This is a genomic window from Burkholderia sp. Leaf177, from assembly GCF_001424345.1.
Lineage (GTDB): Bacteria > Pseudomonadota > Gammaproteobacteria > Burkholderiales > Burkholderiaceae > Caballeronia.
Genome location: NZ_LMPF01000012.1, coordinates 287,537 through 491,768 on the forward strand (window position 1 = coordinate 287,537; position 204,232 = coordinate 491,768).

General features: G+C 59.5%; 179 protein-coding genes (1 of these 179 only partly in view). 122 read left to right on the top strand and 57 right to left on the bottom strand.

Translation table 11 applies throughout. The features are described 5' to 3' along the window. On the top strand, window positions 1–871 hold the final stretch of the coding sequence (locus ASG35_RS12170) for a GMC family oxidoreductase (RefSeq protein ID WP_056356926.1). Its footprint begins 914 nt before the window's first position; the window shows 871 of its 1,785 coding nt (coding positions 915–1,785); its start codon lies off the left edge, out of view; its stop codon occupies window positions 869–871. Between the two features lie 10 nt (window positions 872–881). Next, a complete protein-coding gene (locus tag ASG35_RS12175; protein WP_082508364.1) occupies window positions 882–2,246 on the top strand; it encodes a c-type cytochrome in 1,365 nt (454 codons plus the stop codon). A gap of 33 nt (window positions 2,247–2,279) precedes the next feature. On the opposite strand, the gene ASG35_RS12180 is transcribed toward ASG35_RS12175, so the two are convergent. The 5 genes from ASG35_RS12180 to ASG35_RS12200 all read right to left on the bottom strand — a co-directional run bounded on the left by ASG35_RS12180 (window position 2,280) and on the right by ASG35_RS12200 (window position 10,022). After that, entirely contained in the window at window positions 2,280–3,566 is a 1,287-nt protein-coding gene (locus ASG35_RS12180) for an MFS transporter (protein WP_327019646.1), read from the bottom strand. 212 nt (window positions 3,567–3,778) lie between these two features. Further along, on the bottom strand, window positions 3,779–4,786 hold the full coding sequence (locus tag ASG35_RS12185; protein ID WP_235527520.1) for a LysR family transcriptional regulator: 1,008 nt from the start codon (window positions 4,784–4,786) through the stop codon (window positions 3,779–3,781). Between the two features lie 103 nt (window positions 4,787–4,889). Next, the gene (locus tag ASG35_RS12190) at window positions 4,890–5,918 is read right to left on the bottom strand and encodes a 4-hydroxythreonine-4-phosphate dehydrogenase PdxA (RefSeq protein WP_056356935.1); all 1,029 of its coding nucleotides are present in this window, start codon (window positions 5,916–5,918) and stop codon (window positions 4,890–4,892) included. A 1,918-nt stretch (window positions 5,919–7,836) separates the two neighbouring features. Further along, the gene (locus ASG35_RS12195) at window positions 7,837–8,814 is read right to left on the bottom strand and encodes a ParB/RepB/Spo0J family partition protein (protein ID WP_056357480.1); all 978 of its coding nucleotides are present in this window, start codon (window positions 8,812–8,814) and stop codon (window positions 7,837–7,839) included. Continuing rightward, entirely contained in the window at window positions 8,811–10,022 is a 1,212-nt protein-coding gene (locus ASG35_RS12200) for a ParA family protein (protein ID WP_056356939.1), read from the bottom strand. Before ASG35_RS12200 ends, ASG35_RS12195 begins: the two co-directional genes overlap by 4 nt. A 1,016-nt stretch (window positions 10,023–11,038) precedes the next feature. On the opposite strand from ASG35_RS12200, the gene ASG35_RS12205 reads away from it, so the two are divergent. Then, entirely contained in the window at window positions 11,039–12,445 is a 1,407-nt protein-coding gene (locus ASG35_RS12205; protein ID WP_056356943.1) for a replication initiation protein, read from the top strand. 41 nt (window positions 12,446–12,486) lie between these two features. Here the strand turns inward: ASG35_RS12205 and ASG35_RS12210 are convergent, their stop codons facing one another. The 4 genes from ASG35_RS12210 to ASG35_RS12225 form a co-directional block, all read right to left on the bottom strand. Further along, window positions 12,487–13,248 (bottom strand): alpha/beta fold hydrolase, encoded by a 762-nt coding sequence (locus ASG35_RS12210; protein WP_082508341.1) that lies wholly within the window; start codon window positions 13,246–13,248, stop codon window positions 12,487–12,489. Between the two features lie 94 nt (window positions 13,249–13,342). After that, on the bottom strand, window positions 13,343–14,941 hold the full coding sequence (ggt, locus tag ASG35_RS12215; protein ID WP_056356949.1) for a gamma-glutamyltransferase: 1,599 nt from the start codon (window positions 14,939–14,941) through the stop codon (window positions 13,343–13,345). Next, entirely contained in the window at window positions 14,941–16,131 is a 1,191-nt protein-coding gene (locus tag ASG35_RS12220) for an amidase (protein WP_056356952.1), read from the bottom strand. The genes ggt and ASG35_RS12220 overlap by 1 nt, the downstream gene beginning before the upstream one ends. Continuing rightward, entirely contained in the window at window positions 16,128–16,940 is an 813-nt protein-coding gene (locus ASG35_RS12225; protein WP_082508342.1) for a cysteine hydrolase, read from the bottom strand. Before ASG35_RS12225 ends, ASG35_RS12220 begins: the two co-directional genes overlap by 4 nt. Window positions 16,941–17,139: 199 nt before the next feature. Here ASG35_RS12225 and ASG35_RS12230 point away from each other — a divergent pair, with 199 nt between their 5' ends. The 7 genes from ASG35_RS12230 to ASG35_RS12260 all read left to right on the top strand — a co-directional run bounded on the left by ASG35_RS12230 (window position 17,140) and on the right by ASG35_RS12260 (window position 24,314). After that, window positions 17,140–18,117, top strand: coding sequence for a BMP family protein (locus ASG35_RS12230; RefSeq protein WP_056356955.1), 978 nt, complete (start codon window positions 17,140–17,142; stop codon window positions 18,115–18,117). Between the two features lie 84 nt (window positions 18,118–18,201). Continuing rightward, window positions 18,202–19,716: an ABC transporter ATP-binding protein gene (locus ASG35_RS12235; RefSeq protein WP_056357486.1), complete on the top strand. Its 1,515-nt coding sequence runs from the start codon at window positions 18,202–18,204 to the stop codon at window positions 19,714–19,716. Next, complete coding sequence (locus ASG35_RS12240) at window positions 19,713–20,801, top strand: ABC transporter permease (RefSeq protein ID WP_056356958.1); 1,089 nt, start codon at window positions 19,713–19,715, stop codon at window positions 20,799–20,801. Before ASG35_RS12235 ends, ASG35_RS12240 begins: the two co-directional genes overlap by 4 nt. After that, on the top strand, window positions 20,801–21,718 hold the full coding sequence (locus ASG35_RS12245) for an ABC transporter permease (protein ID WP_056356962.1): 918 nt from the start codon (window positions 20,801–20,803) through the stop codon (window positions 21,716–21,718). Before ASG35_RS12240 ends, ASG35_RS12245 begins: the two co-directional genes overlap by 1 nt. A gap of 65 nt (window positions 21,719–21,783) precedes the next feature. Then, window positions 21,784–22,518 carry a TetR/AcrR family transcriptional regulator gene (locus ASG35_RS12250; RefSeq protein WP_082508344.1) on the top strand — a complete coding sequence of 245 codons (735 nt, stop codon included), beginning with the start codon at window positions 21,784–21,786 and terminating at the stop codon, window positions 22,516–22,518. Window positions 22,519–22,627: 109 nt separating this feature from the next. Further along, the gene (locus tag ASG35_RS12255; RefSeq protein WP_056356967.1) at window positions 22,628–23,377 is read left to right on the top strand and encodes an electron transfer flavoprotein subunit beta/FixA family protein; all 750 of its coding nucleotides are present in this window, start codon (window positions 22,628–22,630) and stop codon (window positions 23,375–23,377) included. Window position 23,378: 1 nt separating this feature from the next. After that, on the top strand, window positions 23,379–24,314 hold the full coding sequence (locus tag ASG35_RS12260) for an electron transfer flavoprotein subunit alpha/FixB family protein (protein WP_056356968.1): 936 nt from the start codon (window positions 23,379–23,381) through the stop codon (window positions 24,312–24,314). A gap of 59 nt (window positions 24,315–24,373) precedes the next feature. Here ASG35_RS12260 and ASG35_RS12265 read toward each other — a convergent pair whose 3' ends face one another. Next, entirely contained in the window at window positions 24,374–25,561 is a 1,188-nt protein-coding gene (locus ASG35_RS12265) for an NAD(P)/FAD-dependent oxidoreductase (protein WP_056356974.1), read from the bottom strand. A gap of 178 nt (window positions 25,562–25,739) precedes the next feature. Here ASG35_RS12265 and ASG35_RS12270 point away from each other — a divergent pair, with 178 nt between their 5' ends. The 11 genes from ASG35_RS12270 (at window position 25,740) to ASG35_RS12320 (ending at window position 38,217) form a co-directional block, all read left to right on the top strand. Then, the gene (locus ASG35_RS12270) at window positions 25,740–26,717 is read left to right on the top strand and encodes a LysR family transcriptional regulator (RefSeq protein WP_056357492.1); all 978 of its coding nucleotides are present in this window, start codon (window positions 25,740–25,742) and stop codon (window positions 26,715–26,717) included. 137 nt (window positions 26,718–26,854) lie between these two features. Then, complete coding sequence (locus ASG35_RS12275) at window positions 26,855–27,595, top strand: ABC transporter permease (protein WP_056356977.1); 741 nt, start codon at window positions 26,855–26,857, stop codon at window positions 27,593–27,595. Beyond that, a complete protein-coding gene (locus ASG35_RS12280; protein ID WP_056356980.1) occupies window positions 27,592–28,803 on the top strand; it encodes an ABC transporter ATP-binding protein in 1,212 nt (403 codons plus the stop codon). The genes ASG35_RS12275 and ASG35_RS12280 overlap by 4 nt, the downstream gene beginning before the upstream one ends. 2 nt (window positions 28,804–28,805) lie before the next feature. Beyond that, a complete protein-coding gene (locus ASG35_RS12285) occupies window positions 28,806–29,528 on the top strand; it encodes an ABC transporter permease (RefSeq protein ID WP_056356983.1) in 723 nt (240 codons plus the stop codon). A gap of 36 nt (window positions 29,529–29,564) precedes the next feature. Continuing rightward, complete coding sequence (locus ASG35_RS12290) at window positions 29,565–30,479, top strand: glycine betaine ABC transporter substrate-binding protein (RefSeq protein WP_056356986.1); 915 nt, start codon at window positions 29,565–29,567, stop codon at window positions 30,477–30,479. A gap of 16 nt (window positions 30,480–30,495) precedes the next feature. Then, window positions 30,496–31,323: a nitrilase-related carbon-nitrogen hydrolase gene (locus tag ASG35_RS12295; RefSeq protein WP_056356990.1), complete on the top strand. Its 828-nt coding sequence runs from the start codon at window positions 30,496–30,498 to the stop codon at window positions 31,321–31,323. A 224-nt stretch (window positions 31,324–31,547) separates the two neighbouring features. Beyond that, the gene (locus tag ASG35_RS12300; RefSeq protein WP_056356993.1) at window positions 31,548–32,801 is read left to right on the top strand and encodes an aromatic ring-hydroxylating oxygenase subunit alpha; all 1,254 of its coding nucleotides are present in this window, start codon (window positions 31,548–31,550) and stop codon (window positions 32,799–32,801) included. Continuing rightward, a complete protein-coding gene (locus ASG35_RS12305; protein WP_056356996.1) occupies window positions 32,794–33,867 on the top strand; it encodes a flavin reductase family protein in 1,074 nt (357 codons plus the stop codon). Before ASG35_RS12300 ends, ASG35_RS12305 begins: the two co-directional genes overlap by 8 nt. Window positions 33,868–33,891: 24 nt before the next feature. Continuing rightward, window positions 33,892–35,262 (top strand): MmgE/PrpD family protein, encoded by a 1,371-nt coding sequence (locus ASG35_RS12310; protein WP_056356999.1) that lies wholly within the window; start codon window positions 33,892–33,894, stop codon window positions 35,260–35,262. Window positions 35,263–35,332: 70 nt separating this feature from the next. Further along, window positions 35,333–36,979, top strand: a complete 1,647-nt coding sequence (locus tag ASG35_RS12315; RefSeq protein ID WP_056357002.1) for an FAD-dependent oxidoreductase — start codon at window positions 35,333–35,335, stop codon at window positions 36,977–36,979. A gap of 29 nt (window positions 36,980–37,008) precedes the next feature. Continuing rightward, a complete protein-coding gene (locus tag ASG35_RS12320) occupies window positions 37,009–38,217 on the top strand; it encodes an NAD(P)/FAD-dependent oxidoreductase (RefSeq protein ID WP_200945713.1) in 1,209 nt (402 codons plus the stop codon). Here ASG35_RS12320 and ASG35_RS12325 read toward each other — a convergent pair. The 8 genes from ASG35_RS12325 to ASG35_RS12360 form a co-directional block, all read right to left on the bottom strand. Next, window positions 38,214–39,227 carry a GlxA family transcriptional regulator gene (locus ASG35_RS12325; protein WP_082508346.1) on the bottom strand — a complete coding sequence of 338 codons (1,014 nt, stop codon included), beginning with the start codon at window positions 39,225–39,227 and terminating at the stop codon, window positions 38,214–38,216. The two genes, ASG35_RS12320 and ASG35_RS12325, sit on opposite strands and share 4 nt — an antisense overlap. Window positions 39,228–39,369: 142 nt before the next feature. Next, window positions 39,370–39,669, bottom strand: a complete 300-nt coding sequence (locus ASG35_RS12330) for a hypothetical protein (RefSeq protein WP_056357005.1) — start codon at window positions 39,667–39,669, stop codon at window positions 39,370–39,372. A gap of 194 nt (window positions 39,670–39,863) precedes the next feature. Beyond that, window positions 39,864–41,015, bottom strand: coding sequence for a porin (locus ASG35_RS12335; RefSeq protein ID WP_056357008.1), 1,152 nt, complete (start codon window positions 41,013–41,015; stop codon window positions 39,864–39,866). Window positions 41,016–41,526: 511 nt separating this feature from the next. After that, window positions 41,527–42,882 (bottom strand): 2-hydroxycarboxylate transporter family protein, encoded by a 1,356-nt coding sequence (locus tag ASG35_RS12340; RefSeq protein WP_056357499.1) that lies wholly within the window; start codon window positions 42,880–42,882, stop codon window positions 41,527–41,529. Window positions 42,883–42,899: 17 nt separating this feature from the next. Continuing rightward, window positions 42,900–44,264 carry a short-chain fatty acid transporter gene (locus ASG35_RS12345; protein WP_056357011.1) on the bottom strand — a complete coding sequence of 455 codons (1,365 nt, stop codon included), beginning with the start codon at window positions 44,262–44,264 and terminating at the stop codon, window positions 42,900–42,902. Window positions 44,265–44,322: 58 nt separating this feature from the next. Beyond that, entirely contained in the window at window positions 44,323–45,201 is an 879-nt protein-coding gene (locus tag ASG35_RS12350; protein WP_056357502.1) for an amidohydrolase family protein, read from the bottom strand. Between the two features lie 51 nt (window positions 45,202–45,252). Beyond that, on the bottom strand, window positions 45,253–46,458 hold the full coding sequence (locus ASG35_RS12355; protein ID WP_056357013.1) for a CaiB/BaiF CoA transferase family protein: 1,206 nt from the start codon (window positions 46,456–46,458) through the stop codon (window positions 45,253–45,255). 47 nt (window positions 46,459–46,505) lie between these two features. Further along, a complete protein-coding gene (locus tag ASG35_RS12360; protein WP_056357015.1) occupies window positions 46,506–47,387 on the bottom strand; it encodes an HpcH/HpaI aldolase/citrate lyase family protein in 882 nt (293 codons plus the stop codon). Between the two features lie 107 nt (window positions 47,388–47,494). Here ASG35_RS12360 and ASG35_RS12365 point away from each other — a divergent pair, with 107 nt between their 5' ends. The 30 genes from ASG35_RS12365 to ASG35_RS12515 all read left to right on the top strand — a co-directional run bounded on the left by ASG35_RS12365 (window position 47,495) and on the right by ASG35_RS12515 (window position 77,138). Next, window positions 47,495–48,376, top strand: coding sequence for a LysR family transcriptional regulator (locus tag ASG35_RS12365; protein WP_056357019.1), 882 nt, complete (start codon window positions 47,495–47,497; stop codon window positions 48,374–48,376). A gap of 184 nt (window positions 48,377–48,560) precedes the next feature. Beyond that, window positions 48,561–49,802 (top strand): urea ABC transporter substrate-binding protein, encoded by a 1,242-nt coding sequence (locus ASG35_RS12370; protein ID WP_056357505.1) that lies wholly within the window; start codon window positions 48,561–48,563, stop codon window positions 49,800–49,802. A 13-nt stretch (window positions 49,803–49,815) separates the two neighbouring features. Continuing rightward, complete coding sequence (locus ASG35_RS12375) at window positions 49,816–50,682, top strand: branched-chain amino acid ABC transporter permease (RefSeq protein WP_056357022.1); 867 nt, start codon at window positions 49,816–49,818, stop codon at window positions 50,680–50,682. Continuing rightward, window positions 50,679–51,734, top strand: coding sequence for an ABC transporter permease subunit (locus ASG35_RS12380; RefSeq protein WP_056357025.1), 1,056 nt, complete (start codon window positions 50,679–50,681; stop codon window positions 51,732–51,734). Before ASG35_RS12375 ends, ASG35_RS12380 begins: the two co-directional genes overlap by 4 nt. Beyond that, complete coding sequence (locus ASG35_RS12385; RefSeq protein ID WP_056357028.1) at window positions 51,734–52,459, top strand: ATP-binding cassette domain-containing protein; 726 nt, start codon at window positions 51,734–51,736, stop codon at window positions 52,457–52,459. The genes ASG35_RS12380 and ASG35_RS12385 overlap by 1 nt, the downstream gene beginning before the upstream one ends. Then, on the top strand, window positions 52,456–53,184 hold the full coding sequence (locus ASG35_RS12390; RefSeq protein ID WP_156393129.1) for an ABC transporter ATP-binding protein: 729 nt from the start codon (window positions 52,456–52,458) through the stop codon (window positions 53,182–53,184). The genes ASG35_RS12385 and ASG35_RS12390 overlap by 4 nt, the downstream gene beginning before the upstream one ends. Before the next feature lie 26 nt (window positions 53,185–53,210). Further along, a complete protein-coding gene (locus ASG35_RS12395; protein ID WP_056357031.1) occupies window positions 53,211–54,776 on the top strand; it encodes an amidase in 1,566 nt (521 codons plus the stop codon). A gap of 46 nt (window positions 54,777–54,822) precedes the next feature. Beyond that, entirely contained in the window at window positions 54,823–55,572 is a 750-nt protein-coding gene (locus ASG35_RS12400; protein ID WP_056357034.1) for a DeoR/GlpR family DNA-binding transcription regulator, read from the top strand. Beyond that, window positions 55,547–56,836: a Zn-dependent hydrolase gene (locus tag ASG35_RS12405; protein ID WP_056357038.1), complete on the top strand. Its 1,290-nt coding sequence runs from the start codon at window positions 55,547–55,549 to the stop codon at window positions 56,834–56,836. Before ASG35_RS12400 ends, ASG35_RS12405 begins: the two co-directional genes overlap by 26 nt. Before the next feature lie 4 nt (window positions 56,837–56,840). Beyond that, window positions 56,841–57,776 (top strand): phosphotransferase family protein, encoded by a 936-nt coding sequence (locus ASG35_RS12410; protein ID WP_056357041.1) that lies wholly within the window; start codon window positions 56,841–56,843, stop codon window positions 57,774–57,776. Window positions 57,777–57,791: 15 nt separating this feature from the next. Next, window positions 57,792–58,733, top strand: a complete 942-nt coding sequence (locus ASG35_RS12415) for a choline/ethanolamine kinase family protein (RefSeq protein WP_056357510.1) — start codon at window positions 57,792–57,794, stop codon at window positions 58,731–58,733. Window positions 58,734–58,942: 209 nt separating this feature from the next. Then, on the top strand, window positions 58,943–60,175 hold the full coding sequence (locus ASG35_RS12420; RefSeq protein WP_056357044.1) for an urea ABC transporter substrate-binding protein: 1,233 nt from the start codon (window positions 58,943–58,945) through the stop codon (window positions 60,173–60,175). 72 nt (window positions 60,176–60,247) lie between these two features. Beyond that, entirely contained in the window at window positions 60,248–61,117 is an 870-nt protein-coding gene (locus ASG35_RS12425) for an ABC transporter permease subunit (RefSeq protein ID WP_056357047.1), read from the top strand. A 9-nt stretch (window positions 61,118–61,126) separates the two neighbouring features. Continuing rightward, the gene (locus ASG35_RS12430; RefSeq protein ID WP_056357049.1) at window positions 61,127–62,194 is read left to right on the top strand and encodes an ABC transporter permease subunit; all 1,068 of its coding nucleotides are present in this window, start codon (window positions 61,127–61,129) and stop codon (window positions 62,192–62,194) included. Continuing rightward, window positions 62,191–62,904 (top strand): ABC transporter ATP-binding protein, encoded by a 714-nt coding sequence (locus ASG35_RS12435; RefSeq protein ID WP_056357051.1) that lies wholly within the window; start codon window positions 62,191–62,193, stop codon window positions 62,902–62,904. The genes ASG35_RS12430 and ASG35_RS12435 overlap by 4 nt, the downstream gene beginning before the upstream one ends. Further along, the gene (locus ASG35_RS12440; RefSeq protein WP_056357054.1) at window positions 62,901–63,608 is read left to right on the top strand and encodes an ABC transporter ATP-binding protein; all 708 of its coding nucleotides are present in this window, start codon (window positions 62,901–62,903) and stop codon (window positions 63,606–63,608) included. The genes ASG35_RS12435 and ASG35_RS12440 overlap by 4 nt, the downstream gene beginning before the upstream one ends. Window positions 63,609–63,620: 12 nt before the next feature. After that, on the top strand, window positions 63,621–64,607 hold the full coding sequence (locus tag ASG35_RS12445) for an acetamidase/formamidase family protein (protein WP_056357055.1): 987 nt from the start codon (window positions 63,621–63,623) through the stop codon (window positions 64,605–64,607). Between the two features lie 44 nt (window positions 64,608–64,651). Then, window positions 64,652–65,806, top strand: coding sequence for a transporter substrate-binding domain-containing protein (locus tag ASG35_RS12450; RefSeq protein ID WP_056357056.1), 1,155 nt, complete (start codon window positions 64,652–64,654; stop codon window positions 65,804–65,806). 1 nt (window position 65,807) lies between these two features. Beyond that, window positions 65,808–66,473, top strand: a complete 666-nt coding sequence (locus ASG35_RS12455) for an ANTAR domain-containing response regulator (protein ID WP_056357059.1) — start codon at window positions 65,808–65,810, stop codon at window positions 66,471–66,473. Between the two features lie 11 nt (window positions 66,474–66,484). Then, the gene (locus ASG35_RS12460) at window positions 66,485–67,249 is read left to right on the top strand and encodes an SDR family NAD(P)-dependent oxidoreductase (RefSeq protein ID WP_056357063.1); all 765 of its coding nucleotides are present in this window, start codon (window positions 66,485–66,487) and stop codon (window positions 67,247–67,249) included. Between the two features lie 222 nt (window positions 67,250–67,471). Further along, window positions 67,472–69,034 carry a methyl-accepting chemotaxis protein gene (locus tag ASG35_RS12465; RefSeq protein ID WP_056357066.1) on the top strand — a complete coding sequence of 521 codons (1,563 nt, stop codon included), beginning with the start codon at window positions 67,472–67,474 and terminating at the stop codon, window positions 69,032–69,034. Window positions 69,035–69,085: 51 nt separating this feature from the next. After that, window positions 69,086–69,631 carry a putative glycolipid-binding domain-containing protein gene (locus ASG35_RS12470; RefSeq protein ID WP_056357069.1) on the top strand — a complete coding sequence of 182 codons (546 nt, stop codon included), beginning with the start codon at window positions 69,086–69,088 and terminating at the stop codon, window positions 69,629–69,631. A gap of 72 nt (window positions 69,632–69,703) precedes the next feature. Further along, a complete protein-coding gene (locus tag ASG35_RS12475; protein ID WP_056357072.1) occupies window positions 69,704–70,498 on the top strand; it encodes a hypothetical protein in 795 nt (264 codons plus the stop codon). A gap of 159 nt (window positions 70,499–70,657) precedes the next feature. Continuing rightward, window positions 70,658–70,996, top strand: a complete 339-nt coding sequence (locus ASG35_RS12480; protein WP_056357074.1) for a hypothetical protein — start codon at window positions 70,658–70,660, stop codon at window positions 70,994–70,996. A 1,038-nt stretch (window positions 70,997–72,034) separates the two neighbouring features. Beyond that, entirely contained in the window at window positions 72,035–72,910 is an 876-nt protein-coding gene (locus tag ASG35_RS12490) for a lipid A biosynthesis lauroyl acyltransferase (protein ID WP_056357077.1), read from the top strand. Between the two features lie 144 nt (window positions 72,911–73,054). Beyond that, entirely contained in the window at window positions 73,055–73,456 is a 402-nt protein-coding gene (locus tag ASG35_RS12495) for a hypothetical protein (RefSeq protein WP_056357515.1), read from the top strand. Window positions 73,457–73,640: 184 nt separating this feature from the next. Next, complete coding sequence (locus tag ASG35_RS12500; protein ID WP_056357080.1) at window positions 73,641–73,832, top strand: hypothetical protein; 192 nt, start codon at window positions 73,641–73,643, stop codon at window positions 73,830–73,832. 347 nt (window positions 73,833–74,179) lie between these two features. After that, a complete protein-coding gene (locus tag ASG35_RS12505) occupies window positions 74,180–74,998 on the top strand; it encodes a MipA/OmpV family protein (RefSeq protein WP_056357083.1) in 819 nt (272 codons plus the stop codon). Between the two features lie 10 nt (window positions 74,999–75,008). After that, window positions 75,009–75,713 (top strand): response regulator transcription factor, encoded by a 705-nt coding sequence (locus ASG35_RS12510; RefSeq protein ID WP_056357086.1) that lies wholly within the window; start codon window positions 75,009–75,011, stop codon window positions 75,711–75,713. A gap of 69 nt (window positions 75,714–75,782) precedes the next feature. After that, a complete protein-coding gene (locus ASG35_RS12515; protein ID WP_056357088.1) occupies window positions 75,783–77,138 on the top strand; it encodes a sensor histidine kinase in 1,356 nt (451 codons plus the stop codon). A 16-nt stretch (window positions 77,139–77,154) separates the two neighbouring features. On the opposite strand, the gene ASG35_RS12520 is transcribed toward ASG35_RS12515, so the two are convergent. Genes ASG35_RS12520 through ASG35_RS12530 form a run of 3 tightly spaced genes read right to left on the bottom strand, consistent with a single transcriptional unit; the run spans window position 77,155 to window position 79,624 of the window. Next, window positions 77,155–77,946: a MipA/OmpV family protein gene (locus ASG35_RS12520; protein ID WP_056357091.1), complete on the bottom strand. Its 792-nt coding sequence runs from the start codon at window positions 77,944–77,946 to the stop codon at window positions 77,155–77,157. After that, on the bottom strand, window positions 77,943–78,824 hold the full coding sequence (locus ASG35_RS12525; RefSeq protein ID WP_056357094.1) for an alpha/beta hydrolase: 882 nt from the start codon (window positions 78,822–78,824) through the stop codon (window positions 77,943–77,945). The genes ASG35_RS12520 and ASG35_RS12525 overlap by 4 nt, the downstream gene beginning before the upstream one ends. Continuing rightward, the gene (locus ASG35_RS12530; RefSeq protein ID WP_056357097.1) at window positions 78,821–79,624 is read right to left on the bottom strand and encodes a DUF4118 domain-containing protein; all 804 of its coding nucleotides are present in this window, start codon (window positions 79,622–79,624) and stop codon (window positions 78,821–78,823) included. The genes ASG35_RS12525 and ASG35_RS12530 overlap by 4 nt, the downstream gene beginning before the upstream one ends. A gap of 222 nt (window positions 79,625–79,846) precedes the next feature. Here ASG35_RS12530 and ASG35_RS12535 point away from each other — a divergent pair, with 222 nt between their 5' ends. Next, window positions 79,847–80,653 carry an alpha/beta hydrolase gene (locus ASG35_RS12535; RefSeq protein WP_056357101.1) on the top strand — a complete coding sequence of 269 codons (807 nt, stop codon included), beginning with the start codon at window positions 79,847–79,849 and terminating at the stop codon, window positions 80,651–80,653. 52 nt (window positions 80,654–80,705) lie between these two features. Here ASG35_RS12535 and ASG35_RS12540 read toward each other — a convergent pair whose 3' ends face one another. Then, window positions 80,706–83,078 (bottom strand): acetamidase/formamidase family protein, encoded by a 2,373-nt coding sequence (locus ASG35_RS12540; protein WP_056357518.1) that lies wholly within the window; start codon window positions 83,076–83,078, stop codon window positions 80,706–80,708. A gap of 356 nt (window positions 83,079–83,434) precedes the next feature. On the opposite strand from ASG35_RS12540, the gene ASG35_RS12545 reads away from it, so the two are divergent. The 9 genes from ASG35_RS12545 (at window position 83,435) to ASG35_RS12585 (ending at window position 93,562) form a co-directional block, all read left to right on the top strand. Continuing rightward, the gene (locus ASG35_RS12545) at window positions 83,435–84,388 is read left to right on the top strand and encodes an ABC transporter substrate-binding protein (protein WP_082508348.1); all 954 of its coding nucleotides are present in this window, start codon (window positions 83,435–83,437) and stop codon (window positions 84,386–84,388) included. Next, window positions 84,388–85,992, top strand: a complete 1,605-nt coding sequence (locus ASG35_RS12550) for an amino acid ABC transporter permease/ATP-binding protein (protein WP_056357105.1) — start codon at window positions 84,388–84,390, stop codon at window positions 85,990–85,992. Before ASG35_RS12545 ends, ASG35_RS12550 begins: the two co-directional genes overlap by 1 nt. Before the next feature lie 115 nt (window positions 85,993–86,107). Continuing rightward, a complete protein-coding gene (locus ASG35_RS12555) occupies window positions 86,108–87,352 on the top strand; it encodes an acetamidase/formamidase family protein (RefSeq protein ID WP_056357107.1) in 1,245 nt (414 codons plus the stop codon). Window positions 87,353–87,396: 44 nt separating this feature from the next. After that, complete coding sequence (locus tag ASG35_RS12560) at window positions 87,397–88,173, top strand: ABC transporter ATP-binding protein (RefSeq protein ID WP_056357111.1); 777 nt, start codon at window positions 87,397–87,399, stop codon at window positions 88,171–88,173. Further along, a complete protein-coding gene (locus ASG35_RS12565; protein ID WP_056357114.1) occupies window positions 88,170–89,012 on the top strand; it encodes an ABC transporter permease in 843 nt (280 codons plus the stop codon). Before ASG35_RS12560 ends, ASG35_RS12565 begins: the two co-directional genes overlap by 4 nt. A 30-nt stretch (window positions 89,013–89,042) precedes the next feature. Next, a complete protein-coding gene (locus ASG35_RS12570; RefSeq protein ID WP_056357118.1) occupies window positions 89,043–90,023 on the top strand; it encodes an ABC transporter substrate-binding protein in 981 nt (326 codons plus the stop codon). An 11-nt stretch (window positions 90,024–90,034) separates the two neighbouring features. Further along, entirely contained in the window at window positions 90,035–91,360 is a 1,326-nt protein-coding gene (locus tag ASG35_RS12575; protein ID WP_056357121.1) for an amidase, read from the top strand. Between the two features lie 166 nt (window positions 91,361–91,526). Further along, complete coding sequence (locus tag ASG35_RS12580) at window positions 91,527–91,901, top strand: DUF4148 domain-containing protein (protein ID WP_056357124.1); 375 nt, start codon at window positions 91,527–91,529, stop codon at window positions 91,899–91,901. 506 nt (window positions 91,902–92,407) lie between these two features. Further along, window positions 92,408–93,562, top strand: coding sequence for a porin (locus ASG35_RS12585; RefSeq protein WP_056357127.1), 1,155 nt, complete (start codon window positions 92,408–92,410; stop codon window positions 93,560–93,562). 20 nt (window positions 93,563–93,582) lie between these two features. Here the strand turns inward: ASG35_RS12585 and ASG35_RS12590 are convergent, their stop codons facing one another. From ASG35_RS12590 to ASG35_RS12605, 4 genes are all read right to left on the bottom strand, one after another. Next, on the bottom strand, window positions 93,583–94,935 hold the full coding sequence (locus ASG35_RS12590) for an ATP-binding protein (RefSeq protein ID WP_056357130.1): 1,353 nt from the start codon (window positions 94,933–94,935) through the stop codon (window positions 93,583–93,585). Continuing rightward, window positions 94,935–95,648 carry a response regulator gene (locus ASG35_RS12595; protein WP_056357133.1) on the bottom strand — a complete coding sequence of 238 codons (714 nt, stop codon included), beginning with the start codon at window positions 95,646–95,648 and terminating at the stop codon, window positions 94,935–94,937. The genes ASG35_RS12590 and ASG35_RS12595 overlap by 1 nt, the downstream gene beginning before the upstream one ends. A gap of 26 nt (window positions 95,649–95,674) precedes the next feature. Then, window positions 95,675–95,965, bottom strand: coding sequence for a hypothetical protein (locus ASG35_RS12600; protein WP_056357526.1), 291 nt, complete (start codon window positions 95,963–95,965; stop codon window positions 95,675–95,677). A 66-nt stretch (window positions 95,966–96,031) separates the two neighbouring features. Beyond that, complete coding sequence (locus ASG35_RS12605; RefSeq protein ID WP_056357136.1) at window positions 96,032–97,033, bottom strand: hypothetical protein; 1,002 nt, start codon at window positions 97,031–97,033, stop codon at window positions 96,032–96,034. 289 nt (window positions 97,034–97,322) lie between these two features. Between ASG35_RS12605 and ASG35_RS12610 the strand changes: the two genes are divergently transcribed. Further along, window positions 97,323–98,222: a sterol desaturase family protein gene (locus ASG35_RS12610; protein WP_056357140.1), complete on the top strand. Its 900-nt coding sequence runs from the start codon at window positions 97,323–97,325 to the stop codon at window positions 98,220–98,222. A gap of 115 nt (window positions 98,223–98,337) precedes the next feature. Here ASG35_RS12610 and ASG35_RS12615 read toward each other — a convergent pair whose 3' ends face one another. Both ASG35_RS12615 and ASG35_RS12620 read right to left on the bottom strand, forming a co-directional pair. Further along, window positions 98,338–100,287: a DMT family transporter gene (locus ASG35_RS12615; RefSeq protein ID WP_056357143.1), complete on the bottom strand. Its 1,950-nt coding sequence runs from the start codon at window positions 100,285–100,287 to the stop codon at window positions 98,338–98,340. A gap of 211 nt (window positions 100,288–100,498) precedes the next feature. Beyond that, window positions 100,499–101,014 (bottom strand): MarR family winged helix-turn-helix transcriptional regulator, encoded by a 516-nt coding sequence (locus ASG35_RS12620; protein ID WP_056357146.1) that lies wholly within the window; start codon window positions 101,012–101,014, stop codon window positions 100,499–100,501. A 128-nt stretch (window positions 101,015–101,142) separates the two neighbouring features. Between ASG35_RS12620 and ASG35_RS12625 the strand changes: the two genes are divergently transcribed. Beyond that, window positions 101,143–102,144 carry a hypothetical protein gene (locus ASG35_RS12625; protein ID WP_056357150.1) on the top strand — a complete coding sequence of 334 codons (1,002 nt, stop codon included), beginning with the start codon at window positions 101,143–101,145 and terminating at the stop codon, window positions 102,142–102,144. Between the two features lie 17 nt (window positions 102,145–102,161). On the opposite strand, the gene gcvA is transcribed toward ASG35_RS12625, so the two are convergent. After that, window positions 102,162–103,085 carry a transcriptional regulator GcvA gene (gcvA, locus tag ASG35_RS12630; protein WP_056357152.1) on the bottom strand — a complete coding sequence of 308 codons (924 nt, stop codon included), beginning with the start codon at window positions 103,083–103,085 and terminating at the stop codon, window positions 102,162–102,164. Window positions 103,086–103,198: 113 nt separating this feature from the next. Here gcvA and leuC point away from each other — a divergent pair, with 113 nt between their 5' ends. From leuC to ASG35_RS12650, 4 genes are all read left to right on the top strand, one after another. Further along, window positions 103,199–104,629, top strand: a complete 1,431-nt coding sequence (gene leuC, locus ASG35_RS12635) for a 3-isopropylmalate dehydratase large subunit (RefSeq protein WP_056357154.1) — start codon at window positions 103,199–103,201, stop codon at window positions 104,627–104,629. Beyond that, window positions 104,629–105,219, top strand: coding sequence for a 3-isopropylmalate dehydratase small subunit (gene leuD, locus ASG35_RS12640; RefSeq protein WP_056357157.1), 591 nt, complete (start codon window positions 104,629–104,631; stop codon window positions 105,217–105,219). The genes leuC and leuD overlap by 1 nt, the downstream gene beginning before the upstream one ends. 50 nt (window positions 105,220–105,269) lie before the next feature. Next, window positions 105,270–106,334, top strand: coding sequence for a 3-isopropylmalate dehydrogenase (gene leuB / locus ASG35_RS12645; protein WP_056357160.1), 1,065 nt, complete (start codon window positions 105,270–105,272; stop codon window positions 106,332–106,334). A gap of 84 nt (window positions 106,335–106,418) precedes the next feature. Beyond that, window positions 106,419–107,834, top strand: a complete 1,416-nt coding sequence (locus tag ASG35_RS12650; protein ID WP_056357163.1) for an MFS transporter — start codon at window positions 106,419–106,421, stop codon at window positions 107,832–107,834. A 92-nt stretch (window positions 107,835–107,926) separates the two neighbouring features. Here ASG35_RS12650 and ASG35_RS12655 read toward each other — a convergent pair whose 3' ends face one another. Both ASG35_RS12655 and ASG35_RS12660 read right to left on the bottom strand, forming a co-directional pair. Beyond that, window positions 107,927–109,108, bottom strand: coding sequence for a polysaccharide biosynthesis/export family protein (locus tag ASG35_RS12655; RefSeq protein WP_082508349.1), 1,182 nt, complete (start codon window positions 109,106–109,108; stop codon window positions 107,927–107,929). A 243-nt stretch (window positions 109,109–109,351) separates the two neighbouring features. Next, entirely contained in the window at window positions 109,352–109,816 is a 465-nt protein-coding gene (locus ASG35_RS12660) for a MarR family winged helix-turn-helix transcriptional regulator (RefSeq protein ID WP_056357533.1), read from the bottom strand. Between the two features lie 190 nt (window positions 109,817–110,006). Here ASG35_RS12660 and ASG35_RS12665 point away from each other — a divergent pair, with 190 nt between their 5' ends. Continuing rightward, window positions 110,007–111,578, top strand: a complete 1,572-nt coding sequence (locus ASG35_RS12665) for an MFS transporter (RefSeq protein WP_056357536.1) — start codon at window positions 110,007–110,009, stop codon at window positions 111,576–111,578. 98 nt (window positions 111,579–111,676) lie between these two features. Here ASG35_RS12665 and ASG35_RS12670 read toward each other — a convergent pair whose 3' ends face one another. The 3 genes from ASG35_RS12670 to ASG35_RS12680 form a co-directional block, all read right to left on the bottom strand. Then, a complete protein-coding gene (locus ASG35_RS12670) occupies window positions 111,677–111,871 on the bottom strand; it encodes a hypothetical protein (RefSeq protein WP_056357165.1) in 195 nt (64 codons plus the stop codon). A 123-nt stretch (window positions 111,872–111,994) separates the two neighbouring features. Further along, entirely contained in the window at window positions 111,995–112,267 is a 273-nt protein-coding gene (locus ASG35_RS12675; RefSeq protein ID WP_056357539.1) for a hypothetical protein, read from the bottom strand. A 70-nt stretch (window positions 112,268–112,337) separates the two neighbouring features. Continuing rightward, on the bottom strand, window positions 112,338–112,604 hold the full coding sequence (locus ASG35_RS12680; RefSeq protein WP_056357168.1) for a hypothetical protein: 267 nt from the start codon (window positions 112,602–112,604) through the stop codon (window positions 112,338–112,340). A 385-nt stretch (window positions 112,605–112,989) separates the two neighbouring features. On the opposite strand from ASG35_RS12680, the gene ASG35_RS12685 reads away from it, so the two are divergent. Next, window positions 112,990–115,038 carry a serine/threonine protein kinase gene (locus ASG35_RS12685; RefSeq protein WP_056357172.1) on the top strand — a complete coding sequence of 683 codons (2,049 nt, stop codon included), beginning with the start codon at window positions 112,990–112,992 and terminating at the stop codon, window positions 115,036–115,038. 22 nt (window positions 115,039–115,060) lie between these two features. Here the strand turns inward: ASG35_RS12685 and ASG35_RS12690 are convergent, their stop codons facing one another. After that, the gene (locus ASG35_RS12690; RefSeq protein WP_235527523.1) at window positions 115,061–116,983 is read right to left on the bottom strand and encodes an SUMF1/EgtB/PvdO family nonheme iron enzyme; all 1,923 of its coding nucleotides are present in this window, start codon (window positions 116,981–116,983) and stop codon (window positions 115,061–115,063) included. 357 nt (window positions 116,984–117,340) lie between these two features. On the opposite strand from ASG35_RS12690, the gene ASG35_RS12695 reads away from it, so the two are divergent. The 9 genes from ASG35_RS12695 (at window position 117,341) to ASG35_RS12735 (ending at window position 129,508) form a co-directional block, all read left to right on the top strand. After that, window positions 117,341–117,757 carry a DUF4399 domain-containing protein gene (locus ASG35_RS12695; protein WP_442854827.1) on the top strand — a complete coding sequence of 139 codons (417 nt, stop codon included), beginning with the start codon at window positions 117,341–117,343 and terminating at the stop codon, window positions 117,755–117,757. A gap of 43 nt (window positions 117,758–117,800) precedes the next feature. After that, window positions 117,801–118,226, top strand: a complete 426-nt coding sequence (locus ASG35_RS12700; RefSeq protein WP_056357177.1) for a DUF4399 domain-containing protein — start codon at window positions 117,801–117,803, stop codon at window positions 118,224–118,226. A gap of 258 nt (window positions 118,227–118,484) precedes the next feature. Further along, entirely contained in the window at window positions 118,485–118,763 is a 279-nt protein-coding gene (locus tag ASG35_RS12705; RefSeq protein ID WP_056357180.1) for a hypothetical protein, read from the top strand. Next, complete coding sequence (locus tag ASG35_RS12710; RefSeq protein ID WP_082508350.1) at window positions 118,763–120,289, top strand: efflux transporter outer membrane subunit; 1,527 nt, start codon at window positions 118,763–118,765, stop codon at window positions 120,287–120,289. Before ASG35_RS12705 ends, ASG35_RS12710 begins: the two co-directional genes overlap by 1 nt. A 182-nt stretch (window positions 120,290–120,471) precedes the next feature. Beyond that, window positions 120,472–123,000, top strand: coding sequence for an FHA domain-containing protein (locus ASG35_RS12715; protein WP_056357183.1), 2,529 nt, complete (start codon window positions 120,472–120,474; stop codon window positions 122,998–123,000). Further along, on the top strand, window positions 122,978–124,351 hold the full coding sequence (locus tag ASG35_RS12720) for an HlyD family efflux transporter periplasmic adaptor subunit (RefSeq protein ID WP_056357186.1): 1,374 nt from the start codon (window positions 122,978–122,980) through the stop codon (window positions 124,349–124,351). Before ASG35_RS12715 ends, ASG35_RS12720 begins: the two co-directional genes overlap by 23 nt. 57 nt (window positions 124,352–124,408) lie before the next feature. Next, window positions 124,409–125,161 carry a peptidylprolyl isomerase gene (locus ASG35_RS12725; RefSeq protein ID WP_056357189.1) on the top strand — a complete coding sequence of 251 codons (753 nt, stop codon included), beginning with the start codon at window positions 124,409–124,411 and terminating at the stop codon, window positions 125,159–125,161. Between the two features lie 4 nt (window positions 125,162–125,165). Next, window positions 125,166–128,225 carry an ABC transporter transmembrane domain-containing protein gene (locus ASG35_RS12730; protein ID WP_056357190.1) on the top strand — a complete coding sequence of 1,020 codons (3,060 nt, stop codon included), beginning with the start codon at window positions 125,166–125,168 and terminating at the stop codon, window positions 128,223–128,225. Then, on the top strand, window positions 128,222–129,508 hold the full coding sequence (locus ASG35_RS12735; RefSeq protein ID WP_056357194.1) for a sigma-54 interaction domain-containing protein: 1,287 nt from the start codon (window positions 128,222–128,224) through the stop codon (window positions 129,506–129,508). The genes ASG35_RS12730 and ASG35_RS12735 overlap by 4 nt, the downstream gene beginning before the upstream one ends. On the opposite strand, the gene ASG35_RS12740 is transcribed toward ASG35_RS12735, so the two are convergent. After that, entirely contained in the window at window positions 129,505–130,284 is a 780-nt protein-coding gene (locus ASG35_RS12740) for a PP2C family protein-serine/threonine phosphatase (protein WP_056357197.1), read from the bottom strand. The two genes, ASG35_RS12735 and ASG35_RS12740, sit on opposite strands and share 4 nt — an antisense overlap. An 18-nt stretch (window positions 130,285–130,302) precedes the next feature. Next, window positions 130,303–130,527: a hypothetical protein gene (locus tag ASG35_RS12745; protein ID WP_442854831.1), complete on the bottom strand. Its 225-nt coding sequence runs from the start codon at window positions 130,525–130,527 to the stop codon at window positions 130,303–130,305. 457 nt (window positions 130,528–130,984) lie between these two features. On the opposite strand from ASG35_RS12745, the gene ASG35_RS12750 reads away from it, so the two are divergent. Together ASG35_RS12750 and ASG35_RS12755 are read left to right on the top strand one after the other, a co-directional pair. Next, entirely contained in the window at window positions 130,985–131,494 is a 510-nt protein-coding gene (locus ASG35_RS12750; RefSeq protein WP_056357202.1) for a lecithin retinol acyltransferase family protein, read from the top strand. A 42-nt stretch (window positions 131,495–131,536) separates the two neighbouring features. Then, the gene (locus ASG35_RS12755) at window positions 131,537–131,785 is read left to right on the top strand and encodes a hypothetical protein (protein WP_056357204.1); all 249 of its coding nucleotides are present in this window, start codon (window positions 131,537–131,539) and stop codon (window positions 131,783–131,785) included. Between the two features lie 598 nt (window positions 131,786–132,383). Here the strand turns inward: ASG35_RS12755 and ASG35_RS12760 are convergent. Continuing rightward, window positions 132,384–133,790, bottom strand: a complete 1,407-nt coding sequence (locus ASG35_RS12760; protein WP_056357206.1) for an amidase — start codon at window positions 133,788–133,790, stop codon at window positions 132,384–132,386. 118 nt (window positions 133,791–133,908) lie between these two features. Here ASG35_RS12760 and ASG35_RS12765 point away from each other — a divergent pair, with 118 nt between their 5' ends. After that, on the top strand, window positions 133,909–134,484 hold the full coding sequence (locus tag ASG35_RS12765; protein ID WP_056357208.1) for a TetR/AcrR family transcriptional regulator: 576 nt from the start codon (window positions 133,909–133,911) through the stop codon (window positions 134,482–134,484). 112 nt (window positions 134,485–134,596) lie between these two features. Here the strand turns inward: ASG35_RS12765 and ASG35_RS31330 are convergent, their stop codons facing one another. After that, a complete protein-coding gene (locus ASG35_RS31330; RefSeq protein WP_156393130.1) occupies window positions 134,597–134,875 on the bottom strand; it encodes a hypothetical protein in 279 nt (92 codons plus the stop codon). Between the two features lie 150 nt (window positions 134,876–135,025). Between ASG35_RS31330 and ASG35_RS12775 the strand changes: the two genes are divergently transcribed. Next, window positions 135,026–136,462: a DEAD/DEAH box helicase gene (locus tag ASG35_RS12775; RefSeq protein WP_056357213.1), complete on the top strand. Its 1,437-nt coding sequence runs from the start codon at window positions 135,026–135,028 to the stop codon at window positions 136,460–136,462. Between the two features lie 135 nt (window positions 136,463–136,597). Here ASG35_RS12775 and ASG35_RS12780 read toward each other — a convergent pair whose 3' ends face one another. Next, window positions 136,598–137,353, bottom strand: a complete 756-nt coding sequence (locus ASG35_RS12780) for an SDR family oxidoreductase (protein ID WP_056357217.1) — start codon at window positions 137,351–137,353, stop codon at window positions 136,598–136,600. Window positions 137,354–137,475: 122 nt separating this feature from the next. Between ASG35_RS12780 and ASG35_RS12785 the strand changes: the two genes are divergently transcribed. The 7 genes from ASG35_RS12785 to ASG35_RS12815 all read left to right on the top strand — a co-directional run bounded on the left by ASG35_RS12785 (window position 137,476) and on the right by ASG35_RS12815 (window position 145,424). Beyond that, the gene (locus ASG35_RS12785; protein ID WP_056357219.1) at window positions 137,476–138,384 is read left to right on the top strand and encodes a LysR substrate-binding domain-containing protein; all 909 of its coding nucleotides are present in this window, start codon (window positions 137,476–137,478) and stop codon (window positions 138,382–138,384) included. A 71-nt stretch (window positions 138,385–138,455) separates the two neighbouring features. Beyond that, window positions 138,456–139,427: an AraC family transcriptional regulator gene (locus ASG35_RS12790; RefSeq protein WP_056357223.1), complete on the top strand. Its 972-nt coding sequence runs from the start codon at window positions 138,456–138,458 to the stop codon at window positions 139,425–139,427. Between the two features lie 298 nt (window positions 139,428–139,725). Beyond that, window positions 139,726–140,514: an alpha/beta fold hydrolase gene (locus ASG35_RS12795; RefSeq protein ID WP_056357226.1), complete on the top strand. Its 789-nt coding sequence runs from the start codon at window positions 139,726–139,728 to the stop codon at window positions 140,512–140,514. Window positions 140,515–140,727: 213 nt separating this feature from the next. Beyond that, window positions 140,728–141,183, top strand: coding sequence for a RidA family protein (locus ASG35_RS12800; RefSeq protein ID WP_056357548.1), 456 nt, complete (start codon window positions 140,728–140,730; stop codon window positions 141,181–141,183). Between the two features lie 106 nt (window positions 141,184–141,289). Next, window positions 141,290–141,817 carry a hypothetical protein gene (locus tag ASG35_RS12805; protein WP_056357229.1) on the top strand — a complete coding sequence of 176 codons (528 nt, stop codon included), beginning with the start codon at window positions 141,290–141,292 and terminating at the stop codon, window positions 141,815–141,817. Window positions 141,818–142,337: 520 nt separating this feature from the next. Further along, complete coding sequence (locus ASG35_RS12810) at window positions 142,338–143,465, top strand: acyl-CoA dehydrogenase family protein (RefSeq protein ID WP_268761121.1); 1,128 nt, start codon at window positions 142,338–142,340, stop codon at window positions 143,463–143,465. A gap of 3 nt (window positions 143,466–143,468) precedes the next feature. Beyond that, a complete protein-coding gene (locus ASG35_RS12815; RefSeq protein WP_056357235.1) occupies window positions 143,469–145,424 on the top strand; it encodes a hybrid sensor histidine kinase/response regulator in 1,956 nt (651 codons plus the stop codon). A gap of 80 nt (window positions 145,425–145,504) precedes the next feature. Here ASG35_RS12815 and ASG35_RS12820 read toward each other — a convergent pair whose 3' ends face one another. Next, window positions 145,505–146,278, bottom strand: a complete 774-nt coding sequence (locus ASG35_RS12820; protein ID WP_056357552.1) for an SDR family oxidoreductase — start codon at window positions 146,276–146,278, stop codon at window positions 145,505–145,507. Between the two features lie 233 nt (window positions 146,279–146,511). After that, window positions 146,512–147,426, bottom strand: a complete 915-nt coding sequence (locus ASG35_RS12825) for a LysR substrate-binding domain-containing protein (protein WP_056357238.1) — start codon at window positions 147,424–147,426, stop codon at window positions 146,512–146,514. A 148-nt stretch (window positions 147,427–147,574) separates the two neighbouring features. Between ASG35_RS12825 and ASG35_RS12830 the strand changes: the two genes are divergently transcribed. The 9 genes from ASG35_RS12830 to ASG35_RS12870 are packed head-to-tail and all read left to right on the top strand — an operon-like array spanning window position 147,575 to window position 155,377. After that, on the top strand, window positions 147,575–148,402 hold the full coding sequence (locus ASG35_RS12830; protein ID WP_056357242.1) for a transporter substrate-binding domain-containing protein: 828 nt from the start codon (window positions 147,575–147,577) through the stop codon (window positions 148,400–148,402). 37 nt (window positions 148,403–148,439) lie between these two features. Further along, a complete protein-coding gene (locus ASG35_RS12835) occupies window positions 148,440–149,147 on the top strand; it encodes an amino acid ABC transporter permease (protein ID WP_056357246.1) in 708 nt (235 codons plus the stop codon). Between the two features lie 5 nt (window positions 149,148–149,152). Then, complete coding sequence (locus ASG35_RS12840; protein WP_235527525.1) at window positions 149,153–149,953, top strand: ABC transporter permease subunit; 801 nt, start codon at window positions 149,153–149,155, stop codon at window positions 149,951–149,953. Continuing rightward, window positions 149,950–150,720: an amino acid ABC transporter ATP-binding protein gene (locus ASG35_RS12845; protein ID WP_056357252.1), complete on the top strand. Its 771-nt coding sequence runs from the start codon at window positions 149,950–149,952 to the stop codon at window positions 150,718–150,720. The genes ASG35_RS12840 and ASG35_RS12845 overlap by 4 nt, the downstream gene beginning before the upstream one ends. A gap of 16 nt (window positions 150,721–150,736) precedes the next feature. Next, window positions 150,737–151,771 (top strand): C-terminal binding protein, encoded by a 1,035-nt coding sequence (locus ASG35_RS12850; RefSeq protein ID WP_056357255.1) that lies wholly within the window; start codon window positions 150,737–150,739, stop codon window positions 151,769–151,771. 11 nt (window positions 151,772–151,782) lie between these two features. After that, the gene (locus tag ASG35_RS12855; RefSeq protein ID WP_056357258.1) at window positions 151,783–152,451 is read left to right on the top strand and encodes an RraA family protein; all 669 of its coding nucleotides are present in this window, start codon (window positions 151,783–151,785) and stop codon (window positions 152,449–152,451) included. Next, window positions 152,370–153,647 carry an alpha-hydroxy acid oxidase gene (locus ASG35_RS12860; RefSeq protein ID WP_235527526.1) on the top strand — a complete coding sequence of 426 codons (1,278 nt, stop codon included), beginning with the start codon at window positions 152,370–152,372 and terminating at the stop codon, window positions 153,645–153,647. The genes ASG35_RS12855 and ASG35_RS12860 overlap by 82 nt, the downstream gene beginning before the upstream one ends. Window positions 153,648–153,695: 48 nt before the next feature. Continuing rightward, window positions 153,696–155,048 carry an acyclic terpene utilization AtuA family protein gene (locus ASG35_RS12865; RefSeq protein ID WP_056357265.1) on the top strand — a complete coding sequence of 451 codons (1,353 nt, stop codon included), beginning with the start codon at window positions 153,696–153,698 and terminating at the stop codon, window positions 155,046–155,048. Then, window positions 155,048–155,377, top strand: a complete 330-nt coding sequence (locus ASG35_RS12870; RefSeq protein ID WP_056357269.1) for a DUF4387 domain-containing protein — start codon at window positions 155,048–155,050, stop codon at window positions 155,375–155,377. The genes ASG35_RS12865 and ASG35_RS12870 overlap by 1 nt, the downstream gene beginning before the upstream one ends. Before the next feature lie 106 nt (window positions 155,378–155,483). Here the strand turns inward: ASG35_RS12870 and ASG35_RS12875 are convergent, their stop codons facing one another. Further along, window positions 155,484–156,209 (bottom strand): GntR family transcriptional regulator, encoded by a 726-nt coding sequence (locus ASG35_RS12875; RefSeq protein WP_056357272.1) that lies wholly within the window; start codon window positions 156,207–156,209, stop codon window positions 155,484–155,486. Between the two features lie 400 nt (window positions 156,210–156,609). Between ASG35_RS12875 and ASG35_RS12880 the strand changes: the two genes are divergently transcribed. The 4 genes from ASG35_RS12880 to ASG35_RS12895 all read left to right on the top strand — a co-directional run bounded on the left by ASG35_RS12880 (window position 156,610) and on the right by ASG35_RS12895 (window position 161,741). After that, the gene (locus ASG35_RS12880; RefSeq protein ID WP_235527527.1) at window positions 156,610–157,959 is read left to right on the top strand and encodes a GntT/GntP/DsdX family permease; all 1,350 of its coding nucleotides are present in this window, start codon (window positions 156,610–156,612) and stop codon (window positions 157,957–157,959) included. 49 nt (window positions 157,960–158,008) lie between these two features. After that, window positions 158,009–159,376 carry an NAD(P)H-dependent oxidoreductase gene (locus tag ASG35_RS12885; protein WP_056357277.1) on the top strand — a complete coding sequence of 456 codons (1,368 nt, stop codon included), beginning with the start codon at window positions 158,009–158,011 and terminating at the stop codon, window positions 159,374–159,376. A 101-nt stretch (window positions 159,377–159,477) separates the two neighbouring features. Next, window positions 159,478–160,407, top strand: a complete 930-nt coding sequence (locus ASG35_RS12890; RefSeq protein ID WP_056357281.1) for an amidohydrolase family protein — start codon at window positions 159,478–159,480, stop codon at window positions 160,405–160,407. A 44-nt stretch (window positions 160,408–160,451) separates the two neighbouring features. Further along, complete coding sequence (locus ASG35_RS12895; protein WP_056357284.1) at window positions 160,452–161,741, top strand: MFS transporter; 1,290 nt, start codon at window positions 160,452–160,454, stop codon at window positions 161,739–161,741. Between the two features lie 163 nt (window positions 161,742–161,904). On the opposite strand, the gene ASG35_RS12900 is transcribed toward ASG35_RS12895, so the two are convergent. Continuing rightward, window positions 161,905–162,984: an MDR/zinc-dependent alcohol dehydrogenase-like family protein gene (locus tag ASG35_RS12900; RefSeq protein WP_056357287.1), complete on the bottom strand. Its 1,080-nt coding sequence runs from the start codon at window positions 162,982–162,984 to the stop codon at window positions 161,905–161,907. A gap of 122 nt (window positions 162,985–163,106) precedes the next feature. Between ASG35_RS12900 and ASG35_RS12905 the strand changes: the two genes are divergently transcribed. From ASG35_RS12905 to ASG35_RS12915, 3 genes are all read left to right on the top strand, one after another. Further along, window positions 163,107–163,874 carry a helix-turn-helix transcriptional regulator gene (locus ASG35_RS12905; RefSeq protein ID WP_235527528.1) on the top strand — a complete coding sequence of 256 codons (768 nt, stop codon included), beginning with the start codon at window positions 163,107–163,109 and terminating at the stop codon, window positions 163,872–163,874. Window positions 163,875–164,069: 195 nt separating this feature from the next. Next, window positions 164,070–167,279: a sensor domain-containing protein gene (locus tag ASG35_RS12910; protein ID WP_235527529.1), complete on the top strand. Its 3,210-nt coding sequence runs from the start codon at window positions 164,070–164,072 to the stop codon at window positions 167,277–167,279. A gap of 191 nt (window positions 167,280–167,470) precedes the next feature. Further along, window positions 167,471–168,499 (top strand): aldo/keto reductase, encoded by a 1,029-nt coding sequence (locus ASG35_RS12915; RefSeq protein ID WP_056357295.1) that lies wholly within the window; start codon window positions 167,471–167,473, stop codon window positions 168,497–168,499. Window positions 168,500–168,603: 104 nt separating this feature from the next. Here ASG35_RS12915 and ASG35_RS12920 read toward each other — a convergent pair whose 3' ends face one another. Continuing rightward, window positions 168,604–169,329, bottom strand: a complete 726-nt coding sequence (locus ASG35_RS12920) for an SDR family oxidoreductase (RefSeq protein ID WP_056357296.1) — start codon at window positions 169,327–169,329, stop codon at window positions 168,604–168,606. A gap of 81 nt (window positions 169,330–169,410) precedes the next feature. Here ASG35_RS12920 and ASG35_RS12925 point away from each other — a divergent pair, with 81 nt between their 5' ends. Further along, window positions 169,411–170,004 carry a TetR/AcrR family transcriptional regulator gene (locus tag ASG35_RS12925; RefSeq protein ID WP_056357299.1) on the top strand — a complete coding sequence of 198 codons (594 nt, stop codon included), beginning with the start codon at window positions 169,411–169,413 and terminating at the stop codon, window positions 170,002–170,004. A gap of 215 nt (window positions 170,005–170,219) precedes the next feature. On the opposite strand, the gene ASG35_RS12930 is transcribed toward ASG35_RS12925, so the two are convergent. Together ASG35_RS12930 and ASG35_RS12940 are read right to left on the bottom strand one after the other, a co-directional pair. Beyond that, window positions 170,220–171,389 carry a C1 family peptidase gene (locus ASG35_RS12930; RefSeq protein ID WP_056357304.1) on the bottom strand — a complete coding sequence of 390 codons (1,170 nt, stop codon included), beginning with the start codon at window positions 171,387–171,389 and terminating at the stop codon, window positions 170,220–170,222. Window positions 171,390–171,657: 268 nt separating this feature from the next. After that, entirely contained in the window at window positions 171,658–172,824 is a 1,167-nt protein-coding gene (locus tag ASG35_RS12940; protein WP_056357310.1) for a serine hydrolase domain-containing protein, read from the bottom strand. Window positions 172,825–173,393: 569 nt separating this feature from the next. Here ASG35_RS12940 and ASG35_RS12945 point away from each other — a divergent pair. Both ASG35_RS12945 and dacB read left to right on the top strand, forming a co-directional pair. After that, a complete protein-coding gene (locus ASG35_RS12945) occupies window positions 173,394–174,605 on the top strand; it encodes a serine hydrolase domain-containing protein (RefSeq protein WP_056357315.1) in 1,212 nt (403 codons plus the stop codon). Between the two features lie 61 nt (window positions 174,606–174,666). After that, entirely contained in the window at window positions 174,667–176,322 is a 1,656-nt protein-coding gene (gene dacB, locus ASG35_RS12950; protein WP_056357318.1) for a D-alanyl-D-alanine carboxypeptidase/D-alanyl-D-alanine endopeptidase, read from the top strand. A gap of 281 nt (window positions 176,323–176,603) precedes the next feature. On the opposite strand, the gene ASG35_RS12955 is transcribed toward dacB, so the two are convergent. From ASG35_RS12955 to ASG35_RS12970, 4 genes are all read right to left on the bottom strand, one after another. Beyond that, window positions 176,604–176,975 carry a YciI family protein gene (locus ASG35_RS12955; RefSeq protein ID WP_056357322.1) on the bottom strand — a complete coding sequence of 124 codons (372 nt, stop codon included), beginning with the start codon at window positions 176,973–176,975 and terminating at the stop codon, window positions 176,604–176,606. A 127-nt stretch (window positions 176,976–177,102) separates the two neighbouring features. Then, a complete protein-coding gene (locus ASG35_RS12960; RefSeq protein ID WP_235527530.1) occupies window positions 177,103–178,605 on the bottom strand; it encodes a DUF1254 domain-containing protein in 1,503 nt (500 codons plus the stop codon). A gap of 3 nt (window positions 178,606–178,608) precedes the next feature. After that, window positions 178,609–180,042 (bottom strand): DUF1254 domain-containing protein, encoded by a 1,434-nt coding sequence (locus ASG35_RS12965; protein WP_235527531.1) that lies wholly within the window; start codon window positions 180,040–180,042, stop codon window positions 178,609–178,611. A gap of 507 nt (window positions 180,043–180,549) precedes the next feature. Next, on the bottom strand, window positions 180,550–181,617 hold the full coding sequence (locus ASG35_RS12970) for a GlxA family transcriptional regulator (protein ID WP_235527532.1): 1,068 nt from the start codon (window positions 181,615–181,617) through the stop codon (window positions 180,550–180,552). 209 nt (window positions 181,618–181,826) lie between these two features. Here ASG35_RS12970 and ASG35_RS12975 point away from each other — a divergent pair, with 209 nt between their 5' ends. The 6 genes from ASG35_RS12975 (at window position 181,827) to ASG35_RS13005 (ending at window position 189,376) form a co-directional block, all read left to right on the top strand. Next, window positions 181,827–182,972, top strand: a complete 1,146-nt coding sequence (locus ASG35_RS12975; RefSeq protein WP_056357327.1) for a branched-chain amino acid ABC transporter substrate-binding protein — start codon at window positions 181,827–181,829, stop codon at window positions 182,970–182,972. Between the two features lie 5 nt (window positions 182,973–182,977). Next, window positions 182,978–184,234, top strand: a complete 1,257-nt coding sequence (locus ASG35_RS12980) for a D-amino acid dehydrogenase (protein ID WP_056357330.1) — start codon at window positions 182,978–182,980, stop codon at window positions 184,232–184,234. A 14-nt stretch (window positions 184,235–184,248) separates the two neighbouring features. Further along, window positions 184,249–185,250 (top strand): asparaginase, encoded by a 1,002-nt coding sequence (locus ASG35_RS12985; RefSeq protein WP_268761118.1) that lies wholly within the window; start codon window positions 184,249–184,251, stop codon window positions 185,248–185,250. 400 nt (window positions 185,251–185,650) lie between these two features. Next, complete coding sequence (gene flgM / locus ASG35_RS12990) at window positions 185,651–185,956, top strand: flagellar biosynthesis anti-sigma factor FlgM (RefSeq protein WP_056357336.1); 306 nt, start codon at window positions 185,651–185,653, stop codon at window positions 185,954–185,956. A 1,100-nt stretch (window positions 185,957–187,056) separates the two neighbouring features. Continuing rightward, entirely contained in the window at window positions 187,057–188,520 is a 1,464-nt protein-coding gene (zwf, locus tag ASG35_RS13000; protein ID WP_056357342.1) for a glucose-6-phosphate dehydrogenase, read from the top strand. Between the two features lie 52 nt (window positions 188,521–188,572). Then, on the top strand, window positions 188,573–189,376 hold the full coding sequence (locus ASG35_RS13005; protein WP_056357345.1) for a pyrroline-5-carboxylate reductase: 804 nt from the start codon (window positions 188,573–188,575) through the stop codon (window positions 189,374–189,376). 143 nt (window positions 189,377–189,519) lie between these two features. On the opposite strand, the gene ASG35_RS13010 is transcribed toward ASG35_RS13005, so the two are convergent. From ASG35_RS13010 to ASG35_RS13020, 3 genes are all read right to left on the bottom strand, one after another. Beyond that, entirely contained in the window at window positions 189,520–190,551 is a 1,032-nt protein-coding gene (locus tag ASG35_RS13010) for a proline racemase family protein (RefSeq protein WP_056357561.1), read from the bottom strand. Window positions 190,552–190,606: 55 nt separating this feature from the next. Next, on the bottom strand, window positions 190,607–191,845 hold the full coding sequence (locus ASG35_RS13015) for a metal-dependent hydrolase family protein (RefSeq protein ID WP_056357348.1): 1,239 nt from the start codon (window positions 191,843–191,845) through the stop codon (window positions 190,607–190,609). A gap of 65 nt (window positions 191,846–191,910) precedes the next feature. Further along, window positions 191,911–193,233: an MFS transporter gene (locus ASG35_RS13020; RefSeq protein WP_235527534.1), complete on the bottom strand. Its 1,323-nt coding sequence runs from the start codon at window positions 193,231–193,233 to the stop codon at window positions 191,911–191,913. Between the two features lie 234 nt (window positions 193,234–193,467). Here ASG35_RS13020 and ASG35_RS13025 point away from each other — a divergent pair, with 234 nt between their 5' ends. From ASG35_RS13025 to ASG35_RS13045, 5 genes are all read left to right on the top strand, one after another. Continuing rightward, window positions 193,468–194,754 (top strand): NAD(P)/FAD-dependent oxidoreductase, encoded by a 1,287-nt coding sequence (locus ASG35_RS13025; RefSeq protein ID WP_056357351.1) that lies wholly within the window; start codon window positions 193,468–193,470, stop codon window positions 194,752–194,754. A 63-nt stretch (window positions 194,755–194,817) separates the two neighbouring features. Then, window positions 194,818–195,717 (top strand): dihydrodipicolinate synthase family protein, encoded by a 900-nt coding sequence (locus ASG35_RS13030; RefSeq protein WP_056357353.1) that lies wholly within the window; start codon window positions 194,818–194,820, stop codon window positions 195,715–195,717. Window positions 195,718–195,782: 65 nt separating this feature from the next. After that, window positions 195,783–196,781 (top strand): 4-hydroxyproline epimerase, encoded by a 999-nt coding sequence (locus tag ASG35_RS13035; RefSeq protein ID WP_056357356.1) that lies wholly within the window; start codon window positions 195,783–195,785, stop codon window positions 196,779–196,781. A gap of 55 nt (window positions 196,782–196,836) precedes the next feature. Continuing rightward, window positions 196,837–198,075, top strand: coding sequence for a metal-dependent hydrolase family protein (locus tag ASG35_RS13040; RefSeq protein WP_056357359.1), 1,239 nt, complete (start codon window positions 196,837–196,839; stop codon window positions 198,073–198,075). A 78-nt stretch (window positions 198,076–198,153) separates the two neighbouring features. Continuing rightward, on the top strand, window positions 198,154–198,894 hold the full coding sequence (locus tag ASG35_RS13045; RefSeq protein WP_082508353.1) for a GntR family transcriptional regulator: 741 nt from the start codon (window positions 198,154–198,156) through the stop codon (window positions 198,892–198,894). Window positions 198,895–198,956: 62 nt separating this feature from the next. Here ASG35_RS13045 and ASG35_RS13050 read toward each other — a convergent pair whose 3' ends face one another. After that, the gene (locus tag ASG35_RS13050) at window positions 198,957–200,195 is read right to left on the bottom strand and encodes a metal-dependent hydrolase family protein (protein WP_056357362.1); all 1,239 of its coding nucleotides are present in this window, start codon (window positions 200,193–200,195) and stop codon (window positions 198,957–198,959) included. Between the two features lie 222 nt (window positions 200,196–200,417). Here ASG35_RS13050 and ASG35_RS13055 point away from each other — a divergent pair, with 222 nt between their 5' ends. Next, window positions 200,418–201,665 carry an aconitase X gene (locus ASG35_RS13055; protein ID WP_056357366.1) on the top strand — a complete coding sequence of 416 codons (1,248 nt, stop codon included), beginning with the start codon at window positions 200,418–200,420 and terminating at the stop codon, window positions 201,663–201,665. Further along, a complete protein-coding gene (locus ASG35_RS13060; protein WP_056357369.1) occupies window positions 201,658–202,140 on the top strand; it encodes an aconitase X swivel domain-containing protein in 483 nt (160 codons plus the stop codon). The genes ASG35_RS13055 and ASG35_RS13060 overlap by 8 nt, the downstream gene beginning before the upstream one ends. Window positions 202,141–202,164: 24 nt before the next feature. Here ASG35_RS13060 and ASG35_RS13065 read toward each other — a convergent pair whose 3' ends face one another. After that, the gene (locus ASG35_RS13065; protein ID WP_056357372.1) at window positions 202,165–202,434 is read right to left on the bottom strand and encodes a hypothetical protein; all 270 of its coding nucleotides are present in this window, start codon (window positions 202,432–202,434) and stop codon (window positions 202,165–202,167) included. A gap of 495 nt (window positions 202,435–202,929) precedes the next feature. After that, window positions 202,930–203,829 (bottom strand): LysR family transcriptional regulator, encoded by a 900-nt coding sequence (locus ASG35_RS13075; protein ID WP_056357378.1) that lies wholly within the window; start codon window positions 203,827–203,829, stop codon window positions 202,930–202,932. Window positions 203,830–203,968: 139 nt separating this feature from the next. Between ASG35_RS13075 and ASG35_RS13080 the strand changes: the two genes are divergently transcribed. Continuing rightward, a partial coding sequence (locus ASG35_RS13080; protein WP_442854828.1) for an electron transfer flavoprotein subunit beta/FixA family protein occupies window positions 203,969–204,232 on the top strand: 264 nt, incomplete at its 3' end.

Sequence of the window (204,232 nt, forward strand, 5' to 3'; positions counted from 1 at the left end):
CGAGCAACCTGCCGCGCTCGTGATTGCCAGCACGTTTGCGTACAACAACGCGCGGCTGTTCCTGCTCTCGGGCATTGGCAAGCCTTATGACCCGAAGACTGGCGAAGGCGCGGTCGGCAAGAACGTCGCTTACCAGACCATGTCCACCGTGCGCTTGTTTTATGGGCCGGGCAAGAACACGAACGGGTTTATCGGCGCGGGCGGCAACGGCGTGGCCATGGATGATTTCAATGCCGATAACTTCGACCACGGGCCGCTTGGATTCGTTGGCGGCGGGCCGGTCTGGTGCAATCCGGCTGGCGTGAAGCCGATCTCCGGCATTCCCGTACCGACCGGCACGCCCAAGTGGGGCGCGCAGTGGAAAACCGCGGTCAAGGACAACTACACGAATACCGTTTCCTTCGACGTCCACGGCGCCAACATGGTCTACGCCGACAACTATCTCGACCTCGATCCGACTTACACCGACAGCTTCGGCCAGCCGCTTTTGCGCTTCACTTTCGACTGGAAGGACAACGATATCCGCATGAGCCAGTACGTCACCGGCCAGATGCAGAAAGTCGCCCGCGCGATGAACCCCAAGTCCATCCAGACCAGCGTGATGAACATTGGCGATCACCTCGACCTGCGGCCGTATCAAACCACGCATTGGGCGGGCGGCGTCGCGATGGGAACCGACCGCAACACGAGCGTGCTGAATCGCTATTTGCAAAGCTGGGACGTGCACAACGTTTTTGCGGTGGGATCGGGCGTGTTTCCGGTGGGTATCGGCTATAACCCGACGGGACTTGCAACCGCGCTTGCCTACTGGTCGGCAAAAGCGATCCGCGAACAATACCTGAAAGACCCGCGTCCGCTGGTCGATGCCTGAGGCGAACACCATGACACTATTCACCCGGGTCTCGAGCGGACTCGCTCTTGCTGTTTCCGTCTCCTTCGCCGCACACGCCGCGCCCCTCAACGCCGATCAAGCCCAGGTCGCGCGCGGCGAATATCTCGCGCATGCGGGCGATTGCATCGCGTGCCATACCGCGCATAACGGCAAGCCGTTTGCCGGCGGTTTGCCGATCCAGACACCGCTCGGCAAGATCTATTCGACCAACATCACGCCGGACACAAAGACCGGCATCGGTACGTGGAGCTACGAGGATTTCGCCGCGCTGATGCGGCATGGCGAAACGAAGTCCGGTTACGCCGTTTATCCGGCGATGCCGTATCCGTCGTACTCGCGCGTGAACGATACCGACATGCACGCGCTCTACGCCTTTTTTCAGCACGGCGTTGCGCCTGTCGAGCAGGACAATCGCGGGAACGACATTCCGTGGCCGCTATCCATGCGATGGCCGCTGAAGATCTGGCGCGCGGCATTTGCACCGGCGCCCGCTCCTTACACGGACACCGCGAGCGACAGCGCATCGATTACGCGCGGCGCCTATCTGGTCGAAGGACTCGGTCATTGCGGCAGTTGCCACACGCCGCGCGGCGTCGGCTTGCAGGAAAAAGCGCTGACCGGCAACGACTCGTCCATTTACCTCGCGGGTGGCGGCGCTATCGACGGATGGATTGCACCGTCGCTGCGTAACGAAAACGGTGGCGGCCTGGCGGACTGGAGCGAAGCGGATATTGTCGAGTTCCTGCGTAGCGGCCGCACGCCGCGGACAGCGTCGTTCGGCGCAATGAACGACGTGATCGTCGATTCCACGCAATACATGACCGACCAGGATCTCGCGAGTATTGCCAAGTATCTGAAGTCGATGCCCGCGCGAAGAACCCAGGCGAAGCCTTACGCCTACGACTCCGCGATCTCGCGCGTGCTGTACGCGGGTCGAGTGCCGCCCACGCCCGGCGCGCAGATTTATCTCGACCGATGCGCGGGCTGTCACAAGTCGAACGGCAATGGCAACGGCAAGGCGTTTCCGGCGCTGGCGGGCAACGCTGTGCTGCAGACATCGAACCCGACATCCGCGATACACATCGTGCTTTCCGGTGGTGCCATGCCCGCAACGCGCACGGCGCCGTCAAGAATGACCATGGCGCCTTACGCCGATGTACTGAACGACCAGCAAGTGGCGGACGTGGTGTCGTTCGTACAGACGAGCTGGGGCAACACCGGCGGCAAGGCGACGGCGAAGGACGTCGCGAAGATCCGAAAAACGGCGCAGCCAGTGAGCGCCGAAGGATTCTCGATGGCCGAGCCGGAACTGCATCACGCCGCTCCCGAAGATCAGGCGTCGGGAGGGAAGTAGCAGCGACTCGTTGGCGTTGGTGAAAAGCTGCCGCTATCGCGCGGCAGCGACTGCGTGGAACGACGGCATGTCGGCTACCTTCCGGTCCGGCCGAATCCAGAGCGTCAGGATTGCGCCCACCAGCAGAAACCCGATCGCGCCCGCAAACGGCAACGTCCAGCTTCCCGTACGGTCGATAATCGCCCCGAACACGATCGGCGAAATAATGGTCGCAATGGCCGCGCCGAAATTCAGCATGCCGCTCGCGGTGCCCGCTTCGCGCGGCGCGACGTCCATTGGAACAGCCCAGATCGGACCGATGGTCAGTTCCAGAAAGAAGAACGCCGCGCTCAGGCAAAGCGTGATCGTCATGACATTGTGGCTGATGAGAACCGGCACGAAAAACGCAAGTCCGCCGAGCAAGCTCACGGCAATCACGCCCTGCCGCGCCAGCGTAATGCGGCCGGTGCGTTTGAGAATGAAGTCGCTGATCAAGCCGCCCGATACATCGCCGAGCACGCCCGCCAGAAATACGCCCGACGAATAGATGGCCGAACTTTTGATGTCGAGATGTTGCGACTGCATGAAGAAGATCGGCATCCAGCTGAAAAACAGCGTGTTCGACCAGACCATGCAGAAGTAGACGGCAATTGTCGGACGCATGCGTTTGAGGATCGCCCACCACGAAGCGCGCGCATTAACGTTGTGGCGCTCGGGCACATCGAGCAGCGGCAGGAGCGCGAGTTCATCGGCGGACACGCCTTTATGGCGAGCCGGATCGTCACGATAATAAAAAATCCAGACAACGAGCCAGATCGCCGTCAGTGCGCCCACCACCACGAATGCCGCGCGCCACGAGTGCCATGCGATCAGCGCGACGACGACCGGCGGTGCGACCGCGTTTCCAAGCCGCGAAAACGAGTGCGTCAAACCCTGCGCCATGCCGCGCTTCGGACTCGGAATCCAGTTCGCTATCGCGCGTGCCTGAGCTGGCAGCGCCGCGCCCTCCCCCACGCCGAGCAACAGCCGGACAGCGCAAAGAGAAGCCAGGCCTCCGACAAATCCCGTCAGCATGGTCGCCACGACCCAGATGCCCGCACATGCGATCAACGTGCGCCGCGCGCCGAAGCGGTCGGCCATCCAGCCGCCCACGAGCTGGAAAATGGCGTAGGTATATCCGAATGCGGAAAACGCGACACCGAGAGTCGTATTGCTTAGCCCGAGCTCGGCTTTGATCGGCCCGGCGGCCGCCGCAAGATTGACACGGTCGAGATAGATGATGAATGACATCGCGCAGAACATGACGAGCATGTTCCGGCTGACGTGTGATTGCGTCCTCAAAGCTGTCTCCTGATTTTTTATACCGTGCTGTCAGTCGGGACTGGCAGTCCGCGCTGGCGGTCCACGCTGGCGGTCCGCGCTGGCAGTCCGCGCTGGCAGTCCGCGCTGGCAGTCCGCGCTGGCAGTCCGATTATTGCGATTCAGGTTCGACTATGCTTCCAACGCGCGCAACGGCGCCATCAACCTTTCAGCGCATCAGCCTTCACGAATTGTCAACGCGGCGGCAGCGATACACCGGTGAGCGATGCAATGACGCTGTCCGCCGCAAGCGCAAGCGATTGTCTCGGCTGATGACACAGGACGAAGCGGCGCGCGGCCCAGTCATCGCCTAATGGCAAGTGGTGAAAATGCGGCGCGTTTGCGATCAGTTTCGCCACGGCCTCGGGCATCAGGCCTATTCCGATCCCCGCGGCAATCATCGCGGCCATGCTGTCGAAGCTGCCAACGCGAATCCGCATTCTGAGCGGCTTCTCGGCACGCGCGGCGAGGCGTCCGAGCGTGATCGTCACCGACGCCCCTTCCGTCAAGCCGATCAGTTCATGCTCGAACAGGCTGTCTATGGTGACGGGTTTTCCGCAAGCGGCATCGAGTGCAAGCGGATGATCGCCGAGCGTCACCACGCACAGCCGGTCATCGCGATAATGGAGCGTTGGCAACTCGACCGCACTCACCGAGCTCTCGAATACGCCAAGGTCCGCCACGCCGCGCTGGACGGCACGCACCACGCCTTCGCTGTTCATCTCCTGCAAGTCGATATGAATGTTCGCGTTCGCTGCGTTGCAGGCGCGAATGTCATCGGGCAGGAATTGCAGGACCGCCGACGTGCACGCGGCAATCCGCACGATGCCGCGGCCGCCATGCAGGAAAGCGGCAGCGTCGTCCTGCATCCGCTCGACCGCGTGCAGCATGCTGCGCGCGTGGGCAAGCATGGTCCGGCCGGCGTCGGTCAGGGTCATGCCGTGTGGGAGCCGGACGAAGAGCGCGAGGCCGAGTTGCTCCTCCAGGTCGCGGATTCTGCGCGATGCCGCCGCCGGCACCAGATGCAGCGCCGCCGCCGCACGCGTCACATTGCCGAGTTCCGCGGTGGTGGCAAAGAGCCGTAGTGTGACGAGATCGAAACGCATCGCGCCGATCGGGTTGCGCGATGAGCCCGATGGTGCCGCTGGCGCGGAATTGATTGCTAAAGAGAGTGAGGCGTCTTTCTTGGATTGAGTAGGCATGTGCGCGATAAGCCGTGATTGAAACCGCCAGAATCAACTCCAGCGGTTTTCACGGATAGTACGACGCCTGCGCGCAATCAGGCCGAAAGCGAGGCTTGCAAGCTCATCGCCCGCGCGCCTTGCGGCTGCCGAGTCCCATTCGGCAAGCAAGATCAAACGCGTTGCGCATGGCGGTCGTTTGCGCAATCCCCTTCCCCACGATGTCGTAGGCGGTTCCATGCGCCGGCGTTGTCACGGGGATGGGCAAGCCACCCTGAACCGTTACGCCGATATCGAACCCAAGCAACTTGGTCGCGATCTGGCCCTGGTCGTGGTACATCGTCACGATTCCATCGAGCTGGCCGGCGCGCGCGCGCAGGAAAATGGTATCGGCGGGAAACGGGCCTTCGGATGCGAAGCCATCGGCAAGCGCCAGCTTCATTCCCGGCTCGATGATCTCGCCCTCTTCATTGCCATAGTTGCCGTTGTCGCCGTTGTGCGGGTTCAAGCCGCATACACCGATGCGCGGCGACTCGACGCCGGCGTCCTGCAACGCACGCGTCAGCATGCCAATCGCGCCCGCTACTTTCTGCGGCGTCAGAAGGCCGGAAACCGCCGACAACGGCACGTGCGACGTGACGCGCGCCGTCCACAGGCGATCGAGCACGTTGAATTCGCCACATGTGCCCGTGTAGTCGAGTTCCTTCGCGAACCAGCGCATTTCGTCTTCTTCCTGCATGCCGCCGCGACGCATCGCGCCTTTGTTGAGCGGGCCGAAGCAAAGGGCATCGGCATCGCCATGCGTGACCAGCCGCGTCCCGACCCGCAGCGCCTCGAGGATGAATGCGCCGTTTTCCGCGCCCGCGACGCCTGGCTCAAACGCGCCTTGCGAACCTGGCCAATCGATGATGTCGAGCCAGTCCGAAGCTTGCGGCGCAGCAATGTTCTTGGCCGATGCGGCAGCTTTCAGCGCGGCGTCATTACCAATCAGCGTCACGCGCGCCACTTCGCGGATGGATGGATCTGCGAGCAGGCTCACGATGATCTCAGGACCGATACCCGCCGGGTCGCCAATGGCAAGCGCGATATGGGGAAGGCGCTGCGTGGCGGGCGTTGCTTGAAGAACGTTGCTCGTTGGGCTGGTTGTTGACATCGCTTCGATCCTGTTTGATTGCGGAGCCACATGGGCGCTGGCAGACACCCACTATGCCGCGCGTGTGGGGACGCGACCAGCATCGAATCGCAGCAACAGGATTCGCGGAACGTGAACGCCAGGGGTGGATGTTTGGGGTCTTCGCTGATCTATACGTATTTGGGGTGTGCGGTTAATGCGCGGCAGGTAGCCGTAATGGATCAATTTGTGTTGGCTGAACCCGACGGCACAGGTTCGGATTCAAAGGGAAAGCGGTCGAGGGCCGAAGGAGGGCTAGGTAGGCACCGCGTCAATGTCGTAAATAATTCCGTGAAAACGTAGCGTTTGATACGAACACTGCTTTTATCGCGCTTTGGGTCGATACATCGTAGATTTTGGCGAAGCGAACGTCATTTCTAAGCGGTAATCGATGAAAGCTCGTGAAACAGTTTAGGTTTTATAGCGTAGATCGTTGATTGTTATACGTTAAATCATATTAAGGAGAAATTTGCGATGTTCCACGGGCGACAATTTGCTGGCGAGATCGAATTACCGCGTGGGATCGCTGATATTGGAAACCGCCCTGCCCCGTCTACGTCGCATCCGCCCAATCATTGATGTGTGGCCCTACTATCTATGGAAGTTGCACGGGCGCACTTCCATCGCGGTGTGGTTCTCGAAAGTCGATGCTTGTCGTGCTGATACTTCGTCGAGCACTTCAACGCAAAACACTGCACGAGATTTAGGGTTTTTAGTACGCATGTTGGCTGGCCAAAAAGGTTAGCTTCGTGCGTATTCCGCCTTTAATCGTCTTCAACCATCGAACCCTCGGTGAGGGAGCGACCAGGTCTCCTTTTAGCCGTTTTGACCCATGCTGTATGTAAACACAGTGGTCGCGACAAAAAAATGACTGCTTGGTTGCTGGCTTTCTTTCTTGCTTGATTGCCTGCGTACTGATTGGTCGACTGGCAGGTTTGCCGTCTTGCCGTCTTGCCGTCTTGCCGTCTTGCCGTCTTGCCGTCTTGCCGTCTTGGCGTATGGGCGTATGGGCGTATGGGCGTATGGGCGTATGGGCGTATGGGCGTATGGGCGTCTTGGCGTCTTGGCGTCTTGGCGTCTTGGCGTCTTGGCGTCTTGGCGTCTTGGCGTCTTGGCGTCTTGGCGTATGAGCGTCTTGGCGTATGAGCGTCTTGGCGTATGAGCGTATGGGCGTATGGCCGTATGGGCGTTTGGGCGTTTGGGGGTGCCGAACCGCACTGCGTCGCCGAGTAATAAAAGCCGAACCGTGGCGGGAAAGCTTTGGGCGACCACGCGACTTCCCTTCAACTAGAGTTTTGACTTTGGAGAGAGTTGTGTCCGACCGGTTGGTCCAACGAAACCATTAGGTTCAGAAACGATCTATCGACGGTCGTGGGCTTCGCGATTCATTGATGCCACAACCAAATCTTTGGCTTCTTGATCCCCATGGCTCTACGCGGCGGTCGCTTCGAATTCTTGCGCAGCCGGTTGATTTGTATCGATCGACTGAAAACGAGCCATGCGATATCCAGGACAGGACATGCCAATAACTCGAATCCGTGTCTAGACTCTAGACACTCTATTCGGCTGTCATGAGTGCGACCCGATCCGCTAGTCGCTATCCGTCGCTATCAGCCGATGCGGCGTCTGACCGCGACTAGCTACATGCGTGTCTAGACTCTGGACACACGACTTATAGGCTTTCCAAATCAAACAATGCGTCGCACGGCGATTCGGAGCTTTCTTATTTGCGAAACGCAGAAAATCGCGATTTTCCGGCGCCTGATGTCTAGACTCTAGACACGCAACGCGCACCCGTTGCATGCGGCTACGTTGTGCAGACGACCTCCGACATGTCTAGAGTCTAGACACGCAAATAAAAAAAACCCGCTTTCGCGGGCTTTTTATCATTTTCTAATTTTCAACTCGTTTTCGGTTGCGCATGAAACATCTGGCTAAGAAGCTCCCGGATCTGGGTCTCTTGCGCGCTGGTAAGCACGCCCGATTTGATTTTCACGGTGATGCCGCTGACGTCTTTAGTAATAGATCCAGCATGTTCTTTTCCGGAAAAGAACTTGTCGATGCTGCGCTCGTTCGCTGATCTCGGCGATGTTGCCTGCTGAACCGCCATCGCTTTTATCGCTGATGCGACCTTGCCCTGATCCAAGTCGCCTTTGACGACAAGCGGCCAAAGCTCTGCTGCTGCCCTCAATCCGCTTTCTCCGTGCTTTTTTATCGCTGCGACGATCGCTTGGGCTGCGGTTCCACCAAGCAACGTCGGCTGTACATCGAGGTCCTTCTGAATAAACTCCGGAAGACTTTCGAACGATAGAAACTGATAAAGCCCGCTCCGCGACATTCCCAGAGCCTCGGCCATCCGCTTTCTATCGGGAAATTCTTTTTCCGTTTGCCTTATGGAAGTCGCGACTTCGTAATCGGACAGGTCGTCGCGACTCACGTTTTCGACAAGCGCCAGCACTGCCATATCCGAGTCGGAGCACTCGACAACCACAGCTTTTATAGTGTCGAGTCCCATCAACTTGTGTGCACGCCAACGGCGTTCGCCCGCCACGATCTGATAAGACTCCTGCGCACGGCGGACCACGATGGGCTGCATCAATCCGACTTCACGGATGGACTCGGCCAATCCTGTCAGCTTCGCGTCGTTGAAAACGCGCCTCGGCTGCCAAGGATTCGCGACGATATCGGACACGGCCAATTGCGATGGAGCACCCGTGGCCTCCAATTCCTGAACACGGAGCTGTGCCACTGCTAACGCGCCGGCAAGTCCAGGGGCCGTTTGAGTTTTGGAGCTACGCTTTACTTCGTCCTGATTGATCGACGACGTCGCCCGAATACCGGCCGTCTTAGCCAGCAATTGTTCACGCATGTTGCTCATTGCGCATTCCTCCATTTTTCAGCGTAGATGTCGTCGACCCATCGGCAGTAATCTATTAAAGGCTGCTTGACTCGTTGCAGCGACTTCGACGCGCTATGCGTGCTGCTGACGTCGAAGACCGTTGAAAAGGCGAGCGCCCCGGTGCTCATGACCGAACTCGCAGGCACTTCGATTGGATGCAACCAACTCTCGTAAGCGCTTTGTGCCCATGCACGGACGATTGGCGCGGAAGAGGTACGTCCATAATCGACTCTCGAAAGCAGCAGCGAAACGAAATCGTACTTTTTATCCGCCTCGTACTTTATAAAGCTTTTCGAGACATCGGAGAAAAGCCGCCAGAAAGACAGCGAACTAATGAAATCCAGATTCTCCGGGACCATCGGCATCACCATGGCATCCGCCGCGAGGAGAGCGTTCAAATTTAGGTACGAGAGGGAAGGCGACGTATCCATCAGGATGTAGTCGTAATGCTTGCGCAACGGCTCGAGGCCTTGACGGAGCACTGTCCAAAACCTGAATCCCGGCCTCATTTTTTGCATTGCCGGGAGATGAAATTCAGCGCCGATCAACTCGGTATGGGCGGGAATCACATCGAGGCCATCCCAATACGTCGATTGAACACGTGCTTCTAGGCCGCCCTCGATGTCTTGGTCGTATATGAACGGCAGCACGGTGTCGTCGGGTGTCACGTCTTTTTCCGCATACAAACCACAAAGCTCGGAGAGTGACGCCTGCGGGTCCAAATCGACGACCAGCACTTTTCGACCACGCAGCGTCAGCCCTTGTGCTAGGCACATGGTGGTTGTTGTTTTCGCCGAGCCGCCTTTTAACTGGGCGGTGATTATGATTTTGCCTTCAGCTTCACGGGTTCCGGTAACCAACGGTGTCTGATAGATATCAGATACCTTTTGAACCCACACTCTTGCTTCTTCTAACGTGAAGGTCCGAGTTCGCCCCGTTCCGGCTGCGGTGCCCGGAGGCAATTCACCATCGCTTTTGGTCGCCAGATACTGAACCTGCGAATGCGCTATGTTGCACATCTCGGCAATCTCGCCCGTTTTGAACACGGGCGCGGCCTTGCGCGGACGGGGCGCCAAAATGGTGTCACGCAGTTCGTCGGTGAAAATTGAAACCTTTTCGGCGAACTGGCTAATTTGTTCAAAGTGAACAGTTCTATCTACAGCGGGAAGTTGGCTTGTTTTCGCCATTCTGAGGTTTTTCCAAGAATTTTATTGAAGCTCAGAATACCGGAAATGCTTGAAAGTTTCTGTAGAAATTGCTTGTTAATAAAGCAAGAAAGCCCAAACAATCAGCGGCGTATCGTTTCCTAAGGTTTGAAAGACTAAAGTTGGCGCTCAGAGCAAAGAGAGCTGCCTGACAAAGGGAAGTCAGGCACGACGCAAGGTGAGGTCAATTGTGCACTTTTGCATTTTTTAAGCGCACCAAACTGACGATCCAAGATCAAGGTGAGGTCGTTTGTGCTGCGCCTGCACACAGTCACTCAAAACTCAGCGTTTCCGCACAAAGAACCTCACCATTAGTCATTGCTTGGGTTAAGCGACCGAAAATCGAGCGCGGCTTTGCTTGTGCGCACAATAAACCTCACCATCCGTCGCAGTCTTTAAAGATCACACGCTCATGTCTCCGGGATCGACCCCTCTCATCTGAAAACGCGTTCAATGTGCTAAAGCTGAATACATAAATTCATGCGAAAGACGCACGCGTCATCGTATTGGTCATCGAAACTCGCTTTCCACGTGAATCACGTGTTTGTTTGTTTTTTTAAAGAAGTAAACCGGCCAACCTACCAACAGCGGCAAATTATTTACTTAAAATTCAATACCTTACCCTCAGATAAGTGAGGTTTGTTGTGACAATGGTGAGGTTCGATGTGCACGAAAGTGAGGTTCTTTGTGTGGCAACGGTGAAAGTTATTCCCCGCAAAGGTGAGGTTCGGTGTGCGCGTCACATCGCTTGGCGAATCAGGTGAGGTTGGCTGTGCGGAAGATAGGAAAAATCATCCAGCGCCATATGGGAATAGGGGCCGGCAACGAGGGCAGAACCTGCAGGTGAGGTTTGTTGTGCCCAGGTGAGGTTGATTGTGCAGAACCCTTATGCGCGGCGTTTCCCGCGCCGCCTTTAAAGTCATGGTGAGGTTGTTTGTGTTGACAGCTCACCGTCACATGCTATCTTTCCGAAATCTAAACGATCTCCGGATAAGCGAATGGCTGCCGACGACAAGCCGGGTGACGCTGCGCCGAAAGTGACGCCCAGGCAAATGGCGCTCGCGCTGTTCGAAGATATGTTCGACCTGGGCATGCCCATTAGCGAGGCCAACCGCGAGATCGGCTACCAGCGCAACAACTTCTTCACTCAAGTCGTCAACATGGGGCTGCCTGCGCGGCGCTTCCTGGATGCCGCCTATTTCATCGTTGCACAGGAGCAGGAAGCGCGTGACCAGTACGACGTCGAACTGAACTATTTCAAGTGGTTGATGCGCTACGACAGCCGCAACCTCAAGCACTTGCGCACGATCGCGGAGGAAGCGCAGGACGCGAAGATTCAGGTCACCGATACACCGCTCGACCGCGAGCCCAACGAGGACGACTTGTGGGTCTCGGTCCAACTGATGGGGATGGTCGGCTTTCATCGCGGACGCATTCGCTTCGACGTGCATCCGCGCCTGGTCCCGCAAATTCGCGATCCAAGGAAATCCCACTGGCTGAGCCTGCGCATTTCGACCGCTTTTACTCGCAGCCTTTCCCGCGCGATCTACGACCAGGTGCTTCCGAGCGTCCCGAATGGCCGAACGGAATGGATCCGGCTTGAAGACATGCGAAGCTGGCCTGGCAAGATGGGCGCGAACGCGGCCATCTTCAAATACTTCAAGCGAGACTGGCTCGAGCCGGCGGTGCGTGAGATCAACGAGGTATCGGACATCGAGTTGACGTATGAGACCAAGACCGAGTCCATTACGTCGAAACGGATCGACCGCATCAGGTTTCTGTTGAAGCGCAAGGATACGGCCGACGCCGCTTTGGCCAGCCTTGCAGACGCGAGCCATCTATACAAGATTCTGAAGGACGAGTTCAATCTCTCCACCATCCAGTTCACCGAGATTTCCGAGAATCGCGAAGTGTGGACGGATTCACGCATTCAGCAAGCCGTGGAATACACGCGTTTCAAGATCAATCGCGGGCTGGTGAAAAAGAGCCCCGCCGGCTACTTGATGCGAGCACTGCGCGACAACTGGAAGATGTCCGAAGCCGAAAGGACGATGGTCGATGTTCAGGCAAAACTGCTGACCGACGAAACCGACGCCGAAGTGGCGAAGAACGAAACCCGCAGTTCGGTTGCTCGGACTATCGCGTCACGTGAAGAAGAAACGCGTGCGCGCATGAACGACGACTCGCGTAAAGGCCGCGAACATTTCAACGCCTGCGATGCAAGAACGAGGAAGGAGTTGCTTCGTACATGGATTACGTCCAGCCAGGGCAAACTCATGCTCCGACGGATGAAGCTCGACGCTGCGACCGTGACGGAAGAGGACGTGGTTTCGAATGCAGACCTTGTGTGGTACTTGGGGCAATTCGTGTTCGGGCGGCTGAATTCATCGCGTGCGGCGGCATGAGGTTCGTGCATATGCCGAAACGCGTGGGTGTATCGAAAAAGTCAGTGAGTGGCGGGGAGGGATCGTTCAACGATAGATCGAACGATCCCGGCAAATTCGGCCGGCGCTTCCACGCACGATGTGTGACCGGTATCGAGTATTGAGAGCGTGGAACCCGGGATTCCATCGTTAAGTCCACGTGCGTGCGAAAGCGTGCGCGCCGGATCTCGAGCGCCATGAACGATCGCAGCCGGAAGGCGTGACAACTGACCCAGCATGTTGGTGAGATCGAGGTCTTTCAGGCTGCGCAAGCTTTCGGCTACAGCCGCGGCGGTGATGCGACGCGGATACGTCTCAAACCCTTCAGCGAGTTCATCCGGACACGGCACGCCAAGCGATCGCTCGGTCATGGCTTTCCATAGCCCGGGTCCCCAACTCGTCAATACCCGCTCGATGACAGATTCAACGTCGCCATGACCCTTCGTATTCGCGCCGCTATTGCTGAGCACCATGCCGACCACATTCGGCTTATCCGCGCGCAAGTCGATAGCCGCAGCCAGCGCCGCGACCGGCGTTCCCACGGAATGCCCGATTAGCACGGTCGGACCCAATCCTTCGATCAACAACGCCACGCGCTGCGCGACAGAATGCAGGTCATGCGGGCCGGGACCTTCCAGCCATCCCACGCCGATGGCGCGAAGCTTGACCATACGCGCGGCCGGCGCGAACGCGTTTGGGGGCACCAGCGCTCCGGGCAAGAAGACGAGGGTAGGGCGGTTTTCGAGCCCATCGGCGAGAGGGTAGAGCGCGAGAGATTGCGTCAATTTAGTCGGAACGAGTTTGTCATTGGAGGGCCGTCACCGGCTCAAAGTGTAGCCGAACGGTCCAAATATCCTCCGCGTCTCCCGGCGATCCGGTCTAGTCCAAGCCAAGCGCATAACCGTCGCTGCGCGGATCGTGTGCTCCCGAAGCGCTGTTATTTGCGTTGATCCGTATCACGCCCGGATGTCCGGCCAAGGGACTTTGCGCGGGAATGGCGCTCACCTCGTGGCCACGGTTCGCGAGTGCTGCGAATACCTCCGCGCCCGCATCTGCTTCGAGCTTGAGTGCGTCCCGGGTATCGGAGAAGGTCTTGCCCAGCAAGAAACGCGGACGGCTGAGCGCGGCGAGCGGGTCCATGTCGTAGTCGATCAACCGCGTGAGGATCGCAGCGAGCGTTTGCGGCTGACCGTCCGCGCCCTGCGTTCCAAACAGCAAACGCGGCTTGCCGTCCTTCAGATACATGCCCGGATTGAGCGTATGGAACGGCCGCTTGCCCGGCTTCAGCGCATTGTGATGCGCGGGGTCCGTGCTGAACGACGCGCCGCGGTTGTGCCAGAGAATGCCTGTATCGCCGGCAATCACGCCGCTGCCCCAGTCGAAGTACACCGTCTGCAGCAGGCTCACACTGCGGCCTTCACGGTCCGTCGCGCCGATGAAAACCGTATCGCCCGGCCGGAAAACATGCGGCCATGCACGCGCCTGGTCGGGGCTGATGGAACGTGCATGGGCGTCGAGCGTTGCGCTGGACAGCATGTGCTCGACCGGGACCTCGTTGAAATCCGGATCCGATACATACCGGTCCCGATCCGCGAACGCAACCTTCACCGCTTCGACCAGCAGATGGTAATAGTCCGCGCTGCCTTCCTCGATAGCGCTCAAGTCGAACCGGTCCAGCGTTCCCATGATCTGGAGGGTCGTGACGCCCTGCGTGGGCGGACGCAAGCTGATCAGCTCGCCATCACGATACGGCACGCGCAGCGGCGTTTCATCGCGTGCCCGGGTGCGTGCGAGGTCTGCAAGCGTCAGTGGCGAGCCTGCATCGGCGAGTCCTCGCGCGATACGTCCGGCAAGTTCGCCTTCATAAAATTCGCGCGCGCCATGCACCGCAATTCGTTTCAGGCTTTCTGCCAGCGCCGGTTGCGCGAAGCGCTCGCCAATGTCCGGAATGCGGCCGGCCGGTGAAAATACCTTCGCAAAGCCCGGTTGCGCATGCAGTTCGTCCGCGCGAAGCGTGTGCCAGAAGTGCTGCGAGGGTGTGACGGGAAAGCCATCCGCGGCATATTCAATTGCCCGTTCGAACAGCGCGGACCATGCCATCTTGCCGGCCCAGCATTGCTGGCTGATGGCGTGCGCCTGATGCCATGTGTCCACAGTGGCGGCGGTCGTCAGCGTTGAACCGGGACCGCGCTGCGTTATCGCGCGTCCGCTACGGTCGAGGAGCGGCGGATTCTGCGCGGCTTGCCCGATACCCGACAACGTCCGCAACATGCCGGTCTTGTCGCCGATCACCCAGAACGCATCGCCGCCCAAGCCGTTGAAATGCGGATAGGTCACGGCCAGCGCCGCGCCGATCGCGATGGCCGCTTCGATGGCGTTGCCGCCAGCGCGCAGCACCTCCAGACCCGCCGTGCTCGCGAGTGCGTGCGGGCTGGTCACCATGCCGTTGCGCGATGTGTCTCGTGCCGTTTGCTGCATCAAAGCTCCGTGGTGTGAAGCACGCCATCGGCCGAGCTGAAACGCGTGCTGAGTTCTTGCGCAAAGGCGAGAAGCGCCAGGTCGTCGCCCCGTGCGCCGATGATCGATAACGCCAGCGGCCGTTCGATCTCATCGAAGAACGGCAGCGTGATCTGCGGAAGGCCGCCGATTGCCGCGATGGCGTTCATGGTCAATGCGTCCTGATAGAAGCGGCCGATTGTATCGCCGTGAGCGTTCTTTGCGAGCAGCGCCACGGGCGTGGTCGGCATGATCAGCAGCGTGTCCTGCAGCACTGCATCGAGCTGTGCGCGAAGGCGCGCGCGGGTTGCGCGCCAGTGCGCTGTCATGCTTCGATCGAAGTTATCCAGGCGCGCAAAACGTGGCGCAATGGACGGCCCAAAGCGTGGCTTCGCTGATGCGATCCATGCGCCGAGAGAGGTATCGATATCCGCGTCCTGAAGCGCCTGATAACACGTGAGCCATTCACCGTCGCTTATGAGCGAAACGGAATCCACCGCGCCGATCGACTCCGCGAGGACCGTCAGGCGGGCGGCGTCATCGGGGGCGTTTCTCGCGCGCAGGTCGAAGGCTTCTTTCACCCTGACACGCCGACGCTTTTGTATCGACGACGATGAACCCTCAGGCAGCAAAACGCGGCCGACCTTCGCCAGGACATCGGCGGAACGCGCGAACCATCCGACCGTATCGAAACACGGCGCGAAGGGCAGGACGCCGTCGAGGAAAACGGCGCCATGCGTGGGACGTATTCCCCACACGCCGCAGAAAGCCGCGGGCACGCGCACGGAGCCGCCCGTGTCCGTGCCGAGCGCAAAGTCTGCTTGGCCCGCCGCCACGACCGATGCCGACCCGCTAGACGATCCGCCCGGCAGCGCATGCGGCCAGCGTGGATTGAGCGGCGTGCCGTAATGATGGTTTTCGCCTTCGAGGCTGTACGCGAGCTCGTCGGTCATGGTCTTGCCGTCGAGCCGCGCGCCGGCGCCAAGCAGCCGCGATACACAGACCGCGTGACGTTCGGCCGGCGCGTGCGTTGCCAGCCAGTCCGGATTGCCGCCGCCGGTGCGGAAACCCGCGACGTCGATCAGATCTTTCACCGCGAAGCGCAAGCCATCCAGCGCGCCGCTTGCCGTAGGCGCCGCTTCCACATGTTCGCCGGGCACGAACGCGTTCATTCGCGCGACTCCGGCAGCGAGGCGAGGATGCGCGCCGAATCCGTCACGAAGCCAAAGCACTTCTTCACGTTCCACACGGTAGCTTCGGTGCAGAACGATGGCGACGACGTCGCGCAACAATCCTCAACGAGCACGCAACCGTAGCCGAGGAAGTTTGCATCGGTCAGCGAATGGAGCACGCATTGATCGGTGTTCACGCCGGCGAACAACACCGTGCGCACGCCGAGATTGCGCAGGATGCTGTCGAGCGGCGTATCCCAGAAGCCGCTGATGCGATATTTATCGACACAGATATCCGAGGGCAAGGGCGCGAGTTCATCGACGACGGCAGCCGCCCATGAATCCTTTTCCAGCACATGCGCGCCGTTGCTCGCGAGCGGCTCGCCAAGTCCGACGCCTGCGCCCGTCGGCTTGTATAGATGCAGCTGGTTCGGCGGCATGTTGGCGAGGTCCGCACGGTTGCCCCAGTTCACCCAGATCACGGGAACGCCGTGCGCGCGCAGTGCCGGCAGCAGGCGCAGCAATGGTGCAATGGGCGCACGATCCGCTTCGAAATCGCCCCCGATTTGGGCAACCCAGCCACCCTTGGTGCAGAAATCATTCTGCATATCGATCACCACAATCGCCGTTCTGCGCAGATCGACGCGCACGTCCTGCGGCTCGCACGCGAGCGTCGCGACCTTCGGCTCGGGCGCCGGCATGGACATGTCGACAAGTGTCGGGCTCGCGTTCCAGTGATAGTTGTCACCACGGCCCAGGCGGCCAAAAGGCCCGTCGTTGCTGGTTGCGGATGGCTTCTCGGTTTTCATCGGATGCAACTCCTCAAGGTGTGAAGGAAGGCGAACGATCGATGGCGAGCATCGTCGACAGCGAGTCGCAATTGCGCACTGCGCGCCGGCTACAAGCTGATCCAATCCACGATGCACCCATGCGCTTGGCATCGAATTTGCATTGGTTTCGTTCATGAATAACCTACTTACCGAAACCAAATGCAAGAGGAGTGCCAGAATGTCGATAGCCCAGTTTAGAACCGTTGCCAAGGCCATGACGATCGCGGCCGCTTTGACTGGAATGGCGAACGCCGTCGCGGCCGATCCATTGCGCGTCGGCGTGTTGATCCCGGGTTCGAAATCGGACAAGGGATGGATGGAATCCGGTTACGACGGGCTGACGGCCGCGCAGACGGAACTCGGTCCGAAACTCAAGACGCAGGTGATCGAGAACATCAACTATGCGGACATGGAGCAGGCGCTCACGAACCTCGCGTCGAAAAACCAGCTGGTGATCGGCGTAGGCGGGCAGACGCAGGCGGCGGTGCTGAAGATCGCGAAGCGTTTTCCCAAGACGAAGTTTGCGATCGTGGGCGGCAACAAAGGTCAGGACATGCCGCCCAACGTCGCGGGCTATGACGTGAAGCAAGCGGAGATTGCGTATGTGGCGGGCGCAGCCGCCGCGATGTTGTCCAAAAACGGCGCGGTCAGCTATGTGGGCGGAATGGAAATTCCGTCTATCGTGAATGCGGGAAAAGAGTTCGGCAACGGCGCGCGTTCAATCAATCCGAAGATCAAATATTTCGAGAGCTATACCGGTGACTTCGACAATGTATCGAAGGCAAAGGAGGCCACGCTCGCGGCAATATCGCAAGGCGCGGATGTTCATTACCACATCCTGAATCTCGGCTTGCGCGGCATGGAGCAGGCGGCGACCGAAAAACACACGCACATGATTGGCAGCTACACGGATCGATGCGGCACGGATGCGTTGTACGTGGCCTATTCGATCACAGGCGTTGGATACCAGGTGCAATACGCGATCGATCAGATGGCGGCAGGCACCTGGCAGCCGGGCTACAAGCCATTTGGACTGGCGATGGGACCCAAGGCGTCCGGCATGGCGGTGTGTCATGCAACGCCCGAGATGAATGCGAAGATCAAGCAGATCGAGCAGGACATTGAAAGCGGCAAGATCAAAGTGTCGGAAGGGTGACGGGCGATGAACCTGACGCTCGATTCGTCGCCGGATGCACAGGTAAGGAACACCGCGCCGGGGACCCATGCGCCGGTGCTCGGCATGCACGGTATCGGCAAGCACTTTGGTGCGTTTCACGCCCTGACCGACGTATCGCTCGATCTGGTTGCAGGCGAAGTGCATTGCCTGCTCGGTGAGAACGGTGCCGGCAAGTCCACCTTGTGCAACGTGATGTTCGGCGTTCATCAGCCGGATGCGGGCGGCATGCTGATCGATGGCGCGCCGTATCGGCCGCGCAGTCCACGCGACGCGCTCGCGCACGGCATTGCGATGGTGCATCAGCATTTCAGTCTCGTCGATGACGTCACCGTCCTCGACAACTTGCTGCTCGGGCGTTCGCACGGCTGGCTGGATCGCGCGAGGCAAGCGCAGCGCGTGCGTGCGCTGGTGGAAGATCTCGGCCTGGCACTCGATCCTGACGCGCGGATTGCCGCGTTGTCGGTGGGCGAGCGGCAGCGTGTGGAGATCGTCAAGTGTCTGATCCGCGAGCCGCGCCTGCTCGTGCTCGACGAACCCACCGCAGTCCTCCTGCCCGCCGAGATAGAGTCGTTGCTCGCCATGTGCGAGCGCGTCGCGGCACGCGGCTGCGCGGTGGTCCTCGTCACGCACAAGCTCGCTGAAATCCGCCGGATCGCAACCCGGGCCACCGTGCTGCAAAGCGGCCGCGTGGTCGCGCGCTCGAGCACGCCTTCAGCGGACGTCGACCGCCTCGTGCACGCGATGATTCATCGCGAATCGGCACCGGGCGCCGAGGCGCGCAAAGCGTCATCGCCGTCACCGTATGGCCGCCCTTTAAGCGACGAAGCCCTTCAAGTCGATGGCCTGACCGTTCGTAGCGCCGACGGCGTGACGCGCGTGGACAATTGCACGCTGGTGGTCAATCGCGGCGAGATAGTCGGCATTGCAGGCGTGGAAGGCAACGGCCAAAGCGAACTGGGCGCGGTGCTTGCCGGCATGATGAAAGCATCGGCGGGACGGTTTTTTATCGATGGAACCGAAGGCACGTTTGCAACGCCTTCGCAACTCACGCGGCTTGGCGTGGGCATCGTCCCGGAAGACCGGCACGCGACCGGATGCGTTCCAGACATGAGCCTCACGGAAAACCTCTGTCTCAACCGGCTCGATGACTTCTCGCGCTGGGGCTTCACCCGTCACCGTGCGATGCGCGCGGCCGCAACCTCGCTGATGCAGCGCTTCGATGTCCGCGCCGCCAGCGCCGATGTTGCCTTTCGCGGACTCTCCGGCGGCAACCAGCAGAAGGCGGTGCTGGCACGCGAGCTCACGCTCGAAGGCCTCGTTTTCCTGATGGCGGCGCAGCCCACGCGCGGCCTGGATGTCGGTGCGGTCGCAGCCGTGTACGACCACATTCGCGCGGCACGCGACCAGGGTGTCGGCGTGCTGCTCATCTCTTCCGAACTCGATGAACTGATGGCCGTCGCGGACCGCATCGTCGTGATGTATCGCGGAAAAATCATGGGGACGTGCGTGCCCGATCCCGCTCAACTCGATCTCCAGCGTGGCCGTATCGGCGCGTGGATGGCAGGACAAGACTCATGAATACGCTCACGGTTTCGCCACGTTCAACCTGGCTTCGATCGCAGCGCATGCGCACCGTTTGCGTGCTCGCCGGCGCGGCGCTGGTCGCGGTGATTGCGGCGCTGGTGCTGATTGCAAGCGTGGGCGTGCCGCTTGGCGACGCGCTCGCAGCTTTCGCCGATGGCGCCTGGGGCTCGGCCTATGCGGTTGGCGCGTCGATCAATCGCAGTCTTGCGTTTGCGCTCGTTGGCACAGGTTTCGTGCTTGCAAACCGCGCGCAACTTACCAATGTCGGCGGGGAAGGGCAGATCGCGATAGGCGGGATCACGGCCACGGCGGTCAGCCTCTCGGGCGGCGTTGCGCATCTTCCGTTCGGGCTCGCCTTCATCCTGCCGATGTTCGCCGCCGCGCTCGCGGGCGGTGTGTGGGGCGCAATTCCGGGTTTGCTCAAGGCGCGCGCGGGCACCAATGAAGTCATCAGCACGCTGCTGATGTCGTTTATCGCGGTCTGGTTTTTGTATTGGTGCGTGCAATCCGAAGCGCTGCTTCGCCAGCCGATGTCGAACGCTGCGACGCTGCCCGAATCACTCGAAATTTCCGATGCCACCAAGTTGCCGCAACTCGCAGCCGACAGCGGCGCGGGTTTGCATATCGGCTTGCCGATAACGGTCGTGCTGGGCATCGCCGTCGCGATCTTGCTGCTGCGCACGCGCTTTGGGCTTTATTTGCGGGCCGTCGGTTTGAACGCGCTTGCCGCACGGCGCGCGGGGATGCCGATTACATCGACGATCGTGGGCGCGCTCGCGCTTGCTGGCGCGTTCGGCGGCCTTGCGGGAGCGCTGATGCTCCAGGGCGACCAGTATTCGCTGAAAGCGGGTTTTTCGTCGGGCTATGGCTTCGATGGCCTCGTCGTCGGGCTCCTCGCGCGCGGGTCGGTCACCGGCGTGTTCGCCGCGGCTTTGCTCTTTGGCTTCTTGCGCTCAGGCGGCATCAACATGGAAATGGTGGCGTCGGTGCCGTCCGCTCTCGTGCTCGTCGTGCAGGGCATCGTCATTGTCACGCTGGCAGGCGGGTCGTTGTGGCTCGACAAACAAGGAGCACGATAATGGATGCAGGCATTGCGGCGGTGTTCGCCGGGTCGGCCATTCGCTTTGCTGCGCCGCTCATGCTGGCTTCGACCGGAGAACTGGTCAGCGAGCGGGCGGGGGTCCTGAACATGAGCGTGGAAGGCATGATGCTTTCTGGCGCGTTTCTCGGCGCCGCAGGCGCATGGGCAACAGGCAACGCGGCGCTGGGACTCGCCATCGGCATGCTGGGCGTTTTGCCTATCGCGTTGCTCCAGGCTTTCCTCAGCATCACCTTGCGTGCGAACCAGATCGTGACGGGGATTGGTATCAACATTCTCGCGCTGGGCGCAACCACGCTTGCGTATCGCGAGTTGTTCGGCGAGCGATCGAGCGTGGCGATCCCAGGACTTGCGCGTTGGTCACCTCCAGGCCTGAGCGCTATTCCGATGATAGGCGAACCCGTATTTCATCAGGTCTGGCTCGTGTATGCAGGCTTCGCCGTCTTGCTGCTCACCTCAGTCGTGCTTCGGCGCACGGCGCTCGGCATCTCGCTTCATGCGGTCGGCGCGGCGCCCAAGGCAGTCGATCAATCCGGGCTCTCGGTGACACGCCTGCGTTACGGCGCGGTGCTGTTCTCAGGCTTGATGTCGGGTGCTGCGGGCTGTTTTATTTCTATCGGCGATATACATACGTTCACGGAAGGCATGACAAGCGGGTCCGGTTATCTCGCGATTGCAGCGATCATTTTCGGCAACTGGAAACTCGGCCGCACTGCTGGCGCGTGCCTTCTATTTGGTGCTGCGAGCGCGTTGCAATTCCAGTTGCCGCTGCTCGGCATTCATGTGCCGACTGCGCTGCTCATCATGCTGCCCTATCTCCTTGCGCTGGTCGCCGTTGCAGGCTTGATCGGACGACAGACCGCGCCGCTTGCATTGACGCAACCGTTCAGGCGATGACGCGGAAAGGCTGCGATTAGAATAAGCCGACCGATTACTGCTGGCTCACCAGGTTTATTTTCGACATGACACGTGCTGCTCCAAGAACGACTTCCGGCACCCCGCCCGTTGCGGCCGTGACCAATGAAAAGGCGCCCGCAACCAGCCGGCAACGCCTTGCCGCAGCGACCCGCCAGCGCATCTTCAAGGTCGCCATTGCCGAGTTCTCGGATAAAGGTTTGAGCGGTGCGCGCGTGGAGACCATCGCCAGCCGCTCGAAGGTGAATATCCGCATGATCTATCACTATTTCGGCGGCAAGGAAGCGCTCTATCTGGAGGTGCTGGAGTTTGTGCTTTCGCGTTTACGCGAAGCCGAACTTGCACTTGAACTCGATGCGCAACGCGTGCCGCCGGTGGCCGGTATCGTGCAGCTTTACGACTTTATCGAAGGCCATTTTTCTGCGCACCCGGAATTGCTCAAGTTGCTGTCGTTCGAGAACCTGAACCGGGCGCGCTCCATGAAGCGCTCGAAGAGTATTCCGGAAATGGCATCGCCCGTGTTGGGTCTGATATCCACGTTGATCGCGCGCGGCGAAGCGGATGGATCGCTGCGAAAAGGCATGGATCCGTTGCATCTTTATGTCGGCCTCGTCAGTCTTTGCTCGTTTCACAAATCGAACGCTTACACGCTCTCGCGGATATTCAATGTCGATTTGCTGACCGATGACTGGCAGCAAGATCACAAGCATCAAGCCCATGAAATGGTGCGTGCGTTTTTGGCGGGGACAGGGAAGGCCGCGAAAGTCAGCAAGCTGGCTTAAGTTCAGCAGCAGAGATTCTTATGCATGTGCCGTAGGCGATCGGGTGCCGGACAATCGGAACTCTCCGGACTGCACCGAGCGTCCGGCGCGCTTTTATAAGGATCTTGCAATGAAGATACTGACCGCGGTCAAACGCGTGGTGGACTACAACGTCAAGGTTCGCGTGAAGGCGGATCTATCGGGTGTCGAGACCGCGAACATCAAGATGTCGATGAATCCGTTCGACGAAATCGCCGTCGAAGCCGCAACGCGGCTCAAGGAAAGCGGGCACGCCGCCGAAGTGGTGGCGGTCTCGTGCGGCACCGCGAAAAGTGAGGAAACGCTTCGCACCGCGCTTGCGATTGGCGCGGATCGCGGCGTGCTCGTGCAGACGGATGCGGACCTTCAACCGCTTGCGGTAGCGAAGTTGCTGCATGCAATCGTTGCGCAAGAGCAGCCGCAACTCGTGATCCTGGGCAAGCAGGCCATCGACGACGACTCGAATCAGACCGGACAAATGCTGGCCGGCTTGCTCGGCTGGCCGCAGGCTACGTTCGCAAGTCGTATCGAAGTGGCGGATGGGATGGCGACCGTCACGCGCGAGGTCGATGACGGCCTTGAAACCATTACGCTCGAACTTCCGGCCATTATTACGGCCGACTTGCGCCTCAACGAGCCGCGTTATGTCACGCTGCCAAGCATCATGAAGGCAAAGAAAAAGCCCATCGATATAACGAACCCCGAAGCGCTCGGAGTCGATGTCGCACCTCGGCTGGAAATCATTCAGGTTACCGAACCAACCGTGCGTCCCGCGGGTGTGAGGGTCGCGAATGTCGCCGCGCTTATCGATAAACTTAAAAACGAAGCCAAGGTGATCTGACATGCGCACGCTCGTAATAGCGGAACACGACGACGGGAAATTGAAAAACCCGACGCTCAACACAATCTCGGCGGCGTCGGAAATAGGCGGAGAAATCGACGTACTGGTCGCGGGTCACAATGTCAGTCAGGTGGCTGGTGCCGCGAGCCGATTAAATGGCGTCAGCAAGGTGCATCTGGCAGATGCGCCGCATTTCGCGGGCAACCTTGCGGAGAACGTGGCGGCTCAAGTGTTCTCGATCGCGAACACAAACGCGTATAGCCATATCCTGTTCGCGGCGACATCGGCAGGGAAAAACGTTGCGCCGCGTATCGCGGCAAGGCTGGATACGGCGCAGATATCCGATGTGATCGAGATTGTTTCCGCCGATACCTTCCGTCGTCCAATTTACGCAGGCAACGCGATAGCAACCGTACGATCGCGCGATGCAATCAAGGTCCTGACAATACGAACGACCGCATTCGGCGCCTGCAACATCAAGATGGAGGCCGCGCCGACCGAAATTCCAGACGCAGTGCCTGACAGCGGCTTGTCGCGTTTCATCGGAGGCGAGGTGGCAACGAGCGATCGTCCGGATCTGACGGGCGCGAAGGTCGTGGTGTCCGGCGGACGCGGACTCGGCAGCGCGGATAATTTCGCGATTCTCAATCCGCTCGCGGTGAAGCTTGGCGCGGCGCTCGGCGCATCGCGTGCAGCGGTGGATTCCGGCTTTGCGCCAAACGACTGGCAGGTCGGGCAAACGGGCAAGGTGGTCGCGCCGGAACTTTACATTGCCGTGGGTATCTCGGGCGCGATCCAGCATCTCGCGGGCATGAAAGACTCGAAGGTGATCGTGGCCATCAACAAGGACGCCGATGCACCCATCTTCAGCATCGCTGATTACGGTTTGGTAGGCGATCTCTTCGATGTCGTGCCGGCGTTGTCCCGGGGGTTGTAAAGAGGCAAAAAAACCGGATGTCAGCATCCGGTTTTTATCCTGCGTATCGCAAAACCACATCAGGACACGGCGCCCGACCCATATTTCCCGACCAGCAGCGCACCGCTCGCGAAGCGTTCCAACGCATAAGGCGCGAGGGAAACATCGGTCGGAAGACACAGCGCATGCTGCGCCAGAATCTTGCCGATACCCGGAGACAACTTGAACCCGTGTCCGGAAAATCCAAATCCCACAACGAGCCCTTCAATATCGGCAACCGGTCCGAGAACGGGATTCCAGTCGGGCGTGACGTCGTACACGCCCGTCCACGACGACGCCAGCCCGGCCGCTTCATACGCAGGGAAACGCTCGGCAACCTGCTCGCCCACTTCACCCACGTAGTCGAGGGAGATATCGCCTTGTTCCGTCTCGGGCGAGCTTAACGTTTCACCGACCACACCTTCGGAAACCAGCATCTGCTTGCCGCCATAACTGCGGTAATACAGCATGCCCGGTGATCCGAGATCCTTGAAGGCGGGCATCGTGAACGTGTAGGGCGCTTCGTTGCATTCGAGCGCGAGCACCGTATGACGCTCCGGTTTCACCGGCAACGTCACGCCCGTCCAGCTTTCCAGTTCCGGCGTCCAGATGTTCTGCGTGCTGATCAAGGTGCCGCAAGAAAAATCGCCTGCGCCGGTGGTGACGCCCACGACCCGGCGACCCTCGCGCAGCAGACCGGTAACGTTCACGCCTTCCTTGACCGTCACGCCGCGTCGCCGCGCGGAGCGCGCAAAGGCGGTCGCGACAAGGTATGCATCGGCGAAACCGGCTTCCGGCTCGTAGCCGATCAGCGCGGCGTCATCGAATTGCGCGATCGGCATCAACTCACGGGCCTCTTCCCGCGACGGCATGCGCACTTCAATACCCATCTCGCGCTGCGCCTCAAGCGATGAACGCAGCGCATCGAGCTTGTCGCCCTCGGGCGAGACGATCATGTAGCCGCTTTTGACGAGGCCGCACGACGCTTCCTCGTCGCCGACGTACTCCGCGAAATTATTGAACGCCCACCACGACGAACGCGCGAGTTCCACGTTCTGCCGCACCGAATAATGCGTGCGCAGCAAGCCGGACGATTGCGAAGTCGTGCCGGCGCCGATCAGGCCGCGATCGATGACAAGCACGCTGCCCGCGCCAAGCGCGGCGAGATGATGCGCGACCGAGGTGCCGATCACGCCAGCGCCGATCACGATGAAGTCGTAGTGGTTCATGAGTAACCATGCAAAAAGGGACGTGCGTGGATGTTACGAACCAACGCGAGCGCGCAATTTTGTATAAGTTAAATTAATGCTGCGCGGTGTGTTTGCTGTTATCGGATGCAATAAGACATGCGCCGGGCACGCTTCGCGACGCAGCAATTTTGCAACGAGCCAAAAAATCATCATGCCGATACGACGAACCCAATTGCCAATCGATTTGCGTGCGCTGCAGGCGTTCGTTGCCGTATGCAACCTCGGGTCGATGACGGCGGCGGCCAAACAGCTCGGCGTGAGCCAGAGCGCGGTGAGCCAGGCCGTGGCGGCGCTCGAGCGGGAGCAGGGCGCAAGCCTCTTTGATCGCGACAGCCGCCCGCCCCGTCCAAACGTCGCCGGCCGAACCTTGCTTGAACTGGCCGGCCCGTTGCTCGACCACGCGCAGCGCGTTGCCACCAGTTTCAGCGACACCACCGATGGCGCCCAGTTGCCCGTCCGGCTGGGTTGCGTCGATTCGTTCGCCGCGACCGTGGGCGCCGAACTGATCCGGGGATTGTCGGGCTCCGCGCGGCAGATTGCGTTGTGGTCGGGCCTGACGCCTGGCCTCACGCGTCAGTTGCACGAACGTGAAATCGATCTGGCGGTGTGCACGGAAACAATCGTGACCGATACGCGCATCGGAGAGAAGCCGCTGTTTTCGGAAGCCTTTGTGGCAGTCGTGGCGCGGCGCCATCTGGAAGATCAGCCGGACCTCGACTGGCGCCGGCTTGCCGATGAGCTGCCCTTGATCCGCTACACGGCGCATTCGGTTATTGGGCAGCAAGTGGAGCGGTTTGCACGGCACCTGGGTATCGAAAGTCCGCGCCGCTATGAGTTCGATGCCACCGATCCCTTGCTCAGCCTCGTCGCCGCGCGTCTTGGCTTTGCCATCTCCACGCCGCTTTGCCTCTGGCAGGCGCGCCACTACTTGCCGGAGATCGCAGTGCTGCCGCTGCCGTCCGGCAAACTCGGGCGGCGCGGCTTCTATTTGCTGCATCGCGAAGGCGAATGGGATGAGTTCGCGCGCGAACTCATAGCGTTGACGCGGCGTGTACTCGATCACACCATCCGGCCGGCGCTGACAAAGGCGTTGCCGCGTCTTCCGGGCGACGCAATCCGCCGGCCAAGCCCATGACGGAAAACCCTTAGGCGTCGCGCCGGTGACAGTTGTTGTCGAAAACGTGGCACTGCCCGGGATTTTGAGTCGTTACAGTGCATCGGTAGCCACGAATCCGACCCATCTTCATCGTCGATGAACACACCGGAGGCCGTTTGGAAACACTCGTTTTTATCTGGAACAACGGCCCGTCGATTCTTCGCATGCTCGTCGAGCATCTTGAACTGGTCGCGGTCGGCGTGGGCTGCGCGATTCTCACGGGCGTGCCGCTAGGCGTCGCGATCAGCGCGCACGAACGCAGCGCGAAGATCGTCCTGTACGTCGCGGCAATCCTGATGACGATTCCATCGGTTGCGCTCTTCGGCCTGCTGATTCCGGTGTTGTCGCTGATCGGGCAGGGCATCGGTTTCCTGCCGGCAGTGATCGCGCTGTTCCTCTATTCCCAGTTGCCGATCGTGCGCAACACCTACGCCGCGATCCGCAATCTCGATCCCGCGTTGCGCGAAGCGGCGAACGGCATGGGCATGACCACGCGGCAACGGCTCTTCAAGGTCGAAATGCCGATCGCGATGCCGATCATCATGGCGGGCATCCGCATGGCGGTAGTCATCAATATTGGCATTGCGGCGATCGCCACGTACATTGGCGCGGGCGGTCTCGGCCGGCTGATCAGCCGCGGCATTTCGCAATCGGATTCGCGCCAGTTGATCGCGGGAGCGCTGATTGTCGGCGGCCTTGCGATTCTTGCGGACTTCGGACTCGCGCTCGTGCAACGCCGCCTCACTCCTGCAGGCTTGCGGACGGTGCGCCTGCCGCTTCTGTCGGCGCGCTCTGGCCGCGGCCGCCGTGCCAGCGTGTCTGGCCTCGAGCGCCCAACGATCGCGGAGAGCCGATGATCAACCTTCAACATCTCACCAAGCGCTTCGAGTCACGTCAGGCACAAGCAGTAGTCGATGATGTATCGATGGACATCGAGGAAGGCGAACTGTGTGTGCTGCTCGGGCCATCCGGCTGCGGCAAGACCACGACGCTCAAGATGATCAACCGGCTCGTGCAGCCGACGTCGGGCCGGATACTGATAGGCGGCGAGGATACGTCGAGCTTCGACGTGGTCGAATTGCGCCGGCGCATTGGCTATGTGATCCAGCAAGTCGGGCTGTTTCCCAACATGACAGTCGAGCAGAATATCGGCCTCGTTCCGCAGATGCTCGGCTGGGACAAGCGCAAGACGCGTCAGCGCACGGAGGAGCTGCTTGAACTGGTGGCGCTCGATCCGGCCTTGTATCTAAGCTGTTATCCGCGCGATTTGTCGGGTGGTCAGCAACAGCGTGTGGGCGTCGCGCGCGCGCTTGCGGCCGATCCGCCCGTGATGCTGATGGACGAGCCTTTCGGCGCGATTGATCCGATCAACCGCACATCGATCCAGGACGAGTTTCGCAAGATTCAAAAGCGGCTGAAAAAGACCGTGGTGTTCGTGAGCCACGACATCGACGAAGCCATGAAGATGGCCGACAAGGTCGCGATCTTTCGCAACGGCAAGCTCGAACAGTTCGCCGGTCCAGACGAACTGCTGGCGCGTCCGGCGACGCCGTTTATCGCGGATTTCGTCGGCGCGGATCGTGCATTGAAGCGGTTGCGCTTGCTGCGTGCAGGCGCGGCGATGGTAGCGACCGATGCCATCGTTCGCGCCGGAGACACGAAGAGCGCGGCGCGCGCAGCGCTGGCTTTGCATCCGCATGGCGAAGCGGTTTTTATCGATACGAACGGCAAGCCCGCGGGTTATTTCACTGCATCGCGGCTTGACGCCGTGCCTGAGAGGCTGGAAGCGCCAATGGCGTTGCCGTTGCCCGCAACCGTTCGCACTGGCGACGACCTGCGTTCGGTCATGTCGATGATGCTTGCCCATGGCGTGTCGTGGTTTGCCGTCGTGGACGAGACAGGACGCTTCGCGGGGTACGTCACGCATGCGGGTATTGCCGAGATGGCGCGTGCGTCATGCGCGGGCGGCGCGGCGTTCGCCGGCGCGCTGGATTTGCCGGCGGCGGCCGAGCGTGATCTCGATGCGGCGCTGCTTGCAAAAAGCCGTGCCGAGGAGGGCGTGTGATCATGCGCTTACGCGGGTTCACGTGGCGTCTTGGCACATGTTCGGCGATCTCGCTGTTCGCCTCGCAAGCGCGCGCCGCGAACTGGTTCGCGCCGCTCGCGCCTTACAAGGACGACATGCTTTACCAGGCAGGCCAGCAGATGCTGATGGTCGCCATCGCGGGCGCCTTGGCGATTGCCGTTGCGCTGCCGGCCGGGATCTGGCTCAGCCGTCCGTCGCGGGGACGCATGGCGCATGGGGTCATGCTCGCGCTCAACGCGGGGCAAGCGGTGCCGAAGCTCGCGTTGCTCGCGCTTGCCATGAGCCTGATGGGCATCGGCGCGAAGCCTGCGATCTTTGGATTATGGGTGGCGACCCTGCTTCCCATCGCGATGAACACGTACGAAGGCATTCGCGCCGTACCCCCGGCACTGATCGATGCCGCCACCGGAATTGGCATGACGCCGCGGCAGATCCTGTGGCGCGTTGAACTTCCCAACGCCATGTTCGTGATCTTTGCGGGCTTGCGTACCGCGCTCGCCATTACAGTGGGAACAGCGCCGCTCGCGTTTCTCGTGGGCGGCGGAGGCTTGGGCGAGCTGATCTTTACGGGCATCGATTTGAACGATTTCGCCATGTTGCTCGCCGGCGCCGTGCCGACTGCGCTGCTTGCAATCCTGACCGACATGCTCGTTGCACAGATGCAATACCGGCTCGTGCCGCGCGGCGTGAATCCGCAACGCTGAACGTTTTCTTCCCTTCTTCATTTCACTGGATCTTCCATGCATATCCGGCTATTTTCCCGTGTCTTCGCGCTCCTACCTGCGTTCTGCCTCACGGCAAGCATGCTCGCGGCTCAACCCGCGCGCGCCGCGGATGCCGCAACCGTAACGGTTGGCGGGAAAAACTTCACCGAGCAAGTGCTGCTCGCGCAGATCACGACCGCGTTGCTGCAGGCGAAGGGTTTCAACGTCGTGAAGAAAGACGGGATGGGCAGCACGGTGCTGCGTCAGGCGCAGGAGAATGGCCAGATCGACGTGTACTGGGAATACACAGGCACCTCGCTCATCACCTACAACAAGGTGACGGAGCACCTTACGCCTGCCGAAACATATACACGCGTGAAGCAACTCGATGCCGCCAAGGGAATCGTGTGGCTCGATGCATCGAAAGCGAATGACACGTATGGTCTTGCAATGAATCGCGACGAAGCCGCGAAGCTCGGCATTGCCACGATCAGCGATCTCGCGAAGGCGCTCGGCGCCGGGAAGGACCTGACCTTCGCGTGCAACTCGGAGTTCTACGCGCGTCCCGACGGTCTGAAGCCGCTGCAAGCGGCGTACGGGTTTTCGTTCTCGCCATCGCAAATCAAGCGGATGGATTCGGGCCTGACCTATCAGGCGCTCAAGGACAAGCAAGTCCAGGTCGCGCTCGTGTTTACGACCGATGGACGCGTGCCAGCCTTCAACTTCATTACCTTGCGCGACGACAAGAACTTCTTCCCCGCATACGCGCTCACGCCCGTGATCCGCAAGGCGACGCTCGATGCCAATCCGAAGCTCGGGCCGCTCCTCAATTCCATTTCGGCGAAACTCGATGACAAGACCATGGCGCGGTTGAACGCCGAGGTGGATGTATCGAAGAAATCCGTCGATGACGTCGCGAGCGATTTTCTCAAGTCGTCCGGTTTGATGTAACTGTGCGCGAAGAATCATGAACGATGGTTTGATCCTAGCTGCCGCACAAGTTGAAACATTGCCCGGCGATATTACCGGCAACGTGGAACGGCATTTGATGTTTATCGCCAAAGCTGCATCGGCGAACGTAAACATGCTCGTCTTCCCCGAGCTCTCGCTGGTCGGACATGGCGCGGGTGCCGAGACGTTGCGCCTTGCCATGCCCGCTGATCACATGGTCTTGCGGCAACTCGCTGAAGTGTGCGGGCCGATGCACACGGTGGTTGGTTTTATTGAGGAAGCGCCGGGCGCGCAGTTCTATAACAGCGTGGCGACGCTTGCGTATGGTCGGGTGGTGCATGTGCATCGGAAGATTGGGCTCGCGACTTATGGCAAGCTCGACGATGGCAAGTTCTACGCGCCCGGCAATGCGCTGGGTTCGTTCCATCTGGAAGATCCGCGCTGGCAAGTCGCAACGCCGATCTGTGCGGACTGGTGGAATCCGTCGCTGGTTCACGACGCCGCTTGCGCGGGGATGACGCTTGGCGTTGCGCCGATCAGTTCGGCGCTGGAAGCGGTCGGCGATCAGTTCGATAACCCGCGCGGATGGGATACGGTGTTGCGGTTTTATGCGCTGGTTTACGGCTTGCCGATCGTGATGGCGAATCGTGTGGGGCATGAGGGTGAACTGCATTTCTGGGGTGGATCGCGGGTTGTTGATTCCTACGGAAATGTATTGGCGGAAAGTCGCGAGGCGCGGGAGGAGTTGGTGATCGCGCGGCTCGATTACGACGATGTCAGGAGGGCGAGGTTTGCGTTACCGACGGTGAGGGATGCCCGGACGCGAGAGGGCTGGCGGGGGTGAGGCTGGGTTGCTACTACTCGGGCCTTCGCAGGTTTGCTGCTAGAACTGAAACTGCGAAAGCCTAAGCAGCAACAACCCCGCCCACCCAACCAACCCTTCCCACAACTTTCTTAAGCACCCAAAAACGTCGCTTTCGTGTTGACGTACGTCGCGTCCCTGCGGACATACAGTAATTCGTCAGGCGAGAATGGCCTCATTCAATCGCCCTCGACGGAGAAAACGCGATGCTGGATGCGGCGCACGTCCACGCCCTGCTCGATGAACGGCGCGAAGGTTTTAGCCTGGCGCGGCCGTTCTACGTCGAACCGGCGTTCCACGATCTCGACATCGACGCAGTCTTTTCCAACGAATGGCTCTTCGCCTGCAACGTGGCGGAGATTCGCGCCCCGGGCGATTACCTGACGATGGAAATTGGCGAAACGTCGGTCGTCATCATGCGAACGCAAGACGGCGAGGTAAAAGCGTTTTTCAACACCTGCCGGCATCGCGGCTCACGCATTTGCACCGAAGCACAGGGCCACGTCCACCGTCTGGTCTGTCCGTATCACCAGTGGGTCTACAACCTCGACGGCGCGTTGCTCCATGCGCGGCAAATGCCTGCCGGGTTCGATCGCGACGCATATGGTCTCGCGCCGGTGCACGTGGAAGTGATCTGCGGCATGGTGTACGTCTGTATCGCGGAAACGCCGCCGGATATCACGCGGTTTCGCCAGTCCGTCACGCCGTACATTGCGCCACATGCACCCGAACGCACGAAGGTCGCGCACGTCGAAACGCTGATCGAAGACGCGAACTGGAAGCTAGTCATCGAAAACAACCGAGAGTGTTATCACTGCAGCGGGAATCACCCGGAACTGCTGGCTACGCTCGTCGAGTTCGCGCTGCCCGACGACCCCGCCGGTTCCGAGTATTTCCGTGAACTTATGGATGGCCAAGCGCGCCACTGGGACGCGCAAAACCTCGTGCATCTTCCCGCCGATGGCGGTAACGAATTCCGCTGCATCCGCTTGCCGTTCCATCGCGGGGCGGTATCGTTCACACCCGACGGATCACCCGCGTGCGCGAAGTTGCTCGGCGACCTGACCGATCCTGATCTCGGGTCGGTACGGATGTTCAGGGTTCCGAACAACTGGAACCATTTCCTTGCCGATCACATCATTCACTTCCGCATCCTGCCGCTTTCCGCGAACCGTACCGCGCTGCGCACGACTTGGCTCGTGCACGAAGACGCCGTTGAAGGCGTCGATTACGACATCGAGACGCTTACATCTGTCTGGCGCGCGACCAACACGCAAGATGCGCGGCTTGCAGCGAACAATCATCTCGGAGTGGCATCGAAGGCGTATGTGCCGGGGCCTTACGCGCCATCGGAATTCATGTTGCGCAATTTCACCAACTGGTATGCCGGTAAGCTGGCAGAACATCTTGCGAAAACGGAACCCGCGCGCCGCACTTTCACGTTACACGCTCATGGTTGAGAATCAATCGATAGTGCAAAGTGCTGCGACCATCGTGGAAGGTCCGGCAGAGCGGACGCTCGAATGCGTTGAGGTCCGCATCGAAACATCGACGGTGAAGACCTTCGTGTTCCGTGATCTCGATGCAAACGGAGCAATGCATTTCCTGCCCGGCCAGTCGATGATGCTGACGCTCGATATCGCCGGCGAACGGTTGCAGCGCACGTTCTCGATTGCATCGGCGCCATTGGGAAGCGCCACGCTTGAACTGACGATCAAAGCGCCGGCCGATGGCCGCGCCACGCGCTGGCTTCACGATGCATTACGTCCGGGCATGACGCTCGGCGCACGCTATCCGCTCGGGCAATTCCAGCTCGATCCCGATACGGAGTCTGCGAAACCCGTCGCTCTGGTTTCGGCGGGCTCGGGCGCTTCGCCGTTGATGTCGATGCTGCGTACGCTCGCGGTGCATCGTCCGGAGGCGGACGTTGCGTGGTTCCATGCGGCGCGCGATATCGGCGACATCCTTTTTGCGCGGGAACTGGCAACGCTGCAGACCAGCATGCCCAACCTGAAAGTCAGCGTGACATTGAGCGCTCCGGCGGCCGGATGGTTCGGGCTGCGCGGACGCATTTCGCGACGCATTATTTCCGCAGCCGTTCCGGACTTCAATCTTCGTGAGGTGTATTGCTGCGGTCCGGCAAGCTTCATGAGTGAGGTCAAGCGCATTCATGCCGCCGACGGCGCGCGTCATGCGGGCTTTCATACCGAACATTTCGCGCCGGTCGAATTGTTCCCGGACGAGGCGCCACGAGAGATAGACGACGGTGTCACGCATCAAATCACCCTCGGCGATAAAACCTTCCAGACGCGTGCGAACGAAACCATTCTGATGGCGGCATCGCGTCAAAACGTGGTGATTCCGTGCGGCTGCGCAAGCGGAATTTGCGGCACATGCAAGTTGCGCCGGGTCTCCGGTGTGATCGAAATGCGGCATCAAGGCGGCTTGTCGGAAAAAGAGGAAGCGCAGGGATTTGTTCTCGCGTGCTCCAGCCGCGCCGCATCCGATGTCACGCTGGAATTCTGATATCAATTCAAACGGGACTCTGTCATGCAGCAACGCGCCGGACGTTTCATCCATGGGCTTTGTTTCGATGACTTGCCGCAGGAAGTCGTGGAGCGCGCGCAAAGCCTGATGCTCGATTTGCTGGGCGTGGCGGCGGCCGGCAGCGGCACCGCGCTTGCACGCATTGCAAGCGATCACGCCTTCGATTTTTTCGGGGCAGGGCGCGACGCGGTACGGATGCTTTTCGATGGACGCAGTGCCAGTCCGCTCGGCGCGGCGCTCGCGGGCGGCATGACCATCGACAGCTTCGACGGCCACGATGGTCACGTGCTGACCAAGGGTCACGTCGGCGTTGCCGTGCTACCGGCATTGCTCGCAATGGCAGAGCTCGATCCATCGATGGACGGCCGCGAAGCCATCGTAAGCCTCGTGCTCGGCTATGAAATCGGCACGCGTGCGGGCATCGCGCTGCATGCATCGAGTAGCGAATACCACACGTCCGGCGCGTGGAACGCGCTGGCTGCGGCGGCGCTGTGCGCGCGATCGCTGAAGCTCGATGAACCAACTACGCGCCATGCGCTGGGTATCGCCGAATATCACGGTCCGCGCAGCGAGATGATGCGATGCATCGACTTTCCGACAATGCTCAAGGACGGTTCCGGCTGGGGCAGCATGGCCGGAGTGAGCGCCGCGCTCTTCGCGCAGCGCGGTTTCACCGGCGCGCCTGCGCTGACGATCGAGGCGCACGACCCCGCATTGTGGCAAGACCTCGGCGAGCGCTGGATGATTCTGGAGCAATACGTCAAGCCTTACCCGGTTTGCCGATGGGCGCATCCGTCGATCGCCGCCGCGCTGCAATTGCGCGCTGAACACAATCTGAGCGTGGAGATGATCGAAAGCGTGACTATCGAAACTTTCCATCAGGCGACGCGCCTGTGCTCGACGTTTCCCGCGAATACCGAGGAAGCGCAATACGGCGTGCTGTTCCCGGTCGCGGCGGCGCTCGCGGATGGTCGTGTCGATGCCCGCACGATCCAGTCCGAAGGTCTTTCCGACGCGCGCCTTCGCGCGCTGTTGCCGCGCCTGCGAACTGCCGAGAGCGCGGAGTTCAGCGCCGCGTTTCCCGCTGAACGCTGGGCGCGGATTGTGGTCACGACCCGCGATGGCGCACAGCTCGACTCCGGTCCGGTCACGGCTTCGGGCGGTTCGGACAAACCGATGTCGCAGGACGCGCTGTTATCGAAATTTCGATCGCTGACAGCGGCGCGGTTCGGCAACGGGATTGCGCAGCAAATCGAAAATGATGTCCTTTCGCTGCATGAGTCCGCGAGCGCGCTGCAATCGCTGAAGGAACACGTGCTTATCGCACCTTCGCTGCAATCGTCGCGCGATGAGGCGATGACGTCGGTTTTGTGACATGGGTCAGGCATCGCGCCATCCGATAATCCTTGGGACAGCATTGCGAACATCGAAATAAGGGACGCTCGTGGGCCAGCACATTGAATTCGATCCGGCATCGGTTGCGGGCAAGGCGCCGCCGATCGCGCATGAAACCGACTTGCTCATCATCGGGGCGGGACCCGCGGGTCTCGCCGCGGCAATGGAAGCGGCAGGGCGCGGCATACGTGTGACGCTCGTCGATGAAAACCCCGTGCCGCTCGAAACCATGGGCGAAGAGGTGCCGTTGCATTTCGGCGGACGCATGGGCGCAGCGCTGAGCAACCGCAACGCGATGCTTGAAGCAATGCTCGACGCGAATCCCGAACTGGGCGACGTGCTGGAAGCCGGAGTGGATGTCCGGCTGGGCACGGCAGTCTGGGGCCTGTTTCCGCAACGCCCGACCGCTGCGTGGATCGAAGGCCGCGTGGCCGGACTGGCCGATGGCGACAGCGCTTATCTTATGCGCTTCGGGCAAGTGATCGTCGCGGCGGGGCGGCGCGACATGGGTCTCGCTTTTGAAGGCTGGCAGCGTCCCGGCGTGACGGGGGCGAGCGCGGCGTATCGGCTGAGTTCAACTTATGGCGCGTTGGATACGCGTGTCGCGGTGATGCTCGGCAGCGACACGCATGCGCTGCAGATCGCCAATGCGTTGTCCGATACGGGCGTGCGGATCGCGGCTATCGTTGAACAGGATACGTCTGTCCCCGGCGACGCAGCCTTGCTCGCGCGGCTGGTCGAGCGCGGTGCGCACGTGTACACGCAGCATGTCATACGGGAAGCACTGGGCGATGCCTACGGCGTGACCTCGGTGACGCTTTGCGCAATCGATGCGAACCAACGGCATCGCGCGGATGCACAGCATTCGATTCAATGCGATACGGTGCTGCTCGGCATTGCTGCCATTCCGGCAATCGAACTGCTGGAAGCGGCAGGGTGCAAGACGGCATTCGTTCCGGATCGCGGCGGGAATGTGGCCTTGGTAGACGAATTTCAGCGCACATCGCTGCCGTTTGTCTTCGCGGCGGGCGATTGTGCCGGCGTCTGGGATACAAAACATCTCGCCTCCGATACCGCGCGTCAAGAAGGGCGCATAGCCGCCGTTGCTGCCCTCCGTGCGCTGGGTGTCGAAGCCCCGGCCGCGCGACCGGCATCCGGAGTCGTGCCCGACACATGCCTGCGGGACCCAGCTGCTTTGCGCGAAGCCTGGGTGCGTGCTTCGGTCATCGAAGCAAAAGGCGAACCGTTTGTCTGCCAATGCGAGGAAGTGACGGCCGTCGAAATCCTGACCGTGCGTCCGCCGCGTTATCTCGACTGGAACCGTCAGGCCGATCCTGCAACCGCACGCAGTCTGGCTTCGCTTGTGGTCGAAGGGCCGCCGAGTCCGGATATCGTCAAGCGCCTGACGCGGGCTTGCATGGGGCCATGCCAGGGACGCCGCTGCCGCGAACAGGTTGCAACGCTGCTTTCGATCGGCTCGGCAACGCCACTCGGCGCCATGCCGGTTGCAACGTTCCGCTCACCAGTGCGACCTCTGCCGCTGAGCCAGCTCGCCGCATTGGACGAAGTGCCCGCGTTGGGCGAACACTGGGACAGCTGGTTCGGCATTGCATCGCAATGGGTACCGTTCTGGCGCGCGACGCCGCTCTACACCGCCGCCGGCCGCGAAACGGGCGTCGTGGTCGCGAGCGAGTAGGACGGGCGATTCAGCGTAAGCAGACCCACATGGAAAACGCGATGGAACACGGCAAGCAGGAAAGCGTTACCGGGAACGCCAAAGGGGCGTCGGTGATCATCATTGGCGGCGGCGTCACGGGCTTGAGCGCGGGATGGTGGCTCGCCCGCGAAGGTATCGACGTCCTGGTGCTCGATGCGGGCCTGATCGGCTGGGGCGCATCGGGCCGCAACGGTGGCGGTTGTTCGCATCATCACAGTCCGTTGTTTCTCGAAGAGCAACGCCTCTGGCCAAAGATGGACGAATTGCTTGGATATCCTACGGAATTCCGCCCGAACCGGATTCGCATTGCGCTGGATGAGCAGCAGTTCAAGTTGTATCGACGTGCGCTGGATAACGGGGCGCACCACGGATTGCGCTCGGATATTCTCGACGGGAAACAGGTCCGCGAACTCGTGCCCTTTGCCGGCGACAACGTTCATTCCGGCTACTTCTATCACTTCGGCGGACACGCGAATCCGCATCGCACGTTGCAGGCTTACGCATGGGCGATGCAGGATTGCGGCGGCCGGTTGATGCAACACACGGAGGTGACAGGATTCGAGCGACGCGCCGGCCGCGTGACCGGCTTGGAGACATCGCGTGGACACTTGGGCTGTGATCATGTCGTGATCGCGGCGGGCCCGCGCACTGGCGAACTCGCCGCAATGCTCGGCGTGGACGTGCCGCTTGCAAGCGCGCGCGCCGAGATGATCGTGACGGAACCGCTGCCGTTGATGAACATAGGCGGCGTGGATGGTAACGGCCTCTACGGACGTCAGACGCTGCGCGGCAATCTTGCTTATGGCGGTGGTCCACACGAATGGGTCGATCTCGCCGATACCTATAAAAACGCAGAAGGCGAGCGAGCGCATTCGACGCCTTTGCAAGGCAGTATCGCCGCGCGCGTGGCGGGACTATTTCCGAAGGTCGCACACGCGCGGGTGATTCGCAGCTGGGCGGGGTTTATCGAAAATACGCCGGATGGGCGGCCCGTGATCGATCGTCCGTCGCCGATGGAAAACCTGACTATCGCCACGCTGTCGAGCGTTGGTTTTGGCTTGTCGCCAGCGAGCGGCCACGCAATCCGCGATCTCGTCGTGGATGGCGCCTGTTCGTTCGCGGACATATCGGGATTCGCGCTTTCGCGCTTTGCGCAACTCGAGCCCGACTGGCGCCAGATCCAGGGATGGATGCCGTTGCCGGCTGTCGCTGTCTAGGAACGCGGCAGCGCGCTGCGCAGATCCGTCGGGCTCGCGTTATAGACACGGCGCACCCAGCGCGCCAGATGCGAAGCCGACGCAAACCCCGTGGCGAGCGCGATGTCGGCCACGGGCACATTGGAATACACCAGCAGGTCGTGCGCGCGTTCGAGCCGCAATTGCACGTAATAACGCGCGGGCGTCGCATTGAGATGGCGCAGGAAAAGCCGCTCGAGCTGGCGCGATGTCATGGCAATATCGGTGCCGATTCGTGATATGGGCAAAGGCTCGTCCACATGCGCGCGCATGAGTTCGATCGCGCGCCGGATACCGCGCGGCAGGCTTTCGTGGTTCTGGTCGCGCCAGCCGCGTTGTTCGTCGTCGCTGTCGCGGATGCGCTCGTGGTGGAACTGGTTTGCTACGCGGACGGCAAGCTCAGGACCATGTTGTTCGGATATCAACTGCAGCATCATGTCCATTGCGGCAATGCCACCCGAGCATGTCATGCGGTCGCGATCGATCTCATAGATCTTCCCCGAGCACATCAGGCCGCGAAATTCTTCGGTGAAAGCAGAGAGGTTTTCCCAGTGGATCGTGCACTGGTAGCCTTCGAGCAGACCGGCGCGCGCAAGAAGATAACTTCCCGTCGATAACGAACCGATCACCGCGCCCGTGCGAGCCGCGCGTCGCAGCGCCCGGAGGTATTCCGGCTCGAGCGTGGGATCGAGGCGCAAGCCGCCGCAAACGAAAATATACTGCGCGTGGGCCATGACATCGTCGAGCTTTTGCGCCTGCAATTCAATGCCGTTCGACGCATGCACCGGATTGCCGTCGAGACTTGCAAGCGTCCAGCTATAGAGCGTCCTGTTCATCAGCCGGTTCGCCGAGCGCAGCGGTTCTATGGCTGAAGAAAGACTCATCATGGAGAGCCCGTCTACCAGCAGGAAAAGGAAAGTGCTTGCGGCATCGGATGAATCTGGCTTGCCGGCAGATGCGTTCGAATGTGCTGGGGAAGTCTGTTTTTTCATCACACCTGGGCGTTGCTCGATGGGCCTTGCCGGCCTGTGATGCAAGCCGGATGTGTCGCACGATCATAGTCGAACTTTATGCCGGCGGCAGGCAAAAAAAAGCCATGGCAAGTCTCCCCATCCCGCCACATACGCTCCTTTATCAGCCCAAATTGCGCCGATGCCTGATCCAGACGAGGCAGAACAACACCGCACTGATGGTGGTGAGAATCGCGCCCGCGACCGCGCAAATGGGCGTGAGCGCGGGGAAGAAGTCGCCGCTTTTGTCGCGCGCGAAAGCCCAGGCGCCGGCATCGAGCATCAAGCCGCAGAAGCCGGTCGCAACGGCCGGCTCAATGCCACTCGAACCAGTCGGCAGCTTGCGAGGCAAATCTGGAACCGGCTCGCGTTTGAATGGTGCCGCGTTTTGGTGCGGCTCGTTATTGGGATCTTTTGCAGGCATGGCGTAGGCAACCTTGGACAGAGCGCCAGTGTATTGCCATTAACCGATCCTTGCGCGCTTCAAGTTGAGCGCACAGCCGATGTTTCGTCTTGCATGACGCGAGCTTAGCTAAAAGAAAAGTGGCCTTTTACCAGCCAAAAAACGCGCATGATCCTCTCATGCGCGCTTTAAATAACGGGACCTTTCAGGCCGCCTTAAAACCGATGACGCATACCCACCGCAACCACCGTTTGATTCGCGGTCGAAGAAGGCGAGAGCGTGTTGATCGATGCAACGTTCGCCCCGAAGTTGCCGAGTTCTCCCGATGCATGTTGATACACGCCTTCGAGGTAGACGTCTGTACGTTTGCTCAGCGAATAATCGCCTTGCAGCGAGACTGTATGCCACTTTGGATCGCCCGAGCCGTTCGAGCCCGACACTTTGCCGTCGGTGAACGTGTAAGCCGCGGCAAGACTCATGGCCGGCGTCAGTGCATAGCGGCCGTTCACTTCGTAGTTGTCCATATGCAGGTTCGTTCCAGCCACGCCGGCAAGCGTCGTGCCGCCGACGTTCACTCCGGTGATGCCATCCAGTTGAGTATGCGTGTACACGAGTCCGACGTTCGCCGGGCCGTATGCATAGTTGAGCCCTGCGCCATAAGTGCGTTGCTGTTGCGCGGCGATAGCAGCAGTGCCGTCGCCCTGCGATACAGCGCCGCCGACGTTGTTGCTGCCTGAGTTGTTCAGTTGCAGGTAGGCCGCCGCGACGCTCAACGGGCCGTTGCCATATGAAGCGCCCGCGCTCCATGCACGGTTGTTCGAGAACTGGCCGGCGGCGTTGCTGAAGCCATACAGACCGCCGAACTTCACGCCGCCGTAGTTTGCGCTCTGGTACTTCACCGCATTCTTGACCGAGAACGAGTTGTCGAGGTTGTCGTTATCGAATGGGTGAGCGGCGAGATTGTTGCCGTAGCCGCCGCCCGCAGCAGACAGAGGCCCCAGATAGTCGACCACGGAGTCGTATTGACGGCCGAGTGTGAGCGTGCCGTACTGGTTGCTCTGCAGACCGACGAACGCTTGGCGATTGAAGACCGTGTTGTTTTCGGTGAACCCGCCGTTGTTCAGGTTGAAGCCGCTTTCCAACGTGAAGATCGCGTGCAGACCGCCGCCGAGGTCTTCGCTGCCGCGCAACCCGAAGTATGTATTCGATACCGAACCGCTGCCTTGCTGCCAGTTGCTGTGACCGCCCTCGTTGTTTGCAAAGACGAGGCCGGCGTCGAGCGTGCCGTATAGCGTGACGCTGCTTTGTGCGTGAGCGGTGATGGCGAAAGCGCCCATGAGGCCCGCTGCGATGACAGTTTTCTTCATAATCTGTAATGCTCCGGAATATTGCGGAAGAAACATATTCGAGTGATAGCCAATGTCTTATTGACGACTCGCTGCGCAGTGTATTCCGGCATGCCAATTCTTTAATGGTGTCCCAAGCAATAATGCATTCCTGAATTTGGAATAGCGAAAGCATTGACGATTAAGTGCCGATAAACAAAGGAGATTTAAATCCTTTCATCGTAAGATTACATAGGTAATTGGCCAGAAATGTTGCACCCGCACGACGTCGCTTGAAAGCCTTTTGCAGTAGAGATCCGCAGGTTCATGCGCGAAAGAAAATTCGCCGATAAGTTCCCCGCCGATTAACGCAATTCATTCTTCCGGATATCGAATATGGCTGACAGCGGGCTTAACTTTTAGAATGAACGACCCTCTGACAAGGGCGTCTTTTTTCATCTTTTTTAACGCGGCTTTCAAGCCGCGTTTTTTTATTTCCGATTATTAAAATCAAGAAATACGTCGCGAATCGACATAGTGGCGCCGATCAAATTTAGTGAATCAGCGCAAATGCCGCAAGTGCCAGCATCACCGTAACGGCGCCGCCAATACGGGTTGCAATCTGCGCGAAGGGCATGAGTTCCATGCGATTGGCGGCGGTCAGGATCGCGACATCGCCCGTGCCGCCCAAACCGCTGTGCGTCGCGTTGACGATCGCCGCCTCGACCGGATACATGCCGACCAGCTTCCCGACAATAAAGCCGGTAACAACGAGCGTCAGGACGGTCGAAACCGCAGTGACGATGTTGACCCATTGAAACGCCGTAACGATTTCTCCCCAGGGCGTCATGGCGACGCTGATGGCGAACATCAACGGATAGGTAACAGCCGTCGAGAAGAATCCATACATGAAGCGCGCGCCACCGCGAACGCGCGGCGACACGACCTGGAACAGCTGCGCCGCAACCACCAGGATCAGCATGACGACCGGCGCCGGCCAGTCGAACAATTGATGACTGAGCACACCGAGCAGATACAGCGCGATCGCCGTGGCGCCGGCGGCGGCAACTGAACTTACATCGAATTCGAACGATTGAGGCGCGTTGTGGATTGCATCGTCGTCAGCGTGGGTCGTGACAGTCAATTGCCCGTTGCCGGTCCAGCGCGGCTTGCGTGTGCCGAGGTAATTCAACAGGCCCGCGCAGCAGATCGCAGCGATGTTGCCGAGCATCACGGCGGATAGCGCTTGCGCGAACAACGGTCCCTGTTCAACGCCCAGGATCTGCGCATAACCGGCCGACAACGGCAATGCACCTTCGCCCACTCCGCCCGCCATGATCGGAACAACGACCATGAAGAGCGCGTGCCGGAGGTCCATGCCGAGTGCGACGCCGACCGCGGTGCCAACGCACGCGGCCGCAACGGAACCCGCCGCGACCGGAATGAAGATGCGCACGAAACCCTTGATCAAGGTCGCGCGGTCCATGCTGAGCACGCTGCCAACAATGATCGCGGCAATGAAGAGATAGAGGAAATTCGACGTCTTGGTGAAGTCGGTGACGGCTTTGACGACAGGTGCCGGCATCCACTTGTAGTACACGAGCATCGATGGAATGAATGCCGCGAAGATCGACGTGGCGCCGACATGGCGAATCCAGGGAATCCGCTTGGCAAGTTCGGCGCACGTGAAGCCGCCCACCGCGACGAGCGCAATACCGGTCGGCAGGTCGGCGGCCAGCTTGCCGCGCACGGTCATAACCGCCAGCACCGCGAGCAGCACGAAGTAGACCGGCACCGGCAGCGATCCGATGCGTGCATCGAATAATGCCCACCAGCGATCCTTCAATGTCGTACGGCCGGGCGGTGAATCTGTCGCGGGCGTTCCGTCATGCGTCGTGACTGCTTTCATCGAATTGTCTCCGTTCATCAGACGAGCAGCAGCAACGCGGCGCCATAGACGAGCGCGCCCACCACGAAGGTCATCACGGTGAAACCGAGCACACGTTGCACGCCGATGCCCGCCATGGCGACTACCGGCGCAGCCCAGAACGGCTGCAGCATGTTTGACACCTGTTCGCCCATGGCAACGGCCATTGTGGTCGCGGGTACCGAGGCGTGCAGCGCGATCGCGGCAGGCACCACGAACGGGCCCTGAACGGCCCAGTGACCGCCGCCGCTCGGGATGAAAAACGTGACAATCAGCGAGCACACATAGCTCCAGAACGGCAGCGTATGAGCATTCGAAATGGCAATGAAGAAATGCGATATCACGTCGGGCAATCCGGTCGCGTCCATCATTCCCATGATCCCGCCGTACAACGGATATTGGAGCATCATCGAGCCGGTCTGCTTCGCTGCGTTCTTGACGGCGTCCGCGTAGGCGAGCGGATAACCATGCAGGATCACGCCGCCGATAAACATCACGAAGATCACCGCATTGACGCCCGAAAACGGCAGATTCTCGATCCGCGCAACGATCAGGAATGCAATTCCCGCAGCGCCGATAAACGCGCTACCGAGCCACGAATATTCGATCCAGCGCGCAAAACTGAGCTTGCCAGCCGGACGTTCCCGGGCCGGCGCATCAGGATGCTTTTCGGTATCGAGCACGACCGCGTCTTCGTCGGACGGCTTGAGCCACGCGAACACGAACGGCATGGCGATCAGCATGACGATGGTCGGCACGAGGTTGAAGCGCGTGAACACCGTGGTGCTGAACGGCAGGACCTGTCCGGTCAGCTTTTGCACAACGTTCATCGCGCTGCCCGGCGTGGATTGTGCGAGCGCGATCGAACTGGAAATTCCGCTTGCCCACACCACCCAGCCGGAAAATCCCGCCGCTACGATCCATGCAAAATCCACGCGCATGCGCTTGGCGACTTCCCGCGCGAGCATTGCGCTCACAACGAGTCCCAGGCCCCAGTTGCAGAACGACGCCACGGCCACGAGCACGAACGTCAGCGCGGCCGCTTGCACGGGCGTGCGTGCGACCGATACCAGCGTCCTGAACATGCGCTGCACGAGCGGCGCGTGCGCGAACGCGTGGCCCGTCACGAGAATGAGCGTGATCTGAAAAGCGAAGGTAAGGATATCGAAGAATCCTTTGTACCATCCGCCGATCAGATGCGACGCCGACGCATGCGGCGCGAACGCGGCCGACAGCACGGCGACCACGACGGTGATCAGGATGGCAAGCACGAACGGGTCGGGAATGGTCCGTTCGAAAAACCGGATCGTCGCTTCGGTGAAGCGGGTTTTGTGCACGGTTGGCGTGGTGGCCGGGGGTTTCATCGTATGTCTCCGTTAACGCTAATGGTCGCGTGTTCTATGCACGCTTCTATGTGGAATCTCAGGCTGTCGGGGTGGAAAAGCCGTATAACGCTGCAGCGTTTTCGACCAGGATGCGATCGCGAATGGCATCGTCTCCGGTCCAGGCGCCTAGCAGATCGAAGAGCCGCGTGTCGTCGGGCTTGCGTGTTTCTGTCGAGTGCGGCCAGTCGCTGCCCCATACGAGCCGCTCGGGCAGCGCATCGACCCAGGCGCACGCGGTCGGTGCAATATCCGCATAATCCTTTTCGATACCGACCGCCGAGTCGAGGTAAGGTCCCGACAGCTTCACCCATACACGCCCGGAATCCGCGAGATCGCGCACGATGTCGAACGCCGGATGCGCCGTGCCATCGGGCATGGGAAGACGCGCGAGATGATCGAACACGATTGCAGATGGCAGGCGCGCGAGCATCGCCCGGTGTTCGACGATCTGGGCGGCGGTCCAATGCAGTTGCACATGCCAGCCGAGTTCCGCGATGCGTTGCGCGAGCGGCTCGACCATCTCGAACGTGACGGCGGCGTGCGCGGGTGTGTAGAGCGTGAAGCGGATGCCGCGAATGCCGCCTTCGTGAAGCGCGGCGAGTTGCGGGTCGGTGACATCGGGCGTCAGCACCGCGACGCCGCGCGTCCGGTCAGGCCCGAGTTGCTGGATTGCGTCGAGCGTGACGCGATTGTCGGTGCCGTAATTGCGCGGCGTCACGACCACCGTGCGCTGCGTGCCGGTCCTGCGCTGCACGGCAAGATAGTCCGCGACCGTCGCATGCTCTGGGAAATTGGCCCCGCTCGCGTTGTCCGCAAGGAAGCGGCGGTCATAGATGTGCATATGTGAATCGCATGCATCCGCTGGCGCCGGGCGTCCTCGCAGCGGGTCGTTGTCATTGCACGGTTGCGTGCTCATTGTTGTCTCCGTTTTTATCCGCACCGCATGCGTGCGGCATCGAATGCATGTTTACAGCACCGCGCGTTTCGCTCGCAGGTTCACGATTTCGTCGTCGCTCAAACCGGCGTCGCGCAGCACGGCATCCGAATGCTGGCCGAATGCGGGCGCGGCGATCGGGGCAGGGCCCGCGGAGTCGCCAAAGCGGATTGGCTGACGGAAACCCCGGTAACTTCCCACGCCCGGATAGTCGTAGTTTGCAATCATGTCTTCTGAAATGACTTGCGGGTCATCGAACATATCTTCAATACTGCGCGCCGCCGCGCATGGCACCGCGTCGCCGAACAATGCTTCCCATTCGAGCGCACTGCGCGCCGCAAGCGCTTCGCGAAGTTGCGACACGATCTCGTCGCGATGCAGCGCGCGCTTGCGAACCGAGTCATAACGCTCGTTGCTCGCGAGCGAATCGAGACCGGTTTTCTGACATAGCGCCTGCCAGAAATGCGGCGTGTTCGCGGATATATACAGATAGCCGTCGCGGGTCGGATGAATCCCGGTGATGCCGCCTGAACGCATATCGCGGTTGACGTCTTTCGGTTCGCCTTCGGCCCAGATCATGCGTGCGGACTGCATGGTGAGCGCGCTGCGCAAAAGCGAGACGCCTACATACTGTCCCACGCCGTTACGCTCGCGCTGGAACAACGCGGACGAGACGCCCGCTGCAACCAGCGCGGCCGCGTAGTAGTCGACGACCGAACCATAGATGATCTCCGGCGGACCCTCGTGCTTGCCTTGCAGCGTGCACATGCCGCTCATGGTCTGCAGGACCTGATCGTAGCCGGCCTTGTCCTTGTTCGGACCCGTTTCGCCATAACCCGTCACGGCGCAATAGATCAGGCGCGGATTGATCGCGCGAAGCTGTTCGTAAGCAATGCCCAGGCGCGCCGGCACGCTCGGCCGGAAGTTGTGCACGAGCACGTCGGCGGTCTTGACGAGTTGCATCAGCACGTCGAGGGCTTCGGCCTGTTTCAGATCGAGCACCAGACCGCGCTTGCCGCGATTCACGCCGAGAAAAGCGCGGCTTTCGGCGTCGAGCGTGGACGGATATTTGCGCAGGTTATCGCCGGTGGGCGGCTCGATCTTGATGACGTCGGCGCCCTGGTCGGCAAGCAGCGTGCAGCCATATGGACCGGCAATATACGCGCTCAGGTCGAGCACGCGAATCCCTGCCAGCGGACCTCCTGCGCCGTCTTCGGCTGGGTGGGACGGACGTTCCATGATTTGCTCCATCGATATTTGACTAGGGACAGGCGGGCGGCGCGGGTTTAGTGGCCGTTCAGCAGCCCGAGGCGCTCGGCATCGCGCACAAGCGCACGCGCACGTTCGACAAACGGCGGATCGATCATCTTGCCGTCCACCACATACGCGCCTACGCCGTTTGCATCGGCTTCCCGGGCCGCTTCGACAACCCGCAGCGCATGGGCGATCTCGTCGTCGGACGGACGGAAGACTTCGTTTGCCAGCGCGATCTGGCTCGGATGAATACAGCTCTTGCCGATAAACCCCAGCGACTTCGCAAGTTGCGCCTCGGCACGAAAACCCGCTTCGTCCTTGATGTTGGCAAAGGCCGAGTCGTAGGCGAATATGTTCGCTTCCCCAGCCGCGACGCGCAGCGTGAACATGGCCTGCTGGATTGCAGCCTGTTCGCGCCGGGCGATGCCGAGCGGTTCGAACAGGTCGCCAAGACCGAGCTGCAAACCGGCGACCCGCGGATGCGCGACCGCGAGTTCGGCGGCGAGACGAAACGCTTTCGGCGATTCGATATTGAGCAGCAATCGGATCGGCGTCGCGACACCGTTCGCCGCTTCAGCGCGTTCGAGCGCGGCCACGGCGGCGTGCACATCGGCTGCGGATTCGGGCTTGGGAAGATTGATCATGTCGAGGCCGCGTTGCGCGATGGCGTTGATATCCGCCGTGAAATGCGGCGTGTCGAGTGCGTTCACCCGAACGATCAGCACTTTCTGTTTTTCCGCGCTCGACCCTGAAAATCCTGAGCGCAGCAGTTCGGACAATTCTGCACGCGCTTGCGGTTTGCGCTCTGGGGCGACGGAATCTTCCAGATCGAAAGACAAGGCATCGGCGGCGCTTGCGAATGCTTTGGTGAACAACTCGGGCCGCGAGGCCGGCACGAACAGTTTGCTTCTCATGTTTGCGCTTTCCGGATTTCTGGTTTTACTGAACGCCCAGTCTAGGCCTCGCCTGGATTTAGATAAACTATCCGGACCTATCTTCAAAAGATGCATAAACTACTTTCATGGACGTCACTTTTCTCGCCAATTTCTTGCTGGTCGTGGATAACGGATCGATGGCGGAAGCCGCGCGCCGGATCGGCGTGACGCCGGCAGCGATCGCGCAACAAGTCCAGGCGCTCGAGCGCGAGCTTGGCGCGGAGTTGCTGGTGCGCTCGGGGCGCACCGTCGTGCCGACTGAAGCCGGGCATCGCGTGATTGAACGTGCGCGCGGACTCGTACGCGAGTTTGCGGAGCTGAGGGCGTTTGCGCTCGAAGGCGACGCGGCGGGCGAATTGCGTATCGGCACGATCACAACCGCGTTGTTGAGCCTCGTGCCCGAGGTGCTGGCCGGTTTTGCGGCGCTCTTTCCCCAGGCGAAGGTGCTGATTCGCGCGGGGACGTCGATGGAACTTTACGAAGCGCTGCAACGCGGGGACGTGGATGTCGCCGTCTGCCTGCATCCGGCGTTCGCGTTGCCGAAGGCGTATGAATGGCATCTTCTGCGCGAGGAGCCGATCGTCGTGCTTGCACCGTCGCGTTTCGCCGCGCACGACGCTCATGAACTACTGGCCCGCGAGCCGTTCATTCGATATGACCGCTCGCTGGGCGGCGGCAAGCAGGCCGATCAATACCTGCGCGCGGCGAAGATCGCGCCGCGCGAGTTGTTCGAGCTGAACTCGTTGATGGCGATCGCGATGATGGTCGACCGCGGACTCGGTGTATCGCTCGTGCCGGATATCGTCTCGCCGCTCACGACGCAACTGAACGTTGTAAAGCTCGCGCTGCCGGTTCGTACGGAACCACGTCGGTTCGGGGTGTTGTGGCACCGTGCGTCGCCACGAGGCCGCCTGATCCGCGGTTTTCTTGCCAGCGCCGACGCGGTGCTCGAAACCGAGCGCGAGTAGCGGCCGGGCGTCGCGCTCCATAAAACCATGCATCGACCAAAGGCGCTTTCCCTGCGCCTTTAATTTTGTCCGGTCATGCCCGATTTGCCCGATGTTTTGATTATTTTGATAAATATCTTGCGGAATTTTGTTTGCCTACACTGAAACCGGGCAAATCAAACACAATCGCATGCGGAGCGAATCGATGACTATGGAATCCGGATCTCGTCGTAAAGCGTTGAAATTTGGAGCGGCGGCCGCCGTCGGCGCACTGGTGGGGCCGTACGTCACCCGCAACGCGTCGGCGGCCGAGCCGATCAAGCTGGGAAGCCTGCTCGACGGAACCGGCGCGCTTGGCCTCGAAGGCCGGCGCATGATCCAGGCAACCGAATTTGCCGTCGGGCAGATCAACGACAAGGGCGGCCTGCTCGGGCGACCGGTCAAGCTGATTGCCTACGACACGCAAAGCAGCATCCAGCTTTACACGCAATACGCGCAGCAACTGGTGCTGCAGGACAAGGTCGATGTGATCCAGGGCGGTATCACGTCGGCATCGCGTGAAGCCATCCGGCCGATCTTCGACCGCAGCAAGACGCTCTATTTCTACAACACGCAATACGAAGGCGGCGTATGCGACCGCAACGTGTTCTGTACCGGCACGACGCCCGCGCAGACGGTGGACCACATCGTGGAATATGCGATGAAGAACTGGGGCAAGAAGGTGTATATCGTCGCGGCCGACTATAACTACGGCCACATCACGGCGAGCTGGATGACGAAGTTCGTGAAGGCGGCGGGCGGCACCGTGGTCAACACGGACTTCTTCCCGCTCGACGTCACCAACTTCTCCTCCACCATCAGCCGCATCCAGGAAGCGAAGCCGGACATGGTCCTTTCGGCGCTGGTCGGTGCGAATCACGTGGGGTTTTATCGGCAATGGGCGGCGGCGGGAATGAAATCGAAGATCCCGGTGGGCGCAACCGTGTTCGGTCTCGGCGACGAACTCACGACCATGGACGCTGCAACCACCGACGGCATCATCACGTGCTTCGGGTTCTACAACAATCTCAATACGCCGAACGCAAACGCCTTTGTCAAAGGCATGCAGGCGAAGTACGGGCCTAGCCTGACGGACCTCGGCGAGCTCGATACCGCCACGTACGAAGGCATCATGCTATGGGCGGAGGCCGTGAAAAAAGCGGGGTCGGTGGAGCAGGCGAAGGTCGTGTCGGCGCTCGAAACCGGCATCACCATTGAAGGGCCATCGGGCACGGTCAAGATGGATCCGGCGACGCATCACACCATTCGCAATGCCTATCTCGCGCGGCCGAAAGACAAGGTGTGGGAGATCCTGCAGACCTTCCCGAACCAGTTCCCGTCCGATACCGGCGGCGCGTGCGATCTCATCAAGTCACCGCGCACGAACAAGCAGTTCACGCCGGCCTGAGGAGGCGCAATCCATGGATCTGACCGGGCTACTCGCCTTCAACGTGCTGACCGGCGTCGCCACGCTCGTGCTCATCACAATCGGCCTCGGCGTCATCTACGGCATGATGCGCATCATCAATCTCGCGCACGGCGAGTTCATGATGCTCGGTGCCTACACGGCCGTGACCGCGAGCACGGCAGGCGTCAACATCTGGGTATCGATGCTGATTCTTCCGCCCATCGTGGTGGGGCTGGTGGGCCTGATCCTGGAGCGCACCATCATCCGCTTTCTCTACGGCCGAATGATGGACACGATGCTCGCCACATGGGGCATCAGCCTGGGTCTCATCGGCCTGATCACGTCGATATTCGGCAACGTGGTGAAGTCGGTGCAGATGCCGGTGGGCAGTTTTTCGATCGGCCAATACCACGTGAGCGCGTATAGCCTGGTCATCATCGGCATTGCGCTGGTCGTGCTCGTCGCGCTGCTGGTGCTCCTGCGCCGCACGCGCTTCGGCCTGATCCTGCGCGCCACCATGCAGAATCCAGCAATGTCCGCGTCTCTCGGCGTCAGGCCGTCGGCGGTGTACATGGCCACGTTCTCGCTCGGCGCGGCACTTGCCGGACTGGCGGGCGGCGTGCTGTCGCCAATCTCGGGCGTGTCGCCGGGCATGGGCGGCGCCTACATTGCGAAGGCCTTCATCACGGTGCTCGGCGGCGGCCCTGCGATCATCGCCGGGACGGGTCTTGCGGCCGGGTTGTTTGGCTTCATCAACGAGATCGTTTCGTTCCTGTCCACGCCGGTCATTGGCGATATCGCGCTGCTGGCTTCCGCGGTCTTGCTGATCCGCATCTTGCCGCAGGGCATCACCGGACGTTTCCTCAGGCGCAGCTCATGAAATCGCTTCGTTCAAGACCTTTTTTGGGCGGCACGATTGCGGTCGTCGCGATATGCATCGTGATCATGTTCGCCCTGCCGCGCACCATCAGCGCGTTCGGCGTGATGCAGGCAACGCTGTTCGCGGGCATGGCCATCTACGGCTTGAGCCAGGGTTTCGTATGGGGTTATGCGGGCATCCTGTCGTTCGGGCAGGCCGCGTTTCTCGGCATTGGCGCGTACACGTATGCCATTGCCGCGATCAATTTCGGCGATACCACGCTGGCAGCGGCGTTATCGATTGTCGCGCCCATGCTGTTCGCGGCGTTGCTCGGCTACTTCATGTTCTATGGCCGTATCTCCGATGCCTACATTGGCGTGATCACGCTGACTGTGTCGGTGATCCTGTTCGAACTGATGAACTCGACTTCGGGCAGCCAGTATCACATTGGTGAAGCGGTGCTCGGCGGATTCAACGGCATCCCGGCAATCCCCGTGTTCGCGCCGCCGGGAAAACCGGACGAGCAGCTCGACCAGATCGGCGTCTGGTATGTCGCAATGGGCGCGTTGATCGTGGTGTACGGGTTGTTGAAATGGATCCTTGCATCGCGTTTCGGACGGGTCGTGGTTGCCATCCGCGAGAACGAAACGCGTGCCATGCTGATTGGTTACGACCCGCGTATGTACAAGCTGATGTCGTTCGTGGTCGGCGCGGGTATTGCCGGCGCGGCGGGGTGCATCTTCGCGAACTGGGGCGGTTTCATCAGCCCGACCGTGTTCGCGCTCACCATGTCGGCGCAAGTCATCATCTCCGTGTTGATAGGTGGCCTGGGTACGTTGATTGGACCCATACTCGGCGCGGTCGCAATCCAGTATCTGATCAACGTAGCGGGAACGCAGCATGTCATCGATCCAAGCCTGGGCCTTGGCATTGTGCTCGTCGCGTTCGTGCTGCTCGTGCCGCAAGGCGTCGTGCCTGTTGCACGTTCGTTGCTGTTGCGATTGAGTTCGCCGTCGAAAGGAATGGCCGGCTCGCCTTCTTCGTCCGCTACCGCCAAGCCGGAGTCGCACTGATGAACGCTCTCCCTCCGCTTCTACAGGCCAAAAACGTCACCATGCGTTTTGGCGGCGTGACCGCCGTGCGCGCCGTCGATTTCACCTTGCGCGAAGTCGAGCTGCGCTGCTTGATCGGTCCCAACGGCGCAGGCAAAAGCACCTTCTTCAAGATGCTGACCGGGCAGTTGAAACCAACCGAAGGCAGCATCCATTTTCGCAGCCATGATGTGACGGGCAGCAACCCGCATCAGATCGCGCGATTGGGCGTTGGCATCAAGACGCAGGTGCCGAACGTGTTCAACGGACTCAGCGTGCGCGAGAACGTGTTCATTGGCGCGGGGCGGCGCAAGTCGCTGGCGCATGCGCGCCGTATCGTGGATGAAACCCTGACGCGGCTCAAGCTCGATGGCATCGCCGACCGGATCGTCGGCCAGCTTGCACACGGTCAGCGCCAATGGGTGGAGATTGCAACGGTGCTTGCTCAGGAACCCGAACTGATTTTGCTCGATGAACCCGCCGCCGGCATGAACCACGAAGAAGTGCATCGCACGGCGGAGTTGATCCAGGAAATCAACAAGACGCAGGCGCTGGTGGTGGTTGAACACGACATGCAGTTCATCCGCATGATCGCGCGCACGGTGACTGTCTTTTCGCAAGGCGCGGTGCTGGTGGAAGGGTCGGTGGATACCGTCTTGTCCGACCAGCGTGTGAAGGACGTGTATCTCGGGAGGCGTGCGGCATGAGCGGCGATATTGCAGGCGCGGTGCTGTTCGAGGCAACGCAGTTGTGCTCGGGCTACGGGCGCATCCCGATTCTCAATCAAGTCAGCTTCGCGGTGAAGGCAGGCGAGCGCGTGGGGATTCTCGGCCATAACGGCATGGGCAAGACCACGCTGCTGCGCACGTTGACCGGGCATCTGCCAACCACTTCCGGAACGGTGCGCTTCAACGGCGTGGACGTCACGCATTACAGCGCGACGGCGCGCGCCAAAGCCGGCATCGGCTACGTGCCGCAAGGCCGCGAGATATTTTCCACGCTGAGCGTGATGGAAAACCTGCGCGTGGGATGCCTGCTGTCCAAGCGCGGCGAGGCTGAAACAATCGCGGAAATTCTCGAATTGTTTCCACGCCTGAAAGCGTATCTCGACCGACCGGGCGGCGCGCTCTCGGGCGGTGAGCAACAACTGCTGGCACTCGCGCGGTGCCTGTGCGGTGGCCCGAAAATCGTATTGCTCGATGAACCCACGGAAGGAATCCAGCCTTCGATCATCGATGAAATCATCGACACCTTGAAGAGCGTTGCCGAACAGCGCAGCCTCACCATCTTGCTGGTCGAGCAGAACCTCAACTTCATCGCCTCGCTGTCGCAACGCATCTTGATTCTGCAGAAAGGCACGGTCACGCGCGAGATCCCGCCTGAGATCGTCACCGACCCGGCGATGCTCGACGAGTTCGCGGGCATTGCCTGATCCCCTTTTGATACTGGAATTTTTCCATGACCAACACGACCAGCGCGACCAGCACGACCAGCACGACCATCGATGTCACCGAACTCACCGTCGAGCAAGTCCAGTCTGGATTCGCCAGCGGCGCGCTCACGTCCGAGTCGCTGACCGCGGCGTTCCTCGAACGTATTGCGAAGTTCAATCCGCGCTATAACGCGATCATTTTCCTGAACCCCGAAGCGCTCGATGACGCCCGCGCCATCGACGCCCGCCGCGCGGCGGGCGAAGCACTCGGGCCGCTGGCGGGCGTGCCGGTCGTGGTGAAGGACACCATGGACATGGCGGGTTTCCCGACCACCGCCGGCTGGACGCTGCTATACAGCCCGACCGGCGGTGTGGACCTGATGCCTGCCACGGATTCGCCGGTCGTCGCTCGCATGCGCGCAGCCGGCTGCGTGATTCTCGGCAAGACGAACGTGCCGGTGCTCAGCGCGACGGGTTCGCATGCAAACGATAGCTGGGCAGGCCCCACGCTCAATGCAGTCGATACATCGTTCATGCCTGGCGGCAGCAGCGCAGGCACCGCGACGGCTGTCGGCACGAGCATGGCCGTTCTTGGTCTCGCCGAGGAAACCGGTGGATCGATCCAGAATCCGGCATCGGCGCAGGCGCTGGTCGGCATCAAGCCCACCTTCGCACTCGTTCCCAACGCGGGCGTGATGCCGCTTGCAGGCAGCACGCGTGACGTCGTTGGCCCCATTGCGCGATGCGTTCGCGACGCCGCGCTGACGCTCGACGTGCTCGCGGGTTTCTCCGAAGAGGACCTGAAAACCGTGGCGGGCGTTGGCATGAAACCACCCGGCGGGTACGCGGCGGGCTTGCGTGACGACGCGCTCAAGGGCAAGCGGCTGGGACTTTACGGTCCGGGCTGGCGCGACCGGGCGTTATCGGCGGAAACCATTGCGCTTTACGAGCGCGCGCAGAAAGAGCTCGAAGCGCGCGGCGCGATTCTGGTCGCAGACCCCTTCGCGGGCAGCGGTTTCGCGGCGCTCGGCAAGCCCGCGCCGGGATCGGATCACTTCGATGCGCGCGGCATGGAAAGCCTTCCGTACGACATGCAAAAGTACCTGGAGCGTCTCGGTCCGGGCAACACGATCAAGACGTGGACGGATTTCGTCGATGCAACCCGCGCCGAAGATCCATTCGGTCCGGGCGGCGTGCTGACGTACATGTCGTCGCTGCCCGACATGGAAGCGAATTTGCGCGATGCAGCGGCGCCGCCGGTGATCGGCGCGTTCTACGCGCTGCGCGAAACCTACCTTTCGATCTTCGAGGAAGTCATGACGAAGCACGCGCTCGACGGCCTCGTGTTCCCGCAGTTGCGCGATGCATTGCCACCGCGCGAAGGCACGGAAACGCTGCACGAAACAACGGTGTGCGAGATCAATATCGCCGGCTTGCCGGGCGTCACGCTGCCGGCCGGATATTACGAATCGGGCTCGCCCTTCAACCTGATTTTCGTTGGCCGCCGATGGAGCGAGCCGGCGCTTCTCGCGATGGCATACGATTACGAAACCGCCGGACGTCATCGGCGAACGCCCGTTCTTGCGACATGAAGACGAGGACGGCTGCCATCGTAAAAGAGCAGGAACACAACACGTTATGTCCGAGCACAGATATCAGGAGATCTTGACCCGGCTTCGCGATAACGGGCGCGTCACGGTAACGCCCCTCGCCAAGCTCTTGAGCGTTTCGGAGGAAACCATCCGCCGCGACCTGAAGGAACTGGAGCAAAGCGGCATGTTGCGGCGCATCTACGGCGGGGCCGTGCCGCCGCGTCTCGACGTCGAACGTCCCGTGACCGAGCGCGGCAAGGTCAATGTGCGTGGCAAGGCGCGTGTTGCGGAGCTCGCGCTGGCGTTAGTGGAAGACGGCATGTCGGTGTTCATCGACTCGGGAACGACTACCGTTGCGTTCGCGCGCCGGCTGATCGGGCGCAACGTCACGGTGACCACGAACTCTATCGACATTGCCTTGCTGCTCGGCACGAGCGTGACCCGCGTGAACCTGACGCCGGGCATGCTGCGGGGCAAGGACAACGCATTGGTGGGCTACGAAACGCTTTCCTACGCACGACGTTTTTTCTACGATGCCGCGTTCATGGGAATCGCCGCCTGCGACCTGAAACACGGCTGGATGGATTATGAGGAACACGAATCAAACCTGCGCGGCGTGCTGAAGTTGCAGACGCGCTTGTCGGTGATCCTGGCCGACATCGACAAATTCGGGCGCGAGGCGTACCTCAATACTTTTCCGATCACGGAAAAGGTGACGGTGGTTTGCGACCGTGCGCCGCCCGCGCCATTCAAGGATATATTTGCTGAGCATGACATCGAACTCATCCATCCCTGATGCATCCGAAACCGGCAAGCTCGCGAGCCTGCTTGCGCGGTTCGCGCAGTTCGGCGGTCTTGAAACCGGTGGCGTGACGCGGCTGTGCGCGAGCGTGGCAGACGGCGAAGCACGCGATGCGTTTGCCACGTTGCTGCGCGACGCGGGCGCCGAAGTCTTGGTCGATGGCGTCGGCAATCAGTTCGGCATTTTCCGCCTTGCAGATCAGGCCGACGCGCCGCTCGTGATGATGGGCTCGCATCTCGACAGCCAACCGCGCGGCGGGCGCTTCGACGGCGTGCTCGGCGTCCTTGCAGCGCTCGAAGCGGGGCGACGGTTGATGCTCGAAAAACGCGCGGGGGTATCGTTCGACAGCGACTTTTGCGCGGTGAACTGGACCAACGAAGAAGGCGCGCGGTTTCGTCCGAGCCTGCTCGGCAGCGGGACGTTCGTAGGCAAGACAAGCATGGACGAGGCGCTCGCGAGCCGCGATGACGACGGCGTGACGCTCTCGGAAGCGCTCGCGGCGATTGGTTATCGTGGCACGGATACGCCGCCTCGCGCGCCGTCCTGCTATGTGGAATTGCACGTGGAGCAGGGCGCGTTGCTTGAAGCGGACGACGTGCCTATTGGTATCGTCACGCGCAACTGGGGCGCGGCGAAAATCGACGTTTCGTTCAAGGGCGAACAGGCGCATACGGGTCCCGCGAAAATGGGCGCGCGCCGCGATGCCTTGCTTGCTGCGGCGCAGTTGATCTGCGACGTGCGGGCAATTGCAGACAAGTGGCCAGACCGGATTCATACGTCGGTGGGAAGGCTCGTCGTGCAGCCCAATTCGCCGAATGTGGTGCCGTCGCAAACGGACTTGTCGATCGAACTGCGCGCGTTCGACAACAGCATTCTCCTCGAAGCTGAGAGCATCGCGATGCAGGCAATCGATAGCGCCGCGCAGCGTGCCAACGTCGCCGTCGAGATCGGCAATCGCACGAGCCGGCCGATTCGCGTGCTGCCGCCGGCGGTGGGGGAACTCGTGAAGCTGTGTGCATTGGAGGCGGGCGTGCGCAGCCGGGAGATCGATACCGTGTCCGGTCATGACGCGCTCAGCCTGCTCGACACCTGTCCTACGGGACTTGTGTTCGTGCCGAGCGTAGGCGGTATTGCGCACAACGAGCATGAAGATACGCACTCGGACGATCTCGATACGGGCATGACGGTGTTGCTGCACGTGGCGACCCGCCTGTGCCAGTCGGGCGGCGATCCGGTTGCAGCGGCGAAGGGAGCTTGACATCATGGAGCTCGCACCGAATGTAGACGCCGCCATCCGATCAATCGATGCCTGGGCGACTGCGCAGATCAGCTGCGAAGCCGCGCTGACGCCGGTCATGTCGCCGATGCATCGCGGTGTATCGAGCGAATGCTTTCGCCTGGGTATCGACGGCGCGCCGCCGTCGTTATTCGTCAAGATCGTGCATCGCGATCTGGCCGAGGCGGTGGACGTTGGCGCGTCGTTTCGTGCCGCCGCGGCTGTGGCCACGATCGGTCTCACGCCGAGTCCGCGTCATCTGAATGAATCGTTCGGCCTGACTGCGTTCGATCTTCTCGAAGACACCTGGCGCACCGCGCATCTCGACGATCTGGCCGTCCCCGCAACGCTCGAAAAGGTGTTGGCTGCGAAGCGGGCGATTCACGCGCTCCCGCCGTTCGAGCGTGATTCAAACGTGTTTGATCGGATCGGACGTCTCGCTGCGGCCATGACGCTGACTGCAGACCTCGCGCCACTGGTCGCGACCGCGTCGCGCATGAGCGCCGCCATCGGCGCGTCGGGTTACGATACACGCCCATGTCACGTGGACGGCGTGACATCGAACGTGATGCTGCATGGCGAAGACTCGAATAGCGCGCTTCAACTCGTCGACTTCGATGAAGCCGCCAACACCGACCCTGCATTCGATATAGCCGTAACGCTGAACGAAGTCTTGCCCGAGCTTTCTACGTGGCCGGCAGCGCTGGAAATGGCGAACGGCCACGTGACAGATGCCGCGCTCGCGCGTACCCGTTGCTACGCTTTCGCCGATGACCTGCGCTGGGGTTTATGGGGATTGAAGATGAACGCAACCTCGCCGCGCCTGCACATCGAGTTCCTGAAATACGCGCAATGGCGTTTGCTGCGCTGCTCGATGGCTGCATCGCGCATGGATATCGATCATTTGCTCACGCTGATCTGAAAAGGGGCAATGACGATGCCGACAAAAATGCTGGGTACGGCCTCAAGCGACGCCGAACGCGAAATTGAAACCGTCTTGCGCAGCGTCCAGCCCTGGCGCGGCCGCGCGATGCAATACGCACCCGTTCCCGGCGGGATCAGCAACAGAAACTGGCGAGTCTGGCTGGACGGCGAATCGAGCAGCTACTTCGTCAAGGTGCCGGGCCGCGGAACGGAGCAGTTCATCGACCGGAAGGTAGCGTTCGCGGCGAGCAAGCAAGCCGAAACCATTGGCATTGGTCCGCGCCTCTACGACTATGCCGCGGAACTGGGTGTGGAGATCAACGACTTCGTGGAAGGGCGCGCGACGTGCTCGAACCGCGATTTCCTCGATGCACCTGTTCGCGCTGCCATTGTCGCGGCGTATCGCGCGCTGCATGCTTCGCCCTTGTTGCCGCTGACCAAGACCATCTTCAATCTGATCGATGAACACGTGGAACAGGTGCGACAGGCCGGCGGCAAACTTCCTGCCGATTTCCCGCGTTTGCATGCCGAATATGTTCGCGCACGCGCAGCGCTTGAAGCTTCGGGTCTGGATATTGTCGCGTGCTTCAACGATCCCATGCCCGGGAATTTTCTCCGCGATGAAGCCGGGACGGTGCTGTTGATCGACTACGAGTACGCATCGAACAATGACCGTTGCTACGACCTCGGTGCGTTGAGCGGCGAGATGTTTTTTACGCGCGAGGTCGAAGAGGAGATGGTCGAGTCCTATTTCGGCAGCGTCAGTGAAGCGAACATGGCGCGTGTCACCGTGCACAAGGCGCTCGCCGATCTGAAATGGGCGACCTGGTCCATGCTTCAGAATGAAATATCGACGCTCGACTTCGACTACTTCAAATACGGCGCATGGAAATTCATGCGCGCGCGTTCCGTGATCGACTCTCCTGCATGGAACACGCTCTTGGGCAGCGTTTAAATGCTTTATTCCAAAGGGCTAATTTAAGGCTCCTGAAGCAAAGAGCATTGACACCGCGTTTTTTGGCGTCCTAAGATTGCTGCAAGATTCCTCGTGCCGCCAACGATGCCGGCACGAGGACACGGCACCGAAGCCCTTCAACGAACCCTGGTTCGTCGGAGGGCTTTTTTTCGTCTTTTTTTCGATCGATGAATCCAAGGAGATAACGCATGCTGGCTGACAAGTCATCCTGGTTGCGCATGGCCGCTGTGGTCGCGCTTGCCTGTTCTTCCGCAGCCGCAATTGCAGCGGACCCGATCAAGCTTGGGTTGCTCGAAGATGCATCGGGGAATTTTGCGTTGGCCACCATTCCGAAGATTCACGCGACCGAACTGGCCGTGGACGAGATCAACGCCAAGGGCGGGATCATGGGACGGCCGATCAAACTGATTGCGTACGACACGCAATCGGACAACACCAAGTTCCAGGAGTTGTCGCGCCGTCTGATTCAGACCGACAAGGCCGACGTGATCTTCGGCGGATTCTCGAGCGCGTCGCGCGAAGCGATCCGGCCGATCATGGATCGTGCGCATCAGCTCTACTGGTACAACAATCAGTACGAAGGCGGCGTGTGCGACTCGAATGTTTTCGTGACGGGCGCCGTCCCCGAACAGCAATTCTCGACGCTGATTCCTTGGATGATGCAGAAGTACGGCAAGAAGGTTTACACGATCGCGGCCGACTATAACTTCGGCCAGATATCGGCGGAATGGGTCCGCAACATCGTCAAGGAGAATGGCGGGACGATGGTCGGCGAAGAGTTCATTCCGCTCAGCGTTTCGCAGTTTGGCCAAACGATCCAGAACATTCAGAAGGCAAAGCCGGACTTCGTGATGACCTTGCTGGTCGGCGCTAATCAGGCGTCTTATTACGAGCAGCAAGCGTCGGCGCATTTGAATCTGCCGATGGGAAGTTCCGTGAACGTCGGCCAGGCGTATGAGCACAAGCGCTTCAAGGCGCCCGCGTTGAAGGACATGTTCGTGACGGCGAACTATGTGGAAGAGGTCGATTCGCCAGCGAGCAACGACTTCAAGAAACGCTTCCACGCGAAGTATCCGAACGAGCCGTACATCAACCAGGAAGCTGCGAACGCATACGACGCGGTCTATCTGTACAAGGAAGCGGTGGAGAAGGCGAAGTCGACCAACCAGGCGGCAGTCGAGAAGGCGCTGGATGGCGGCGGCATTTGCACGGATGGACCTTCAGGGAAGGTGTGTATCGACCCGAAAAGCCATCACCTGAGCCACACCATCTACCTCGTGCATGTGAAGGAAGATCACTCGGTCGAGATTCCGAAAGTATGGAACGACGTGCAGCCGTACTGGCTCGGACAAGTCGGGTGCAATCTTCCAGTGAAGCCGGATCATCGTCAGTACACGCCGTCGAGCCTGCCAAAGTCCTGATGTGATGGCGCGAACGTCCAACGCTTCTGACGGCGATCGCGCCAATCCACGAGCTTCAACGAGATCCCCGCGATGACAGCATTCTCCACACTGTATTCGGTCATCTATCAGTTCGGCGATAACTTCGCCTACCTCGTGCTTGCCGCGCTCGGACTGGCCGTCATCTTCGGCATGATGGGCATCATCAACCTCGCGCATGGCGAGTTCATCATGTGCGGCGCGTACGTGACCATCATCTGCGCGAAGCGTGGCGTGCCTTTGCCCGTTGCAATGTTGCTCGGCGCATTGGCGGCGGCCATTGCAGGGGTCGCGATCGAGCGGCTGGTGATACGTCACCTCTATAACCGGCTTTACGATTCGGTGGTGGCGACCTGGGCAATCAGCCTGATTGTGCAACAGACCATGCTGCTGGTCGCGGGACCTTCAATGGAAGGCATCAGCACGCCTTTTGGTTCGTTCAGTTTCGGCGAGTATTCGTTCTCCACTTATCGTGCAGTGCTGCCCGTCATCGCGCTGATTGTTCTCGGCTTGCTCTACTTGCTGTTTTTCAAGAGCAACTACGGCGTGTGCGCGCGAGCCACGATTCAGAACGCGAACATGGCGCAGTCGCTAGGGCTGCGAACCGACCGGCTCTATACGCTGACGTTTGCGCTCGGCGCCGGGCTTGCAGGGCTCACCGGCGCTTTGTACGCGCCGACCATGACCGCGGTTCCAACCATGGGCACGAACTTCATCGTGCAGGCGTTTGTGTCGGTGGTCGTAGGCGGCGCCAATGTCATTGCTGGAACCACGCCGGCCGCCGCTGCGCTCGCGGTGATCCAAACTGCGTTGACTGCATCGTACGGACAACTGTTCGGACAGATCGGCTTGCTGCTGACAGTGATCGTGGTGATTCGTCTGATGCCGCAAGGCCTCGGCAATCTGTTCAGTCGCGCCCGCTAGGAATCGCCGATGAATCAATCAACTTCCAATCTGCCCGCGCGACGTTTCGTTCCAATAGCAATCCGGCTCGTGCCGTGGCTGCTTGCTCTATGTTTGCCGCTGGTGGTCGATAGCACCGCGAGCGGCAACTTTGCCTATTGTCTCGTCTGGTCGTTTTCGGCAATCGGGCTTGCCGCAATGTGGGGCCAGGGCGGCATTCTCTCGTTTGGTCAAACTGCGTTCTTCGGATTGTCCGGCTACACGTACGGAATCGTGACCATCAATCTCGGCGATGGCTGGGTATCGTCCTGGAGCGGACTGCTGATCGGACTTGCAGTGAGCGTGGCCGTAGCAGCGCTCCTCGGGTACATGATCTTCTACGGCAAGATCAAGGGCGTGTTTATAGGGATCGTGACGCTTTCTGTGACGCTCGTGCTGGAAACGTTCATGGCGCAAACTGCGGGACCGCAATGGGCCATTGGTGAGGCGCGGCTCAACGGTTACAACGGCATGTCCGGCATGCCGCCGTTATCGATTCCCTGGATCGGCGGTGAAGTCACGCTGGAAAATACACGGTTCTATTATCTGGTCGTCGTGCTGCTCGCGCTTGTCTATGCGATCACCCGGCGCCTGCTTGATTCGCCCTTCGGGCTGACGCTCGTCGCCATCCGCGAAAATCCGCAGCGCGCCGAAATGCTTGGCGTGGATATCCGCCGGCATCAACTCCTGATCTTCGTGTTCGGCTGCGCACTCGGCGGCCTCTCGGGCGCGCTCTATACCATCTGGGGATCGTACATCACGCCTTCTGCAATGGGGCTGACGTCCGCCGCCATGCCGATCATCTGGGTCGCGACCGCAGGACGCCGGAGCATAGGCGGGGCGATCATCGGCACAGCGCTGCTAGTGTGGCTCTCGCAATGGCTCGCCATTTATGGAAGCCAGTACGCGCTGATCCTGATGGGCGCCATTCTGCTGTTCGTGGTGCTTGTGGCGCCCGAAGGATTGCTGCCTTTGGTATCGAAACTTGTGCGGCGCGGCACTTCACGCAAGGCGCATTCACCGCGCTCGTTCAAAACCCGCACGAGGAGCGAACCGTGAGCACGACCTTACTCGAGACCCGTGCGCTCGCGAAGCATTTTGGCGGCGCGCACGTGATCAATGGCATCGACTTTGCAATCGGTGAAGGCGAGATCCGATGCGTGATCGGACCGAACGGTGCGGGGAAAAGCACCTTTTTCAAGCTCATTACGGGCGAGCATCGGCCGAGTGCCGGTTCTGTTTCGTTTCTCGGCCGCGATCTGAATCATGTGCTGCCGCACGAACGAATCCGCATGGGGATGAGCATCAAGTTTCAGATTCCGGGCATTTTTCCGGAGCTCACCGTGCGCCAGCATTTGCAGCTCGGTTTGCATCGCGTGAAAGACGATAGCGCCGAGTCGCTCGAGCAACTGCTACATCAGTTCCTGCTGGACGAGGAAGAGCACGTACTTGCAGGCAACCTGTCTCACGGTAAAAAACAGTGGCTCGAGATTGCAATGGCTGTGTCGCTCAAGCCAAAACTTCTTTTCCTCGATGAACCCGTCGCCGGCATGTCCGCCGAAGAAACGCACGCAACGGGCGAGCTGATCATGGGCTTGCGCGAGCGTGGACTGACCATCATGGTGGTCGAGCATGACATGACGTTCGTGCGGCAAGTGGCGACGCGCGTGACGGTGTTGCACGCCGGCCGTCTTTTCGCCGATGGCCCGCTCGAAGAAATCCTCGCGCGCGACGACGTTGCCGAAATTTATCTGGGCAAGAAGAAATGACGACTCTGCTCGAAATCTCCGGCGTTGAATGTGGCTATGCGGGCGGCAAGGTCCTGAACGGTGTATCCATGACCGTCGAGCGCGGCGAGATCGTCGCTTTGATCGGACGAAACGGCGTTGGCAAGACCACGTTGATGCGCGCGTTGATTGGCCTCGTTCCGTTGATGGCCGGCAGCATTGCGCTGAACGGCGAGGAAATTGGCGACACGCGGCCCTATTCGCGGGCACGGCATGGCGTGGGTTACGTGCCGCAGGGCCGCGAGGTGTTTCCGGCGTTGACAGTGCGTGAAAACCTGCAAGTGGGTGCCCAGTCGAATCGCGCGCGCCTGACGGAAATGCTCGACAAGGTCGTGGGTTATTTTCCCGTGCTCGGTGCACGTTTTCAACAAAAGGCGGGTACGTTGAGCGGCGGCGAACAGCAGCAACTCGCCATTGCGCGTGCGTTAATCGGCTCGCCAAAGATCCTGTTGCTCGATGAACCGTCAGAAGGAATCCAGCCGTCCATCGTGGATCTGATTGGCGAGACATTAATTCGGATCGCTGATGAAACGGGTATCGGCGTGTTGTTGGTGGAACAGAACATGGGTATGGTTGAAAGCGTCGCCGCGCGCTGCTGCGTGATGGACAAGGGGAGGATTGTGAGCTCCCTGAACCGCGCGCAACTCGCCGACGAAGAACTGATTCGCCAGTATCTGGCACTTTAGAAAGGACCCGGCATGCAATGGCTTAACGACTCGATCATGATGCAACGCGGCGTGGGCGCGAATCGGGAAGGCACGACCCATCAACTGACTGAAGCGTTGCAGGACACGTTTCACTACACCATTGGTCCGTATTCCACGCCGGTCCTGCACGTTCAACCGGGCGACACCGTCGTGGTCGAAACACGCGATGCGTTCGAGGGGAAGATCACCTCCGAGACCGACAAGCCGTCGCAGATCCTGAAGATGCCGTTCCTGAATCCACAGAACGGGCCGATCATGATCGAAGGTGCGGAGAAGGGCGATGTGATTGCGGTGTACATCGAAAAGATGGCGCCGCGTGGCGACGATCCGCACGGTTTTTGTTGCATGATCCCGAACTTCGGCGCGCTGACAGGGACGGACTATACGGCCTTGCTCAACGAACCGCTTCCCGAGATTGTCCGCAAGATCAAGATCGACGAGGACAACGTCTACTGGAGCCGGCGCAATACGTTGCCGTACAAACCGCATATCGGCACGTTGAGTCTTTCGCCGGAAATCGACTCCATCAATTCACTGACGCCGGATTCGCATGGCGGCAATATGGATGTGCCCGACATGGGTCCGGGCAGCATCACTTATTTGCCGGTTCGTTCACCGGGCGCACGCTTGTTCATTGGCGACGCTCACGCGTGCCAGGGCGACGGCGAGGTTTGCGGAACGGCGGTTGAATACGCGAGCACGACCACCATTCGCGTGGACCTGATCAAGAACTGGGCCATTGCGTGGCCGCGTCTGGAGAACGAAGACGCGCTGATGAGCATTGGCAGCGCGAGGCCGCTGGAAGATGCAACGCGGATTGCGTATCGCGAACTGGTGCTGTGGATGGCGGCTGAATACGGATTCGACAAATGGGACGCGTATATGATGCTCAGTCAATGCGGCAAGGTTCGCCTCGGCAATTTTGTCGATCCAAAATATACGGTCGGCGCCATGATCGCGAAGCATTATCTGAAGTGACGCGCCAATGCCGTCCCACGAATGCATGACCTGAAAAGCGCTCCATGTCTCTATCCGAACCTGTCAAGATCGGGCTGCTGTGCTCCACGACCGGCGCGACTGCGCCGCTGGAGATGTCTCAATGGCGGGGTTCAATCCTGGCTGTCGAGGAGATCAATCAGCTCGGCGGCGTGGCGGGGCGGGAACTGTCGGTCGTGCATTACGATCCGGGCTCGGATTCCACACGCTTTCGAGCGCTCGCGGAAAAGCTCATTCTCGACGACGGCGTGAATGTGATCTTCGGCGGATACACGTCGTCGAGCCGCAAGGCGATGTTGCCTGTTGTAGAAAAACATAATCGTCTGCTGGTTTATTCGCAGCAATACGAAGGTTTTGAGTTTTCCGAGAACATCATCTATAGCGGTGCGTCGCCAAATCAAAATGGCTTGCAGCTTGCGGAATTTATGACGTCCACTTACGGCGCGCGCTGTTACATGGTGGGCTCGCGCTACGTGTACCCGTACGAGTGCAACCGGACCATGCAGGAGCTGTTGCTGCAACATCCCGACGGCGCGATCCTTGGCGAGCGGTATCTGGATCTCAACGCACCGTTCGAGCATTTCGCCGATGTCGTCGCGGACATACAAAAGAAACGGCCCGACTTCATTTTCTGCACGGTGATAGGCCGCACCGTGCCGTATCTCTATCAGGCGTTCGCGCACGCGGGTCTCGATCCGGCGCGCATGCCCATTGGAAGCCTGAATACTTCGGAAACCGAAATATCGTTGATGGAGCGTGGCGTCGCAACCGGGCATATCACCGCTGCGCCGTATTTTCAGAGCATCGGCACGCCGGAGAACCGCACGGCCCTCGCGCGTCACGTGGAACGATTTGGACGTCAGCATCCAACCGACATGAACTGGGAAGCCGCGTACTACCAGATGCACATGTATGCGAACGCTTTCAACAAGGCAGGCTCGGACGATATCGGCACGATCATGCCGCATTTGCTGGGAGCGGAATTCGCGGCGCCGCAAGGGCGCGTGCATATCGATCGCGTCAATCACCACATGGCGTTGTATCCGCGGATTGGCCGCGCGGGAAGCGACGGGCAGTTTTCCATCCTGCGTGAGTCGGCGCATGCGGTCGCGCCGGATCCTTACATGGCGTCGCAGAGTCTGGGCGACTGGGTGACGAAGCTCAGCACGCGGGAGCACTGACGTGACGCCACAACGCGAGGGTCGACAACGCAGTCTGACCGGTTCGGTATTGAACCGGGGGCTGTCCGTTGTCGTCTTTCATCCGGACGACAACGACGGCGCGACGCTCACCAATCACCTGAAACGCATGGGTTTTCAGGTCGCCGCGTTCTGGCCGCCTCTTGAAGTGTTGCCCGACAAGGTCGATCTGGTTTTCCGCGCGTTGATTCCGGAAGAACAGGCGCCTCGCGATGCATGGCTCGGCCCTGACGGCCCGCCGGTGATATCGATCATCTCCTACGAGAATCCCACGTTTATCGACCAGGCATTGAAGATGGGATCGAACGCGATCATCACAACGCCGATCCGCGCTTCCGGCTTGCTGGCAACCGTTGTGTTTGCAATGCAGAACGCCCGGCAGAACCGGCAGATGACGGAACGCATCGCGAGTCTGGAGCAGAAGGTGAATGGAGCACGCCATCTCAACGAGGCCAAATCCATCCTCATGGCAATGCATCAGATATCGGAAGCCGAGGCCTACGAAATCTTGCGCGGCCAGGCAATGGCGAAGCGCGTCAGCGTCGACGACATGTGTCATTCGATCATCCAGGCAGGCGAACTCCTCAAGGTAAAGCGCGCGGTGCCCAAGCCCTGTGCCGACGATACACATTCCCAGCCGGACCTTTAAAGGACTCTCACATGGACTTGCAGCTGAAGGGATTGAAGGCGATTGTCACGGGCGGAACGAAGGGCATTGGCCTCGCGATTGCGCAAACATTAGCGAAGGAAGGTGCGGCCGTAGCGATCTGCTCGCGCGACACGCATGCGGCCGGGCAGACGGCGGCATCGTTAAGCGCGTTGAGCGGGACCGAAGCGTTGGGCGCGGGCGTCGACGTGGCTGATGGCGCTGCGCTGAAACAATGGGTGGAAGACATCGCGAAGCAATGGGGCGGCCTCGATATCGTCGTTGCGAACGTGAGTGCGCTTTCCATTTCGAACGACCTGGAGTCGTGGCGCAAGCAGTTCGAAACGGACATGCTCGGAACCGTCAATCTCGTCGATGCCGCCATGCCATATCTGGAAGCGAGCAAAGCCGGATCGATTGTTGCGATCTCCAGCGTGTCGGGACGCGAAGTGGACTTCGCTGCGGGGCCATACGGCACGTTCAAGGCTGCGCTGGTTCATTACGTGCAAGGGCTTGCTTATCAGCTTGCGCCGAAGGGGATTCGCGCGAACACGGTATCTCCCGGCAACGTGTACTTCAAGGGCGGCGTATGGGACTGGATCGAGACCAATAATCCGACGCTTTACGCGGAAGCGCTCGCATTGAATCCGACCAAGCGCATGGCAACGCCTCAGGAGATCGCAAATGCGGTTGCGTTCATTGCGAGCCCCGTTGCGAGTTTTGTCAGCGGCACGAATCTCGTGGTCGATGGCGCGCTGACTCGCGGCGTTCAGCTATAAGCCGGGAGCTTCGTCAAATTACACGTGGCGCGACGAACGACAACCCTGGCTTCGTTGCCATCTACTACCCGCGCTGATACGTCCCCCGTTTTCCTATCCCAAACCCGTTTCATGCCCGGTTTCATATACCGGGGATTCGTTTTGAAGAAATCCTGACCGCGGGTCGTTAAGCGGGCACGTTCGTCGAATCCATCGGCGGAGATTTGCGTGAAGGATGCTTAAATGAATCGATTTGACCGGCTGTCTGTATTGCACAAGCTGCTGCTGTCGTTCGCGTGTTTGATCATGTTCGGCGCATGTCTGGGCGCCACGGGAATCGGGGCGCTTGCCAAGATGCACGGCATCGCAGCCGAGATCGGCGCGCAACATCTCGATGGCATCTACTACCTCGGCGAAGCCACGCGCAATAAGCTGAACACCGACCTTGCCGCAGCCAACCTGAGCTTCGCGGACAACGCCGGCCGGGAAAAGCTGAAGGAAGGCATCCGCGAATCGCTCGCGAACATGCATCGGGCGGTCGATCAGGCGCGCACCACCATCGCCAAGCAGGACGGACAAACGCTTTTCGATGAAATCGCCGCGCGTGCCGCCGAGTGGGAATCGATCGTGCAAATTGAAGTGGGAGCCCGACCGATGCCCGCCGGCATGGATCAAGCGGAACTCGTGCGCCAAGCGATCGGCGCGAGCGAAAAGCTGCGCGATTCGATGATGCGTCTCGGCGATCAAAAACGCGCACTTGCAGTCGACGCGCAACATCGTGCCGCGAACGAATACGAAACGATGCGCTGGGTCATGATCGCGCTGGTCGTTGGCTCGATAGCGACGGGCGGCGCATTGGCGGTCGTGATCGCACGGCGCCTTGCGGCGCAGCTCGGCGGCGAGCCCGCTTACGCTGTCGAGGTGGCCAATCGCATCGCGGCGGGCAACCTCGCCGGCGGCGTCTGCGTTCGCCCCGGCGACAGCGACAGCATGCTTCATAGTCTTGCAAACATGAGCGGCAGGCTCGCCGATATAGTCGGCGGAATCCGGACATCGAGCGAGTCGATCCTGCATGCGTCGCGGGAAATCGCACAGGGAAATACAGACCTCTCGCAGCGCACGGAAGAACAGGCGGCGTCGTTGCAGGAAACAGCGTCGAGCATGGAAGAGCTGACTTCGACCGTGCGTCAGAATGCCGAAAACGCGCAGCAGGCAAGCGGGCTTGCGCGCAGTGCATCGGAGGTATCGGCGAAAGGGGGCGAACTGGTCGACGGAGTGGTCGAAACCATGCGCGATCTCGCCGCGGGTTCGAAGCGCATGATGGACATCATTGCAGTGATCGAAGGCATTGCGTTCCAGACCAACATTCTCGCGCTCAATGCGGCAGTCGAAGCGGCGCGCGCGGGCGAGGAAGGGCGCGGTTTCGCCGTGGTCGCGGGCGAAGTCCGTTCGCTGGCGCAACGCAGCGCTTTGTCGGCGAAAGAGATCAAGGAGCTCATCGACAATTCGACCGCGCGTGTCACGAGCGGCGCGCTGATCGCCGAGCAAGCGGGCGAGACGATGGCCCAGGTCATGCACGCGGTTGAGCGTGTGACGAGCATGATGACCGAAATTTCGGCTGCATCGAACGAGCAGAGCACGGGTATTGAACAGGTCAATCTGGCGGTCGCGCAAATGGACCGGGTCACGCAGCAAAACGCGGCGCTGGTCGAACAGGCCGCTGCGGCAGCGGGCGCAATGGCGGATCAGGCGGCGCACTTGAAGTCGACCGTCGCGGTGTTTAAGCTGGAAGCGAGCAGCGTTTGAGATGAGCCGCGCGCGGCAGCCGGTTCACTCGCAAACTCCAGGGAGAACCGTATGCGTCATGTGCGATGGAAGATGCTTTCCGGATTGGGTATCGAGCATCTCGTGCTTCAGGACCGACCGGACGGGCATTCCGTGGAAAGTGTGCTGACCGGGGAGAGCGATGATCTCCCCTACGCCATGCAATACACGCTCCGGTGTGACGAAAGCTGGCGTACACGTTTTCTATCGATAAAAGTCCTCGGCGGCGCCACGTTGGTTATTCACGGGGACGGCGAAGGCCATTGGACAGATGAAGAGTCGAACGACATTCCGGAAATTGAAGGATGCCTCGACGTCGATATAGTCGCGACGCCTTTCACGAATACCTTGCCGATCCGTCGATTGACATGGCATGAAGGAATGCGAGAGCGAATCTCCGTTGCGTGGATTTCAGTACCTGATTTGCAGGTGGTTCGCGCGAACCAGATCTATACCTGCATCGAACCAGGTGTTCGATACAAGTATGAAAACGCCGACGACGATTTCTCGGCGGAGCTTAGCGTGGATAGCGACGGAGTGGTCATCGATTACCCGGGTCTGTTCGAACGACTGAGATAGAGGCTTGGCGATCAGGAATCTCAGTGTTTGGACAGGGGTAGAATTCCGTTTTAAGGTCCGCCTGAATCGCGCATGCTTACGCTCAAACTGACGCTGGTCCCGCTGTTCTTGCTGGTCGTTTCCATGTCAGGCAAATGGTGGGGACCATCGATTGCGGGCTGGCTGGCGGGTTTGCCTGTAGTCGCAGGGCCAATTCTTTATCTTTTAGTGCTCGCGCATGGTCCTCTCTTCGGCGCGCGTGCCGCTACGCTTTCACTCTCCGCGATCCTCGCGTCAGAGGCATTCAATTTTGCATACGCATGGACCTGCCGCTCGTGGTCCTGGCAGGTCGCACTCGTTGCCGGCCTTGTTGCGTGGTTCATATCCGCGTGCGGCCTGTCGTTGTTGCCAACTTCACCTTTATGCGCCGCGACCGTTGCTCTCGTTGCGGTGTGTTTTGGCCAAGCTTTCCTGCCGCGCAGCGAGACGGTCGCGGCTGGTGCGCCGCTTTCTCGTTCCGATCTTATCGGCCGGATGGTTGCGGGCGCGGTGCTAACCGTTTTGGTCACGTCTTTGTCTGGATGGGTCGGAGCTACATGGAGCGGTTTGCTCGCGGTTTTCCCGCTGCTTGGGATCGTCTTGTCTGTCTCGTCTCACCGTGCACATGGGCCTGTTTTTGTCATATCCTTGCTTCGCGGCATGGTCCTTGGCAGGTTCTCGTTCGCTGCCTTTTGTTTGCTGCTTTCGTTCACACTCCCCAACCAGCGCCCAATCGTGGCGTTTGCAGAAGCAGTGTTAGTAGCAATGTTCGTTCAATGGGCCGTCAAACAGCTCGCGTCTACGCGACGCTTCAAAGTTGCTAACTCGAGCAGCGGCGCTGCGGATTGACCTTAACGCTTCGTCATGGGTTTGGATCAGAAATCGCGCAATGCCAGCACGCGTAATCCGCCTGATCGCGCCCGCGCGGCTGTATAGTGGCTTCGTGCCGTCAAATCGAACCGGATAAAGCGTGACGGTTTCCGGTCTTGTTGCGAGGAGGGAAGCGAAGTGACTAACAACACTGAACTGGTCGATGGACAATCGGGGCTGGTCCCGAACTCGTTGCAAACACTTGCTGAATATCTTGAGCTATCGCTGGATAAAGCCGCAAGCATTGTGATGCTGCGGGACGCGGGCGGCGTTTGTCTGGTGTATCTGGGTGACCCTTCCGGTCCGCGCGAAGACCTGAAGCAAATAGCCAGCATAAATTCGTCGCTGGCAAATGAGATGCTCGAGTTGACACGGTCTGGAGCAAATCACATGGCGATTGGCGACCAGGATTACCGGTTCGTACGTAGCTTCACAACGGTCGGCGTAACAGCGGCCATCGTGTTCTCTACAGACTGATCAGCGTCGCAAAAGATGCGAGAAGCGCGGATTCATAACGCAAAAAACTCAGGAGAATCGGTGCATCTGAAGCGGCATTGGACGTTGGCGCTCGCACTCGCTGCGCTGAGCTCGGTGGAAGCGCGAGCGAGCGACATTTCATGTGCAAGCACGCGACAGCCGGCCGAGCGCGTCATTTGCGATCACGCAATCCTGAACAATGAATACGACGATATCGTCGCGCAGCAACAGTCTCTCCTAAGCGCCGGGAAACTCTCGCCCAGCCAGTTGTCTCAGTGGCGACAGTCACGCAATGCCTGTAATGACGTCCGCTGCATCGACACAGTATTTGCACAGTGGAACGCGATTGCCAAGTCTGCTGTTGCATCACCTAGTGCCGCCATTGCTTCTGATTTTGCATCGACGACCGACGCGGCGCCCGTGGGACCCAACCCGGATGCTATTCCTGCTCTTGCGTCCGAGACAACAGCAACATCGGATGCGTTTGTCGTGCAGAAAGGCAGCGCCGCGGGCGTTGCGTTGCCGCAGCCTGTCGCGAGTCAAGCCTCTGCGCCCGCCGTGTCCGCCGCATCCAGTGCAAGCGAATCCCGGAGTATGACCGGCATGAGCGGCGGCCTGCTAGCGGCAATATTGATCGCTATTGGGTGCGGTGCGCTCGTTAGCCGAAGAAGAAAAAACGTCAGGCACATCGAAAGACCATGAAGCGAAAGTTCGCTAAGCTTAAGAGCGCTTAAGTCGACTCATTAGCCATTGCGCGATGAGTTTTGTCTAAGGCACTAGCGCCATTCCCCAAGCCGTTCCAAACCTTTTTTCGAAGGCCTGCCGAACGCGTATCGCTAGCGGCTTTACGCCGGAATATTCCCCGATATTCCCGCGTTTATTCAAGCGCCTTCAAGACGTGTTAGCTTAGTGAACCGTCGACCCGGTTTAGCTGTATTGACCGGATGTCGAAGAAGTCCGTTTGAAAACCTCTGGTGCGCGGCGTTTATTAGCAAGTGTCGTGAGATTGGTAGGCGCTCGTCACGCAGGGATATCGTTTTGAAAATACTTTGGTTTGCCGTAATCGTCGGGCTGCTGCGTGTGCTGTCCGTGCTTCCTTATTCGTGGGTCGCCCGCTTTGGCAGTGGGCTCGGCGGTGCTCTTTTCCTGATTCCAAGCCGGCGAAAACATATCGTTCTGGTGAATCTGCGTTTGTGTTTTCCGTTAAAGAGCGAAAACGAACGCAATACGCTTGGCCGCGAACATTTTCGACAAGTCATTCGAAGTTATTTCGAGCGCGGCATTCAATGGTACGGAAGTGTGCAGTCACTTACTAAGCGTGTCACGATCGAAAGCAGTATCGATCTGGACGATGCCGACGCACCGCCTACCATTTTCATGGACTTCCATTTCGTCGGACTAGAGGTTGGCTGTCTGCTCTACTCGACGCGCCAGCCAGTTGCTGCCTTGTATTCGCGGATGTCGAATGTGCGTTTATGCGAACTCGCACGCAAGCAGCGAGGCCGGTTCGGCGCAGAAATGGTCGAACGCGGTGCGAGCGCAAGGAAAATCCTGGGTTTGCTGCGCGCTGGAACGCCGGTAATGCTTGCAGCCGATCTCGATCACGGCGCGGCCAACTCGGTCTTCGTTCCTTTTTTCGGCATACCCGCATGCACGCTCACTTCGGTATCGCGCTTGGCCAAGGTGGCCGGTGCGCGAGTGGTGCCGTTCGTCACGGAAGTGCTGCCGGACTTCAAGGGCTACAAGCTGACGATTTTCGAGCCGTTGGCCGACTTTCCATCGGGCAACGATACAACCGACGCATGCAGGATGAACGCCTTTCTCGAGGCCCAGATCCTTCGATTCCCGGAGCAATATTACTGGGTGCATCGTCGCTTCAAGAATCGTCCTGCCGGAACGCCTGGCGTGTATTGATGCATCTTTATGTTCCAGATTAGAATTGCTCGCCAACAAACGAGGGCCGAAATCCGCGCGTCTGAAAGGGTAAGCCAATCGGCGGTGTAATATTTCGGCATGACGCGTCTGGCGTCGCGGTGTGCAGATTTATTGGAATACGTCATGTCAGTTGAGTGGAAGCGCCGCTTCCGGCTGTTTATCCAGCGGTTCTGGCAGCCGACCAGCGCATGCATGACCTGCATGCCAGGCAGTTGGGGCAATATCATGAGCCTCGGCCACTGGACCATCGCATTCCATACGGGTTTGCTCACCGGACTGCTGGCTGTACTTCTGACTTTCACGCCTGCGGCTAAGCTCTATTCGAATCGATACGGCAACGCGCTGCTCGTCGGCATCCTGACCGCAATAGGCGACGTCTACTCGCATGCGAGTCACTACCGCAATCCCTACCTCGAGCACATCGTGACGGGCGCAATCTCAGGCCTGCTCGCGCTGGCTGCCTCATATCTTTTCGAAGACCGCGCGCGTCGCGTTCGAACAGTATGGAGCCGGATCTTCCGATAACTCGTGCGAAGCTCAGCCGAGCACACAAAAATTATGTGCTCTCTAAAGTTTCAGGATTCGCCGCCGATATTCAATGAGTGCGCTGAACAAAATCCATCGAGAAGCGTCGTGTCCACCGTTCTTGCACCGAACACTCCGGACAAAGCCGTAAAATCATGGCGCAAGCATTCACAGCGGAATAAACATGCGTAAAGTCAGTGAGTCAAAAGCTTTCGACCTAAGTATCGCGGTCGTCCGGAAGGCTCAAGGGAAAGGCATTCCAGACGACTTTGTAGCAGGCACGCCGGAATGGCAAAGAGCGCAACTCGAGGTCATGCAAGACACCATGCGGATCATTGGCCTGCTCCGGAACGAACTGAACGAGACGGGGCGCTGAAGAACTTCAAGGGCGTTGTCAAGATTGAAGCGCTTCTTGGTCAATGCATGCAAGGTCCGTTGCAGGTCTTGGCAGTTCCTGTCCATCCATCCCCATCGATCACAACGCGACCTAATACGTCCGCGATTCCATTCGCTAAGTCGACCTGTTCCGCACATTAGCGTTAATAGTAAGCCAGCTTAGCAAACAACGACACGGCAGTAGCTGGCGTTCCACGCGTTAGCACACTCGCTTGGGCATTTTCTGCTTGAGCGAAGAACGCGCGTTCATTCGGCGAGTAAGTGAGCAGTAAGTCAGTGGGTCTTAGAGTCGGGTCCGTCCAAACCCTTCCCAATCTAGGAACTACTGTGAGAAAGCTACTTTGCCGTGATCAACGCGTGTTGCTGGTCATTGCATCAGTGTTGGTGTACTCCGCCGCCGCGCGGGCGGAAGGTGTCGTAACCGATCTATCCGATTCGGACGATACGGGATTTACAGTGTTGAACAACGCGACCAACGTCACGCACTGGGGTCTCGGCGTGGGCGTAGGCTACGAACAGTCGCCTTACAAAACCTACGGCGCGCGATTTTCCCCGCTCCCGTTGTTCTACTTCGACGATAAATGGGTGCACGCCGCGGGCACGACCATCGATCTGAAGATCGGCAAGTGGAGTAACGTGCTGTTTTCGCTGCGCGGCCAGTATGCTCTCGGCGATGGTTACAAGGGTTCCGACGCATCGTCGCTCAACGGCATGCAAACGCGTAAAGGCGGGTTCTGGTATGGTCCGGCGCTGTCGTGGCACACCGCTTACGGCACGCTCTCGGGCGAATTCCTTACCGCAGGAAACAAAGGGCAGAAAGCGGGCGTGGAATTCGGCAAGGCCTTCGAGTTCAGGAACGTATCGATTGAGCCGCATGTGAGCGTGGACTGGCTAAGCCAGAAATATGTTGATTATTATTACGGCGTAAGGTCCAGCGAAGTGCGGCCCGGGCGGGATCAATACACCGGCAGGGCTGCCTACAATGTTTCCATCGGCACGAAATTCGACTATCAGATCACGCGTCATCAACTGGCAACGCTTGATCTGGGCGTGTCGCATTTGAGCAGCGGCATTACAGACAGTCCAATCATCGGCAAGCGGTTCGTTCCCGAGGTCAAGCTGGGTTATCTCTATCAATTCAAATGAGCAGCGCATCATGTCGCGAGTCGCACTGATCGAAGACCACGCGCGTCTGGCGGAGATGATCCGGCAAGCATTGTCGGCGGCGGGTGTGGAGACCGATATTTTCTGCACGCTCTCGGAAGCATCGTATGGCTTGAGCCACGGAGAGTACGTGGTGATGATCGTCGATCGCGGCTTGCCCGACGGCGACGGACTCGCGTTCCTTCGCAGCTTGCGTGCAAGCGGAAACATGACCGCTTGCCTCATGTTGACGGCGCGCGACGCGTTGCATGACCGGATCGACGGGCTCGAAACCGGCGCGGACGATTACGTGACCAAACCCTTTGCCATGAGCGAGCTGGTTGCGCGCGTGCGTACGCTGATGCGCCGGCCGGCTGTCCTGACCAATCTCGTGCTGCGTTTCGCCGATATCTCACTCGATCCGCAACAACGCACGCTGGTTTGCCGCGATCAACTGGTCCAGCTTGCGCCTGCGGAAACGCAGATCATGTCCGTGCTGCTGAAGGCGGAAGGGCAGACCGTCCGGCACTCGGCGCTCGAACATTCCGCCTGGGGACTGGCTGAAGCGGTGACTCCGAACGCGCTGGAAGTGACCATTCATCGCTTGCGCAAGAAAATGCTGGCGATCGGCTCGACAACGCGGCTTGCCAATGTGCGCGGCGCGGGTTTCGGGTTGCAGGCATCGGAGCCATCGGAGTTATCGAAGGAATCGGAGTAATCGAAGTAAAGCAAAGCGCGCGACGCTGTTGTCCGGCGGCCGTCACTAGCGAATGGGGAAAGCAGCATCATGCTCAATTACTGGATCCGAAGTCTGTCGGCACGCTTGTGGATCACGAGCGTCGCGGCGCTGGCGGTGAGTCTGACGCTCATCGCCGGCCTGGCATTTTATGGGCTGACGCACATGCCGCCCGAGCACTTCCGTCACGCTGACGACATTCGCATTGCGCAACGTGTGGCAACGTCGATGGAATTCGACGCAAGCGGCCGGCCGGTATCGGTCAAGTTCGACGAGAAAGCCGCGTGGATGTTCGAAGCCTTGCCGACCGAACTTCTGTATCGCGTGCTCGACGAGTCCGGGAATACCTTGCTGGCGTCGAAGGGCGTGACAAACGGTATCGGGTGGGACACAACCGGTTTCAGCAGGCAGATTGGCGTGCGCCACGCCGTGACGATCGGCAACAAGCCGTTCGAGATGATCACGCTGAAAGTCTCTCATCAGCAGCACTGGCTGTATGTGCAAAGCGCGACAAGCGTTGCGTTCAACCGCGCCGTACTGGGCGAAAAGATCGAGCCGTTGCCCAAGATCGTGGCCATCACATTGTTGACCGCGACCATTGTCTTCAGCCTGACGCTGACCTTCACCGTGCGCCGTGTGCTCAAGCCGCTCAGGGATGCATCCAGCGCTGCGGCGTCGATCACGCCACGCAACCTCCGAACGCGTTTGTCCGTTAAAAGCGTGCCCAGCGAACTCAAGCCGCTGCTCACCGCTTTCAACGACGCGCTGTCGCGACTCGAAAACGGCTTCGCGGTACAGCAGCAGTTTCTTGCATCCGCCGCGCACGAATTGCAGACGCCGCTGACCTTGATACGCGGGCAGATAGAAATGCAGCCGGAGATCCAGGACAAGCACCAGTTGTATCGGGAAATCGATTTGATGGCGCGGCAGGTTCGGCAGTTGTTGCATCTCGCCGAAGTCAGCGAATCGCAAAACTTCAACTTCGGTGAGGTTGATCGCGTGGATGTCGCGCAGGACGTCGTGGGTTATCTTGCGCGCAAGGCCGATCAAAAGCGCGTGACGCTGCATGTGGACGCGCCAAGTGCGCCGCCCTCCATGAAAGCGGATCGCAGCGCGCTTTTTATTTTGCTCAAGAATATTGTAGAGAATGCGATCAACGCTACGCCCTCGCACGGGATGGTGGTTGTATCGGTAGACTGCGACTCCATCCGCGTCTCCGACGAAGGTCCGGGCATCAATCCGGATCATGTGCCGCGCCTTTTCGACCGCTTCTGGCGTGCGCCCGATTCACGTCACGATGGCGCTGGACTAGGTCTCGCGATCTGCAGGGAAATAGCGCTTGCACACGACTGGCGGCTTTCGGTCAGGCCGGCGCCGTCGGGCACGCAATTCGTGGTGTCGTTCTGATGCGTCGACGCTTGGGCTAGAAGCGGTATAGAACCGATGCCACGCCGTTGAGGTCGAGCCGGCGCTCGGTGATTGGACTGCCGGCGGCGTAACGTTCCAGGCGACCCACGACGGCCGATACGTTCGCCGACCAGTGCTGACTGATCTTGTAGTTCGCGTTCACGTTGAAGTGGACGTCGCGCAATCCCGAAGCGGTATCGTAATGGGACAATCCCGATGTCGCGCTTTCCTGCGGCGAGATGCCGAACAAGGTACGGGTATAGGTCGCGTTCGCCCAGGTGAGTCCCGGACCCACCGAAATAAGCATGTTGCCGATAGGTGCCGACACGAACATATCGGCCATTGCCGTCAGACCTTGTCCGGTTCCCGCAATGTCCTGATAGACCGCCGCCGCGCCGGTGAACGCCCACCACGTGTAATCGGCAAAGAGCCGCAGTTTTGGACCATAGTGCACGTCGGGCAAACCTTTCAACCGTGAGTCGTCCGACGCCGATCTCGACTGGAAGTCAAAGCTCACGGACATGCCCACGTGATAATCCTCACCGCGCAGTACATTGACGCCGAGGACATCGGGACCCTGCGAAAATACGCGGTCCTTCCATGAAATGTCCTGCACCGGGAAGGGAAGCACCTGGAGTTGCGAGGAGCCTGGAAATTTCGGGAACACGTACAGGCCCGGCCCAATCGAGATTTTCCAGTCGCTGTCTGCCGTCGGTTCGCCGGCGTGAGCGGCGCCCGTTGCAAGGCACGCACTTGCCGCCACGAGCGGAATGCAACGGCGAAAAATAATCGCAATATAGAGCTTCATGTCTTGTGCGCCACGTTTGCGACTTGCCTCAGACGCCGGGCAAGCGCGCGTGAGACAACCGGCGTTGGATTATTGCCGGAGACCGACGTGGCAGCGCTTTCGCGCAGGAACAGTGCGCATTCCCGCGCGACGACTTCGCGTTCGTTGTCCGACGTGATCATATGGTACGAGTCGTCAAGCCAGATAGTACGAAGGAACGACGCCCCAACGTTTGCCGCGACAAAGCGGGCGTTATGAGGGCTTGATGTTTCGTCATCGATTGCGTGAATGATGAGGCAATCGGTGCTGATGCTCTTCAGCTTCGTGCGCACCGAACGCGCAAGCCGGCTTGCTTCGTGGAGTGCGGGCATGGATATGAACGCGGGCCCGACTTCGCTTATTTCGTCTCGCTGCATGGCGCGCGCGATCTTCGAGCGCAGCGCCTCATTGCGCAGCCCGTACGGCTCGTGTTCGCGATAGCGGTAGCGCGAGCGCATTGGCGTGTAATAGACGTAGTCGAGCAGGAATCGATACCACGGAATTGCCCAGCCGTCGTAGTTGAGTGTGACCGAGAGCAGCAGCAATGCACGCGCGGCAGGACGTTGCTGCGCGACGGCTGCGGCGAGTGTCGCGCCCATCGAAAGGCCGCAAATGGAAACGTGCTTGTGCCGGGCAGCGAGCGCATCGAATTCGGCGAGCGCCGCGCTGATCCACTGCTCCATGGGCGCGTGTCCCGTGCCCGCGCTGTAGCCGCGCAGTTCCGGCGTGTGGGTCGCAAATCCTTCTCCCGCCAGAAAGCGCGCAAGGAAGCGCAATTCAGTCGCGGAACTCGACAGCCCATGCAGGAGCAGAACAGCGTGGTCGTTGCCTTGTGCGGGCAAAATTGAAGGTGCGTTCACGGTCGGTCTTCCGCCCGCAAGATAAGAAATTCGCCAGACGGCGTGGTGAAGCGTTCGCACATGCATTCGACTGCGTGCCAATCCTCTTCACCCGATAAAAACCGCATGCGGTGGTGGCCCGGCACCAGCCGGTCACTCACGCGCGCAAGGTCTTCCTGATGCACCTGCGAATGCCTTGCGCCGTAAGCAATGCCCGCGCGGAACGATTCGTCGTCGGTCATGCCGCCCGGCGCCGAGCTCATTGCCGCAGCGACGAAGCTGCTGGGCGGCGCGCTCGTGGAAGGATCGAGCGCCTTGATGAGAATGAGCGAACGCGTGTGTTGCGCGATGTGATGCAACATGCGATGCATTTCATCCGTTGCACGACGCACGAGCAAGCGTTCGTTATCGCCGCGAAGCAGCATCTCGTAGCGCGAGTGCGCGACCGCCGCCAGCAGTTCGGCGCGGTATTGCGCGCGCCTCAGACGCTCGACCAGCGTGATGACGAGCATGGTGATGAGCGGATACGAAACCAGCAGTCGGATATCCGCGGAATCGATGATGTCGATGCGGCCGTAAGGCGGGACGAACAGGTAATCGGCGAGACAGAGTCCTGCCAGCATCACGCAGAACGCGGGCGCAAGGCCGCAGTAATACTCCACCAGCACGGCAGCGATAAGAAATGCGGTTCCCGGCATGATGGGACCGAGCAACGGGTGAAGTATCGATCGGATGACGGCGGCGGTAACGAGCGCCGCTGCCGCAATGAGCCACCGTCTGCGACCGCGCGGAGCCCATCGTCGAGAATTCCTGACTTCCATTCATGTTCCAAACGAGGTGACGTACGTCGTTTATATCGGCAATTGTGCACAACACTTTAATGACGCAATCATCGGGTCGATCGAGGGTTTGAAAGATCGTCCTGCAAGATCGGCTTGCACGAGTGAAAGCCTGCAAGAGAACGCCGCCGCTTATGCGTTGCATAGGGGATAGTCCGTATACTGGCACAGACATTCATCGAGTCCATTGCGCGAGACCCAAGCATGCGTTTTCTTGACTATACCCTACGTTTTCTTGTCGCCGCTTACCTCGTCGCGGCGCTCGCGCTTTATCTGATGCAAGACAGCATGCTGCTTCCGTCCACACCCGCCGTACCCGGCTTGAACACCGTCACGCACGCAGGCGACAACATAAACGTGTGGAAGGTGCGGGATGAATTCGCGGGTTATGTCGTCACGCCGGTGGCGCGCGATTCACGGGGAACGTTCGTGGTCTATCACGGCAACGAAGAGTCGGCGGACACGAAGTTGCCTCTCGCCGATATCTTCGTGCGCGCGGGGTATCGGGTTGTCATTGTGGAATATCCGGGGCATGGCAGACGTAACGGCGAGCGCACCATGAAGGCGGCGGTTCAGGCATCGCGTGAGGCTTTCGCTGCGGCACGCTCGCAGTGGAACGGGCCGTTATATCTGGCAGGCGAATCGCTGGGCGCCGGCATGGCATCGCAAGTGGTGAAGGGCAACGAGCCGGCGATCTCGGGCGCCGTGCTCATCACGCCTTGGGATTCGCTGGCCGACGTGGCAGGGGAAAAGTACCCGATATTTCCGGTGAGATGGATGCTGCACGACACGTTTGATTCTATCGGCGCCGTCTCGCGTTATGAAGGGCCGCTGGTCATAGTCGGTGCGCAGCAGGACACCCTGATTCCGGTCGCGCACGCGCAGCGTTTTGCGAGCGAACATAATCATGCACGGCTTTTGCTGTTGCCTACGGCCGATCACGACACCTGGAGCGACGCCATGACCGCGCAAGACTGGCAACGCATTTTGCAGTGGTTGAACGCCGCTTGAGCCGGAGCGCAAACAGGTCGTGCCGGCGCACGATATCTCCACGCATTCGGCTTCATGAGCCGGACGTGAACAGCGCCTTGCGGATGATCGCATGCACGCCCCAGTTTCCATCGACCACTTGAGTGACGCCGAAATCCACCGCGACGGACATCAGCGAGATCGCCTCGTCTTCGGAAAGGCCCTTCGTGGACATCAGGAATCGGCGCGTCTTGATGAACGCGTCGCGCATTGCCTGGTCGAGCGTGGATTTCTGGTAGACCTCGCTCTGTGCGCTCGTGCCGAACTCAGCCAGATAGTTAGGATGGCTGAATCCATGCAAAACCCATTCGTCTGCCGTTTCTACCAGCGGGTACGTGAGGTCCGCGAAGGGCTGGTCGGCGAGCGTCTTTTTCTTATGGAGAATGAGTTCGAAATCGCCCGTCAACGAGCATTCGATTGCCGTTCCGCATAACTCCGAATCGCCTTGCGATGCATGGGGATCCCCGATCGAAAGCAACGCGCCAGTTACGCCCACTGGAAGATAAACGCTTGCGCCGCGCCCGACGCGCCAGTTGTCCAGGTTGCCGCCGAAAGCCGAAGGCGGAATCGAATCGATCAAACCATCCTGCTGCGGCGCGACCGCGATCACGCCGAAATGTGGCCGCACTGGAATGGTCACGTTCTTCAGGATGTTGTGGTTCTCCACGACGGTCGAATGGTCGACCGGCACGCCCGGGTAATCGATCGTCGGATGAACCACGCCGAACGGGTCGCGCTGAGGCGTCCATCTGTAGTTGTAGACGGCACGTGCGTGGGCGGTGACACCGTCGTCGGCGGCTTGTGCATCGATCTCGTAGATGGTGACGACTTCACGCGGCTTGGGCTCGGTCAGCAACTCGCGGTAATGAAAGCCCCACCATGCAGCCGCGTTGCTGCCGAACGCGCGTCCGTGGAAGTTCGGGTTGGCGCAAGGTCGTGCGTGGATATCGACAATGCGAACTTCGAGGACGTCGCCCGGCTCGGCATCGCGAACGGCGATCGGGCCGGTGCAGATATGCACGCCGAAACCTTCGCCCGCGCCGCGGCCATAAATGGATGCGTCCATGGGGCCGGCGCCGCGCCGGTTGACGTTCTTGCGTTCGGACGTCCAGTGGAACACGCTCTCGGCGCCGGGGTCTCCCGCGACCATGCGTTCCCAGTCGTCGGCGGCATGCTGGGTCAGGGCTTCTATGGTGACCGTGTCGCCACTTTGCACTTCCAGCACCGGCTTCAGGTCGTGGCTGAAATAGCCCCAATGCACGGTGTTGGCGGTTGCGCGCAGCAAATGATGGCGCGGCTTGTCCCGTTGCACGGGCGGTTCGGTCAGTACTGCGTCTAGGCCGATATCGAGCGCCACCAGCGTATCCGCATCGGCTTCTATGCCGGCGCGTTTTGCTTGCAAAAGCAGGGCCGGCGCGTTGACAGGCAATCCGCGCGAGATGCGCCGCACCAGATGCCGCGCAATTTCAAGGCTCGCTTCATGGCGGAACGTGCGGGGTGACGCGCCGTATCGTTCGCGAAAGACGCGGCTGAAATGCGCGGGATCGTTGAAGCCCCACCTGAAACAGATATCGGAGACGGAAACTTTTTCGTACAACGGGTCGACGAGTTCCGCACGGCAGCGTTCGAGCCTGCGCGAGCGCAAGTAAGTGGAGAAGCTTTGCCCTGCGCTTTCAAAAAGCTTCTGCACATAGCGCGGCGAGACGCGTTCTTCCTTGGCAAGTGTCGCGACGCTGAGCGTGGGATCGCCGAGGTTTGCTTCTATCGATCTGCACACGCGCGAAAAAATCGCCGCCTGAGAAGGCGTCAGTCCGCCGAACGAACCTTTGCGCTCGTGTCCCGCGAGGCTGGCGACCAGGAATTCGGCCAGCGCCAGTTCGAGCGGGCGCAATTCTCCCGCTGACAAGGTCTCGACGCTTTCCGCGACTGATCGAAGAAAGCCCGAGAAAACGTGGCCGATGCCGGCTTCGCCCGAGAGCCGCGCCGCTCTCAGTGAAAACGGCGACAACAGCCGCGCGTTGACGGCATCGCGCGGAACCCGCACGACAAACACGCGAAAGCTGGAAGCAAACGCAATCGACGCCGCTTGTTGAGAAGACGCATAGATGATGTCGTGCACGCTAACGAGCTCGCGCTCGTCGTCGGCGATCAACGTGGCGTCGCCGTCCAGCAGCAGCACGATCATGAGGCTGTCGGCGTGGTCGGCCTTGAGTTCCAGCGTCTGCGCCACTGACGCGAGCGATGTGAGCTCGAACCCGCCAATAGACGTCTGCGATACCAGCGTGCCATGCAGCGTGCGATCGGCGTTGATCCTGCTGCACCAGCCGAGCTTGTCGAGCACCGTGCTCCATTCGCGCAGGCGTTCGACTTCAGGATATGACTCGGTGGTGAAGCGCAACAGGTCCAAGCAGAACTCCACAAAAAAAGCGGCGAGACGTGAAGCTTTGAAAGCAACCTTCGCGCCATCGGCGGCACCAGACATGTGGGCGATTCAGTGCAAATCCGGGCATCGATTGTCGGCTCGCAGTGCATGCATGCGCCATTGCAGCGCACGCATGCACGACGAAGCGCTCTTCACCGCATGTAGTCGTGAGCCGCTCACGATCAAGCCACGAGAGACTCGCACCCGCGTTCACGTCTGTACCAGCAGTTGTGCGCGCGCAGACAAGTCTTGCTGATTTCGTTCGCATACGCTCGATCTCGTGCGATGCAAAAGGCGTGCGTCGTGCAAGCCATTGTCATCAGCCGCATAGGAGCGTTTCAATGAACAAGAATATTTTTGGCCGGGGTCTGCAGCGCCTGACTGAATGCCTGGTCACCAAGATGAGCACCTACAAGAGCGCAAGCTGCGCGCGCCTGGCGTTGCTCGGCGGCGTTTGCTCCGTATTGTTTTTGATCTCGGGAACCGCGAGTGCCGCAGGCCCGGCCACGCCTGCAGCGTGCACCGCGTTGCAAGCCAAGTATCCGCAATTCAAGGGCAAGACGCTCGTCAATGCAATCAATCCGCATACGCCGGGGTATGAGGCGCTGGACCCGAATGATCCGAGCAAATATATCGGCTTCGATATCGATCTCGGCGAACTGATCGGCAGTTGTCTCGGGTTCACGATGACCTACAAACCCGTCACCTTCGCCGCACTGCTGACCACCTTGCAAAGCGGCCAGGCGGATATTGTCATCTCCGACATCTACGCGACCGAAGAACGTGCGAAGGCTGCCGACTTCATCACCTACTCGAAGGTGTTCGACGGCGTGCTGGTCGTCAAGGGCAACCCGAAGAAACTCACCGGCATCAATACGTCGATGTGCGGCACTACCGCCGCTGAAAACACAGGGTACGTAGAGGTTCCGCTGATCCAGAATCTTGGGCCGGCATGCAAGGCTGCTGGCAAACCGGAAGCAACGGTACAGCTCTACGACAACAACGCGAACTGCATCCAGGCAATTCTGGCCGGTCGCGCCGACACTTATATCAACGATGTGAATACCGTCGATCAGGCGGTCAAGGCGTTCCCGGACAAGCTCGAAAAGGCGACTGCGGTGACGCTGCCGTATTCGGTCGGCATTGGCGTACCGAAGGGCAAGACCGAGTTCCGCGACGCCATCATGGCCGCGCTGGTCGCGATCCAGAAGAGCGGAGCGCAGACCGAGCTGCTCAACAAGTGGCAACTCGGCGCGGGCAATCTCGAACCGGCCAAGCTGATCGTATCGAACTGATGGATCTTTTTCTCCATTACCTTCGCTTGCCGTATCTGCTCGAAGGCATCAGCTTCACGATCGCGGTCACGGCGCTAGGCCTCGCAGGAGGCCTCGTCGTGGGGCTCGTGCTGGCCGCCATGCAGCTGAGCCGCATCGGACCGCTGGCGGCCATCGCGCGCGGCTACACGGTCATCTTCCGGGGCACGCCGCTGATCCTGCAGCTTGTCTTTGCATACGATGCACTGCCGCACATAGGCCTGAAACTGAGCGCGATAGGTGCGGCGGGACTTGCGCTGGCATTGAACGAAGGGCCGTTCATAGCGGAGATATTGCGCTCGGGCGTGCTCGGGGTCGATCGCGGCCAGACCGTTGCGGGTCAGGCGCTCGGCATGACACCGGGCGTGCTGATGCGGCGAATCATTGCTCCGCAGGCAATCCGCACGATGGTCCCCGCGCTCGGAAACGAGTCCGTCAGCGCGCTGAAAAACTCATCGCTGGCGTCGGTGATATCGGTCGGCGAACTGACGTTGCGCAGCACGCAACTGGCATCGTCGACGTTCGATTTCTTCTCGATCTTCTTTGCCTCCGGTTTGCTCTACTTGTGCCTGACCGGTGCAATCGCGGCGATCCAGCTTTCCATAGAGCGCGCGCTCGATCTCGACAAGCCGGCTTCGTCCAATGGCTTTATGCGCTTGCTGCCGTGGTACCGGTCAACGCTGCCGCCGAAACTCGGCCCGGGCGGCGCGGCGGTCGAATCTCCAGCCGACACACCACCTGCGTTCCTGCCCATAAGTGCTTCGGAGCGCGCGACCCGATACGACGCGCTGGCGCGCAACGGCGCAGCGGTGCAAATCAGCGGGCTTCAAAAACGCTACGGAGAACAGACCGTTCTCGATGGCTTCGACCTGACGATCCGCTCCGGCGAAGTCGTGGCGCTGCTCGGTCCGAGCGGCTCGGGAAAAAGCACGCTGCTGCGCTGTATCAACCATCTCGAACACTGGGACGCAGGCGAGATTCGCGTCGGTGGCCGGCGCCTCGGCTTTCGCGACGACGGCCGGCGTCTGAATCCACACGATCTCGCCAACGAGCGGGCAAGCGTGGGTGTTGGCATGGTGTTCCAGCAGTTCAACCTCTTCAGTCATCTCAGCGCGCGCGAAAACATTGCGGGACCGTTGCGCTGGGTGCATGGCATGGCGCCCGCGGACGCGGACCGGCGGGCACGTGAGCTTCTTGAGCGCGTGGGCCTGAGTCATCGCGCCGATGCACTGCCGCGTCACCTGTCCGGCGGCCAGCAACAGCGCGTGGCGATTGCACGCGCGCTGGCGCCCAATCCGCGCGTGCTGCTACTCGATGAACCCACGTCGGCGCTCGATCCCGAACTGGTCGGCGAAGTGCTGGAAGTGATCCGGCGCCTTGCATTCGAGGACGGCCTGACGATGATCATCTCCACGCATCAATTGCGTTTCGCCGATGAAGTCGCCGACCGCGTCGTGTTTCTCAGCGGCGGCGCGGTGGTGGAGGAGGGGCCGGCGCACGAGGTGTTGACGCGCCCTCGGCATCCGCTTACCGCACGCTTCCTGAGCGTCATGGGCGCGGACAGCCGCGTGGAAGTCATGTCGTGAGGACGTCTGTTATCACACCGCCTTTCAGCCGCCTGGCAGCAGCCACCCGTCCGGTCTCCAGCAAAAAAAACCTGCAGGCACATTACCGCCTGCGGTTGTTCTACGAGGTCAGAACATGAAGCATCACATTCTCCCCGTGTCACCGGAAACCGTGCATTGGGGATATTTCAGCAAACAGGTTGCACCGGGTCTGACGCTGAAATCCGGCGACCGCGCCACGATCGAAACGCTCACGCATCATGCCAATGACGACCACGAACGGATGATCGCAGGGGACCCGGGCGCAGAAAGCGTCTTTCACTGGACACGGGAGCACAAGGCCGTGTCGCGGCGCGGCGCGGGTCCGGTGGACGGTCCCTTCAAACTGGGCTCCGGAGAGGGCGTCGGCGTGCATCTTTTGACGGGGCCAGTGGTCATCGAAGGCGCCGAACCCGGCGATGTACTCGAAGTCCGTATCCTCGATGTTCGCCCGCGGCCAAGTTGCAGCGCGTGTCACCGCGGCCGTTGCTTCGGCTCCAACGTGGCGGCGTCCTGGGGTTTTCAATATCACGACCTGATAGAAGAGCCGAAGTCCCGCGAAGTCGTCACCATCTTCGAACTCGATACCACCGGCGAACCTTTTGCGCGCGCCGTCTACAACTATGTCTGGACGCCGCAAACCGATCCGGATGGCATCGTGCATACGAACATCGACTATCCGGGCGTGAAGGTCGATCACACGCTCGTCAAGCGCCGCGAAAACATTCTCCCCGACATCAAGGTGCCGGCGCGGCTGCATTTCGGCACGATGGGACTGGCGCCATCGGAAGCGGACTATGTCAGCTCGATCCCTCCCAGCTACACCGGCGGCAACATCGACGACTGGCGCGTGGGCAAGGGCGCGACGATGTATTACCCGGTCGCGGTCGAAGGCGCGTTTTTCTCCGTCGGCGATCCGCACGCGGCACAAGGCGACAGCGAACTCGGCGGCACAGCGATCGAGACGTCGCTGACGGGCGACTTCGAATTCGTCTTGCACAAGAAAGCAGACCTCGGCGGAACCGTGCTCGAAGGCCTGACTCATCCGATGCTGGAAACCGATCAGCAATGGTCCATGTACGGTTTCACGTTCCCCAACTATCTGGCCGAACTCGGACCCAATGCGCAGCTCGAAATCGCGCAGCATTCGAGCCTCGACAAAGCCATGCGCGATGCATTCCGCAAATTGCGGCGGTTCCTCATGACCGTGCATAAGCTGAGCGAGGACGAAGCGATCGCACTGATGTCGGTCGCGGCGGACTTCGGCGTGACCCAGGTTGTCGATGCGAACTGGGGCGTGCATGGTTCCATTCGCAAGGACGTGTTCGCGGCGTACAGATAAGCGCGCCGCCCGGTTGTTCTTTGTTCTGACACGAGGAAATCCGCATGTCCGTGCAGCTTGCGTTACGCAACATTCGTAAGTCGTTTTCCAACAAGCTCGGCACCGTCGATGTGCTGGGCGGTCTCACCTTCGATATCAACGAGCGCGATTTTGTGAGCATCATCGGTCCGTCCGGATGTGGCAAAACCACGGTCTTCAACGTGATCGCCGGTCTGCTCGAAGCCGATAGCGGAGACATTGTGTACAGAGGGCAAACGGTCGACGGATTGCGTGGCAAGGTGGGCTACATGATGCAACGCGACCTGCTGCTGCCGTGGCGTACCGTATTGCAAAACGTCTTGATAGGACCCGAGCTCTCGCGCATGCCGGTTGCGCAAGCGCGTGACATGGCGATGGAATATCTCAATACGTACGGCCTCGCCGGTTTCGAAAACGCCTACCCACGCATGCTTTCAGGCGGCATGCGCCAGCGCGTTGCGTTGATCCGCACCTTGATCAACGACCCCGACATCATCCTGCTCGACGAACCGTTCTCCGCGCTCGATTACCAGACTCGCTTGTACCTGGAAGGCGTTTTGATGGAAGCCGTGGAGACGTTTCACAAGACCGTGGTGCTCGTGACACATGACATTGATGAAGCCGTCGCACTCTCGAAGCGTGTGGTCGTGCTCGGAGGGCGTCCTTCACAGGTCAAGAAAATCTACGACATCGACATCGAGGCGCGCTCGCCGATCGGTGCACGCAGCGATCCGAATTTTTCCGGCTATTTTCACGCGCTGTGCGGCGAACTCGATATCCAGACGGAGGTGGGTTCAGCATGACGCAATCCGCTTCCATCGCTCAAGCCGGGCAGAAAGTGCGTGTCCGCAAATGGGTGCTCGACAGCGGCTGGGGCCGTTCGCTGTTGCAACTCGCCGTAGTGATTGCGTTCTTCGCGGTCTGGGAGGGTGCTGCGCGGCTCGGATGGGTATCGAATTTCCTGGTTGGATCGCCAGCGAAGATCTTCGATGCACTCGTGCGCGATGTCCATTCCGGCCAGCTCTTCATCGATACCGGCTACACCTTGTTCGAAGCGATTCTCGGTTTCGTATTCGGCACGGCGGTGGGTTCGGTTTGCGGCCTTGCGCTCTGGTATTCACCGTTTGTCGCGCGGCTGATCGAGCCGTTCATTGTCGCAATCAACAGCGTTCCGAAGATAGCGTTCGCGCCCATCGTGATCCTCTGGTTCGGGACCGGTCTGGTGTCGAAGGTCGCGTTGGCAATATCGCTTACGGCAATTGTCGCGCTGATCGCCGCGTATGAAGCCGCGAAGGACGCGGACCATGATCTCCAGGCGCTACTGGTCACGCTCGGCGCCAACAAGAACGAAGTGTTCACGAAGGTCGTGGTGCCTTCCACGTTGCCCTATGTGATCTCCACCTTTCGCATCAACGTGGGTTTTGGTCTGGTCGGCGCGGTCGTCGGCGAGTTCATTTCTTCGGAGCATGGGCTCGGGCACATGATCTTTACGGCGTCGAGCCTTTACGACTTGAACACCGTGTGGGAAGGGCTTTTCGTGCTGATGGCGATTGGTTTCGTGCTCTATTTCCTGATCGACATGATCGAGCGACGGCTGCTGCCGTGGCGCCAGGCGTCGAATGCAAACACCTTGAAGGTTTAAATTGATCTACTACGCAAACGGGGAATACTGATGGCTCTCACCGCAAGAATGCTTCTTACCGTACTGAGCTCGGCGCTCGCGTTGTGCACGGCTTCAGTCACCACAACGGCATTTGCCGCCGACAAAAAAGCGACGATCTCCCAGGCGTTTCAATCGATGCTGTATTTGCCGCTCTATGTCGCTATCGACGGAGGTTTCTTCACGAAGCAAGGACTCGACGTCACCAAGCAGACGGCAGGCAGTCCAAGTGCGGCGTTATCGGCGGTACTGTCGGGCAGCGCTGAATTCTCGCTGCATGGTCCGGAATGGACCGCCGTCGCGGCAGAGAAAGGCGCGGACGTCGATGTCATTGCGAACGTGGTGAACGGCGCCGCCGTGTGGATCGTCACCGCGCCGGACGTCAAGTTCACGAGCATCAAGGACGTGAAAGACAACGTGGTGGTCTCGGGCCAAATGCCGACCACCAGCACGTCGCTGTTCTTCAGGGCGCTGAAGGAAAACGGCATGTCGCCAGGCGATGTGAAGCTCATACAGGTTCCGCTCGGCTCCGAAATAGGGCCGCTGGTGGCGGGGCAATCGAAGATCGCGGTGATGTACGAACCGGGTCTCGACCAGGCCGTAGCCAAGGGCATGAAGGTCGTGCTTAGTTTTCCGAAGCTATATGGCGAGTACGCGTTTTCATCGATTACGGCGAAGCGCAGCGTTGACCCCGATACCGCCGCGCGCTTTGTGAAAGGCCTGCAAAACGCGCTGCTGTACATGCAGACCAATCCTGCCGAAACCGCCGCCATCGCCCGCAAGGAATTCCCGACGCTCGACGCGCCCGTGGTCGACGCCGCCGTCAAGCGTATGCTTGCCGATGGCGTCTATCCAAAGAACGTGGACATCACGCCGAAAGCGCTCACGGTCGCCATGGACACGCAGATCGCGCTCGGCAACCTGAAGCAACAGCCGAAGTACGATACGTTCGTCGCGCGTAGTTACATCCAACCCGCACTCGCCGCCAAGTAAAGTTCACGCATATGACCAAGACTTACGTTTGCCCGACCATCGCTGAAATCCGTGCCGATATAACCTCCGGCAAGACCAGCGCAGAACAGTGCGTTGCCGAGGGATTTGCTGCCATTAGGTCGTCGCAATCCACGCTGCACGCGTTCCAGTATTTGCCCGAAGCACTGCCGCCTGCACACGCCGATAAAAACCTGCCACTGGCGGGCGTGAGCGTGGCCGTGAAAGACATCATCGATACCGCCGACATGCCGACCGAGTTCAACTCGCCGGCGTATGCCGGGCGGCGGCCTGCGCAAGACGCGGCCGTGGTCGCGCTTTTGCGTGCTGCGGGCGCGACCATAATCGGCAAGTCGGTCACGACTGAATTTGCATTTCGTCATCCGGGGCCGACCGTCAATCCGTGGAACAGCGCTTATACGCCGGGTGGATCGTCGAGCGGTTCGGCGGCGGCGGTGGGCGCGGGGATCGTTCCGCTAGCGCTCGGAACGCAGACTCAGGGTTCCGTGATTCGACCGGCGGCCTATTGCGGCGTGGTCGGTTTCAAGCCGACATACGGGACGATATCGAGGGCAGGCGTGTTGGCGCTCGCGTGGTCGCTGGATCACGTTGGGTTGTTCACGAAAAGCGTTGCGGACGCGGCGTACGTACTCAAGCTGGTGGCTGGCGCGGATCCGGACGATCCGCATGCGTCGCATGTTTCTCTGGCGCCAAAGACAACTGCGGGGCGCCGGATCGGCATGCTGAAGAGGCAGGTCGGCGGCGCTATCGATGCTGCACAACACGCATCGCTCGAAGCTCTTGCTGAGCGTCTTACGCGCGATGGCGCCGAGATCGTAACGGTCGAGCTTCCCGCAGAAATATTCGATACACCGGCTCACGCGCTGACGTTGATGAGCGTTGAAGCAGCCATCACGCATGGCGAGTTGTATCGGCGCTCTCCCGAGCTCGTCAGCGCGCCCATGCGTGGACTGATTGAAGACGGGTTGAAGTGTGCCGCGACCGATTACGCAAAGGCCAAGGTCTTGCAAGGCCGGATGGCGCATCGGTTCAATACATGGCTGAAGGAGACCATGACGCTTGATGCGCTGCTGGTCGCGCCGGCGAGTGGCGAACCTCCGCATGGACTGGATTCCACCGGGGATGCTTCCTTTTGCGCCCCGTGGACGTTCTTGGGCGTGCCGGCCGTAACCGTACCGACGAGCTTCGGGCCCGCAGGTTTGCCGTTGGGTGCACAGCTTGTGGGCGTAGCGGGCAATGATGCTGCGCTGCTGGAACTTGCCCAATGGGTTGAAGCGAGAACGGATTGGTCCGGCGCGGTTGCAGCACGCCGGGGGTGAATCGAGCGTCCTACGAACCCTGACCTGATCTGATCAGGGTTAACACGTATTTCGACAAAAATCCTTTGTTCTGTCTGCGCTTAATTCGTTGGTGCCTCCCGCCTAGACTTGAAACACTGAAACGCAAACGGGTGTTTGCGAAAAACCAAGTCTGGAGGTAAGCATCATGAAACTCGTTCAATCGCTCGTTGTTGCTGTTGCACTGGCTGTTCCGGCTGTCGCATCTTTCGCTCAATCGAACCAGCCCGTGACCCGCGCCGAAGTGAAGGCGCAACTGGTTCAGCTGGAAAAAGCCGGCTACAACCCGACCGGTGACCAAACGCAATATCCGTCCAACATTCAAGCAGCGGAAAGCCGTGTGAATAACGGCAACGTGGCCGCGAGCAGCTTTGGTGGCGTCGCCGAGAGCACGTCGGCATCTGGCAGCCACCATTCACTGCGCGCGTTCGATAGTAACGTCGCTCGCGTGAGCCATAAGATTCGCTCATCGGTTCGTCCGGATGCCAACGACGGTATGCAACCGGTTTATTTCGGTTCATAAGCACTCAGTGCCCGAGTCGCCGCCGCGATTCGGGCGTCGAGACAATATTGTGTAATCTGAAATAACTTATTGCGTGTATCGATAAAATATCGGTTATTAATCAGATAATCGATTGGCTTCTATTTGTCCGTATCCGCAATAAGACGAAATCGCTCAAGCGGTGATTCGAAAAGATCGTGTAAGTTGTTTTAAATATAAATTAAAAAACTTATACCGTTTTGACTTTTCGCCGAAGCTGTACTAGATTAAAAACGACTCGCGTACTCCACGAAAGTTGTTGCCAAACATTTTCAGTGCGAGTCAGAGATCGTAAGCAAGCTTACGGTCTCGCTTCCCATACAAGCCCGCCTGCATTCGTTTGCTGGCGGGCGTTTTTCGTTGATACCCATATAGTTGCGTTTTATATTTTCAGTTGCTAAAGGGCAACAACTTAATCATTCGAATTTTTCGAGATGTATGCTCTGCGCTGATTCGCTTTCCTGATTCTTTATCGCGTGGAGAATGAAATGAAAAAGATCGCTTTAAATATGCTTTCATTATCTTTGCTTGGAATGGCCGGCGTCGTACATGCCCAATCCAGTGTCACGCTGTACGGCACTATCGACGCAGGCGTCGGATACGTTAAAACAAGCGCAGGCGCACGCTGGGGTTTTATCGACGGCACGCTTTCCGGCGATCGCTGGGGTTTGAAGGGTTCAGAAGATCTGGGCGGCGGTATGAAAGCGATTTTCGATCTGGAAAACGGCTTCGATATCGCTAATGGAACACTGGGACAAGGCGGCAAGGAATTTGGACGCCAGGCGTTCGTCGGCTTGACCGGGGATTCGTGGGGCACTGCAACGATTGGCCGCCAATATGATCCGCTCGTCGATATGGTCCAGCCGCTCACGGAGGACAATTATTTCGGCAGCGCCTTTGCAACGCCGGGCGACGTGGACAACTACGACAACAGCTTGCGCGTGTCCAATGCCGTCAAATATGTCTCGCCGAACTTTGCCGGCCTGCAGTTCGAAGGTCTGTACGCGTTCAGCGGTCTCGCCGGCCGCACGGGCCAGGGTTATACATACAGCGGCGCGGTCACTTACAACAACGGCCCGCTCGGTATCGCCGGCGGATATTTCCTCGCGACCAATCCGAACCCGACTGTTGGCGCGTTCCGCGACGGCTGGGATCCGACTTCGTCGTCGGATGCAATCTTCGACGGTGCGATCAATACCGGCTATGCCAGCGCCAAATCGCTCGGCATTGCGCGTGGCGCGATCCAGTACGCGCTCGGCGCGTTCACCGTGGGCGCGTCGTATAGCAACGCGCAATACAAGAGCGACGGCGCGTCGACGTTCGCCAGCACCGAGAAGTTCAATATCGGCAGCGCGTTCCTCAACTATCAGATGACGCCGGCCGTGCTGCTCGGTGCGGGCTACACGTACACGAAGGCGAGCGGCGATACATCGGCCAAGTACCACCAGGCGAGCTTGGGCGCGGACTATTCGGTCTCGAAGCGCACGGACTTTTACGCCGTGGCCGCGTATCAGCATGCAAGCGGCACGCAGCTCAATCCGGATGGCACCACGCAGAACGCGCAGGCGTCGATCGGCTCATATGGTTTCAACGGCACGGCAAGCCAGGAACTCGTGATCCTCGGCATGCGCCACAAGTTCTGATACACGCGTCTCTCGCGTCCTCAAGAAGAATGCCGCTTCAATGGCAGCTTCACACACGCCTCGAGACCGCCGCCTTCGCGCGCACGAAATTCCAGAGTGCCGCCGTGCAGACGCGCGATGCGTTCGACAATGGCGAGTCCGAGACCCGTGCCGCCTGAATGTGTGCGCGCGTTATTGCCGCGGCTGAACGGCGTCTTGAGGTTTTCCATTTCCGCCGCGGCGATGCCGCTGCCGCGATCGCACACGGCGACGCACGCGGCGTCGTCCTCGGTCCATGTTCGCACCGCGAGACCGGTGCGCCCGTAGACAATCGCGTTTTGCATCAGGTTCATGAGGAGCCGCATCAGGCTCACGGGCCGGTATGCGAACTCGGGGATCTCTCCGAGCGACAATTCGAACTCGTGTCCGAGCCCCGCGAAATCGGCGGCGAGCTGGCCAATGAGCGCGTTGAGATCGCCGGCTTGCGGCACCTCGCGCTCACCGCTGCCGGCGTAGTCCATGAACTGCTGAAGAATCGTATCGATGTGATCGATATAGCTTTCCGCCGACGCCACGAATGGTTCGTCCGCGCCGCGCGGGATTGCCATTGCCATTGCAAGGCGCAGCTTGGTGAGCGGCGTGCGGATGTCGTGCGAGACGCCCGCCAGCATCAGCGCGCGGGTTGCCTCGGCCTGCCTCAAGGCCTCGGTCATCTGGTTGAACGCGCTGCTGACCTGGGCGATTTCCGTGGGTCCGTCGATGGGAAGCGTGATCGACGCTTCACCCGCGCTCACGTGGCGCGCGGCTTGCGCGAGATCCTTGAGAGGCCGGTTGATGTGCAACTGGATCAGATAACCCGTCAGCGCGGCCAGCAGCGCGAGGCCGGCAGAGAGTGCGAGTGTCGTCACGATACCGCGAGCCTGTATGTCCTCGGTCATCGGCAGCGCGATCCAGCGGGGTTCGCCCGCCACATGCACGCGAATCCAGAGCCGCTCGCCGTCGCTCGTCTGCCAGCGGACGGGCATGTCCGGCGGCAAATGACGCTGCAGTGCGTTCACGAAGACATCGCGTTGCCAGGTACGAAACAGGCGCACCGGACTGGGCCGCGGCTCGCGTTCGAGATGCTCGGGTAAGTCGGTCCGGCCGTTCAGGCGCGCGGCTGCGGCGCGGCCTTCTTCGGGCGGCATGGCGGACAGCACAGCGTCGAGCGTCTTCACGTAATCGGAAAAGATGATCGCGGCTCTGTCGATACGCGGACGCTGAACGAAATGCAGCAGCACCGCAAAAGAGCACGCCTGGGTCAGCGCGACGAGCACCACCAGCAGCGTGATATTGCGCGCCAGCAATGAGCGCGGCAGCCATCTGGCGGCTCGCTTCGAAGACGTTGATTCCATCACGGCTCGATGCCCGCAACGAGCATATAGCCGACACCCCACACGGTCTTGATGAAGCGCGGTTTGGCGGGATCTTCCTCGACGATCTGGCGAAGCCGAAGGATCTGCACGTCGATACTGCGCCCGAGCGCTTCATGGTCGCGGCCGCGCGCCCGCGCGAGCAGATTCTCGCGGCTGACCGGCCGGTTCGGCGACGAACCCAGCGCGTGCAGCAGCAACATCTGCGCTGAGTGGATTTCGACGGGTTCGCCGCGCAGCAGCAGCGTTTGCTTCGAGACATCGAACTGATACTCGCCGAAGCGCAGCGTCTGCGACGTCACGGTCGGCACGCCCGCGGCCATTTTCTGGCGGCGCAGCAGCGCACGGATTCGCGCGATGAGTTCATCGGGGAGAAAGGGCTTCGCGAGATAGTCGTCGGCGCCGGTTTCCAGGCCGACCACGCGGTCGACCGGATCGCCCTTCGCGGTCAGCATGAGGATGGGAAGCGTCTGCCCTTCAGCGCGCAAGCGCCGGCATAGGGTCAGGCCGTCTTCCGGTTCCATCATCAGATCGAGCACGAGTACGTCGTACGGTTCGCGCTGCAAGTAACGGTCGAGCTGCTTGCCGTCGGCGACCACGCGCACGTAGAAGCCGTGACCGGTCAGGAAGCGTTGCAGCATGTTGCGCAGCTCGGCTTCGTCGTCCAGCACGATCACCCTGTTCACTTGCTCCATGACGCATCTCCCATGGTCACCGGCATTCAGCGCGCCATCGCTCGTTGCTTCATCACGTCTTCGATCTGCGGCAGCGTGACGTAGCCGAGCCGTTGTGTATCGATCTCGTCGAAATGCTTTGCGACCATCGGCATGCCGGCCGCCGCCTGCTCGCGTGTCAGCTTGCCATCGCCCGTGGTGTTGGCGCGGGCAAAGCGAGCCTGCAATTGCTGCGTCGCACGCTCGGCGCGCGCGGGTTCGCCAGGCGGCAGCGCCACCTGAGCGGAAGCCGTTGCCGAAACAATACACAAGACAAGAATTGCGATCATCTTTTTCATCATCTGCTCCGTGGTGTAGCCGACGCTCGTGGCCGGCGGGTTTGCTTCATTGATCTGACGTGATTGCTACGCCCAGTGCGCCGGCACCCAGACGCGTCCGGCCCAATGGCCGGGCACCATCACCGCGGCGCGCGGCACGGGCGTTACGTACACAGGATGCGGCGGCACATACAGCGTGCGTGCCTGAGGCGCGATGAACACGAGACGCGGCGGGGGCGGAGGCGCGACATACACGACCTTGGGCGGAGGCGCGACATACACGGCCTTCGGCGGAACCGGCGCGACATAGACAGCGGGCGGCGGCGGTGGCGGGGCAACATACGCGACCGGCGGTGTTACGACCACCGGTGGCGGCGCCGCTACAACGGCGACCGGCGGCGCGACAACAACGGGTGCGGCGCCTACCGCGACCGTCGCGCCTACTGTCGTGCCCACCGTCGTGACCGTGCTGCCAGTGGTGACCGTGCCGCCGTGCACGACCGTCGTGCCGCCGCCTGTTGTCACCACGCCCGTGGCTACGCGTGTTGCGCTGCCGGAGTGGTAGACCGTTCCACCGTCGCTGCCGGTCACGGTGCCGGAACGCACGCAAGTGGAACCCGCGCAGTTTGTCGATGCCGAGTGACTGGTCGTGTTGCCGTTCGCGGCGGTAACCGTGCCCGATGACGAATATTGCCCCGGCGCGTTGCGTGTCACGCTGCCCGAGGTCGTGGCGCTGTGGCCGTCGGAGCCTGTCAGGGTGCCGGTGTGGTCACACGTGCCACCGGCGCAACTGGTGTCGCCTGAATGCTGCACCTGACGTCCGTTGGGGCCAGTGGCCGTGCCGGAATTCGAGAACTGGCCGGGCGCGGTGCGGGTCACTGAACCGGTGTTGGTGGCAATGCCGCCGTAGGGATTCTGGACGGCGCCAGCATGGGTGCACGTGCCGCCCGCGCAGGAACCGTAGTGCGCGCCGTTGTAGGTGCCATGCGGTGTGTATGCCGTACCGTGACCTGCCCACCCTGCAAAAGCGGGCGTGCTCACGGCGATAAGCAGCGAAGCAGTCGCTGCGGCGAGGTAAGGAAATTTCATGAGGGATCCTCCACGGTTCGGTTCAGTCACGCACTGCGGCGTGGCAACGGGACGAACTATAAAAGGAGTCCGCGAAATAATCGCGCTGTAAAAGATGTCGCGGTGTTACACCGCCGCGGTGACATTCGCTGCGCTTAGCGTGCGCGATCACGCACCGGATTCATGACATCCGGCGACATAGTTTTCGGATGGTTTTTCGCCGGGCACCTCACTACATTAGCGTCAGCCGACGCAGCAGCGGTCGTTTCCCATAGACCATGCGTCCCCTTTCACTCACTGACTGCTCATCATGTTTTCCACTGAAAAAATCGCGCTCTTTGTGTTGTTGTTCGTCATTGGCGTCTCGCTGATAGAGGCATGCGTGCTCACCTTCAAACAGCGTGACAGCGCCACGCCATTCGACTGGTATGAAGTGTTGATTTCACTGGCCGACCTGGCCGGCCGCAAGCTGCTCGCTTTCCTGCCGCTCTCGCTCGCGACGCCCGTTTTTGCGCTCGCCTGGGATCACCGGATTTTTACCGTCACGCTCAACAGCGCGCTGATGGTGTTCATGCTGTTTATCGGTCAGGAATTTTGCTACTACTGGTATCACCGTGCGTCGCACCGTATCCGCTTTTTCTGGGCAACGCACGCCGTTCATCACTCGCCGAACCAGTTGACGCTTTCGTCTGCTTATCGATTGGGACTGACCGGCAAGCTGACCGGTTCGGCAATATTCTTCGCGCCCCTCGTCTGGCTCGGCGTGCGTCCGGAAATCGTGCTCGCTACGCTGAGCTTCAATCTGCTTTATCAGTTCTGGCTGCACAACACGTGGATGCCGAAACTGGGCTGGCTCGAATGGGTGTTCAACACGCCGTCCGCGCACCGGGTGCACCATGCGTCGAACGTGGATTATCTCGATGCGAACTTCGGCGGCGTGCTCGTCATATTCGACCGGTTGTTCGGCACGTATGTCGAGGAGCGTGCCGATGAACCGTGCCGTTACGGTCTCACCACCCCGACGCGCTCGCGCAATCCGCTGGTCGTTGAATTCGAACACTGGATCAGTCTTGCACGTGACATGGCTTCGGCGGGCAGCGTCTGGACTGCAATCCGTTACGTGATGCTGCCGCCGGGCTGGCGCGCGGATGGTTCAGCGGAAACCACCGAAGCGCTGCGCCAGAAGCATCTGAGCACAGTGCGCGAATGACGCGACGCGATGGCGCCAACCGCGAACACAAAATAACGTCGACAGGCCGCGATGAGAGCGTGGCCTTGGCTGCAAGTCCCGCCGAGCGCGAAGGCCGCGGGAAAGCACGTCAGGCTCAAGGCGGCCAGTCTTTCGGTCGCCTTGCGCGGAACGTCCGGGGCGTCGTGTCCCTTTGCTGACGCCAGTCGCGCAATGTGTCGAGGGCAACCGAGTTGCGGATATACCGATGCCAGATGAAGCTAAGATCGAAGGCCAGGATAGCCAGCCACCAGAGATACAAGAACATCAACGCCGCCAGAACAAGCGGCCAGAGGGCCGGCGCCGTAGTCGAGCGCGCCGGATAAGCGGACACGATGGCCATCGCGATCACTGCAATCCCCGAACCCACCATCACGCGTCTTCCCCAACGCGGGCGTTGCGGCAAAAGCCAGCAGATCACCGGAATGGCGATTGCCACAGACAAGAGGAAAGCACGGCCGGAATAAGCACCAAAAGTCGATGTCACCCAGTCCAGGTCCAAGAACGGACCCGCGAGGAAATCGCTGACTTCAGGCGGAAGCGCGAACAGGCAGAAGGTGACGCCGCAAGCGAAGATTATTGCTGCGAGCAGAAGCCATCGAAGAGACGAGCGCCGTACCAGGCGCGGCAAACGGCTTGCCACGGTTACGCTGAACAGCAGGGCCGACAGGGAAATCACGGTGCGGAAAATATCGAGCGTGCTCCATTTTCCTTGCGCCAGGAACGCGGTGGTCGCCTTGAACATGATGTACACGGCGGCGAGATGCAGGACCGCGCACAACAGGTACGGAATGGACAGGCTGATGCCACTCATGAACGGCCTGTTCCGCGGCGGTTCCACGGCAGTTTCTTCGGTGGGAGTCGCGGGGTCCGGCAAGACCACACTGTCGAAGAAGTGCCGGAACAGATTAGAGTCCGACCAATAGTCAGTGTGTGCCTTGCCGGGAAAGGGATATCGGCTGAAACCGAAATCGTCCTTGAAACCGAACTGGAACGCGCCGCATTTCATCTCGCGCAGGTATCGCCTCGCCGTGTCCAGCTGAAAGCCGATAGGGTCCCCGAAATCGTAGTAGTTGCGCCATTTGATGGGCTTCAGCAAGCGCAATCGCGTGGCATTGTTTTCATCTTCAAGTACCACCGGCTTGTCGGGGGCCCAGCCTTCGAAGTCAGCCGTTTCGAGGTTGTCGTCAGGCCATAGTTTGGGCCACAGCAGCAGATGTTTATCGATCGGAGAACCGATGGTCATGAACCCGCGAACGTATCTGATCCACCCATAGGTGTTTGCGCTATCAGGCGTGGAGGAAAGCGCGTCCAGCATTGCAAGAAAGCTGATGACCGTGCCTTCGCTATGCGCTATCACGTGAATTTGCGGATCGTTCGGATAGTCTGGATAGCGGGTGCGGAAATGCTCGACGATCTGACTCAGGATCTTGTGAAACCGATCCACAATTTCCTTCCGATACGACCGGAATTCGGCCACGAGCTGAACGTCGCCTATGTAATCGGTCAGGAGCGGCGCGAGATCGAACTTGAACAGGCCCGCTTTGTCGGCAACCCAGCACAGGTTTTGCATGACCGCGATCGCTTCTACGATCTCCTCGGTCACGCTTGCGGTCATGTTGAAATCAGCGTCCGAAACCTGACACGCCGTCTGACTGACTTGCCCTCTGTACAGCGCCTGCGCACGACCGACAATTGTCTGGCCCCACGCCTTGCTCTCTTCGAGCGTGTCGCCTTTTGTCACCACTTCACGCGGCACGTCCGCCCAATAGACTTCAGCGAAGCCCACGTTCCATAGTGGATGACCTTTCTTCACATCGAGCTGGCTTACGTACACTTCTCCGCTGCTGCCGACGCTGAAAAATCCAAGTGGCATGACGGGCAATGGCGGGGCGTTCAAAGCGCCGAATCGATGGGCCACGGTCCGGATGGTGTCGCTGCGGCGCTGATTTCCAACACCGTGGATCGCTACGATAATCTTTTCGAGCTGCCGTCCGTCTCCGTCCGGCGCTGAAAGTTCTTCTTTCATCGTGGATGCCAAGCTCATTGTTTGTCACCGTGGCAATTATTTTTTGTATCGGCGGGTCGTACTTAGTGGAAGTAAGCGTCGCAGCCCGGCCTTAGGCGTTTCAATCGATACGGCTTGCACAGGACCTAATAAAAGACGGTTCACGCTGAAAAGTAAAGCGGTCGCGTCAGAAAAAATGTGTGCAGACTTGCGGGAGTACTTAGAGTTTCTTTTTGTATGACGATTCGTTTTATGGTGTTGAGTGCGCAACGCAGCCGGAAGACTGCTGCTCCATTCGGCGAAGCACCGAATGAAAAGTCTTCAGCAGATTCCCTCCCGGCATACCCGCCTCCCCGAATAGACGCCGCTGTACGTCGATGACAACCGGCAACGCTCGACGCATGCTTTGCAAACCCGTTCTGGTGACCGTGATGTCTTTTGATCGGACGTCGGTCTCGTTTGTCGACCTGCTCACCATTCCTTTTTGTTCGAGTGCCTTGAGCATCTGCGACAACTGCACCTTATGGATCTGGCTATGGCGGACCAACGCCGTCAAGGTGACGGCCTCGCCGTCCTGCGCCAGCCAGGCGGTGAGCGTGAGAGTTGTAAATTGCAGATGAGTCAGGTCTAGCGGAAGCAAGGCACGGTCGATCTCGCGCTGGTATTGATGGAACACTTTCCAAAGGACGAAACCTATCGCGCGGTCGGGTGCGCCCAGCGAGACGCTTTCGAAAGTCTTGCGAATTTCCGTATGCCTGTTTGTCATGTGACGAAACGCTCCGACGGTCGGGATTGATTGGACCTTGCATCAACGGCCGGTCAATACTATTGTAAACGCATTAACTATTTTCGTTCGGATCGTTTCTAGCGAAGCGATTTTTTCAGGAGCGCACGATGAGCCGAATGCCGCTTAACATCGCTTTTTGGAACTATGACCGCGTTCAGCCTCTTGTAAACGGCACCATCAAGATTGACGGCGTTGATCCGACCTTCCATACGGAGCGCATCGTTACCGAGATCTTCAAGGGGATGATTGCAAACCACAAGTACGACGTGTCCGAACTCGGCATGACGTATCTTCTTCGGTCTATGGACAAACCCGATCCGGAATTTATTGGCATCCCGGTGTTCCTGAACCGTGCGTTTCGCCATTCAGCCATTTACGTCAATAACGCAAGCGGTATCGAGCGTCCTGAAGACCTCGCGGGAAAGAGGATTGGCGAGCTTGCTCTTTACGGGCACGATGCAGGCGTGATGCCTAAAGGCATCTTGTCGGATGATTTCGGCTTCAAACCGGAAACCGCGCGATGGCTCATTGGCGCGATCGACTTTCCAATGGAGCCGGTCAGGTATGTGCAGCAGCCTCACCCAGACAACGTGCATGTGGAATGGGCCAGCGAAGATGCAGACCTTGGGAAGATGCTGGAGGAGGGCGAGCTCGACGCGCTGATATCGGCGGACGTGCCGAAGTGCGTGCTTGACGGCTCGCCAAACGTCAGTCAGCTTTTTCCTGACCATGTGGAGATCGAGCGTGAATATTATGCTCGCACGGGAATCTTCCCCATCATGCACACGGTCGCGGTAAAGCGTGAGCTCGCCGAGAGCCGGCCTGACATCATCGAGGCAATCTACCTTGCGCTCTGCAAAGCAAAACAAATGACGGCGGAGGCGCTCGTGCAGGGGATGACGTTCAATAACATGTCGCTCATGATTCCCTGGGCAACAAATTTATTGCTGGAGAACCGCGAGGTGCTGGGCGAGGACTGGTGGCCATACGGCGTGAGTGCGAATCGTGCTGCAATCGATGCCATCTTGCGATATCACCATGAGCAAGGACTTACGTCGCGTCGATTCTCGGCGGACGAAATCTTCGTGCCGTATTTGATGAACACGTGACGCGCTGTCGCTTCACTTCAATTCATCTCCGCGATGCCCCGGTCGTAGGTCGTGGCTTCTTCGACCAGCCATTCCTCGAAGGCTTCCAACTGAGGCGATTTGGTCCCCACCTGCGAGCAAGCGAGGTAGTACGCACCCGGCGTGGACACCTGCAAGTCGAACGGCGTCACCAGCCGTCCGCTGCGCAAATCGTCTTCAATCAAGGCGCGCACCGCGATCATTACGCCCAGATTGTCTATTGCGCCTTGATAGCCCAACGCGGCGTTATCGAAATCGATGTGACCTTCGCTTTCCAGTTCCGTCATGCCCGCTTCGATCATCCAGCGCGACCAGTCCATTGGACGATTCCTCGATGAAAGCAGCGTGTGATGCGCAAGATCCTTAGGCATCCGCAACGCCGGGCCGCGCTTCAGCAACGCCGGACTGCAAACCGGCATGAGCACTTCGCCGAGCAAGCGCCTGTGGCTCGAGCTTTCTGGCGGAAACGGATGGGAATGCACGGAGACATCGATATCCTCACGGCGGAAATTTGCCGGCTCGTGCGACGTGACCACCTGAATGTCGATCTTCGGATGCAGCGACTTGAATCGCGTGAGGCGCGGCACGAGCCAGCGCATGGCGAAAGTAGGCGGCAACTTCAGCCGCAAGACCGAACCGTCCGCTTCGTCGCGCGCCTCACGCGTGGCGTAGTCGATCTGGTCGAACACGCTGCTGAGCGCGCGAATATACGTCTCGCCCTTGCGGGTCAGTTCTATGCCGCGATGCGTACGCAGGAAGAGTTTCACTCCGAGCCAGTCCTCGAGGAGCGACACATGGCGGCTGATCGCGCCTTGTGTCACGAGGAGTTCCTTGGCGGCGCCGGTAAAACTCAGATAGCGCCCGGAGGCTTCGAAAGCGCGCAATGCATTCAGGGGAGGAAGTTTTCGTCGCATTTTTCGCATGAGATTTTCTCATGCCGCCCATGATATATCGATCGTTGCGCAGGTGGCAGAACTGCCTATCATCGTCTTATAAGCGCAGAAGACAACGCGCTGAGACAGATGGAGACACCGCAGTGAATCAAACTCCCCCGGCGCCGAGAACGCTGTTCGACAAGATCTGGAGTCAGCATCATGTTCTCGAGCGTGAAGACGGACAAAGCCTGCTTTACGTCGACAGCCATTTCCTGCAGGACGGATCGGCGCCCGCATTCGAAATGCTCCGCCAGCGCGGCCTGAAAGCGCACGCGCCGCAACGCGGATTCGGCACGCCCGACCATTACGTGCCCACCAACAGCCGCGATCTCGCGAGCATAGCCGACCCCGAGAAACGGGCGATGGCGAACGCCCTGCGCGACGACACCAAAAGTCTCGGCATCACCTTCTTCGGTCTCGACGACGTGCGCCAGGGCATCGTCCATGTCGTCGCGCCGGAGCAGGGCCTGAGCCGCCCCGGCATGCTGATCGTGTGCGGCGACAGCCACACGTCCACTCACGGCGCGGTCGGCGCGCTCGCTTTCGGCATTGGCGCGACGGAAGTGGCGCATGTGCTCGCGACCCAGACTTTGTGGCAACCCAAGCCCCAGGCGATGCGCATCACGCTCGAAGGCAAACTGCCCGCTGGCGTTGGTGCGAAGGACGTGATCCTCGCGATCATCGCGAAGATCGGCGCCGGCGGCGCGACGGGCCACGTGATCGAATATGCAGGACCGGTGATCCGGAATTTGTCGATGGAAGGCCGCTTCACCATCTGCAACATGTCGATAGAAGCAGGCGGCCGCGCCGGCATGATCGCCCCCGACGACACCACGTTCAACTATCTTGCCGGGAAGCCATTTGCGCCCGAGGGCGCGCGCTGGGACAAGGAAGTCGCGCGCTGGCGCGGTCTCGCATCGGACGCGGGCGCGGCGTATGACAAGGAAATCACGCTCGACGTAAGCGCGCTGCAGCCCATGGTCACATGGGGCAATAGCCCGGAAGACGCGCTGCCGATCGACAGCCGCGTGCCCGATCCCGCGAACACGCCCAACGCCGACCGGCGTGCTGCAATGCAGCGCACCCTGGATTACATGGGACTTACGCCGGGCATGGCGCTCAACAGTCTGAAGATCGACCGCGCGTTCATTGGCTCGTGCACGAACGGACGGATCGAGGATCTGCAAGCGGCGGCGGCCGTGGTCAAGGGGCGCAAGGTCGCGCAGTCGGTCGAGGCGTGGGTTGTGCCGGGTTCGGGCCTCGTCAAGCAGGAAGCGGAAGCGCTCGGTCTGGACCGCATATTCAAGGACGCTGGATTCCAGTGGCGCGAAGCGGGGTGCTCCATGTGCCTCGGCACCAATGGCGACACGGTGGCACCGGGGCAACGCAGCGCCTCCACCACCAATCGCAATTTCGTTGGCCGGCAAGGTCCCGGCTCGCGAACCCATCTGATGAGTCCCGCAATGGTCGCGGCCGCGGCGCTGAGCGGCCGTCTCACCGACGTACGGCTCATGCTTGCGGAGGATCTCTGATGGAACCATTCGTTTTTCTCGACGCGGTTGCGCTGCCGGTCGCCCGTCCCAATTGCGACACGGACCAGATCCTTCCCGCGCGATACCTGCAAAAACCTCGCTCGGACAATTTTGGCGACTACCTTTTCCGAGATCTGCGTTACGGGGCCGACGGTTCCGAGAACAGCACGTTCCTGCTCAACTCGCCTGCGTATCGACCGGCGAAGATCGTGGTGGCCAAGGAAAACTTTGCATGCGGCTCGTCGCGCGAACACGCGGTCTGGGCGCTCTACGACTACGGCGTGCGCGCGGTGATCGCGCCGAGCGTGGGCGATATCTTCGCCTCCAATGCATCGAAGAACGGTCTTCTGATCGTGTTGCTGCCTGCTGATGTTATCGACGAAATGATCGCGAAGATCGAGGCGAGCCCGGGCTTGCATGTGATCGTCGATCTCGATGCACAAACCGTGTCGACGCCCGATGGCGGATCGCACGGATTCAACATCGATTCCTATCAGAAGCGTTGCCTGAAGGAAGGTCTCGACGAGCTCGGCTACACCCTCACTCAACTAGACCGGATCGAGGCGTTCGAGCGCGGCTACGCGTATTGAATGCCGGCCACAAACTTCAATCAAGCTCATGTTTTTGTAAAGGACCGGAAATGAACATTGCTGTACTCGCGGGCGATGGGATCGGCAAGGAAGTGACCGCCGAAGCACTCAAAGTGCTGCAGGCTGTCGTGCCGAAAAGCGCTGCGCTCGAAATCAGTCACGCACCGATAGGCGGCGCGGGCGTGGAAGCGGCTGGCGACCCGCTGCCGCCCGCGACGCTCGAAATAGCGCGCACGTCCGACGCCATTTTGTTCGGCGCGGCGGGCGAACCCGGCGACGAAAAGATTCCATTCGACATGCGCCCTGGCGCGAGCCTTCTGCGTCTTCGAAAGGCGCTTGGCCTCTTTGCCAACTTTCGCCCCGCGTTCCTGTTCCCCGAACTTGCCGATGCGTCGAGTCTGAAGCGCGAGATTGTCGACGGGCTGGACATCGTCATCCTGCGCGAACTGACCGGTGATCTGTACTTTGGCGAACCACGCGGTGTATCGATCGAAAACGGCGAACGCGTCGGCATCAACACCATGCGTTATACGGAGTCCGAAGTACGTCGGATCGGCCATGCGGCGTTTCGCGCGGCGAGAATGCGCAATCGCAAGGTGTGCTCGGTCGATAAAGCCAATGTGCTCGAAACCATGCAGCTCTGGCGCGAGGTCATGACGGAGGTCGGCCGCGAATATCCCGACGTGGAGCTTACGCACACCTTCGTGGATGCAGCCGCCATGATGTTGATGCGCAACCCGCGCCAGTTCGACGTGATCGTGACGGGCAACGTATTCGGCGATATTCTGTCCGACGCGGCCGCCATGCTGACGGGTTCTATCGGCATGCTGCCATCGGCTTCGCTGGCAAGCGGGCGGCTCGGTTTGTACGAACCGGTACACGGCACCGCGCCGGATATTGCGGGCATGGATATCGCCAATCCGCTGGCGGCGATCCTGTCCGTCGAGATGATGATGCGTCTCTCGTTCGACTTGCCGGAAGCGGGCGACCGCATTCGCCGCGCGGTAAGTTCGGTTCTCGCCGATGGCTACCGCACCGCGGACATTTACCAGCCAGGAACGAAGAAAGTGGGCACGCGGGAAATGGGCGAAGCGGTACTCGCCGCGCTTGGCTGACGCACAGGAAGCACGCCAGTGAAGTCCGCCGGCCCGCCTCAAAAATAAATCGCGGCGGCCACTGCACGCCGTGTGGAGACGAAGATGACAGATATCTATGCCGATACGACGATCGCCGTCGCGGATACGTACGCCGGCCAGGTGGCGGCGCGGCTCGACCGGTTGCCGTTCACGCGCACCATCTGGCGGCTGGTGTTCCTGATCTCGCTCGGCGGCGTCTTCGAGCTGTACGACCTCTTCATGACGGCCTACATTGCGCCGGGACTCGTCAGAAGCGGCATGTTCAGCAGCGGCTCGGTCGGCTTTTTCGGCATCAACGGCATCGGTTTTTTTGTCTTCTGCACGTTCGCGGGCATGTGGCTCGGATGCATGGTCTTCGGCTCGATTGCCGACCGGCTCGGGCGCCGTTCCATGTTCACGTTCTCGCTGATCTGGTATTCGCTCGCGACAGCCGTCATGGCCTGCCAGACGCATGCTGCGGGCGTCGATATCTGCCGGTTTATCGCCGCGATCGGCGTTGGGCTCGAGCAGGTGACCATCGACACATTTCTGACCGAGCTCGTGCCGCCGCGGGGACGCGGCAAAGCGTTTGCGTTCTACCAGTTCATCGAATTTTTGATCGTGCCGGTGGTGGCGCTGCTTGGCTGGTTGCTCGTGCCGATCAGCCCGTTCGGAATCGACGGATGGCGCTGGGTCGCGGCGATCGCCTCGGTCGGCGCCATTGCCGCGTGGTGGCTTCGCCTGGGCCTTCCTGAAAGCCCGCGCTGGCTTTCGCTGCACGGACACGAAGGCGAGGCCGAACGCATCATGCGCGATCTCGAAACGAAGATTGCGCGCGAGGCCGGCATGGCCAAATTGCCGCCCGCGCAGCGCTCAGAACCCGTGGTCGGCGATGGAAAGTTCTCCGAACTGTTCAAGCCGCCTTACGGCAAGCGAACGCTCGTCCTGTCCGTTTTCAACCTGACGCAGACCATCGCGTTTTATGGCTTCGGCGCGTGGGTGCCGACGCTGCTGATATCGAAGGGCATTCACGTTACCGCCAGCCTTCAGTACGCATTCATCATTGCGCTCGCCAATCCGGTGGGACCTTTGCTCGGCATCTGGATTGCGGACAAGATGGAGCGCAAGTGGCAGATCGTCAGCGCGGGCGTGGGGATCGGCATCTTCATGATGTTCTTCGCGAGACAGACCGATCCGCTCTGGATCATCGTGTTCGGCGTGCTGGTGACGCTCTTCAACAACTGGATCTCTTTCGTCTTTCATGGGTTCCAGGCCGAGCAATATCCCACGCGCATACGGGCACGGGCAATCGGCTTCGTGTATTCGTGGAGCCGCGTGAGCGCGGCGCTCGCCGGGCTGCTGATCGGCTTTTTCCTGCGCGAAGGCGGGACGATGGGCGTAGCGTTGTTTATTGGCGCGGCAATGCTCGTGATGATCACGGCAGTGGGCGTGTTCGGGCCGCGTACGCTCAATCGCAGTCTCGAAGAGCTTTCGCAGTGAGAACGCGGTCGTTCCCGGAGACGAGGCGATGAACATAGCCATGCGCCGCGTCGGCATAAAAACCAACGCGTGCGCACGGTTACTGGCTTGGCTTACTTGGTAACAATCGCGGCAGTCAGGCCCGCGTTGATGGCCGGCAGGAACAGGTTCAGCACGCGGTTTGCGCGGACCAGGCCGCTGTTATCGACATAGACAATGTCCTTCGATTCGAGCGGGAACTGGTTGGCAAGCAGCATGGAAACCGGCGAGCGTGCATCGAGCCGATAAATCACCGGCGTTTCGCCGCCCGTTGAGCGCAGCACGAACAGCTGTTTAGGATTCGACGTTTCCTGGTTCAGCTGACCCGCTTGCGCAAGCGCTTCGGCGAGCGTGAGCGTGCCGTCGCGCAATGGCGGAACCGGCGAAGGCTTGTTGACTTCGCCCATCACGTAGACCGTGTTGTCTTCGCGTGCGTCCACGTGCAGCATGTCGCCCGGTTGCAGCATGATGTCCGCGGGATTCTTGCCGTTTTTCATCATCTGGGCAACGTTCACCGGGTACGCCGTGCCGTTGCGTGTGATCGTCACGCGGCTTTGATCGGCCGTCGGTGCAAAACCGCCCGCGCGATTGACCGCTTCGGTAAGCGTCATGGGAATGTCATTGACCGTCTGCGCGCCAGGCGCACGTACGTCGCCATCCACATAAACCTGCGCTGACCGGAACGATGCCACTCGAACCGTGACCTGCGGCTTCACGAATATCTTGCTCAGCTCGGTGTTGATTTCGCGCTGGACTTGCTGGGCAGTTTTGCCCGATGCGTGGATGGAGCGGTCTACATACGGAAACTGCAGGTTGCCATCGCTATCCACCACGAAGCCGGGCGCCGCATCCGAAGGTCTTGTGTTTTGCGCAGGCTGGCCGACCGCGGCCGCGAGTTCAGGGTGATCCCATACCGTGATCTGCAATACATCGCCCGGTCCGAGCTTGTAGCCGCCTGGCTTGGCGAACAGGCCGAGCTGGCTTGCCGTTTTGTCGATGTTCTTCTGATCCGCGCGAATCTGGCGGATCAGCGTCAGGTCGATCTGCTTGATCGGGATCTGGACGTCGTTGGTCACGTCGCCGTTGTCGGCGCTCGTGACGGGCAGCGAAGCCGGTTCGATCATGTGCTGGCCCGGAGCCAGCGAACACGCGGAAAGCATGGCAGCGATCGCGAGCGAAAGGGCAGCACGCGTTCCAGGGACGACGCGGTTGTTTTTGCCCGGAACCGTGGCATCTAACAAGTGTTGGTTGTTCATGGATCGTTCTCTACCTCAGTAAGCCTCAATAAGCATTGGTGCGGCGCAACCCGGAGTCTATCAAACGACACCGCCGCTATTCATTAAGGTTTCATTTGGTAACTTTTCTTGTAGAAACGAGTTGGCGCCTTCGAAAGCGAGCTTCAAGGGAACGTAATACCGGGTAATTGCTTGGTTTTTACTTCTTGTTAGCGATGTGACAGGAAGAGTTATTGCCTGGCGCAGCTTTGAGAGGACAACCGGTTACATCGCGATGCTCTTCTCGAAGTTTGCCGAGAAATCATCTGCGAGCAGCATCTCCAGCATGTTACGCAAGGCTTCGGATTCAGCTTTTCCAAAAGCCTTGTTGAATCCGCTTTGTGCCTTGCGCCAAAGGACATCGGATTCTTCCAGCTTTTTGCGCCCTTCAGGCGTGAGACTGATCGACCGATGCCGCCGGTCGTCCGGATTGATCTCCACGCCAATGAAACCATCGCGCTCGAGAGGCCGCAGCGTGTGAGCAAGCGCGCCCGGGTCCATGACCAGCGCATTCGCCAGCGCCCCTACGTTGGTGGGCTCCGATCGCCCGATTTGCGCGAGGATCGCCCGTTGGGTGGTCTTCAAGCCGCAAGGTGCAAGCGCTACGTCGTATAACTGCGAAACGCGACGCGTGGCCTTGCGCAACGCCGTGCAGTTACAACCAGCGTTCTTTGCTTTCTTTGTTGTCATTGTTTTCATCTGCGACCACCTGTCAAGCCTGGTTTTTTCGAATTGCCAGCATATGCAGGTAATTGACGTAATGCAAGCATATGCAGATAATGCGGACAGTCCGTCGTCCGTGGAGACGCATCATGTGGCTCGCTTGTTGTTCGAATCTCTTCGTCGTCAGACCGTGCGCTGCGGGTCGGGAAGCAAGCACATGATCCGCCCGGTTCCCACGGCAACCGAGGCATCGGCTAAGCGTCACGAATGGCTGGTGCTGATCTGCACGTCGGCGCCATCGTTCATGTTGCAACTGGACGCCAACATAGTTTCGGTGTCGCTGCCTTCGATTGCCCGTTCCCTGCATGCCAATTTCGATGGCATCGAATGGGTGATCACCGCCTACATGCTGAGCTTCGCGTCATTGCTGATGCCTGCGGGCGCGCTGGCCGACCGCTTCGGCCGGAAACGCCTGCTCGTGATCGGGTTGAGCCTGTTCACGTTCGCTTCGCTGCTGTGCGGACTGGCGTGGAGCTTGCCCGTGTTGATTGCCGCGCGCGCATTGCAGGGTGCCGGAGCGGCGATGCAACTTAGTGCGGCACTCGCCACGCTATCGCACGCCTTCCACGGCGAAGCCCGCGCCCGCGCGTTTGCATTTTGGGGAACGACTGTCGGTATCGGGATTGCGAGTGGGCCGGTGGTCGGCGGCATCATCACACAAGCATTCGGCTGGGAATGGGCCTTCTATGTGAACGTGCCGATCGGCGCCGCGCTGCTTTTCCTGATCCTGCGCGTAATTGAATCCTCACGCGATCCGAATGCAATGCGGCTCGATCTTCCGGGCGTCGCTTGCTTCTCAAGCGCACTATTTCTCATCACGCTTGCACTGATAGAAGGGAACAAGCGCGGATGGAGCGATCATTGGATCGTCGCCGAACTCGTAGGCGCCGTGATCCTCTTCATTCTGTTCGTCGTCGTCGAGCGGCGGCAGGCGCGTCCCATGCTCGATCTATCGTATTTTCGGAAGCCTACTTATCTCGGCGCCACGCTCGCGCAGTTTTCGTTTTCAGTAGGGTTGCTTACCATGCTGACCTTCGTGCCGATCTTCCTGCAAAGCGGCCTTGGAGAGAGTTCAGCTACGGCAGGTCTGATGATGTTGCCGATGGTCGTCCCGCTCTTTGTCGTGCCGCGGATCGTGTCACGTCATCTGGCGCATCGCCTCTCCGGGCGCGCGTTACTCACGCTGGGTTTGCTGCTGGTGTGCATTGGACTATGCTTGTTCGCGGCAGTTGCGAGGATGGTCGCGTATTGGCCGCTTGTTGCAGGCATGCTGGTTGTTGGAACCGGAGCGGGCTTGCTCAATGGCGAGACAACCAAGGTCGGCATGACCGTGATTCCAAAGGAGCGTTCCGGAATGGCGTCGGGTGTATCGGGCACAACGCGCTTCACGGGACTGGTGATCGGCATTGCCGCGCTGGGTGTGGTGCTCTACGCCCGCATCCACGGCATTGTCACGCACGCGTTGCCGTTAAGCGATGCAGCCGCGCGCCTGCGCCTCGTGCAAGACATCGCCGCTGGACGCCTGTCGAGCGTAACGCTGCCCGGCTCCGACGCAGCCACGTTGCACGCGTTGGCCGTCGCCAGTTTCGCGGGCGGGTATCAGGCGCTGTTTCTGTGCGCGGCGGCATTCATGGCGCTGGCGACCTGGCTCACATGGAGACTTGTCAATCCGGCTGAAACGCCGCCGGTCGGCATTCCGGCCGGACAAATCAAGTCGACCACCGGCTGACTCTCATTCCTCCGCCGGCGAGAGAGTCAGGCATTCTCGGAAACGAGGACCAGCGACCGGACCTCGCCTTTTGCGATCGTGTTCCCGGAAGCAGTAAGTCAGCGCGTTTTGCTTTTCGCTTCCCGCGCTATCCGGCTAGCCGGAAAATCGACGATGCCGGTCTTCCCCTTCGACGGTTGCCGCGATTGCGTCACCGGACCCGCGGGCTCGCGCGCGCCGCCGACGATGACGGTCATCGCTTCATGATCGAGTTCCAGGTTGTCGGGCAAATCCTTGATGCGAATGGTGGCCATGGTATGTCCCCAAAGTAGGTCAACACGATAAAAGCAGTATAGGTAATCTGACGCAAGCCGCGCCGCCGGAAAAAGAATTCCGGCAGCGCAGGTCCAGCAGCACGCAGTAGCCCCGCTGCGTGCTTACATCAGCACATGCGTGCTTGCCCATTGCGTCGGGCTCACGTTCAGCGAAGGCGCGGCAAAACCCGCTCCAATAATGCCCACGTTGTTCAGCGCGGCGACCTGCACGTTCTGATACTGGTCGATGTTCTGGTTCACGTTGACATTGACGTTGGCAAGCGCGCCGAGTCCGGCGACACCATATCCGTACGATGTTCCGCCCCGGACGCTGGTCATGGCGCGATGGCCGAGTTCGCAACTGTGCGGCAAGTCTTGAATCAAGATGGATGACATGGCAGTCTCCTCGAGAAATGATGATTGCGGATGCGTGCCGGCGAGCGTGGCCCGCCAGCGCGCCACGATTTCACAGGTAGACGTTGTTGTTGTTCGTCGCCGTTTGGTGCGGATCGACCTTCGACTTGATATCGGTCGCGAACGCAACGTTGTTGCCGTTCTGGCTCATCGTGTTTTGCGTCTGACCGATAAACTGGTCGGCGCTGAACGAACCGTATGCAACGGTCGAGCTGTAGGCGGGGAAGTAACCGAACATCGTGCCGCCGCGTACAGCGGACATTTCGCGGCTGTCGAGTTCTTCGGTGATGGCCAGGTCTTTGATGTTGAGCGATTTCATGACAGTTCTCCTAAGGGGTTGGGCACGATGGCCCGGTGGGTTGGTTGAGCATCTTGTCTGCTCGCTCGACACTAATGCATGGCCTGTGCCAAGCACGCTTCGAAAAAATAAAATAGTCCGCAGAAGCTTGTGCGATAAGGCTTCCCATCGCGTGCCCGCAACCCTGCGCACGCCGCATGACACCGCTTCCGTTCGCGGGAAGATGGGCTGAACCCAACAGTTGGATGCGATCTGTTGGTCTCCTTACGACATGTGGCCGGGCGAACATCCCCCCTTTGTACGGAATTGCGCGTGAGTCGCGCCTGTCCTAGTATCGAACGGTCGGAAACCAGGGGTCTTCCATTTTCATCGTCGTTCAACGAGGAGTTGCGTACGCGCTCTTGAGATGACAAGTCTTGCGCAAGCCATCCGGACCTTCCAGAGCAACGGCACGTCGCGCGAAGAGTTCCTCGCGCTCGTCGACCGCGCGTTGTCGCACGAGTCGTCCAGGGAAGACGCCACAACGGCGCGCCTGATCGCGGTCCTTCACGAAGAACAAGCCAGGACGCCATTGCCGAGCGACATGTTCGCTGCGGTGCGGAAGCGCATTGAACATGCGTCGCTCGCCAGCTACGGCGCGGTATCGGACGAAACCCGCATGCAGACATTTGCCGCCGACTTCGGCAAGGCGGCGGCGTCCGGGTCATCGCCATCGTCGGCATCCCGCGACTTCGTCATGCCGCAAAATGATCAGACGAAGGAAGTCGGCGACACGCTCAACGGGCGTTTTGTTCTGGAGGAATGCCTGGGAATCGGCGGCATGGGAACGGTCTACAAGGCGCTCGACCTGCGAAAGCTCGAGGCGTCCGACCGGCGTCCGTATATCGCGATCAAGGTGCTGAATCTGCAGTTCCGCGGCAATCCGAAGTCGCTGATCGCGTTGCAGCGCGAGGCGAAAAAGGCGCAAGCGCTTGGTCATCGGAACATTGTGACGGTGTACGACTTCGATCGCGACGGCCCGGTCGTTTATCTGACAATGGAATATCTCGCCGGCCAGCCACTCTCGCGCGTGCTGCGCGCGCCGGATTTCAAGGGCATGGACTACGACCGTGCGCTGCCGATTTTCCGGGGCATGGCGAACGCGCTGGCCTACGCGCACGAGCGCGGCTTCGTGCATTGCGATTTCAAGCCGGCGAATGTTTTCCTCACCGATACCAACGAGATCAAGGTCATCGACTTCGGCATTGCGCGAGTGTTTCAACGGCCAGAAGAAGAGTCGGATGCAACAGTCTTCGACCCCGGCAGCCTTGGCGCGATGACGCCCACGTATGCGAGCGTCGAGATGCTGGAGCATCGCGAACCCGATCCGCGCGACGACGTCTACGCGCTCGGCTGCACCACTTACGAATTGCTCACGGGACGTCATCCGTTCGATCGTGTGCCGGCAAACCAGGCGCGCAGCGCGGGCTCGCGGCCAGTGCGGCCTGCCGGTCTTGGCGCGCGGCAATGGCGTGCGCTGCGGATGGCGTTGTCGTTCGATCGCGAAACACGCATGCCCAGCGTCGCGCGGTTTCTCGCGGAATTCGACGTGTCCGCGCGAAGCCCAACCTGGCGCCGCCCGGTCATGGCGGTGTCGGCCGCTGCGCTGGCGGCGGCCGCCGCTGGCGTGTATTACTACGCGGCCGCTCATCGCGATGTGAAGACGGAGCAGGCCGCAGTGAAACCCGAAGTGATACCCGAAGTGATACCCGAAGTGAAACCCGATACGAAGCCGGTGCAACCGCTCGCAGTGCCCACGCTCGCCGCCATCTCGCCGGTGCTTGCGAGCGTGCCGTGCGCCGCGCTTGCCGCGTCGCTGCAAGGCTCGTCGCTGTCGGTGCAGGGTTTTGTCGATCGCGCGTACGGCGTGCAGAAGTTGCGCGACACGCTTTCACGTGTCGCGGGGGTATCGAGCGTGGAGATGCACGTGCAGGACGTCGACGCCGATAAATGCGCTGTGCTCGCGGCGGTCGCGCCAAACTACAGCGCGAATCACACGGCGAGCTTGCAGACAAAAGATCGCGTCACGCAATTGACCGAAGGCCAGCCGCTGGTTGTCGATATCAAGTCGCCGCCGTACGAAACGTGGATCAATATCGACTATTTTCAGCTCGACGGCAGCGTCGTTCATCTGCTGCCGAACACGCGCGCGAAGGACAATCAGGCGCCGCCCGACTACACGGCGAGCATCGGACAATCGGGTGACTGGATTGTCGGCAAGCCGTTCGGCGCGGAGATGATCGTGATGCTGGCGACGCCCGCTCCGCTCTTCGATACACCTCGTCCCGACAGCGAAGCGCGCGCCGACTATCTGCGCGCGCTCGGCGCTCGCCTGCATGAACTGGAACTCAAGTATGGGCGCGACAAGATCGCGGTCGATCTCGTGCAGATCGATACACACGCCCGCAAGCACTGATCCCGCAGCGTTATTTCATTCCTTATTTCATCTCGCGCACAACGCGCAGGCCGTTCTGCTCCTGGCGCACGCTCGCGCTGTATTTGAAGCGGGTGGACGACTGCATGTACGCCGCACCATCGGGCCACGAGCCGCCGCGGATCACGCGCACCGGACAACCGGCTTCGTCCCATGGGCGGGCGTCGGGCGGCGCGCCTTTGTATGAGCTGTGCCAGCAGTCGGCGACCCATTCCCAGACGCTGCCGTTCATGTCGAAGAGTCCGAACGGATTGGCCGTGAATGACCCGACGTCAACCGGGCTGTCCTTGTGCCACGGCTCGCCGCAGTCCTTGCAGTCCGCGTAACCCCGGCGCATCTCGTTGCCCCACCAATATGTGCTCGTGGTGCCGCCGCGCGCAGCGTATTCCCATTCCGCTTCCGAAGGCAGCCGGTACACCTTGCCCGTCGTCTTCGAGAGCCACTTCACGTAGGCCTGTGCGTCGTCCCAGCTCAAGTTGCGCATCGGCGCGGATTTACCGACGTTGCCCGTATTGTCGATGCGCGCGCAAGCGGACGCCGCCACGCACGCGCTCCATTGCTCGACTGTCACCTCGTACTTGCCGATAGCGAACGGCGCGGCAATCGTCACGCGATGCACGGGACGCTCGGCGGGGTCATCGGAATTACTGCCCATGGGGAAGACGCCGCCGGGCAGCGCGACGAGCGCAGGGCAACTCGCGCAATCCTTGATTTCGCCGCCCGTGGGCGCTGTAGATTTTGTTGCGGCCGGCGCGGGGGGAGACGCGGAAGCAGGCGCTTTTTCGGGCACGGCTTTCGATGCAGGCGCAGTTGCGGGCGTGGCTGTCGGCGCTTCGGGCTTCGGCGCGGCAGCAGGCGCAGCTGCCGGCGCGGTTGCAACGGGCGCGGGGGTTCGTGCTGCCGGCGCTTCAGGCTTCGGCGTGGCCGCGCGCAGCCGGTCGATGCGTGCATGCGCGAGCGTGGCGAATCGCCCGTTCGGATAAGCCTTCAGATACGCTTCGTAATCGCTTGCGTAGGTGCTGTCCTTGATCGATTCCCAGAAGGTCAGCTCGTATTGCTCGTTGCTGTCCTTTGGAAGAATGCCGCGACTGGTTGCGCCGGGAATTGTGCTTGCCAACATGACGGAAGGCACAGGAGCGGCGTGAGCCACTTGAGCCACTTGAGCCACTTGAGCCACTTGAGGCTCATGAGTCGAAGTCAGCCACGGCGTCTGGCGCCCGTGCGTGCTTGTGCTCACGGCAGTTGCTGCATCGCGGAGCGCTTCTTCCATGCTCGCACCTGGCCGCTGCATTGCGTCGAGCAGGGCGCCGGTATAGAGCCCGTGAATTCGTCCGTCGAAAGCAAGACCGCCAGGCGCGTTTGCGTAGGCAATGACCGTGCGCGCTCGCGGTGCACTCATCCTGACGTTCGCTGGGGAATACGGATTGTCGATACAACTGTCGAGTATCACGATGCCCGATGCCAGCGCGGCTCCGCCAAAAATATTGCGCACGTCGAAACCCTGATTGAATGGAGCAGCAGGCGTGTCGGCCAAGTCCGCCGGCAGCAGCAGCGTGGTCTCGCCGACCTGAACGCCGTGACCGGCGAAGTAGACGAGTGCGGTATCGTCCTTCGTCAAGTGTTCGCTGAAAGTACGCACAGCCGCGCGCATCGAAATGGTATCCAGGTCGGCGTAAGAGGTCACGGCATACCCTCGCTCGCGCAGCGCCGCGCTCATCTCCTCGGCGTCGCGCGCGGCGTTCGCGAGCGGCTGCCGCACGTAGTGCGCATTGCCTATGACGAGCGCGAGCCGGCGCGCGCCCTCGCCGGCACTGGCGGCATTAGCGAGCAGGCCGAAAAGCGCCGCGACCAGGATCTTTCTCCACATGATTTCACCCCATTCCTTCGGCTGACGCCGTGTGTCATAGGCGTGCGGCGCTGTGCGCATGCACTGTTTCTTTTCGCTAGACCGGGCCGTGTCCGCGCGTCGTCATGTATGAGCGAACGCATGGCGGCGTGAATGTGCAGCAGGCCGCACGACGGCGCAATGTGTCGGGTTTGGAACGGATAAAGGCCTTTAACGACGAACCACCATTCGCCAAAAGAATGGCATTACTAACTACATATGTAATCTACCGTACCTCGTGTATGAGCCTGAACCCTTTGTTCGTCGGCCCTCCTTATGGAGGATATTGTTTCGCTGCAATCTCTTCTAAGCTTTAAGAAAGCAGAACATTCACGTTGCGGTTGCGCCAGCACGCGCCGGACCGCGTTCGGGAGAAACAGACAAATGCCAAGAAGAACGATGCTTCTCGCCTTAGCTTCGCTGGGCGTGCTGTTTCCGTTGCGTATCTTCGCTGCTGCGCGCACGCCATCGCCGCCGAACGCGGAGGTGTTCATCATCTGGCCCCCGGACGGCGCGGTTATCACCGGCGGAAAATTGTGGGTTCGCATGGGTCTGCGCAACATGGGCGTTGCACCAAAAGGCGTGAACATGGCGAACGTAGGCCATCATCATCTGCTGATCGACACCGACCTGCCGCCGCTCGACGAACCTATTCCGTCCGACCGGCAGCATCTGCATTTCGGCGCCGGAGAAACCGATGCGCGCATAGAATTGCCGCCCGGCAAGCACACGCTGCAGTTGCTGATGGGCGACTTCAATCACGTGCCGCACGACCCGCCCGTGTACTCGAAAAAAATCACCATCACGATGCGCTAGCCGCTGCGCCGGTCGAGCACGTCACCCACCAGGAGGCAGTGCGATGAACAAGCTCTGCGCGGTCGCGGCGTTGTCCGCGGCTTTGCTGACCGGAGCCGTCATGGCCGGTCCCACAGCGGCACCGGCCAACGCCTATGCCTACATAGGTTATCCGAACAATGGCCAGGTGCTGCCTGCCGGCAAGCCTTTTCGTGTCTGGTTCGGACTGCGCTATATGGGCGTGGCGCCGCGCGGCGTCGCTTATCCGAATACCGGGCACCATCATCTTCTGATCGACACGGATCTGCCGCCGCCCGACCAGCCGATTCCGTCCGATCGCCAGCATCTGCATTTTGGCGCCGGGGAAACCGAGACCATGCTCGAACTGCCGCCGGGCAAACACACGTTGCAATTGCTGATGGGTGACGACAAGCATATTCCGCACAATCCGCCGGTGTATTCGAAGAAGATCACGGTCTACGTGAAGTAACCGCGCCAGTGTTTGCGAAGACCCGACAGTCGCTCGAACAACAGATGGATCGCGACAAACACATCGAGTTTTTGAAGTTGTAGCGGCGGTCTCGGAACTGAAGATACGTGAGTCGATAAGCCTTTAGCAGCAAGCCATCGACCAAGAAAAAGCAGCGTGGAATGAAAACTGGCACGGGCAATGCATTAGTGTCCAGCGAGCAGACACGATGCTCAACCCACCAAAAGCCACCCTGGCTAAACCATTAGGAGAACTGCAATGAACACGATCACGATCAAAGACCTGGCCGCCACCGAAGAACTCGACAGCCGCGCAATGTCCGCCGTTCGCGGAGGCAGCTTTTATTACCCGGCCCTGCAAATGAACTCGTACGACCTGTCGTTCAGCGCGCAGCAAGCGATTGGTCAGACGCAAAACGTCTGGAACGCCAACGGCAACAACGTTGCGTTTGCGACCGACATCCACTCGACGGTCAACCCGAAGCAAACCGCGACGAACAACAACTCGGTCGGCTCGGGCCTGCTGCAACTGGCGTAATGCATGCAGGGGCCTTCGGCCCCTGTTTTTTTTCAACCGGATTCAGGAGCGAGATCGTGCGAGCCTTTCTGTCACGCAAGCGTGCGGCACAAGCAGCGCTGTTCGCGGCACTGGGCTCGGTCACGCTCCTCGCCGGTTGTATCGACGTCAACGTGCCGGACTACAAGCGTCCCGACACGCCCGCCAAGGCCTCATGGTCGCAGACGGCGCAAGCCCGGGTGTCGCCAGCCGCGACTATCGTTCCCGACTGGTGGAAGCAGTTCAACGATCCTTATCTGGACTCGCTCGTTGCTCGTGCGATCAACGGCAACTTCGACATCAAGATCCTGGCCGCGCGGGTCTCGGTAGCGGGCGGACAAATCAATGAAGCGCGTGCGGGTGCTTTGCCAACCGCCGACCTGGGTGCTGGCGCGAGCTTCGATAAAACGACGCACCAGGATTTCTCGAAGCAATACAACGTCGGTACGCAGGTGAACTGGGATATCGATATCTGGGGCGCGGTCGAGAAGGGTGTAAAGGCTCAGAAGGCCGAATATCGCGCGTCTGAGGCCGACTGGCGTGCGGGTTATCTCACGCTCGTATCGGATGTATCGACAACCTATTTTCAGATTCTCCAGTTCGACGACCAGATTCAGCAACAACAGAAAACGCTGCAGACGAATCAGCAAATCCTCGTGATCTACGAAGGCATGCTCAAGAACGGTCTCGTGCCGCGAACCCAGGTGCTCACGCAGCGTGCGGAAATCAATCGCATGACGAAAGATTTGCTCGAGTTGCATCGCTCGCGCGATCTTGCGAATAATGCGCTTGCCACCTTGATTGGTGTGCCGGCAGGCGAATTCACGGTGCCGGATGGTCATCTTCAGGATCGGGTGCGGATTCCCGTGGTGCCGGCGGGGCTGCCGTCGCAATTGATGGCGCGCCGTCCCGATGTGGTTGCCGCCGAGTATCGCGTGCTCGAGGCGTATGACATAGTCGGGCAGGCGAAGCTCGCCCAATTGCCTACCATCAGCCTGACCGGGCGCGGCGGTACGGCGAGTTTCGCATTGACGGACCTGCTCAAGTCGTTCACGTTCAGCTTCATGCCGAGCATCAACATTCCCTTGCTCGATCCAAGCGTGCGCGCTCATGTGAAAACAACCGAAGCGCAGACGGTCGTAGCTGAACAGCAATATCGGCGCACGGTGATGGGCGCGTTCGAGGACGTGGAGAATGCGCTCGTCAATCTCGATGCTCATACAAAACAGCGCGCGGAGCTTCAGGAAGAAGTGGGTCACCTGCAGATTGTTGCAGCGCAGATCGAGGCGCAACTCAAGGAAGGTGTCGTGTCGCAACTCGAAGTGTTCGAGACTGAGCGCACGCTGCTCGCGGCACAACTTGCGCTACTTGAAAATCATCAGGAGATTCTTTCGGACACCGTCACATTGTACAAATCGCTGGGCGGTGGCTGGCAGGCAGTCGACGTCGCCAACAGCGAGCAGGCGAGCAACGACGTGCGCAGTGCAGGTAATGAAGCACCGAAATAAGTTCCGCTTAAGCATCTAGCATGCATCGGCCAAGACCACGGTTCGGAATGCAAAACGTTGTTTGACGGTGGCGGATGCGAGAGCATTGTAAGTACACTTCAAGGCGTCGCCGGGCAGGTACGGCGGCGTCCAACCAGCGTCGCGGCTTCGTGCGTGCGACAGCGTTCATTGGATAGGGACACATGGCTGCTGACGAAGCGCCGGTCGCCGAAGCGACAGCGAGTGTGGACACGGCTTTCGACCTCGTTCTCGAACCCGAGTCCCATCCTGCGCTCGGCTCGATCAGGGTCGACGAAGGACTCGTTGCGATCGGCCGCGCCGAAGCGCCGTTCGCCAGCGGCGAGGCCGACGTGATCGCGCAATTGTCGCGGCGGCACGCGCGGATTTTCGTCGAGCACGGCGTGGCTTACGCGGCTGACCTGGGAAGCAAGAACGGCACGACGGTCAACGGTGTCGCGCTGCGCGAACGTCCCGTGCAACTGAATGCGGGCGATGTCATCGGCTTCGGCGGCAAGCTGCGGTATCGCGTGAACAGGGTGCCCTTGAAAGCGGCAAGGCGGCCCTCCGCAGCGTCAATGCAAGTCACGCTTACGCCCGAGCGCGACGACCTTGGCCTTCAGCCTGTGGAAATCACGCAGTTTCCGTTCTTGATCAGCAAGGCCGACGCGACCTTCGCGCAGCACAGCGAACGCTTTCCGCATCAGGTCAATTATCTGTCGCGCCGGCATGCGCATTTTTTTATCAAAGCAGGCGTGCCGTATGTGGAGGATCTCGGCAGCACGAACGGTACTTTTGTCGATGGAAAACGGCTGGACGATACCGCTTCGCCACTTGAAGACGGTGCGTCACTCGCGTTTGGCGGCAATCATTTTGTCTATCGTGTGAGTGTTCGTCGCGACGAGGAACCACTCGCGAGCCACACGGCCACGGTCACCGGCACGCCGCCTTCGAATACGCCTGTCACGCCCGTGGCCGATCCGGATAAAACCACGTTCGTGACGAGCGCTGATTCGTTCCTCGACATCTTCTGCGTCGATCCCGCGGCGCCTGGCGACGATGAAATCAACTGCGAAATAGTGGCCGATGCCCGTGGCCCTGCGCGCCCTCGTTCGCGGTATCGCGCGGTTCGTTTCGTGGCCGAGCTGCGCGAGGCGCTGGCGGGCGGCCCTCGCGACAAACGGGGCTTCGGGCGCAAGACCGCGTTCGGCGCGTTGGCACTGGCGCTACTCGTCGTGCTCGGCGGGGGACTTTACTGGCGTGGAGCGGCCGAGCGCGATCTCGGCAATCTGATGCGCAGTGGCGACTATCGCGCGGCCGCGAAGGCATCGGATGCCTATTTGAAGGGACATCCCGGCGACGCGCTGGCGGCCACGCTCGGCACGGAAGCGTCGCTCAAGGGCTATGTTCCGGAGTGGCTCGCCGCTGTCCAGTCGCGCGACGCGCGCAAGGCGCAATCGGTGATCGGCGAGATGCGCTCGCTCGCGGCGGGCAACCGCGATGCCCGTGTGCTGATCGATGAACTCGACTGGATGGGCCGCCTCGAAGACTTCGCCACGGCGCCGGGTCGCGAGCGCGCAGACCCGCCTATCCGCATCTACGCCGACGAAGACAAGATCGGCGAGCTTTTAAAACAGTGGGAAAGCGATCCGGGCGGGCATCAGCGCAGGCTCGACCGGATCGCGTCGAGCGTGCCAGCGTTCCGCGAGTTTTATGCGTTTGCGCTCAGCCATCTGCGCAAGCTCGAAAGCGATGACTCCGTTTATCTTGCTGCCATCGAAAGGCTGAAAACGAGCATTGCAACGACGCTGTCCCAGGACGACGCGAGTTCGCTCGAAGGCGAGATCGCCGATTACGCCGATAAATATCCGCGCCTGGCCGGACTCGACGCGTTGCAGGCCGACCTGCACCAATATCTCCCGCTCGACGCCGCGCTGCGTGCCCGCCGGATCGAACCGCTGATCGCGGCGATGCGGCAGGCCCACTTCGTGACTCCGCCGTTCAAGGAGCGTTTGCTGCAGTTGCAGGCGAGCGCGTTGCCTTCGCGCGAAACGTCGCGTCGCTACGGTGCGGCCGCCGATGCCTGGCGTGCGGGCAAATCAGCGGATGCACTCGCCATGCTTGCGTCCATTCCGAATGATTCATGGAGCGACGCGATCCGCGCCGATATCGCCCGCAAGCGATCGCTCGCCGACAACTACGCGCTTCTGCAGAAAGCGCGCGGCACGCCAGGCTACGACGAGCGCATGCTGGCATTTTCCGAGTCGCTCGATCCCGCTGCCGACGTGTGGTTCGGCAATGCGATCGCGCCGGACATGGCGGCGCTTCGGCAAAAGGCGCTGGCGAGAGCCGACCAGTGGTTCGCCAGCGCCCAGGCCGCATGGACGCAATATCGCGCGAACGGAGCTATCGGCGGCGAAGAGCGGCTGGAAACGGGCGTGTCGGCAACGTTTCGGAAGCAGGCCGCGCTGCTCTCCGGCGCGCTGGCCGACGCCGGGCGCGCTGCGCGTCTGTTGCACCAGCTCAAGTCGGAGCGCGCGGTCCAGGCCGACCAGGCGCTGGCGCCGATCGCGGCGGAAGCGGATTTGCAACGGCGTTCGCTCACGCAACTTCGCATGGTGCTGGAACCGGGCGTGCTCGCCGCGAAACTCGCGCTGATCGGGCCGGGTGTATCGAACCAGGGAGGCGCCAGTGAAGAACGACCTACCCCTTAAGTCCTTCGCGGAGTCGCTCGGCGACCATGGGGTCGAGGGCATCGAAATCCTCACCGCAGAGCCTTGGCGGCTCACGCAGGCGCTGATCTACACGATGGCCGCGCTGGTCGCGAGCGCGCTTGTCTGGTCGTTCGTCGGCCGGGCGGATGTGATCGTGACGGCATCGGGAACACTTGCTCCGGAGTCCGAAGTTCGCCGCTTCTATGCACCGATCGACGGTGAACTCGCCGATCTCTACATCGCCGAGGGACAGCCCGTGCGCAAGGACGACGTCGTCGCGCGGCTCAATGCGCGCGGCGCGATCGAGGCGGCGACCAACGCGCTTGAAGCGCAACTGAAACTGGATGACGCCGAGCGCGACTGGAAGGAGTTCCCGGCGAAGAAGTTGCTGATGGAGCGCAAGGCCGCGGCGCTGAAGGACCAGATGGACGTGGAGGAACATCTGCACCAGACGCGCGTGGCGGAAGGCACCACCAGGCTCGCCGAAGGACAGAAGGCGCAACTGGCCGAAGCGCGCAGCCAGCTCGACAATGCCCGCCGCGCGCGCGACGCGGCGCGCCAGGAACTTGATCGCTTCACGCGGCTGCTCGCGTTGCCGGGCGGCGGCGGGGTATCGGAGATTCAGGTGGAGGCGAAACGCAACGCCTACATGGAAGCCGACAGCGGCCTCAAGATCGCGCAGTCGCGTCTCACAGAACTAGACTTTCGCCTGAGCCACGACTACGCGCAGGCAAAAGCGCAGCTCGAGACCAGCGGACAGGAATCGATGAACCTCAAGCTGCAATACGAATCCGCGATGCGCGAGATCGCGAGCGCCGGCGACAAGTTGCGGCTGCAATTGCAGACCGCGCGCCTGGTCGCGGAAGCGGCGGACCGGATCCGCTTCGAGAACATCGACAAAGACAACTTCCTGCTGATTCTCGCGCCGGTCTCGGGCGTGGTCACCGACGTCACGTCCACTCAGGCAGGCGACAAGATCCAGGCCAACACGCCGCTCGGCGGCATTGCTCCGCAGGACGCGCGGCCCGTGCTCAAGATCGAGATCGCCGAGCACGATCGCGCGTTCCTTCGCGAGGGGCAGGCCGTCAAGCTGAAGTTCAATGCCTTTCCTTACCAGCGCTATGGATTGATCGACGGCACGCTCGAATTCATATCGCCCGCGACCAAACCCTCCGCGCAGAACAAGCAGCCGGTCTACGAAGGACGCGTCACGCTCGCGCGCGATTACTACGAGGTCGCGGGGACGGGCTATCCGCTGCGCTATGGCATGAGCGCGACCGCCGAGATTGTCGTGCGCGAGCGGCGGCTGATCGATCTCGGGCTCGACCCGTTCCGTCAGTTGGCGGGTTGAATACGGTTGAATACGGTTGAATACGCTTGATCGATGTTTCATGGGAGAAGAACCGACATGACTGGGATCGTACGAATCGATAACGAAGTCGTCGACACCGACGAGTTCATCCGCGTGCTCAAGCTTACCGGCCAGTTCGAAGGCCTGGTCGAACAGATCGTCCGTGACAAGCTGACGGTGAGCGCGGCAAAAAAACAGCGCGTGGAAGTTACGGACGACGAAATCCAGATGCGCGCGGACCAGTTCCGGCGTGTGCGGAGCCTCCATCGCGCGGCCGACATGAACCGTTATCTCGACGCGCTGGCTGTGAGCCTCGACGAGTTCGAGGCGTTCATCATCGACACGCTTTATCAGGAAAAGATGCTCGCGCGCATTGGCAACGACGACGAGGTCGAGGCGTATTTCAAGCTTCACTCGCCGCGCTTCGACAGCGTCGAGGTCAGTCATATCGTGCTGGAAACGCCCGACCAGGCGAAGGAAATGATCTCGTACTTGCGGGACGAGCCGGAGAGTTTCGCCGAGATGGCGCGCGAGCATTCCATTGCCGACACACGCGGCGCGGGCGGCGCGATAGGACGCGTGCTGCGCGGCTCGCTCGCGCCCGAGATCGAAGCGAAAGTCTTCAACGCTGCGGCGGGCGATCTGCTGGGACCGTTTGCGACACCTAGCGGCGACGCCTGGGAAATCTTCGCCGTGACGGAGCGCCATCCGGCCGCACTCGATGCCGACGTCGCGCTCGAAATCAGGCGCCTCTTGCGCGACGCGTGGCTGCATGCGCGTGCGCAGGAACACGTGATCGAGGCACAGTAAAGCCATGGACGTGCCGGAAAAATTGGAGTCGCACGCGGCGTTTCTGGCGTCGGTGGAAATCCTCTCGCCCTTCACGCCCGACGAGATCGCGGGTTTCGCCGAACATGCGCAATCGCGCGTCTACGCGTTTGGCGAAAGCATCTGCAACGCAGGCGATCCCGCCGATGGTCTCTACGTCATCAAGGCGGGGTCGGTGCGTATCTTCACCGAAGAGCACGGCAAGGAAATCAGCATGGGCGTGCGGCGCGAGCGCGAAGTCTTCGCCGACATCGCGATGCTGCGCGAATACCATCACGAATCGTCGGTGCGCTCGTCCGGCAAGACCGAGCTGCTGTTCATCCCGCGCAGCGTGATCGAGCCGGCCGCCGCGCGCAATCCGGCAGCGCTCGCGTTTGTCACGAGCTACGTGGCGATCAGTTCGGCCGGTGGTTTTGTCGCGAAGCTCTTCGACCTGCGCGGCAAGATCGACAAGGCGGAACTGGAGGCGGCGGTGCGCAGCGTGGGCGTGAAGCGCGTCGCGGCCGGCAAGGAAATCCTGCGCCAGGATTCGCGCGACGACCGGCGGCTCTACGTCGTGCGTCAGGGCGAAGTGCGCATCGTGCGTACCGAGGGTGCGATCGAATACGTGCTTGCCACACTCGGCCCCGGCGAAGTGTTCGGTGAGAAGGCATGTCTGCTGCGGCAGGAGCAGGGTGCATCGGTGGTCGCGAACGTCGATACACGCTTGATCGTCGTGCCCGAAAAAACAGTGCACTTCGCGCTGGAACGTAATCCGAAGCTGCGCGAAGTGATGGAAGAACGCATCCGTCACGCCGAGCGCGAGCTGCTCCGAAAACGCAAGCTCGAGGAACGCCGCTCACTGCCCGCGATGCTCGACTTGCATTCGAAGCCCGCGTTGGGCGAGCATGTGATCCGCCGCTTCGCGTGGGTGCAGCAGGCGGAGGAAATGGACTGCGGCGCCGCGAGCCTCGCGATGATCTGCAAACATTTCGGTATCCCGATGACACTCGGCAAGCTGCGCGAACTCGCCAACGTCACCACGCAGGGCGCAACGCTCGACAGCCTCGCGCGCGCAGGCGAAGTGCTCGGCTTCACCACGCGCGGCGTGCAGTGCACGTTCGAGTCGCTGCGCGGCTTCGAGGTGCCGTTCATTGTCCATTGGGAGGGTTATCACTACGTGGTGGTCTACGGGACTTCGCCCGACCAGGTGTGGGTGGCCGATCCGGCGACTGGGTTCAGGAAGATGGGCGTGGAGGAATTCGAGCGCGGCTGGAGCGGTACATGCCTGCTGTTCACCGCGCCGCCCGATCTCGGCGCGACTGCAACCGGGCAATCGCCGTGGGTGCGTTTCGTAGGTTATCTCCGGCCTTACCGCAAGATACTCGCGCATCTGTTTCTCGCTACGTTTGTGATTCAGGTGCTGGGCGTGATCCCGCCTGTGATCATCCAGAACATTCTCGACGGGGTGATCGTTCACCAGAACGTTAGCTTGTTGCACCTGTTGATTGGCGGGCTGATCATCTCGAACGTGTTCTCGCAACTCATGTCGACCATTCGTGCGTACCTGGCGAATTTCATGGTGCGCAACATGGACTTCGCGATGATGTCGCAGTTCTTCCGTCATACGCTGTCGCTGCCGTTTTCCTTTTTCGCCAAGAGAAAGAGCGGCGACATCTTCGCGCGTTTTCAGGAAAACCACACCATTCGCGCGTTCCTCACCGAATCGACAGTTACGACCGCACTCAACCTGCTGATGATCTTCATCTACTTCACGATCATGTTCCTCTACAACGTGAAGATGACGCTGCTGCTGATCGGCTTTGTCATACCGATCATGTTGGTGACCGCGCTCGCAACCCCGCGTCTCAAGAACTATGCGCGCGAGTCGTTCGCGGCATCCACGGAGGCGAAGTCGTTCCTGATGGAAGCGCTCGGCGGTGTCGAGACCATCAAGGGCATGGGCATCGAGCGAACCGTGCGCCTGAAGTGGGAGAAGAAATACGCGAAGTCGCTGGAGGTGCAGTATCGCGCGCAAGGTTTCGGCATTGTGGTGTCGCTTGCAAGCCAGGTGCTGAACACCGCGACCACCATCGCCATTCTGTGGGTCGGCGCGAACATGGTGCTGGCGCACGAGATGACTATCGGGCAACTGATCGCGTTCAATGCCTTCATGGGCAGCGTGCTGACGCCGCTGATGGGGCTGATCGGCATGTGGAGCCTGCTTAACGACGCCGGCGTCGCAATGGAGCGCCTGGGCGACGTGCTCGACATGGAGCCGGAGCAGAAGGCCGCCGATCTTGGCTCGCGCATCATGCTGCCCGACCTGCAGGGCGAGATTTCGCTCAAGGACGTGTACTTCCGCTACGACGGCGCGGACACGGCTTATGTGCTCGAAAATATCAGCTTCGACATCCGGCCGGGCGAGATGATCGCCATCGTGGGGCAAAGCGGTTCGGGCAAGACCACGCTTGCGAAGCTGCTGGTCGGTTTCTACGAGCCGACCGAAGGCAGGATGACCGTGGATGGCTACGACCTGAGCAACATCGATAAAAGCGTTTATCGCGCGCAGATTGGCTACGTGATGCAGAGCAACCTGCTGTTCTCGGGGACGATCGCGGAGAACGTTGCGAGCGGCGACGAGACGCCGGACCGGCGGCGCATAGAGGAAGCCGCGAAAATGGCCGACGCGCACGGTTTCATCAGCAAGATGCCGCTTGGCTACGAGCAGATCGTGGGCGAGCGCGGCATCGGCCTCTCGGGTGGACAGATCCAGCGGCTGTGCATTGCGCGGGCGCTGTATCACGACCCGCGCCTGCTCGTGTTCGACGAAGCCACTTCCGCCCTCGACACGCAATCGGAAAGCAACATCCTCGGCAACATGCAGGACATCCTGAAGGGACGCACGGCGGTCGTGATCGCGCATCGGCTGAGCACCATCATGCGCGCCGACAAGATCCTCGTGCTCTACGAGGGCGCAATAGTGGAACAAGGCCGGCACGACGAACTCGTCGCGCGCCGGGGCATGTATTACCAACTCGTGCAGAAACAATTGAGCGCCGCATGAAGATACTCGACGATATCGACGACCTGCCCACGGGTCCCGCAACCTCCTACGCCGCAGTGCTGGAGAAGCTCGAAATCATGCGCTCGGCGTTGCGCTGGTCGTCGCGCATGGAGCGCCCGGAGATCGAGAAGCTGCTCAAGCAGGCGAGCGTTTTGCGCGATGAAGTCATGCAGCTCTCGCATCGGGAGCGCTTCGTGCAGGCAGCGGGCGCAGAGCCGGCGCGCGCGCGGGCGTCCGCAGGCGAAAGGAGACAGGCGCTGCTCTCGCGCAGCTTCGTGTTCGAAGGCACATTCGGCGACAACCCGAAGCTGCTCGAAGCGCTGGAGATTGCCGAAAAAGCGGCGCCGACCGACTTGCCCGTTCTGGTCGATGGAGAAAGCGGCACCGGCAAGGAACTGATGGCCAAGGTCATTCATGCAAATGGATCGCGTGCGGACAAACCGTATATCTCGGTCAACTGTGGAGCGATCCCCGAAAACCTGCTGGAGTCCGAACTATTCGGTCACCGGAAAGGTGCGTTCACAGGTGCGGCGAATGATCGGCGCGGCAAATTCGAAAGCGCGCACACCGGCACCATCTTCCTCGATGAAATCGGCGAGTTGCCGCTCGCTGGACAAGTCAAGCTGCTGCGCGTGCTGGAATCGCACGAGATACAGCGTGTGGGATCGGATGAACCGATCGCCGTGGACACGCGCATTGTCGCGGCCACGAATCGCAACTTGCGGCGCATGAGCGAGGAAGGGCGTTTTCGCGAGGACCTGTTCTACCGGTTGAGCGTGATCCACCTGACCTTGCCGCCCTTGCGCGAACGTCGCGATGAGATCGCCTTGTTGCTCGCTTATTTTGGTGACGAAGCCGCCGCCGCGCTCAAGCGCCGCCCCTGGAAAATGACGCAGCGCTTGCGCGAATTCCTGCGCAGCTACGAATACCCGGGCAACATTCGCGAGCTGCGCAATATCGTGTATCGCATTGCATGTCTCGCGCCCGAGATTGCAGATGTTGAACATCTGCCCGCCGACATTCGACCGGGACAGTCGAGCCTCGTTGCGAACAGCATCATTGCGGGCGCTACGACTCTCTCAGACGCGAAGCGCACCGCGAGCGACGAAGCGGAGCGCGCGTTTCTGGAGCGTGGCCTGCATGAAGTGGGTGGCACGGTCGCAGAGCTCGCACGCCGGTTCGAGATGAACCGTTCGCACGTGCAAATGCTGCTCAAGAAACATGGGCTGCATTCCAAGGACTTCCGCAACCAGGTTGTGGCGCCTGCCGGAAAAGAAACCTAGAGAGCAGGGTTGATCTGCGTGCGATCCGCGCACGCAAGATCGTGCGCCTCGACGACCACCACGGACGTGTTGTCGCGGCCGCCGCGCTGCAGCGCCATATCGATGAGACGCTCGGCTGCGAGCCGGCAATCACCGGCCGCCAGTTGCGCGCCGATCTCTTCGTTGGATACTTCGTTAGTCAGGCCGTCGCTGCACAGCAGAAAGATGTCGCCATCGATTGGATCGATACGTTCTTCATCCAGATCGAGCGTACCGGTCGCGCCGACTGCGCGCGTGATCATGTGTTTCGCCGGATGACGATGCGCCTGTTCGGGCGTCAACTGACCGCGCGCCATCAGTTCCTCGACCTGGCTATGGTCGTGGGTCAGTTGCCTGAGCAGTCCTTGCCTGTAGAGGTACAAGCGGCTGTCTCCAGCCCATAGAATGCCGCAGGTCCGTTCGCTCGCGATCAGAACCACCACCGTGCAACCGATGCGCCGGACCTGCCGCCGCGCAGCTTCCATCTGCAGTTGCGCATTCACCGATACCAGCCGCGCGCGCGTTTCGCGCATGCGCAACGCGAGCCCTGTGTCGCCGGTCTGTCCGAGCACATGGTCGAGCGCTTCGATTGTCAGCTGGCTCGCAAAGTCGCCGACCGCGTGGCCGCCCATGCCGTCCGCGATGCTCCAGGCACCGTGCTCGGGCAAGTCGAGACACGCGTCTTCGTTGACGCTTCGAACGTGCCCCGGATGGCTCAGCGCGGCCGATACCCAGCGGAATTGCGCGCACGCGTTCATGGCATCTCCGGCCAGCTATCAGGCGCGATTGACGCTGCGTTCGTCGGGGCTTACGGCGATGTTCGAGTTCGCGCCGCTGTTGTGGACATCCACGTTCTGGAACTGGTTGATCATCTGCGCGGCGTTGAAGGTGTTGTTGGTTTCGAAGATATTGACCACGGGTCCCATCGACGCACGCTGATCCACATACGGTGTGATCCAGCCATATACCCAAGGCGCGCCGCTGCCGCGGATATCGCGCATCGCGGCGCGATCGAGGGTGATGTCGTGAGGCAGGTCGTTGATGGTGAGGGTATGCACGGTAGTTCTCCGGTTAGATGATCGTCAGGCTTTCTGATGCAAAGCTTATGCCGGGCGGTGCATTCTTGCGTCTTTGCCTTATGTGTATTGGGACGCGCCCCGCAAGACGCTGATTGAACGCCGCTAGCGGAGCCTGAATTCGTTGGGCCGGCGCTGACACTTTCATTGTCGATCCAACAGTCGCCAAGGTGACGTTTCCAACCCAACACCTGGGTCCTAAAAGTGTTGGTTTTCAGCCAGCTAAATCAGAATCCGATAAGGCATCCGAAACGTCCAGAGCCCTATTCTGCGGGCTTCCTGCGCTATTGGCCCAGTTGATGCAATGACCTGGTCAAGCGCCGGGAAAAGCACGACACACCGTTGTCATCCCGGCCTCCGCTCATCTCAGGAGACGACGGCCATGCCGGGCATTTTTCTATCGACGATTCTTGCATGCATCCGCAAGCCTGCCCATGGCGCCGCACCGGATTTTCCGCTCGTTGGCGAACCGGCGCCCGGTGCCCATCTCGTCACGTGCCGTCCCGGTTATGAACATCACGGCATCTACGTAGGCGAAGGCCGCGTGGTGCATTACGCCGGGTTTGCCTGCTTTCAGCGGCGCGGTCCCGTCGAGGAAACCACGCTGGAGCAATTCTCGGCGGGGCATGCAGTCATCGTACGCAGCCACGCGATGGCCCGCTTCACCGGCGACGAAGCCGTGCGGCGCGTGCGCTCGCGTCTGGGCGAGAACCGCTACCGGTTGCTGACAAACAACTGCGAGCACCTGTGTGCCTGGGTGATATCGGGCGAGAACCGCAGCACGCAGGTGGAAGCGTGTCTTGTGCATCCACGGCTTGCGTGCCGCGTAGCGGTGCGGTTGGTGCGAGGTGCGATCGACGCAAGAAGCCGCGACGCTCTCGTCGCGATGTGATTCATGGATCTGCAAGTGGCAACTGAACAGAGGAGAAATATCATGGCCGCATTTCAAAGCTCGTTGCACGCAATAGTGGACAAATGGCTTGCGCCGTCGGCCGCCCGGCCGGTTCGTCGGGTGCTGCATGGCAGGATCGCGGGAAATCGCGCGCGTTACGTGCGCGTGGAGGCGATCCGCGCGGGCGAGGGCACGTCGCTGATGTTCTTCAAGCACGACGATGGCTCGTGGCAAGTATTCCCACCCGCAGCAACGCGGATGATGATGAGCGCACAACGGTTTGCGATGTAAATAGCGCGGGACTTAATGCGCTTGGTTTAGCCCAAATGTGCTGGCGCGTCGCGTAGAAGGATTCGGAACAAATTACCGTGCACTTGGACCGAATCGGAAGTTTTTATATGTAAGACATATGATAAGTCGTCCTTTCGCGGGTAAACTCGCATGCGGTAGTGCCGGGGGAGCTTGGCAATGCCGTGCCGGACCTGAGAGAGAGATCATCGTGATAGCTGTCCGCGTAGACGGGTGCACGCGGAATCCCCGTCAAACGACGCTAAGCTGGCTGAGTTTCAGGAATTGTTTTCGGTTTTTAATAGAACTGCGAAGGGAAGCTTCCTTTGACCTTTGCATAAATCGCGTAAGTAAGCCGACCTTGTCAACTGTTTGCGTCTGGTCATAAAGGTTGAGATTTAAGGTCTTACAGCTGTCGCTACACACTGAACAATCAAGATGTCGCAACAGGCGTTAGCGTGATGCCAATGGGCGTCAGCGTTACATCTCGCTACCGATCAGCTCGGCAAGTTGAGCTGAGCTGATTGATAACCTGACGTCAAACACACATTCGCCTGCTCTAACGTGTCCCGGGATATCTATAATCCCAGACGCCGTGAAGTCAGATGACCGGACGCAGCCCGCGCACCGGGCTCACGGCTTCAAGCAACGACGCGACATGAAGAATGGTCGATTCCGCTTGCCACTTGCCGACAATCTGCACGTTGATCGGCAAACCTTCCTTGCTTGTCCCGAACCGCATTGCTACTCCCGGCAGACCAGTGACATTGAGCGGCACGGTCGCGCCCTGAAGGTATCTGGCGTCCACCGTCTGACCGTCGATGACAAACTCCTCCACGCCATGCTTGTGAGCCGGAATCGGCAACACGTGGGTGATCAGCGCGTCATATCGAGTGAAATAATCGGCATAGCCGTCGCGGATGCGTTCCGCTGCCTGCTCCGCTTCAATGTAGTCCGACATGGACGTGTCCGGAAGCGACAGCATCGTTTTCGACATCTTGAACATCATGTCTCGATGCCCGGCCGTCGCTTCAACGAATGCGGGTTTCATCTCCATGATGTGCAGCTTGTTGAACACGTCGAGCGCGAAATCGCGTTCGAGCGCGGGAATGCTCACCTGCTCCACGACAATGCCAATATCCTTCAGCGCCTCCGCAGCGGCGCGTACAGTCGCCGCCACTTCCGGATCGACCGGACCGTAGCCGGGGCCGACCATCCAGCCCACCCGGATCGGGCGATAAGACTCGCGGCCAATGCCGGTATCGAATGGGACTGCGCTGCTCGCAAATGCGTCTTTTCCGTCAGGTCCCGCGAGCAATGAGAACGCAAGCGCGATGTCACGAACCGAGCGCGCCATCGGGCCCACATGCCAGAAGCGGCGCGGCGCGCGCGGCCAGATGCCGGTCATGGGAACACGACCATGAGTCGCTTTCATCGAGGTGATGCCGGTTTGCGCGGCCGGGCCACGCACGGAAATGGCGAGATCGGTGCCCAGACCAATTGGCGACATGCCTGCAGCTATGGCCGCCGATTCACCGCCGCTCGAGCCGCCCGGCGTACGGGTCAGATCCCAGGGGTTGTTGGTTGCGCCGGTCAGCAGATTGTCGCTTTCTATCCAGTAGGAAAACTCAGGCAGATTGGTCTTTGCGAGCAGGACGCCGCCCGCTTTTTTCAAACGCGCGACGCTGGTCGCGTCGGCATCGGGGCTACGACCCTTGAAGATCGGCGAACCGCGCTGGGTCAGCACGCCGGCGGTGTCGATGGAATCCTTCACGGTGAAAGGCACGCCATGCAGCGGCCCGAGTTCTTCGCCTGCCAGCACTGCGGCTTCTGCCGACTTCGCGGCGTCGAGCGCATTGTCGGCGAGGGTGACGATTGCATTGATCTTGGGATTCACAGCATCGATACGGTCGAGATGCGCTTGCATGACCTCGACTGGCGATACTTCCCTGGTACGGATGAGTTCGGCAAGTTTGGTGGCGTCCTGGAAGAAAATTTCGGTGCTCATGGGATCCTCTCGATTTTCAGGCTGACAACACGGTGTCAGAAGTTGACTACCTAACGTTCGTTAGGTTGAACGATAGGCGCTATACTAGACCCGGTCAATAGTTTTTTGAGGGGGACTTGTGGAGAAGCAGGCAAGCATCAGTTCGAGCGACCGGATTGTATTGGTCGCAACAAGAATCGCGCAGGCACACGGCTATGGCGGTTTGAACCTGCGCGCGCTCGCCGAAGAAGTGGGTATCAAGGCGGCCAGCCTTTACCACCATTTCCCGAGCAAAGCCGACCTGGCCGCAGCGGTTGCAAAACGCTACTGGGAGGATTCGGCCGCGACGCTGGAGACGTTGTCAGCCACGATTCCGGATCCCGCTGACTGTCTGCGCAGATATCCGGAGACATTTCGCAAGTCGCTGGAGAACGACAATCGCATGTGTCTGAGCAGCTTTATGACGGCCGAGTACGACGATCTTCCGGACGTGGTGAAGAAAGAAGTTCAGACGTTTACCGACGTCAATGTCGCGTGGCTGTCAAAGGCTCTCGTGGCGGCCGAGATCGTGAGTTCCAGGGATGCGAAGAAGCGGGCAAGGGCAATATTTGCCGCAGTCGCAGGCGCGCAACTGATGGCGCGAGGCCGCTCCGACATAACGCTCTTTGATGCTTTGATCGAGAGTTATAGCGCGGCCGGACTTTTGCCGGCTTGAGAGATGCAGCACGAGTGCCGCGATGCGCGCTTGAAATTACATCGTGATCGGCGGCAATGCATTGTTCAGACGTCGAATCGCGATTGCGGTGCGGACCATGCCTTCGCTGCTTTCAATCGAAGATCCACTTGTCGAGGTCTGATCGTAATCCGTATCGCGGTGATTCAAGCCAGGTGACCAGATCCGCGTGTAGCCGATTGCAAGTGCGCTCGTCCAGATCGAATTTGTTGGACAAGTTCCCGCTGCCATCATTGAGTAATTCGGCGCCTTTTGCCCATTGACCATCCCAGAAGACAATGGTGTTTTCGTTGAGCTCTGCGGTGGTGCAACGCGGCCTGCTTCGAAGCAATGTTGCCAAGTGCGCTTGAAACGCTACACAACCTAAATCCATGACGGATCTCCAGGGTTAAGGGATTTGGGTGAAGCCTCGACAGCAAGCAGCGTGCCGCTAACCGCGGGTTTATCCGTCTGATGAAGCGGTTGCCGGCGCGGCGCAAACAGGCGCTAACGCTAGAATTGCGGCTTTACCTGGAATACGCCAATGTCTTTTGCATCGCTTGGCCTGATGGATCCCTTGCTGCGTAACTTGCAGGACCTCGATTACCAAACGCCTACGCCGGTGCAGGTCAAGGCGATCCCCGCTGCACTCGGCGGCCGGGACGTCATGGCCGCGGCACAGACCGGCACAGGCAAGACAGCGGGGTTCGCGTTGCCGCTGCTGCAACGCCTCGTAGAACACGGTCCGGCGGTGTCGAGTAATCGCGCGCGTGTTCTGGTGCTGACGCCCACGCGTGAATTGGCCGAACAAGTGCTGCAGAGTTTCATCGATTACGGCAAAGGTCTCGACTTGAAGTTTCTGGCCGCCTATGGCGGCGTGAGTATCAATCCGCAGATGATGAAATTGCGCAAAGGCGTGGATGTGCTCGTTGCCACGCCGGGCCGATTGCTTGATCTCAATCGTCAGAACGCAGTGCAGTTCGATCAGGTACAGACACTCGTCCTCGACGAAGCCGATCGCATGCTGGATCTGGGTTTCTCGCGCGAGCTCAACGCCGTCTTTGCTGCGTTGCCTGTTCGACGACAGACTCTGCTGTTCTCCGCCACCTTCACCGACGATATCCGCGCCATGGCGGCAGCCATTCTCCGCGATCCGATCAACATTAGTGTCGGCTCGCCCAATGCCACGGCTGGCAAGATCAAACAATGGGTGGTGACGGTAGATAAAAAGAACAAGCCCGATCTCTTCATGCATCTCGTGGCCGAAAACAACTGGACGCATGCGCTGGTGTTCGTCAAGACCCGCAATGGCGTGGACTATCTTGCCGCCATGCTGGATGAAGCGGGTTATGCGGTCGACACCATCCACGGCGACAAACCGCAACCCGCGCGCCAGCGTGCGCTCGAGCGCTTCAAGACGGGCGAAGTGCACATGCTGGTCGCAACCGATGTAGCTGCGCGCGGATTGGATATCGACGATCTGCCGCTTGTGATAAACGTCGATCTGCCGATCGTGGCGCAAGACTATGTGCATCGTATTGGACGTACGGGTCGCGCGGGCGCAAGCGGTACGGCCGTGTCCCTCGTGTGTGCCGATGAAGCGCCGCAGTTAGCCGCAATCGAAGCGCTGATCCGGCAAACGTTGCCGCGTGAGGAAGAAGCAGGCTTCGAAGCCGAACATCGCGTGCCGCAAACGAGCCCGACGGGCGAGATCATCAAGAAACCAAAGAAACCTAAAAAACCCAAAACACCCAAATTGCCTCAAGCATCGCCGGGTAATACGCAGGTGCCCAGCAAAAAACCGCGTCCGCAAAGTGGCAGAGACGATCGCAAGCCTTCGGTTCGAGGCGCTGCGGCAGAGGGCAAGGATTTAATCTCCTCCGGCAGTAACCCATTCAATGTGCAAAAGCCACGCGGCAAATCCGCCAGCAAGCAAGGTGCGGGGCCGCGTAGCGCGGGAAGCGGCAAACGCCAACGCTGAAGTACGCGAATGAGTGATGCAAGCGCACGCACGAACAGCTTTATTTCATTGTCTGAGTGCGAACTATCGCTCTGGATCCGAAGCGTCGGCGCCTCCAATCCAGAGCAGACCGCGCTCTACAACAGTCTGCCGAGATCAGACCTGAGCCATTCCACCATCGACAAAAAACTCGGTTCCCGCAATAAAGCTCGCATCCGGCGATGCCAGGAAGGTCACGGCTTTGGCGACTTCATCGACCTCGCCTACGCGACCAATTGGAACCTGGCTTGCCATGTAATCGAGCAAGCCTTGTTGCTGCGCTGCGTCTTTGCCTGCAAGTTCAACCAGCCCGGTTGTGCGGATCGGGCCAGGGCTCACGACGTTCACACGAATACCGCGCTCTTTCAAATCGAGCGTCCAGCTACGCGCCAGATTGCGAACAGCAGCTTTGGTCGCGCTGTAGATGCTGAAAGCGGCGGTGCCGGTCGAGCCCGTCACCGAGCCAGTCAAGATCACCGAAGCGCCATCGCGCAACAGCGGCAGCGCTTTCTGGACCGTGAACACCACGCCCTTCACGTTGGTTGCGAAGGTGTCGTCGAAATGCGCTTCCGTGATGGCGCCCAACGGAAGCATTGATCCGCCGCCGGCGTTTGCGAACAGCACATCGATTTGCTCGTGGTCTTGTTGAACGGCATCGTAAAGACGGTCGATATCAGCAAGCTTCGACATGTCGGCACGAATGCCCTTCGCGCGCGGACCGATTGCTTTGACGGCTTTATCGAGTTCCTCCTGACGACGGCCCGTCACATAGACGGACGCGCCCTGATCCGCGAAACGTTTAGCCGTGGCCAGGCCGATTCCACTCGTGCCACCGGTAACAACGACTACCTTGTTTTCAAATTGGCGTTCCATGATGTTTTCTCTTTAAAAGTGCGGCGAGGGATTCGTCGCGGTGAAAACATGATGCCTTTGGAACAATGTCTCCGGTAGACTGGCAAAATGGATAACGTCGTTCCATTATTGGAACAATAACTATGCAAGACCTCAATGATTACGCGCTGTTTGCTTCGGTCGTCCTGCACGGCGGTTTTGCCTCGGCGGGACGCGCGGTGGGCATGCCGAAGTCCACTTTGAGCAGACGCATCGCTGCCCTGGAAACGCGTTTGGGCGTGCGGCTGATCGAGCGTTCAACAAGGCGATTCCGGGTGACGGAAGTAGGGCAGGCGTTCTACGAAAGATGCCGGACAATAGTCCTCGATGTTCAGCAAGCCGACGCTGTTGTATCGGACGCGTTGGGTGAACCGCATGGCGTTGTCCGATGCAGTTGCCCGCTCGGCCTGATGGAATTGCTTTCTCCTACGCTCTCGGATTTCTTGAGCACCTACCCCAAAGCACAATTGCAGATGGTCGCGGTAGACCGCGCTGTGGATTTGATCGATGAACGCATTGATGTTGCCATCAGGGTGCGTACTGCATTGACAACAGATGCCGCGCTCATCATGCGCACGATGGGCCACTCCAGCCGCATCCTGATGGCGGCGCCTGCTCTCGCCAAAAAATGCAAGGCGAAGGACCTCGATGCGCTGGTCGCGCTACCGACCCTTGCCAGCACCGACCAGACCGGCGCAATCACGTGGGACTTCTTCGATGCAAACGACCAGCGCCGCTCGATCAGCCACAATCCTCGCATGACGTGTGCGGATTTCGGTGCGTTGCGATGCGCGGCATTGGCCGGTCTTGGAATCGTTTTGCTGCCCGAGCATTTTTGCAGCAAGGAACTGGCAAGCGGCAGTCTGGTCCATGTGTTCCCGGAATGGCGCACCGAGACAGGGATCGTACATATCGTATTCACGACAAGGCGTGGATTGCCGCCGGTCGTGCGTGCGTTTATCGAGCATCTGGCCGGGTCGCTTAAGAACTCTTTGGCAATTAGCGAAGCTTGAGATGCGCGCTTCGATGCATGTGGAAATAGTAGCGCCGCTGCTGAAATTGGGTGTTGAGTAAGGAATATTCCATGCCGTCCGAGAACTCCGATGTCTTGTCCCAGGTACTCAAGCTGATTCGTCTTCGCGGAGATCACGTTTTCCACGGCGAAGTCGGCAGTTCAACCGAGGTTGTTTTTCCGCCAGGACCGGCAACGTTTTTGCATCTGCGTAGCGGCGAACTATCGGTGTCGCAATGCAATGGACCGTCGGTGATTTTGCGGACAGGCGACTTCGTTCTTTTGCCTCATGCGGATGGACATACGATTCGCAGCGAGCCGGGCATGAAGGCACATCAGCGCTTCGAGGCGGCGCCGGAATTTGGCCCGGGCAGAACTGCTCAGACGTTCAGATGGGCGGCTGACGACGGCACGGCAGGATCCTTTCTCGCGGGATCGTTCTACTTCGACGGCGCGCCTTTACGCTCTTTGCTCACTGGGCTCCCCGGGCTGATTCATCTCACCTGCGACAAAGTCAGCGAACCTCCGTGGCTGGCAGCCATCACGCATTTCCTCGACCTGGAATCGCGCAGCGCCAGCCCGGGGTCATCGTTGATGATCTCGCGGCTTATCGATTTGCTCGTCATCCGCACGCTGCGGATGTGGGTCAGCCAGCAGGGCGATCGGGTCGGCTGGCTGTCCGGACTGAGTGACGAACGCATCGGCCGTGCATTGAACGCGATGCATCTGGAACCTGACCGTGCATGGACGGTTTCGGCGCTCGCCCAGACGGCGATGATGTCCCGGTCGATGTTTTCGGACCGCTTCACGGCGGTGGTGGGGCTTCCACCGTTGCGTTATCTGACTCGGTGGAGATTGACCATCGCAGCAGACTTGCTTCGCGGAGGAACCTTGAAAGTGACCGAAGTCGCGCATAGCGCCGGCTATGGTTCGGAGGCTGCCTTCAGCCGCGCGTTCGAGGAAGAGTTTGGATATCCACCGCGTGACGCACATCGAATCGCGCAGAGCGGGGCCTTCGTCGCACGAAGTTCAGAACTGCTTTGACAGCCCTGTTCATATAGTTCGCTCGATTCTTCGATTGGCAATCGCATCAGTTATCAATCGTACGATAGATCATGCAAATCGGACGTCGGGATATGGTCAGTCCCGGATATCCTCTTTAAAGTAGATAGCCACGGACCTCGTAGGTGTGAAGAGGCCGGTGCCTATCAGTTCCACTCTGACGCCGAAGTACTTTGGGTTCCTAATCGGATTCGAGAAGCCGAGGCGTATCCAAGGTCCTTTTCAAAGCCAAATTTAATCACGACATCGGCACTGATGTCTCTTCAAGGAAGCAATGTAGATGAAACTCCTCCTCGCTGCTCTCGCCACTTCAACACTTGCATTCGGTACCAGTGCGATGGCCGCGCAAAAGCCTCCGATCGTTCTGGTCCACGGCGCTTTCGAAAACGCTCAGGTCTGGGGACATGTCGCATCGAAGCTTCAGACCGACGGCTATAAGGTTGTGACAGTTGAACTGCCAGGCCGTCCGGGCGCGCCGGCAACACCGGACAAGGTCAGCCTCGACTTGTATCGCGACACCGTGGTTGCGGCGCTGAACAAATCGCATCACCCGGCCGTCTTGGTCGGTCACAGCTTCGGCGGCATCGTTATCGCCGACGCCGCGGAAACGGCACCGAAGAAGATCAGGACCTTGGTCTTTGTTGCTGCGTACTTGCCGCAAGACGGTGATTCGCTCGTGTCGATGGCCAACAAGGATGCCGATGCGAAGATCGGGCCGCATCTGCAGATCTATAAGGAAAAGGGCATTGCTTCCATTGAATATTCGGCACGCGCCGATCTGTTTGCCAATGGAGGTCCTGACGAACTGCGCAAGGCGATTCCAGATCTTATCCTCGATGAACCCGTTGGCCCGCTGGCTACGCCCGTGCACGTGAGTTCAACCAACTTCGGCCAGGTCGACAAGGTCTATATCCACACCGCCATGGATCAGGTCATTAGCCCGTCGTTCCAGGCGAAGATGGTTGCCGCTACCCCCGTGAGAGCGGAGTACACCTTGCAGACCGGCCATACGCCGTTCCTTACCGATCCGGACGGTTTGGCAAAGGCGATCGAAGCCGCTGCGAAATAGAATAGGCGGTCATGGTTAGTGAGCAAACGAAGGCGCTGTGACAGGTCATCCCGCGCTTCGCCTTCGTGTCTGATGCTTCGAGCCCTAGCCACTCTTCGATTGTCAGTTCCAGAATGCTCCTTCATCTAGCAGCGGACACATCCGTCGTTTATTTTCACGCGCTATATTTACTAAGCCGAATTTAAATCTCTACACCTTTTGTTGATTCCGAACATGAACGTATTCGACCGCCTCGCACGAGCGAGCTTGAAATTGCCATCGCCGATAGAACCGCTTGGTTCGTATCGAACGGTTTCCGTATCGGGGAATCAGGTGTATGTATCGGGACTCGGCCCTTTCGAAGATGGTAAGCCGATCGTCGGAATGGTCGGACGCGATATGTCTTTGGAAAAGGCTCAAGACGCGGCGCGCCTGACTATGCTCATGATCCTGGCGTGCGTCGATCAGGCTTGCGGACTCGAAAACATCGCGCGATGCAGCAGGCTGACAGTGTATGTTCGAGCAGAACAGTCGTTCACGCAGCATCCGCAAGTCGCCAATGGCGCCAGTGACCTTCTGCTGACGTTGTTCGGACAAGACAATCTGCCTGCTCGAAGTGCACTAGGCGTGTATTCGTTGCCGATGGGCATTCCGGTTGAGATCGACAGCATTTTCGAGTTGAAAGGGTGATGGGCATGGCTTCCGTGTTCGCTCGGACGCTAAAAGCATTGCAATGGAGCCGGTATGGACTCGCCCATCACAGAAACGACCTATCCTTTTCCACAGGAATCCAATCATGCGTCAATTGATAGTGACCTTTGCCGTTGCGCTTACTTTTTCTACGGGGTGTCTTGCGAGCCCATCTGGCACCTACAAGGAACCCCTGGACGCGAAGACTCTGAACACGCTTCGATCGGATTTTAGCCATCTCATGGAATTGGCCAATCGTCACGACTTCAAGGCGCTACATGAAATGTTCTGGCAATCTCCTTCGGCTCTTCTTGTCGCCAAAAGTGCGATTCCCGCGGAAGGGAACTGGGCAGGTTTCTGGGGCAATGAGGCGATCGATCAGAAGCTGCGCGATATAGGCACTTCCGGCCCTGTCGTGCTGCAGCCGGATTATTCGAAATTCAAGGTTGTCGGCCTGACGAAGGACGTAGCGCAATCCTATGCGCCTGTGGATATCACGGTCTCCTACGCAGGTCAGGACGGAACCCCCAAACCGTTTTTAATATTGATCAACTGGATAAAAATCGGCAAGGAATGGAAGGTGGCGTCGGAGATTATTCTGCCCATACCGCCGACGCCTAAAGCAAAAGATTGAGCAGGTGAATAGGCGCGATTAAGGTGTCTTACGGTTGCATCAAGATTGCCGCTTGGATCGCAATGGTAAGAATGCGAATGCGCCTGCTATTTTTTATTAAGCTGTACCGCCAAATTCATCAACTTCGAGCACAACGTTAAAAAATAACTCAAAAGGGAAGACGGGACATCACGTCCGCGACATTTCCCCAAAAAAGTCCCGACGTTTCCAAGCCTCCAGATTGAAGCCAGTCACAGAAACAATGGCGACTGCGCGTAAAAATCCTAAATAGCGGTATTAGTTTGCAACAAACAACCGGTAAATCTTCCGCTCTCCCCGCTTCTGCGTGACATCCACAACACCATTCTTTCTCGTTTTCGCCACCGGTCCCGCATTTGCTCAACTACCGCTTATAGGCGTTATAAAAACCTACTAAAATGCGACGACTTGTCCCAGGCATGTCATCGAGAGCCGATCTCCAAAGGCTCTAGACTTTTGGAGTACTGCGTTGGACCAATCCCTGCCCTCGCCGTTATTGGCGTTGAAAAGAGAAACAGAACAAATTTGCCAGGAAATCATCCTTCCAGCGGCTGGGGATATCGACGAGAACGCTGTCTGGCCAGAGGCTGGCATGCGAAGCCTCCAGCGTGCTCGCCTTACAGGGCTTACGGCGCCGGCGCGCGTTGGAGGCCACGGCCAAGGCCTGCTTGGGATGGTCACCCTGACTGAAACACTGGGCGCTGCCTGTTCTTCGACCGCTATGTGTTTCGGAATGCACTGCGTTGCGACCGCGGTGATTGCAGCCAAAGCCAACGCCAGGATGGATTCTGACTATTTGGGTCCCATCGCGGCAGGCGAACATCTAACTACGCTTGCCCTGTCCGAATCCGGAACTGGCTCGTTCTTTTTTCTGCCTGAAACCAAGCTGCATAGAAACGAAAACGGCTTGATCGTGGAGGGTACAAAGCAATTCGTGACCAACGGCGCACACGCGGATTCGTACGTTGTGTCGACCGTTGCAAGTGTCCCGTCAGCGGTGGGTGACTTTAGTTGTCTGGTCGTCGATAAGGACGCGCCGGGAATCCGTTGGGGCGAACCATGGCAGGGGCTCGGCATGCGTGGAAACGCGTCAAGACCCATGCATCTGGATCAAGTTCGGGTTTCGCCAGACAGCGTCCTGGGTCAAGAAGGGGATCAGGTGTGGTTCGTCTTCGAAGTGGTGGCCCCGTTCTTCCTGATGGCGATGGCCGGCACTTACCTCGGCGTTGCGCAGACAGCGCTCAACGTTGCGATGAACCATTTGAAATCTCGCCGTCATTCCCACTCAGCGACATCGTTGAGCGACGTTGAAGTGATCCAGCACCGCGTAGGTGAACTTTGGACCGGCTTGCAAAAGTCGCGTCTGCTCGTGTACGAAGCTGCGCGACTTGGGGACAGCGCACATCCGGACGCATTGACCTATCTGCTTGCATCGAAGGCAGACGTCGCGCGCACGGCGGTGGAAATCACGAACGAAGCAATGTCGTTATGCGGTGGCATTGCTTATCGGGAAAACAGCACGCTTTCGCGATTGCTTCGGGACGCACGCGCGAGTCACGTCATGTCGCCCACGACTGAAATGTTGACGCTCTGGACTGGTCGGAGCGCAATGGGCCTTCCCCTCATATAAACGATGAACGCACACATCCTTCTCGTTTATGGTGGTGCCGAACCGGAGTCGCGCGACAGGGAACTGGCCGCGCGTCTGCGAAGCGTCGATGCTTCGCCCGAAGTCGTGGTGGTGGCCGCTCAAGAGGCTGTGCGCATTGTCAAAAGCGAAACGACCGGCGACGCGCCCTGCATAGTCGTGACGTTGTCGTCCGTTGAAGAGCCATTACACGTTGCACGTTCGATCGCCGCGGAGCGCCCTTATACGTTCTTCGTTTTTGTCGTGTCGCCCGAGAAAGACGCGAAGCTTCGGCAAGCAACTTTATATGGCGCTCCGCCGGGCGGCCGTTGGAGCATCGTTGCCGATAAGAATGACGAGTTGCCGGCGCAAATCGATGCGTCATTACGCGCGGCAAGCCAGCAGCGGCGTTTTCGTGCAACGGTTGATCGGATCGCATTGCAGTTGGCAAAAACCACGCAAGTGGAAGAGCCGGAATATCGCCGCCTGATTGCCTCGGACCAGTATCTCGCGAACGTCTTGCAACACGCGCACGATGCGATCGTATCGCTCACGCCCGAGGGCGACGTGGTCTCCTGGAACCGCGCAACGGAAACGGTATTGGGAGTGAAAGCGGGGAATGCTATCGGGATGCCCTTCAGCCAGTTCTTCGATGACTCGGCAGTCGTAGACGAAGCGATAAGCCTGGTCATTCACGGCCATAGTGCGCGTGAAGACCTTCTGATTGGTTTCGACGAATCGGCTAGAGTCGTCGATGCGATTTTTGCAAAGCTCGGTCGCGATAGCGGCGAAGTCGACGGCATCACCGTGATCATGCGCGATGTGACGAACCAACGCCGGCTCGAGGCCGAAGCGAAACTGGTCGATCGGCGCAAGGACGAATTCCTCGCGATGCTCGCGCACGAGTTGCGTAACCCGCTGGCGGCGATCCGGAATGCCGGTGAGATGCTGCGCCTCATTGAAAGCGATGATCGGCGAGTCCATCTTGCGGGCGCGGTCGTCTCGCGTCAGTCCGAACATATGTCGAGCCTGCTTGCCGACTTGCTGGACGTCTCGCGCGTGACGCGTGGATTGATCAAGCTGGACAAAGCCGTACTCTCGCCTCATGCCTTCGTCTCGCGCGCCGTGGAGCAGGTCCGGGGATTGATCGACAGCAAACGCCACCATCTCACCGTCACCACCGCGCTCAACGTAGGGAAAATTTATGGAGACAAGGATCGCCTGACGCAAATCGTCGCGAACATTCTGCATAACGCGGCAAAGTACACGCCGCAAGGCGGACAGATTGAACTTGTCGTTGACGGGAATGAAAACGAGGTCGCAATAAAGGTAATCGATAACGGCATAGGCATCGATAGCATGCTGTTGCCCCATGTTTTCGATCTGTTCACACAGGCTGCTCGTTCACTCGACAGGAAGCATGGAGGGCTTGGGATCGGACTGGCATTGGTTAGGAGTCTTGTCCGACTTCATGGCGGGGACGTGTTCGCTGAAAGCGCGGGAGAAGGCCTGGGAAGCGGATTCACTGTGACTTTCCCGGTGTATCGGCTTAATGAAAACGATCGCCCGAACGAGGTCATTCAAGCTGCTTCAGAAAGCGCTTTACGGCAAACCATTCTCGTTGTCGACGACAATGAAGATGCCGCGGTTTCACTGAAGATGATCATCGAACTTGGCGGCCATGAAGTCAGCGTGGCTCACTCAGGAGTGGAGGCGCTCGAACTGGTCGAGCATCATCGCTTCAATGTTTTTGTCCTGGATATTGGAATGCCGGAAATGGACGGCCTCAAGTTGGCAGCACGGCTCCGGGCACTGCCTCAGTCGCAACATTCACTATTGATAGCGCATACAGGATATGGCCAGCCCGAGGACCGCGCGCGCACGCGCGATGCTGGATTCGATCATCATTTGACCAAGCCCGCCGATCCTCTGAGCCTTCTTCAACTGATCGCCAACAATTAAGGCCGAAGCCGAGTGGTAGCAATTAGCTACGCACCCGGTTGTCTTCAGATAACGCAACAAGCCAACGTCCGCCGTATTTGCTAGAAAACGCTGGGAACCAGGTTCTCACCACCCGACACCTCGATGACAGTGCCCGTTACATAAGGATTGGTCATCAGGAACAGCGCGGCGTGGCCAATATCCTCTGCGGTGCCCACGTGTTGTGCCGGAAAGGACTCGCGTACTTTTGCCCTCAGGGCAGCCCGCTCGCTTTCGGACATGACGCGCCACAAGTCTGTTTCGACGTAGCCCGGACGTATCGTGTTGACTCGGGTGGGAGCCAGTTCGAGTGCGAGTGAGCCCGATAAGGCCTCCACTGCAACAAACGCAGAAGTGACCGCGCTGAAGCCGCGTTTCGATCGCGCTGCCAAACCACCGGTAAGGAACGTGATCGAACCTCCGGCTCTGAGGTAAGGCGCGGCGTAACGCGCACAAGCCCAACTGCCCAGGAATTTATTTTCGATGTAGCTTCGAACGCCGCGCATATCGTCGTCCATGAAAGTGCCCCAACTTCCTAGGTCGGGCCCGGCCGTGACGGCGAGATGGTCGAACGATCCTATGCTGTCGAAGGCGTCTTTCACTGCTGCTTCATCGCAAATATCCAAGGTCACTTGATCGAAGTTAGTCAGATCAGGACGCTCCTCCGCTGAGGTAATACGGCGGCTGGCGACCGTCACGGAGGCACCCGCTGCATACGCCGCGCGCGCGATTCCCAGGCCAATTCCGGTTTTCCCGCCGACCACCACGACTTTTTTTGATGCAAGGCTCAGCGGGGGCGCTGAAGATTGTTTTCGATCGTCCATTGTTGTACTCATGGCTAGTCCTTTTCGATGCGCACGTTCATTGTTGATTCGGAAATCGGCTTCTTGCTGCCGGCCAAAATCCGGCTCCAACATTTCTCGTTAAGAAGGTTCAGTTTGCGCGATAGCGTCGGCCGCAGATCGCGAACGCACCGATGCTAATTCGATTCGCCAAGGTTGATAATGGGCCGCTGATTCATAAGTCCCATTCTTGCAAGGAATGGGTTGAGCGTGACGCGGAGCAGCGATCAACGATGCAACGTGTCGATCGCTTCGTCCTTCAGCTTCAGGATCTGCTCGCACGCGTACGCGGAGAAGGTTTCAATAAGCGCGAATGGCCGCGCGTTCTTCGAGCGGATCAGCGACAGGTCGAATTCCAATCGCGGCTCGAACGCGCACACGGAGAACTGTGCGCCGAGATTGTTGTACACGCTGATCGGGTCGACCACTGCGACGCCCACGCCATTGGCAACGAACGCGCAGGCTGTTTCCGATTGCCCGACCTCGATCTGGATCAGGCGCTCGACATCAGCTTCCTCGAAGATTTTATCGATCATGAAACGCGAGTGATCTTGCGGCCCCAACGCAACGAACGGCTCTTTATCGAGGTCCTTTGCGCGTACGAGTTTTCGTCGGGCAAGGCGATGACCGTTGGGGATAATGCAGACGGCCCGCAACGTGCATACATGCGTGCTCTCCACTTCGGGACGATCGCCTGGAAGCACGCTGAAGCCGAGGTCGACTTGTTGTGTGGCGACGGCATCGATCAGCGAGCGGGATCGCATACTTTCGATGCTGAACTTGACGTCCGGACGTTCCACGCAGAACTGCGTCACGATGGAAGGCAACACCCGCCGCGTCAGGACGGGAAAAGACGCGACGCTCAACGCGCCCCAGGTCTGGTCCCGCAACGCCTTGGCGACATTCGCAACACGCCCCACGCCGATAAACATCCGTTGCACCTCCGCAAAAAGCACTTCCGCTTCGCGGGTAGGACGCATCCTGGTACCTGCTCGCGTGAACAGCAAAAAGCCGCAACTGCGCTCGAGCTGGGCGATCAACTGGCTGATAGCGGGCTGTGAAACGCCTAACACGCCGGCCGCTGCAGTGAGGCTGCCCGTATTCATCACAGCCTGAAAAGATTCGAGCTGGCGCACGTTCACAGGGTTTCCTCCATAAGATCAACTTATATGAAGTGAATTTTGTCCTATTTGACGGTGATAGTCATGCGATGAAAAATAGACCTGCGCCACATACCGCTTGCCTTATCCACAGCGGCCGAAGATCACGCATCCTTTACTGGGGAAATTCATGCCGAAGCGGTCTTGCTGGGTCGTCGTTGCAAGGTTTTTGCTGGGCTTCGCCTGGCTCTCGAACACCGCATATGCCGACGAATTGCAGATGGTCAAGGCGCGCGGCAAGCTGGTCGTCGGCATCCGGAACGATTACATCCCGTTTGGTTATCTCGACAGCAAGGGACAGGAAATCGGCTTCGAAGTCGACTTGGCGAAGTTCATCGCGAAAGACATGTTCGGTTCGGAAACGGCGATTGAGTTCGTTCCCGTGGTGGCATCGAACCGGATCGAACTGCTGAATGCCGGACGCATTGACGTTATCTTCGCGACGCTCGGCAAGAATCCGGATCGCGCGAAAGTGATTGATTTCACAGACCCGTATTACATGATGGCGGGCATGGTGCTGCTTGCGCCGAAGAATACGGCTATTGCGAGCTGGCAAGACCTGAAAGGCCGCAAGGTCTGCGGTAGCCAGGGCAACATGTACAACCGCGCACTGCAGGAAAAGCTCGGCGCGGACACCGTGTTGTTCACGGGTACGGCGCAAATGTACAAGGCGTTCGAGGACAACCGCTGTGAAGCGATTGCCTACGATGGCCCGAACCTGACGCTCAAGGTCGCTGAGCCGGGCTGGAAGGACAAGGACAAGATTGCGCTGGAGGCGTACGACTTCGTGCCTATCGTGGGTGGCGTGCGCAAGAACGAACCCGCATTTCTGGCAGCGTTGAATGCCTCCATCAAAAAGGCCGAGGCGGGGGGCGTGCTCGTGAACGCGGAGAAGGTCTACAAGATGGGTACGAGCAAGTTCGTGACCGAACAGCAAGTCACGGCAGCGGGCAAATAATGCGAGACACAGCACGAACGCGAGCTGCGAAAAATTCATGACTCTCGACTTGAGCTGGCTTGCTGATCCTCTTTACCAGACCTGGCTTTTGCGCGGTATCGGCATGACGGTGTCGATGTGCATCTGCGCGATCGCACTGATGTTCGTCATCGGGATCATGGGCGCCGCGCTGATCTACTTCCGCCTGCCGGTGCTGGAGACGATCACGACAATCGTCGTGGAGTTGTTGCGCAACACGCCGCCACTCGTGCAGTTGTTTGTTCTGTATTTCACGCTCTCCGAACTGGGTCTGTCCGTGCGCAACCTTGCAACCGGCCAGCAGATTCCTGTCTTCAGCGGCTTTACGTGCATGGTGCTGTCGCTCGCGCTCTATAACGGCGCCATCGCGGTGGAGATCATCCGCTCGGGGCTGCATGCTGTTCCCTATGCAACCGTGGAAGCCGCGTTGAGTCTTGGCTATTCGCGTCCGCGCATCTTCTGGCATATCCAGTTGCCGATCGCGCTGCGCCTGAGTACCGTACCAATGACGAACAACATTGTGAGCCTGATCAAGACATCGTCGCAGGCGGCATTCGTCGCGGTCGCCGATGTCATGTATTACGCCACTCAGATCACGCTCGAAAATTTCCGAAATCTGGAAGTGATGCTGACGGTGTGGGTGATCTATCTGCTGCTGGCGTCAGTCGCTTCGACGATCTGCGGTCGCATAGGCCACGCACTGCAAATTCCGGGGTACGGCGTATGAGCGCGATGAAACCCGAGACTCGCGCGTTCGTGTACGGCATTTCCGGCGTGCCGGTCCTCCTGTTTGTGGCGATGCTGGCTTGCTACGGACGCGGAACCGGCGAAGCGCTCAGCCTGCTGGCAGATCGCAGCGGCATCCTGCTGACCGGCGCTCCCGGATTCCAGGGCTTTGGCGGTGGTTTCAGCGCGAACGTGTTGATGAGCGTCGCGGCCATCGTGGTGTCGGTCGCAACGGGAGCGCTGCTCTGCATCGGAACGATCGCAAACATGCGCCTAATACGTCTGATCTCGCTCGGTGTCGTGAATTTGTTGCGCAACACGCCATGGCTGATCGCGCTGTACGCCATGCTTTATCTGCTGCCGTTCTACGTGCCGGTATTCGGCACCGTGATTCCGTTCTCGCCGTTCGTCAAGGCAGTCGTGGGCCTCTCGCTGCCGGTCACGGCGAATGTCGCGGAGGTGCTGCGTGGCGGCGTAGACGCCATTCCAAGCGGTCAATGGGAATCGGCGCGCGCGCTCGGTTATCGCAAGGGTCAGATTCTGCGTTACGTCGTAATCCCGCAGGCCGTTCCCCTGATCATTCCGAACATGATGACGGTCTTCGCGACGTTATTTATCGGCAGCAGTCTGGCGGTCGTAACGGGCACGTCCGACGTTTTGTCGGTCGCCAACACGATTACCGCAAGCGACGGATCGCAGTACGCGACCGCGGTGCAACTCTACGTGCTGCTGTTGTTCTTCCTCTTCGCGTTTCCCATCGCGACGCTTGCCCGTCGTCTGGAACGACAGATTCGAGAAAAGTCATGAACGTGATCCAGCAACAGGCGCCGCTGATAGAACTGGTCGACGTGCACAAGTCGTTCGGCGCCACCGAAGTGCTGAAGGGGGTCTCCATGTCGATCCGGCGTGGCGAAACGGCGTGCATCATCGGACCGTCGGGCTCCGGGAAATCGACGCTGCTGCGTTGCCTGAATGGTTTGATCGGCGTGGACCGGGGAACGATCCGGGTCGGCTCGTTCAACGTCGAGAAAATGCGGCGTGACCGCGACCTCGTACCGTTGCGGCACGAAGTGTCGATGGTCTTCCAGCAATACAACCTGTTTCCTCACCGGACCGTTATGGAGAACATCGTGATGGCGCCAGTACAGGTACTTGGGCAGCCGCGCGATGAGGTGAAGAAGCGCGCTGCAGAATTGCTCGCGCGCGTGCGCCTGACCGGCAAGGAGAACGCGTACCCGGCGCAACTTTCTGGCGGCCAGCAGCAGCGCGTGGCCATTGCGCGCGCGCTTGCCATGCAGCCCGCAGTCATCCTGTTCGACGAAGTGACTGCCGCGCTCGATCCGGAAATGGTGAGCGAAGTGCTGGCCGTCATTCGCGATCTGAGCCGCGACGGCATGACTTGTGTACTGGTCACGCACGAAATGCGCTTCGCGGAAGAGGTCGCCGATCTGGTGTTCTTCACCGACCGCGGCACGATCGTGGAATCTGGCGCGCCCGCTGAACTGTTTCATGCGCCGCGCGACCCGCGCCTCGCAAGCTTCCTTGGAAAAGTTCTGTCGCGGACCGCGGCGTGAGTCAAATGGAGATTACGTGTCGACATTCAAAGTGCTGGTACCGGACGCGCATCTGCGCGATCTCGACGTCGAGCGAGCCGTTACCGGCATGCTCGTGGATTACGAGGTGTACGACGAAACCGATCCGTCCGCCATTGCGGATTCGGCCTGGGCCGCATGCGACGCGATCCTCGTGTGGCATCGCATGAAGATCACGCGCGAACTGGTCGGCAAGCTCGCCCGCTGCCGCATGATCGTGCGTGTAGGCGTGGGCTTCGACAACGTCGATGTCGACGCGTGCCGCGAATATGGCATTCCGGTATCGAACGTGCCCAACTACGGCACGACGGAAGTCGCCGACCATGCAATCGCCATGCTGCTGTTCCTTGCGCGAGGCATCGGCACTTACGAGGCGCGCCTCAAGGCCGATCTTGCGAACGGCTTCATGGCAGAGAGCGTACCCGTAGTACGGCGCCTGCGCGGCGGCACGTTCGGCGCTGTCGGCATGGGAAGAATCGGCACGGCGATCGCGCGGCGTGCGGCGGCGCACGACATGCATGTCGTCTACTACGATCCGCACGTGCCGGAGGGCCACGAACTCGGACTCGGCTACGAACGCGTCAAGACGCTCGAGGCACTACTTGGCCGCGCCGATGTAGTAAGCCTTCACACGCCGCTCAGCGACGAAACCCGCAACCTAATGAGCGATTCACAGTTCCAGGCGATGAAGCCCGGCGCGCTCTTCATCAATATCGCGCGCGGCAAGCTGGTCGATGTCGACGCGCTGTATCGTGCGCTGCGATCCGGTCATGTCGCCGCAGCCGGCCTGGATGTACTGCCGCAGGAGCCACCCGTGCCTGCGCCCGCTTTGCTGGACGCGTGGCGCAAGAATGAAGCGTGGCTTGCCGGCCGTCTGGTGATCACGCCGCACGCCGCGTTCTATTCAGAGGCAGGCTATCTCGACATGCGGACATTTTCCGCCGAAATGCTCGTCGACTATCTGGTGGACGGCCGGCTTCGCAACAACGTCAACCCCGGCTGGCGCGACGCCGCAACTTCTTCCAACCGATAACAGCGACCAACATGGCCTATCACCAGATCGATATCGACTTTCCCCGGCTCGACGCCTCCGTGCTCGATCAATGGCGGCAGATTCCCGCTGCCGTGGCGTCCGATTGCATGAACCGGACGCAGGTCATGACCTCGAAGATCAAGCCGATCTTTTCCGGCGCGCGGCTGTGCGGACAGGCGCGCACGGTTGCAACCATGGTCGGCGACTGCGGGCCGATCTGCAATCTGATCGGCAGCGCGCGCCTTGGCGAGATCATCGTGGTCGATGCAGGCGGAGCGGAAGACATCGCCGTATGGGGCGGCGTCATGGCCGAAGAAGCGGTACAACGCGGAATTGGCGGAGCGGTGATCGACGGCGCGATCCGCGACGTAGCAGACATGCGACGCCTCAATTTTCCGATGTTCTGCCGCTCGGTCGTGCCGCGCGGTCCGCATCACGGTTTTGGCGGAACCGTCGACGCGACCATTGCGGTAGCGGGCGCGCCGGTGAGTCCGGGCGATATCGTGCTCGGCGACGACGACGGCGTGGTGATCGTGCCGCTCGCCAGTGCCGACGACATCCTCAAGGCTGCGCAGGCGCATTTGCTGAAGGAGGCGAAATGGATCGAGGACATTCGCGGCGGCGTGTCGATCAGCGAGATGTTCTCGCTGCCGCAGGCGCAGACGATCGACCCGTCGTGACCATGCACGCCCGCCTCGCGCAGGCGCCGGTCCTCCCCGCACGACTGCGCAACGTGCTCTGCCTGAACGACTTCGCAAGCGTCGCGAAGCGTCGTCTGCCGGCCGCTATGTTTGCCTATGTTCAGGGCTGGGCGGAAGACGGCGCCGCGCATCGTCGTAATCTGGCGGCTTTGGGAGCACGTGCATTCGTGCCACGTGTGCTGGTCGATATTGAACAGCGCGACGCGAGCACCACGTTGTTTGGCGTGGAGTATGCAAGCCCCTTCGGGATTGCGCCAATGGGATTCAGCCGCATGGCGGCGCCCCACGCCGACGAACTCCTCGCGCGCGAAGCGGCTCGTGCCGGCGTGCCGTTCATCCTGAGCGGTGCGTCGCTGACGCCGCTGGAAACCGTGCGGGCGGTGGGATCGACGAGCTGGTTTCAGGCTTACATTCCCGGCGATACGAAACGCATTGACCCGATGCTCGAGCGGATCGCTGCAGCAGGCTTCGAGACGCTCGTGATCAACGTGGATACCGCCGTGCACGGCCAACATGAATTTGCCGAAAAGCGCGGTTTCCGTTCGCCCGTCAAGCCCGGCATGCAACTCGCATGGCAGGCGCTGTGCCGCCCCTCGTGGTGCTGGCGCATCGTGTGCGCGAGCGCGCTTGCAGGCCGGCCATTGCGCTTCGAGAACATGGACGCGAGCGCAGGGCCGCCAGTTTTCTCGCGTACGCTGGTTCGCGATATCGGGCGGCGCGGTGCTTTGAACTGGACGCATGTCGAGCGCATCAGGCAGCGATGGGCAGGGCGCATCGTGCTGAAAGGCGTCATGTCCGCCGCTGATGCGCTGAGCGCCGAGCGCCTGGGTATTGACGGCATCATCGTGTCCAATCATGGCGGGCGGCAGGTGGATTGCGCCATCAGTTCGCTCGACGCGCTCGAGGCCATCGCGGCGCGCGTGAGCACGCTCGTGGTCATGTACGACGGCGGCGTGAGACGCGGCTCTGATGTGCTGAAGGCGATCCGATGCGGGGCCCGGTTCGTGTTCGTCGGGCGACCGCTATTGATGGCCGCGGCCGCGGCCGACGCCGCGGGCATTGCGCACGCGCTGGACTTGCTGAAGCGCGAAGTCAGCACCACGATGGGGCTGCTCGGCGTCAACCGAATTGACGAGATCGCCGGCCTTGAATTGCACTGCAACGCATTGTCTTGATGCACAGGATGAACTAATCACTCGTCTCAATTACTTTTAGGAATCCCAATGGAAAAGCCAATACGAGTCGTGACGCCGACGTGCACGCTGGGCTACGGATTTTCTGTCGATGGCTTCGAACGCGCAATGTCGATGCACCCCGATGTCATCGCCGTGGATGCCGGCTCGACAGATCCCGGGCCGTACTATCTCGGCTCCGGTGAGGCACTGGTGTCCGAGATCAGCATTCGCCGTGAACTGACCAGCATGATCCTCGCTGCGCGCACGGCACAAATCCCGGTAATCGTTGGCAGTGCAGGCGGAGCGGGGACGGGTACGCATGTCGACGAGGTGGTGAAGATCGTGCGTGAGATCGTCGCCGCACACCGGTTGAGCTTGAGGCTTGCGTGGATTTATTCGGACATCCCGGCGAACGTCGTGGCCGACGGGGTCGGTCGCGGCGAGGTGCGCGACTTCGAAGCCGGCTGGGAACTCAGCGCGGACGAAGCCCGTGCCAGCCAGGCAATCGTCGCGCAAATGGGACACGAGCCAATCGTCGCCGCGCTGGAGGACGGCGCGGACGTGATCATCGCCGGGCGTGCCTGCGACGATTCCGTGATCGCTGCGTTTCCGATCTGGAAGGGTGCTGATCCGGGCCTGGCCATCCACATGGGAAAGATTCTCGAGTGCGGCGCGTTTTCCGCCGAACCGCATGGCACCGACGTGATGATGGGAACGATCGACGAACACGGTTTCACGCTCGAACCTGGAAGCCTCACGCGCCGGGCGTCGCTCACATCTGTTGCCGCCCATACGCTCTACGAGCGCGAAAATCCATTTCTTCAGGCCGGGCCAGGGCATGAACTCGACCTGTCGGCGTGCGAATTTGTGCAGATCAGCGAGCGCGAGGTTCGTGTGACCGGTTCGCGGTTTATGGCATCGGCTGATTATTGGGTGAAGCTCGAAGGCGCAAGGCGGCGAGGTTATCGCACGATCACGGTGGCAGGGGTGCGCTGTCCGACCATGATCGCTTGCATCGACACCTTGCTCGCCGATGCAAAAGCCGCCGCGCTTGCGTACTTCGATGCGCCGGATCTCGATGTCCAGTTTCATGTCTATGGACGCGACGGCGTGATGCGCGGTCTGGAACCTGTGCGCCAGTCAGGAAGTCATGAACTCGGACTGGTGATAGAAGCCGTCGCGCATGAGCAGTCGCTTGCGCACGCGGCGGCGCATTTCATCAGCGGGACCCTGTTGCATGTGAGCTATCCCGGGCAGTACAACACCGCGGGCAATCTGGCGTTTCCCTACTCGCCTTCGGAGGTCGACACTGGGCCGGTGTATGAGTTTTCTGCGTATCACCTTTTGAAAACCATGTCGCCTACCGCGCTTTTCCCCATCCACTACGAGGAGTTCGTCTGATGAAGATCGTCCCGCTTTCGTCGCTTGCAACAGTCATTCGCAGCAAGAATGCCGGTCCGTTTCTGCTCACGTTCGACATCATGTTCGAGGATGCGTCGAACTATGAAACCGTATGGAAATCGGGATGCTTTACGAAGGCGGCGATGGCGCAACTGTTCCGCGTAGATGCGAGCGCGATCACGTCGATATTCGCCGTGCCGCGCGGCCAGGCGATCAAGGTGACAATGCGCCGGCAATTGCCGCAGGGCCGGATTGGGGAATCCGATATGTACGGCTGTCAGCAGCATGTGCCCCTTCTCGATCTGCCGATCTCAGGTTTTGAATCGTGATGAAGTCGCGTCATTCATCGATGCTCGATGATGATGAAAGCTGGGCAAACGGAGGGAGTGGGCCAGCGAGATTACGCAATCGCTCCGGCTTTATCGCGGCATCGATTCAAGCCAGGGACATCTTCCCTGCTGCAGCCGGGGCCTCGACATTTTCCACAGGCGTCAACTGTTCCCACGTGCTGTGAACATGGCGCTGCAAGAACTCGCCCAGCTCCTTGCCGCGTCGCGCGGAAAGCAGCTTGATGATGACCTCGTGTTCATCGATGGCGGTATGCCAAGTGTCCGAAGTGACACTCCCTTGGAACCGGTAACGATACAACTGCCTGTTCAGCCGCTCATGCATCTGATGCAGCGTCTCGTTTTTGGCTGCCGCGATGATGCTCTTGTGGATCGCCTGGTTCAAGTTGAAGTAAGTGAGCCGGTCGCGCCGCTCGTAGGCAGCATGCATCTCATAGTGGAGCGCTCGAATTTCCGCGAGTTCTTTCTCCGTGGCAAGACTGCAGGCCTGCTCGCCACCAAACGCTTCGATGATGCCGAGCACATCGAGTTTCTCGCTGATCTGTTGTGCGCCGAGATCGGCCACAACCGCGCCGCGTTTTGCCAGGACCACAACGAGTCCATCTCCCGCAAGTTCCTTTAGCGCTTCTCGCAACGGTGTGCGCGACACCTCGAGTCGTTCCGCGAGCGTGCGTTCCCGCAAGCGCTCGCCCGGCTTGAGTTCGTCCGTTGCGATGAGCGTACGCAGGCGCTGTGCGATCTGTTGGGATAGCAATTCGTCCACCGGGTCGATACCTGCGGGGATGTCGTTTTCGTCTTCCTGTTCCGGTGTCATGGCGTACCTGGATTCATGGCGCCGCTCACGCGAGCGACCAGCCGCCATCTTAGCAGTGGGGCAATTTAAAGCGGCAGGAACAGGGAGGAAAAGAGAGGGTTTCAGTGGATCGAGTGGTATACCAAACCGACAAATTGGTTAACGGATAGACGTACACTCAAAGTTTAAAATATTCTAGAAAATCAGTAAATTCAAATTCTGTTGTGCAATATACGATTAAATAGCAATTTACTGTGCTTAAGATCCAATAGACGTTACGAAATTATTATCACAAAGCGTGAGGCAGATCGATCCGATTAGGGTAAATACCATCTTATTTGGTATACCAAAACTTCGTTACCCTGCACCTGTTATCTCAAATACCGGCGCTTCGCCTGACTCGGGACCTTCAATGCAGTCGATGTTTCACCCTCTGATCGCACCCGTCATTACGCTCGTCCTGCTGATCCTGCTCATCACGCGCGTCAAGTTGCATCCGTTCCTCGCGCTGATCCTTGCGTCGGCGTTTCTGGGGGTGTCGGCCGGACTGGCGCCCACGGCGGTCATCAAGAGTTTCGAGAAGGGCTTCGGCTCCATCTTGAGTTCGGTGGGACTCGTGGTGGGACTCGGAACCATGCTTGGTGGCCTGCTGCTCGAGTCGGGCGGCGCGGATCGCATAGCGAATACGTTCATCGGGCTTGGGTCGAAACGCTGGATTCCGGCCGCGATCTGTGCGGCCTCGCTGTTGATCGGACTGCCTCATCTCTTCGATGTCAGCTTCGTGATGCTCGTGCCGCTCGTCTACGCAATAGCGAATCGCACCAAAAGTCCGCTCCTCGCGATCGGCATTCCCATGGCGGCCGGCCTGTATGTATCGCACGGGCTCTTGCCGCCGCATCCGTCGCCCACGCTGGCATTGGCCGCGCTTCACGCCGATGCGGGCCGCACGATTTTCTACGGGCTGGTGATTGCAGTGCCAATGGCAATTCTCTCCGGACCCGTGTTCACCGCTTTTGTCATGCGCTTTCTACCCGTCGTGCCCGGCGAAGGAATGTTCAATCCCGGTGCCGCCGCGTCGGACACCAGCAAGGAAGTGCGTCCGGTCCCGCCGTTCGGCCTCGTGCTGGCAACCATTCTGTTGCCGCCCGTGCTGATGATGATCCGGACCTTCGGCCGAGGCTTCGCGCCCAGCGGCACGTTCGCGCGCGAAATGCTGGAAACCGTCGGCGACCCCATCGTCTCGTTGCTGATAGCAGTACTGTTCGCAATCTGGTCATTAGGGATCCGAAGCGAACTGTCGCTCGCACAGATTCAGAAGTTGCTCGGCAAGAGCGTTGCGCCCGGCGCAGTCGTGATCCTGATCCTCGGTGCAGGCGGCGGCCTCAAGGAAATGCTGCTCGCAACCCACGTGGGCGATGCCATCGCGCACGGCGCCGCGCAGTGGTCCGTTTCTCCGCTGCTGCTTGGCTGGGGCGTGGCCGCGCTGATTCGCATAGCGATAGGTTCCGCGACGGTCGCGACTGCAACAGCGGCCGGCATTGTCGCGCCGATCGCGGCTGCGACACCCGGCGTCAATCTCGAACTGCTGGTGCTTGCAGTCAGCTCGGGCGGGCTGATGTTGTCGCATCTCAACGACTCGGGCTTCTGGCTCTTCAAAGAATATTTCCGGCTGAGCGTCGGCGACACGCTCAAGACCTGGACGCTGCTGGTCTCGTTCCAGTCACTGCTTGCTCTCGCCATGATCATGCTGCTCAACGCCGTGGTCGGCTGACAGCGCAGTACCTGATTCCACTATCTTCAACACCTTACAAGGCTCCGCAATGAACTACGAACATCTCTTCGCCGATCTCGCCACGAAGACCATCCGCATGGCGCTGGTCGGCCCGAAGGGCGGTTTCGGCCGTTCGCTACTCGTGCAATGCCGCGCGTTGCCTGCACTGGAAATTGCAGCGCTCTGCGACCTCGACATCGATGGCACGCTCGCGACGCTGGCATCGCTCGGCTTCGGCGCAGACGCCGCGAAGGTCTGCAACAACTCAGCCGATGTCCGGGCTGCTCGCGAAGCCGGCCGCATTGCGCTGGTGGCCGACTATGGTTTGCTCGATGACATTGCGCTCGATATCGTAGTCGAAGCAACCGGCCAGCCGGAAGTCAGCGTCAAGATTGCGCAGGCGGCGCTTAGACGAGGTGTGCATGTCGCAATGGCGACCAAAGAAACGGATTCGGTTGCAGGACCGTATCTGAACCAGCTCGCGCTCGAAAACAACGTGGTCTACACGACGCCTGACGGCGACCAGCCGAGCAACCTGATCGGCCTCGTCACCTGGGCGCGCGTGCTGGGCTTCGAGGTCGTGGCAGCGGGGAAATCGAGCGAATACGATTTTATTTACGATCCTGATGAACATAGCATCGGTTATCTGGATCAGCGTCACGCGGCATCGCTTGCTTCGTGCTGGACATTGGGCGACGACATTCCCGCAACGCTCGCGGCACGCAGCAAGGCGCTCGCCATGTTGCCCCAAAGCGCGACGCCGGATTACTGCGAGCTCAACGTGGTCGCCAATTCCACGGGCCTTCTTCCCGCCGCCGATGCGCTCAACTATCCGCTCGCGCGTTTGAGCGAACTGGCGGACATCTTCGTGCCGAAGGAACACGGCGGCATTCTGGAGCGCACGGGCGTGGTCGATGTCTTCAACTGCCTGCGCCGCCCCGACGACGTGAGCTTTGGCGGCGGCGTGTTTGTCATCGTCCGGTGCAAGGACGACGAAACCTGGGAACTGCTGCGCCAGAAGGGACATCTGGTCAACAAGAACGGCGGGTATGCGTGTATTTATTTGCCGTATCACCTGATGGGACTTGAAACGCCTGCCAGCCTGTTTTCCGCCGTGTTGACGGGCCGGCCCACCGGCAGCAGCAAGCAATTGCCGCACGCGCGCATGGTCGCGCGTGCAAGTCGCGATTTCAAGGCGGGCGAAACGCTCAGCATGGGCGGCCATCATCACACGATCGACGGCGCCGACGCGTTGCTGATCGATCAGGTAAAAGCGGGCAATGCCGCACCGTTCTATCTGGCAGCGAACAAGCGGCTGACGGCGGATATTGCGAAGGGCAGCCTCGTGCCGCTCGATGCACTCGACCTGCAGGGCTCGACGTTGCACGACGCGTGGCAACAGAACCCGTCGCTGTAAGTCACGTGCCATGAACCCGAACCAGGCGCTTTTATCGACGATACCGCCGAGCGTGCGTACCGTCCCGCCAGCCTGGTGCAACCGCACATAAGGAACGCTTCATGACTTCGCAGCCAAACAACGAACTGGGCTTCGATCTTCCTATTTTCGATGCCCATCATCATTTCTGGGACCTGTCCGACGGAACCTTTCCATGGTTGACCGACGACTACGACGAATCGTTTTTCCTCGGCGATTACCGGCGGATGTGCAAGAACTTCCTGCCGCCTGAATACCGTGCCGCGACCGCGGGTTTCAACGTCATCGGCACCGTTCACGTCGAGGCGGAGCGCTCGCGCCGTGAACAGGTGATCGAGACGGAATTCCTCACCCGGCTTAATGCGGCAACCGGCTTGCCGAGCGCGATTGTCGGCCACGTGTTTTTTGTTCAGCCCGACTGTGAAGCGGTGCTTGAAGGGCATGCGAGAAGCCCGCTCGCACGCGGAGTCCGATCGAAGCCGGAGATTTCGGCGGGGCCGGGACAATCGGTGCGCGGCCAGCCGGGCACGATGCAGGACGACGCGTGGTTGCGGGGTCTCGCGCTGCTAGAGAAATTTGGCTTCTCATGGGACCTGCGGGTTCCGTACTGGCACCTGGAAGAGGCCGCCGAAGTGGCCCGTGCTTTTCCCGGCACGCCGATCGTGACCAACCATCTCGGCTTGCCGCTGGATCGTTCTGAAGAAGGTCTCGCAATCTGGCGCGGCGGCATGCAGGCGCTGGCCGCCTGCCCGAACGTCTTCCTGAAAGTGTCGGAACTCGGTTTGCCCAACGGCACATGGGATAGCGCCAGCAATCGCCGCGTGATTCGTGAAGCCGTCGATATGTTCGGCTTCGGGCGATGCATGTTCGCCAGCAACCTGCCGGTCGGCAATCTGTCCGCCACGTTCACGGAAATCGTGGCCGATGTCATCGGCGCGCTGCCGCAGGCAACCGAAACCGAGTTGAGGCAATTGTTCGCGGGCACGGCGCAGTGGTTTTATCGTGTGACCTGATGCCGGGCACGAACTGAAGCAGACAACCATACAAGGAGACCGCCGTGCCCCTAGTCGATGAAAACCAGCTCTTCAAGAAAGTTTCGCTGCACATCTTGCCGGTGCTGATGCTCGGCTTTTTCTTTTCTTACCTCAACCGCGTCAACGTAGGTTTCGCGAAGCTCCAGATGGCGAGCGATCTGCAATTCAGCGACGCCGTCTATGGTTTCGGCGCCGGGATCTTTTTTCTCGGCTACTTCCTGCTCGAAGTGCCAAGCAATGTAATCCTGCACAAGGTAGGCGCCCGTCGATGGATCTCGCGCATCATGATTTCATGGGGTCTGCTCTCGTGCGCCACGATATTCATTCGCACCCCGACGCAATTTTACGTGATGCGTTTTCTTCTGGGGCTGGCCGAAGCGGGATTCATTCCTGGCGCAATCTACACGATGGCGCAATGGTATCCGTCTGCACGACGAGGCCGCGCGTGGGGCACGTTCTACATTGCGCTTGCGTCGTCCGGGGTCATCGGCGGATTGTTGTCGGGGTCCATCCTGAAGTTCATGTCGGGTGTTGGCGGCATGCGCGGCTGGCAATGGCTGATCCTGTGCGAAGGTGTCCCAACCATTTTGCTTGGCATTTACATCTACTTTCGAATGAGCGAGGACATTCGCCGCGTTAGCTGGCTTCGCGACGATGAGAAGGACTATCTGAGCGCGGTGATGGCGAGAGAAGACAGCAACAAGCTCGCGCACGGATTCGCGGCGCTGCTCACGAATGCGCGTGTGTGGGCGCTCGTTGCCATCTACTTCGTGTACAACATGGGACTCTATGCAATCAGTTTCTGGATGCCTACGCTGATTCAGAAGATGGGTACGACCGATGCGTTGACCATCGGCATTCTTACCGCGATACCCGGCGTGTGTGCAATCGTGTGCATGCTTGCGTTCGGCTACAGCGCGGATCGCCACAATGAACGCAAATGGCATCTAATCGCGGCGTTCATCATGGCAGCAACCGGCTTCGTGCTTTGCATTGCATGGCAGAACGAACCGGTGCTCGGCGTGATCGCGCTTTGCCTCGCAAATATGGGCATCCTGTCGATCCCCGCGCTGTTCTGGAGCGTGCCGACCGCGTTTCTTGCCGGCGTCACGGCGGCTGCCGGCATTGCGATGATCAATGCGATCGGCAATCTTGCCGGGTTCGCATCGCCTTACATGATCGGATATCTCAAAGACCTGACGGGCCGAACCGATATTGCATTGCTTGTAGTTGCAAGCGGCCTCGTGCTCGGCGCTTTGCTCGTGGCGGTGGTGCTGCGCGGACGCAAGCAGCAAGTGAGGGCAGCGACCTGATCCTGCTATCGACAAGGACCTGCACCGTTAATCGGCGACCTCGGCTTGCTTCATCGATGTATGACAGGTCGCCGTCATTGCTACCGTCTTCAGCTGGCTGACGAAGTCGGTGAACCGCGCACCCAATAGCTCGTAAGGCATCGCCGCGTCCGCGTCCGCGGCTCTATGGCCGGACCACGGTCATTCTGAACGGTCCGCCGTGAGCGGCTGCATGGGCTACGGCTTCGTTCGCATCGGCTAACGAAAACGCGCTGACGTCGAAGTGCCCAAGATCGAGCAGGCCCGCGCGGATCAGGCCGGTCATGCGCGTCACTGCTTCGGGCGAATACATCCATTTGCCGCGCACCGTGATGTCGTTACGCATGATCCACGGGTAAGGCAGGTCGAGGCCGTCGCCGCCGAGCATGCCTACGCCTCCCATCAATACGACGCGACCATAAGGACGCACAGTCATCACTGCCGCGCGCACCGTCGTGGTCGTGGCCGAGGGCGGCAACAGATCGATTACGCAATCAACAGGGCCGGGAGCGGACGCGCGCATGTGCTCGCGGTCATCGTCTTCGTTGCCCGATAGTTTCACGGTCCGCACGCGATCACCGAAGCGGCGTTTGAGATCCGCGAGCACGGACTCGTTGCGCCCAGGCGCGACGACGCAGGCCGCTCCCATCGCGAGCGCTGTTGCAACGCAAGCACTGCCAAAATTTCCGGTCGCGCCGCTTACGAGCAGTGTTTCACCGGCTTGGAAATGGGCGGCGAGCAACCCGCCGTAAGGCACGAGCATGGTGTTGAGCGCACACCAGCGCGCCGCGTCGCCGGGATCGATCTCGCCGATGCGAATCGCGTTTTCAGTCGGCACGCGCACCTGTTCGGCGAAGGTGCCGTCGTGAAAATGTCGTTGCAGCCGCATGCCGCCTTCACCCCGTGCGCTCCAGCCTTGCAGGGTGATATCGGGCATCAGGGCGTCATCGCGTGAGCGCACGGTTGGGTCGCAAAACACCCAGTCTCCCGGCTTCAGGTGGGTCGCGTCCGGGCCGGTTGTGCGCACACGACCGATCGCGCCGCACCCCGGCACCATCGGTAAATCGATCATGTAGCGTCGTTTGCCGCTGAATACTTCGTTCGCGTAGGACAGCACCGGCGCAGCGACGACGTCGACGACGACTTCGCCCGTGCCGATTTCCGGCGCCGACATTTCTGCGATACGAAGAGGCTGACCAAGTGTCTCGAGGATTGCAGCTTTCATGGCGATAACTCGTTAGGTGGTTTGGACGAGCCCATTCTGGCAGGCTTAAAATGGGCAACAAGGCCTAGTACTATCCTAGGACTGGCGCGACCCTCCATCAAAGAGGAAAACAAACCATGGCAATGTCGAGTCGAAATGAATTCGGCGATTTTCTGCGCTCACGACGGGAGAAACTCAGCCCTGCCGAACTCGGGTTGAAGAACGTCCGGCGCCGCCGGACGCCGGGCTTGCGGCGGGAGGAAGTAGCCGAGTTGGCGGGCATTGGCGTCGACTGGTATGTTCGGCTGGAACAGGGACGAACGGTGAATCCGTCCGATGCCACGCTCGATGCGCTCGCCAGCGCCCTGCGTCTTGGAAGCGCTGAAGCGGCGCACTTGCGTGCTCTGGCGCGTAATGGCGAGCGCCGGGACTTTGCGCCCGAGATCGTGCCGCCGGTCATCGAGCATCTGGTCATGAACCTGAATTTGCCTGCCTACGTCACCGGCCGGCGCTGGGACATCCTGGCCTGGAACGCGGCTGCCGCGGATGTCCTTGGCTTTGAAAAGCTTGACGCGTCGAATCGCAACATCCTTGCATTCATGTTCATTGAAGCGGATTCCCGGCGGCTGTTCGGACGAGCCTGGACTGACGAGGCACGTCGCATGGTTGCGCTTTTTCGCGTGACTCATGATCTACATGCCAGCGATCCCGCGTTTATCGAACTGGTTGAGCGCGTGCGCAGTCACAGCCCGGAATTCAAGAAGTGGTGGGCGGCACATGACGTCCGCGGCGGGAATTCCGGGCAGAAGGTCCTCATGCATCTCGAGCGGGGCGCGCAACGCTATGAATACGCGACATTCCAGGCGAACGACGATCCGGCGCTCAAGCTTTCTATCTACACGCCTGTCTGAACGAAGCGGGGCAGTAAAAGTGAATCGGGTCGGGTCCGTTCACAACGTCTGCTTAATATTTTCCTGCAAGTGCCGATAACCAGAAAGTCTGCGCTACGGGAAGAGGTTCAGCGGTCACCGCATTCGATCGAAAAGAGAACGCCGTCTCAACCTTTTATGGGCGCATATCACCGCAACCCTTACTGGCGGGTGCTAATGCCTAACAATCCGATCAAATCCTCTTTCACTCCGGCCGATGCAGAAGCGATGGAGAGAAGCCTGGGGCGGATCGCGTTCGCACCCGACGGGAGCATCCTTCGCGTGAACGAGCGTTTTCTCGAGCTCTTCGACTATAAGGGCTGGGAACTCGTTGGACGCAATCGCTGCATCTTCAGGCCGCTCGCAACGGGCGCAAGCGCCTCGGACGAGATCGATGCGGTTCTCGAAACCGGCGAAGCCTTCTTTGGCGAGATGCAACAGTTAAAGCGCGATGGCACGCCCTTCTGGACCGAGGTTTCATGCGTACCGATCGCAGCCGACGACGGCGCTGTGGGCGAGATCGTCATGCTGGTGCGCGACGTCACCGACCGCATGATGTCGGCCGCGAACGACGCCGGCCAGATCGCCGCCATCAACGCCTCGCAAGCTGTCATCCATTTCGCGATGGACGGCACGATCCTTCACGCCAACGATAAGTTCCTCGAGGCAACCGGCTACCGGCTCGATGAAGTCGTCGGCAAGCATCATCGAATGTTGCTTGCCGCCGACGAGGCTATCGACCCGTCCTACGCCGCATTTTGGGAACATCTGCGAAAGGGATTACACGCTTCCGGCGAATATCGGCGCTTCGGCAAGGACGGGAAGCCGGTCTGGTTGCGGGCGACCTACAATCCCATTCTCGACCTTGGCGGACGTCCGTTCAAGGTCGTCAAATATGCCGTCGACGTCACGCTGGAGAAGAGGCAGAACGCCGATTTCGAAGGGCAGATCGCGGCGATAGACAAGTCGCAATGCATTGTGACCTTCGCGCCCGACGGCACCATTCTCGATGCCAACCGCAACTTCCTTGCGGCGGTAGGTTATACGATGGAGGAACTCGAAGGCCGCCATCACCGCATGTTCGTCGATCCCGCTTACGCGCACAGCCTCGACTACGAGATCTTCTGGAGCGATCTTGCCGCTGGTCGCCACCGCAGCGGCGAGTTCCGGCGCATTGGCCGCGACAAGCGCGACGTCTGGCTGCAGGCGATTTATAGCCCGGTGCTCGATCAGGAAGGCCGGCCCTTCAAGATTGTCAAATACGCGACGGTCGTCACTCGCGAGAAACTTCGCCAAGCAGATCATCAGGGCCAGATTGCCGCCATCCACAAATCACAGAGCGTCGTGGCCTTCAATGTCGACGGAACCATCCTCGACGCCAACGACAACTTTCTCGACCTGACAGGTTATCGGCTGTCCCAGGTCATTGGCCGCCACCATTCCATGTTCGTTTCGCACGAGGAACGGGAAAGCGAAGAATATGGGAAGTTCTGGCAGGCGCTCGCTTCAGGTCAGTACCAAGCAGGGGAGTTCAAGCGTCTTGGCCGCGATGGCCGGGAGATCTGGCTGCAGGCTTCCTATAACCCGATCCTCGACATGAACGGGCGCCCGTTCAAGGTCGTCAAGAACGCGGTCGACGTCACCGAGCAAAAGTTGCGGCAAGGCGATTACGAAGGACAGATCGCCGCAATCAACAAGTCGCAGAGCGTTGTCTCGTTCGACATGGACGGCAATGTGCTTGAAGCGAATGACAACTTCCTCACGCTGATGGGTTATGCGCTTGCTGAGGTTGTTGGCCGGCATCATCGGATGTTCGTCGACAAGGAATCCGCCGCGCATGCCGATTACGCGCGCTTCTGGACCAATCTGCGCGAGGGCAAGTTTCTGTCCTCGAAGTTCAAACGGATCGCCGCGAGCGGGGCCGAGGTCTGGATCCAGGCTTCCTACAATCCGATCTACGACCTGAACGGCAAGCCCTTCAAGATCGTCAAGATCGCCGCCGACATCACCGCCGACGTTTCGCTCGCCGCCGATCTCTCACGCGCTCAGAAAGAGGTCCAGCACGATCCGGCGACGGGTCTTCCGAACCGGCTCGGCCTGCGCAAGTTCATGCGTCAGGCGCTTTCGGCAACCGACAGCGAGCTCGCGCTCTTCTATCTCGATCTCGATCACTTCAAGCCGATCAACGACACGTTCGGCCACGATATTGGCGACCTCGTGCTGCGCACCGTCGCCGCACGCCTGACAGGGGAGCTGACCGAAGGTCAACTCGTCGCGCGTATCGGCGGCGACGAGTTCGTTGTCGCGGCCTCGAACCTTTCGCGGCCGCAGGTCGTCGCGCTCGCGGAGCGCCTTATTGATGCGGTGTCGCAGCCAATCGCCCATGGAGAGCGATGGCTCGAGGTCGGTCTTTCGATCGGTATCGCGCTGACGCCGCAAGATACGCTGGAGGAAGACGAGCTTTTCCGCTTCGCCGACGTCGCGCTTTATCGCTCCAAAGGCAACCAGCGCGGCACGTTCACTTTCTATGCCGAGGATGCGGAAACCTCAGCCGAGACCGAGCGGCATCTCGCGCACGACATGCTGATCGCAATCAAGGCGCGTGAGTTCGATCTCGCTTGCAGCGTGCGCGTCTCGGCAACGAATGCAATCGCCGTTGAGGTCCACCCCTGGTGGAACCATCCGACGCTCGGCAGGCTCGGCACGGAAACCTATCTGCGCGTCGCCGAGCAAAGCGGTCTTGTCGGTCCGCTCGGAGACTGGATCTTACGCGAGGCTTGCAAGCTTGCGGCGCGCCTGCCCGAGACGACCGTTTGCGTCCCTGTCTATCCGAAGCAGCTCCTGACGAGCGACTTCGCCCAAACACTGTCATTGGCGCTCCGGGAGTGCGGCGTGGAGGCGAGTCGCCTCGAATTGCGACTCGAGCGTGGGACCGCCCGTGTCAACACGGAAAGCCTTCGTTTCGATCTTGCAAAGCTCAGGGCGATGGGGCTCGAGGTCGTGGCGGACAGCGTACTCGCCGGCGAAAATGCTCTTGCGAATCGTGCTTCCTGGAGCATGGACCGGGTGATGGTCGACGCGCGCCTTGGTGCCATCCTCAAGAGACAGCTGCATCCGCTCGCAGACGAGATCGCCAGGATCGAGGCTGACGATGCTAAAGCGACAATCTCGGGGAGGCGTTGCTTCGAGATAGACGCCAAGTTAACGCTGCATGGTTTTATGAGGTTCAACGCGACCAATACGTCCGACATCGCGGACGCGGTTCGCGAAACGAAGAAGATGGCAAATGATGCTTGGACCGACGACAGTGACTCTGCGCAGTTGATCAAGGCTTACAGCCTTGCCAAACCTGCCGGGGAGTCCGCGCTGAATTGCGTCGAGCGTTGATAGCAGCAATAAGTGTTCTCAGGCCGAAAGAAAACACACGCGTCGTGCGTCCTGTGCTCGATGATCAGATAGCGTATCTTGACGAGTATGCCCGGGCAGATCCTGATAACCGGACGTGATCAGGTGCAAGTTGAAGCCGGGTGCGCCTATCGGGCGAACGTCTGACTGTCTGATACAAATAGGAGGTGACGATGAATGATCGAGTGCAGCAAATTTTCAAGCCAGAATTCCGATTTGGCATGGGTGGCGTTTCGCTGGGTAGCGAATTCGAAATTGTCACGGACGAACAAGCCGAGCGGACCATGCAAGCATCGTGGAATGCGGGCGTGCGGTACTACGATGTGTCGCCGTGGTACGGCCTTGGTGAGGCGGAGCGGCGCTTCGGCCGTTTTCTGCACAACCAGCCTCGCGACAGTTATGTGCTGTCCACGAAAGTAGGCAAGTTGCTTAAGGCATCGCCTGTCAACGAGAGCAAAAAGTTCTTTCCGTTTAGCAAGTCGCCCAATAGCGTCGTCTTCGATTACACCGCTGAAGCGGTTCGACGTTCAGTTGAAGACAGTCTGCAGCGCATGGGCATCGACAGGATCGATGTTCTATTTGTTCATGATGTGTCTCCGGACAATAGTTTTCTACCGCGTCCGTGGGAAGAAGAATTCGCGACCGCGCTGAAGGGCGCATTTCCCGAGCTGTGTCGGATGCGCGACGAAGGCTTGATCAAGGCATGGGGCGTTGGCGTCAATTCGCCTGAGCCGATCATTCGCGTTATCCAGGAATCCGATCCTGACGTATGCCTGCTTGCGTCGCAATATTCACTCGTGACGCACGAGAACGCTCTGAACAACGTGTTTCCAGTCGCGCGAAAACACGACGTCAGTTTTGTCATGGGCTCCGCATTGAACGCGGGGTTTATCTCGGGCAGTCCGCGCTACAACTATGGCGATGCACGCTTCGACATCCCGCAAAAGTTTATTGAAAAGCGGCGGAAGTTGCGTGCGGTCGCCGATCAGTTCGGCGTTGACCTTCGTACAGCCGCACTCCATTTTGCGGCGGCGCCGGATGTGGCGGCGGCGTTGATTGCCGGTGTGCGTACCGAGGAGGAGGCACTCGCGAACGCCAGTTCCATGAAGGACAAGATCCCACGGGCGTTCTGGCAAGAGCTGCGGAGCCAGCGGTTGATCGAGGAGAATGCGCCTGTGCCTGACGGTGATTTTGTAGTTTGATTTCGCGAGGATGAGTAGCCTTGGTCGACGGCTGCGTCGGCTAAGGCGGCGCGAAGCGGCTTCTTCTGCTTGCTGTGGTGCGATTCGGAAAGGCTTCGGAAAGATCAGGGCACGAAGCCCTGGAGTTGCTCGTCCATCCATGGATATAACTCTTCGCCTTTCACGCTCAGCCGAGACTTGAGTTCATGCGCAGAGTCATCGGCCAGGATCTCGATCGAGCCATTTGCGATACCTTCGTACGCTTTTTCCACAACGCTCAGCGCACTGACCTTCGGGATATCCCATCGGGCGGTCATTGGCGTATCGACCATGCCGACTAGTAGGCCGATCACTTGCGTGTGCTGGCTTTTCAGGGCGACTCGCAGAGAATTGGTTGCTGACCACATCGCCGCCTTCGATGCCGCGTAGCCGGTCGGCACACTGATCCAGGCGGCTGCCGACAAGATGTTCAGCAGCGTACCTCCGCCGTTGGCGGCAAGCACTGGCGCGAAGGCATTCGCTAGGGCGAGCGTTCCGAAGAAATTGGTCTCGAAGATCCGGCGAAGTTCGTCGGCAGGCCCTGTGATGGAGTCACCCGCCGGCGCAATGCCCGCGTTGTTAATCAATAGATCGACATCGGGCGCCGCATTCATAGCGCGGGCGATGTCCCCCGAACTGGTGATGTCGAGCGAGATGGTTTGGACTCTTGCATCTGTCCAATGCTTCGGATTTCGCGCGGTGGCATAGACCTTCCTCGCGCCGCGTTCAAGCGCCTGCTCCACAAACTTTTCCCCGAGGCCGCCGCTGGCGCCCGTGACGAATACCGTCCTGCCTTCGAGTGATTGCTTCATGTATCCTCCTGTCGAAACGGGGAGGTTCCCCGGAACAAATAATATACGGGGATATTCCCCACTTTGTCAAAGAGAGTTGTGATGTCTGCTGCCCGTAGCACTCCGGAAAAAGCACCTCGCGGGTTGCGCGCCGACGCGCAACGCAATCGGGACGCGATCCTGATCGCGGCCCGTGAGACGTTCGAGGAGGAAGGCGTGCTGGCGTCTCTCGACGGAATCGCTGTCCGTGCAGGCGTTGGAAACGCGACGCTTTATCGAAATTTCCCGACTCGAGACGACCTGCTTGCCGCAGTCATGGAGGCCAATATTGCAGCCGCGCTCGCCGAGGCCGAAGCGCTCGCTGGTTCGCTAGGTCCACGCGAGGCGCTTTCGGAGTGGCTGCTACGACTGGCGTGGCAACTGCGCATCTGGCATGACTTGCCCTATTGCGTAGCGAGTGCACGAAGCGATCCGGAATCGTCGATGAACCCGGCAAGCTCGCAACTGATAGAGACGACCCGTGTGCTTCTCGATGCAGCCAAATCTGCCGGCATGGCGGTGAAGGATGTGACGGCAGAGGATATTTTCGAACTTGTCACTACATTATCCTGGGGCGTTGATCGCTTCGGCGACGACGAGCAAGCTGCCCGCAGGCGAGTCGCCATTGCGACGGTGGGCATCTTTCGCGAAACGTGACGTTCCGAGCGCGCTGAGCCATGACATACGCTTTTTATTTGGCTTCCATCGAAGTGCCGATGGCAAAGACCGGATAATTCGCGCTGGTGTTGATTTTCGAGTGCCCGTGTCAAATAGATCACGGCATGAAAATAGAAGGCCCTAACGTTCGCGCGTCAGGGCCCAAGAATTCACAACGCCAATCCATCGATACCGCTCGTAGCAAATCGCTACCATTACTGATGCGTTGCGGACCTGGCTTCGTCGGATTGGAAGCGTACCGTCCACGGGTCTTCAGCCAGCACGCTCGGGTCCGCGATGAGCGTGTCCTGCGTCGGTCCGAATAACGCATACGGCAGATAGCCATAGCCGTTATCGCCGAAAGTCGGTCCCCAGGAGTTTTCGATTTCTACCAAGCCGGTGGCATCGTCGTAACCGATGGCCAGAACGAAGTGGTAGCCGTCGGCGGGATCGGAAGCAGGTTGATGAAAAGGGTTCATGTCGTGCACCGGGCCGCCTGCATAACCTGCCGCTTTGCCCGCAGATCCAACCGAACCACCCCCAGAGCCCACGGCGCCACCCGCCGAGCCCACAGCGCCGCCTCCAGAGCCCGCGGCGCCGCCCGCTGAGCCCACAGCGCCGCCTGCCGAACCAGCGAACACGCTCGATGCACCGGACCGTACGTCGCCGGGTGCCGCGGTCGGCACAGGGAACACGCCGGTTCTCCATGTCGGCGATAAAACCGCGTCGCTGCCATAGCCGACCGAGCGCGCCACAGGAAAGGCAACGGGCACGGGATAGCCATCGGCGATCGACACTTTCATTGCGCGCAGTGTCGTCACCCTGTACGCCTTCGCCAGCTTGCGCTTTACTGCATCATCGAAGGCGCTGGCGGGCGGCTCGGCTGCGAACTTCGCCGTGTCATAGGGCCATAGACTTTCGACGCACACGCCGTAGTTCTCGAGCGCCTCAACGACCGCGTCGGCCTTGCATCCCGAATCGTCGCCGTTTTGTTCCTTCTCGATCAGTACGCGCGTTGCGTAATAGCAAAAAAGCGGCGACAGGCATTCATCGAGTCCATCGCGCATGTGCAGGAACCGCAATGCGCTGGTGAACGCGAAGGCCGCGCATGACTGGATGGGATCCTGATCGAGGACGGGCGGGCACTTCGAACGCAAGCTTGCCGAAGCCGGCGGTTCGCGCAATGTTTTGCTCGCGGTCGTTATCTTGAGTTCGGGCCGGGCGAGCGGCTTGAGCCGTCGCGCAGTCGGGGCAAGCTTCCGCACGACGCCATCCACATGAACGGCAGGCGTGACCGCCAACGCAGGAACGTCTGCCCCCGCGTGCTCACCTCGTGTGTTGCTCCGACCCGCTTGCACTTGCCCGGTTTCCACTTCGTTTTGCACGTGACTCCCTTTTTGTCATGGACGATTGCTTTCGAATCAACAACCGCGATCGTCTTATTCTGGGCGAGCGGGCGTTAAGCCAATCGTCGATCACAAGGGCATTTACCGCCTATTTCTGCATACTGCGGGCGGCGAAGTATGTTAGCGAGCGCGGCCGGGTGCGCGCCTGCATCTTTACCAAGCCGGTCATAAATGGCGAGGCTGAGGCAACGCCGGCGTGAACGAGCGTCGCGAGTCAATGGCCGACGTGGAAAGAACAATCACGCTATCAGCGTGCCGTGACAGCCACGGGATTTGAAGGCGCAATCTCCAGGGCAATATTCTCGAACAATCGCGAAGCCGCTGACACGTCCGGCGAATCGGCATTTTTAGTTGCCGTTACCGCGATCGAAATACCGTTTTTTTCAAGGTACGCCGATACACCCGAATAGCCGAAGAACGACGGGTTTTGCAATAGCCAGCCATTGACCACGACAATGCCCAACCCGCCGTACGCTTTGCCGCGCGACGTCACCGGATTCTGAGCGATCATTTCTGCTCGCGCGCGTGATGAAATGAGCTCACCACCGCCGATTGCGCGCGTGCTTCTGAGGATATCGGGGATCGTGGAAGACATGATTGCGCCGTGTGCAAGCGTCCAGGAGGGGTTCCAGGCAGTCGAATTCTGGTAACTGCCGAGTTCGTTTGAATACGCGTTCAATACTGGCAAAGGCATGAAGGCGTCGTCGTTACTGAAGGTCTGGTTTAGTTGTAGTGGACGCAAAATTCGTTGGCTGATCAACGTGTCGAGCGGCAGTCCTGTAACTTTCGCGAGCACCTGACCAAAGAGCACAAAATTGGCATGCGAATACGCGAAGCAGGTTCCTGGATCGCAAACCGATGGTTTGGAGAACGCGTCAGCGAGCAATTCGCTTTCTTGCCATTGTCGATACACGTTCTCTTCGATTGGAATGGTATTTACATATTCTGGATACCCCGATGTCGATGCAATCAACATTCGTAGCGTGACCTTACTTGCGTCGCGTATATCGGGCAGATACTTCGACAGTGGATCGTCCAGACTCAGTTTGCCTTCTTCCTGGAGTTGCAGCGCAACCGTCGACAAGTATGAAATCGCGACAGCGCCAATACGCCAATGCATGTCGATGGTAGCTGGCACGTTGGGCGCCGATTCGCCCCACGCTTGCGTGAGCACGACTTGATCGCCCACGCTAACGCCCACGATTGCCGCACGTAGATCGAGTTGTTGCATCGTGTCTTGTACGACTCGACGGACCGAATCGGCAACTTGCGAGGTGCTTGTGCAGCCGGTTTCCAATTGAATTTGATCCAAGCCACACGCTGCCGTGGAACTGCCGCCGCAACTGGTCAACACGCCGCACGCCAGCGCGACCGAAACAGTCCATGCAAACCATTCATATCTTGCGAGCAGCATGAGCAAATAACTCCTGGAGTTGCGCGGTACCTGCAAGATAAAGAATTACTTTCGACGAGGCAATGGTCCTGACAATCCGGTCATTCGACGGAATGCTGTGAATCCGGAATCCTTGCTTGAAAAGACCGGCTCGAAGAAATTTGAAAATATGATTGGCAGTCCGTGAGACTTGGTTTTGTCATTCGTATAGTTGAGATCTTATTTTTTAATTACCTTCTAAAAGCGCGGGTGACACTGTTTTCTTCGTCTGACGTTTCGATTAAGGCACTCGGTTAGAGGACCGTTGCGAACAGATATTTGTTCTTACTGCTGGCGGCACATGCACGCCTCTGTGACGCGCATTGTCATATGTAAATGCGGCCGAAAAAAATATCCATCTCCAAGGAACCGCGCGTCGAACGGCAAAAAACACGTATGCATTCCTACAAGTTTTGACTTATTATTTCAGGGAAGTAATCAATTAGAACAACAAAATTGTCTAATTAATCCAGGATCGGCTCTGGTCTATTGTCGTCAACGAGCGGCGATCTTCAAAGCATTGCGTCACGGCTAATAAGGAAAACCAAGCAATGGTGATCGTCCGCTCGGGTCTTCGGACGCGTTTCGCGTCCAGAGGGCATGTCTTTGCGTTTACCCTGATTTTATCTATGCTGTTGTCGGGTTGCGGCGGCGATGATTCATCCGACCCGGCGTTCGTAAGCGCAGCCAGGCCGCAAGTCGTCCAGCTGATGAGCGATATGCAGGCGCCGGGCGCCGTTGTCTATGTGCAGTCACCCAAGGGTAATTGGCTGGAATCTTTCGGTGTTGCGCAGCGCGGCACCGGTGCCACGATTCCGACCAACGCAAATTTCCGGGTCGGCAGCGTCACAAAGACTTGGACCGCCACGGTCATCCTGCAACTGGTTCAGGAAGGCAAGCTGAGCCTCGCGGATCCCGTCAGCAAGTACATCTCCAATGTGCCGAACGGTACAACAAACACGATCCAGCAATTGCTCGCGATGCGAAGCGGCCTCTACAATTATAGTCGCGACCTCGGGTTCAATCAGACGCTCGACGCGCAGCCGGAGACGTTGTGGACCACAGACGAGCTCCTGACCATTGCATACAGTCACCCCGAGGAATTTCCGCCCGACACGTCTTTCGACTATTCGAATACAAACTACATCTTGCTGGGCGAGATCATTGAGCACATTACGGGCATGAGCGCCGCCGATGCAATCAAAACCCGGCTCTTCGCGCCGCTTGGCCTGACTGCGACCTATATGCCGCCGGAAGACAATACGGCGATCCCCGCGCCGTCCGCGCACGGTTATCTGTGGGGCACGAATGTGGAGACGGCGACCAGCTCGGCCCTGTCACCCGCGCGCCAGGCAGCGGCAAAGGACGGATCACTGCAGCCGACTGACGTCACGAATGCATCGGCGTCGTGGGGATGGACGGCGGGATCGGGCATCTCGACGATCAAGGAGCTCGCGTCCGTTGTGCAACGCATGGTTGGTGGCGGTTACCTGAACCCGGACCTGCAGTCGAAGCGGCTTTCCACCTGCACGTCGCTCAGACCAAGCAATCCCAACGCGCCGTCGTATTGTCTCGGCATCGTCAAATACGGGACGTACTACGGACACAACGGCCAGATCAGCGGCTTCAACACGTTCATGGTGTACGACCCGGCGACCGCCACGACGATCGTCATCTGGACCACGACTGCAGACTCGCCCGATGGCCGCCCGCCCGCCGACACGATCGGACAGATGGTGATCGCGGAGCTCGCCAAGCCGTAACGTGAAGCCGCTCCTCAACTGCTCTATAGCGAATAAAAGCCAATTAAACCAGGAGACGGCGATGAAACCCATTATCGAAGCGAGCGGCAAACGATGGCCAATAGCGGTTGCGGCAGCATTTCTGCTCGCGTCGTGCGGCGGCTCTGATCATGACAGCACATCTGTCCCGGATGCGATCGTGCAGGTCATGCAGAAGCCCGCGTACAAGGGCGCGACCTGGGCGATGCAGGTCGTCGATGTCGATACTGGCCACGTCATCTACGATCTCAATTCCGGCTCGCAGATGTTCATCGCTTCGGTTCGCAAGGTGTTTTCCACGGGCAATGCGCTCAACATTCTCGGCGCGCAGCATACGCATGTGACTCCCGTGTACAAGCAAGGCACCGTCGACGCAAACGGCGCGCTCAACGGCAACCTGATCATGGTGGCGAGCGGCGACTTGACAATGGGCGGTCGCGCCAATCCGGATGGCACGATCGCGCTTACCGCATTCGATCACAACGAAGCCGATGGTCTCGGCAATGCGCTCCTGAGCGCGCCCGATCCGCTGGCGGGATTCAACGCCATCGCGGCTCAAGTGGCCGCTGCGGGCATCAAGACGGTCAATGGCGACGTCGTGATCGACGATCGTCTTTTCGATGCGTTCCAGTATCGCGATGAAACCGGCTTCAACGTCACGCCAATGATGGTCAATGACGATGTCGTCGACATCTCGTTCAGCCCGAGCGCGCAAGGTGCGCTTCTTCCGTTCACCTATCGGCCCATGTCTGCGGCGTTCTCCGTGCAGTCTACGCTGACAACGGGCGAGGCGACATCGGATTTCGCCGTCGATCTCAATCCCGAACCACCGGACGATGTACCCCTGTGCTTTGGCGCTCCGAATTGCGTGGGCGTAGTCAGCGGGACGGTGCCTGCGGGCGTCCCGCCTCCGCTGACCGGCGTTTATCCGCTCGTGCGCACGTTCCGTGTCAGCCGGCCGTCCACGTATGCGCGCACGGTCTTTATCGAGGCGCTGGCGCGTGCGGGCGTGAAGGTGACTGCCGCGCCGCTCGAGGCCAACCCGGTGGCGTTGCTGCCCGCGCAAGGCTCATATTCGAGCGCGCAGCAGGTGGCTGCGCTCACGTCAGCGCCCTACGCGCAGGACTTGCGGTTCGTGAACAAGGTCAGCTACAACATTGGTGCCGACGTGACCCTGTTGCTCTACGGACTCGCCAAGAACGGCTCGCGAACGATGGCCACTGCGCTCGCGACAGAACAGAGCGAACTGTCGTCGACGTTCAAGATAACGCCTGACCAGTATCACTTCGAGGACGGCAGCGGCGGCGGCGACACCACGGCGACCGCTACGGCTGTCATTGCGATGCTGCGCGGCATGCGCCTGATGCCCGACTATGCAACCTACGTAGACACGATGCCTTCGCTCGGCGTCGATGGATCGCTCACCACGGTCACGGACTTCGAGTCCGACCCAACACTGGCCGGCGCGAAAGGCCGCGTGTATGCGAAGACGGGTACGTATGTCGGCCTGAGCACGACGGCGCCGCCAACGCCGCTTCTCAAGGCGCAAGCGCTTGCTGGTTACATCGATGCGAAAAGTGGCCGTCGGATTGCCTTTTTCGTGACGATGAACAATGCCGTATTCGAAGGCTTTCCGACCGTCCTGAACGCCTTCCAGGATGAAGGCGAAATAGCGGCGCTGTTATGGAAGCTGCAATGACGCTGCGGCTTTGGACTTTATTGCCCGTTGTCCTTGCAGTGATCGCTTAATGCGTGCTTGTCGCACGTTGCGGGAGCGACGGCGACAGCACGACTGAAGCGCTTCGCGCAGGTCATGAATTAGGCCGGCTCGACTGGCGGCCCCGCACTAGCGCATGACAATGCAGGGCATATCACAGACGGCTGCGGCGACAGAGGATCTGAATGCGGCGCCGCTTTCCTGCGCCGCCACGCAGTACCCGAAAAGGAACACCAACGCCTTCTGACTCAGGCGTCCGAACCTCATCGCGAGAGATAGAAGTCCAACGGAATAAGCTCGACGGCCCATCCGCCTTTTTCGCCCAGCGTGGCAGCCGGGTGCATCGACGCGATGCGCAACGCCTCGTCAAGGCTGTCCGCCTCGATGATGAACAGGCCGCCTACGACTTCCTTCGATTCGGTGTAAGGCCCATCGGTAATGCGTGTCTTTCCAGTGCGTGGACGAAGCGTCCTCCACTTGTCCAGATCGCCGAGGGAGGCGGAAATCAGAACCTTGCCGGTGGCGCGCATCTTCTCGTCCAGTGCCGGGCACTGGCTCACCAATTCCTTGATTTCGTCTGGCGCCATCGCGGCGAATTGTTCGGGGGAGAAGTAAGCCAGGCCAAGGTATTTCATGGGAACTCCGTTGAATGGGGTTCACTAACGACGAATACGATGATCGGAAATCGACAATGCTCCCCTACATAATTTTTCGAGGACACAGACCGATGAGTCCGCTCGACCCGCGATGGGAAACGATCATCTATTCCGCGCGCGTCACCGGCGGCGGGGTCCACGATCCGTCGAGAATCGCAGGCTTGGGCCAGTATGCGCGGATGTAAAGCGAGAACGCCTCCTTCGGCGCAGGGACCCAATTCGTCTCCTTATCCGCGCCAGGCGAATCATTCTGGAAATAAAGAGTGAGCGAGCCGTCCGGGTTGTATTTAAGCGTTCTGCTTTTGGTGCCAAGCGAGAAGCGATTCAGTCGGTTCGCCTCGAAGAGATGCGCGCTGTTGTAAAGCGTCAATGACCAGAACCCGTTGACCGGAGGAAGCTGCCCTTTGGGGAACGTCACGGTATAGCGATTCGCGCCGCTCAGGCGCTGACCGCTAGAGTCAAAGTCCGTATAAATGTAGCGCGTTTCCTCGGGCGCGTTATCGTACATATTCGACTTGGCGGTGGCTGTCCGCGAAAGATAGTCCGTTCCCCAACGCGCGCCATTCGTGGGGGACGTCCATCCTTGACCCGCCGGTCGACCATTGTTGTGGAATTCGAAAAGCGGCGTGATGACCTCGGTCTCTGTAGCAGCGGCTGCCTGGATCAGGGCCGCCTTCAACTGCGGATCTTTCGACGACGCCGACAGTACCGAATCGATCATGCCGTATAGCGCTTCTTCACCCGGCAGTGGCGGGATCATTTTCATCACAGCCGGCAATTCATCGAAGAATTTTTCGGGAAGGACCCACTTGACCTCGCCCGCGCCGCCCGCATCGGGCGAGGGAAAGGACGGCGTGTCCTTCCAGTTCTTGGTCTGCATTTTTCCGGTGTACTGACTCAGCGGATACACCATGATCTGCTTCAGCAACGGCTGGATCGCAGCCTTGTCCTCAGGTGTATCGTCCTGAAACACTCTTGGGAACACAGCGACAAGATCGGTCGGCGACCGGTAGACCGCGTTGATGCCAGCGGGCTTCGCGCCTTTCCAATGCGGGCCGACCAGCAGATAGAAGCCCGGTTTGGTGTGATGCTGTTTTCCAATACTGGCGAATGAATCAGTCCGTGCATCCGTCATTTGATAGGTGTAGAAGCGTCCACCGAAATCCGGCACCTGAACTACAACCGGCGTGACATCGAGCCGCATGAATCCAGCACCGTAGACCGTGTCCTGATTGGGACAGGTCACAAAGTTTTCCGCTGAGTCGATGTAGTCCGTCAGCATCGAGATCTGATTGGGCGGCGAAGCCGGGACAACACCGCCAATCCTTCCTGGCTCGGGCAAATCTTTTGTGCCGAGCGACCGGTTAAGGTTATTGACGAGGGGCCAACCCCAGATATAAGCGACGCGCCCTACAGCGGCCACGTAGTCCTTCGTCATCACCGTTTCCGGTGGTGTGCCCGGCACTTCGGACGCCAGCCGGGCCGTTGGAACCTGTTGCGCCTGAACGGTCGGACTGCCCGTGAATGCGAGGACTATCGCCACGGCGATGCGGCCACGTTTCAGCATGGTGTTCATCCTTTCGATAGCAATCCGAAATACATCGGTCATCGATCAATCGGCTTCGATATCCGGCAGCTTCCATGTCTTGTCGAAGAATGGCTTTTCGGGACCGTAGAGACGGAAGAGCACTTCGAATCGACTACCCGGTCTCGTCGGGATCCAGTTACTTTCCTTACCGGCCGGGGCGGCCTGCGCGAAAAAGATATCTACCGAACCATCCGAGTTTTCCTGAAGCGCCGGTGTATTGGACGAGCGGCTCGACCATCGCGAATTGCGGATCAGCGTATGCGTGACGCCGTCATAGACGGTGGCGGACCAATACAGCTTTACTGGAGCATTCGCCGGCACGTTCAATCGATAATTCTTCTGTCCGTCGAGTCGCTTGCCGTCCTTGTCGTTGATCGTCATCAGGTAGAACTGGCCAGTGCCAATCTGCTTTGCACTGAAGTAGGCCATCGAATAGGTCACCGCGCGCGCGTCGATTGGATAACTGTCAGGTTTGGCGAAGAAATTCGGCATTCCTTCGGCGACTTCCGGTGAGGCAGGCAACGCCCAATGCGTGCCTTCATTAAACGGTGGAACGAACACCTTCTCGTATTGCACACTGAGCGACGCCTGCGCTTCTCGCGCGGCAGAGTCGAAAATTTTCCGGAGCTTCGCATCGGGCGCAAACGGCTTGCCTTGCTCGATGCCAATGGAGCTCAGCATGCCAATCATGACCTTGTCGCGTGTCAGCCACGGCTCCGCCTGCACAAAGCGGTCGAGGGCCTCGAAAAAGCGCATGTCGTAGGGAATGGCGGCATCGAACATCTGGCCGTAGGCATCAGTGAAAATAGTCTGGCCTGCACTACCGTTTGCGCTGTTTAGCGGATAAAACCTGATCCGCCTTCCGTACTCGACCGCTTTGGCGATGTCGGCATCACTACCGGATTTGAGATTGGATCGCAGGATTGCATAACCTCGATACGTGTCCGATTTGACCGGCGTGTAACCTTCCGGAACCGCATCCTTGAAGTCGGGTGGCAGGATTAGATACTTGCCACCGCTCCCCTTATCCGCGCCCGCCGGGCCAACGTCTTCGAGCGCGTTTTGCCAGCTGTCGTCGATGCTTCCGGTGATCGACCCATCTTCTGCCGGCGGGATCTCAAGCACCATAGGGCCGTTGCGCACGTCGTAAAACGGCATGAAGTAGATGGTGTCCGGATTCGGCGTGAGCGTTTGATTTTTCCAGTCCAGTGGCCTGGACCAGTACGCAACCTGGTTGGACGTGCCATTCAGTTTCTGGAACGCCTGAAGCATCAGCTCGAAGTTGACGGCAGGCATGCCCCAGAACACTGCCTCGATGGCGCGGCGTTCAACGGTGCGTTCCGCAAGGTCGGCCGGCGACCATTTGCTTGTTGGCGGTGAAGCCGATGCGATCTGGACTAGCGCCATCGACGCCAGCAATAGCAAGGCACCGAGCATCGCATTTCCGGGTTTATTCACCGCGCACTCCCACGAAGGCTTTTGGGAAACTGCACCTCCTGAGCAGGTGCGATGTCCGACCAATACCAGATTTTTTAGCGTCCGGCACCGATTTGCGCCATTCGATCGCGGGATGCATTGGGCTCAAGCTATATGGACATTTAGATGTCGCAGCTTTAATTGAAGGCATCGATGACCGTTGCATGTGGAAGCGGTCGTGGGTCTGGCTAAAGCACTATTGGATGCACCGGTCGATCGCGGGCAGTCAGGGTTGCCGCCGCACTCGATAAAAGCAGAAAAAATCAACTAACGGTCTGGCCGAACGACTTCTTTATCACGCGCCGGTGAATGGTCAGCAATTTATGATTCGTCTTCAAAGCGCTTGCAATCCGATCGGACCAAATAAAAAGAGAGCATACGTAGATAGGGCTTGCACTTTTAATCGTTAATTCCGACCTGCCTAGTTGAACTAGCATAAAGGCAATCCAGCAATTTCGGCATAACGGCTGCGTTACGACATGCTTTCTCTCAAGACAAACGCTCTTCCAGCGAAGCCCTCAGCTTGCCGGGCGTCACGCCATAGATCTCCTTGAAGCCGCGAATGAAATGCGCGGCATCGGCGAAGCCACATTCGTATGCGATCACCGTAATGCGTTTTGCGGTATTGAGCAGCAACCAGCGCGCGTAGCGAAGACGCATCGTCCGATAAAACTCCTTCGGCGACATCCCGGTTTCCGTCAGGAAGTTGCGCTCGAGTTGCCTGACACTCGTGCCGGCCATCTTCGCAATCACCGTAATGTTGAGCGGCGCCTCCAGGTTTTCTTCCATCAACACGATTGCATGGCGCACCAGCAAATCACCGACGGCAAGATAGCCCAAGGCCTTGCGGCGTTCCACGAACGACGTGCCGCCCAAACGGCTCACCGTCATTTGATGGACGACCTTGGACGCCCTGTCCGGGCCGCAGTGCAGGCTGATCAAACGCGTTGCTAGTTCAAGGACAGATACGCCGCCGGCGCACGTGATGCGGTTGCCATCGATCAAGTAATCTGAATTGGCGATGACCCGCATTTTTGGGAACATCGTTTTGTAGTCTTCAAGATGGAACGCATGTACGCAAGCAACCCGGTCCTGCATCAAGCCAGCTTGGGCCAATACAAAACTCCCGGTACACATGCCGATCAACGGCACGCCGCTGGCATCTGCCGCGCGTAAATAGTCCCAGTAGCGCCGCTCGACCTGGTCGAGTTTCGGCAGAAGGCCGCCGATCACGACCAGATAATCGAATTGACGAGGCGATCCGTCGACCGCCTGGACGGGCACTGCCACCCCGCAACTTGCCTCCACGGTTGTATCGGACATGCCGAGCAGCGTCCATGTGCAACGTAAAGGCCTGCTTTGATCGCCGAGATCCGCGGCATGGCGCAATGCGTCGCAGAAACCGGCCAGCGAGAGCAATGGAAAGCTCGGCCAGAGCAGAAATCCGATGTTGAGCTCGGCACCCGCCCGGGAAGGACCGCTTTCGCGTTTTAAGCCGGCGCGATCGAGCCGGTCAACCAGTTTCCGGCCATCGGACGGTGTGTTTTCTGTATCCATGACCATTTCTAAAGCCCTTGATAAACCCGAGTATAGAAGCCGGTGACGAGGTCCGCCGGACATGTCGCGTTTCTTCTATTTTTTTTCGGTTTGGTGCAATGCCAGTGATTTTATCGACCCTAAAGTCGGTCCTGTCGAACGTGCCCGTTGATTTTCAATCGAGCGCCGGTGCGACACCTTCAGCCAAGCAACAACACCAGGAGAGTCTCATGTCGACCAGAAGTCACGGCGGTCTTTGCGCCCAAATCGGAGTAAGCCTGATCGTGCTCGGCTCCTCCAGTGCGTTTGCAGACGATGTTGTAAAAATTGGACATGCCGCGCCGTTGACCGGTGCAAATGCCGAATGGGGAAAGGACACGGAGAACGGCGCGAGGCTCGCCATTGAGGAGATCAACGCAAAAGGCCTTGTGATCGGTGGCCGGAAAGTGATGCTCGAACTGGATGCGCAGGACGATGCGTCGGACCCGCGCCAGGGCACGCAGATCGCGCAGAAGCTAGTCGATGACAAGGTTGTCGCGGTAGTCGGGCATATGAATTCGGGAACCACGATCCCGGCTTCGAAAATTTATAGCGATGCAGGCGTCGTCGAGATATCGCCTTCCGCGACAAATCCTGTTTATACGCAGCAAGGATTTAAGACGGCTTATCGAGTGGTTGCAACCGATGCTCAGCAGGGCCCGGCTCTGGCCGATTACGCGAAGAAAACGCTCGGAGCCAGATCGGTCGCGATCGTGGACGATGCAACCGCGTATGGCCAGGGTCTTGCCAACGAGTTCGAAAAGCAAGCGAGGGCGCTTGGCCTGACGGTTCTCTCGCACGATGCAACCAACGACAAGGCGGTCGACTTCCGTTCAATCCTCACCAAGGTCAAAGGCGAACATCCAGACATCATCATGTATGGCGGAATGGACGCCACGGGCGGCCCGTTCGCGAAGCAGGCACGCCAGCTTGCCATTGGCGCGCGCGTGCTGGGTGGCGACGGCTTGTGCGCCGACTCGCTCGCCAAACTCGCAGGCGAGGCCGCGGACAATGTCGTGTGTTCGATCGCTGGCATGCCGCTCGAAAAAATGCCGGACGGTCCCGCTTTCGAGCAACGCTACGAAGCGCGGTTTCATCAGCATGTGCAACTCAACGCGCCGTTCGCTTACGACGCGGTGTACATCATTGTCGACGCGATGAAGCGCGCCCGCTCGACCAAAGCCGCGGACATTCTTGCTTCAATGCCTGGAGCAGATTTTGTAGGCGTGTTGGGACGCACTCAATTCGATGCGCACGGCGACCTGAAGCAGGGCGCAATCTCTTTGTACGATTACAAAAGCGGCAAGCAAACACTTCTCGCTGTCGTGAAGATGTAGGCGTCATGGAAATCACTGTGCTCGGCGCGGGCGTAATCGGCCTGACGACCGCTTATTATTTGAATGCGTCGGGTCATCGCGTAACGGTTGTCGATCGTCGTTCGCAAGTCGGCCAGGAAACGAGCTACGCAAACGGCGCGCAACTTTCCTACAGCTATGTTGCGCCGCTTGCCGGCCCGGGCGTCGTCTCGAAGATTCCGGGCTGGCTGTTGCGCGACGACTCGCCAATGCGGTTTCGTCCGTCTGCGGATCCCGCTTTATGGCGATGGTGCCTGCAGTTTTTGAGGGCGTGCACGCGGCAGAAAAATCAGCGGTCGACGCGGCACTTACTGAAGCTCTCTTTCCTTAGCCGTTCACTGATGCACAAGCTGGTCGTCGATGAGCCCACACTCGATTTCGACTACACACGTTCCGGAAAGCTGGTTTTGCATCGGGACGAGAAGGCGCTTGCATCAGCAGTGGATTTGCTCGAATTCCAGCGCACGCTTGGTTGCGAGCAACTGGCGCTCGACCGGGAAGCATGCGTGCGAACTGAGCCCGCGCTCGAATCGATTCGCCATGAGATCGCCGGCGGCATTTACACCGCCAGCGAAGACACGGCAGATTGCTATCGGTTCTGCGTAGGACTCGAAAAGTTGTTGCGCAGGCGCGGCGTTGTCTTCGAGTTATCAGCCGACATCAGCGCGTTGAAGCCCGCACCCGGCGGGCGTGTGGAGGCGTGGGCCGGGTCGCGTCGCCTGCCCGGCGAACAAGTTGTCGTTGCGACGGGTTGCGCCAGTGCGAAGCTGTTGAAGTCCATTGGCATCGATGTTCCCGTATATCCGCTAAAAGGTTATAGCTTGACCGTTCCGATCAGGTCAGGTGATATCGCGCCGTGCATCAGCGTGACGGATTTTGCGCACAAAATTGTGTACGCGAGGTTAGGTGAGCGCCTGCGCGTGGCGGGAATGGCTGACATGACGGGTTATTCAGACGCGCTCGATCATCGTCGGCTCGATGTGTTGCGCCTCGAATCGAAAGCAGCTTTCCCGATGGCCGGTGACTATTGCGCCGCTGATGAATGGGCCGGATTGAGACCGGCAACTCCAAGCGGGATGCCGATTGTCGGTTCGACGCCATTCAATAATCTTTGGCTGAACGTCGGGCACGGTGCGCTCGGCTTCACCCTCGCGACGGGGTGCGCGCAGTTATTAAATGACCTGATTGCGCAACGACCCACGGCCATCGATTGCGCGATGTTCAAGCTTGGGGCACGCTCATGACGCGCGATACCGCAATGGCCGCGCGAAAGAAAGCGAGGATCATGCTGATTGGCACGGGCGGAACGATTGCGGGTCGCGGTGCCTCGCTTGTCAACACCTTGGCCTATGACTGTTCAGTGCTTTCTATCGACGACATTCTCGCGGATCTGCCGGTCGCGAATTCTATAGCCGACATCACAACTGAACAGATATTCCAGATCGGTTCCGAGAACTTCGGAAATGTTCAACTGCTCCAGTTAGGAAAACGAATTGATTGTCTTTTGAAACGTGACGACATTGACGGCATCGTGGTCACGCACGGCACCGACACTATCGATGAAACCGCTTATTTTCTTCATCTGACGCTCAAGAGTCTTAAGCCGGTCGTTGTGGTCGGAGCCATGCGGCCTCCGTCCGCGCTGAGCTCTGATGGACCGCTCAACCTTTACAACGCGATCGTCGTGGCCGCGAGCCCACTGGCGTATGGCAAGGGCACGCTGGTCGTCTCGAACGACGAGATCCACACGGCGCGCGATGTCGTCAAGACGAATACCTTCAAGCAGGATTCGTTCAAATCGCCATACGGGCCGTTGGGATTCATTGTCGAAGGCAGGCCGATCTTTTACCGGCTGCCGGCACGTCCCCACACGTTGAATAGCGAATGGGCGATCGGCGAGATCGACGCGTTGCCGGAAGTCGGCATCGTCTATGCCCATGGCGGCATGACCGACGCGATAGTGCACGCTTTGATCGACTCAGGCGTGAGGGCGATTATTTACGCAGCAACGGGGAACGGCAATGTAGCGGCTTCGATGCTCGCGTCTCTGATCCAGGCAAGAAAGCGTGGCATACATGTGATTCGCGGTTCGCGCACGGGAGGCGGTGTTGTGACCCGAAATGCCGCTCAACCTGATGATCTCCACGACTGGCTGGTAGCGGACGACCAGGTAGCGCATAAGGCCCGGATATTGATGATGCTTGCGCTAACCCAAGAGCAATGCTCGCGCAAGCTGCAGGAAACCTTCTTGCGTTATTGATTGGGGTTTTTTGGGGGCCGATACAGTCGTAACTCATGATTCTCTGCGCCTGATGAAAGCGCTCTCCAGCCGAATTCGGTCTGTGCTCAGTCACCTGATTGCAGCGTTTCGCCGGTCTAAACCGACTTGCGGACAGCCGCCTTTAAGAAAGTAGGTATCTATAGCTGAATACGAAGCAAAAGATGCCGCGTCAATGTTCGCCTCGGTATAAATGTACGTTTTACAATTTTGTCTGACCTAATGCGGGATTTCTCACACTTTGTTTCAATTTGTTGCATCTCTCCGAGAAGCCCGCTGGGCGGTGCTTGCGGGGTTTTTTGGCGACGGAGCGCGCTTCGGCTTGGTAAAGACTTTAAGTGAAGGTCCGTTAAAGGATTCAATCGCTTAAGGAGCGCACACCATGAAGATCGATTCCAGCAACATTCCCGCAGGATTTGAAACCGACAACCTGCGCGTGGCTGCCAAGAGCAAGGTGCAGAGCACGGGCGCGGTGCAGCAAACCAGCGCAGCCGATGCAACCAGCTCGACGGTAAGCTTGTCGTCCTTGTCGAATCTGAGCGTGGCAGGCACGTCGAACATCGACACAGCGAAGGTCGAATCAATCAAGGCCGCGCTTCGCGACGGCAGCTATAAGATCGACTCGGGCAATATCGCCAGCGGTATGCTGAGCAGCGCGGGCGAACTGCTGAAGACGCAATCGCGTTGATAGAAACGTGCTTGAGCGAGGGGTTTCTCGCGCCAGCGAGGGCGTTCGCCAAAGATGTCGTTTTCGTACTCGTTGGAGCAGGCAATACGTTTCAGCGGTCGGCGCGTTTTTTCGTCGGCGAGCGCAAGGGTCGCGTTGTGTGGCTTTCGATCGTTGATTCGCTGTCTTCGCAACGACATTGCTAAAAGGGGTTTGCCCGTCGATCAAACGATCTCTATGGTTGGATCGAGGGATCGCGTATTGATGGTCGGCCAAGACCTCGACGATTACGCCGGTGACGAGACTATCGACCGGCAGACATCAGCGTCCAGATCAACGCTTTTGCGGCTGATTCTGCATGGCGGCACCACCCGCCCTTTCGTTAAGACCAGGATGAAGCCAAGCGTCGGCAGCATTTCAGCGATTTCCTTAAACCTTACGTAAGGATCGCTGGCTGTAGGATACCTAATCAATTGGATGATTGACGAGAGGCCCGCCGTACCTCATCCGTTTGCGTAAATCGGTCCCGGTATTGTCTTTGCGATATTGACTATGACGTCCAGTGAAACGGCAGATCGGCGCCGTCGCGAGCCATATCAATCTGGTGCGCATTTGGTGCCAGAGGTCGGGAAATGTTTACGCTGATTCCTGGATCTCGCGAAATCTCATAGCAATGTGAAACCAAGCCCAGAATCCGTAGATAAATCAAACTCTAACGTCCCCGCAATACTGCTTACGGAGTGCTTTCTTTCACCTGATCCACAGCAAAAGCCGATGCGACGCGCTAGCACGAACCAACATTCTGTCAATCCCGGCAAAATAAAAAAATGCGAACAACGCGCCGGTGCAAATGCCCATACGCAATTCGGATTTATAAGCGCGTGATACTGTGGCGGCGAAGCGCTTAAGACCTATCCAGCATCTCGCCCCGCAAACAAACTTATGACGAGTGCAAGAATTCCGTCGGGGCTCGCCAGGCAGTTCCACTTCGCTTTTTGCAGCGAAGATCGTTGTTAAAAAAATGCACTTAGCACGACCATAGACGAACTGAGCCGGCCGCCGGACGCACTCTAGTGCATTCGTCTTTCAAGGCATCGACAACCCAAAAAAGGATTTGCACGATGGTAAAGATCTCTGCAGGGGTGGGTCCGCAATTTCCACAAGTCGTCGTTCTGTTCGGCGCCACGGGCGATCTGGCGCGACGCAAACTCTTGCCAGGCCTGTTCCATTTGTCCAGCGCCGGATTCATTCCGGGCTGCAGGATCATTGCCGTCGCGCTCGACAACATTCAGGTCGACGACTTTCGCCGCACGGCGCGAGCAGCGCTCGACGAATTTTCATCTCGCAAGGTCGCCGAGAAGGAGTGGGACACGTTCGCCGCCAATCTCGACTACGTGCCGCTGACGGCGGGCGCGGAGGCGCTCAAGGCCGCGGTGCTGAACGCCGAGTTGAGCTTCGATGGCGAGTGCCGGCGGCTGCACTACCTGAGCGTGCCACCGAACGCCGCGCTTTCCGCGGTCGGCATGCTCAAGGAAGCGGGCCTCGTGGAGCGCTCGCGCATCATCATGGAGAAACCATTCGGAACGGATCTGAAGAGTTCGGTGTCGCTGAATGCCCGTTTGCATGAAGTCTTCGAAGAAGAACAGATCTTCCGGATCGATCATTTTCTGGGAAAGGAACCCGCCCAGAACATCCTCGCTTTCCGCTTCGCGAACGGTCTGTTCGAGCCGATCTGGAATCGCAACTTTATCGACCACGTTCAGATCGATGTGCCCGAAACGCTGGGCCTCGGCAAGCGCGCCGGCTTCTATGAACAGACCGGCGCATTTCGCGACATGGTCGTCACTCACCTCTTTCAGATTCTCGCGTTCATGGCAATGGAGCCGCCCACGTCGCTGGAACCGTCACCCATCAGCGAGGAAAAGAACAAGGTTTTTCGTAGCATGTTGCCAATTCAACCAACCGATGTCGTCCGCGGGCAATACACCGGTTATCGATCCGAGGAAGGGGTCGGTCCGGAATCGGAAACCGAAACATTCATTGCGTTGAAATGTTCCATCGACAACTGGCGCTGGGCCGGCGTGCCGTTTTATCTGCGCACGGGAAAGCGGCTTGCCGAGGGGCAACGGATCATTTCCATCGCGTTTCGCGAGCCACCGAAGAGCATGTTCCCGGCGGGATCCGGCGTCGGTTCGCAAGGGCCGGATCATCTGACGTTCGATCTGGCCGACGCCTCGAAAATGTCGCTCTCGTTTTATGGCAAACGTCCGGGTCCGGGGATGCGGCTGGACAAACTCAGCTTGCAATTCGCGATGCGCGATACCGGTTTGATCGGTGACGTACTGGAAGCGTACGAGCGCTTGATCCTCGACGCCATGCGCGGAGACCGAACGCTTTTCACGACCGCTGAGGGCATCGAGCGGCTGTGGGAAGTCTCGACGGCCTTGCTTGAATCTCCACCGCCGGTTCGCTTCTATGCTCCTGGCTCATGGGGGCCGAATGCCATCCATCAACTCGTCGCCCCACGGGCGTGGCGGCTCCCGTTCGAGCGCGCATGGCGGGATCCAAACGCGTTAGGCAGTTGAGTCGAACGACTCCGCGTTTTGTTCGACTTTTCCCCTAGCTAAGCGACTAACCATGACTAAACCAATATCGCTGGGATTCGTAGGAAGTGGTGACATCACGCATGCCATCGTTACGGGCATCTTTTCTCAAGCGCAGCCACGCTACGAAGTTTGGCTCTCGCCGCGCAATGCGGAAATCTCTAAAGAACTGGCTGCTCGTTATTCCGGCGTGCATGTAGCTCGAGACAATCAGCACGTAGTCGATCAAACAGAAATCATCTTTCTCGCGGTGCGCCCGCAGATCGCAGCGGACGTGCTTGGAGCGCTGAGCTTTGCCCCGGACCAATGCGTCGTATCCCTGATTGCCGGATATGGAACAGAGCAAGTGCGTGATTCATTGCGCAACGCGCCCAAGCGGATCGTACGGGCGCTGCCCCTGCCCATGGTCGCTCATGCTGCAAGTCGAACGGTGCTATATCCGGTGGAGACATGCGTGCGCGACATCTTCGAAACCATCGGCGGCTCACTTGGCGTTGCTTCCGAAGACCAGTTCGACACCATGCTGGCACTAAGCGCAAGCATGGGCCTTTTCTTCGCGACTGCTCATGCGCAGAGCAGTTGGGCGTCGAGAAAAGGCGTGGACTACGATGATGCCCGTTCTTATCTTATGTCGCTCTGCAAGGGTCTTGCCGATGCAGCGCTTCGCAGCGACATTCCGCTAGACGAACTATCGCGGCAATATTCGACTAGCGGCGGCATCAACGAACAGGTTGTTTCTTTGATGGCACAAGCCGATATGTTCAAAAAGATCGACACTGTCTACGACAGCATAGAAACGCGGCTTGCTGCAACACGCAAATCAAACCGGAGCATATAGGTTTAGCGTACCGAATCAAATTTGCAGGAGGCCATTGTCCTTGCTATTTAGCGCATACCGAACTCCAGCCAAGGAACTTTTCGATTAGTCAGCAAACGCCAAGAACCGAGGCAACACGTTTTGCCCGGCCGTCATTTCAGGAATCAGGTTGCAAACCAGGTGTCGTTGAGCCGGTAGCCTTCCGGATAAGGATCTTCAGGATCGATGCCGTAGTAAGAGATTCCGGTCAGCCATGCACGGCCGCTCACAACCGGCTTCACGGCAAGTGTCTGCCCGACCATCGTCAAGCCATCGATTTGGCAAACGAATTCGGTATCGATGATCGATTGGTGACGAAACGTCTGTCCGACCGCAAGTTCGCCGGTGGCGTGAAGGAGCGCCATGCGCGCGGAACTTCCGGTGCCGCAGGGACTGCGGTCGAGTCGTCCAGGCGAGACCACGACCGCGTTTTTCGAAACGACTTCCTCGCCGCGCCGCTCCACGCGACCCGCAAACAGCGTCTGATTGATGGTGTGGATGCCAGGATTTTCTGGATGCGCCGAAGGTAGCTGCGCTGCTGCGGCGAGCTTGATCCGCTCGCCCGCCTCGACCAGCGAGCGCGCCTCCGACCTGTCCAGCGTAAAGCCTAGCGCGGCGGCATCGACGATCGCGTAGATCATGCCGCCGTACGACACATCCACCATGAGCGTGCCAAAGCCGGCCACTTCCACACACGCTGCCCGATGCATCACGAACGAAGGCACGTTCGAGAATGAAACATTGCGGCACTTGCCGTTCGTGCAGCGAGCGGCTACACGTACGAGCCCGGCGGGGGTATCGACGATCAGATTGGTGACGGGTTCATGCATCGGAACAACGCCTGTTTCCAACGCGACGGTCACCGTGCAAATCAAGTTCGAGCCCGACATTGCCGGGTAATAATCGGCCTCGATAACGATCATGCCGAAATCGGCTTCAGCGGATATAGGCGGCGTGATCAGGTTGACGGCCGCGTTGACGCTTCCGCGCGGGTCCGAAAGCAGCATGCCGCGAAGCCAGTCTTTTTCAGCGATCAAGGCTTGCTGGCATTCGAACATGCTGCTCGCTCGCGGGCTCAGCACGCCGCCCGTGATTACGCGGCCTACTTCGCCTTCAGCGTGCGCTCCGACGACGGTTACGTTCCTTTCCAGTCTCATGTTGCCTTCCTGAAACATCGAAATGTTCGATGGACACGCGGCGACCGCGAAAATTTCAGCACAGCGTGTTCTTGAAAAAGCGCCCGTCCTTCATGACGACATCGAGATTGGCGCCTTGCTGGTTGAACGTGGTCGCGTCGCGGGAGGGATCGCCGTTGACCACGAGGATATCGGCTCTGGCGTCCGCGCTGATCTCGCCGATCCTTCCCTTTTGCATCATCATTTCCGCATTGATGCTCGTGGCCGAAATCAGCGTGTCGACGGGATCCTCCACGCGTGAGCGCAACATGAATTCCTCGCCCTGGAAGTTATGTAATTTCAAACCGAGAATGTCGGTGCCGAAGCCGATTTTCGTTTCACATCGTCGTGCGATATCGAGAGCCTCGACGCCTTTGTCGCGCACCTGGCGAATCTTGCGCATGCTCTCGGCGGGCGAGCCGAGTTCTGCGCCAAACCGCACGAGGGTATCGGAGGAGACGAGCGTTGGAACCAGATAGGCGCCCAGTTCCCTCATTCGCATCGCCGCCGTTTCGTCCAGAAGATTTCCGTGCTCGATGCTGCGAATGCCGCACTCGATTGCGCGAATGATCGCGCGAGGCGTGTACGCGTGACCCATCACATAAGTGTTCCACGCTTCGGCTTCCTCCACGATCGCGCGAAGTTCTTCCAAAGAATATTGCGTGTTCTCGATGGGATCGGTCGGCGATGCAGCGCCACCGGAAGCCATGACTTTCAGATGGGTCGCGCCCATGCGCAACTCGTCGCGGGCGGCGTGACGCACGTCAGGGACACCGTCGGCAATGCGCCCAAGAATGCTGCCTTGCGCCAGACCATGGCAGGCGCAACCGAAGTTCACCCGGGCGCGCATGTCGGCGTGGCCGCCCGTTTGCGTGATGGCGGCACCCGCTACGTACATGCGCGGACCATCGATAAACCCTTGCTCCACAGCCGCGGCGAATCCCGCGTCGGCGCCTCCGGCATCGCGGATCGTGGTGAAGCCTCTGGCGAGCATGCCTTCGAGGACATGGCGGCTTTGCGCGTAGAGAAGCGATTTCTGGATCTTGTCGAGACTTGCAAGGTCCACGTCCGTTGCCAGAATATGGACGTGCGCATCTATGAGCCCCGGCATCAGCATTCTCGCCCCGCAATCGATGGTGAGGTCCCCTTGAATGGATGGCTCGCCTTCGAACACTTCGCGAATGAAAGCATCTTCGACGACCACGCCCATGCCCGCTCGAATATCACGGGACAGACCGTCGAAGAGTCGCGCATTCTTGAACACGGTAATGGACATTGCATTTTCCCCGGATATGCTCGTGAACCCAGAAGTCGACGTCAACCGGCTTCGCGCATCAGTCTTCAGAGCAGGGGCTTGTGGGCGCTTTCTTTCAACGTCAGCACTGTTATGGTCGACATGATCGCTGCCGCGATCACGTAAAACGCGGGCGATAGCGGAGAGCCGGTTGCTTTGATCAGCCAGATCGCGATGAATGGAGCGAACCCGCCAAAAATGGCATTCGCGATGCCGTAACCAATCGACATCCAGGTCGTGCGCATCTTTGTCGGAAAGATCTCGGAGAGCGCCGCCGGTGCTACACCGGAAAATATGCCGATGAGAATGCCGCTTCCCAGTTGAATGATCGCTACCAGCAGCGCGGACTTCGTCGCCAGCATCCAGGCAAAGAGCGGGTAGGGCAAGACGATGAACGCGAGGCAACCAACCAGCAACAGCGGCTTGCGACCGACCTTGTCCGAAAGCGCGCCCCAAAACGGAATGGCGAGCGTCATCAACAGCAAGCCTGCCGTGTTCCACCAAAGCGACGCAGAGGCACTGAGTCCTACATATTTCTGCACGAAACTCGGCAGATAATTGAGAATCACATAGAGCGAAACGGTCCAGACCATCACGAGACCGCACGCCTGAAGCGCCATCGGCAACGGCGAGCGGGTGTCGGGTTTTGCGCTTGCATCGTGCGCCGCTTCGAAAAGCGGCGACTCCTCGCTCTTGCGACGGATGTACCAGCCTATCGGCCCAATGATCAACGCGCCCGCAATAAACGGAACGCGCCATCCCCAATCAACCATGCTCTGCGGCGAGATCCACGTCGACATCAACGCTGCTGCGCCCGAGCCGAGCAAACTGCCGCCAATCGTGCTGCACTGCTGGAAGCTTCCATAAAGCCCTCGCTTGCCCTTGGGAGCCCATTCCACCAGGAAGGCAATGGCGTTACCCAGTTCTCCACCGACCGAAAACCCTTGAAGAAGTCTTGCAAGCACGAGGAGGATTGGCGCAAGAATGCCGATCGATGCATACGACGGAATGAGCGCCATCAGCAGCGTTCCAAGCGCCATTAGCGGCATGACAAAAGACAGCGTCCATTTGCGGCCTTTGCGATCGCCCAGCCAGCCAAAGACGATTGCCCCAAGTGGTCGCGACGCGAAGCCGAGGCCGTAAGCACCGAAGGTGCCGAGCATCGCAACGAATTCGTCCCCGGCGGGAAACATGCTTTTTGAAATCGACGTGGCGAGAAATGCATACGTCGCGAAGTCGAACCATTCGAGAACGTTACCGATGATCGCGGCCCGAACGGCGCGCATCGACTGCGCTCGAGTCCTGACACCGGCATAAGCGCCCGGCGCGGATGGCACCGCCTGCGCACCTAATTCGTTTCCCATGCTCATGAAAATCTCTCCTGTCGGTTCGTTCATTCCTGACATCACATTGGATCCAGAATATTGAGTGCATAAAAAATAGTCAATGCGCACTTTTACGAAAACAGGCTCGGGTGGCTTGGGGGAAGCCCTAAACGACTTGACACACAAAGTCGCGAAAGCGATCATCGACCTCATGACGTATATTGGATCCAATCTTATGCTACGGCGCGAGTTTTCTTTTGATATCGAACTAGCCGAGTAATGACAAACCAGAACAGTCGCGGCGCTAGCACTCCCGATGTCCTCGTGATCGGTGCGGGAGTCGTCGGGCTCGCTTGCGCATGGTCTGCGCTAAAGGAAGGGCTGACCGTTACGATCATCGACAAGGATTTCGACGGGGACCGGGCATCGCATGGCAATGCCGGAGGGATCGCGGTTACTGAATGCACCCCTATTTCAGTGCCCGGGCTTCTGTTTAAAGCAGCGAAATGGATGATCGATCCTTTAGGGCCGTTGTCCATCGACTGGAAGCATGTGCCGAGCGCGCTTCCATGGTTCATCGAATTTATGAGAACGACTAATCCTGTCAGGTTCAAGGAGATATCGCTAGCGTTGGCGGCGCTCAACAATCGCGTTTATGGCGATCTGATTCCGCTATTCGAAGACGTTGGTGCAATCAGCACGTTTTATCGACGTGGCGCGCTGACGCTGTACGAAACGGAGAAAGCATTCAAGGCAGATGCAAACGAATGGAAGCTCAAGCGGGAACTCGGCGTGCGCTGGCACGCGCTGAATGACCAGGAGATTCGAGAACTCGAACCCGCGCTTGCGCCGGTATTCAAGCGCGGCGTGTTCCTTGAAGACTGGTCGCATATTGGAGACCCCAAACAGCTGGTCTCACAGATCAGGGCGCGCGTGCAGGCGCTTGGGGCATGCTTCGTCGAAGGTGTCGTGACAAGGCTTGACGCGAACAACGCGAGCGAACCATCGGCGGTTCTCGATGCAGGCACGTCGATCGCCGCGCGGCAGATCGTGGTCGCGGCGGGAGCTTGGTCGGCTTCATTGGCCGCGTCCATCGGCGATAACGTGTTGCTCGATAGTGAACGTGGATACAACACGACGTTGCCGCAGCCGGGCATTACGTTGTCGCGCGAGGTCATTTTTGCGGAACGCAAGTTCGTGGCAACACCGCTTGATATTGGCATTCGGATTGGCGGCGCCGCGGAATTCGCTGGATTAAAAGCGCCGCCCAATTACAGGCGCTGCGAGGCATTGCTTGCGCTTGGAAAACGTTTCCTGCCCGGAATCCAGGATCACGGCGCAGTTCAATGGATGGGACATCGGCCCGCAACGCCGGACTCGCTTCCCGTTATTGGAAAATCGCCTTCCGTTGCATCGATCATCTATGCGTTCGGTCACGTTCATCTCGGTCTGACGCAGTCCGCAACCACGGGCGCGCTCGTAGCGGATTTGTTGGTCGACAGAATACCCGGGACTCCGATGGATGCGTATTCCATCGAACGATTCCGCAAAAAGCGAAGCGCATAGAACATCTGCTTTTTTGCCGCACAGTCCGCTCAAGATCTTTATAACCACGCCTGGAGGTTCGATATGAAAGTTGATTGGAAAGGTGTTTTCCCCGCAGTGACGACGAAGTTGAAAGAAGACGGTTCGCTCGACCACGAGGCCATCAAGGCAGGTCTGGATCGGCTTATCGACAACGGCGTTGGTGGTGTTGTGATGATGGGCATGGTTGGCGAAAACGCACAGCTCACACCTGAGGAGAAGCGTACGGTCCTCAGAATTGCGGTTGAAGCTGTTAAAGGACGCGTGCCGGTGGTATCGGGTCTGGCTGAAACAAATACAGACAGTGCAATCCAGTTCGCTAAGGATGCCGAATCGATTGGCGTGCAAGGTCTGATGGTTTTCCCGGGTCTTACCTATCGATCCGATGATCGCGAAACCGTCGAGTTCTATCGGACCGTGGCACGCTCGACCCAGCTTGCCATCATGATCTACAACAATCCTCGCGGCTACGGCGTCGACATGCGCCCCGATCTGCTGGAGCAGTTGAAAGACGAAGGCAACATCGTTGCCGTCAAGGAAGAATCCTACGACACAACGCGCGTAACCGATCTCTACAACCAGTTTGGCGATCGCTTTGCCGTGTTTTGCGGGGTCGACGATCTGGTACTGGAGTCGGCCGCATTGGGCGTGACAGGTTGGGTATCGGGTATGGCGAATGCCGTGCCGAAGGAATCAGTGGAGTTGCTGAACCTGGCGGTGAAGGGCGATTTCGAAAAAGCGCGCAAGTTGTATCGCGTGTTGACGCCTTTGTTTCATCTCGATGTTCACGTCAAGCTCGTTCAGTACATCAAGCTTGCTGAAAACATGACGTCCGGATATGCGGAAAACGTCAAGGCGCCACGCCTCAAACTCGAAGGTGAGGAGCGTCAAAGAGTGATCGCCATCGTGGAAAAGACCATGAAGGACCTGAAAGCGTTATCGTAAGCATCTCTTGCTTGTACCAAGCATCGACCATGCTTGTGAGCGCGTGAAAGATAGTGAGGTAATTCATGAAAAGCACGTTTTTCTGCATCGATGGCCACACCTGCGGAAATCCAGTACGCGTGGTGGCGGGCGGCGCACCGATGCTGCAGGGCGCGAACATGATCGAACGGCGCGCGTATTTCGAGCAGGAATTCGACTGGATCCGGACAGCTTTGATGTTCGAGCCCCGTGGTCACGAAGTGATGTCCGGTTCGATTCTGTATCCTCCCACGCGCCCGGACTGCGACATTGCAATCCTGTTCATCGAGGTGAGTGGCTGCTTGCCGATGTGCGGCCACGGCACCATCGGCACGGTTACCACCGCGATAGAAAATGGCCTCGTGCGTCCTCGTGAGCCAGGCGTCGTTCGGCTCGATACCCCTGCGGGTCTCGTGGTCGCGCGCTACACGCTGGACGGCGATCATGTGGCTTCCGTGCAGTTGACCAACGTCCCGTCGTTTCTCCACTCGAACGACTTGAGCGTGGAGGTGGAAGAGCTTGGTGAGATTCATTTCGACGTCGCTTATGGTGGAAATTTCTACGCCATTGTCGAGCCCCAGAAGACCTTTGCCGGGCTGCATTCATTGCGGCCAAGCGACATACAACGCCTTAGTCCGGTTCTGCGCAAAAAGGCGAATGAAAAATATCGCTTCGTTCATCCGGAACAACCGGAGATCCACGGATTAAGTCATGTGATGTGGTGCGGCGAGCCGACAATTCCAGGCGCAAGTGCGCGCAACGCTGTGTTCTACGGCGACAAAGCCATCGACCGGTCGCCTTGCGGCACTGGCACGTCCGCTCGAATGGCGCACCTCGTCGCGAAGGGCAGACTCGAGCTTGGAGAGACGTTCGTTCACGAGAGCATCATCGGCACGCTGTTCAATGGCATAGCCACGAAGGCCACGAAGGTCGGCGAGTACGACGCGATCATTCCGAGCGTTGAAGGCTGGGCTCGCGTGACCGGATTTAACACGATCTTCGTGGACGACCGCGACCCGCTAGCAAAGGGCTTTTTGCTGAAATGATATTCGGGCCGCCGTGCTTGCAAGCGTCGAGCGGCCCGTTCGTTTTGAGGTAGAAATGATCATTCTGAATAACGCGCGGATACTCGACGCGGATCACGAATCCGACAAGGGTCTTTATTCCATCGTCATAGAAGGAGACCGGATCGCGGATGTGACGCGCGAACCGGTAGCGCAGGAGGGCGCCGACGTCATCGATGTAGGCGGCCGCACGGTCATGCCCGGTTTGATCGACTGTCATGCGCACGTTATTGCATCGGTGGCGCATCTCGGATCGAATAGCCGCCTGCCGAATACCTTTGCCGTATTGAAAGCGGTTCCTATCCTTGAGGGCATGCTCAATCGCGGATTCACCACCGTTCGCGACGCGGGCGGCGCTGATTACGCACTCGCCAAGGCGATCGAAGAAGGCATCATCTCGGGACCTCGCTTGTTTATCGCGGGCAAGGCCTTGTCCCAGACTGGCGGACATGGCGACTTCCGCGAACGATTCGACAACTCCGATCCGGACCCGTGCGGCTGCAGCCGCAACCTCGGTGCGATTGGCCGGATCGTGGATGGCGTGGACGAAATGCGCAAGGCGGTTCGCGAGGAAATGCGCGCGGGCGCCAATCACGTGAAGATCATGGCTTCCGGCGGGGTGGCGTCGCCGACCGATCCTATCGGCAATTTTCAGTTTTCCGTCGATGAAATCAAGGCCGCGGTCGAAGAGGCCCGTTCACATCAAACGTATGTGATGGCGCATGCCTACACCGGCGCCGCGATCAAGCGCGTGGTCGAGCTGGGCGTTCGCACCATCGAGCATGGCAATCTGATTGACGACGAAGCGGCCGCGGTCATGGCGAAACACGGCGCGTATGCAGTGCCAACGCTCGTGACTTACGACGCAATGGGAAAAGTCGGCGCGCGATCGGGCGTGTCGGAGAGTGCGCTGAAGAAAAATGAAGACGTCCGCACCCAAGGCTTGCAAGCGATCAGTACGCTCAAACGCCACGGCGTGAAAATGGGTTTAGGAACGGATCTGCTCGGCGATATGCATCAGTTTCAGAGCGAAGAGTTACTGATTCGATCGGCTATCGTCGGTGCATTCGAGACCATTTGCCAAGCTACGAAAATAGGCGCGGAAATTGTTGGAATGGAAGGCAAACTTGGAATTGTCGCGAAGGGAGCGTTTGCGGATCTGCTCGTCGTCGACGGAAATCCACTCGACGACATCAGCGTGCTGGTGACGAATCAAGGCGAAGGCATTGCCGGCGTAATGAAAAACGGAACTTGGATACGCAGGGCTTTCGACTAATCGTGTAGATTGGATTTTGGATCCGATAACCGATCCGTGGTACATTCAATCGTCCACTTTTCAGTAAAACTGTCCTCGATGACCACGGCGATTCTCAAGAAAAAACCTGCCAAACCAGCGAACGTGCCGGACGCGGAAGTCGTTGTGCGTGCATCGCGAAAAATCGTTCGTCCCACTGCCGTGGAACTCGTTACCGACGAGATTCGCCAAATGATTCTGAGCGGCCGGATCTCCCCGGGCAGCGTTCTGCGCCAGGAGGTTCTGGCGGAGGAGCTGGGTGTAAGCCGTGTGCCCGTGCGCGAGGCGATCACACGGCTTCACTCGGAAGGTTTGTTGAACGTGGTGCCGCACAAAGGCGCTTACGTCCAGGAACTGTCGGTCGACGAGGTGCGCGAAACCTTCGACATCCGGCTGCGACTCGAGCCATGGGTTTTTTCCGAGGCCATCCCTCGCATAACTGATTCCGAAATTGACCGGGCCGAACGCATCGTCAAGGACATGGACAAGGCAACGGGCGGAGAGTGGGGCTCGTTGAACTGGAAACTTCATGAGACTCTTTATCGGCCGGCACGCTGCGAAATCACGCTTCAAATGCTCCGTGTTCTACACGACCGATGTGACCGTTATTTTCGCTTCCAGGTGGTCAAGGTGCCTATCCGCGAGCAGTCTCATACTGAGCATATGCAGATCATTGAAGCGTGCCGCAATGGAGACGTGAAGCTCGGTATCAAGCGGCTGGAAACGCACCTCAAGATTGCGAGTCAGCAGATCGTGGGTATTGTGGAAGGTGTGATGGCGAAGGCTGCGAATGCGCGCTGAGGAACCAGGAGAAGCCGAACGTTATTCAGCTTGTCTCCTGCTTCGCGTTTTACGAACGTCTGTCAGGCGACCAGACGATTCTTGAAGAAACGACCTTGTTTCATGATGATATCGAGGTGACGGCCCTGATGACCCAGGACCTCGATATCCTTCAACGGATTTCCGTCTACAACGAGCAAGTCCGCAATGGCCCCGGCTGTCACCACCCCGAGTTCATTGGTTTTGTTCAAGACATCCGCTGCAACCGATGTCGCCTGGCAGATCACCTCGTAGTTCGAAAACGCCCGGGTCCGCAGCATGAGTTCTTCGCTTTGACGTTGATGCATTGTTCCCAGGAGGTCGGATCCATAAGCCATCCTGACCTCATGCCGCTTGTAAATTTCCAGCGAATCCAGTCCTTTTTGCAGTACCGCGGCGTTTTTTACGAGTGAATCAGCAGGGAAGCCTGCTTCAGCGCCATCGGTGCGGCAAGCTTCGTACGTGATCAAGGTTGGCACCACGAACGCGCCTTGTTCGGCCATGATCCTGGCAGCTTCGTCGTCGACAAGATTGCCATGTTCGATCGTGCGAACACCGAACTCCACTGCGCGCTTGATCGCTTGCGCGGTGTAGGCATGAGCCATGACATAGGTCTGATGCTGGCGCGCTTCGGCAACGGCGGCCCGGATTTCGTCCTCGGAGAATTGAAGGTTGCCAATCGGGTCGCTGGGTGACGATACCCCTCCCGATGCCATGATCTTGATCTGGGTCGCGCCTTGACGCATCTCCTGCCGGATCGCCCGGCGAATGTCGTCGACACCATCGACTATGCGGCCGATCGCTCCATAGTATTGCGAGCAAGGACAGTTGTCGGGGCTATGGTCCAGCCTGACGCGAAAATCCGCATGACCACCCGTCTGGGAAATGGCTTTCCCCGATGTGAACAGGCGAGGGCCTTCAGCCAGCCCCGTTTCCACGGCTTGAGCAAGTGCGTAGTCGGCGCCTCCCGCGTCGCGAACACTGGTAAAGCCTCGCTCGAGCATACCCCGAAGGATGGGGATGGCGCGGAACAATGCGAACGCGTTGGGCAGCTTAGCGTTGATTCCAAGGTTTGCCATGCTTGCCATTACGTGGACATGGCAGTCGATCAGACCCGGCATCAAGGTCTTGCCGCTTATGTCGAGCACGTTCGTATCGGCCCGGACATTGATGTGAGGCGCAACTTCGCGGATGATGCCGTCCTCGATCAAAACGTCGTACGGTTGTTCGTCTTCATTGTGATTGACATCGACAATGCGACCGCTTTTGAAAAGTGTGAGCATGGTTTTCCTGGCAGCAGATATGGGCGACGTATGTTGGTCATTGGACGCTTAGCCAAGCGCACGAAGAATAAGCGCCGGTCTTGTGCGGACAACGTCGAACACCGCCTCAAATAAAGTTGAATTCGGATTTCATTGACCTCAATATAAGACCTCTAAATATTGCGCTGCTAATTTTTTTCGTTGATGGTTATTCGGACCAGAGTGAGCCGTTGGAGACGTCACATGCTGCAGTTAAGTGAGCGCGATAGCGCGATGTTGAATGGTGAGTTGGGGAAGGGCGCAGCGCGTGCAATGCGTATCGTCAAGCGGACTGCCGAAGTCATGTTCGCGGATAGTTTGATCGACATCACGTCCGCCCACATCGACGGCTGTCTTTATCATGGGAAGGCAAGCCTGGATTTCGTGGAGTTTTTTGTCGATACCAATGCGAAGGTCGCGGTGCCCACGACCTTGAACGTAGGTTCACTCGATTTGATTCATCCCGAGCTTTACCACGGCGACAGTTCCATTCAACGCGATGCACAAAGGCTGATGGATGCACATCTTCTTCTCGGATGCGAATCGACTTTCACATGCGCGCCTTATCAATTAAAGAACCGGCCTCGCAAAGGAGAACAAATCGCGTGGGCGGAATCCAACGCGATCGTTTTCGCCAACTCCGTGTTGGGCGCCAGAACCAGCCGTTATGGAGACTTTCTGGACCTGGCGGCCGCCATAACAGGTCGCGCGCCATATGCCGGCTTGCACATCGAAGGAAATCGTGCCGGCCAGATTGTTTTCGAACTGAGCGAGTTCAAGAGCGTGCCCTCGCGCGATATTTACTTTGCAGCACTCGGGCTATTCGTTGGAAAAATTGCAGGCGCATTTGTCCCGGTGATTGTCGGCTTGCCTGAGGACACGACCGAAGACGAACTCAAGGCGCTTGGTGCGGCGGCGGCATCGAGCGGTGCAGTAGCGCTCTTTCATGCGGTCGGTATTACGCCAGAAGCGCCAACGCTTGAGGCTGCATTGCAAAATCGCGAACCGCTAAAAAGGATCGATGTTTCTTTTGCGGACCTCGATGAAATACGAAAGTCGCTAAACAATGGACACGAAGGTGATGAACTCGTGGCTGTCGCGCTTGGGACGCCTCATTTTTCGTTAAGCGAATTTAGGCAGCTAGCGCACCTGCTCGAACGCTACGAAGGGCGGCCAAAGACCGACTTCTATGTCAATACGAGCCGGTTCATTCTTTGGGAATTAAATGAGAACGGCTTGGCAAGCGAATTGGAAGAACGTGGCATCCAGATCGTGGTCGATACATGCACGTACATCACGCCCGTCATGAAAAAACTTTCGGGCCTTGTAATGACCAATTCCGGGAAATGGGCGTCATATGCTCCAGCCAATATCGGCGTTAGCGTTGCGTACGGAAGCATGAGCGAATGCGTGCAATCGGCGTTCGAAGGGAGGGTACGTTTTCATGGCTAAGGATCCGTCTTGTCTCGTTACGGATTGCACGCATGTGCCGGCAAGCCGATACCTTGAAGGAGACGCGCTGTGCGCCGGCGTCGCTCGTGCCGAGAAAATAGTGCTGGAGAAACCTTTGAGTTTTTGGGGTGGTTATGACTGCGACGCGGGCTTGATCATCGATAAAACTCATCCGCAATATGGAGAAAGTCTTGCGGGAAAAATCATGATCATGGCGCATGCAAAAGGGTCGAGTTCCAGCAGCAGCGTACTTGCCGAAGCAATACGAAATGGCACGGGACCTGCGGGCATCGTGCTTAGGGATCGGGATTTGATCATTTCGATAGGCGCTATCGTAGCCGACGAACTTTATGGGGTTGTCGTACCCGTGGTTTGTCTTGCGTCTCAGGATTTCGAGGACCTGCTTGCGGGCGTTAAGGGTGGGCTGCGCATTGAAGCGGTCGAAGGTGTCGGTGGTGCGAAAGTTTTCTACTGAGCGATGGGCGCGCTTTGAATCAGATTAGCGTCGAGCGATCGGCGTGACGTAGACGTCGAAGTAAATGGAACTGTCGTCGCCGCTCCATAGATCTAGCTCGACTCGGTCGACGGTGTATCGGCCACTGCCGGCGTCCGTGCCCAGTATCACGATCGTCCCCGCGTCCAGGTGAGGGATGGGCACCCGCTTCGTGACGTGCGCGAGCGGCGTGGAGGAATCGGTGTTGCCCACTTCGTGGAATTCATAGAAATAATCGGCGCGCATTGCGTCGGCCGGCGTAAAGACGTCGTTCATAGTGGCTCTCACAAGTTTGCGTGGCCGCGATACTTTATCTGAAAGCGATATGATTTTCGGCGACGCGCAACCCGCTGGGTCGGGAGCTTTCGGTAAAGCCGTGATATGCGCTGAACGAGTTAACGGGTGGAATCAAGTATCGTCCGTTGTTTCCTAGTAACTTTACATAATGCTAATTATCCATTTTTCGTATGTAGGGGCAATATCCTAATGTCGTGTTTGAGCAAGATAGGAATGTCGTGTTTTGCTTCTGGTGCGATGCTGGGAGCTTCCGATCCAACGATGGGAGCACCGTCTCAAAGTGATTCAGGCTGTCGTGGACTGCCTGCTCAAAACGGGCCTGGCTGCTGAACGTCTGAGCATCTGCCGACGTCCGGTGGAACTGCCGACAGACCGCCGCGAGCGCGATCCCGTCTTGCGATGGCAAGAGATGCGCTGACGCAATAACGGATCATCAAGCACGCAAGTTCCCAACGGCCAAGTCGCACATGCCGTTCATCCAAGACCATCCTCGCTCGACCTCAGGCATTCCACCAGCACGCGCGCAATAGGCGGCAGTTCATTCAGCGACCGAACGCATATCTTCAGCTTGCGCTCGGCCCAAGCATCATTCAGGCGGATCATCCGGATGTTCATGCTTTTGGCATGACGCTGCGCGACCGATTCCGGAACGAGCCCGATACCCACTCCCATCTCGATCATCCGGCACGCTGCCTCGAAGTTGCCGACCTGAATACGCAGCTTCAAGCGGGCACCAAGCGCATCGGCGGCTGCGGTCATGAAAAGATGAATGGCGCTCGACGTCGGGAGGCCAACGAAGTTGTCTTCCAGCGTGCTCGCGAAATCGACGCGCTCGTGTCTCGCCAAGGGATGGTTTGCCGATGTCACGAGCAACAGCCGGTCGTCCCGGTATGGCAGCATTTCCAGATGATCGGAATACACATTGCCCGCCACGATGCCGATATCCGTCGCACTTTCCGCCACCCCTTTCAGGATGTCACCGCTCAGCACTTCGCGCAGATCGATGTTGATATCCGGGTGATCGCGCAAAAAGCCGCTAAGCACAACTGGCAGGAACTCGCTGATCGCCGTGGTATTCGCCCAGATGCGTACGTGGCCCTTGATACCTTCGCCATAGTCCTGCATGTCGCTCGCAAGATGCAGCAAGCGCTCTTGCACGAGCCGCGCGTGATGCACGAACGCCTCGCCGGCCGGGGTGGGTGTCATACCTTGGCTCGTACGATAAAGCAGCTTGAAACCCAATTGTTCTTCGAGATTCTTGATGCGGTTGCTGGCTGCCGGCGGCGATATATGGCAGCGCTCGGCCGCTCTTGCGAGGTTGCGCGTCTCTGCCAAATGAACGATGAGCGTTAGATCGACAAAATCAAAATGCATGGCGCTTATAGGGCCTAAAGAAATAACGTGGTTTGGCCTTCAATATTAACCGTCCGCAAACCACATGTTCATAATTGCTGAATTTCATCGGCAGGATAGCTCTGGCAAAGTGAGACATTCCAAAAGTAAGGAGACCGTCTTGAAGATTCTCGTACCTGTTAAAAGAGTCGTCGACTACAACGTGAAGGTGCGCGTGAAAGCGGATGGCAGTGCAGTCGATATCGCGAACGTAAAGATGTCAATGAACCCGTTCGATGAAATCGCCGTCGAAGAAGCCGTGCGTCTGCGTGAAGCGGGCGTTGCCACCGAGGTGATTGCCGTGTCGTGTGGCGTGACGCAATGCCAGGAAACGCTGCGCACGGCCATGGCGATCGGCGCGGATCGGGCGATTCTGGTTGAATCG

Bases quoted from the DNA above. Each gene is read 5' to 3' on its own strand.
- ASG35_RS12450 (WP_056357056.1), top strand. From the start codon at position 64,652: ATGTCTCTATCCGAACCTGTCAAGATCGGGCTGCTGTGCTCCACGACC.
- ASG35_RS12555 (WP_056357107.1), top strand. From the start codon at position 86,108: ATGAAGCATCACATTCTCCCCGTGTCACCGGAAACCGTGCATTGGGGA.
- ASG35_RS12915 (WP_056357295.1), top strand. From the start codon at position 167,471: ATGAATGATCGAGTGCAGCAAATTTTCAAGCCAGAATTCCGATTTGGC.
- ASG35_RS12865 (WP_056357265.1), top strand. From the start codon at position 153,696: ATGGAAAAGCCAATACGAGTCGTGACGCCGACGTGCACGCTGGGCTAC.
- ASG35_RS12710 (WP_082508350.1), top strand. From the start codon at position 118,763: ATGCATGCAGGGGCCTTCGGCCCCTGTTTTTTTTCAACCGGATTCAGG.
- ASG35_RS12365 (WP_056357019.1), top strand. From the start codon at position 47,495: ATGGACGTCACTTTTCTCGCCAATTTCTTGCTGGTCGTGGATAACGGA.
- ASG35_RS12615 (WP_056357143.1), bottom strand. From the start codon at position 100,287: ATGAGCTTGGCATCCACGATGAAAGAAGAACTTTCAGCGCCGGACGGA.
- ASG35_RS13075 (WP_056357378.1), bottom strand. From the start codon at position 203,829: ATGCATTTTGATTTTGTCGATCTAACGCTCATCGTTCATTTGGCAGAG.
- ASG35_RS12305 (WP_056356996.1), top strand. From the start codon at position 32,794: ATGGTTGAGAATCAATCGATAGTGCAAAGTGCTGCGACCATCGTGGAA.
- ASG35_RS12945 (WP_056357315.1), top strand. From the start codon at position 173,394: ATGGTGATCGTCCGCTCGGGTCTTCGGACGCGTTTCGCGTCCAGAGGG.
- ASG35_RS13020 (WP_235527534.1), bottom strand. From the start codon at position 193,233: ATGAGCATGGGAAACGAATTAGGTGCGCAGGCGGTGCCATCCGCGCCG.
- ASG35_RS12405 (WP_056357038.1), top strand. From the start codon at position 55,547: ATGACATCGAACTCATCCATCCCTGATGCATCCGAAACCGGCAAGCTC.
- ASG35_RS12580 (WP_056357124.1), top strand. From the start codon at position 91,527: ATGAAACTCGTTCAATCGCTCGTTGTTGCTGTTGCACTGGCTGTTCCG.
- ASG35_RS12360 (WP_056357015.1), bottom strand. From the start codon at position 47,387: ATGAGAAGCAAACTGTTCGTGCCGGCCTCGCGGCCCGAGTTGTTCACC.
- ASG35_RS12760 (WP_056357206.1), bottom strand. From the start codon at position 133,790: ATGAGCACCGAAATTTTCTTCCAGGACGCCACCAAACTTGCCGAACTC.
- ASG35_RS13040 (WP_056357359.1), top strand. From the start codon at position 196,837: ATGATCATTCTGAATAACGCGCGGATACTCGACGCGGATCACGAATCC.
- ASG35_RS12565 (WP_056357114.1), top strand. From the start codon at position 88,170: ATGACGCAATCCGCTTCCATCGCTCAAGCCGGGCAGAAAGTGCGTGTC.
- ASG35_RS12510 (WP_056357086.1), top strand. From the start codon at position 75,009: ATGTCGCGAGTCGCACTGATCGAAGACCACGCGCGTCTGGCGGAGATG.
- ASG35_RS12380 (WP_056357025.1), top strand. From the start codon at position 50,679: ATGAAATCGCTTCGTTCAAGACCTTTTTTGGGCGGCACGATTGCGGTC.
- ASG35_RS12175 (WP_082508364.1), top strand. From the start codon at position 882: ATGACACTATTCACCCGGGTCTCGAGCGGACTCGCTCTTGCTGTTTCC.
- ASG35_RS12730 (WP_056357190.1), top strand. From the start codon at position 125,166: ATGGACGTGCCGGAAAAATTGGAGTCGCACGCGGCGTTTCTGGCGTCG.
- ASG35_RS12690 (WP_235527523.1), bottom strand. From the start codon at position 116,983: ATGCGCACAGCGCCGCACGCCTATGACACACGGCGTCAGCCGAAGGAA.
- ASG35_RS12495 (WP_056357515.1), top strand. From the start codon at position 73,055: ATGTCAGTTGAGTGGAAGCGCCGCTTCCGGCTGTTTATCCAGCGGTTC.
- ASG35_RS12590 (WP_056357130.1), bottom strand. From the start codon at position 94,935: ATGGAATCAACGTCTTCGAAGCGAGCCGCCAGATGGCTGCCGCGCTCA.
- ASG35_RS12685 (WP_056357172.1), top strand. From the start codon at position 112,990: ATGACAAGTCTTGCGCAAGCCATCCGGACCTTCCAGAGCAACGGCACG.
- zwf (WP_056357342.1), top strand. From the start codon at position 187,057: ATGGTAAAGATCTCTGCAGGGGTGGGTCCGCAATTTCCACAAGTCGTC.
- ASG35_RS12530 (WP_056357097.1), bottom strand. From the start codon at position 79,624: ATGGAAGTCAGGAATTCTCGACGATGGGCTCCGCGCGGTCGCAGACGG.
- ASG35_RS12845 (WP_056357252.1), top strand. From the start codon at position 149,950: ATGAACGTGATCCAGCAACAGGCGCCGCTGATAGAACTGGTCGACGTG.
- ASG35_RS12750 (WP_056357202.1), top strand. From the start codon at position 130,985: ATGCCGGGCATTTTTCTATCGACGATTCTTGCATGCATCCGCAAGCCT.
- ASG35_RS12595 (WP_056357133.1), bottom strand. From the start codon at position 95,648: ATGGAGCAAGTGAACAGGGTGATCGTGCTGGACGACGAAGCCGAGCTG.
- ASG35_RS12335 (WP_056357008.1), bottom strand. From the start codon at position 41,015: ATGAAGAAAACTGTCATCGCAGCGGGCCTCATGGGCGCTTTCGCCATC.
- ASG35_RS13045 (WP_082508353.1), top strand. From the start codon at position 198,154: ATGACCACGGCGATTCTCAAGAAAAAACCTGCCAAACCAGCGAACGTG.
- ASG35_RS12385 (WP_056357028.1), top strand. From the start codon at position 51,734: ATGAACGCTCTCCCTCCGCTTCTACAGGCCAAAAACGTCACCATGCGT.
- ASG35_RS12715 (WP_056357183.1), top strand. From the start codon at position 120,472: ATGGCTGCTGACGAAGCGCCGGTCGCCGAAGCGACAGCGAGTGTGGAC.
- ASG35_RS12940 (WP_056357310.1), bottom strand. From the start codon at position 172,824: ATGCTGCTCGCAAGATATGAATGGTTTGCATGGACTGTTTCGGTCGCG.
- ASG35_RS12820 (WP_056357552.1), bottom strand. From the start codon at position 146,278: ATGAGTACAACAATGGACGATCGAAAACAATCTTCAGCGCCCCCGCTG.
- ASG35_RS12475 (WP_056357072.1), top strand. From the start codon at position 69,704: ATGCTTACGCTCAAACTGACGCTGGTCCCGCTGTTCTTGCTGGTCGTT.
- ASG35_RS12785 (WP_056357219.1), top strand. From the start codon at position 137,476: ATGCAAGACCTCAATGATTACGCGCTGTTTGCTTCGGTCGTCCTGCAC.
- ASG35_RS12300 (WP_056356993.1), top strand. From the start codon at position 31,548: ATGCTGGATGCGGCGCACGTCCACGCCCTGCTCGATGAACGGCGCGAA.
- ASG35_RS12235 (WP_056357486.1), top strand. From the start codon at position 18,202: ATGCACGGTATCGGCAAGCACTTTGGTGCGTTTCACGCCCTGACCGAC.
- ASG35_RS12745 (WP_442854831.1), bottom strand. From the start codon at position 130,527: ATGCGCGATATCCGCGGCAGCGGCGCGCCTTGGGTATATGGCTGGATC.
- ASG35_RS12905 (WP_235527528.1), top strand. From the start codon at position 163,107: ATGTCGAGTCGAAATGAATTCGGCGATTTTCTGCGCTCACGACGGGAG.
- ASG35_RS12880 (WP_235527527.1), top strand. From the start codon at position 156,610: ATGTTTCACCCTCTGATCGCACCCGTCATTACGCTCGTCCTGCTGATC.
- ASG35_RS12910 (WP_235527529.1), top strand. From the start codon at position 164,070: ATGCCTAACAATCCGATCAAATCCTCTTTCACTCCGGCCGATGCAGAA.
- ASG35_RS12465 (WP_056357066.1), top strand. From the start codon at position 67,472: ATGAATCGATTTGACCGGCTGTCTGTATTGCACAAGCTGCTGCTGTCG.
- ASG35_RS12430 (WP_056357049.1), top strand. From the start codon at position 61,127: ATGAATCAATCAACTTCCAATCTGCCCGCGCGACGTTTCGTTCCAATA.
- ASG35_RS12230 (WP_056356955.1), top strand. From the start codon at position 17,140: ATGTCGATAGCCCAGTTTAGAACCGTTGCCAAGGCCATGACGATCGCG.
- ASG35_RS12705 (WP_056357180.1), top strand. From the start codon at position 118,485: ATGAACACGATCACGATCAAAGACCTGGCCGCCACCGAAGAACTCGAC.
- ASG35_RS12610 (WP_056357140.1), top strand. From the start codon at position 97,323: ATGTTTTCCACTGAAAAAATCGCGCTCTTTGTGTTGTTGTTCGTCATT.
- ggt (WP_056356949.1), bottom strand. From the start codon at position 14,941: ATGCAGCAAACGGCACGAGACACATCGCGCAACGGCATGGTGACCAGC.
- ASG35_RS12390 (WP_156393129.1), top strand. From the start codon at position 52,456: ATGAGCGGCGATATTGCAGGCGCGGTGCTGTTCGAGGCAACGCAGTTG.
- ASG35_RS12920 (WP_056357296.1), bottom strand. From the start codon at position 169,329: ATGAAGCAATCACTCGAAGGCAGGACGGTATTCGTCACGGGCGCCAGC.
- ASG35_RS12600 (WP_056357526.1), bottom strand. From the start codon at position 95,965: ATGAAAAAGATGATCGCAATTCTTGTCTTGTGTATTGTTTCGGCAACG.
- ASG35_RS12650 (WP_056357163.1), top strand. From the start codon at position 106,419: ATGACAGATATCTATGCCGATACGACGATCGCCGTCGCGGATACGTAC.
- ASG35_RS12960 (WP_235527530.1), bottom strand. From the start codon at position 178,605: ATGACCGATGTATTTCGGATTGCTATCGAAAGGATGAACACCATGCTG.
- ASG35_RS13050 (WP_056357362.1), bottom strand. From the start codon at position 200,195: ATGCTCACACTTTTCAAAAGCGGTCGCATTGTCGATGTCAATCACAAT.
- ASG35_RS12925 (WP_056357299.1), top strand. From the start codon at position 169,411: ATGTCTGCTGCCCGTAGCACTCCGGAAAAAGCACCTCGCGGGTTGCGC.
- ASG35_RS13055 (WP_056357366.1), top strand. From the start codon at position 200,418: ATGCTGCAGTTAAGTGAGCGCGATAGCGCGATGTTGAATGGTGAGTTG.
- ASG35_RS12225 (WP_082508342.1), bottom strand. From the start codon at position 16,940: ATGAAAACCGAGAAGCCATCCGCAACCAGCAACGACGGGCCTTTTGGC.
- ASG35_RS12500 (WP_056357080.1), top strand. From the start codon at position 73,641: ATGCGTAAAGTCAGTGAGTCAAAAGCTTTCGACCTAAGTATCGCGGTC.
- ASG35_RS12345 (WP_056357011.1), bottom strand. From the start codon at position 44,264: ATGAAACCCCCGGCCACCACGCCAACCGTGCACAAAACCCGCTTCACC.
- ASG35_RS12320 (WP_200945713.1), top strand. From the start codon at position 37,009: ATGGAAAACGCGATGGAACACGGCAAGCAGGAAAGCGTTACCGGGAAC.
- ASG35_RS12780 (WP_056357217.1), bottom strand. From the start codon at position 137,353: ATGGAACGCCAATTTGAAAACAAGGTAGTCGTTGTTACCGGTGGCACG.
- ASG35_RS12325 (WP_082508346.1), bottom strand. From the start codon at position 39,227: ATGAAAAAACAGACTTCCCCAGCACATTCGAACGCATCTGCCGGCAAG.
- ASG35_RS12665 (WP_056357536.1), top strand. From the start codon at position 110,007: ATGATCCGCCCGGTTCCCACGGCAACCGAGGCATCGGCTAAGCGTCAC.
- ASG35_RS12725 (WP_056357189.1), top strand. From the start codon at position 124,409: ATGACTGGGATCGTACGAATCGATAACGAAGTCGTCGACACCGACGAG.
- ASG35_RS12885 (WP_056357277.1), top strand. From the start codon at position 158,009: ATGAACTACGAACATCTCTTCGCCGATCTCGCCACGAAGACCATCCGC.
- ASG35_RS12900 (WP_056357287.1), bottom strand. From the start codon at position 162,984: ATGAAAGCTGCAATCCTCGAGACACTTGGTCAGCCTCTTCGTATCGCA.
- ASG35_RS12550 (WP_056357105.1), top strand. From the start codon at position 84,388: ATGGATCTTTTTCTCCATTACCTTCGCTTGCCGTATCTGCTCGAAGGC.
- ASG35_RS12310 (WP_056356999.1), top strand. From the start codon at position 33,892: ATGCAGCAACGCGCCGGACGTTTCATCCATGGGCTTTGTTTCGATGAC.
- ASG35_RS12585 (WP_056357127.1), top strand. From the start codon at position 92,408: ATGAAAAAGATCGCTTTAAATATGCTTTCATTATCTTTGCTTGGAATG.
- gcvA (WP_056357152.1), bottom strand. From the start codon at position 103,085: ATGCGAAAAATGCGACGAAAACTTCCTCCCCTGAATGCATTGCGCGCT.
- ASG35_RS12190 (WP_056356935.1), bottom strand. From the start codon at position 5,918: ATGTCAACAACCAGCCCAACGAGCAACGTTCTTCAAGCAACGCCCGCC.
- ASG35_RS13030 (WP_056357353.1), top strand. From the start codon at position 194,818: ATGAAAGTTGATTGGAAAGGTGTTTTCCCCGCAGTGACGACGAAGTTG.
- ASG35_RS12735 (WP_056357194.1), top strand. From the start codon at position 128,222: ATGAAGATACTCGACGATATCGACGACCTGCCCACGGGTCCCGCAACC.
- ASG35_RS12220 (WP_056356952.1), bottom strand. From the start codon at position 16,131: ATGAACGCGTTCGTGCCCGGCGAACATGTGGAAGCGGCGCCTACGGCA.
- ASG35_RS12415 (WP_056357510.1), top strand. From the start codon at position 57,792: ATGCCGACAAAAATGCTGGGTACGGCCTCAAGCGACGCCGAACGCGAA.
- ASG35_RS12520 (WP_056357091.1), bottom strand. From the start codon at position 77,946: ATGAAGCTCTATATTGCGATTATTTTTCGCCGTTGCATTCCGCTCGTG.
- dacB (WP_056357318.1), top strand. From the start codon at position 174,667: ATGAAACCCATTATCGAAGCGAGCGGCAAACGATGGCCAATAGCGGTT.
- ASG35_RS12195 (WP_056357480.1), bottom strand. From the start codon at position 8,814: ATGAGCAACATGCGTGAACAATTGCTGGCTAAGACGGCCGGTATTCGG.
- ASG35_RS12545 (WP_082508348.1), top strand. From the start codon at position 83,435: ATGAACAAGAATATTTTTGGCCGGGGTCTGCAGCGCCTGACTGAATGC.
- ASG35_RS12805 (WP_056357229.1), top strand. From the start codon at position 141,290: ATGCGTCAATTGATAGTGACCTTTGCCGTTGCGCTTACTTTTTCTACG.
- ASG35_RS12400 (WP_056357034.1), top strand. From the start codon at position 54,823: ATGTCCGAGCACAGATATCAGGAGATCTTGACCCGGCTTCGCGATAAC.
- ASG35_RS12870 (WP_056357269.1), top strand. From the start codon at position 155,048: ATGAAGATCGTCCCGCTTTCGTCGCTTGCAACAGTCATTCGCAGCAAG.
- ASG35_RS13065 (WP_056357372.1), bottom strand. From the start codon at position 202,434: ATGAACGACGTCTTTACGCCGGCCGACGCAATGCGCGCCGATTATTTC.
- ASG35_RS12395 (WP_056357031.1), top strand. From the start codon at position 53,211: ATGACCAACACGACCAGCGCGACCAGCACGACCAGCACGACCATCGAT.
- ASG35_RS12800 (WP_056357548.1), top strand. From the start codon at position 140,728: ATGAACGTATTCGACCGCCTCGCACGAGCGAGCTTGAAATTGCCATCG.
- ASG35_RS12970 (WP_235527532.1), bottom strand. From the start codon at position 181,617: ATGGATACAGAAAACACACCGTCCGATGGCCGGAAACTGGTTGACCGG.
- ASG35_RS12250 (WP_082508344.1), top strand. From the start codon at position 21,784: ATGACACGTGCTGCTCCAAGAACGACTTCCGGCACCCCGCCCGTTGCG.
- ASG35_RS12815 (WP_056357235.1), top strand. From the start codon at position 143,469: ATGAACGCACACATCCTTCTCGTTTATGGTGGTGCCGAACCGGAGTCG.
- ASG35_RS12350 (WP_056357502.1), bottom strand. From the start codon at position 45,201: ATGAGCACGCAACCGTGCAATGACAACGACCCGCTGCGAGGACGCCCG.
- ASG35_RS12285 (WP_056356983.1), top strand. From the start codon at position 28,806: ATGCGCTTACGCGGGTTCACGTGGCGTCTTGGCACATGTTCGGCGATC.
- ASG35_RS12260 (WP_056356968.1), top strand. From the start codon at position 23,379: ATGCGCACGCTCGTAATAGCGGAACACGACGACGGGAAATTGAAAAAC.
- ASG35_RS12420 (WP_056357044.1), top strand. From the start codon at position 58,943: ATGCTGGCTGACAAGTCATCCTGGTTGCGCATGGCCGCTGTGGTCGCG.
- ASG35_RS12790 (WP_056357223.1), top strand. From the start codon at position 138,456: ATGCCGTCCGAGAACTCCGATGTCTTGTCCCAGGTACTCAAGCTGATT.
- ASG35_RS12890 (WP_056357281.1), top strand. From the start codon at position 159,478: ATGACTTCGCAGCCAAACAACGAACTGGGCTTCGATCTTCCTATTTTC.
- ASG35_RS12700 (WP_056357177.1), top strand. From the start codon at position 117,801: ATGAACAAGCTCTGCGCGGTCGCGGCGTTGTCCGCGGCTTTGCTGACC.
- ASG35_RS12955 (WP_056357322.1), bottom strand. From the start codon at position 176,975: ATGAAATACCTTGGCCTGGCTTACTTCTCCCCCGAACAATTCGCCGCG.
- ASG35_RS12675 (WP_056357539.1), bottom strand. From the start codon at position 112,267: ATGTCATCCATCTTGATTCAAGACTTGCCGCACAGTTGCGAACTCGGC.
- ASG35_RS12240 (WP_056356958.1), top strand. From the start codon at position 19,713: ATGAATACGCTCACGGTTTCGCCACGTTCAACCTGGCTTCGATCGCAG.
- flgM (WP_056357336.1), top strand. From the start codon at position 185,651: ATGAAGATCGATTCCAGCAACATTCCCGCAGGATTTGAAACCGACAAC.
- ASG35_RS12535 (WP_056357101.1), top strand. From the start codon at position 79,847: ATGCGTTTTCTTGACTATACCCTACGTTTTCTTGTCGCCGCTTACCTC.
- ASG35_RS12680 (WP_056357168.1), bottom strand. From the start codon at position 112,604: ATGAAATCGCTCAACATCAAAGACCTGGCCATCACCGAAGAACTCGAC.
- ASG35_RS13010 (WP_056357561.1), bottom strand. From the start codon at position 190,551: ATGAGACTGGAAAGGAACGTAACCGTCGTCGGAGCGCACGCTGAAGGC.
- ASG35_RS12975 (WP_056357327.1), top strand. From the start codon at position 181,827: ATGTCGACCAGAAGTCACGGCGGTCTTTGCGCCCAAATCGGAGTAAGC.
- ASG35_RS12445 (WP_056357055.1), top strand. From the start codon at position 63,621: ATGCAATGGCTTAACGACTCGATCATGATGCAACGCGGCGTGGGCGCG.
- ASG35_RS12875 (WP_056357272.1), bottom strand. From the start codon at position 156,209: ATGACACCGGAACAGGAAGACGAAAACGACATCCCCGCAGGTATCGAC.
- ASG35_RS12655 (WP_082508349.1), bottom strand. From the start codon at position 109,108: ATGAACAACCAACACTTGTTAGATGCCACGGTTCCGGGCAAAAACAAC.
- ASG35_RS12255 (WP_056356967.1), top strand. From the start codon at position 22,628: ATGAAGATACTGACCGCGGTCAAACGCGTGGTGGACTACAACGTCAAG.
- ASG35_RS12200 (WP_056356939.1), bottom strand. From the start codon at position 10,022: ATGGCGAAAACAAGCCAACTTCCCGCTGTAGATAGAACTGTTCACTTT.
- leuB (WP_056357160.1), top strand. From the start codon at position 105,270: ATGAACATTGCTGTACTCGCGGGCGATGGGATCGGCAAGGAAGTGACC.
- ASG35_RS12370 (WP_056357505.1), top strand. From the start codon at position 48,561: ATGACTATGGAATCCGGATCTCGTCGTAAAGCGTTGAAATTTGGAGCG.
- leuD (WP_056357157.1), top strand. From the start codon at position 104,629: ATGGAACCATTCGTTTTTCTCGACGCGGTTGCGCTGCCGGTCGCCCGT.
- ASG35_RS12265 (WP_056356974.1), bottom strand. From the start codon at position 25,561: ATGAACCACTACGACTTCATCGTGATCGGCGCTGGCGTGATCGGCACC.
- ASG35_RS13035 (WP_056357356.1), top strand. From the start codon at position 195,783: ATGAAAAGCACGTTTTTCTGCATCGATGGCCACACCTGCGGAAATCCA.
- ASG35_RS12440 (WP_056357054.1), top strand. From the start codon at position 62,901: ATGACGACTCTGCTCGAAATCTCCGGCGTTGAATGTGGCTATGCGGGC.
- ASG35_RS12290 (WP_056356986.1), top strand. From the start codon at position 29,565: ATGCATATCCGGCTATTTTCCCGTGTCTTCGCGCTCCTACCTGCGTTC.
- ASG35_RS12660 (WP_056357533.1), bottom strand. From the start codon at position 109,816: ATGACAACAAAGAAAGCAAAGAACGCTGGTTGTAACTGCACGGCGTTG.
- ASG35_RS13060 (WP_056357369.1), top strand. From the start codon at position 201,658: ATGGCTAAGGATCCGTCTTGTCTCGTTACGGATTGCACGCATGTGCCG.
- ASG35_RS12840 (WP_235527525.1), top strand. From the start codon at position 149,153: ATGAAACCCGAGACTCGCGCGTTCGTGTACGGCATTTCCGGCGTGCCG.
- ASG35_RS12625 (WP_056357150.1), top strand. From the start codon at position 101,143: ATGAGCCGAATGCCGCTTAACATCGCTTTTTGGAACTATGACCGCGTT.
- ASG35_RS12280 (WP_056356980.1), top strand. From the start codon at position 27,592: ATGATCAACCTTCAACATCTCACCAAGCGCTTCGAGTCACGTCAGGCA.
- ASG35_RS12570 (WP_056357118.1), top strand. From the start codon at position 89,043: ATGGCTCTCACCGCAAGAATGCTTCTTACCGTACTGAGCTCGGCGCTC.
- ASG35_RS12980 (WP_056357330.1), top strand. From the start codon at position 182,978: ATGGAAATCACTGTGCTCGGCGCGGGCGTAATCGGCCTGACGACCGCT.
- ASG35_RS13025 (WP_056357351.1), top strand. From the start codon at position 193,468: ATGACAAACCAGAACAGTCGCGGCGCTAGCACTCCCGATGTCCTCGTG.
- ASG35_RS12855 (WP_056357258.1), top strand. From the start codon at position 151,783: ATGGCCTATCACCAGATCGATATCGACTTTCCCCGGCTCGACGCCTCC.
- ASG35_RS12575 (WP_056357121.1), top strand. From the start codon at position 90,035: ATGACCAAGACTTACGTTTGCCCGACCATCGCTGAAATCCGTGCCGAT.
- ASG35_RS12205 (WP_056356943.1), top strand. From the start codon at position 11,039: ATGGCTGCCGACGACAAGCCGGGTGACGCTGCGCCGAAAGTGACGCCC.
- ASG35_RS12670 (WP_056357165.1), bottom strand. From the start codon at position 111,871: ATGGCCACCATTCGCATCAAGGATTTGCCCGACAACCTGGAACTCGAT.
- ASG35_RS12295 (WP_056356990.1), top strand. From the start codon at position 30,496: ATGAACGATGGTTTGATCCTAGCTGCCGCACAAGTTGAAACATTGCCC.
- ASG35_RS12620 (WP_056357146.1), bottom strand. From the start codon at position 101,014: ATGACAAACAGGCATACGGAAATTCGCAAGACTTTCGAAAGCGTCTCG.
- ASG35_RS12695 (WP_442854827.1), top strand. From the start codon at position 117,341: ATGCTTCTCGCCTTAGCTTCGCTGGGCGTGCTGTTTCCGTTGCGTATC.
- ASG35_RS31330 (WP_156393130.1), bottom strand. From the start codon at position 134,875: ATGGATTTAGGTTGTGTAGCGTTTCAAGCGCACTTGGCAACATTGCTT.
- ASG35_RS12605 (WP_056357136.1), bottom strand. From the start codon at position 97,033: ATGAAATTTCCTTACCTCGCCGCAGCGACTGCTTCGCTGCTTATCGCC.
- ASG35_RS12985 (WP_268761118.1), top strand. From the start codon at position 184,249: ATGGCCGCGCGAAAGAAAGCGAGGATCATGCTGATTGGCACGGGCGGA.
- ASG35_RS12740 (WP_056357197.1), bottom strand. From the start codon at position 130,284: ATGAACGCGTGCGCGCAATTCCGCTGGGTATCGGCCGCGCTGAGCCAT.
- ASG35_RS13005 (WP_056357345.1), top strand. From the start codon at position 188,573: ATGACTAAACCAATATCGCTGGGATTCGTAGGAAGTGGTGACATCACG.
- ASG35_RS12775 (WP_056357213.1), top strand. From the start codon at position 135,026: ATGTCTTTTGCATCGCTTGGCCTGATGGATCCCTTGCTGCGTAACTTG.
- ASG35_RS12830 (WP_056357242.1), top strand. From the start codon at position 147,575: ATGCCGAAGCGGTCTTGCTGGGTCGTCGTTGCAAGGTTTTTGCTGGGC.
- ASG35_RS12340 (WP_056357499.1), bottom strand. From the start codon at position 42,882: ATGAAAGCAGTCACGACGCATGACGGAACGCCCGCGACAGATTCACCG.
- ASG35_RS12460 (WP_056357063.1), top strand. From the start codon at position 66,485: ATGGACTTGCAGCTGAAGGGATTGAAGGCGATTGTCACGGGCGGAACG.
- ASG35_RS12245 (WP_056356962.1), top strand. From the start codon at position 20,801: ATGGATGCAGGCATTGCGGCGGTGTTCGCCGGGTCGGCCATTCGCTTT.
- ASG35_RS12560 (WP_056357111.1), top strand. From the start codon at position 87,397: ATGTCCGTGCAGCTTGCGTTACGCAACATTCGTAAGTCGTTTTCCAAC.
- ASG35_RS13015 (WP_056357348.1), bottom strand. From the start codon at position 191,845: ATGTCCATTACCGTGTTCAAGAATGCGCGACTCTTCGACGGTCTGTCC.
- ASG35_RS12425 (WP_056357047.1), top strand. From the start codon at position 60,248: ATGACAGCATTCTCCACACTGTATTCGGTCATCTATCAGTTCGGCGAT.
- ASG35_RS12410 (WP_056357041.1), top strand. From the start codon at position 56,841: ATGGAGCTCGCACCGAATGTAGACGCCGCCATCCGATCAATCGATGCC.
- ASG35_RS12755 (WP_056357204.1), top strand. From the start codon at position 131,537: ATGGCCGCATTTCAAAGCTCGTTGCACGCAATAGTGGACAAATGGCTT.
- ASG35_RS12835 (WP_056357246.1), top strand. From the start codon at position 148,440: ATGACTCTCGACTTGAGCTGGCTTGCTGATCCTCTTTACCAGACCTGG.
- ASG35_RS12355 (WP_056357013.1), bottom strand. From the start codon at position 46,458: ATGGAACGTCCGTCCCACCCAGCCGAAGACGGCGCAGGAGGTCCGCTG.
- ASG35_RS12515 (WP_056357088.1), top strand. From the start codon at position 75,783: ATGCTCAATTACTGGATCCGAAGTCTGTCGGCACGCTTGTGGATCACG.
- ASG35_RS12375 (WP_056357022.1), top strand. From the start codon at position 49,816: ATGGATCTGACCGGGCTACTCGCCTTCAACGTGCTGACCGGCGTCGCC.
- ASG35_RS12185 (WP_235527520.1), bottom strand. From the start codon at position 4,786: ATGCCTACTCAATCCAAGAAAGACGCCTCACTCTCTTTAGCAATCAAT.
- ASG35_RS12330 (WP_056357005.1), bottom strand. From the start codon at position 39,669: ATGCCTGCAAAAGATCCCAATAACGAGCCGCACCAAAACGCGGCACCA.
- ASG35_RS12795 (WP_056357226.1), top strand. From the start codon at position 139,726: ATGAAACTCCTCCTCGCTGCTCTCGCCACTTCAACACTTGCATTCGGT.
- ASG35_RS12470 (WP_056357069.1), top strand. From the start codon at position 69,086: ATGCGTCATGTGCGATGGAAGATGCTTTCCGGATTGGGTATCGAGCAT.
- ASG35_RS12860 (WP_235527526.1), top strand. From the start codon at position 152,370: ATGGATCGAGGACATTCGCGGCGGCGTGTCGATCAGCGAGATGTTCTC.